The sequence below is a fragment of the Gracilibacillus sp. JCM 18860 genome, from assembly GCF_055395245.1.
In genome coordinates this window covers 3,031,967-3,262,652 of record NZ_AP043868.1, presented here as the reverse complement: position 1 = coordinate 3,262,652, position 230,686 = coordinate 3,031,967, and the positions used below count along the sequence as shown (strand labels likewise).

207 protein-coding genes, 2 pseudogenes, 2 riboswitches and 2 other annotated features (2 of these 213 cut by a window edge) are annotated in these 230,686 nt (G+C 37.5%); of the genes and pseudogenes, 41 read left to right on the top strand and 168 right to left on the bottom strand.

All coding sequences use genetic code 11. The features are described 5' to 3' along the window. Positions 1-6,734, bottom strand: partial view of an isopeptide-forming domain-containing fimbrial protein gene (locus ACZ5R4_RS16445; RefSeq protein ID WP_464367628.1) — the 5' portion only. Its footprint begins 1,948 nt before the window's first position; only the first 6,734 of its 8,682 coding nucleotides appear in the window; the start codon lies at positions 6,732-6,734; its stop codon lies off the left edge, out of view. A 662-nt stretch (positions 6,735-7,396) separates the two neighbouring features. Then, a complete protein-coding gene (locus ACZ5R4_RS16440) occupies positions 7,397-7,972 on the bottom strand; it encodes a nitroreductase family protein (protein ID WP_464367627.1) in 576 nt (191 codons plus the stop codon). Between the two features lie 436 nt (positions 7,973-8,408). On the opposite strand from ACZ5R4_RS16440, the gene ACZ5R4_RS16435 reads away from it, so the two are divergent. Both ACZ5R4_RS16435 and ACZ5R4_RS16430 read left to right on the top strand, forming a co-directional pair. Beyond that, entirely contained in the window at positions 8,409-9,692 is a 1,284-nt protein-coding gene (locus ACZ5R4_RS16435) for a helix-turn-helix domain-containing protein (protein ID WP_054860211.1), read from the top strand. Positions 9,693-9,783: 91 nt separating this feature from the next. Then, positions 9,784-9,939, top strand: coding sequence for a DUF1540 domain-containing protein (locus tag ACZ5R4_RS16430; RefSeq protein WP_109985247.1), 156 nt, complete (start codon positions 9,784-9,786; stop codon positions 9,937-9,939). 54 nt (positions 9,940-9,993) lie between these two features. Here the strand turns inward: ACZ5R4_RS16430 and ACZ5R4_RS16425 are convergent, their stop codons facing one another. The 3 genes from ACZ5R4_RS16425 to ACZ5R4_RS16415 are packed head-to-tail and all read right to left on the bottom strand — an operon-like array spanning position 9,994 to position 10,672. Continuing rightward, positions 9,994-10,158 (bottom strand): YvrJ family protein, encoded by a 165-nt coding sequence (locus tag ACZ5R4_RS16425; protein WP_054787657.1) that lies wholly within the window; start codon positions 10,156-10,158, stop codon positions 9,994-9,996. 40 nt (positions 10,159-10,198) lie between these two features. After that, positions 10,199-10,411 (bottom strand): DUF2922 domain-containing protein, encoded by a 213-nt coding sequence (locus ACZ5R4_RS16420; protein WP_054787656.1) that lies wholly within the window; start codon positions 10,409-10,411, stop codon positions 10,199-10,201. A gap of 36 nt (positions 10,412-10,447) precedes the next feature. Then, positions 10,448-10,672 carry a DUF1659 domain-containing protein gene (locus ACZ5R4_RS16415; RefSeq protein ID WP_054787655.1) on the bottom strand — a complete coding sequence of 75 codons (225 nt, stop codon included), beginning with the start codon at positions 10,670-10,672 and terminating at the stop codon, positions 10,448-10,450. 84 nt (positions 10,673-10,756) lie between these two features. On the opposite strand from ACZ5R4_RS16415, the gene ACZ5R4_RS16410 reads away from it, so the two are divergent. Further along, positions 10,757-11,737: a nuclease-related domain-containing protein gene (locus ACZ5R4_RS16410; RefSeq protein WP_464367626.1), complete on the top strand. Its 981-nt coding sequence runs from the start codon at positions 10,757-10,759 to the stop codon at positions 11,735-11,737. A 382-nt stretch (positions 11,738-12,119) separates the two neighbouring features. Here the strand turns inward: ACZ5R4_RS16410 and ACZ5R4_RS16405 are convergent, their stop codons facing one another. Next, positions 12,120-12,263: a hypothetical protein gene (locus tag ACZ5R4_RS16405; protein WP_181397623.1), complete on the bottom strand. Its 144-nt coding sequence runs from the start codon at positions 12,261-12,263 to the stop codon at positions 12,120-12,122. A gap of 210 nt (positions 12,264-12,473) precedes the next feature. Between ACZ5R4_RS16405 and ACZ5R4_RS16400 the strand changes: the two genes are divergently transcribed. Next, positions 12,474-13,541, top strand: a complete 1,068-nt coding sequence (locus ACZ5R4_RS16400; protein ID WP_109985245.1) for an LCP family protein — start codon at positions 12,474-12,476, stop codon at positions 13,539-13,541. A 16-nt stretch (positions 13,542-13,557) separates the two neighbouring features. Here the strand turns inward: ACZ5R4_RS16400 and ACZ5R4_RS16395 are convergent, their stop codons facing one another. The 65 genes from ACZ5R4_RS16395 to ACZ5R4_RS16075 form a co-directional block, all read right to left on the bottom strand. After that, positions 13,558-14,631, bottom strand: a complete 1,074-nt coding sequence (locus tag ACZ5R4_RS16395) for a glycosyltransferase family 4 protein (RefSeq protein ID WP_109985244.1) — start codon at positions 14,629-14,631, stop codon at positions 13,558-13,560. A 394-nt stretch (positions 14,632-15,025) separates the two neighbouring features. Further along, the gene (locus ACZ5R4_RS16390; RefSeq protein WP_464367625.1) at positions 15,026-17,257 is read right to left on the bottom strand and encodes a glycosyltransferase; all 2,232 of its coding nucleotides are present in this window, start codon (positions 17,255-17,257) and stop codon (positions 15,026-15,028) included. Between the two features lie 24 nt (positions 17,258-17,281). Continuing rightward, positions 17,282-18,406, bottom strand: a complete 1,125-nt coding sequence (locus ACZ5R4_RS16385) for a class I SAM-dependent methyltransferase (RefSeq protein ID WP_181397621.1) — start codon at positions 18,404-18,406, stop codon at positions 17,282-17,284. Positions 18,407-18,632: 226 nt separating this feature from the next. Beyond that, entirely contained in the window at positions 18,633-20,363 is a 1,731-nt protein-coding gene (locus tag ACZ5R4_RS16380; protein WP_109985241.1) for a glycosyltransferase, read from the bottom strand. A 16-nt stretch (positions 20,364-20,379) separates the two neighbouring features. Continuing rightward, positions 20,380-20,679, bottom strand: coding sequence for a hypothetical protein (locus tag ACZ5R4_RS16375; RefSeq protein ID WP_054787641.1), 300 nt, complete (start codon positions 20,677-20,679; stop codon positions 20,380-20,382). Next, positions 20,676-21,860, bottom strand: coding sequence for a glycosyltransferase family 4 protein (locus ACZ5R4_RS16370; RefSeq protein ID WP_464367624.1), 1,185 nt, complete (start codon positions 21,858-21,860; stop codon positions 20,676-20,678). The genes ACZ5R4_RS16375 and ACZ5R4_RS16370 overlap by 4 nt, the downstream gene beginning before the upstream one ends. 141 nt (positions 21,861-22,001) lie before the next feature. Further along, positions 22,002-25,046, bottom strand: coding sequence for a glucosaminidase domain-containing protein (locus ACZ5R4_RS16365; RefSeq protein ID WP_464367623.1), 3,045 nt, complete (start codon positions 25,044-25,046; stop codon positions 22,002-22,004). An 18-nt stretch (positions 25,047-25,064) separates the two neighbouring features. Beyond that, positions 25,065-26,432, bottom strand: a complete 1,368-nt coding sequence (locus ACZ5R4_RS16360; protein WP_109985238.1) for a hypothetical protein — start codon at positions 26,430-26,432, stop codon at positions 25,065-25,067. A gap of 3 nt (positions 26,433-26,435) precedes the next feature. Further along, positions 26,436-27,344, bottom strand: coding sequence for a teichoic acids export ABC transporter ATP-binding subunit TagH (tagH, locus tag ACZ5R4_RS16355; protein ID WP_109985237.1), 909 nt, complete (start codon positions 27,342-27,344; stop codon positions 26,436-26,438). 16 nt (positions 27,345-27,360) lie between these two features. After that, positions 27,361-28,176 (bottom strand): ABC transporter permease, encoded by an 816-nt coding sequence (locus ACZ5R4_RS16350; protein ID WP_054860201.1) that lies wholly within the window; start codon positions 28,174-28,176, stop codon positions 27,361-27,363. A gap of 24 nt (positions 28,177-28,200) precedes the next feature. Next, positions 28,201-29,457: a nucleotide sugar dehydrogenase gene (locus ACZ5R4_RS16345; RefSeq protein ID WP_054787633.1), complete on the bottom strand. Its 1,257-nt coding sequence runs from the start codon at positions 29,455-29,457 to the stop codon at positions 28,201-28,203. Between the two features lie 30 nt (positions 29,458-29,487). Beyond that, positions 29,488-30,768 carry a glycosyltransferase gene (locus ACZ5R4_RS16340; protein ID WP_054860199.1) on the bottom strand — a complete coding sequence of 427 codons (1,281 nt, stop codon included), beginning with the start codon at positions 30,766-30,768 and terminating at the stop codon, positions 29,488-29,490. A gap of 14 nt (positions 30,769-30,782) precedes the next feature. Beyond that, entirely contained in the window at positions 30,783-31,976 is a 1,194-nt protein-coding gene (locus ACZ5R4_RS16335; protein ID WP_464367622.1) for a glycosyltransferase family 4 protein, read from the bottom strand. An 883-nt stretch (positions 31,977-32,859) separates the two neighbouring features. After that, positions 32,860-35,931 carry an efflux RND transporter permease subunit gene (locus tag ACZ5R4_RS16330; protein ID WP_464367621.1) on the bottom strand — a complete coding sequence of 1,024 codons (3,072 nt, stop codon included), beginning with the start codon at positions 35,929-35,931 and terminating at the stop codon, positions 32,860-32,862. A 2-nt stretch (positions 35,932-35,933) separates the two neighbouring features. Further along, positions 35,934-36,791 (bottom strand): efflux RND transporter periplasmic adaptor subunit, encoded by an 858-nt coding sequence (locus tag ACZ5R4_RS16325; protein WP_109985232.1) that lies wholly within the window; start codon positions 36,789-36,791, stop codon positions 35,934-35,936. A 24-nt stretch (positions 36,792-36,815) separates the two neighbouring features. Next, entirely contained in the window at positions 36,816-37,676 is an 861-nt protein-coding gene (locus ACZ5R4_RS16320; RefSeq protein WP_054861575.1) for a TetR/AcrR family transcriptional regulator, read from the bottom strand. Between the two features lie 187 nt (positions 37,677-37,863). Then, positions 37,864-38,193: a hypothetical protein gene (locus ACZ5R4_RS16315; RefSeq protein WP_054787631.1), complete on the bottom strand. Its 330-nt coding sequence runs from the start codon at positions 38,191-38,193 to the stop codon at positions 37,864-37,866. Positions 38,194-38,372: 179 nt separating this feature from the next. Then, complete coding sequence (gene fabZ, locus ACZ5R4_RS16310; RefSeq protein ID WP_109985231.1) at positions 38,373-38,789, bottom strand: 3-hydroxyacyl-ACP dehydratase FabZ; 417 nt, start codon at positions 38,787-38,789, stop codon at positions 38,373-38,375. 75 nt (positions 38,790-38,864) lie between these two features. Next, the gene (locus ACZ5R4_RS16305) at positions 38,865-39,248 is read right to left on the bottom strand and encodes a DNA-directed RNA polymerase subunit beta (protein WP_054861574.1); all 384 of its coding nucleotides are present in this window, start codon (positions 39,246-39,248) and stop codon (positions 38,865-38,867) included. 49 nt (positions 39,249-39,297) lie between these two features. Beyond that, a complete protein-coding gene (locus tag ACZ5R4_RS16300; RefSeq protein WP_054861573.1) occupies positions 39,298-40,122 on the bottom strand; it encodes a flagellar hook-basal body complex protein in 825 nt (274 codons plus the stop codon). A 21-nt stretch (positions 40,123-40,143) separates the two neighbouring features. Continuing rightward, positions 40,144-40,968 carry a flagellar hook-basal body protein gene (locus tag ACZ5R4_RS16295; RefSeq protein WP_464367620.1) on the bottom strand — a complete coding sequence of 275 codons (825 nt, stop codon included), beginning with the start codon at positions 40,966-40,968 and terminating at the stop codon, positions 40,144-40,146. Positions 40,969-40,988: 20 nt separating this feature from the next. Next, on the bottom strand, positions 40,989-41,987 hold the full coding sequence (gene mreB / locus ACZ5R4_RS16290) for a rod shape-determining protein (RefSeq protein WP_109985228.1): 999 nt from the start codon (positions 41,985-41,987) through the stop codon (positions 40,989-40,991). A 315-nt stretch (positions 41,988-42,302) separates the two neighbouring features. Beyond that, a complete protein-coding gene (spoIIID, locus tag ACZ5R4_RS16285; RefSeq protein WP_054787628.1) occupies positions 42,303-42,599 on the bottom strand; it encodes a sporulation transcriptional regulator SpoIIID in 297 nt (98 codons plus the stop codon). Positions 42,600-42,817: 218 nt separating this feature from the next. After that, positions 42,818-42,979 carry a hypothetical protein gene (locus ACZ5R4_RS16280; protein WP_347836657.1) on the bottom strand — a complete coding sequence of 54 codons (162 nt, stop codon included), beginning with the start codon at positions 42,977-42,979 and terminating at the stop codon, positions 42,818-42,820. Between the two features lie 521 nt (positions 42,980-43,500). Then, positions 43,501-43,986: a hypothetical protein gene (locus ACZ5R4_RS16275; RefSeq protein ID WP_464367619.1), complete on the bottom strand. Its 486-nt coding sequence runs from the start codon at positions 43,984-43,986 to the stop codon at positions 43,501-43,503. A 189-nt stretch (positions 43,987-44,175) separates the two neighbouring features. Next, positions 44,176-45,207 carry an AimR family lysis-lysogeny pheromone receptor gene (locus tag ACZ5R4_RS16270; protein WP_109985409.1) on the bottom strand — a complete coding sequence of 344 codons (1,032 nt, stop codon included), beginning with the start codon at positions 45,205-45,207 and terminating at the stop codon, positions 44,176-44,178. 215 nt (positions 45,208-45,422) lie between these two features. Then, positions 45,423-46,355, bottom strand: coding sequence for a M23 family metallopeptidase (locus ACZ5R4_RS16265; protein ID WP_109985410.1), 933 nt, complete (start codon positions 46,353-46,355; stop codon positions 45,423-45,425). Between the two features lie 92 nt (positions 46,356-46,447). Then, complete coding sequence (gene spoIID / locus ACZ5R4_RS16260) at positions 46,448-47,506, bottom strand: stage II sporulation protein D (RefSeq protein WP_054861568.1); 1,059 nt, start codon at positions 47,504-47,506, stop codon at positions 46,448-46,450. A gap of 146 nt (positions 47,507-47,652) precedes the next feature. After that, complete coding sequence (gene murA, locus ACZ5R4_RS16255; RefSeq protein ID WP_109985411.1) at positions 47,653-48,954, bottom strand: UDP-N-acetylglucosamine 1-carboxyvinyltransferase; 1,302 nt, start codon at positions 48,952-48,954, stop codon at positions 47,653-47,655. Positions 48,955-48,989: 35 nt separating this feature from the next. Then, a complete protein-coding gene (locus tag ACZ5R4_RS16250; protein WP_054861567.1) occupies positions 48,990-49,691 on the bottom strand; it encodes a YwmB family TATA-box binding protein in 702 nt (233 codons plus the stop codon). A gap of 76 nt (positions 49,692-49,767) precedes the next feature. Beyond that, complete coding sequence (locus ACZ5R4_RS16245) at positions 49,768-50,004, bottom strand: DUF1146 family protein (RefSeq protein ID WP_425454600.1); 237 nt, start codon at positions 50,002-50,004, stop codon at positions 49,768-49,770. A 517-nt stretch (positions 50,005-50,521) separates the two neighbouring features. Further along, positions 50,522-50,920, bottom strand: coding sequence for a F0F1 ATP synthase subunit epsilon (locus tag ACZ5R4_RS16240; RefSeq protein WP_054861566.1), 399 nt, complete (start codon positions 50,918-50,920; stop codon positions 50,522-50,524). A gap of 40 nt (positions 50,921-50,960) precedes the next feature. Next, on the bottom strand, positions 50,961-52,364 hold the full coding sequence (gene atpD / locus ACZ5R4_RS16235; protein WP_054861565.1) for a F0F1 ATP synthase subunit beta: 1,404 nt from the start codon (positions 52,362-52,364) through the stop codon (positions 50,961-50,963). Positions 52,365-52,446: 82 nt separating this feature from the next. Further along, positions 52,447-53,313: an ATP synthase F1 subunit gamma gene (gene atpG, locus ACZ5R4_RS16230; RefSeq protein ID WP_054861564.1), complete on the bottom strand. Its 867-nt coding sequence runs from the start codon at positions 53,311-53,313 to the stop codon at positions 52,447-52,449. Positions 53,314-53,409: 96 nt separating this feature from the next. Then, positions 53,410-54,918, bottom strand: coding sequence for a F0F1 ATP synthase subunit alpha (gene atpA / locus ACZ5R4_RS16225; protein ID WP_464367618.1), 1,509 nt, complete (start codon positions 54,916-54,918; stop codon positions 53,410-53,412). 21 nt (positions 54,919-54,939) lie between these two features. Next, positions 54,940-55,482 (bottom strand): F0F1 ATP synthase subunit delta, encoded by a 543-nt coding sequence (locus ACZ5R4_RS16220; RefSeq protein WP_054861563.1) that lies wholly within the window; start codon positions 55,480-55,482, stop codon positions 54,940-54,942. Beyond that, the gene (gene atpF / locus ACZ5R4_RS16215) at positions 55,479-56,006 is read right to left on the bottom strand and encodes a F0F1 ATP synthase subunit B (protein ID WP_109985416.1); all 528 of its coding nucleotides are present in this window, start codon (positions 56,004-56,006) and stop codon (positions 55,479-55,481) included. Before atpF ends, ACZ5R4_RS16220 begins: the two co-directional genes overlap by 4 nt. Before the next feature lie 128 nt (positions 56,007-56,134). Next, positions 56,135-56,341 (bottom strand): F0F1 ATP synthase subunit C, encoded by a 207-nt coding sequence (atpE, locus tag ACZ5R4_RS16210; RefSeq protein WP_018930781.1) that lies wholly within the window; start codon positions 56,339-56,341, stop codon positions 56,135-56,137. 89 nt (positions 56,342-56,430) lie between these two features. Continuing rightward, complete coding sequence (gene atpB / locus ACZ5R4_RS16205) at positions 56,431-57,153, bottom strand: F0F1 ATP synthase subunit A (RefSeq protein WP_109985503.1); 723 nt, start codon at positions 57,151-57,153, stop codon at positions 56,431-56,433. A gap of 23 nt (positions 57,154-57,176) precedes the next feature. Beyond that, on the bottom strand, positions 57,177-57,545 hold the full coding sequence (locus ACZ5R4_RS16200) for an ATP synthase subunit I (RefSeq protein ID WP_054861562.1): 369 nt from the start codon (positions 57,543-57,545) through the stop codon (positions 57,177-57,179). Next, positions 57,545-57,772 carry an AtpZ/AtpI family protein gene (locus ACZ5R4_RS16195; RefSeq protein ID WP_054788814.1) on the bottom strand — a complete coding sequence of 76 codons (228 nt, stop codon included), beginning with the start codon at positions 57,770-57,772 and terminating at the stop codon, positions 57,545-57,547. The genes ACZ5R4_RS16200 and ACZ5R4_RS16195 overlap by 1 nt, the downstream gene beginning before the upstream one ends. A gap of 321 nt (positions 57,773-58,093) precedes the next feature. Then, positions 58,094-60,199, bottom strand: a complete 2,106-nt coding sequence (locus tag ACZ5R4_RS16190) for a S8 family serine peptidase (protein ID WP_464367617.1) — start codon at positions 60,197-60,199, stop codon at positions 58,094-58,096. 95 nt (positions 60,200-60,294) lie between these two features. Next, positions 60,295-61,434: a non-hydrolyzing UDP-N-acetylglucosamine 2-epimerase gene (wecB, locus tag ACZ5R4_RS16185; RefSeq protein ID WP_109985418.1), complete on the bottom strand. Its 1,140-nt coding sequence runs from the start codon at positions 61,432-61,434 to the stop codon at positions 60,295-60,297. Between the two features lie 24 nt (positions 61,435-61,458). Continuing rightward, positions 61,459-62,088 carry a uracil phosphoribosyltransferase gene (upp, locus tag ACZ5R4_RS16180; protein ID WP_054788810.1) on the bottom strand — a complete coding sequence of 210 codons (630 nt, stop codon included), beginning with the start codon at positions 62,086-62,088 and terminating at the stop codon, positions 61,459-61,461. A 639-nt stretch (positions 62,089-62,727) separates the two neighbouring features. Further along, a complete protein-coding gene (locus ACZ5R4_RS16175) occupies positions 62,728-63,633 on the bottom strand; it encodes a nuclease-related domain-containing protein (RefSeq protein ID WP_464367616.1) in 906 nt (301 codons plus the stop codon). A 109-nt stretch (positions 63,634-63,742) separates the two neighbouring features. Continuing rightward, complete coding sequence (locus ACZ5R4_RS16170; RefSeq protein WP_054861221.1) at positions 63,743-64,981, bottom strand: serine hydroxymethyltransferase; 1,239 nt, start codon at positions 64,979-64,981, stop codon at positions 63,743-63,745. 198 nt (positions 64,982-65,179) lie between these two features. Then, the gene (locus ACZ5R4_RS16165; protein ID WP_054861222.1) at positions 65,180-65,722 is read right to left on the bottom strand and encodes a TIGR01440 family protein; all 543 of its coding nucleotides are present in this window, start codon (positions 65,720-65,722) and stop codon (positions 65,180-65,182) included. Positions 65,723-65,746: 24 nt separating this feature from the next. Continuing rightward, positions 65,747-66,187, bottom strand: coding sequence for a ribose 5-phosphate isomerase B (gene rpiB, locus ACZ5R4_RS16160; RefSeq protein WP_054788805.1), 441 nt, complete (start codon positions 66,185-66,187; stop codon positions 65,747-65,749). Between the two features lie 37 nt (positions 66,188-66,224). Then, positions 66,225-67,520 (bottom strand): methyl-accepting chemotaxis protein, encoded by a 1,296-nt coding sequence (locus ACZ5R4_RS16155; RefSeq protein ID WP_109985422.1) that lies wholly within the window; start codon positions 67,518-67,520, stop codon positions 66,225-66,227. Positions 67,521-67,546: 26 nt separating this feature from the next. Then, positions 67,547-68,110, bottom strand: a complete 564-nt coding sequence (locus tag ACZ5R4_RS16150) for a low molecular weight protein arginine phosphatase (protein ID WP_464367615.1) — start codon at positions 68,108-68,110, stop codon at positions 67,547-67,549. Positions 68,111-68,186: 76 nt separating this feature from the next. Then, on the bottom strand, positions 68,187-68,765 hold the full coding sequence (locus ACZ5R4_RS16145; RefSeq protein WP_109985424.1) for a manganese efflux pump MntP: 579 nt from the start codon (positions 68,763-68,765) through the stop codon (positions 68,187-68,189). Positions 68,766-68,811: 46 nt separating this feature from the next. Beyond that, entirely contained in the window at positions 68,812-69,825 is a 1,014-nt protein-coding gene (locus tag ACZ5R4_RS16140; RefSeq protein WP_464367614.1) for an L-threonylcarbamoyladenylate synthase, read from the bottom strand. Positions 69,826-70,014: 189 nt separating this feature from the next. Next, the gene (locus tag ACZ5R4_RS16135; RefSeq protein WP_054861224.1) at positions 70,015-70,449 is read right to left on the bottom strand and encodes a hypothetical protein; all 435 of its coding nucleotides are present in this window, start codon (positions 70,447-70,449) and stop codon (positions 70,015-70,017) included. Between the two features lie 81 nt (positions 70,450-70,530). Continuing rightward, positions 70,531-71,157: a stage II sporulation protein R gene (spoIIR, locus tag ACZ5R4_RS16130; RefSeq protein ID WP_054861225.1), complete on the bottom strand. Its 627-nt coding sequence runs from the start codon at positions 71,155-71,157 to the stop codon at positions 70,531-70,533. Positions 71,158-71,247: 90 nt separating this feature from the next. Then, positions 71,248-72,117: a peptide chain release factor N(5)-glutamine methyltransferase gene (gene prmC / locus ACZ5R4_RS16125; protein WP_109985427.1), complete on the bottom strand. Its 870-nt coding sequence runs from the start codon at positions 72,115-72,117 to the stop codon at positions 71,248-71,250. 1 nt (position 72,118) lies between these two features. Beyond that, positions 72,119-73,189, bottom strand: a complete 1,071-nt coding sequence (prfA, locus tag ACZ5R4_RS16120) for a peptide chain release factor 1 (protein WP_054788802.1) — start codon at positions 73,187-73,189, stop codon at positions 72,119-72,121. 83 nt (positions 73,190-73,272) lie between these two features. Continuing rightward, positions 73,273-73,890 (bottom strand): thymidine kinase, encoded by a 618-nt coding sequence (locus ACZ5R4_RS16115; RefSeq protein ID WP_109985428.1) that lies wholly within the window; start codon positions 73,888-73,890, stop codon positions 73,273-73,275. 257 nt (positions 73,891-74,147) lie between these two features. After that, positions 74,148-74,393, bottom strand: a complete 246-nt coding sequence (locus tag ACZ5R4_RS16110) for a type B 50S ribosomal protein L31 (protein WP_054861228.1) — start codon at positions 74,391-74,393, stop codon at positions 74,148-74,150. 128 nt (positions 74,394-74,521) lie between these two features. Continuing rightward, positions 74,522-75,817 carry a transcription termination factor Rho gene (rho, locus tag ACZ5R4_RS16105; protein WP_109985429.1) on the bottom strand — a complete coding sequence of 432 codons (1,296 nt, stop codon included), beginning with the start codon at positions 75,815-75,817 and terminating at the stop codon, positions 74,522-74,524. Between the two features lie 484 nt (positions 75,818-76,301). After that, entirely contained in the window at positions 76,302-77,588 is a 1,287-nt protein-coding gene (locus tag ACZ5R4_RS16100) for a UDP-N-acetylglucosamine 1-carboxyvinyltransferase (RefSeq protein WP_054788799.1), read from the bottom strand. A 322-nt stretch (positions 77,589-77,910) separates the two neighbouring features. Next, positions 77,911-78,765, bottom strand: a complete 855-nt coding sequence (fba, locus tag ACZ5R4_RS16095; protein ID WP_054788798.1) for a class II fructose-1,6-bisphosphate aldolase — start codon at positions 78,763-78,765, stop codon at positions 77,911-77,913. A gap of 177 nt (positions 78,766-78,942) precedes the next feature. Beyond that, positions 78,943-79,305: a response regulator gene (locus ACZ5R4_RS16090; RefSeq protein WP_109985430.1), complete on the bottom strand. Its 363-nt coding sequence runs from the start codon at positions 79,303-79,305 to the stop codon at positions 78,943-78,945. A gap of 286 nt (positions 79,306-79,591) precedes the next feature. Further along, positions 79,592-81,187: a CTP synthase gene (locus tag ACZ5R4_RS16085; RefSeq protein ID WP_109985431.1), complete on the bottom strand. Its 1,596-nt coding sequence runs from the start codon at positions 81,185-81,187 to the stop codon at positions 79,592-79,594. Between the two features lie 394 nt (positions 81,188-81,581). Next, positions 81,582-82,115 carry a DNA-directed RNA polymerase subunit delta gene (rpoE, locus tag ACZ5R4_RS16080; RefSeq protein WP_054861232.1) on the bottom strand — a complete coding sequence of 178 codons (534 nt, stop codon included), beginning with the start codon at positions 82,113-82,115 and terminating at the stop codon, positions 81,582-81,584. A gap of 119 nt (positions 82,116-82,234) precedes the next feature. After that, positions 82,235-82,822 carry a P-loop nucleotide/nucleoside kinase family protein gene (locus tag ACZ5R4_RS16075; protein WP_277679677.1) on the bottom strand — a complete coding sequence of 196 codons (588 nt, stop codon included), beginning with the start codon at positions 82,820-82,822 and terminating at the stop codon, positions 82,235-82,237. Between the two features lie 259 nt (positions 82,823-83,081). Between ACZ5R4_RS16075 and ACZ5R4_RS16070 the strand changes: the two genes are divergently transcribed. Further along, complete coding sequence (locus ACZ5R4_RS16070; RefSeq protein WP_277679676.1) at positions 83,082-84,161, top strand: phospholipase D-like domain-containing protein; 1,080 nt, start codon at positions 83,082-83,084, stop codon at positions 84,159-84,161. Between the two features lie 67 nt (positions 84,162-84,228). On the opposite strand, the gene argS is transcribed toward ACZ5R4_RS16070, so the two are convergent. The 5 genes from argS to speE all read right to left on the bottom strand — a co-directional run bounded on the left by argS (position 84,229) and on the right by speE (position 89,199). Continuing rightward, positions 84,229-85,896, bottom strand: a complete 1,668-nt coding sequence (gene argS / locus ACZ5R4_RS16065; RefSeq protein WP_109985434.1) for an arginine--tRNA ligase — start codon at positions 85,894-85,896, stop codon at positions 84,229-84,231. 15 nt (positions 85,897-85,911) lie between these two features. Further along, positions 85,912-86,313, bottom strand: coding sequence for a YwiB family protein (locus tag ACZ5R4_RS16060; RefSeq protein ID WP_464367613.1), 402 nt, complete (start codon positions 86,311-86,313; stop codon positions 85,912-85,914). A 48-nt stretch (positions 86,314-86,361) separates the two neighbouring features. Next, positions 86,362-87,411, bottom strand: coding sequence for an AimR family lysis-lysogeny pheromone receptor (locus tag ACZ5R4_RS16055; protein ID WP_109985435.1), 1,050 nt, complete (start codon positions 87,409-87,411; stop codon positions 86,362-86,364). Between the two features lie 72 nt (positions 87,412-87,483). Next, positions 87,484-88,356: an agmatinase gene (speB, locus tag ACZ5R4_RS16050; RefSeq protein ID WP_054788788.1), complete on the bottom strand. Its 873-nt coding sequence runs from the start codon at positions 88,354-88,356 to the stop codon at positions 87,484-87,486. 12 nt (positions 88,357-88,368) lie between these two features. After that, positions 88,369-89,199: a spermidine synthase gene (gene speE, locus ACZ5R4_RS16045; protein ID WP_054861239.1), complete on the bottom strand. Its 831-nt coding sequence runs from the start codon at positions 89,197-89,199 to the stop codon at positions 88,369-88,371. Positions 89,200-89,368: 169 nt separating this feature from the next. On the opposite strand from speE, the gene ACZ5R4_RS16040 reads away from it, so the two are divergent. Then, positions 89,369-91,486 carry a transglycosylase domain-containing protein gene (locus tag ACZ5R4_RS16040; RefSeq protein WP_464367612.1) on the top strand — a complete coding sequence of 706 codons (2,118 nt, stop codon included), beginning with the start codon at positions 89,369-89,371 and terminating at the stop codon, positions 91,484-91,486. A 588-nt stretch (positions 91,487-92,074) separates the two neighbouring features. On the opposite strand, the gene ACZ5R4_RS16035 is transcribed toward ACZ5R4_RS16040, so the two are convergent. Continuing rightward, a complete protein-coding gene (locus ACZ5R4_RS16035) occupies positions 92,075-92,599 on the bottom strand; it encodes a YwhD family protein (protein WP_109985437.1) in 525 nt (174 codons plus the stop codon). Between the two features lie 119 nt (positions 92,600-92,718). Between ACZ5R4_RS16035 and ACZ5R4_RS16030 the strand changes: the two genes are divergently transcribed. Then, on the top strand, positions 92,719-92,901 hold the full coding sequence (locus ACZ5R4_RS16030) for a 2-hydroxymuconate tautomerase (protein WP_054788613.1): 183 nt from the start codon (positions 92,719-92,721) through the stop codon (positions 92,899-92,901). Between the two features lie 35 nt (positions 92,902-92,936). Then, complete coding sequence (locus ACZ5R4_RS16025) at positions 92,937-93,143, top strand: hypothetical protein (RefSeq protein WP_146202445.1); 207 nt, start codon at positions 92,937-92,939, stop codon at positions 93,141-93,143. Positions 93,144-93,156: 13 nt separating this feature from the next. On the opposite strand, the gene ACZ5R4_RS16020 is transcribed toward ACZ5R4_RS16025, so the two are convergent. Together ACZ5R4_RS16020 and ACZ5R4_RS16015 are read right to left on the bottom strand one after the other, a co-directional pair. After that, positions 93,157-93,651: a YwgA family protein gene (locus tag ACZ5R4_RS16020; protein ID WP_109985438.1), complete on the bottom strand. Its 495-nt coding sequence runs from the start codon at positions 93,649-93,651 to the stop codon at positions 93,157-93,159. A 20-nt stretch (positions 93,652-93,671) separates the two neighbouring features. Continuing rightward, a complete protein-coding gene (locus ACZ5R4_RS16015; protein ID WP_464367611.1) occupies positions 93,672-94,973 on the bottom strand; it encodes an HD domain-containing protein in 1,302 nt (433 codons plus the stop codon). 112 nt (positions 94,974-95,085) lie between these two features. On the opposite strand from ACZ5R4_RS16015, the gene ACZ5R4_RS16010 reads away from it, so the two are divergent. Next, on the top strand, positions 95,086-95,898 hold the full coding sequence (locus tag ACZ5R4_RS16010) for a lipoate--protein ligase family protein (protein WP_054861244.1): 813 nt from the start codon (positions 95,086-95,088) through the stop codon (positions 95,896-95,898). Positions 95,899-95,922: 24 nt separating this feature from the next. On the opposite strand, the gene menC is transcribed toward ACZ5R4_RS16010, so the two are convergent. The 4 genes from menC to pta all read right to left on the bottom strand — a co-directional run bounded on the left by menC (position 95,923) and on the right by pta (position 99,318). Further along, positions 95,923-97,029: an o-succinylbenzoate synthase gene (gene menC / locus ACZ5R4_RS16005; protein WP_464367610.1), complete on the bottom strand. Its 1,107-nt coding sequence runs from the start codon at positions 97,027-97,029 to the stop codon at positions 95,923-95,925. 184 nt (positions 97,030-97,213) lie between these two features. After that, on the bottom strand, positions 97,214-97,777 hold the full coding sequence (locus ACZ5R4_RS16000) for a hypothetical protein (RefSeq protein WP_054861245.1): 564 nt from the start codon (positions 97,775-97,777) through the stop codon (positions 97,214-97,216). 78 nt (positions 97,778-97,855) lie between these two features. Then, the gene (locus ACZ5R4_RS15995) at positions 97,856-98,074 is read right to left on the bottom strand and encodes a nuclease-related domain-containing protein (RefSeq protein WP_464368503.1); all 219 of its coding nucleotides are present in this window, start codon (positions 98,072-98,074) and stop codon (positions 97,856-97,858) included. A 263-nt stretch (positions 98,075-98,337) separates the two neighbouring features. Beyond that, on the bottom strand, positions 98,338-99,318 hold the full coding sequence (gene pta / locus ACZ5R4_RS15990; protein ID WP_109985441.1) for a phosphate acetyltransferase: 981 nt from the start codon (positions 99,316-99,318) through the stop codon (positions 98,338-98,340). A gap of 227 nt (positions 99,319-99,545) precedes the next feature. Between pta and hemQ the strand changes: the two genes are divergently transcribed. Beyond that, the gene (gene hemQ / locus ACZ5R4_RS15985) at positions 99,546-100,292 is read left to right on the top strand and encodes a hydrogen peroxide-dependent heme synthase (protein WP_054788610.1); all 747 of its coding nucleotides are present in this window, start codon (positions 99,546-99,548) and stop codon (positions 100,290-100,292) included. Positions 100,293-100,431: 139 nt separating this feature from the next. On the opposite strand, the gene ACZ5R4_RS15980 is transcribed toward hemQ, so the two are convergent. After that, positions 100,432-100,983: a dihydrofolate reductase family protein gene (locus ACZ5R4_RS15980; protein WP_054788609.1), complete on the bottom strand. Its 552-nt coding sequence runs from the start codon at positions 100,981-100,983 to the stop codon at positions 100,432-100,434. Between the two features lie 158 nt (positions 100,984-101,141). On the opposite strand from ACZ5R4_RS15980, the gene gerQ reads away from it, so the two are divergent. Next, entirely contained in the window at positions 101,142-101,594 is a 453-nt protein-coding gene (gene gerQ / locus ACZ5R4_RS15975) for a spore coat protein GerQ (RefSeq protein WP_464367609.1), read from the top strand. Positions 101,595-101,954: 360 nt separating this feature from the next. Here the strand turns inward: gerQ and ACZ5R4_RS15970 are convergent, their stop codons facing one another. Beyond that, the gene (locus ACZ5R4_RS15970; protein WP_054861247.1) at positions 101,955-102,323 is read right to left on the bottom strand and encodes a DUF423 domain-containing protein; all 369 of its coding nucleotides are present in this window, start codon (positions 102,321-102,323) and stop codon (positions 101,955-101,957) included. Between the two features lie 20 nt (positions 102,324-102,343). Then, positions 102,344-102,598 (bottom strand): DUF5327 family protein, encoded by a 255-nt coding sequence (locus ACZ5R4_RS15965; RefSeq protein ID WP_054788607.1) that lies wholly within the window; start codon positions 102,596-102,598, stop codon positions 102,344-102,346. An 89-nt stretch (positions 102,599-102,687) separates the two neighbouring features. On the opposite strand from ACZ5R4_RS15965, the gene ACZ5R4_RS15960 reads away from it, so the two are divergent. Beyond that, positions 102,688-103,545 (top strand): fructosamine kinase family protein, encoded by an 858-nt coding sequence (locus ACZ5R4_RS15960; protein ID WP_109985445.1) that lies wholly within the window; start codon positions 102,688-102,690, stop codon positions 103,543-103,545. An 11-nt stretch (positions 103,546-103,556) separates the two neighbouring features. Here ACZ5R4_RS15960 and ACZ5R4_RS15955 read toward each other — a convergent pair whose 3' ends face one another. From ACZ5R4_RS15955 to ACZ5R4_RS15935, 5 genes are all read right to left on the bottom strand, one after another. Further along, positions 103,557-104,609 (bottom strand): acyltransferase family protein, encoded by a 1,053-nt coding sequence (locus ACZ5R4_RS15955; RefSeq protein WP_464367608.1) that lies wholly within the window; start codon positions 104,607-104,609, stop codon positions 103,557-103,559. Positions 104,610-104,754: 145 nt separating this feature from the next. Next, positions 104,755-105,987, bottom strand: a complete 1,233-nt coding sequence (locus ACZ5R4_RS15950) for an aminopeptidase (protein WP_109985447.1) — start codon at positions 105,985-105,987, stop codon at positions 104,755-104,757. Positions 105,988-106,150: 163 nt separating this feature from the next. Next, on the bottom strand, positions 106,151-107,545 hold the full coding sequence (locus ACZ5R4_RS15945; protein ID WP_109985448.1) for an L-cystine transporter: 1,395 nt from the start codon (positions 107,543-107,545) through the stop codon (positions 106,151-106,153). Between the two features lie 111 nt (positions 107,546-107,656). Then, the gene (locus ACZ5R4_RS15940) at positions 107,657-108,103 is read right to left on the bottom strand and encodes an OsmC family protein (protein ID WP_054861251.1); all 447 of its coding nucleotides are present in this window, start codon (positions 108,101-108,103) and stop codon (positions 107,657-107,659) included. A gap of 149 nt (positions 108,104-108,252) precedes the next feature. Further along, entirely contained in the window at positions 108,253-109,977 is a 1,725-nt protein-coding gene (locus ACZ5R4_RS15935) for a phospho-sugar mutase (RefSeq protein WP_464367607.1), read from the bottom strand. A 134-nt stretch (positions 109,978-110,111) separates the two neighbouring features. On the opposite strand from ACZ5R4_RS15935, the gene ACZ5R4_RS15930 reads away from it, so the two are divergent. Beyond that, entirely contained in the window at positions 110,112-111,194 is a 1,083-nt protein-coding gene (locus ACZ5R4_RS15930) for an AI-2E family transporter (protein WP_054861252.1), read from the top strand. Between the two features lie 54 nt (positions 111,195-111,248). On the opposite strand, the gene dctP is transcribed toward ACZ5R4_RS15930, so the two are convergent. From dctP to ACZ5R4_RS15915, 3 genes are all read right to left on the bottom strand, one after another. Then, positions 111,249-112,280 carry a TRAP transporter substrate-binding protein DctP gene (gene dctP / locus ACZ5R4_RS15925; protein WP_054788614.1) on the bottom strand — a complete coding sequence of 344 codons (1,032 nt, stop codon included), beginning with the start codon at positions 112,278-112,280 and terminating at the stop codon, positions 111,249-111,251. Positions 112,281-112,359: 79 nt separating this feature from the next. Continuing rightward, positions 112,360-113,631 (bottom strand): TRAP transporter large permease, encoded by a 1,272-nt coding sequence (locus ACZ5R4_RS15920; protein WP_109985450.1) that lies wholly within the window; start codon positions 113,629-113,631, stop codon positions 112,360-112,362. 27 nt (positions 113,632-113,658) lie between these two features. Continuing rightward, a complete protein-coding gene (locus ACZ5R4_RS15915; protein WP_245902380.1) occupies positions 113,659-114,219 on the bottom strand; it encodes a TRAP transporter small permease in 561 nt (186 codons plus the stop codon). 442 nt (positions 114,220-114,661) lie between these two features. Between ACZ5R4_RS15915 and ACZ5R4_RS15910 the strand changes: the two genes are divergently transcribed. Beyond that, entirely contained in the window at positions 114,662-114,832 is a 171-nt protein-coding gene (locus ACZ5R4_RS15910; protein ID WP_181397654.1) for an SE1832 family protein, read from the top strand. An 84-nt stretch (positions 114,833-114,916) separates the two neighbouring features. Here ACZ5R4_RS15910 and ACZ5R4_RS15905 read toward each other — a convergent pair whose 3' ends face one another. Further along, entirely contained in the window at positions 114,917-116,788 is a 1,872-nt protein-coding gene (locus ACZ5R4_RS15905) for a cation:proton antiporter (RefSeq protein ID WP_109985451.1), read from the bottom strand. 186 nt (positions 116,789-116,974) lie between these two features. Here ACZ5R4_RS15905 and recQ point away from each other — a divergent pair, with 186 nt between their 5' ends. Further along, complete coding sequence (gene recQ, locus ACZ5R4_RS15900; RefSeq protein WP_109985452.1) at positions 116,975-119,071, top strand: DNA helicase RecQ; 2,097 nt, start codon at positions 116,975-116,977, stop codon at positions 119,069-119,071. Between the two features lie 226 nt (positions 119,072-119,297). Here the strand turns inward: recQ and ACZ5R4_RS15895 are convergent, their stop codons facing one another. The 4 genes from ACZ5R4_RS15895 to ACZ5R4_RS15880 form a co-directional block, all read right to left on the bottom strand. Further along, complete coding sequence (locus ACZ5R4_RS15895; RefSeq protein WP_109985453.1) at positions 119,298-120,539, bottom strand: aminopeptidase; 1,242 nt, start codon at positions 120,537-120,539, stop codon at positions 119,298-119,300. Positions 120,540-120,541: 2 nt separating this feature from the next. Beyond that, a complete protein-coding gene (locus ACZ5R4_RS15890; protein ID WP_109985454.1) occupies positions 120,542-122,425 on the bottom strand; it encodes an ABC-F family ATP-binding cassette domain-containing protein in 1,884 nt (627 codons plus the stop codon). A gap of 94 nt (positions 122,426-122,519) precedes the next feature. Further along, positions 122,520-123,962 carry a cardiolipin synthase gene (gene cls, locus ACZ5R4_RS15885; RefSeq protein WP_109985455.1) on the bottom strand — a complete coding sequence of 481 codons (1,443 nt, stop codon included), beginning with the start codon at positions 123,960-123,962 and terminating at the stop codon, positions 122,520-122,522. Between the two features lie 81 nt (positions 123,963-124,043). Further along, entirely contained in the window at positions 124,044-124,511 is a 468-nt protein-coding gene (locus tag ACZ5R4_RS15880) for an Hsp20/alpha crystallin family protein (RefSeq protein ID WP_109985456.1), read from the bottom strand. Between the two features lie 177 nt (positions 124,512-124,688). After that, a riboswitch (SAM riboswitch) is annotated at positions 124,689-124,800 on the top strand. An 84-nt stretch (positions 124,801-124,884) separates the two neighbouring features. On the opposite strand from ACZ5R4_RS15880, the gene ACZ5R4_RS15875 reads away from it, so the two are divergent. The 3 genes from ACZ5R4_RS15875 (at position 124,885) to ACZ5R4_RS15865 (ending at position 128,416) form a co-directional block, all read left to right on the top strand. Beyond that, positions 124,885-126,600 carry a PLP-dependent aspartate aminotransferase family protein gene (locus ACZ5R4_RS15875; RefSeq protein WP_109985457.1) on the top strand — a complete coding sequence of 572 codons (1,716 nt, stop codon included), beginning with the start codon at positions 124,885-124,887 and terminating at the stop codon, positions 126,598-126,600. Between the two features lie 302 nt (positions 126,601-126,902). Beyond that, positions 126,903-127,799, top strand: a complete 897-nt coding sequence (locus tag ACZ5R4_RS15870; RefSeq protein ID WP_277678661.1) for an SGNH/GDSL hydrolase family protein — start codon at positions 126,903-126,905, stop codon at positions 127,797-127,799. 11 nt (positions 127,800-127,810) lie between these two features. After that, positions 127,811-128,416 (top strand): YpmS family protein, encoded by a 606-nt coding sequence (locus ACZ5R4_RS15865; RefSeq protein ID WP_109985459.1) that lies wholly within the window; start codon positions 127,811-127,813, stop codon positions 128,414-128,416. A 76-nt stretch (positions 128,417-128,492) separates the two neighbouring features. Here the strand turns inward: ACZ5R4_RS15865 and ACZ5R4_RS15860 are convergent, their stop codons facing one another. From ACZ5R4_RS15860 to ACZ5R4_RS15810, 11 genes and pseudogenes are all read right to left on the bottom strand, one after another. After that, complete coding sequence (locus tag ACZ5R4_RS15860; protein ID WP_464367606.1) at positions 128,493-129,125, bottom strand: response regulator; 633 nt, start codon at positions 129,123-129,125, stop codon at positions 128,493-128,495. Between the two features lies 1 nt (position 129,126). Further along, complete coding sequence (locus ACZ5R4_RS15855; RefSeq protein WP_464367605.1) at positions 129,127-130,152, bottom strand: sensor histidine kinase; 1,026 nt, start codon at positions 130,150-130,152, stop codon at positions 129,127-129,129. After that, the gene (gene liaF, locus ACZ5R4_RS15850; protein WP_277678659.1) at positions 130,149-130,865 is read right to left on the bottom strand and encodes a cell wall-active antibiotics response protein LiaF; all 717 of its coding nucleotides are present in this window, start codon (positions 130,863-130,865) and stop codon (positions 130,149-130,151) included. The genes ACZ5R4_RS15855 and liaF overlap by 4 nt, the downstream gene beginning before the upstream one ends. 88 nt (positions 130,866-130,953) lie before the next feature. After that, entirely contained in the window at positions 130,954-131,583 is a 630-nt protein-coding gene (locus tag ACZ5R4_RS15845; protein ID WP_054861260.1) for a PspA/IM30 family protein, read from the bottom strand. Between the two features lie 21 nt (positions 131,584-131,604). Further along, positions 131,605-131,925 (bottom strand): lmo0954 family membrane protein, encoded by a 321-nt coding sequence (locus ACZ5R4_RS15840; protein ID WP_054861261.1) that lies wholly within the window; start codon positions 131,923-131,925, stop codon positions 131,605-131,607. A 246-nt stretch (positions 131,926-132,171) separates the two neighbouring features. Then, positions 132,172-133,005, bottom strand: a pseudogene (locus ACZ5R4_RS15835) (IS3 family transposase); the annotation flags it as partial. After that, complete coding sequence (locus tag ACZ5R4_RS15830; RefSeq protein ID WP_464368471.1) at positions 132,963-133,664, bottom strand: helix-turn-helix domain-containing protein; 702 nt, start codon at positions 133,662-133,664, stop codon at positions 132,963-132,965. The pseudogene ACZ5R4_RS15835 and the gene ACZ5R4_RS15830, both read right to left, overlap by 43 nt. 131 nt (positions 133,665-133,795) lie before the next feature. Next, on the bottom strand, positions 133,796-134,356 hold the full coding sequence (locus tag ACZ5R4_RS15825) for a hypothetical protein (RefSeq protein ID WP_054861661.1): 561 nt from the start codon (positions 134,354-134,356) through the stop codon (positions 133,796-133,798). A gap of 233 nt (positions 134,357-134,589) precedes the next feature. Next, positions 134,590-134,997: pseudogene (locus ACZ5R4_RS15820) on the bottom strand (transposase); the annotation flags it as partial. Positions 134,998-135,167: 170 nt separating this feature from the next. Next, positions 135,168-136,472 carry a hemolysin family protein gene (locus ACZ5R4_RS15815; RefSeq protein WP_464367604.1) on the bottom strand — a complete coding sequence of 435 codons (1,305 nt, stop codon included), beginning with the start codon at positions 136,470-136,472 and terminating at the stop codon, positions 135,168-135,170. Between the two features lie 57 nt (positions 136,473-136,529). Then, positions 136,530-136,928, bottom strand: coding sequence for a MerR family transcriptional regulator (locus ACZ5R4_RS15810; protein WP_277679528.1), 399 nt, complete (start codon positions 136,926-136,928; stop codon positions 136,530-136,532). A gap of 168 nt (positions 136,929-137,096) precedes the next feature. On the opposite strand from ACZ5R4_RS15810, the gene ACZ5R4_RS15805 reads away from it, so the two are divergent. Further along, complete coding sequence (locus ACZ5R4_RS15805) at positions 137,097-138,029, top strand: aldo/keto reductase (RefSeq protein WP_054861659.1); 933 nt, start codon at positions 137,097-137,099, stop codon at positions 138,027-138,029. Positions 138,030-138,303: 274 nt separating this feature from the next. Here the strand turns inward: ACZ5R4_RS15805 and ACZ5R4_RS15800 are convergent, their stop codons facing one another. The 6 genes from ACZ5R4_RS15800 to ACZ5R4_RS15775 all read right to left on the bottom strand — a co-directional run bounded on the left by ACZ5R4_RS15800 (position 138,304) and on the right by ACZ5R4_RS15775 (position 147,364). Beyond that, positions 138,304-140,472, bottom strand: a complete 2,169-nt coding sequence (locus tag ACZ5R4_RS15800; RefSeq protein ID WP_054861658.1) for a DNA topoisomerase 3 — start codon at positions 140,470-140,472, stop codon at positions 138,304-138,306. A 41-nt stretch (positions 140,473-140,513) separates the two neighbouring features. After that, the gene (locus ACZ5R4_RS15795) at positions 140,514-141,911 is read right to left on the bottom strand and encodes a DUF1565 domain-containing protein (protein WP_109985465.1); all 1,398 of its coding nucleotides are present in this window, start codon (positions 141,909-141,911) and stop codon (positions 140,514-140,516) included. Positions 141,912-141,993: 82 nt separating this feature from the next. Further along, complete coding sequence (locus ACZ5R4_RS15790; protein WP_245902381.1) at positions 141,994-142,539, bottom strand: TlpA family protein disulfide reductase; 546 nt, start codon at positions 142,537-142,539, stop codon at positions 141,994-141,996. A 269-nt stretch (positions 142,540-142,808) separates the two neighbouring features. Next, complete coding sequence (locus ACZ5R4_RS15785) at positions 142,809-145,037, bottom strand: alpha-galactosidase (RefSeq protein ID WP_464367603.1); 2,229 nt, start codon at positions 145,035-145,037, stop codon at positions 142,809-142,811. An 18-nt stretch (positions 145,038-145,055) separates the two neighbouring features. Next, positions 145,056-146,354, bottom strand: coding sequence for an alpha-glucosidase/alpha-galactosidase (gene melA / locus ACZ5R4_RS15780; RefSeq protein WP_109985467.1), 1,299 nt, complete (start codon positions 146,352-146,354; stop codon positions 145,056-145,058). Positions 146,355-146,476: 122 nt separating this feature from the next. Next, entirely contained in the window at positions 146,477-147,364 is an 888-nt protein-coding gene (locus tag ACZ5R4_RS15775) for a helix-turn-helix domain-containing protein (protein WP_464367602.1), read from the bottom strand. A gap of 132 nt (positions 147,365-147,496) precedes the next feature. Here ACZ5R4_RS15775 and ACZ5R4_RS15770 point away from each other — a divergent pair, with 132 nt between their 5' ends. Beyond that, positions 147,497-147,799 carry a hypothetical protein gene (locus ACZ5R4_RS15770; RefSeq protein WP_054788593.1) on the top strand — a complete coding sequence of 101 codons (303 nt, stop codon included), beginning with the start codon at positions 147,497-147,499 and terminating at the stop codon, positions 147,797-147,799. A gap of 408 nt (positions 147,800-148,207) precedes the next feature. After that, positions 148,208-149,827: an ABC-F family ATP-binding cassette domain-containing protein gene (locus tag ACZ5R4_RS15765; protein ID WP_109985469.1), complete on the top strand. Its 1,620-nt coding sequence runs from the start codon at positions 148,208-148,210 to the stop codon at positions 149,825-149,827. Positions 149,828-149,986: 159 nt separating this feature from the next. On the opposite strand, the gene ACZ5R4_RS15760 is transcribed toward ACZ5R4_RS15765, so the two are convergent. The 13 genes from ACZ5R4_RS15760 to ACZ5R4_RS15700 all read right to left on the bottom strand — a co-directional run bounded on the left by ACZ5R4_RS15760 (position 149,987) and on the right by ACZ5R4_RS15700 (position 163,745). Beyond that, positions 149,987-150,568: a hypothetical protein gene (locus ACZ5R4_RS15760; RefSeq protein ID WP_464367601.1), complete on the bottom strand. Its 582-nt coding sequence runs from the start codon at positions 150,566-150,568 to the stop codon at positions 149,987-149,989. Between the two features lie 12 nt (positions 150,569-150,580). After that, a complete protein-coding gene (trpA, locus tag ACZ5R4_RS15755; protein WP_464367600.1) occupies positions 150,581-151,369 on the bottom strand; it encodes a tryptophan synthase subunit alpha in 789 nt (262 codons plus the stop codon). Further along, positions 151,362-152,567 carry a tryptophan synthase subunit beta gene (trpB, locus tag ACZ5R4_RS15750; protein WP_109985471.1) on the bottom strand — a complete coding sequence of 402 codons (1,206 nt, stop codon included), beginning with the start codon at positions 152,565-152,567 and terminating at the stop codon, positions 151,362-151,364. The genes trpA and trpB overlap by 8 nt, the downstream gene beginning before the upstream one ends. After that, complete coding sequence (locus tag ACZ5R4_RS15745; RefSeq protein WP_464367599.1) at positions 152,554-153,180, bottom strand: phosphoribosylanthranilate isomerase; 627 nt, start codon at positions 153,178-153,180, stop codon at positions 152,554-152,556. Before ACZ5R4_RS15745 ends, trpB begins: the two co-directional genes overlap by 14 nt. A 3-nt stretch (positions 153,181-153,183) precedes the next feature. Beyond that, positions 153,184-153,963, bottom strand: a complete 780-nt coding sequence (gene trpC / locus ACZ5R4_RS15740) for an indole-3-glycerol phosphate synthase TrpC (RefSeq protein WP_054860368.1) — start codon at positions 153,961-153,963, stop codon at positions 153,184-153,186. After that, entirely contained in the window at positions 153,960-154,991 is a 1,032-nt protein-coding gene (gene trpD / locus ACZ5R4_RS15735; protein ID WP_464367598.1) for an anthranilate phosphoribosyltransferase, read from the bottom strand. Before trpD ends, trpC begins: the two co-directional genes overlap by 4 nt. Continuing rightward, positions 154,988-155,575: a glutamine amidotransferase-related protein gene (locus ACZ5R4_RS15730; protein ID WP_054860369.1), complete on the bottom strand. Its 588-nt coding sequence runs from the start codon at positions 155,573-155,575 to the stop codon at positions 154,988-154,990. The genes trpD and ACZ5R4_RS15730 overlap by 4 nt, the downstream gene beginning before the upstream one ends. Continuing rightward, positions 155,559-156,950 (bottom strand): anthranilate synthase component I, encoded by a 1,392-nt coding sequence (gene trpE / locus ACZ5R4_RS15725; protein ID WP_181397656.1) that lies wholly within the window; start codon positions 156,948-156,950, stop codon positions 155,559-155,561. The genes ACZ5R4_RS15730 and trpE overlap by 17 nt, the downstream gene beginning before the upstream one ends. A 241-nt stretch (positions 156,951-157,191) precedes the next feature. Continuing rightward, positions 157,192-157,408, bottom strand: a binding site (T-box leader). Between the two features lie 39 nt (positions 157,409-157,447). Then, positions 157,448-157,695: a binding site (T-box leader), on the bottom strand. A gap of 125 nt (positions 157,696-157,820) precedes the next feature. After that, positions 157,821-158,387, bottom strand: coding sequence for a 3-dehydroquinate synthase II domain-containing protein (locus tag ACZ5R4_RS15720; protein ID WP_347835297.1), 567 nt, complete (start codon positions 158,385-158,387; stop codon positions 157,821-157,823). A 364-nt stretch (positions 158,388-158,751) separates the two neighbouring features. Then, complete coding sequence (locus ACZ5R4_RS15715; RefSeq protein WP_464367597.1) at positions 158,752-160,041, bottom strand: Gfo/Idh/MocA family oxidoreductase; 1,290 nt, start codon at positions 160,039-160,041, stop codon at positions 158,752-158,754. A 203-nt stretch (positions 160,042-160,244) separates the two neighbouring features. Continuing rightward, positions 160,245-161,042 (bottom strand): LysM peptidoglycan-binding domain-containing protein, encoded by a 798-nt coding sequence (locus tag ACZ5R4_RS15710; RefSeq protein WP_109985477.1) that lies wholly within the window; start codon positions 161,040-161,042, stop codon positions 160,245-160,247. A 263-nt stretch (positions 161,043-161,305) separates the two neighbouring features. Further along, on the bottom strand, positions 161,306-162,865 hold the full coding sequence (locus tag ACZ5R4_RS15705; RefSeq protein WP_277679062.1) for a bifunctional metallophosphatase/5'-nucleotidase: 1,560 nt from the start codon (positions 162,863-162,865) through the stop codon (positions 161,306-161,308). Positions 162,866-163,175: 310 nt separating this feature from the next. Further along, positions 163,176-163,745, bottom strand: coding sequence for a nitroreductase family protein (locus ACZ5R4_RS15700; RefSeq protein ID WP_054860373.1), 570 nt, complete (start codon positions 163,743-163,745; stop codon positions 163,176-163,178). A gap of 168 nt (positions 163,746-163,913) precedes the next feature. After that, positions 163,914-164,020: riboswitch (SAM riboswitch) on the top strand. Between the two features lie 145 nt (positions 164,021-164,165). Between ACZ5R4_RS15700 and ACZ5R4_RS15695 the strand changes: the two genes are divergently transcribed. Both ACZ5R4_RS15695 and metE read left to right on the top strand, forming a co-directional pair. Continuing rightward, complete coding sequence (locus ACZ5R4_RS15695) at positions 164,166-166,019, top strand: bifunctional homocysteine S-methyltransferase/methylenetetrahydrofolate reductase (RefSeq protein WP_464367596.1); 1,854 nt, start codon at positions 164,166-164,168, stop codon at positions 166,017-166,019. 61 nt (positions 166,020-166,080) lie between these two features. Next, the gene (metE, locus tag ACZ5R4_RS15690) at positions 166,081-168,369 is read left to right on the top strand and encodes a 5-methyltetrahydropteroyltriglutamate--homocysteine S-methyltransferase (RefSeq protein ID WP_464367595.1); all 2,289 of its coding nucleotides are present in this window, start codon (positions 166,081-166,083) and stop codon (positions 168,367-168,369) included. Positions 168,370-168,424: 55 nt separating this feature from the next. Here the strand turns inward: metE and ACZ5R4_RS15685 are convergent, their stop codons facing one another. After that, positions 168,425-170,992, bottom strand: coding sequence for a 5'-nucleotidase C-terminal domain-containing protein (locus tag ACZ5R4_RS15685; RefSeq protein ID WP_464367594.1), 2,568 nt, complete (start codon positions 170,990-170,992; stop codon positions 168,425-168,427). A gap of 205 nt (positions 170,993-171,197) precedes the next feature. Between ACZ5R4_RS15685 and ACZ5R4_RS15680 the strand changes: the two genes are divergently transcribed. From ACZ5R4_RS15680 to ACZ5R4_RS15655, 6 genes are all read left to right on the top strand, one after another. Beyond that, on the top strand, positions 171,198-172,382 hold the full coding sequence (locus ACZ5R4_RS15680) for a galactokinase (protein WP_464367593.1): 1,185 nt from the start codon (positions 171,198-171,200) through the stop codon (positions 172,380-172,382). Next, positions 172,379-173,374 (top strand): UDP-glucose 4-epimerase GalE, encoded by a 996-nt coding sequence (gene galE, locus ACZ5R4_RS15675; RefSeq protein WP_054860376.1) that lies wholly within the window; start codon positions 172,379-172,381, stop codon positions 173,372-173,374. Before ACZ5R4_RS15680 ends, galE begins: the two co-directional genes overlap by 4 nt. A gap of 2 nt (positions 173,375-173,376) precedes the next feature. After that, positions 173,377-174,864: a UDP-glucose--hexose-1-phosphate uridylyltransferase gene (gene galT, locus ACZ5R4_RS15670; protein ID WP_464367592.1), complete on the top strand. Its 1,488-nt coding sequence runs from the start codon at positions 173,377-173,379 to the stop codon at positions 174,862-174,864. Positions 174,865-174,888: 24 nt separating this feature from the next. After that, positions 174,889-175,935: an aldose epimerase family protein gene (locus ACZ5R4_RS15665; protein WP_464367591.1), complete on the top strand. Its 1,047-nt coding sequence runs from the start codon at positions 174,889-174,891 to the stop codon at positions 175,933-175,935. A gap of 386 nt (positions 175,936-176,321) precedes the next feature. Beyond that, positions 176,322-176,807 (top strand): MarR family winged helix-turn-helix transcriptional regulator, encoded by a 486-nt coding sequence (locus tag ACZ5R4_RS15660; RefSeq protein WP_054860378.1) that lies wholly within the window; start codon positions 176,322-176,324, stop codon positions 176,805-176,807. Continuing rightward, the gene (locus ACZ5R4_RS15655; RefSeq protein WP_464367590.1) at positions 176,800-178,146 is read left to right on the top strand and encodes an MFS transporter; all 1,347 of its coding nucleotides are present in this window, start codon (positions 176,800-176,802) and stop codon (positions 178,144-178,146) included. Before ACZ5R4_RS15660 ends, ACZ5R4_RS15655 begins: the two co-directional genes overlap by 8 nt. 164 nt (positions 178,147-178,310) lie before the next feature. On the opposite strand, the gene ACZ5R4_RS15650 is transcribed toward ACZ5R4_RS15655, so the two are convergent. The 6 genes from ACZ5R4_RS15650 to ACZ5R4_RS15625 all read right to left on the bottom strand — a co-directional run bounded on the left by ACZ5R4_RS15650 (position 178,311) and on the right by ACZ5R4_RS15625 (position 183,475). Then, entirely contained in the window at positions 178,311-179,057 is a 747-nt protein-coding gene (locus ACZ5R4_RS15650) for an aminoglycoside phosphotransferase family protein (protein ID WP_109985488.1), read from the bottom strand. Between the two features lie 145 nt (positions 179,058-179,202). Beyond that, complete coding sequence (locus ACZ5R4_RS15645; RefSeq protein ID WP_054860381.1) at positions 179,203-179,805, bottom strand: hypothetical protein; 603 nt, start codon at positions 179,803-179,805, stop codon at positions 179,203-179,205. 104 nt (positions 179,806-179,909) lie between these two features. Next, on the bottom strand, positions 179,910-180,557 hold the full coding sequence (locus tag ACZ5R4_RS15640; protein ID WP_464367589.1) for a bifunctional 4-hydroxy-2-oxoglutarate aldolase/2-dehydro-3-deoxy-phosphogluconate aldolase: 648 nt from the start codon (positions 180,555-180,557) through the stop codon (positions 179,910-179,912). A gap of 16 nt (positions 180,558-180,573) precedes the next feature. Continuing rightward, on the bottom strand, positions 180,574-181,527 hold the full coding sequence (locus ACZ5R4_RS15635; RefSeq protein WP_464367588.1) for a sugar kinase: 954 nt from the start codon (positions 181,525-181,527) through the stop codon (positions 180,574-180,576). Positions 181,528-181,543: 16 nt separating this feature from the next. Then, positions 181,544-182,692, bottom strand: coding sequence for a galactonate dehydratase (gene dgoD, locus ACZ5R4_RS15630; RefSeq protein WP_109985492.1), 1,149 nt, complete (start codon positions 182,690-182,692; stop codon positions 181,544-181,546). Positions 182,693-182,710: 18 nt separating this feature from the next. Continuing rightward, positions 182,711-183,475: an IclR family transcriptional regulator gene (locus ACZ5R4_RS15625; RefSeq protein ID WP_277679533.1), complete on the bottom strand. Its 765-nt coding sequence runs from the start codon at positions 183,473-183,475 to the stop codon at positions 182,711-182,713. A gap of 327 nt (positions 183,476-183,802) precedes the next feature. On the opposite strand from ACZ5R4_RS15625, the gene ACZ5R4_RS15620 reads away from it, so the two are divergent. Beyond that, positions 183,803-184,834, top strand: coding sequence for a glycoside hydrolase family 11 protein (locus ACZ5R4_RS15620; protein ID WP_425454601.1), 1,032 nt, complete (start codon positions 183,803-183,805; stop codon positions 184,832-184,834). A gap of 218 nt (positions 184,835-185,052) precedes the next feature. Here the strand turns inward: ACZ5R4_RS15620 and phnE (ACZ5R4_RS15615) are convergent, their stop codons facing one another. From phnE (ACZ5R4_RS15615) to ACZ5R4_RS15575, 9 genes are all read right to left on the bottom strand, one after another. Further along, on the bottom strand, positions 185,053-185,859 hold the full coding sequence (gene phnE / locus ACZ5R4_RS15615) for a phosphonate ABC transporter, permease protein PhnE (protein ID WP_464367587.1): 807 nt from the start codon (positions 185,857-185,859) through the stop codon (positions 185,053-185,055). Positions 185,860-185,875: 16 nt separating this feature from the next. After that, the gene (phnE, locus tag ACZ5R4_RS15610) at positions 185,876-186,691 is read right to left on the bottom strand and encodes a phosphonate ABC transporter, permease protein PhnE (RefSeq protein WP_464367586.1); all 816 of its coding nucleotides are present in this window, start codon (positions 186,689-186,691) and stop codon (positions 185,876-185,878) included. After that, entirely contained in the window at positions 186,684-187,463 is a 780-nt protein-coding gene (gene phnC / locus ACZ5R4_RS15605) for a phosphonate ABC transporter ATP-binding protein (RefSeq protein ID WP_277679536.1), read from the bottom strand. Before phnC ends, phnE (ACZ5R4_RS15610) begins: the two co-directional genes overlap by 8 nt. Positions 187,464-187,557: 94 nt before the next feature. After that, positions 187,558-188,610, bottom strand: a complete 1,053-nt coding sequence (locus ACZ5R4_RS15600; RefSeq protein ID WP_054860383.1) for a PhnD/SsuA/transferrin family substrate-binding protein — start codon at positions 188,608-188,610, stop codon at positions 187,558-187,560. 154 nt (positions 188,611-188,764) lie between these two features. Then, entirely contained in the window at positions 188,765-190,393 is a 1,629-nt protein-coding gene (locus ACZ5R4_RS15595) for an Ig domain protein group 2 domain protein (protein ID WP_464367585.1), read from the bottom strand. A 190-nt stretch (positions 190,394-190,583) separates the two neighbouring features. After that, positions 190,584-191,567, bottom strand: coding sequence for a ring-cleaving dioxygenase (locus tag ACZ5R4_RS15590; RefSeq protein WP_464367584.1), 984 nt, complete (start codon positions 191,565-191,567; stop codon positions 190,584-190,586). 204 nt (positions 191,568-191,771) lie between these two features. Then, complete coding sequence (gene nadE / locus ACZ5R4_RS15585; RefSeq protein WP_054860385.1) at positions 191,772-192,599, bottom strand: ammonia-dependent NAD(+) synthetase; 828 nt, start codon at positions 192,597-192,599, stop codon at positions 191,772-191,774. A gap of 13 nt (positions 192,600-192,612) precedes the next feature. Beyond that, positions 192,613-194,076 (bottom strand): nicotinate phosphoribosyltransferase, encoded by a 1,464-nt coding sequence (locus ACZ5R4_RS15580; protein ID WP_464367583.1) that lies wholly within the window; start codon positions 194,074-194,076, stop codon positions 192,613-192,615. 1 nt (position 194,077) lies between these two features. After that, positions 194,078-194,644 (bottom strand): cysteine hydrolase family protein, encoded by a 567-nt coding sequence (locus tag ACZ5R4_RS15575; RefSeq protein ID WP_054788094.1) that lies wholly within the window; start codon positions 194,642-194,644, stop codon positions 194,078-194,080. A 128-nt stretch (positions 194,645-194,772) separates the two neighbouring features. Here ACZ5R4_RS15575 and ACZ5R4_RS15570 point away from each other — a divergent pair, with 128 nt between their 5' ends. Beyond that, on the top strand, positions 194,773-195,657 hold the full coding sequence (locus tag ACZ5R4_RS15570) for a TIGR01777 family oxidoreductase (RefSeq protein WP_109985511.1): 885 nt from the start codon (positions 194,773-194,775) through the stop codon (positions 195,655-195,657). 36 nt (positions 195,658-195,693) lie between these two features. Here ACZ5R4_RS15570 and ACZ5R4_RS15565 read toward each other — a convergent pair whose 3' ends face one another. Continuing rightward, the gene (locus ACZ5R4_RS15565) at positions 195,694-196,860 is read right to left on the bottom strand and encodes a TraB/GumN family protein (protein ID WP_109985502.1); all 1,167 of its coding nucleotides are present in this window, start codon (positions 196,858-196,860) and stop codon (positions 195,694-195,696) included. 262 nt (positions 196,861-197,122) lie between these two features. Here ACZ5R4_RS15565 and ACZ5R4_RS15560 point away from each other — a divergent pair, with 262 nt between their 5' ends. After that, complete coding sequence (locus ACZ5R4_RS15560; RefSeq protein WP_464367582.1) at positions 197,123-197,890, top strand: rhamnogalacturonan acetylesterase; 768 nt, start codon at positions 197,123-197,125, stop codon at positions 197,888-197,890. A 68-nt stretch (positions 197,891-197,958) separates the two neighbouring features. On the opposite strand, the gene ACZ5R4_RS15555 is transcribed toward ACZ5R4_RS15560, so the two are convergent. The 13 genes from ACZ5R4_RS15555 to ACZ5R4_RS15495 all read right to left on the bottom strand — a co-directional run bounded on the left by ACZ5R4_RS15555 (position 197,959) and on the right by ACZ5R4_RS15495 (position 213,943). Next, the gene (locus ACZ5R4_RS15555; RefSeq protein WP_464367581.1) at positions 197,959-199,575 is read right to left on the bottom strand and encodes a type 2 periplasmic-binding domain-containing protein; all 1,617 of its coding nucleotides are present in this window, start codon (positions 199,573-199,575) and stop codon (positions 197,959-197,961) included. A gap of 36 nt (positions 199,576-199,611) precedes the next feature. Next, a complete protein-coding gene (locus ACZ5R4_RS15550) occupies positions 199,612-200,508 on the bottom strand; it encodes a carbohydrate ABC transporter permease (protein ID WP_245902222.1) in 897 nt (298 codons plus the stop codon). A gap of 16 nt (positions 200,509-200,524) precedes the next feature. After that, complete coding sequence (locus ACZ5R4_RS15545) at positions 200,525-201,481, bottom strand: ABC transporter permease (RefSeq protein WP_425454553.1); 957 nt, start codon at positions 201,479-201,481, stop codon at positions 200,525-200,527. A gap of 195 nt (positions 201,482-201,676) precedes the next feature. Continuing rightward, complete coding sequence (locus ACZ5R4_RS15540) at positions 201,677-203,965, bottom strand: helix-turn-helix domain-containing protein (RefSeq protein ID WP_464367580.1); 2,289 nt, start codon at positions 203,963-203,965, stop codon at positions 201,677-201,679. A 61-nt stretch (positions 203,966-204,026) separates the two neighbouring features. Beyond that, entirely contained in the window at positions 204,027-205,508 is a 1,482-nt protein-coding gene (locus ACZ5R4_RS15535) for an alpha-L-fucosidase (protein ID WP_109982825.1), read from the bottom strand. Positions 205,509-205,523: 15 nt separating this feature from the next. Further along, positions 205,524-206,456 carry an aldo/keto reductase gene (locus tag ACZ5R4_RS15530; RefSeq protein ID WP_277679133.1) on the bottom strand — a complete coding sequence of 311 codons (933 nt, stop codon included), beginning with the start codon at positions 206,454-206,456 and terminating at the stop codon, positions 205,524-205,526. Positions 206,457-206,468: 12 nt separating this feature from the next. After that, positions 206,469-207,302: an amidohydrolase family protein gene (locus ACZ5R4_RS15525; protein WP_464367579.1), complete on the bottom strand. Its 834-nt coding sequence runs from the start codon at positions 207,300-207,302 to the stop codon at positions 206,469-206,471. Between the two features lie 14 nt (positions 207,303-207,316). Beyond that, positions 207,317-207,751 (bottom strand): L-fucose mutarotase, encoded by a 435-nt coding sequence (gene fucU / locus ACZ5R4_RS15520; RefSeq protein WP_109982828.1) that lies wholly within the window; start codon positions 207,749-207,751, stop codon positions 207,317-207,319. A 12-nt stretch (positions 207,752-207,763) separates the two neighbouring features. Next, a complete protein-coding gene (locus ACZ5R4_RS15515; RefSeq protein WP_109982829.1) occupies positions 207,764-208,780 on the bottom strand; it encodes a zinc-binding alcohol dehydrogenase family protein in 1,017 nt (338 codons plus the stop codon). A gap of 136 nt (positions 208,781-208,916) precedes the next feature. Beyond that, the gene (locus tag ACZ5R4_RS15510; protein WP_464367578.1) at positions 208,917-210,701 is read right to left on the bottom strand and encodes an L-fucose isomerase; all 1,785 of its coding nucleotides are present in this window, start codon (positions 210,699-210,701) and stop codon (positions 208,917-208,919) included. 53 nt (positions 210,702-210,754) lie between these two features. Continuing rightward, positions 210,755-212,221, bottom strand: a complete 1,467-nt coding sequence (locus ACZ5R4_RS15505; protein ID WP_464367577.1) for a rhamnulokinase — start codon at positions 212,219-212,221, stop codon at positions 210,755-210,757. Positions 212,222-212,242: 21 nt separating this feature from the next. Further along, positions 212,243-212,896 carry a class II aldolase/adducin family protein gene (locus ACZ5R4_RS15500; protein ID WP_109982832.1) on the bottom strand — a complete coding sequence of 218 codons (654 nt, stop codon included), beginning with the start codon at positions 212,894-212,896 and terminating at the stop codon, positions 212,243-212,245. A 24-nt stretch (positions 212,897-212,920) separates the two neighbouring features. Next, complete coding sequence (locus ACZ5R4_RS15495) at positions 212,921-213,943, bottom strand: LacI family DNA-binding transcriptional regulator (RefSeq protein WP_464367576.1); 1,023 nt, start codon at positions 213,941-213,943, stop codon at positions 212,921-212,923. 271 nt (positions 213,944-214,214) lie between these two features. On the opposite strand from ACZ5R4_RS15495, the gene ACZ5R4_RS15490 reads away from it, so the two are divergent. Beyond that, complete coding sequence (locus tag ACZ5R4_RS15490) at positions 214,215-215,084, top strand: helix-turn-helix transcriptional regulator (protein ID WP_181397394.1); 870 nt, start codon at positions 214,215-214,217, stop codon at positions 215,082-215,084. A gap of 27 nt (positions 215,085-215,111) precedes the next feature. Here the strand turns inward: ACZ5R4_RS15490 and ACZ5R4_RS15485 are convergent, their stop codons facing one another. Together ACZ5R4_RS15485 and ACZ5R4_RS15480 are read right to left on the bottom strand one after the other, a co-directional pair. Then, entirely contained in the window at positions 215,112-215,789 is a 678-nt protein-coding gene (locus tag ACZ5R4_RS15485) for a DUF1129 family protein (protein ID WP_109982835.1), read from the bottom strand. A 4-nt stretch (positions 215,790-215,793) separates the two neighbouring features. Continuing rightward, positions 215,794-216,117, bottom strand: coding sequence for a PadR family transcriptional regulator (locus tag ACZ5R4_RS15480; protein ID WP_464367575.1), 324 nt, complete (start codon positions 216,115-216,117; stop codon positions 215,794-215,796). Positions 216,118-216,417: 300 nt separating this feature from the next. On the opposite strand from ACZ5R4_RS15480, the gene ACZ5R4_RS15475 reads away from it, so the two are divergent. After that, positions 216,418-217,308: an endonuclease/exonuclease/phosphatase family protein gene (locus tag ACZ5R4_RS15475; protein ID WP_277679140.1), complete on the top strand. Its 891-nt coding sequence runs from the start codon at positions 216,418-216,420 to the stop codon at positions 217,306-217,308. Positions 217,309-217,344: 36 nt separating this feature from the next. Here ACZ5R4_RS15475 and ACZ5R4_RS15470 read toward each other — a convergent pair whose 3' ends face one another. Continuing rightward, positions 217,345-217,833 (bottom strand): DinB family protein, encoded by a 489-nt coding sequence (locus ACZ5R4_RS15470; RefSeq protein ID WP_464367574.1) that lies wholly within the window; start codon positions 217,831-217,833, stop codon positions 217,345-217,347. Between the two features lie 389 nt (positions 217,834-218,222). Between ACZ5R4_RS15470 and ACZ5R4_RS15465 the strand changes: the two genes are divergently transcribed. From ACZ5R4_RS15465 to ACZ5R4_RS15445, 5 genes are all read left to right on the top strand, one after another. Beyond that, entirely contained in the window at positions 218,223-219,038 is an 816-nt protein-coding gene (locus ACZ5R4_RS15465) for a CAP domain-containing protein (protein WP_054860395.1), read from the top strand. Between the two features lie 253 nt (positions 219,039-219,291). Further along, on the top strand, positions 219,292-219,621 hold the full coding sequence (locus tag ACZ5R4_RS15460; protein WP_054788083.1) for a four-helix bundle copper-binding protein: 330 nt from the start codon (positions 219,292-219,294) through the stop codon (positions 219,619-219,621). A gap of 25 nt (positions 219,622-219,646) precedes the next feature. Then, a complete protein-coding gene (locus tag ACZ5R4_RS15455) occupies positions 219,647-220,099 on the top strand; it encodes a DUF2188 domain-containing protein (protein WP_054860396.1) in 453 nt (150 codons plus the stop codon). 228 nt (positions 220,100-220,327) lie between these two features. Continuing rightward, positions 220,328-221,680 carry a PepSY-associated TM helix domain-containing protein gene (locus ACZ5R4_RS15450; protein ID WP_109982839.1) on the top strand — a complete coding sequence of 451 codons (1,353 nt, stop codon included), beginning with the start codon at positions 220,328-220,330 and terminating at the stop codon, positions 221,678-221,680. A 13-nt stretch (positions 221,681-221,693) separates the two neighbouring features. Then, positions 221,694-222,164, top strand: coding sequence for a hypothetical protein (locus tag ACZ5R4_RS15445; RefSeq protein ID WP_109982840.1), 471 nt, complete (start codon positions 221,694-221,696; stop codon positions 222,162-222,164). A gap of 78 nt (positions 222,165-222,242) precedes the next feature. Here the strand turns inward: ACZ5R4_RS15445 and ACZ5R4_RS15440 are convergent, their stop codons facing one another. The 5 genes from ACZ5R4_RS15440 to ACZ5R4_RS15420 all read right to left on the bottom strand — a co-directional run bounded on the left by ACZ5R4_RS15440 (position 222,243) and on the right by ACZ5R4_RS15420 (position 227,700). Then, positions 222,243-223,124 carry a manganese catalase gene (locus tag ACZ5R4_RS15440; RefSeq protein ID WP_109982841.1) on the bottom strand — a complete coding sequence of 294 codons (882 nt, stop codon included), beginning with the start codon at positions 223,122-223,124 and terminating at the stop codon, positions 222,243-222,245. 207 nt (positions 223,125-223,331) lie between these two features. Continuing rightward, positions 223,332-224,600 (bottom strand): hypothetical protein, encoded by a 1,269-nt coding sequence (locus ACZ5R4_RS15435; RefSeq protein WP_109982842.1) that lies wholly within the window; start codon positions 224,598-224,600, stop codon positions 223,332-223,334. Positions 224,601-224,627: 27 nt separating this feature from the next. Then, positions 224,628-225,068, bottom strand: coding sequence for a hypothetical protein (locus ACZ5R4_RS15430; RefSeq protein ID WP_109982843.1), 441 nt, complete (start codon positions 225,066-225,068; stop codon positions 224,628-224,630). Positions 225,069-225,121: 53 nt separating this feature from the next. Continuing rightward, the gene (locus ACZ5R4_RS15425) at positions 225,122-225,886 is read right to left on the bottom strand and encodes a sporulation protein (protein WP_464367573.1); all 765 of its coding nucleotides are present in this window, start codon (positions 225,884-225,886) and stop codon (positions 225,122-225,124) included. 371 nt (positions 225,887-226,257) lie between these two features. Beyond that, the gene (locus ACZ5R4_RS15420) at positions 226,258-227,700 is read right to left on the bottom strand and encodes a glycoside hydrolase family 1 protein (protein WP_109982844.1); all 1,443 of its coding nucleotides are present in this window, start codon (positions 227,698-227,700) and stop codon (positions 226,258-226,260) included. Between the two features lie 318 nt (positions 227,701-228,018). On the opposite strand from ACZ5R4_RS15420, the gene ACZ5R4_RS15415 reads away from it, so the two are divergent. Beyond that, positions 228,019-228,753, top strand: a complete 735-nt coding sequence (locus ACZ5R4_RS15415; protein ID WP_109982845.1) for a MurR/RpiR family transcriptional regulator — start codon at positions 228,019-228,021, stop codon at positions 228,751-228,753. Between the two features lie 161 nt (positions 228,754-228,914). Then, positions 228,915-229,409 carry an SRPBCC family protein gene (locus tag ACZ5R4_RS15410; RefSeq protein ID WP_109982846.1) on the top strand — a complete coding sequence of 165 codons (495 nt, stop codon included), beginning with the start codon at positions 228,915-228,917 and terminating at the stop codon, positions 229,407-229,409. Between the two features lie 79 nt (positions 229,410-229,488). Here the strand turns inward: ACZ5R4_RS15410 and ACZ5R4_RS15405 are convergent, their stop codons facing one another. Continuing rightward, positions 229,489-230,686: the 3' portion of a flotillin family protein gene (locus ACZ5R4_RS15405; protein WP_054788074.1), read on the bottom strand. 257 nt of this gene lie beyond the right edge of the window; 1,198 of the gene's 1,455 nt are visible here — the last part of the coding sequence; the start codon falls outside the window, past its right edge; its stop codon occupies positions 229,489-229,491.

Below are 230,686 nucleotides of genomic sequence, written 5' to 3'. Positions count from 1 at the left end.
CCTTCTCCGACGACTACTTGGAAAGTTAATGTATGCCATTCGGTATCCGTGACATCACCAAATTTTCCGAAAATGCTGCCATCTACACTATGTCCTGTGTCGTCCCCTTCAGCATCCGTGACGGATTCCCCATCGACGATTAGCGTACCTTCCACATATTCCAAGCCTTCTGGAAGGACGTCACTGATCGCAAGGTTGGACACGAGACTATCTTCGATTGTATTACGTGTTTGAATCGTATACGTTAACGTGTCGCCCACTTCTGGGTGCTCCGCATCTGTGTTTCCTTCTGCTTTTTCATGGATTTCCGATGCTTTCTCCGATTCTAACTTCGGTTCCTTCGGATCCACAATAATTTCATTCTCTGGGGTATCCGGGTCATCCACATTATCGCCATCTACGGCGGCTGTATTTTCAATCGTCTTACCAGATTGGCCAGCATCAATCGTTGCTTGGAACGTTACAGTACGCCATTCCGTATCGGTAACATCCCCAAAGCTTGCCGTAATCGTTTCATTTTCGATATTGCCTGTTCCTTCATGACTTACTTCTAGGCTTCCCTCTACGAATGTAAGTCCTTCTGGTAATTGATCGGAAATGACGAAGTTTTCTACGATACTTTCTGTTACTGTGTTACGGGATTGGATGGTATATTCAATCGTATCCCCGACTTGGTATTTTTCTGTATCGGTATTTCCTTCGCCTTTTTCTACGAGGCTAGATGCTTTTTCTGATTCTAATTTTGGTTCACGTGGGTAGACTAACACTTCTTCCCTTGGCTTATCTGGATCATCAATATTGTCGCCATCTACCGTTGCGATGTTTTCAATATCTTGTCCAGCTTGACCTGCTCCTACAACTACTTGGAAGGTTAGGGTGTGCCATTCGGTGTCTGTCACATTGCCAAATTGACCAAAGATATCTTTATTTACAACATGGCCAGCATCGTCCCCTTCAGCATCGGTAACAGCTTGTCCATCTACAGTTAGCGTACCTGCCACATATTCCAAGCCTTCTGGAAGGACGTCACTGATGGTGAGGTTGGAGACCAAACTATCTTCGATTGTATTACGGGTTTGAATCGTATACGTTAAGGTATCGCCCACTTCTGGGTGCTCCGCATCCGTGTTTCCTTCGGCTTTTTCGGCAATACTCGACGCTTTCTCTGATTCTAGAACTGGCTCTTTCGGATCCACGATAATTTCATTTTCTGGAGTATCTGGGTCATCCACATTATCGCCATCTACGGTGGCTGTATTTTCAATCGTCTTGCCGGATTGTCCCGACTCGATAACTGCTTGGAACGTTATAGTTCTCCATTCCGTATCGGTGACATCCCCAAAGCTTGCCGTAATCATTCCATTTTCGATATTGCCTGTTCCTTCATGACTTACTTCTAGGCTTTCCTCTACGAATGTAAGCCCTTCTGGTAATTGATCGGAAATCACGAAGTTTTCGACAACACTTTCTCTTACGGTGTTACGGGATTGGATCGTATATTCAATCGTATCCCCAACTTGGTATTTATCTGTATCGGTATTTCCTTCGCCTTTTTCTACGATGCTAGATGTTTTTTCTGATTCTAATCTTGGTTCACGTGGATAAACTAACACTTCTTCCCTTGGCTTATCTGGATCGTCAATATTGTCTCCATCTACCGTCGCGATGTTTTCAATATCCTGTCCAGCTTGACCTGCTCCGACTACTACCTGGAAGGTTAGGGTGTGCCATTCGGTATCTGTCACATTGCCAAATTGACCAAAGATATCTCTGTCTACGACATGGCCTGCGTCGTCCCCTTCTGTATCGGTAACGGCTTGGCCATCGACGATTAGCGTACCTTCCACATATTCCAAACCTTCTGGAAGGACGTCACTGATCGTAAGGTTGGACACGAGACTATCTTCCACTGTATTACGTGTTTGGATCGTATAGGTTAACGTGTCGCCTACCTCTGGGTGCTCCGCATCCGTGTTTCCATCAGCTTTTTCGGCAATACTAGCTGTTTTTTCTGATTCCAGTATTGGTGTCTTTGGATCGATCGTAATGTCGGTGCTCGGCTCATCTGGCTCCTCTACATTGTCTCCATTTACTGTCGCTGTATTTTCAATCGTCTTGCCGGATTGACCGGAATCAACTGTTACTAAGAAGCTCACGGTACGCCATTCGGTATCCGCAACGTCACCAAATGTTGCCGTAATCGTTCCATTTTCAAACGTACCTTCCCCATCATTGCTTACCTTCATGCTTCCTTCCACATACGTAAGACCTTCTGGTAATACATCGGAAATGACAAAGTTTTCGACTACACTTTCGGTTACGGTATTGCGACTTTGAATCGTATAAACGACCGTATCGCCTACTTCAAGCTTTTCTTTCCCTATTTCTAAGTTCACGGCATTTTTTTCGGATTCCAGGTTTGGTTCTCGAGGATAAATGTTCACTTCATGTTCTGGTTTATCCGGATCATCAATATTATCACCATCCACGGTTGCAATGTTGATAATATCCTGACTCGCTTGTCCTTCTCCTACGACTACTTGGAACGTCAACGTATGCCATTCGGTATCCGTGACATCTCCAAATTCTCCGAAGATGTTGCCATCTACGTTATGTCCTGCATCGTCTCCTGCTTCATCCGTAACGCCTTCGCCATCTACATTTAGGGTTCCGGCCACATATTCCAAGCCTTCTGGAATGATGTCACTGATCGTAAGGTTGGTTACGAGACTATTTTCTACCGTATTACGGGTTTGAATCGTATACGTTAAAATGTCGCCTACTTCTGGATGGTCGGCATCCGTGTTACCTTCAGCTTTTTCATGGATTTCCGATGTTTTCTCCGATTCAAGATCTGGTTGCTGATAGGTAAGTGGATTATTCACTTCATTCGACTCTGTTTCTTTTCTTTCATTGGTTAATAGATTGTCATAGCCTACTTGAGCTTGATTGCCAATTTCATTGATTTCCTCATTAACTAAAGCTTTTACCTTAAATTGAACGGTGATCCCGTCAGGTAATTCGGTAATATTCAGCAAGTCACCCAACTCCACGATGACTTTTTCCCCATCAAAATGACCAGCGTCATCGTCCGCTTCATCGGTTAGGTCTCCTGTACCTGGACCATCGATAATTTTTAATGAACCAGGAACATATTCGGTACCTGCTGGAATCGCATCTTCAAATATTGTATTGGCAGCAATGTCGCCACCATTGTTCTTAACGGTTACTTCATACGTTAATTCATCGCCGGCGAGCACTTCTCCTTCTGGACTAACGGATTTTTCTGCCACGACACATGGTTCTGTTCCTAGGAAGACGTCATCAAGGTAATTACCGAATGCCAATGCTCCAGTAGATGTACTAATTGCTTTAAAGCCAAAACGCGTCATTGTTTGTCCAGCTGGAACAGTATAAGTTCCTGTATAAGTTTCCCATGTAGTCCCTGTTGAAATTCTCTCTATTTCTGGCGTGGTATTGAATGGATCGGCTGTAACTGATCCAATATTAACACTCATCGTATCAACACCATTGTAACCTCTATGATTTAAACGCCAATAAATGGTCTGTCCTGGTATGGTTGGTAATTCTTGATATAACATACTATTTGTATCAGCATTTAATTCTGCAAATCTACTCGTAAGATTATCCTTATTCGGAGTATTTGAAGGTATAGTACTCGGTCTAGCAGGGTCCATTATTTGAATAATTCCTCTTGGTGTGCGGTTGACATCAGTCGTTTCCCACCCTGGGACAGTGTCTGCATAGTAATAACCACCTCCGGCTATCGAGTTATCATAGGTACCCGGTCCCTCCGGCTTTTCAAATTCACCATTCACCAATGCTATTGGTGCTGCACAAGCGTCAATTTCCTCTTTTGGTAGGACAGTGTTTGTTACTTCATTGGTTTCCACTTGTTCTTCTGTATTTTCTAACAGATTATCATAGAATATTTGTGCTTTATTTGTCACTTGTCTTTCTGTATCCGTGTCCAGTGTTTTTACTTTAAATTGCACCGTGATACCATTAGGTAAGTCATTTGTGTTCGGTAGATTGCCTAACTCCACGATGACTTTTTCCCCATCAAAATGGCCAGCGTCATCGCCTGCTTCATCGGTTAAGTCGCCTGTACCTGGACCATCGATAATTTTTAAGGAACCAGGAACATATTCGGTACCTGCTGGAATCGCATCTTCAAAGGTAGTGTCTGCAGCAATATCTCCACCGTTATTTTTAATATTTACTTCATACGTTAATTCTTGTCCGGCAAAGACCTCTCCTTCGGGCGAAACGGATTTTTCTGCCACGACACATGGTTCGGTCCCTAGAAAAATGTCATCCAAGAAGTTACCAGCGCCTAAGCTCCCACCACCAGTACTTACCGCTTCAAATCCAAATCGTGTCGTAGTTTGCCCTGCAGGCACCGTATAGGATCCAGTATATGTTTCCCATGCCGTATTTCCTGTCGTCATCTGTGTTTGCACCGTTGTATCATATGGATTGTCTGTCGCTGGGCCGATTCGAACTTGCATCGTGTCATCACCTTGACGTCCCATATGAGATAAACGCCAATAAATGGTTTGACCTGGTGTCGTCTCTACATCTTGATATAGTAACCCATTATCAAATGCATTTAATTCTGCCCACCTGTCACCATCGACTGGTGGTGAAAAATTAGTTACACCTGCTGGAAGCCCTAGCTTATAATTCCATTGCTCGATAAGCTTTACTCCTTGAGAATCATCTGTTGTAAACCAGCCAGGAACTTCGGATTCATAAAAGAAAATTCCTGAAGCTTGATAAGAACCTCTTTCTGGTCCTTCTTCAAAACTACCATTAATCAACGCAACTGGTGCTGCACATGCATCAGGAACAGGAAGGCGTGGATAGATATCGACTTCCGCCTGTGGATTATCTGGTTCCGTGTTCAACGCATCTACCGTTGCAATGTTTTCAATGGTTCTCCCTTCTTGACCTGACTGGACAGTTATTTGAAACTCAACAGTATGCCAGTCGTTATCAAGCACGTCACCAAATTCTCCAATAATTTCATTATTGACCACTTGTCCTTTATCTTCATCTGCTTCATCTGTGACAGCTTCTCCATCTACCAATAATGTCCCTGCTACATATTCCAATCCCTCTGGTATGGTGTCGGAAATAACGAGTTCCTTTATTAGACTGTATTCCTCCACCGTGTTACGAGTTTGAATCGTATATAAAAGTGTATCTCCAGCTTCTGGATTCTCAACATCCGTATTACCCAGAGCTTTTTCGAATATTTCTACTTGCTTCTCTGATTCTAGTACGGGTGGAAATGGATCGAATTCTGGACTAACTCGTGAAGCTAAGTCGACAGATAGACCACCCTCATTTACAGTCGTCAAGTAAGTAGTACTAAGAGTTTCTGGATCAAGTATAAATAATGTGAAATGGGTATTAGTAGGACCGGAATTAAGTAGCATCTCACCACTAGGTAAGAAGCTGATTCCTCTGACTCCCCCCTCTAGTTGTCTACCATCTGTCGGTGTTATAGGAATAACACGTATAACTTCAGCAGTTTCCGGGTTCATCTGAGCAATATAGGTACCTTGAGCATTAGCTTGATTTGCAGCAAACCATAAATAACCATCACTATCAACTACCAGATCCCCTCCTACACCATCACCAGGATCATAACCAATAATTTCTTTAGATGATTTTTCGCCTGTGGTTAAATCATAAGTACCTAGGTAGTATTTCCCGTCATCGGCATTTAAATATGAATGGAGGTATTTACCGTTGTAAATCACCGCATTTGTAGCGCCTCCAGCTAGCGTATCCACAAATTGAGCCGATCCATCAGGACTAATTCTGTAAAGATTATTAGCTCTAGCTGCATACAAAAAATCTTCATTCTCTGATATAGCTAATCCATTAAGAGATGTGTTTGTTATACCTGTAATTGTAACGGTTCCTTTGACAACAGTTGGATCGTTTCCATCTATTTGGTATATCTTTCCATCGCTAGCACTACCATATGAATCAACTTCGTTAAGGGTAATTGACTCTGCGAATATTTCAACTTGATCTATTGATACATCCGAGTTTTCACTAGAAGCGGAACTATCGTTTTCATTAACGAGTTGGCCACTGGTCTCCCTAGCTGGATAATTGTCATCTCCAGTCTCACCGTCTTCCTCTTTTGATTCATTTGGCTTTATTACATCCTTTTCCTCCGAATCAACTGGTATGACAACAGCAGAATTTGTTTTTAAGAGAGTACTATCATTAATCACAACTTGAGCAATATTATCAATTTTTTCTCCAGATGTAGCATCTTCTTTTATTGTTGACGTAATCTGCAGTCTCACTTCCTTTTCCGCAAGCTCACGTAGTTGCTCTGCTGTCAATGCTAAGGAAACATTTTGACCATCTACCACTGCTTGAAAGCTATCAATAACCTGCCCGTTGAGAAGGACAGTTGTCCCTTGAACATCTACTCGTGTATCGAGCGTATCAGAGATCGTCAAAGATTCATAATTTGATAGATTCTCTGGCAATTTAACATTTATATTATATTGGTATTCCTCCCCTTTGATAACCTCTCTACTCTCTTCTCCATCAACATCTTTGGTCACAATTGGTTCCTGAATACCAGTTTCCCCTTCTGCTAAAATAAGAGGAGTTGAATAAGGTAAAGCACCACTTAAGATCACTAACATTGCCATGAATAGAATAAACGATTTTTGCATTTTTAATTTTATTCTCTTATTCAGTCGAATTTTCTTTTTCAGTTTCCTTACCTCCAGAAAATTATTTTTTGAATAATAATACATAATTTACTGACTTTACTCTTACATTAATCCCCTCTAAAGGTGAATTACTAAAAAATTATCAAAATTTTACCTTATAGGATATACCTCCCCTATAATGAATTTATAAGTAAACGCTTAACCTCAAAATTCAACTTTATGCTACATCTCCCCCTTCAAATTGTGACAAATAATCACAAAAGGCAAAAATATTATTGACATAATAGCACGATATTCTCATTTTTTACATATAATTTGGTAATTTTGGTAATAAAGTTATATGGATTTTTTTAGGACGATAGTGTTACAGCATCATTTGTCTATATAAGTTAGACATAAATAAAAAAAAGTAAAAGTTCCTGCTTAATGTATGAAGAATAGTCAGTTCGTAACCGAATCATTTTTATTATAAAGCGCTTAAATATCTGAACTGATTTTACGCAAATATTATAAGAAAGTGACAAAGGATTAGAAGCTTATTTATAGGATAACAAGACTATTTATTTGAAATTGAAAGTATAAAGGAAGGTATTCCTGTGGAGGAGACATCTCATCAGAGGGGTGTTTTTAAATGGATGGAATAAAAAAGAACCTGATCTCCATCAGGCTCTCACAAATTTCCCTTTCATAACGGTCTCCGTTAATGGCTTTCTTTCCGAAGGTATTTCACGTTCTTGATATCTTTCCTCTAACACACTAACATCATCCTGATATCCGATCGCTATAAGTGCATGAATGTCAAAATGGTCTGGAATATCTAATAATTCCCGTGCCTGGTCTTTATGGATGCCACCCATCGCGTGTGTAATTAAGCCGCTTTTCATTGCTTGTAATGCTAAATAACCCCAGGCTGTTCCCGCATCGAACGCATGGGAAACACTCTCATTCGAATCGGAAATAATCAATACATATGCAGGAGCTTTTTTTGCCCACTCTAAGTTCCCTTCCATAATGAAGGAATGAAATATTTCTAGATCCTCTTCTGTATTTGCTAGAATGAAGCGCCAAGGCTGCTTATTCGCACCAGATGGAGCCCATTTTGCTGCCTCTAAAACGGTCATCAAGGTCTCCTCATCTACTCCTTTTTCCTGAAACGCGCGAGGTGACCAGCGATTTAAGAACATTTCATCAATTGGGTAATCTGCTTTACGTACTTCATCTATTTTTACATCACTCATTTTTATCTCTCCCTTCAGAGTTTTATTATAAAAGAAGCATGAACCGAATTCAAAAATCTGGATTACACACGAAAATAGGCTACCTTCATACATTAAAGTAAAGCCCAATTTTCTACACTGGAGGAAGCTGTATGAGGACTTATTTTTATTTTATTTTTGTGATGGTAATAGGTTTTCTAATATTCATTCCATTTCTGATATATGTGGTACCATTAATAGGATTGCGAAATTTTGTCATTGTCGTCCTCTTGCTAATTCTAGGGTTTTTTGTAGAATCATTCCTCCGACGATAAGCCAATGGACTCGAATAATAGTCTAATGGTCATTACTATATATTAAAATTTTTCAAATAAAAAGAAGGAAATAGTCCTATTATGGCGAATTAATTAAATATTGGAAAAAATTGATTATATTGTAGAAAGAGGGTATTTATAGGATGTTGTATATTGATACAGGAAAATTAATTAAGTCCTATCGCAAAAAGCGACAAATGACACAGGTAACATTAGCAAAATTACTCGACTGCTGTCATACCTTTATCAGTAAAATAGAGAATGGCATTATCCAGCCTTCACCAGAGTTATGTACCAGGATTGCCACTATCCTAGACATTCAAGAACTCCTAAATCTCCACACCTCCAGTCAAGGAATCTCTATCCAATTAACCTCATGGAATTATGCCATAGCGAATGGCAATCTCACAGAAGCAGAACAAATTTTTTTAGAAATGAAGCAACTAGCACCGGTGACTACACACATTAATGACAAAGTGGTATATGACCTATCTAGATTCCAGCTATTCGTACTACAACATAATTTAAGGGAGGCGGCAAGTATGCTTCCAAATATTCTCGGGCTTTCAGAAGCACTTGACCAAAAACTGGACTTTCGATGTCATAAGCTTCTTGGGCTTTACTATATCTATTCTTACCATTTTGCCAATGGGCTAAATTATTTGGATTTAGCCATGAAAAATCATCCAAATCAAGCTCGTCTAGATCCAGAAATCAACCTATATTTTGCCATTGCTTTCAGTCAACTCCACGAACTAAAGAAATCCACTGAGCATGCTCAAACTGCCCTCAAACTATTTGAAGCTGATGCAAATTATCGCAATATTATCCTTTGTCGCATGGTAATATGCAACAATGAAGTCGAGGCTGATGACCACAGTTTAGCGATTAAAAAGTTAAATAACCTCCTAGATCAATCCTCTCAACAAATAAACGCACATTACCATGCCACTATTTTATACTTACTTGCCAAAGCTTATACAGGATTACATGAACACAACAAGGCGATTGCCTATTTGAAAGATGCCATTCGTTTGGAATCTGTTGACTCTCTTAAAGTTATCTATACTTATTATATGGCTTATATTTATGCTAAACTGAAGCGTGAGCAAGAAGCCCTGGTTTATATCAAGATTGGACAGAAGCTTGATATTAATCAAAAATACCAGTATAAGCTGTTCACACTAGAATCCATGATCTTAAATAAGTTTCATCATGAACCGTTTGAAAACAAAATAAAAGAGGAATTACTACCACATTTTGAATTACGCGCAGATCATCCAGAAATAGACAATTGTCACAAAATGCTTGCAGGTATTTCCTATGAGAACCGATCCTATAAAAAATCGTATGATCATCTAAAGTCTGCTGTTAAAGATTTTCAACTTGCAGAAATATGTGAAATGTATAAGATACGAGATGATTAGTCCCTCTTCATTTGCTCTGCACTTTACCAATTATCACCACACATTTTTTCCTTTATCTCAACGAATAATGATATTGTAGGAGGTGTGTGTCATGGCGAAAGATGTAAAATGCGAGGTTAACAACTGTAAGTACTGGGCAGAAGGTAACAGATGTCATGCTAATATGATCTATGTCGTTAGTCATACTGGAAAGCAGGCGAAGAATGAGAAAGAAACCGACTGCCAAACCTTCGAACCAACCGTCTAAGCAGACCTTCTTTAATGACCACAGCTAACCATGGTGGTTAGCTGTGGTTCACCGTTATTTCATCTTTTCAGGTAATGTGACAATGGACTCGATTAATGTATTCAGCTTTGTTTCGATTCGATGTAACAGATAAAATGTTACCGCAACAGGAAACCCCACGTCTGTGATTAATGACATCCATGTTTGGTCCACTTTATTCGCTCCTTTCCATGCTATCATAAAAGGAGAGCCTCCTTATTAGCGACTCCCCTTTTCCTTCTTAGAGTTCAATTTCGGTTACATTACGCTCAACCACTCGTGCGCTTTTCTTCCCTACTAAATCCCCACCTGAGGAGAAAAATGCATTCTGTGCAATTACAGCATCCATTGCTGTATTGACTGCTGCAGGATCAACTGGTTCAACAGGCGCATCCAGTGAGATGGTTACTGTTTTTCCCTCTTCATTTTCAAATTTTAATTCGATCGTTTTCAAGGCCTTCACCTCCCTGTCTTTATTTTTTTTAATGGATTACTCAGCTGTAATCAGTTCCGTGTCATTACGTTTGATGGAAAATAACGTAAGCTGCTGAAGTGGAACTAAAGCTTCCGTTATTGCTAGCAATTGATCTGCAGTAGCGTCAAGCTTCACATTGTTGAAGGAACGCGTTTTGTAAGTGGTTTCTCCACTCACAGGATCAATGCCATCTTCAAAAACAAGCTGCAATCTAGAATCTATTCTTTCTGTCGCTGCCATGCTCTCACCTCCCTTCACTTCTATAATCCAAATTGGGAGGTGTGAGGTATCGTTTTTTGAAAAAATTTTTTTGGGGTGATCATGATGTTCATAAAAAATGTAGTAGAAAAACCGATTACGATAGCCTTGTTAGAAGCACTGATTTATCGTCTAAAACAACCTCCCCCCAGATTGGAAGCAATGCTAAAAGGTCTAAATCAAGGATTCCGAGCTGAAAGAGAGTTGCTCTATTACTTAGAACGAGCTCGTGTATTTAAAGAGGACGTCTTCCTCCTTCATGATCTACGCCTTCCTGCGAACGGATCCACTTTTTTTCAAATCGACTTCCTCCTTCTTACCCCTCTGTGTGCTTTTATACTAGAGGTCAAAAGTCAGCCACATTACTTTATCTTTAATCCAGCTGCCAATCAATTTCGACTAAAGAACAATGCTGGTAATCTTGTGTCAGGTAATGATCCAATTGCTCAAGTAGAAGAACAAGTCGACCAGCTAAGATGGTGGATAGCTGAATATGGGATCGATCATTATCCCATCTACGGAATTGCCGCATTAGCCAATCCAAGATCTACTGTTATAGCTAAATCAAACCCTGAACAAATCCATCAAAAAATTATGCATTTTCCTTATTTGAAGAAACGAATGAAAATTATTCAAACAGAAGACCCTAAATCAAAGGTAAGTATACCCCATTTGAAAAGATTAGCTCATGCACTAGCAAATGCCCACTGTCCCCCAAGATATAATTGGTGCGAATATTTTGAAGTAAACACTAAAGATATTCAGCCCGGTGTAATTTGCCCTAATTGTTTTCGAATCGGCATGCAGAGAAAAAGGTACAGCTGGTACTGTAACAGCTGTCACCATATTAGTAAGAATGCACATCATGATGCCTTTAGAGATTTTTTCTCCTTTTTCAAACCTAGCATCACAAATAAGGAAGCCCGTTGGTGGCTTCAGCTCGATAATCGATTTACCACACATGCGATTTTGAAAAATATGAATTTGGAAAGTAGTGGAGAAACACGGGGAAGAGTGTATTATCCTAACTTACAAACACGAAGATGAAGACACAATACCGAGAAGGAGCACACATAATTAATCGATGAAATCACAATAGCGATTGCCACGACACTATATTTAAGGTTGAACTCACATTACGAGGTGTTCAGGGCACAATAACTACCATCACGACACATTATCGGGAGATAAGCCCACAATATATTCACACATTCTCGTCTCTATTTGTGGGTTCAACTCAGCTTATTGTGCGTCCCTATTTCCGATAGTGAGTTCAACTTAATTTATTGTAATTTCACGTCTACATATTGTGAGTTCATCCCAATTAATTGTTAGCTCATCTTCATTTATGGTGAGTTTATATTCGTTAAAGTGAACACACACTCGTCAGTAAAATGGAAAAGCACCCACCTAAGTGGATGCCTTCCTTCTATTTATTCAAGTTCATCAATTGAGGTAATTCACCTTTTAATTGGTTCAGTACTTCTTCTAATGAAGCACCGTTTGTCCCTTTTTCGTATGCTTTTTGCATAATTTTTTGCAACAATTGACGCTCTTTATCTATTTGGTTCAATTGAATATCCTCCTGAGATATTTCTATTCATAATTATGCATTATAGCATATAATCAATAGTAGAAGTGTGTAATTATGTTGTAAATTATTACAATATAATTACATTAATAGAAAAATAGTTTATCATGCATTGCCAATTACTCTATCTTTCTTTATAATAGACAAAGTTAGTGAAATTTTGACTTTTATTTTAATTAAGGGGAATTGCTTATGAAACGCAAGCAATTGCGTGTTAAAAAGAAAAGAAAAAAGAGAATAAAATTTATAGTCACAACAATTTTAGCTATCCTTGTAGTTGGAATCGGTTTAGGAGCATATGTGTTGACACAGGCTTATCAGGCAGCTGATAAAACCTATGAGCCTTTGGAAAGAGGAGAGAAATCGAAGCTTCGAGAGGAAGCTGTTACGGTAAGTAAAGATCCAATCTCTATTCTTTTAATGGGTGTTGAGGATTATTCGACAGGTGGAGAACACGGCAGATCAGATACGATGATGGTAGCCACCTTTAATCCCGAGGATGAGAAGCTCAAGCTTTTAAGTATCCCTCGTGATAGTTATGTAGACATACCTGAAAATGGACAGGACAAAATCAATCATTCCTTTGCATTTGGTGGAAAGGAATTGACAATCCAGACAGTGGAGGACCTTCTAAATATTCCAATTGATTACTATGCAACAGTCAACTTTGAAGGGTTCAAAAACATTGTCGATACTTTAGGTGGTATTACCGTAGATGTTCCATTTGACTTCGAACAAAACAGTGATGATCGCGTAGCAGAAAAGCTACAATTTTACGAAGGGGAAATGGAACTTGACGGTCGCTATGCTCTAGCATATGCACGCATGCGTTACGAGGATCCTCGAGGAGATATCGGACGTAATGAACGTCAAAAGGAAGTAGTCCAAGCGATTATTAAGGAATTAGCTTCTCCATCAACCTTAACAAAGGTGGATGATCTTGCAGAAGACCTTGGCACAAACATTGAAACCAATATGAAATTCAGTGATGCATTGAACTTCCTGAAAAAATATAAAAACTTCGATACATCTAATATTGATCAATTGAAATTAGAAGGTGCCAGTGATTATCTTGGTAAAATCTCTTACTACTTCATTGATGAGCAATCTTTAGCAGAGGTACAACACGAACTTAGAGTCCATTTAGGGCTAGAAGAACCAACGACAACCGATTCTACTACTTCAGATATGAACGAACAGCAGACAAATGAGTATCCGAACGAAAATTCAGGATATCAAGAAGAGCCAGCAACCTACTAGTTGCTGGCTCTCTCTATTATATATTCTCTTTTTTACCCGCTAGCTTCCTTAAGCCATTGAGTATTGGCTGTTGACCGTTTAATACGATTCCAGACAGTTCAGCGATAATCTGTATGCCAAGAGTTATCAAAGCAATAATGATAAGTGATGTAAGCATGGTTGCACTACTAAATACAATGGCCATTACACCAAAAAATCCGCTAAAGGCATAAATGATTAACACCGCTGTTTGGTGGCTATATCCCATCTCAATTAAACGATAATGAATGTGCTTGCGATCTGCTTGTCCGATGCTTTGCTTATTAATGAGCCTTCGAATAATCGCAAAAATCGTATCAAAAATCGGAACCGCTATAATGATAATCGGGATAATAAAACTGAACAAGGCAACATTTTTAAATAGCCCGAGCATCGAGATAACAGATATCGAGTAGCCAAGAAACAATGCCCCTGTATCTCCCATAAAGATTTTTGCGGGATAAAAATTATGATAAAGGAAGCCTAAACAGCTTCCTACTACAATAATACTTAAATAGACGACAATAATACTATAATCCATAATCGCGATAATAAGTATGCTCGTTAGTCCTATCGCAGATACACCTGCCGCTAAACCATCCAACCCGTCGATAAGGTTAATGGCATTCGTCACTCCGACAATCCACAAAATCGTTAAAATAAAACCAAATTGCGTAAGTTCTACAGTTCCCATAAAGGGTATCGTTAATTTATCTATCACTAATCCAGAAGACACGACAACGATTGCCGCAGCAAGCTGTCCAATTAGCTTCTGGTAAGGCTTTAAACAAATCAAATCATCCAATAATCCTGTTATCGCAATAATTAACCCACCAATAATAATTTCCAGCATATGAGGATGCTGAGGCTGAAGATAGATTAAACCCGCCACTACACCAAGTATAATCGCTAGACCGCCTATTCTTGCCTTAGTACCTTCATGTTGTTTACGACCTTCTGGTGCATCTATTGCATTTATTTTTATTGCGAGCCTTCTAATAAGTGGAGTTATTCCAAATGCTACAATAGCCGAAATCAAGAAAGCTATAATTAACTCCGTTATATTAAACATTCTATACACCTACTTGGTTAAAATGTACTGACTTTCCATTTATAAGTTATTACTACTATAATCGATTCTAAAATAAGTATTCCTAAAAAGTTCCGTCAATATCTTATTTTATCACATTTATAGTATTTGTCACTTACTTATTGTATTTGAGGGTTGAAGGGAAATAAGTTTTTAACATTTTCATTAAATAAGTCCATAGCACGAGAAAGAGGCTAGGGACTTAGTATTTAATCAAATGGTGTAGTTTTCCTTCGGTTCTTTTCAATATGTGTGGAGATTGAATTTTAGTAAGGTCCTTGCTCCAATGTCATTTATAATTTTTCTGCGACTTATATAATAAAGTTATCTCCGTGCCTAACTATAGCTTTCTCAATAGGCGGAAAGTATTGGCACTTTACTTAGCATCCGTAATCATTTCTTTATAAACTCTTACTACTTGATTGACATCCCCTAATTCAGACATATAATGTAAATCCATACTACTTAATACACTACCTCTCTCGTAAATTGCCCATATTTTTTTATCGCTACCTAAATAGTCACTTAATTTAGATGGTAAGAATGGATTTATAGGTAATTCATCTTTCGTTACTGCATCATTAACAACTAAACAGTCAAATTTAGTTGTAAGATTTAAGAATTCGAGAAAATTGACATAACTATTCACAGCTATATTATAGCGAGAATCATATTTTTGAATGTTCTCTTGTAGTTCATCCGGTTTAGATGTAAATATATGCAGTTTAAAGTTGTTGCGAACATTGCCCTCAAGCCTGTCCAAGCCTTCGAATAACTCATTCAAATTCCTAGTCTTATAAAAATTACCAAAATATGCAATGTTTATTTTCGATTCATCTAATGAATAGTTACTCTTATACATTGTATAAAAATCTTCTGGTAATGTCGGGTGTCTATCTATTTTTACTTTCTCTAAAATAATATTTTTAATTTTTTTTACAGGAAATTTATCCATCATATAATTTAATTGATTCTCATTGGTGAAAACTAATTCATCTGCAAATAAATATGGTAAATATTCACACCAGAAAAATAAGTTATCATTTTTGACTTTCGGTAATTTAAATCTTTTCTTTGTTATTTTTTGCACATTCCGCAAAAATTTTTTTGAATCAATGGAAGCATATCTTTCTTTACCATGTATGTCATATAGTATTGGATCAGAGAATTCCGCAATCCATTTAATGTTAGGATGAAGCCTTTTAAATAAATATGCTAAAAAGTGTGAGCCTGGCCATAAAGCTCTACTATATACCTCATTATATTGTTTTTCACTGCTAATTTTCCTCAAGCCTTCTTCACAAAAATCATTTATTGGTTTCCATGAGGAAAAACTAGAGTAGGATGATATCTCTATTCTTTCTTCAATCAAATCCTCCACTAGTATATTAGTATTGTCATCTTTTACTCTCACTCTATCCATTTCATTATAAACAACATCAACCACTTCTCCTGAATTTCTAATGCGTTTTGCCATTACATTTGCACTAGTGTCTATATACGGTGGAAAACAATAAGAAATAATCAATTTATTCGCCTGACCACGATTAATAATATGATAAGGGAAGTAAGACAGCTGTTTTTCTCTTATAGTATCAAACACTTTCTTTCTTTCGTTTGAATTTATTTCTAAATAACTTTTAACAAAAGATGATTGTGCATTAATCTTACTTATTATAAAATCGAACTCTTCATTTTGATACGATTTCATCTCCCTAAGCAGATCATTTAAAAGCTTAATCACACGAAGCCTATCATTTACATTAAATTCAAAGCTCATTTGTTTTCTAGAGACAGAATTATCTCTTATTAATCTGTAATAGTATACTTGCTCTCTAGCAGGTATCACATAAACATTCATGTAGTTCTTAACAAAAAATTCGGTAAAAAAAACTATATCCTCACCATTTTTTAGAGCTTCATTATATCGAAGATTATTTAATTTAATGGTGGGGATTAATTTGCATGCATTTATCGTAAGAACCATATTTAAGTCTGAAAAAGCATTTATCTCTTTTTCCAACACACTTTTAATTTGATTGTTAATAGGATTATCATAATTTTTATTGTTATTTTGATCGACATCTACTATTTGTGAAATTACTACTGTATCATAATCTGCATATTGATACATTTTTTCTAAATAATTTTCAGATAGATAATCGTCATCATCTAAGAACAAAATAAATTCTCTATTTGCATTGTCTAGTGCAATATTTCTTGCGATGGAAGCGTTGGCAATTGATGATTCATAAACATATATATTATTCATTTCGTGATTTTCTTTAAATTGGTTGATAACCTCAAGTGTTAAACTAGATTCACCATTGAGTACAATTATTATATCAAATAAATCTTTATCCATTGTTTGATTCTCTAAGGACTTTAAACAATTAATTATCACATTTTGGCCTTGATAAGAAGGTACAATTACAGTTATACCTTTTTTATATTTCTCGTAGTTACTAAAATTTTTCCTTAATATACTGTTATCGTCTCTTTTATATTCTTTTTTTAAGCTTGAGAGATAGTCCAGTATCTCTTTATTCTGCTGCTGTCTTTTTATATTTTCTTGTTGTAGATTTACAATTTTTAATTTATCCATCATTTTTATTACTCCCCAGCAAAACAGTTATTTACTTTTATTCTTAAACTTCCAATAATTAATTGTTAATTTGCCCAATTTTGAATTTCTAAGTGCAGAATATCTATTTTCAAGCCTCTTTATTTGTTGTTTCAGCCTATTTTTTTCATTTGTTACTGTCAGCAAATCAGAGAGAATATTCTCTTCTCTTTTCAAACTTTCCTGCAATTCTTTACTTAAACTTTCCGTATTTTGTATTAATTTATATATTGTTGGATCGTTTATTTCTTTTTCTTCAAATTTAATATCATTTAAATATCTTGCATCAGCATTCTTATTTGCCGTAACAAGTGTTTTTAGTTCTTTATTAATAACCTTTAATAACCCTTCATTTATCATTCTTTCTTCTTGTAACTGTTTTTTATAATATTCCATGGTATTATCCGATTCTTTTTGTTGTTGCTGACTCTTTTGAGAGGTTTCCTTACTTATATGGTTTTGCATATTTTTGATTCTGTTAATGTATTCTCTCTCTACAAAGTAAAAAGCATCTTCAAGTTTTGTAATTAATTCTTCACTGAAAGAATGATGTTCAGAAATATCCGAGTTTTTCTTTGAACATATAACCCCTGTCCATTTTCCAAGAAATTCAACTTCATTGATCGAAAAAAATTCACCCAAATGATTATTTAATTGCACTAAATAGTACGTTCTTTTATGATCTATGAAGTCATTTATTCCAAATGGTACGGTTACTATGAGTTTGCCGTCAGTGGATAAATGATTACAGATTTTGTTCATAAAACTGTGTGGATCTGCAATATGTTCTAGCACTTCAGTGAGCAAGATTGTATGATAATCTTTATCTAATTGATCATCTGTCATAAAATTAGCCACTTTAAAATTGATTAGATCCTTTACAGAATTATGTTCTTTTTCTAATTGCTCGTTTGCATAATTTATAGAGTCTTGTTCTATATCGATAGCATCTACTTTTTTACCTTCACGTCCAAGAATAATAGGTACTATTCCTTGCGATGTTCCGATATCTAAAACTTTGTTTCCGCTTACTCTATTAACGATCCAGTTAATTCTATTTCTTGTTTTAACACCGAAATCTTCCCCTAAATTTCCTTTATAAGCTTCAGCAATTCTATCTAAAATTTTTTCCAATTTAGTCACCCTTGTATAATTATTCAAATTAATTATAATCAACATACTAAGTATATCAATTAGATAATTTGTTTACAATCCTTGACATTTATCAGCTTCGAAGAGTGTTATATGTTTATCATCAGCACTAATTGTTAATTTATCCTATTTTTCAGAAACAACACATTATTTCTTATTAAAAAACCTAAGTCCATTTTATTCGGCTTAGGTTGATGTGAAAGATTGCTTATTTATTTTTTATTTTCCAATATTTTAATTGAATTCTTCCTAATTTGGATTTTGCTAAAGCATTATATTTACTTTGAAGTGTCATATATTTTTTGTTTAATTGTGAAGAATCACTTCTACTCTGTTCTGATTGCACATTATCTGCAATCGATAGTTGTGTCTTCAGAGATGTTGGTTTAAAGTAATTATTCTTACTTGTTGCATTCTGATCGTTCACACGAATGGCAATATTATTAATTACATCAATATTAAAGTTTTTATAGTAATTTTCATAAAAACTTTTATCATTATCATTCACAAAGAGAAACAATATACCACCTATTTGTTCTATATCAAAAATTTCACCTTGTTCACTGATTCCTTCTAAAACCTTAAATATATTCTTATGCTCTTTAGTGTTTGAAATATATAAGTGTTTACCGTTATCCAAATCGTATTTATATATTTGATCTAGTTGAATAGTCGTTATAATATTTTCCGTGTCCGTATCGCTAATTTCTAAACCTTTTTCTTTTAAGACTTCCTTAACTTTGTCCTTAATTAGATATGGTAATAAATTATTCAATATCTCTGAAAAAGTAAACTTTTTACTTCCTTCAAACATAATTCTTGCCGCTTTTTCGTATACACTTGGATCTTCCATCGCTTGTTTCACAACATGGATATAATCATCTAAGGTTTCTGCATATAAAGGATATTCTTCACCGAATATTTTTTTATGCATTGGCGTAGGATTTAACACCACGGCCTTCCCTAATGTTCCATATTCAAGAAGTTTTGTCGACAATTCCAAGCTTGTATCCATGGAAGTGTCTCGCCAAGTAATTCCGATGTCACTTGCCATAATTAATTGTCTTGCTTCATCTCTAGAAACAGCTCCATACCAAGTTAAATTTTTGGTCGATTTTAATAAATATTTTAAATCTTTAACATAGTTTGGATTATTCTTATCAACATTAAATTTATCTCCAGCAACTTCTAATGTTGCTTCTGGGATATCCTCTTTTAATTCTTTAAAACCCACTACCATCGGGATAGAGTTCCAGCCTTTATCAAACTTCCCAGTATAACACAATTTATAATACTTACTTTTTTTATTAAATATATCCTCAAATTCATCCACTGTATCTGGAACCATAGGATTAAGTGGGATGATTTTATCCTCAAAAAGTTCCTTATCCATTTTTGTTAAAAGGAATTCTTTCATTTCTTCTGTTTGACAAAGGATGTATGCATCTAATTCCCTTAAGCGTTGAAATTCAGTTAACTTACTACTTGTTACTTCTTGTGTAGAGTCCGTAATCCCCGTCATATAAACCATGGATTTACTTATAATATTTGGATTTACATCAATTAATTTTATTGCTACTTCTATACCTCTAATAATAAACCAATCATAATCCTTCTTAGCCCAATAATAATTAATTACCTCACTAGCTTCCAAATAGCTCATTCTATTTTTATTCTTCCATGAATATTCGCTCTCCGAAAGGTCACTATCATCATAAGGACAAATTATATTAACATTATCCAATTCGTAGAGTGGTTGTAGTAAAAGATCTCTTCTGATTGGATTTGCAAGTACAAGGTCAACATTAATGTTTGGATTTTTGGATAGCATTGTTGCAAAACTTGATATAAATACAGCCGATCCATCCATAACATTCATGTTTATATAGCCAAATAATAGAATATTTATACGGTTATTTTTTTTTTTAATAGTTGTCATTTAAACTTCCCCCGACTCACTTTATTATGCTTTTGAGTTTCTTCTTAAAGTTTATATATTTCAACGTGAGCTTTCCTAACCATGTTACCTTTACCCGATGTTCAAATAATTTGTATTTTCTTAAATCCAATTCCAATTCTTTTATTCGTTTGTATGTTCTCTCATCCATTGGTGCTTCTTTTTCCAATAAATCCACAGTTAGTTTCATCATTTTATACATTTGATCTTCTAATTCGTCATACATCAATCTCCAATACTCTGCATCCTGTACCGATTGATGGAATTCATTCTTTTGCTCTTCTTTTTGGATAGTCAAGACAAAATCAACTCCAATTCTTTATTTATTACTACCTCTTGACTACATTTTTTCTCTATGCTGTCAGATGCATTTTTTGATAATTTATTAAATAAGGAGCTATTAAAAAATAATCTCTCGATCATATCCGCTAAATCTACTGGATCTTCTGGTTTGGCTAATAAACCCGAATAATTGTGCGTTACAAACTCAGGAATAGCGGTAATATCAGATGAAATTGGAACTAGTCCACTCGACATTGCCTCACACATCGAAACACCTTGTGAGTCTAATCTTGTTGGACATAAGAATATTCCATATTCTTTGTGTAATTCAGAAATTTCATTCTGGTTTAAGAAAGATTTATGGAGTGTGACATTTTCGAAATTTCTTAAAGGTAGTAAAGTCTTTTCAAAAAGTTTACCTTCACCATAAAAGGCAAACTCAAGACGATCAAAATACGGTCTCTTAGACAATTCTAAGACGGCATCTACGGATTGATCATTAGCATACTTATGAGAAGCGTAAGGTCTAATAGAAAGCACCTTAAATCTTTGTTTTTCTGATTTCTCTTGATAATTGAACAAGTCAGAGTCAACTATATTTGGGATAATGGACGCATTTTGACTCACTGCTCTTGCATCACACTCTGCAATATGTTCTTTGAACCATTTAGACACATGAACAAATTGAAGGTTCAATTCCTTGGTTTGATATAGCCAATTCATTAATTTTAGTTGATTCTCATAAAAAGAATCCTTCATTTGAAGTATTCTTTTCAAATCATCTTTACTACTCATAAAATTAAACCATCGGCGGTGCCAAGCTTCTGCTTCAAATCCGTGCACCCAGATAATAATAGGCACATCTTGTGCAGAATCCATTATAGCATCAATCATATCTTGAGAAACGAAGTGTATAAGAATCTTACTATATTTTGTCTCTGATAGTGTTGCATATAAGTCACTTTTTAGACCTCTGGATACGTGTACACCATCAAAAGTGTATTCTTCAAAAGTTTGAAAGGCTCCATGTAATACAAAAACTTCTACATCGAGACCTTTTGCTTGGTATGCTTTTACTCTTCTATGAATAAAACCATTTCTATATAATTGATCCTCATGAGGATACGCATTAGTTATAATTAAATATTTATTGTTCTTATCTTTGTTGTCCTGATCATTTTCTATTAACGAACTCATGTTTACCTCCAAGTTAGTTCAAACTATAATCACTCGAAATTATATCATATTAAAAATAGTTTTACACTATTTTATTAACTTCTGTACATAAAAATTAATATCGAATCTTTAAAAAGATTCGATATTAATGAGTAAGTAGTATTACTTAAAAGACGGGATATCCAAATGCATATTGTAATTATCTAATAGGTCAAATGTTTTACTTATCCTATTAACCTGCTTGTAAGCCCATCCGATATCAGTTGCATATTGATGTGGTGAATTGCTTTCACCAACAAAGAAACCAGGATTCCATTTCATCTTATAGAGGGTGTTTTGTTTATAGACACTACTTTTAATAAAGTCAGTACTTATAAACTTTGCACCACCATAAATTGCTTTATCTACATTAGTCCAACCAGCATTAAAGGCATATTCTGCTCCACATCGTTTTGCACACCCATCGTATGCCCCTATGCCATAAACATTATAAACTACACTATCTGGCTTTTCTGCTGTAGTAGCTAACCTTACTTTAGTAACGCCATCCTCTACAATTGGTTTGCCTGAGCTATTTCTTTCAATCATTACTGGGATACCTGTAGCAAGCTCACTAGTTCCGTTACCAGTTTCTAATAATGAATGAGCAATTAAGTACACTTCATTGATGCCTGCATCTTTTGCTGCATTATAAAAAACTGATTGTTTACCAGTTAGAATACCTTTATTGACTAATAATTTAGCTAATTGAGATGTGCTTGTGTTGGAAAATAAATCCAATCTCAAAAATTGTAACCTTTGTACTGGATTATTAACAAAGTTTTTTGGATTCATATAATAATTCAGTTGATCTTTATCAGCTTTCATCCAGCCACCATAATTATTATATGGATTTTTTATTTTATACCAACTACTGTTCATTGAACTTATTCCAACTACCGTTACCTTTGCTCCTGATTGGATAGTCCCGTATGAATTCCCATTAGGAATATCTCTAACATGTAGGCTTGTTGCATTAACAGTTCCTGTAAAAGGATATCCACTTCCAGATCTCCTAATGTAATCCTTATGAACATATGCATAGGTGTGATCATCTGTTTGTGGATTATAAGTTAACTGTCTATTCACCATATCATTAAGTGAGATGTTATAATTGGTATAGTTATAAACATGATCAGAAACACCAGTCTCATAAAAATATCCAATTCTGTTTCCAATTAATACTCGGTACCAATTACCAACCTTATCAATAATTGGAATGGTTGTACCTTCTTCTACCCTTGCAAAAAGTACCATACCGCTAGTATTATCATAAATTTTCAAACCATTTCTGGCAATTAATTGTGTATTAGAATCCGACAAATTCGTATTCCAATTTGAAGCTGCATTGCTCGAGGAAGGCTGTGTAGATTTACTCCACACATATCCTACTTTATTACCGAATTTTATTTCATGCCAATCACCTTTTGAACCAGTTCTTTTATAAACTTGATTTTCTACTAGGTGGCCTACTTTTTCAAGTGATCCTCCTACATTATGATATACAGGAAGATAGTCTTCGTTTACTCTAAAATAATTTTGGCTAGAAGTAAAATTAAAATTTACCCATTCTTTGTATACATACCCATATCTATTACCGAAAGAAACTTTTATCCAGTTTCCTGCAATTAGCTCATACGGATAAGAATTACCTTTACTTATTTGGCCAATTGGAATCATCTCACCTGAAGTATTATCATATACTACGGTATGGTCTTTAGTTGTAAAAGTCCCACTAGTGTTATTTGGGTTAGCTATAGATGCCATTTCATTTTCATTTGCAGGAATGGTATCATCGGACCAGACATAGCCTTGCTTATTCCCAAATTGAATTGCATGCCAATTACCTGCAGTTCCTATTCTTTTATATACCTCGTTTTTTCTCAATTCACCAACTTTAACTAAACTACCATTTTTGCTCTCATAAATTGGTAAACTATGAACCGTAACCTCAAAGTAGTTATCTGATGATACAAAATTTGGTTTTACACCGTTCTTATGGATATAGCCCACTCTATTAGCATAATTTACTTTATACCAGTTTCCAGCCTCACTAATAACTGGAAAATTGATGTTCTTAACTAACATTCCATAGGGTACTAGAGAACCGCTAGTGTTGTCATAAATAACCGCATTATTAGTCGTTGTTATGGTTCGATCACCATAATAATTACTGTTAGTAAAATTCTTTGGGAGATTACCACTAAATGGTGAAGTAGAATCCTTCCAAACATAACCTGATTGACCACCAAAATCTATAATGTGCCAATTACTTAAAGAACCAGTTCTTTTGTACACTTGACCTTCTCTTAATTCTGCCTGTTTAATCAAATTACCATTCTTATTAATATATACAGGTAAACTATAGACATTTACTTTAAAGTAATTTGTAGTAGATTGTGTCCAAATATCAACACTTTTAGCAGAGAAGGTACTACTATCCGCTTCCTTTTTTTCGGAAGTAGTGGAACTTGATTTATCTTCCTTAGTAATTTGTCCATCCTCTATTGAGTCTTGATTAGAATCATCTTCAACAGAGTTAGTCTCTTGGTTTTTATTCTGAGTGTGATCATCTGATGACGGATCCTCTAGTTCATTTGACGTATTATTTTCTTGTTGCTGTTTTTGATCTTCCTCTGATACCTTCGACTCTTCTTCAACCAATTCCCCTTCACTATTCGATACCTTTTCATTTGGTTGACTAATTTTATAAGGAATACCAGCAATAAATACATATTCAGAGTCTTCTAAACTAAAGACCTCAAAATCTACTTGTTCTTTTAACGTAAATTCTGTTTCATTAAAATGCAATGTCGATTTGCTTTCAACATTTTTCTCAAGAGGTTCAGTATCTAATAGTTGATTAATGAATTCCTTGTCTATACCCAGTTCTTTTGAATCGTTCAGTTTAGTTACCTCATTTGCATCAATACGGAAGGTGTTACCATTAGTTTCAATGAGTAAATGCCCTTCCTCTTCTTGGGCAAATATTAGCGTATCTTTAGGTAAAACAAATAGATCATCAATCGATACTTCTTCTAGTAGTCTATAAAGCTGATACTCTTCTTCCGATTCATTCTGTGTTGATTCGGTGGTAGCAAACGATGGAGTTATCGTACTCAAGACTAGAAAAAGTATTAAAGAACAAGTAATAATTTTCTTTAACACCTGCTTAATCTCCTCCTTTTAAATGTTAATAGTGTGGCTAGTTTTTGTTACTATCTCCTTTGAGGTATTACGGAGAAAGACTCTAACTCGATAAGCGCCTGCCTTTTCAATAGGTAATTCGGAGCAGTCGTTATTACTATAGAGCACTTTCTTTATTACTATATTATCACAATACCAATAGAAAGCATACTCCAAATTTTCACCTATAGAGTCTACTTTTATCTTTGCTTTATTATTGTCAATTTTAAAATCTATGTCTGTTAAATACATTTCTGGGACCTGCGGTATATCTAATACTTTAGATAACTGAACTTTGAAATATTCCGGTGCAAAATACTTCAATTGTGAATGATCTACACCATCTACTAAATCGAAATCGTATGGATAATCTATCTTATCTAGGTAACTAATAAAAGGCTTAATATGAGAATCCTTACGTGAATCTTTTGTCCCAACCATTATCTTGATATTACCTTTAAAACCATTTCTATTATTAAACAATTTATAAATAGTATTATTAAGATAAGTTTCATCGGCATCTAGGTTATTTCCTAAAATATAATCTAACATATCTGGATGAAATCTCTTTAGAAATGTCCCTAAATACAAAGAAGGTGCCAGAGTTATAATATGACCAAATGAATATTTAGCTCCAAAATATAAAGCTGAGTACCCGCCTTTTGACGAACCCATTGAGATAATATTTTTCATTGGTATATTATACTTAGCACATATATTAAGTATAAGAGATATAACCGAATTCTCGATAGAGAAGTCCTTATTCCTACCTAAATAATAGGATCCTTTAGCACCAAAATCATCTAATATAAATAACTTATTTATCGGAATATCTTTAAGGGTGTCAATATAATTATAGTTATACACGTATTCCTTAGAAAAAGCAGAGAAAACTACTACCAAATGATTTGCATGCTGTGCCTCTTTTGCCTGAACAAAATGATACCTAATATCTTGGTTAGATTGAAATACGCTTTCTAATTCACTAGGACTTTTAAGTCTACTATTCAAAAAATCTCTATTCCTAAAGGTAATTTCGGTATGAATTTTGTCTCCAAATAATATGACGGTAAACGAATTTACCGTCGATTCTATATTAACTATTTCTTTACTATTTACATGGATTTCCAATTTCTTGCTATCATCTTTATAAAGTTCTATTATATCCCCTCTAGTATGAATATAATCAAAATCCTTTTCGTCTATTGTAAATCTAATTTCTACATAACTTCTTTGTTCTATTATAAAGTTTGTTTTGTAACCATCATTAATCTCTTCTAAACTTAAAAGCTGTTTAGGTTGATCTTCATTGTGATTCGAATGAAGTTGTACCTCATATTCGATATTCAATTGTTCGAATAATCCCATAAACTACACCCCCAGAATTAATAATATAGCCATAACAACTGGTGGAATCAATATTAGAATATTTTTTATTAACTCCAAAAAGCTTAATTTTTCTTGCTTATTTTTAACAGGTACTTTATTTTCTTGAATTTGCTTAGCTAGCATTTCATTTTTATGCTTCTTCTTCTCTTCTTTTGATAATTTATTAAACCACTTAGTAAAACGAACGTATTGGTCAATAATTTTATCAGATTCTCCCATCATTTTTATAGTACCATAATGTAGCCATATTACTCGGTCACAGAACTTTCTCATTTGACCAGCTGAGTGACTAATAAAAAATATTGTTTTTCCTTGTTCTTTGAATTCATTCATCTTATTCAAACATTTTTCGGTAAATGTAGAATCACCTACAGAAAGTGCCTCATCAATTATTAGGATGTCTGGATCAGTATGTACTGATATCGCAAATCCTAATCTAGATTTCATCCCACTTGAATAATTTTTTACAGGTTGGTAAATATAATCTCCAATATCAGCAAAATCTAATATGTCTGGCAATCTTTCTTCTATTTGCTTTTTAGTTAGTCCATGCATCATACATTTCAATTCCACATTTTCCAAACCAGTCAAACTTCCATTTAATCCAGCTGAAATCGCAATTAATGAAGGTTCTCCATTCATTATCACTTTACCTTCTGTTGGTTGAATTACCCCACCAAGAATATTTGATACAGTTGACTTCCCTGAACCATTTAGTCCAACAATACCAATGGTTTCACCAGGATTCACTTCAAATGAAACTTGATTTAATGCTACAAATTTTTTATTTTCTCTCTTCTTAGGCATTATGAGACTGGCGATTTTGTCTGACCTCTTTGAGTATAATTCAAAGACTTTAACAACATTTTCGAACACTACTTTTTTATTCACTTAAAAATCTCCTTAATTATAAGTAATCTACGAAATCTTTTCTGAATTTCAAATGTATTTTCGATCCAAAATATAATAAAGCAAGGGTCAGAGACCAAAAATATAATCCATAAACGACATCTTCAAAAAACCATTCCCCACCTAATATAGAGTTTCTAAAACCATCTATAATGTAAAAAAATGGATTAAGTTTCAGAATATTTTCGACTACTGGCCCAAATTTGTCCGTTACTAAACTTGTATCCCATAATATTGGAGTTAAATATAACAACATCCGCATCATAGATTGAAGAAACATTTGAAAATCCCTAACTAATGTTGAAATAGTTGAGCTCAGTAATGAAAAAGCAAATAAAAAAATGTATAAACAGATGAGATAATAAATAAACTGAAACATCTTTATTGAAGGCTCTACACCATATAGAATAGCTATTAAAGCTAATATACCAGTCATAATCATGTATTGAAATGAATTACTAAATATTCTAATAGTAGGAAGTAGACTGACCGGAAAATTCATTTTTGAAACAAGGCCAATTTTTTGATGGACACTGTTCGAACTCTGAACAATGGATGGACTAATAAAAAACCAAGGAATTAGTCCAATTATCAACCATAAAAAGTATGGTGTACCGTCAACGTCACTTCCTGCTCTTATAGTACCAAACACAAACCAATAAATGGCTATCTGTATTGCAGGGTTTAGAAATTGCCAGAATGTACCTAAATAATGAATTTGGTACATTCCTTTAATTTCAAATAAAGCCATTCGGTAAATTAGATCCCAATTATCTATTTGTTCTTTTAACACTTGAACTACTGGATTCTTCATTTAACATGCTTCCTTCAACTTATTTTACAAAAACTTATACAAGTTCCCATAATTCATATAATTTATCTCATCTGTCCACTCTTTCACGACATTTTTCGTATCAAATACCTGTTTCGTATTCATCTTGGCATAATGCTCACTTGTTAGTGCTTTAAACTCGTTATGATCTGATAAGACAAGCACAAGGTCCGATCCATCTAACGCTTTTGCCAGATCTTTCTCTACAAAGCTTAGCTGCACATGTGGGTCATATGCTACTACGTCTAATTCAGGTTTTGCATGTAATGCTTCATAGATATCCATCGCCGGACTTTCACGAATGTCATCTACGTTACCTTTATAAGTTAAACCGAAAACGGTAATTTTCTTTCCATTATTTTTCGCCAATAATTTTTCTGCTACGTCCATCACGTATTCTGGCATAGAATTGTTGATTTGACGTGACAAGTTAATTAATTTAGCTGATTCTGGTGCTTTTGCGATAATGAAATATGGATCGACTGCAAGACAGTGTCCCCCAACACCTGGTCCAGGTGTGTGCAAGTTAACACGTGGGTGTTTATTAGCCATTTCAATTACTTCTAGCGCGTTAATCCCTAATTCTGTTGAAACCTTTGCTAATTCATTTGCTAAAGCAATGTTCACATCACGGAAAGTATTTTCCATTAATTTCGACATTTCTGCTGTTTTGGCTTGTGTCTTAATAATTTCTCCTTGAACAAAAGTTTCATAAACTTCTGCACCTTTTTCTGTACATGCGTCAGTGATTCCACCGACAATACGATTGTTGTAAATTAATTCATGCATAATTTGACCTGGAAGAACGCGTTCTGGACAGTGTACTAAGAAAATATCCTCGCCAATGGTGTAACCAGCTTCTTCTAGACGTGGCTTTACACTATCATCCATTGTTCTCGGTGCAATCGTTGATTCTACGATTACCGTATTTCCTTTTTCTAGTACAGGAAGAATGCTTTCTATTGCAGATAATACATACGTTAGATCACATGATTTATGCTCGTCATCATTGTTTGGTGTTGGTACAGCAATGATAAAAGTATCTGCTTTTTCTGGTTTAAGCTGTGCTTTAAATGTACCTTTATCGATTACTTCTTCTAATGCTTCTTGTAAACCTGGCTCTTCTATATGAATTTTTCCATTATTTAATGATTCAATAACATTCTCACTTACGTCAACTCCGACAACATTCACGCCATGCTTTGCAAACATGATAGATGTTGGTAAGCCGATATATCCTAACCCTACTGTACATAAATTCATTTATAGTACTTCCTTTCTTTTTTCCGATAATTAAAACTGTCGATAAACCTCTAATAAATTAGCTTGTTCCTTCTCCCAATTATACTGCTTTCTCGCAGGAATACAATTCTGGCTAAACAATTCCCGTTTTTCAGGATTATTTAAGATATAGTTAACTCCTCTTGCAATATCATCTGGATTATGAGAGTCAACGGTCACACCAATCTTATTATCCTCTACTACTTTTTTGATTTCAGGAAAATCACATGCCACAACAGGCACGCGAGCCATCATATATTCAAAAAGCTTATTAGAGGAAGCAGAGTAGTGATTAAAGCATACGTTATTCAGCACCTGGAATCCTAAGTAGCCATTTTTCGTATATTTTGGAAGTTCTTTCAATGGTACTTTTGGCAAGAATTTAATACCATCCTCTAAATTCCGTTCTTTCACCATTGCTTGTAGCTCTTCCTTGATTCTACCATCTCCAATAAAAACGAGCGTTCCTTCATCAAATTGTGGGTATGCTTCCACTAATTTTTCTAGACCTCGTCCTGTTTGGATACCACCCTGGTAAAGTAGAATCTTCTCATCTTCTGGCAGACCTAATATTTTATGCAGATCTACTTTTTCTGTTTCTTCACTATTTTGTTCAGTTGGATAGTTGTGCAATACATAAGGATAGAAGCCATATAAATCTTCATTGTACTTCGCCCTTGTGTCATTCTCCACCATCATCGAATCCATGCGATTAATGAAAAATTGTTCAAATTTCTTATACCACGGGCTGTCATAGCCTGTACGGCTTGTCTGAACCTCGTGGGAATCATAGATTAGTGGTTTTTTCTTCAAACGCCATTTCGCACTAACATAGCCTTGAGGCATTGTATTTAAATCATTGGAATGATAAATATCATAGTTTCCTCTATGACCTTTCCACATCATTCGTAAGATGAGTGCTCCTCGAACCCAAACGATTCTTGCTTTTGTCTTTAATAATACACCTGCGAGAATGGTTAAAGGGATAATCACCCATGGCAGCAAATAGACTAGAAAAGCCCAAATGATAGCCATTGGCAGGATAGGCCACTTTTTGCCAACTGTAAATCGATAAAGCTTTTGTAGTGCTAATAATGTACTTGGATATCGTTTCATACGATAGACACGAAAATGCTCATTTATTTCTTCATATTTCTTTACATTCGGATCACTCGGATCATCTATACAAATAAGCTCTACATCATAGCCATTTTGTGATAAGGATGTGCATTCTCTCATAACTCGAGCATCGTTTGTAAAGTGATTCCAAACAAACATACCTACTCTTTTCATCTATTTAACCCTCTTTATTCTATAATATCTACCAATCGTTCTATATTATGCTCCCACAGGAAATGTTTTGTAACTGTTGTTAAACAGTTTGCCTGCATTCTAGCTAAAAGCTCTTGATCTTCCTTTAACTCTAACACTTTTTCTAGCATAAGTGTTGTATCATTTGACGAAAAGGCATAGCCTGTCTGATTTTCCCTAATCAGATCTGCTGCGATTCCTTTAACGCCTGCAACTATCGGTGTTTGACAGGTCATATAGTCTAAGACCTTACCTGGTAATACGGTCGAAAAAACCTCGACATCATTTAAAAAGGCAATGCTGACATGGCTTTTTCGTATGAGCTCTAAGCTCTTTCTTCTCGTGGTTGGCTTGTGTACTTGGACATTGGTTAATTGTTTATCCGTCAAAAATTGCTTGAATTCTTTTGTTTTCATTCCATAGCCTAATACATCAAAGTGAATGCCATGCTCGTGTAGCTGTTGTGCTACTTGCTTTAGACGATCAATATCCTGTGCGAGTCCAAGATTTCCAGCATAGACGACACGGAATTCTTCATCTAAAGGGCTTTTTTCAATTAATTCTTTTTGACGAGGTCCATTTGGTAGAAAGACAATTTTCTTTTGCTTTTTTAGCTTTTCATGTATATGGGAGGCAAACCCCTTACTATTAATAACGATTAAATCTGCCATGTGATACATTTTTTTCTCAACAAACTGAAAAAATCGAATGATCCATTTTTGGTCAAATGATTTAACACCTGTTAAGCTATCAGGCCATAAATCTCTTACCTCTAAGATTATTTTTGCTTTCATCGGTCTTCTTAACAGCCATGCAGAGAACACGATAAAAATTGGAGGTGTGGATACATATAGATAGTCATATCCATCCTTTCTTCTTCTCCATAGCTCGAAAATAAAACGATACATAATCTCTAAATAAAAAAAGAGCCTACTAATTAGTTTGTTCGTAAATTTCCTGCTCTTTATCGGTAATCGTGTGATTTTATCTGTTTGCTTATTTACATCCTCATCGTCCCAAAATGTTCGATCCTTGTACATGTTTTTATTGGGGTAGGATGGTTCTATTGTTAACACCTCTACTTGCACATCTGCCTTTGATAGTAATTGAAAAATATTCTTCATTCTATTACCAGCACTACCAATAGCAGGATAGAAGTTTTGTGTTAAAATTAATACTTTTTTTGGCATCTGTCAATCTCCTACATTAGGACACAATTTTATCTATCACAATATTACATTTTACGATAAATTTACGGTATTGGCAATTGACAAATATAATGTTACATAATTTGAAATAATTTGATCATAGAATGTTTGAAAATGATAGCATTTTAGCTGTTTAGTAGAGAATTGTAACTGGATTGAAATGATGTTTAGGGGTTGGGTTGCTTTTGGTATGCTTTTCATTTAAATGGCACTTCACACTGAAAGGTTTTTTTTCGATCTTAAGTATTTTAACAGGAGGCTTTCGCGCTAAAGTGACCTTTGTGCCTTTATAAACTGCAGTTCAACTAGTAGTTCTCTTCGAAATGACTGTTATCTTCCTTATAAACTTCATTTTAAACGAGATCTCAAGCAAAAATAATCTTTATCAAATTTATAAACTGCAGTTCGACCAGCAGTTCACACCGAAATGACTGTTATCACTCTTATAAACTTCATTTCAAACGAGATCTCAAGTAAAAATAACCTTTATCGCCTCTGTAAACTGCAGTTCAACCAGCAGTTCACACCGAAATGACTGTTATCGCTCTTATAAACTTCATTTCAAACGAGATCTCAAGTAAAAATAACCTTTATCACCTCTGTAAACTGCAGTTCAACCAGCAATTCACACCGAAATGACTGTTATCTACCTTATAAACTTCATTTCAAACGAGATCTCAAGCAAAAATAATCTTTATCAAATTTATAAACTGCAGTTCGACCAGCAGTTCACACCGAAATGACTGTTATTACCATTATAAACCTCATTTCAAGCGAGAATCCATGATGAAATCACTTTTATATAACGTTCATTTCCACATAAAAACGAGATCTCTCATCGAAAAAATGGGAGATCTCGCTTCCTTTATGCTTCTTTTTTAAACCAACCTTTGATTCGTTCTGATAGGTTATCAAAATAAGTGTAGATGACTGGTATGAGCACAAGGGTAAATAAACTGGATACGGATAGACCAAAGATGACGGTAATAGCCATTGGCTGTTGCGTTTCGGCGCCTTCTCCGTAACCTAAGGCTAGTGGGACCATGGCTAGTACGGTCGTTAGGGTTGTCATTAAAATTGGTCTTAGCCTTGATTTTCCTGCTTCCATAATCGCTTCGTGACGGTCGATTCCTCGACTACGTAGGATATTGATGTAATCTACTAGCACGATCGCATTGTTGACGACGATACCTGCTAGCATGATGATCCCAATAAAGGCGGTGATCGATAGTGGCTGTCCGGTAATAAATAGTCCACCGAGGACACCGACAACGGTTGCTGGCATCGAGAACATGATAATTAATGGATATAGAAAGTTCTCAAATTGCACGGCCATTACGGCATATACAAGGAAGATCGATAAAATTAACGCAACGGCTAAATCGCTAAATGCTTCGACCATATCCTCTGCTTGGCCTCCAATGGAGTAGGAATATTCATCACTCGGGAAATGGAAGCTATCTAGTACCTCCTCAATATCCTGCATGACACTACCTAAATCCCTATCTACAATATCGGAGGAAATGTTTACCTGGCGTTGCTGATTTTGTCTTGTAATGGTTGCGGCACTTTGTACTTGTTCAAAATCAGCAATCGTTAGTAACGGTATTTGTGTGCCTTGTTGGTTTTGGATATATAAATTTTCCAAATCATTGATGGTGGAACGTTCATCTTCTGGGAAAATGAGACTAACATTCATTTCGTCTCCACCCTCCCGGTATTGCATCACCGTTTGACCAGTGAAGCCAACCTGAATCTGGTTCATTACCTCTTGATAGGTAAGGCCATATTCCGCTGCTAGCTCTCGATCAATATGGATATTCATTTCTGGTTGTGTATCGGCAATAGAGGATGATGGGTTGTACACACCTTCCACATCTTCTATAGCTGTTATTACCTGATCGGACAGCTCCATTAGCACATCATTTTCTGGACCTGAAAGCTGGATTTGAATAGGATCAGAAGAGCTTAAACCACCTGAGCTCATCTCACCAACCGTGATCTCCGCACCTGCTATTGACGAAAGCTCTTCGTCTAGCTCTTGTACAACCGCTGTTGTTGTTGTCGATCTTTCTTCTTGTGGCACGAGTTGGATCGTGAAGGAGCCTTCAGAACCTCCTGACATAACAGCAGAGCTTGCATCCCCGCTTCCAACGGTTACATAGCTGACATCGATGATATCCTTATAATCTTCTAATTTGTCATTCACTTTACCGACAACTTCTAGTGTTTTATCCTCTGAAGTACCAGTTGGTGTTTCTACCGTAATGCTGATTTGCCCTTGATCCCCTTCTGGTATAAACGCTGTGCCGATAAAAGGAATTAACGCGATGCTTCCAATAATTGCTACAATCGTGACAGCAATGGTCGTCTTTCGAAGCTTCAACGCTTTTGCCAGTACCTTCGCATAACCATTCGTTACACGGTTAAGGATGCGATCAAACCAGTATCTTCTACCATGATCCTTCATTGCTTTGGATAAAAGTTTAGAAGATAGCATTGGTACTAAGGTAACGGCAACCACTAAGGACGCGAGTAAAGAAAAGGAGATCGTGATTGCTAATGGTGTAAACAATTCCGATGCGATTCCTTCAACGAACACGATTGGTAAGAATACGACCAATGTTGTGGTAGTTGACGCGATAACGGCTGGTGCTAGCTCGGATGCCCCTTTAATCGCAGACTCTTTCAAGGAATACCCCTGCTGCCTGTAGGAATAAATATTTTCCAGTATAACAATCGAGCTATCGACCATCATCCCAATACCTAATGCCAAACCACCCATTGTCAGGATGTTTAACGTTTCTCCAGTAAAATAAAGTAAGACAAAGGTAGAGACAATAGCAATTGGAATCGATACACCGATGACGATTGTTGCACGAACACTTCGCAAAAACAGTAATAACACAAATAATGCGAAGATTCCACCAAAGATCATATTTTGGATAACCGAATTAATCGATTGTTTGATGAACTCTGATGTATCGACAACGACTTCTAATTCGACATCATTTGGTAAATCTTCTTTTAAGTCGGCGACTGCATCGATAATATTGTTGGATACGTCGACTGAATTTCCATCTGATTGTTTTAGAATGCTTAAAACAACTGCTTCTTCATTGTTTACTAATGTTGTGCCATTTTTCTTAAAGGTATCCTGAACATCCGCTACATCCTGTACGCGAATCTTCGTCCCTTGAGGTGTTTGTATAATTGTATTGGCGATATCATCTACGGACTCAAAGCTTCCTTCTACTCTTAGCTGAAGGTCTTTATCGCCTTTTTGTATCGATCCCGCGGAGGTGGATTGATTAGCTCCGGCTAGTGCTTGTTGAATCAATTGTGAGCTGACACCATATTGATTCATTGCTGCTCGGTCTAGAACAAGGTCAATCTTTCGTTCTTGTCCTCCTTCAATTTCTACTGATGCCACGCCACCTTGACGTTCGAAATATGGTTGAATCTTATCCTCAGCAAGTTCTTGTAATTTAGCTGTATCACTTCCTGTTAAGCCAACCCACATAATTGGAAGCTGATTCGGATTAAATCGTAATACACTCGGGTCATTCGCCCCTTCTGGAAGAGCGCTTTTTACTTGATCGACGCTTTCTCGAACATCAAGCATCGCATTATCCAGATTGGTTCCATTTTCAAACATGATGATCACAAGGGATGCACCTGACTGTGATTGTGATTGAATCGTATTGACTCCTTCGATCGAACTGAGCGCGCCTTCTAAAGGCTCTGAGACAAGCTGTTCTACTTCTTGTGGTGCTGCATCTTGATAGTTTGTCGCTACAACCGCAACAGGTAAATCTATTTCTGGAAATAAATCGATTGCCAAGTTTCGAACAGAGATCACACCGAGCGCAATGATAGCAAGAACAATCATGATTACCCCTACTGGGCGTTTTACTGATGTTTTCACTAATTTCATGATTATTCCTCCCCTATGATACTAATTTTACTACCATCTGCTAATGTTAATTGCCCGCTTGTGATCACCTTATCTCCTTTATTTAACTCCGCCTTCACTGCTGTTAAATCGGATTGTGTGGCTTGTACAGTAACAGCTACTTTTTTAGCTGTATTATCGTTAACGGTATAGACAAAGGTTTCATCATCTGCCTCAACTAGTGCTGCTGTTGGTATTAAGAGCGCATTTTCTACCACGGTTTCTTCGAGGCTTACTATCGCTGTTACTCCGGCATTGTAATGAGTGGTTGCATTATCAAAGGAAAGATCAATCGGAAAAAGTCCTGCCTCATTTGCAGTAGATGCTACATATTCAATCGTTGCTTCATGCTCTTCCTTTTCTGCTGCCTTTAAGGTTACATGCACCGGATTTCCTTCTTCAAAAAGATCAAGCTGCACATCTGGTACTTGTAATTGTACCGTTAATTGCTCTAAATCAACGATCGAGGCAAATGGTTCTTGATTGGATACTAATCCACCTTCTTGTGTTTGAAGACCTGTGATCGTTCCATCCATTGGTGCATCTATTGCGATATTCCCTTGTGGACTTGTTACAAGCGCAAGCCTATCCCCTTCTTCTACTTGGTCTCCATTTTCCACTTCTAGCTCTTCTAACTTACCTGCAACTGTTGGAACAATTGGAGTCGTTTGATTTGGGGTGGTACGACCGTAAAAGGTTCGATCCATTGTCAGATTACCTTGTGTGACCTCTCCTAATTCAACTGGTGTTACCCTTTCTGTTTCTTTCTCTTCCTTATCATCCTCTGAACATGCGACGAGTACCCCCATGACAAGGATGAGCATGAATAATATTCGTTTCATTACATTTGTCCCCTCCCTAAGGTTTTATTTTTGTAAAATGTTTTCGAGCTGTTTTCTCCAAAAATCCAGCTCAGAATACGGCTGAATTTGCTCAAGCATGCTATTTATAATAATGGCTTTAGGCTCTTCTTTTTGAAATTCTTCCTTCATTACGGAGATAACCTCTGATAGGTGTTCTTTCTTTCCTTTTGGAAGCTTCATTTTTTGTAAATACTGTTTTAGTTTTGCTAAAATATTCTCTACATTGGATGACTCACTCGTTAGGTTCAATCCCTCTATTGTACTAGGATCAAATATTGGTTCTGGCTTTTCTACCAAAAGCTGCTTCACTATCGTATCGATTTTTCTTACGGTAGCTTCGGCTAATTGATCAGGATCAAAAACAAAATCATAAATCGCAATCCATTTAAAATAGCCTGCCATGATTCCATCAAAGTTGATGGCGATATCTGCCATATAAGGAACCAATTCTTCTCCATAGATCGATAGCAGGCTTTCTCTCACCCATTCATAGCTCTGCTTATGTACACGAATGATAACATCATCTAATTTATTTCCTAAGTGAATCTTATCGCGAAAATGTACAAGTAAATATTCCTTGTGATCACGAAATAGCTTAAAAATCTCCGCCACTTGATCCTGCATCCTCTGAAAAGGATCATTTGTACCTCTATTTACATGTTGGAGCTTTTCGATAATGACAGCGGTATAATAATCGAATATCGCTACCAATAAATCATCCTTCGAGTCAAAATATAGATAGAACGCCCCCTTCGATACACCACTATTCTGGACAATTTCTTGTATCGATGTTTCGTGAAATCCTTTTTCTGAAAATAACTTCATGCTTTCTTCAATCAATTTATTTCGCTTATCTTCTTGCAAGGATAGGTAACCCCCTCATATAGTACGAATCAAAAAAAATAAAGGTTTCATTTTTTTATAGGAATGACCAGTCAGTCACTGGTTGATCATACCATAATTTGTCGAGACATCGCAATGCATAAAGCTTGAGGGTTTGGCCCGGTTATGGCAATAGAAAAAGCCATTCGTGAATGGCTTTTTCTCGTCGTTATTGTTGATCATCTTGATTTTGCTTATTTTCTTCTTGGTTGTTGCCATTATCCATAGCGTCTTGCATATCTTCCTCTGCTTGATCCAAATCTTCTTCGACATTGTCACCAAGATTTTCGTCACCATTACCATTACCCATGTTATCTTCACCTTGATCTTGATTTGGTGCATCTTGATCTTGGTTCATATCAGGCTCTTCTTCTGTTGGCTGGTTACCTTGGTCTGGTTGTTCTTCTGTTGGCTGCTCTTCATCATTTCCTGCACAGCCGAAAAGAAGTGCAGTGGATAATGCTAAAGTTCCTAAAAGCTTCATATATTTCTTATTCATGAAAGCTCCTCCTTTTAAAATCTTTTCAAAGGTAGCTTAACCAGAATTTTAAAATATTATGCTATTATGTAAAAATTTTTGCAGGGTTTGGTGAAGAGGATAAAAGATTTGCTTTCAAATATGGAATATTCTATGGCATACAAAGGCTCTCGCCAAGTCTTTCTGCGAGAGCCTTTTGTTTATTTTACAGCAAAGGTTATTTCTGCTTCACAAGCTAATTCATCTCCAACCCTTGCTATAGCCTTTCCTTTTCCAATTGGTCCTTTAATACGAATAATTTCTACTTCTAGTGAAAGCTGATCACCAGGCTTCACTTGTCGTTTAAAACGACATTTATCAATTCCAGCTAAGAAACCGATCTTCCCTTTGTTCTCTTCCTTACTTAAAATGGCAGCTCCTCCCACTTGCGCGAGTGCCTCAACAATTAAAACACCAGGCATTACTGGGTAATCAGGAAAATGCCCTTGGAAAAAGGGTTCATTAATCGTTACATTTTTTATTCCTTTGATTTTGCTTTCTGTTTGTTCTGTAATCGCATCTACTAATAAAAAAGGATAGCGATGAGGAATAGTTGCTTTAATTTCTTCTATATCCATAGAGATACTCCTTCCCATAACTGGTTTCTTTCCTTAGTATACCAAAAAAAGAAGCACAGCTCATTGTCTGTGCCATTAAGTTCCTTTTCGGACAAAATCTAAAATATGCTGCCATGTTTCTAATCGCAGAACATCTAATGCCTCTCCATCTCCGACCATACTAAAGCCTACAATCAAACCAATAATTAATGCAAACAAGCTCAGAACAATCGTAATGAGCAATTTTAGCCAGACAGGAATAAGACGGCGTACGTAGCGCTTATTTTGCTTCTTCTCGGCACGTCGTGCTTTGGCTTTTTTTTGCTCTTGTGTTTGCTTAGATTGATTCTGTTTTGACGGATCCTGCTTTTTGCTATTTTTTTGTTTTTTAGCTGCTGGCTTAGTTGATTTTGTTTGCTTAGCTTTAGCTTGGTTGTTGTTATTCTTCTTTTGTTGTTCAGCTTTTTGTTCCTTAGACATAAGAAATGGCTCCTTACTCGAAAAACTTGCGCTTTATCTGATCTTTATTTTAACGTAGTTGGTTAATCAGACCTTTCATTTGATCATGCATCGAAATCGTTCTTGCATTAAACTGATAGGCCCGCTGTGTTTCTATCATGTCGGTCATTTGAATGGACATATTGACATTGGAGCTCTCCAATGCGCCACTTTGAAGGCGGACATTATTCCCTTCTACATCGTTGATGATTTCATTCAGATTGTAATTGGCTAACGTTTCTTCTGAAAGACGAAATAAACTATCACCCGTTCCTTCTAATAATCGTGGACGTACTGCCTCTACAATATTAAGCTGTCCTTCGACTTGCTCCATCCCGTTTCTTGTTACATTGATTCGTCCATTTTCATCTATGGCTACATTATCCATATCATTTGCTAAAATAATCGGGCCAGCTTCTCCTAGCACTGGATAACCGTCAGATGTAACAAGCATCACTTGCTCATTATTAATAGGACTTAAGTAAAAATTCCCGGCTCTTGTGTAACGAATTTCTTCGGTGCCATTTTCCACCACGTTTACTTGAAATAGATGGTTAGCTTCTAATAAAGCTACATCCAATGCCCGTTCTGTTGTCTGAAGAGATCCTTCTTGCAGATTAAGATTTGTATGACCTAGCTTAGCACCTGCTCCAACACGAATACCTTCAGGAGTTAATCTTGCTCCATTATCTGTCGCATCTTCTGTATTAATCTGTTGAGTTAGTAATGCAGAAAAATTAGTCTCTCGACTTTTAAAACCGGTTGTATTTAAATTAGCTAAGTTATTTCCAATCGTATCGAGTTTGTGCTGAAGCTGTGTCATCATTGCTGCAGCTTGAAATGTCATTCTCGTCATGGATTTATTCTCCTTTTTCTATTATCCGAGTCGTGCTATCTCATTCACTGCCTTGTCTAGACTTCGATCATATGCTTGTACAACTTTTTGGTTTGCTTCAAAAGCACGGTATGCCTGCATCATCTCTGTCATCGTTTCCGCTTGGTCTACATTCGAGCCTTCTAGATAACCTTGTTGAACATTAAATTGTAAACCTGCTGTTTCTCTAGCATCAACCAATGCCTCTGCATCTTCCGCTAATTCAAATAAATCCTCTTCATTTTTTACTAATTGATTGGGGTCATTGCTATAGACGACTCCGAGCGGTATATTTTGTTCTCCAATTTGAACAAATCCCTCAGGCGTTACTTCAAATTCTAGTCCATCTGTATTGATCGGATTCCCTGCATTATCTAACACATAATATCCTGCATTCGTAGTTAGGTTCCCTTCACCATCAACGGTAAAGTTACCGTTTCTCGTATAGCGAACATCTCCATCACCATTTTGGATCGTAAAAAAAATCGAGCCATTTTCATCAGGAGTTTCTGTTTGAACTAATGCCATATCTGTTGTCATATCTGTCTGTTGAAGGGATCCCTGTGAGAAATCAGGAATCGTTTCATGAACATACACTCCTGTATTAATTGCACCGATCTCCAACATTGTTCGAACTTGACTTTGCGATCTTGTCGGTATTTGCTGATTTTCCATACGATGAATCAGTAGCTCTGGAAAAGCTTTTAATGATGCTTGATCCTGTTTATACCCTGGGGTAAGAGCATTCGTCATATTATTGGACAAAACTTCCTGCTTCCGTTGCTGTGCCATCATACCTGTTGCCGCTGTATAAAAACCTCTTAACATTTCCGCTCACCTCTTTGCCTTTAGACGATGGAACGTTCCAATTTATCGATATTGTCTAACATAATGCCTGTTCCTTTTGCTACACATGTCATTGGATCCTCTGCAAGCAAAACAGGTACTTTAAGCTCCTCTGCTAACAGTTGGTCTAAGCCGTGTAATAATGCGCCTCCACCTGTAAGAATGACACCGCGATCGATGATATCTGCTGATAATTCTGGAGGTGTTTTTTCCAGTACGGTTTTCGCACTTTGCACAATAAGCGCAATAGATTCTCGAAGTGCTTCTTCCACTTCACCTGAATAGATGGTGATCGTTCTCGGAAGGCCTGTCACCATATCGCGTCCTCGAATGTCAATTTCTTCATTTCGGGACCCTTCAAAAACTGTCGCAACATTGATTTTAATATCCTCTGCCGTACGCTCACCGATAAGTAATTTATATTTTCTTTTTACATATTGTAAGATTTCGGAATCAAATTTATCGCCAGCCATCTTTACAGATTGTGCTGTTACAATGTCTCCCATTGATAGCACCGCAATATCGGTCGTTCCACCACCAATATCCACTACCATATTACCGCTCGGTTGGAAGATTTCCATCCCTGCTCCGATTGCTGCAATTTTTGGCTCTTCTTCTAAGTAAACCTTTTTTCCACCTGATTTTTCTGCCGCTTCTCTAATTGCTTTCTGTTCGACTTTTGTGATGTTTGTTGGGCAGCAAATTAACATTCTTGGCTTTGATAAAAAGCCTTTGACATCGATTTTATTGATAAAATATTTAAGCATTGATTCGGTTACATCAAAATCAGCAATAACGCCATCTTTTAATGGACGAATCGCTTCAATATTTCCTGGTGTACGCCCTACCATGCGTCTAGCTTCTTCTCCAACTTCTAATACTTTTCCGGTATTACGGTCCATTGCCACAACAGATGGCTCGTCTAAAACAATGCCTTTACCCTTCACATGAATTAAGACATTCGCCGTTCCTAAATCTATTCCAATATCTCTTGAAAACATGAAATCTCGATCCTCCCTAAGATTCTAATTGCTTCGTATCCGTACTGTTATATATGTATCTATATCTTTTTCAATAGTCGAACACAATGCCTCTGATTATATATAATAGCACAAAAATTGAGAAATTGTTACTATTTTTGTTGAAAAAATACAAGATTTGCTTTTATGAGTTTTGGTTGGTGTCGAGAAATGGAAGTTGCTATTTTCATCATCGTATTCAGGCTCTAATGGAAGGTATGTATAGGTTAGAGAGGATCCTCAGTCAGAATTTCCTTTTCCTTGATGGCTTGCGGATTATATAGGTATTTAGAACCATTATGCCTCTGTTTTGGCTAATGGCTTGTGGAGCGATGGACTATCTTTTTCATATAATTGGTATTTCATTTTCGTTGCTTCGCCTCCTCTTAAGTGACGGATTGCTTTATGATGGTTTAAAATTTCCTTCACTTCATTTGCTAATTCTGGGTGTAATTCTGGTAATCGCTCTGTAAGATCTTTGTGTACGGTGCTCTTGGATACACCAAATTCCTTGGCAATGACCCTTACCGTTTTCTTGGTTTCCACCAGGTATTTTCCAATTTTCAATGTGCGATCCTTAATATAATCATGCACTACACTCGCCTCCCTATGTTGTAAGTCCAAGGTGTGAACAGAGACAAGCTATGGAGTGATCAACATGTATGATAATGAGTTTTAAATTTTTTGGTATCTATTTTATTCATAAGCCAATAATCATTCAGCGAATAAACGTTCTGAGGATAATAGGATGTCTAGACAGAGACGTCCTAGATTCTCACCTTAGACAAGAGATAATGATTTGTACCATTGTATTAGACGAGATCGAGCATTATGACAATATTTTGCCAGTCCGACGGATTATCGGTAATGTGGGTATGTGGTGAATGATGAGTGGTGGTATTATGGGATAGGAGATCTGCAGCATGATTCATTTTTGAAAGTAAATCTGAACAGGCAGCCCAACCAATATCCACCGATTATCCAACACATATTCTTTATAACGCTTGAAATTGTTTTATTCACATTTTGTATGTTTACTTTTTCTATATTTTACAAACATTGATAATCCAACAATTATGTACATTTCCATCTGCATGTGCATATTACTATTTTACCGACAAACGCTATATTTGCTAAATCAAATACTACTGTTGGAGACTATGCCGTAGATACGTTTGACAACGGTAAAAAAGCTGTTTTTACTAATGTAATAACTGGAGAAACAGCAACCGTCGAGTTTTCGAGTGATTGGATTCAGGGTACTATTGTAAACATTCCAATTACACTAATTTTCTACATGAGGAAACAACTTATGATAGATTATACCGTTGATTGTAATAAGAATAACATAAATAAAAAGCAAGTGTTTTTCCCGGACACGCTTGTGGTAATGCCTTATTCTTCAGCTAATTCTTGAAAACCGTATGATGTGGATGATTAACCCTGCTGTTTCCAAAATGGGCTTTATTCGATTTATAAGTGCCATTTTGAGGACCTATTCTTCTATTTGGGCTTTAGCCGCTTGATAAGTGCCATTTTGAGGACAGACTCTTCTATTTTGGGCTTTATCCACTTGATAAGTGCCATTTTGAGGACAGACTCTTCCATTTTGGGCTTTAGCCGCTTGATAAGTGCCATTTTGAGGACAGACTCTTCTATTTTGGGCTTTAGCCGCTTGATAAGTGCCATTTTGAGGACAGACTCTTCTATTTTGGGCTTTATCCACTTGATAAGTGCCATTTTGAGGACAGACTCTTCCATTTTGGGCTTTAGCCGCTTGATAAGTGCCATTTTGAGGACAGACTTTTCCATTTTGGGCTTTAGCCGCTTGATAAGTGCCAATTTGAGGACAGACTCTTCTATTTTGGGCTTTAGCCGCTTGATAAGTGCCATTTTGAGGACAGACTCTTCCATTTTGGGCTTTAGCCGCTTGATAAGTGCCAATTTGATGCGTGGCTTCCGAATTTTGGGCTTTATTCATTTTATGAGTGGCCTTCGATTAATGATCGGCTGTTGAAATGCTTCCAAATATGTAAAAGGAGATAAGTCTCTGTGAACTTATCTCCCTTCTTACATCTAACCAATATCTCCGAAGTCTGGATCTATGTTTTTTATTTTTTTCTCTAATAGTAGACCTTCTCTCATTATCTCTACTCCTTTTAAGAAATTCTCATATTCCAAACATTTCACAGGCTTGCATTGGTAATTTTGCGAAGAAATAATCACTCCTTTTTCTCATAAATTCTTGATAGGAATTAATAAAATGATGTTGTTTATTTGTGATTAATCCTAGATAGTATTGTGTAAATGGTGTGGAGGTTTCTGCTAGTTCTAATAGCTGTTTTGCTCGTTTCTTATTTCCTTTGGCAATTTCAATATGAGCACCCTCCACTGGATCGTTGGTTGTAACATTTTCGACTTTACCAAAATGTGCACAAATAAATGGGTAAGTTCTTGTTGAGATTTTATGTAGAATTCTTTTATCTTGAAGTAGTTGAGCAATATATTTTGCTTCCTCGAGGTGATAGATGCATGATTCAAAGTCTTCATAGATATAGCTTAGGGATAACGAGATGTGTAACTCTGCTTTTTGTCTTAAATGATTCGGCATATGTAATGCTTCATAGGCGTGCTTTCTAGCGAGAATTAACTCATTTTTTTTCCAATAGTACGTAAAAAGCAAAAGCTGTATCCGAATATGAAAAAATTGAACGAGAAGCGGGTTGTCAATCTTGTGAAGTAATGGCTGTATTTTGTTTAAGTAATAGCCGATTTTGTCATAGTAGTAAACAGACATATCTAGCTCGATGTTTAAGAAATAGTGTAAACATTGTAGCTCTGGTGTATCATAGTTTAGATTTTTTGCGACAGACCGAATAGCATGGACAGCATTTCTTTCCTGAATATCTATCATTAATTCATATAAAATAGCGGTTTGTTGATTTAAACTACTTTCACTATTTTTATTCTTTTCAATAAAATAGGCAAGCTCTTTGTTACATTTATTGACATAGAAATATTCAAGAGCAAGTCGATCATTTAATGGCGATGAAGACTTCATGCAAAATTCCTTCACTAATTCAATCATTCTTGCTTCATCTTGATCCAAACTAATCATAGTAATAAATTGATGGAGACCTAGTACAGTATCTGATTCTAGATATTTTTCAATAATCCCTGTATAAGTTTTTTCTGTATGCATTTTCCTACTCCTTTCACAATTATCAATTATTTCACATTCGAGGAATTATGCAATAGGTTTTAGAGGAAAATCGTTCGTCAAATCACCACGACTATCGACAAAAAAAGCAAAAAATGGTCAGTGCTCTATCCCGTGCGACAGCTAACTATGACAATTGGGGAAAAGACTGGAAAAACAAAAAAGAGAAAGCCTTCAAAGCTTTCTCTCTTTTCTCTTTACGCTTGTCCCATCGATCTGGAAGATTCACTTTTATTCTGTGAATCTTCTTCACTATTACTTTCATCTTCTTCCGTTTTATCAGTGGACTCGCCATCCTCTTGTTCCGAATCCTCTGATGATCCTTCTTCACCTTGCTCCGCATCATCAGACTCATTGCCTTCTGGTTCAGAGTTCTCTGTTGTTTCCTTATCTTCTTGCTCTTCACCTTCTGCTGAGTCGCTATCCTCATCGGAAGATTCAGGTGCAACAATTCTATTAATCGGTTGATTAATATAAGTTTCTGGATTTACAGGTTCATTGTCTTTGCGTACTTCAAAGTGTAAATGGACACCATTATCCTGGCCAAGACTATTTTGACCTGCTGTTCCAAGTGTTTGGCCTTGCTTTAGCTCGGTTCCTTCTTCTACTAACACTTCACCTAAACTAGCATAATAAGTGGTAACTCCTTGCTTATGCTCCATTTTCACAACATTCCCTAATAGCGGGTCTTGCTTGATTTCCGCTACTGTTCCTGATAGAGCAGCCATTACATCAAACGCTTGATTGTCTTCTGTGGAGATGTCGATACCATCGCTCTGATAATATTTGTTTTGATGTGAAATCAATGCTTTCTCTTGTTCCTCAGCATCTGCTCCATAATCATAGAATTTTGTGACAATTTCAGTTTGCAAGTCTTCTGCTACTGGCATCTTCAAGACTTCTTGTTGCTGCATCACAGATTCAGCATCCTCTTGATCCTTATCGAGATCTCCATTTAGCTGATCCTCCATGTTCTCTGCTAAATCAGGTACTTGATTGGTTACATTTTGATACCATAAGACCCCCGAAAGTAGCAGTGCAGCAACGGTTAAATAAAGTGCAGGAAAGAACCATCTTTTTTTGAAGATACGTTTCCAACTCTTTTTTGAAACGTTCTTGTTTTCCTCCATAATTCATCACCTCAGCAACCATTGTGATCAAATGGAGGAAAATTTATACATCAATCTATAAATTTTTTTTAGAAATCTATTTCGCTTCTATCTTATTCGGATTTAGCAAGCAATGTCGGAGCAGCTTGCTCTAATGGTTGAATAGTTGTTCCTTGATAATAATACGTAATAATATCCTGATAGTTTTTTCCTTCTTTCGCCATTCCATTCGCTCCGTATTGACTCATACCAACACCATGGCCGTAGCCTTTTGTTGTAAAAACATAATGGTCATTTTTCTTCGTGATCGTAAAATCGTTAGATGGAAGGGCGAGCTTTTCTCTTATTTCTCTACCTGTAAATGTTTTCCCGCCAATGGTGGCTTGATCGACTCGCTTACTATCTGTACGCGTAATTTGAAAATCTTGCACCTGATTTGATAAATTTACTCCAAGCTTTTGTTCTACTTGAGCAACGGTTAGTACCGTTTGATCTAAAAACTTTGGTGATAATTCCTCATCCCAAGGGCTTTCCACTGTTCTTAGATACGGCAAGGCATTTTGCCAATAATTTTCAGAGTCTTCGGTGTAGCCATTACTTGTAGAGAAAAATGCTGGAGTAATCGGTTCCTTTTCATAGGTGATAATTTCTCCTTGTGTTGCAGCGACCGCCTCTGTAATTTTCTCCATTTTCCAATGGTAATCTGTTCCCCAAATTTGACGTAATTCATCATTATTTTTATATACTTGGTGTTGAACGGTGTCTGTAACATCTGCATCAGCTGGTAGACCTTCATCTGTGCCTTGCTTCAAAAAACGCACAATGTAAGTTCTTGCCGCTAGTGCTTGTGCCTTTAAGGCCTCTAGCTCAAATTCTGCCGGCATTTCTGAAGCTACAACGTTAATGACATATTCCTCTAAAGGAATTTCTTCCACTTCGTTCTCTTCTGTTCGGAATACATTAACTTGGAATGGAGATTCTAGTGATTCTACAGCTTTCTTTGTTTCTTTAGTTACAGCTGTCTCGATGGATGCTTGTGTTGCCTTATTGTCTTCCTTAAATGGAACGACAATAATGGATGGAATGAGAAACATAATGAAAAGTAGTGTTGCTGTGAAAATGATGGTAGGTAGCTTCCAATTGATTGATGGATTTTTCTTAAACTTTGGCATGTATGACCTCCTCTAATCTTTCATTCCACTACTCTATTTATATTCTGTTGATAAAAGATTAGAACATGGTACAAGTTATATTTTTTCTAATAGAGATTTTTTGAGATAGAAAAAGAGGACAAGCTATGAACTGTCCTCTTTGTTAATTATTGTACTTCTACTCTCTTCATCGATATATTTTGTACAGGAATCTCCCGAACTCTTTCAATATCTGCTCCTAATCCAGCAAATTTATCTGTAATATTTACATATCCTCTATCGATATGCTGTAAAGAAGTTACTCTAGTATATCCATCTGCTACTAAACCAGCTAAGATAAGCGCAGCTCCTGCACGCAAATCGGTGGCGGCAACCTCAGCACCTTGAAGATTGACAGGGCCTTCTACGATCACACTTCGCCCTTCTATCTTCAGCTTAGCATTCATTCTTCTAAATTCTTCTACATGCATAAAACGATTTTCGAATACTGTTTCTGTAATAACACTAGTTCCAGTTGCATTTAGCATCAATGCCATCATTTGTGACTGCATATCAGTTGGAAATCCTGGATGTGGCAATGTCTTAATATCCGTAGCTTTCAATTTTTTAGGTCCAATTACCCGCAGGCCATTTGGCTCCTCAATAAAACGAACTCCCATTTCCTCCATTTTTGACACAAGGGAACGGAGATGATCAATTTCTGCCTTTTCAATTAAAACATTTCCACCAGTAATGGCAGCTGCCACCATGAATGTTCCTGCTTCTATACGGTCTGGAATAATTGTGTGTTCTGCCCCTCTCAGCTTACGAACACCATCGACTTTTATCGTTTCTGTTCCGGCACCAATAATTTTTGCACCCATTTTGTTCAAGTAATTAGCTAAATCTACTATTTCTGGTTCTTTTGCCGCATTTTCAATGGTTGTTCTTCCACTCGCTAATGCCGCAGCCATCATAATATTTTCTGTAGCCCCAACACTTGGCATATCTAGGTAAATCTTTGCGCCTTTCAACCTACCATTTGTAGTTACTTCGACGAAACCATTCCCAACATGTACATCTGCTCCCATTGCTTCGAAGCCTTTTAGGTGAAGATCAATTGGGCGTGAACCAATAGCACAACCTCCAGGTAATGCTACTTTTGCGTGTCCATATCTAGCTAATAATGGACCTAAAACAAGTACAGATGCACGCATTTTTCGCACATATTCAAACGGAGCTTCTGTCAATAAATCATTTGTTGCATCTACTGTTACTGTATTATTTTCATATTGTACATCAACATGCATATGGGTTAACACTTGATTAATTGTATAAACATCTGCTAACGCAGGTACGTCATGGATTATACTTTTTCCTTCACTTGCAATTATACTAGCAGCGATGACAGGCAATACAGCATTCTTCGCACCTTCAACTTTCACAGTGCCATGTAACTGCCTCCCGCCACGGACGATGATTTTTTCCAAGGCTCATTCTCCTCTGTAGTCCATATTCATTATTATTAATATTCAGTAATTAGGATAGGTGTTCCTATGATGAGAGTCGATTGATTATTCGATCCTTTTGTCACTGCAATATGAGTATTTATTTCGTTGTCATCAATCGTGATGGATTGCTCCCATTTTGGTGTATACCCAGTCCAAGTTTGAAATTTGTTGTCTTTAAGCTGATCATATATGGTTAAATTTAAAGTTTCTGCGATTTTTTCTATTAAACAAACAATATCAATCATACCATTTTTGACAGCCTCAAGACAAGTAAAATATTGTGCATTTTTAGTGAATAATTTCTCTGTCATTTCGTCTAATTTACGCAAATATGTTTTCTTTACTTCTTCAGAATAATCGGATGATGATATTTTATAAATGACCTGATATTCCTTCCCTGAAGTTCGCACTATTAATAAAGATTCGACAATATTAGCAGAACTATGACGGTCGCCCCTATATTTAGTGACGCCATCTATTTGTGTTTTCCCAATTTCAAAATCACCTAAACCTTGGATGACATTATCTACATTCTCTATGAGAAGGTTCTCTCTTACGACGACTTCCCATTTATCTAATTGAAAATCATTTTCCTCTGCAATATTTAACATCTCTTCTAATTGCTGTTGACTACTCTCTATACTGCTAGCTTCTACCTCTTGCCATATTATAACGGTTAATATTAATATGATTCCACCTAATAAAAAACGCTTCATTTCCCGCACTCCTTTTTTTATTACAAGTGTTAGCAGGAAATGAAGCTATTAAACTATTTTTTGTTCGACAATTCTCTTAAAATAAATAGATTAACTGTTGAGACCAATTCAAGAAATCTAAGAAGAAATTGCTGACAGTGGATCCAATGGCGATTGTGAGAAAAATGATAAGGATCCTCGCCTCAAATACTTTGTTTTTTCGAAATAGTTCATCAAAGTTTAAGGACTGTACGACTTGCCATGTAATGACGATAAAAATCAAGTGTGAGATTATACTTACTAAACCATTTTGAGCTAGTGTTTGTTCTATCATTCATTATCCCTCTTTTTCATTATTCTGAAGACTATTCTATCATATTCTATTGTTCGATGCTTTTCTCATTTTAGAAGAAATTTCGCTATTTCCCGGGAAATTTATTGTCTATTGGAGACTATTTTGAGAATTGTTTAGGTCTGTTGGCGAGTTGGGGGTATTCGAAATGAAATTTGTAGCTTTATCGCCGATATAATTTTATTTTTGACAAATCTTCTATTATTCTGTTGGGATACTTGGTGACCAGTTCTTTTGACTCTGAGTTGTATGGTTATTTAGTTCTATAAAATACTTTGTTGTAGGTTATTGGAGTGTTAAAGATTAGCTGGTGATCGTGGCATTACCTATTTATCTTGGTTATCTTGTTCAGGGAACGTGCTATTCCTAGATATATCCTTTTTTCTTGGTGATCTTGCTCTAGGTTCATCATGTTACCAAGATATATAATAATAATTTTCCATTGCTATAAAGAAGAAACAAGAGACTTCTCCTTAATGGCGAAGTCTCTTGTGGTAACTTATCTATTTTCAGCAATGTCTAATCGATTCATAGCACGTTTTAGTGCTAGTTCTGCCCTTCTGAAATCAATTTCATCTTGTTTAGCTTGTAAGCGTCGTTCTGCTCGTTCCTTAGCGGCTCGGGCACGTTCAATGTCTATGTCCTCAGGACGTTCCGCTGATTGTGCCAGAATTGTTACCTTATCAGGGCGAACCTCTAGAAACCCACCACTTACTGCAATGCGTTCTGGGTTTGGACCTTTTAGGCGAACACCACTAATGGATAATGGAGCAACGAGTGGAATGTGACCAGGTAAAATACCAAGTTCACCACTTTCAGCTTTACAGCTAACCATCTCAAATGTATCTTCCAGAACAGGGCCATCTGGAGTAACAACACTTACTGTTAGTGTATTCAACAGAACCCCTCCTCAGGCTGGAATTGAAACATACTGGCTATTAAGCCATTTGCTTCGCTTTTTCAACTACCTCTTCGATACGGCCAACTAAACGGAAAGCATCTTCTGGAAGATCATCATATTTACCTTCTAGAATTTCTTTAAAGCCTTGTACCGTTTCTTTTACAGGAACATAAGAACCTGGTTGACCAGTAAACTGCTCTGCAACGTGGAAGTTTTGAGATAAGAAGAATTGAATACGACGAGCACGAGCTACTGTCAATTTATCCTCATCTGAAAGCTCATCCATACCTAGAATTGCAATAATATCTTGAAGCTCTTTATATTTTTGAAGTGTACGTTGTACTTCACGTGCTACCTCATAGTGCTCTTCACCTACAACTGCAGGGTCAAGGGCACGAGATGTTGAAGCAAGTGGATCCACCGCTGGGTAAATACCTTGCTCTGACAATTTACGATCAAGGTTAGTTGTTGCATCTAGGTGGGCGAAGGTTGTCGCAGGTGCCGGATCTGTATAGTCATCGGCAGGTACATAAATCGCTTGAATAGATGTAACAGAACCTTTATTAGTAGATGTGATACGCTCTTGTAACTGACCCATTTCCGTTGCTAGTGTTGGTTGGTAACCAACTGCAGATGGCATACGACCAAGTAATGCCGATACCTCTGAACCAGCTTGTGTAAAACGGAAAATGTTGTCAATAAATAAAAGCACGTCTTGACCTTGTTCATCACGGAAGTACTCAGCCATGGTAAGACCTGTTAATGCTACACGCATACGCGCTCCGGGTGGCTCGTTCATTTGACCGAACACCATCGCTGTTTTGGAAATAACACCAGAGTCCTTCATTTCATAATAGAGGTCATTTCCTTCACGAGTTCGCTCTCCAACACCGGCAAACACGGAAATACCACCATGCTCTTGTGCAATGTTGTTAATTAGCTCTTGAATAAGAACCGTTTTTCCAACACCGGCACCACCAAACAAACCGATTTTACCACCTTTAATATATGGCGCTAAAAGGTCTACTACTTTAATTCCTGTTTCTAAGATTTCTGTATCTGTTGCTAAATCATCAAATTTTGGTGATTGACGATGGATTGGATCACGACGAATGTCAGTACCTAATTCTTCGTCTAAGTCAATTTTTTCACCTAATACGTTAAATACACGCCCTAATGTCACATCACCAACTGGTACAGAGATTGCTGCATTTGTATCAATAACCTCTGCTCCACGCTGTAATCCTTCTGTAGATGACATCGCAATAGTACGAACAGAATCATCACCAAGGTGAAGTGCTACCTCAAGCGTCAATTCTTGTGATTCGCCTTGTATTTGGTACTGTACCTTTAACGCATTGTATATTTCCGGGAGGTGTCCATCGTCGAATTTAACGTCAACGACTGGTCCCTTGATTTCAATAACGCGTCCCTTTGCCATCGATTTCCCTCCTAACTACTATTTCAATCTCATTCTCACTTATGATCTAAGTGCTAGCCTAACTATTTGCACTCTCCATTTTCTACTCTAATGCTGCTGCTCCACTCACAATTTCGGTGATTTCTTGTGTAATGGCTGCCTGTCTTGCACGGTTATACTGTAAAGACAAATCAGAAATAAGCTCATCCGCGTTATCAGTCGCATTTTGCATTGCTGTCATACGTGCAGCATGTTCACTTGCTTTACTATCAAGTAATGCACCAAATATTAAGCTTTCAGCATATTGTGGTAACAGCACATTTAAGATCTCTTGTTGATTTGGTTCATATTCATACATACTCTTACTACCACCACTTACTTCATCTTGTAAGTCAGTAAGTGGAAGAAGTTTTTTAGATGTAACCTCTTGTGATATTGCACTGACAAAGTGATTGTAGAAAATCACTAACTCATCAATTTCACCATCAATAAACAGTTGTACTGTTTCAGAAGTAAGATCTTTTACATCAGCAAAGTTTGGTTGATCCGATAATCCAGTGATCTCATGTAAAATTGGGATTCCACGTTTTTGGAAGAAATCACGTGCCATTCGTCCAACAACAATCACTGCAAATTCATCATTTGATTGATGGCGATCTTGAATCGTACGATACACTTTACGAAGTACTCCACTATTAAATGCACCAGCAAGCCCACGATCAGAAGCAATAACAAAATAAGCTGTTTTCTTTACTTCACGTGTTTGGAGCATCGGATGATCCGCATCCTGTCCACTTCCAGCAATACTTGTTACTACTTCTTTGATCTTGTTGCTATATGGATCAAAAGCTTTGGCAAATTCCTCTGCCTTACTCAGTTTCGATGCTGATACCATATGCATTGCTTTTGTGATTTGCTTCGTTTTTTGTGTAGAAGTAATTCGTGTTTTTATATCTCTAAGTGATGCCACTACATGTCACCGTCCTTTCTTACTTGAGATTGACGATCATTTCATGAAGGTCTGCACTTTGCCTAGACAAAGGCAGACAGATTAAGTTGATACGACTTATTCAGAAACAATAAATTGTTTTTTGAATTCTCCAATTGCATTACCCATTTCGCCTTCATCGGCTAATGCACCAGTTTCTTTAATTGTATTAAGCAATTCTTTTTTGTTTTTGTCCATCCAGTTTAGGAACTCTTCCTCAAAACGAGTGATATCCTCCACAGGGATATCATCTAGGAAACCTTTTGTTAATGCATAAAGGATCATTACTTGCTTTTCAGCAACAAGTGGTTTGTGTAATCCTTGTTTGAGCACTTCTACAGTACGAGCACCTCGGTTTAATTTTGCTTGTGTTGCTTTATCAAGATCTGAACCGAACTGTGCAAATGATTCAAGCTCACGGAATGACGCAAGGTCTAGACGAAGTGTACCCGCAACTTTTCTCATTGCTTTAATTTGGGCAGATCCCCCAACACGCGATACGGATAAACCTGGATTGATCGCTGGTCTTACACCAGAGAAGAATAAATCTGATTGCAAGAAAATTTGCCCATCTGTAATAGAGATTACGTTTGTAGGAATATAGGCAGAAATATCGCCTGCTTGTGTTTCTACGAATGGAAGTGCTGTTAATGAACCTCCACCTTTTGCATCACTAAGCTTCGCTGCACGCTCCAATAAACGAGAGTGTAAGTAGAATACATCCCCTGGGAATGCTTCACGTCCTGGCGGGCGGCGTAATAATAGGGAAAGCTCACGATATGCGTTCGCTTGCTTAGATAAATCATCATATACGACGAGTACATGCTTTCCGTTGTACATGAACTCTTCCCCCATAGACACCCCAGCATATGGCGCTAAGTACTGTAATGGTGCAGGTTCACTTGCTCCAGCTGATACGACAATCGTATAATCTAATGCACCATGCTTACGGAGAACTTCTACTGTTCCACGAACGGTAGAGTCCTTTTGGCCAATTGCCACATAGATACAGATCATATCTTGATCAGCTTGGTTTAGAATAGTATCAACAGCTACAGTTGTTTTACCAGTTTGGCGATCCCCAATGATTAACTCACGTTGACCACGACCAATTGGAACAAGAGCGTCAATTGCTTTAATACCTGTTTGTAATGGCTCATCAACTGATTTACGATCCATTACACCTGGTGCTGGTGATTCAATTGGACGAGTTTTTGTTGTTTCAATCGTACCTTTGCCATCGATTGGTTGTCCCAATGGATTGACAACGCGGCCGATTAGTTCCTCTCCTACTGGCACTTCCATAATACGACCAGTACGACGAACCTCGTCACCTTCGCGAATACCTGTGTATGGTCCAAGAATTACAATCCCAACATTTGATTCTTCTAAGTTCTGTGCCATACCCATGACACCGTTTGAAAACTCTACTAGCTCACCAGACATTACGTTATCTAGCCCGTGTGCACGAGCGATACCGTCACCGATCTCGATAACTGTACCGACATCACTTACTTCGATGTCTGAATCATAGCTTTCAATCTGCTGCTTAATCAGTGCACTGATTTCTTCAGCTTTAATGCTCATGCCAATTCACCCCTATCGTCCTTAATTTGCATTTGCTATTTTACGTTCTAATCGATCAAGCTTTCCTTTAATCGTACCATCATAAATCGTGTTGCCTACTTTTATCTTGACACCACCGATGATTGATTCATCCACTTGATTCGTTATTTTCAATGCTTTCACATTTAATTTCTTCTTAAAGGTTGTTTCAAGCTCTTGTTTTTCCTCTTCTTGAAGAGGGCGAACAGAGTAGACAATGGCTTCTTTCATTCCCTTTGATTCATTTGCAAGCTTCGTGAATTGAAGTGCTACCTCGGGAATAATCGACACATTGTGGCGATCTACAAGTAACGAAAGTGTATGTAATACATCCTCCGAAAAGCCTGTGAACGCTTCTTTCAGTAGTGCTTTCTTTTTAGCATGATCTACTTTTGGATGTTGTAGAAATGGAAGAAGCTTTTTATTGGTTTCGAAAACTTCTCTCACTGTTGCTAATTCTGTATCAAGAAAATCAATCGTTTGTTTTTCTACACCAATTTGGAATAGAGCTTCTGCATAACGCTTTGCTACATTTGCTTTACTCATCGCTCTTCTCCTACCTCTTTAATGTAGTCACTGATCAATTGTTCTTGGTCTTCCTTGTTGATTTCTTTTTCAATTACTTTTGTAGCAATCTGGACAGATAATGTAGCCACCTGTGCCTGTAATGCTTCAATTGCTTTTTCTTTTTCACGTGCAATATCCTCTTCTGCTGATTGCTTCAATCGCGCCGCAGCCTCTTGTGCCGCTTGGATAATTGCCTGCTCTTGCTCTTGACCTGCTTTTTTCGCTTCTTCAATGATTTGTTGTGCCTCTTTACGAGTTGCACTTAACTGCTCATTCGCTTCTTTTGCCGCTTTTTCCGCAATTTCGCGATTCTTCTCAGCAGTATCTATTTCATTTGCGATATAATTTTCACGCTCTTCCATCTTGTCCATTAAAGGACCCCAGGCAAATTTTTTAAGCAGGATAAGTAGAATCGCAAAGCTTAAAAGGGAGAACAAAATTGTTCCACCATGAAAACCACCTATGGATGCGTTGATGATGAGTCCACTAGCTAGTTCTTGCACAGTGTTCACTCCTTCCAACAATTAATCGTATCTATCCTATGTTCTATCATTGTCGATACTTACTTACAAAGGAATGGCGAAGATTGTCTAAGACGAACTTCGCCATTCTATCAGGTTATAAGTATGAATTACATTACCATAAAGGCAATTACAACGGCGAAAATAGGAATCGCCTCTACTAACGCTACCCCGATAAACATCGTTGTTTGAAGTGCACCTCTTAATTCTGGCTGACGTGCAATCCCTTCTACTGTACGACTTACGATCATACCGTTACCTAAACCAGCACCAAGTGCCGCTAAACCAATTGCTATTGCAGCTGCTAAAGCTCCCATATTCTATTTCCTCCTTTAAGATATATAACTATTGCTTTATTTTTTGTACTATCAATTATGATGAATGGTAGTTGATAGTAGGAATTATATTAATGATCTGAACTCACTTTGTGAGACATATAGACCATTGTTAACATTGTGAAAATAAATGCTTGGATTGCTCCAATAAATAAACTAAATCCTTGCCAAGCCAACATTGGAATAATGGAGAAGGCAAAGGCAGGAATTGCTATCATTGCCATTTTAGTAATAAGAGATAATAAGATTTCACCAGCGAAAATATTACCGAAAAGACGTAGACCTAATGTAAGAGTATTAGTGAACTCTTCAATGATTTTAAATGGTAATAAAAAAGGTACTGGTCTGACATAATCTTTTGTATACTCTTTGAAACCTTTTACCTTTATCCCGTAATAGTGTGTTAACAAAATAACCATTGTTGATAAGGATAGGGTTAAGGTTGCATCTGAGGTTGGTGACTTCCACCATAATGTGTGTCCAAATGTTACCATGGTGATAACACCTAAAATATTACTTATAAAAAGAAAAACAATTAATGTTAATCCTAGTGGTAAAAATACCTTTCCTGTTTTCCAATCCATGGTATCCCCGATAATGCCTTTAACAAAATCGATAATCCATTCCATAAAGTTCTGAAATCCTTTAGGCTTCATTTGCAATCTTCTTGATGCAAAAAAGCAAATAAAGAAAACTATGACACAGGTGATAAATGTCATCAAAACCGTTGCTAGGTTAAAGTCTAACCATGGAATTCCCCATAGATCGTATAACATCGGTGATTCGTGATCCAATTGCTTCACCTCACTTCCTTGTGCTAGTCTTGTTTTCTAAATAGAGCAAAATCTATCATAATAACAACATAGGCTGTTATTAATCCAATAATTACAGATAAAAAATGGAAATGTTCTTCGAATCGCATTGCAATGAGAACTGCTAATGCTGCGGTTGCAAGTCTGGTAAATGTCCCGATTCCATTTACTCTACCGCCATCTGCTGCGGCACGACCGAATCGTTCCACTTTCCTTTGCATCAACCAAAGGTTATAAAAACTCAATGTTGTTCCTAGGAGAAGTCCGAGGAAGATACTAGTATAGGAGGTAAAACCCCAGCCTAGTACGAAAAGTGCAAGAAGGTAGAACATCCATTTACGTTGACGGGTTATCATTTTTTTGTATTGATCCATTATTCTTCGTCTCCCGTTATTTCTCTTACGTAATGAATAGTTCCGTATAAACCGGCTCCTAGACCTAAAAGTAGACCGATGATTAAAAAGAGTGGTTTTGTTGTAAAATACCGATCTAGCCAGCTACCAAGCCACAATCCAATTAATGGACCACCAGCCAATTGTGATAGGATGGCGCTTGTGATCGCTAAGCCTTGTAGTGGTCTTTTACTCCCTGGTGATGTCAAACTGCATCACTCCATATTTCACGTATACAAAAATTATGTATAGGGTAAAAAGGTTGATTTCGCGGAAAAATTCCTATATATAGAAAAATTTGTCACAGTTATGCAAACCTTATCATCTACCATCAAATAGCATACAATAGGGCACGATTATTGTCAATCCATTTTCAAGACAAAATCTCAGAATATACGGACAAGATACGAGTATTTTGTCCAAAATCCTCGAATATTCAAATCTGAGCTATTTTTTTATTGTTTTCGAACAATTTGTGACAATTATTTCGCAATTCGAAAGATTAAATGATATACACTCCATCAAGTTGCTTATTCTTGACGGAGTGTATCTTCTATCAGAATTGGTGTTTGGTATTGATATTTTTCTCCATTTGTCGTGATCACCGTGATATTTGCCACATAGCTCCCTTTAGCTGGTATCCTATCTTTCTTTAAGCTACCTTCGACCACTCCTTTTGACTGGTCGTTTAACTGTAAAATGGTTTCTTTAAATGCAAATGTTTTGTCATCATATAAATCAACCGTCACACTTTCTGCATCCTCTACCATGTACAACTGATAGTGATACTGACCATCAAATGGTTCTAAGTAGAATTCAAGTCCCATTGCCATCGGAACATCAGCTGCTTCGGTCACATACAAGTAAGGTATCGGATGATCATTGAGATAAAGATAACCTTGCAGGAAAGGTTCTGGCTGCTGCTTTGCTTGAAGTATTGCTTCTATTTCAATCTCTTTCTTTTCCCCTGGCTGTAATGTAAAGGAGCTAGGTAAATGAAAACGCAAATCCTGTGATAGCTTTGGCTGTTGAAAGCTATAGCTGATAGGCTGATCTCCTATATTCTCCACTATCATGGAATGGCTGCTTCGTTCAAGGATAGCACCACTTTTCCCAAGCTGGACAAAGGAGTGATATAGTAATGTATCTGTATTAATTGCTTCACCTATATCAACCTTTCCCGCTCCTTGCTCTGTTGGAAGAAAGCTTTCTAGTGGATCAGCTGTGGTTAATAAGGCTGCTTTCAACTGTTGAGGTGTCCAATCTGGATGTGCTTCTTTTAACAATGCTAATATTCCTGCTACATGAGGGGCGGCCATACTTGTCCCATTAAGACTTTGATAGCCATTTGGTACAGTACTCATGATGCTTGCACCAGGTGCCACTACCTCTGGCTTTATTGCCCAATTGACTGTCACGGGTCCTCTTGAACTAAAATCTGTTACGGTATCTTGAATTTTTTCATGCTTGATTTCCAAATAAGAGCCATGGGCATTCTTCAACCATTCACCTGTTTCCTTGGAAATACCAGCAACCGGAATGCTTATCTCTGCTTCGATCGCTCCTTGAAAGCTTTCTTCCTCATTATTAGCAATTAATAATGCTTTTGCTCCCCTTTTTTCAGCTTCTATGGCTAGTTTTGTGAAAGGTTGTTTTCCACGGTCGACGATTAAAATGCTATCCATCGGTAATTTGTCTTTTGCTCTATCCTCGTGAGCTATACGTAGATCTCGCTCCAATGACCAAGGAGGCGCACCTTGCATTGGCCAAAGCTCTATTTTTTTTTCTAAAAAACGATCGTATAAGTAGGGATGCTCGATTTGTGGTGTAGAGGCACCAACGGCAATGACACTATCGGCTGTTGCAGGCGATCCAACTGTCCATGGGTCTGGCCCTGTGTTACCATTGGCAATTACAACGGTAACACCTTGTTCCGTGGCACGGTTAACCGCTATCGATGTTGGCCAATCAGGTCCATTAATGGTGTTACCTAAAGATAGGTTAATGATGTCCATCTTATCTTCTACTGCTTGCTCAATTGCTGCCATTACTTGTACGGAGGTCCCAGTTCCACCTGGGCCTAATGCACGATATCCATATAGTTCAGCTTCTGGCGCAACTCCTTTCATTTCTCCATTTGCTGCAATAATTCCGGCTACATGGGTTCCGTGCAAGGTAGGTATGCCCTGTTCTTCTGTTGTTTCCATCGGATCTTGATCGAAATCAACGAGGTCATAGCCACCCTTATAGCTTTTTCGGAGATCGGGATGGTTGTAGTCAATGCCTGTGTCAATCACCCCGACTTTTACACCATCACCTGTATATGGTAGGTTTTCTGGTAGAAGAAAAGGGACACTTTGATTAATCGTTTCCTTTGTTTCCAGCGCTTGATATTTTTGAACTGGATAGCTTTGTTTAAATAGCCCTCTGTTTTTCAGTTTTTTTAACGTACGATTATCTGCCTTAATCGCAATACCATTAAAAATCGTGTCATAAATATGTAGTATCTCTACTCGTGGGTAATAGGTTTCCATTTCCTCAGCAATCTCATGTGGATTATCCTCTACTTCGATGATAAATGATTGCTCTTGTTGCTCAGGTTGTACTATCAATGTCATTAATAACCACCAAATCATGTCACGCCAACTCCTTATGTACCACTAGTGTGTACATAAATAACAATTCTATGATGTTTTTTTCCATTAGAAAAAGCCCCGAAAAAATCGGGACTTTAGAATGGTTTTGGCTTTTCAGTTGTTTGATTGAAAAAGTAGCGGATCGCATCAGCTATTCGCTCAGATGCTTTTCCGTCTCCATATGGATTAGAAGCACGTGCCATTTTGCGGTGGGCCTCTTCGTCTGATAGGAGCTCATGTGCAAGGTTAAATATGTTATCCTCTTCTGTTCCGGCAAGTTTTAATGTACCTGCCTCAATACCCTCTGGGCGTTCTGTTGTATCTCTTAGTACAAGTACTGGCACTCCTAAGGATGGAGCTTCCTCTTGTACCCCGCCTGAATCGGTTAGGATAAGGTGTGCTCTTGAAGCAAAGTTATGGAAATCAACCACACCTAATGGCTCAATTAGCGAAATGCGTGGATCATCGCCTAGAATTTCTTTTGCCGTTTCTTGTACAACAGGGTTTAAGTGAACAGGATAAACAACATGGATATCTTCGTGCTCATCCACTAATCGTTTAATGGCACGGAACATTTGTTGCATATTTTGACCTAAATTCTCACGACGGTGTGCGGTCATGAGAACGAGACGCTTACTTCCCACTTGTTCCAATACAGGATGTGTATAATCCTCGCTTACTGTAGTAGATAATGCATCAATTGCTGTATTACCAGTAATGAAAATAGTATCTTCTTTTTTGTTTTCATTTAAGAGGTTTTGCTTTGATTTTGTCGTTGGTGAGAAATGAAGATCTGCCATAACGCCTGTTAGTTGACGGTTCATTTCTTCTGGATATGGGGAGTACTTGTCCCATGTCCTTAAACCTGCCTCCACATGTCCAACTGCAATTTGATTATAGTAGGCAGCCAGTGATGCAGCAAAGGTTGTCGTAGTATCTCCGTGAACAAGCACGATATCAGGCTTCGTTTCTTGCATCACTTGATCTAGCCCTTCTAGTGCTCTTGTCGTAATCTGCGCTAATGTTTGTCTTGCTTTCATAATATTTAAATCATGATCTGGGGTTACTTGAAAAATATCAAGCACTTGGTCCAACATTTCGCGGTGCTGTGCTGTTACCGTTACAATCGACTCAAATTGTTCAGGACGTTTTTGTAATTCTAATACAAGTGGTGCCATCTTGATTGCTTCTGGTCTCGTTCCGAAAATAGACATCACTTTGATTGGCTTTGACATTTTTATGATACTCCTTTTTATATGTTATTTTGTGCCAAAAAGACGATCTCCCGCGTCTCCAAGACCTGGGATAATATAACCTTTTTCGTCTAATCTTTCGTCGAGTGCCGCTAAATATATATCGACATCTGGATGTTCCTTTTGAATGACTTCTACTCCTTCAGGTGCCGCAATTAGACACATCAGCTTAATATTTGTAGCTCCACGCTTTTTAAGTGAATGAATCGCATCATTTGCTGATCCTCCTGTAGCAAGCATTGGGTCTATGACAATAAAATCACGTTCCTCAATATCTGTCGGGAGCTTCACATAATATTCGACTGGCTGCAATGTTTCTGGATCACGATACAAACCAACATGTCCAACTTTTGCTGCTGGAATAAGACGAAGCATTCCGTCCACCATTCCTAAGCCAGCTCTTAAAATCGGGACAAGGCCAATTTTCTTCCCACTAATCACTTTCGTAACTGCTTCTGTAACAGGGGTTTCTATCGTTTTTTCCTCTAAGGGTAAATCTCTTGTTATTTCAAATGCCATAAGGGCTGAAACTTCATCTACTAATGCACGAAATTCTTTTGTTCCAGTATTTTTATTACGTATGTACGTCAGCTTGTGTTGAATAAGCGGATGATCCAATACAAATACATTGCTCATATACTGATCTCTCCTTTTTTGGTTTGACAACTGTAAACTGTTCATCCTTCAAATTGTACTGAAAAAAGCAGATGCTTTCAAGTAAAACAAGAAATTCTTTGAGGTAGAGAGCGAGCGGGAGATGATTGTTTTTGGTTTTTGGGTTAAAATCCGCTTTGTAAAGCGATGGATGTACCTCAGATTGGGTGATGGCTTGATTGAAATGGGCTTAATTGGGAGGATAAACCTCAGGTTGACTTGAGGTATCAATTGAAATGCATTTTATAAGGCGGATAAACTTCAGGTTGGCTTGATGCCTCGATTGAAATGCATTTTATAGAGCGGATAAAACTCAGTTGGGCTTGATGCCTCGATTGAGATGCATTTTATATGGCGGATAAAACTCAGTTGGGCTTGATGCCTCGATTGAGATGCATTTTATATGGCGGATAAAACTCAGTTGGGCTTGATGCCTCGATTGAGATGCATTTTATATGGCGGATAAAACTCAGTTGGGCTTGATGCCTCGATTGAGATGCATTTTATAAGGCAGATAAACCTCAGGTTGGCTTGATGCCTCAATTGAAATGCATTTTATATGGCGGATAAAACTCAGTTGGGGCTTAATAACCTTGATTGAAATACGCTTTATATTCCTTTTCATTTATAATAAGCCCATTGCTTGTCACTTTCTTTATGGAAATTTTTACCTAGAATTCTCTGGATTCTTTGCTTTGATATAATGAAATCACACCACTCTTGGATCATCGTGGTTCTAACTTGCTCTTTTGGAAAAAGTAGCTTGAATTCTTTTACATTCCGCATAACTGCCTTTTCAATGGATTCCTTTGTTCCACAATTTTTGCAAATACAGTGATGACCTATTACAGAAAGGGAAAAAGCATGACAGTTGATGCAAGGTATACCTTTATGGAGCTGATCGAATGTATAGGGAGGAATATTAGTTATTGGTGGTTTCTCAATATGCATAGTTTTTAAAAATTGTGCGACGTTATCTGATTGTCTCTTTAAAGGGGATGTCATTTTGTTTAGTTGCCGGATAAACTGATTGATCTGAGTTGGCAGGATGATGGGTTTATTTAAAGGCGCTTGATATAGGGTAAATTCCGGATGAACAAAAACAACAAAGCCTTGGATGCGAATATTATAGTGATGGGATTGGAGGAGTTGTCGGAGTAATGACTCACTTTTCTGGAGCTGCAGTAGGGGATCACTTACTTCTATTTGTTTTTTCATCTGCAGCTTTTCAGAATCATAGTAAAATTCTCCTTCAAAGTTTTTTATTTCGAATAAATAAATTTCATTTGCTAGTAGCAGGATCGCATCGATTTGAAAAAAATGGTTATGATGTTTGAAGCGTAAGTCGTTTAAGAGATAGTGAGGACAGGTGAGCTGTTTCATGAGGGAGTCAAAATGCTTTTCTCCAGTATAGCCTTTTTGCATGCTTTTAAAATATTTCTTTTCTTTTTCTGATAAGCTTCGACGTCGATGGAGAGAGGAAAATATTCGCAGCTCATCAGGTTCTTCTCTTTCTTTAATAATCATTTTCCACAACCTTTCTATTATTATTTACATGGAGTTTAAACGAAGCATAGCCCGAAAGTCAAGCAAAGGCATATAAAAACCCCTGCCATCATGACAAGGGTCTTATTCATTATCTTTGATAAAGAGGGAATTTTGCGGTTAATGCTTGCACTCTTTCTCTTGCTTCTTCTTGGACTTTTTCATCTTTTGTATTTTTTAAAGTAAGTGCGATGATTTTAGCTACCTCTTCCATCTCCGCCTCACGGAATCCGCGGCTTGTAACAGCAGCAGTACCAAGACGTACACCACTTGTGACAAATGGGCTCTCTGGATCGAATGGTATCGTGTTTTTGTTCGTTGTAATGCCTACATCGTCTAATGCTTTTTCTGCATCCTTACCAGTTAGATCAAGACCACGAACATCTAATAGTAATAAATGGTTGTCCGTTCCATCTGAAACCGTGCGAATTCCTTCTGAACGTAATACTTCACCGAATCGTTTCGCATTTTTGATAATATTTTCACCATATTCTTTAAAAGAAGGTTGTAATGCTTCCTTCAATGCAACAGCTTTAGCTGCAATCACGTGCATTAAAGGGCCGCCTTGCATGCCAGGAAAAACGGTTTTATCAATTTGCTTGGCGAATTCTTCTTTACATAAAATCATCCCACCACGAGGGCCGCGTAACGTCTTATGTGTGGTAGTTGTCACAAAATGGGCATGAGGAACTGGGTCTGGATGCAATCCAGCTGCCACTAAACCTGCAATGTGCGCCATGTCTACCATAAGATAGGCATCGACTGCATCGGCAATTTCACGGAATTTTTGAAAATCAATTTGACGTGGATAGGCACTAGCACCTGCTACGATCAATTTCGGATTGACTTCTTTTGCTTTAGCCAAAACTTCCTCATAATCAATTTGCTCTGACTCCTTATCCACACCATATTCCTCAAAGTTAAACAGCTTTCCACTGAAATTTACAGGACTTCCGTGTGTAAGGTGTCCACCATGACTTAAGTTCATTCCAAGTACTGTATCTCCTGGCTCTAGGATGGTAAAATAGACAGCCATATTCGCCTGTGCACCTGAATGTGGCTGAACATTAACATGCTCTGCACCAAATAATTCTTTGGCACGATTACGCGCAAGATCCTCTGCTACATCCACATGCTCACAGCCACCGTAGTAACGTTTACCAGGATATCCTTCGGCATATTTATTCGTTAGTACAGAACCTTGCGCCTCCATTACTGCTTCAGATACAAAGTTCTCTGATGCGATCAATTCAATTTTGTCATTTTGTCGCTTTCTTTCATCTTCCATCGATTGGAAAAGTTCTGGATCAAAGTTTTTAAGATGCTCCATCGTTTGCTCCCCCTAAATCCGTTTTGGTTATCAGATGATTCTTAACGAAGATATCTCGCAGAAACATTCGTTTTTACCTAAATCTATTTCTAAAATAACATTATTTGTGAAATATTTCTAGTCCTTTTACGAATAAATTGAACAAAACATGCACCTTTATTCGTGATTTACTTTAAAGGCGCATGTTTTTAAAATATTTCATTCGTATTTTGCTCTTGGGCCTCCGATTAACTTCGGCCTTGTCATTGCTTGATTTACCCTTGCACGTCCTATATATCGCTGTTTAAATCTGAGTGGTACCGCTACATGCTTTAAATGCATGCCAATCATCGTCTCACCAACATCCATACCCGCATCTGCTTGAATATGCTCCACCACTACAGCATCAGGAAGATGCTTATACGCATATGCTGCCATAGACCCTCCAGCGGTCCTCACTGGCACGACGGAGACCTGACTTAAATTATGTTTCTGCATCACTTCTTTTTCGATAACGATGGCACGATTTAAATGCTCACAGCATTGAAAAGCTAAGTGAATACCAGTTTGTTCCTTGAAAAATTGTAATTCCCGAAAAATCATTTCCGCTATTTCTTCACTGCCTGAAGTTCCAATCCGTTCTCCCGCCACTTCACTTGTGGAACAACCAACCAGAAAAACATCTCCTGGCTGTAGGATCTTAGACTCTCTCCACTCTGCCAGGATTTCACGTATATCTTGAGCCCATTGATCAAGCTGCATGCTGTGCTTCACTTCCTATACGCTTTATTGATTTTCGTACTCTGTGACTTTGCCAATTCGATTCGCATGGCGACCACCTTGGAAATCTGTTCCGATCCATGTTTTAACAATTTCACGAGCAAGTCCTGGACCGATCACGCGCTCTCCCATCGTAATCATATTGGAATCATTATGCTCTCGAGTTGCCTTTGCACTAAAAACATCATGCACTAATGCCGCACGAACACCTTTTACCTTATTCGCAGCAATCGACATGCCAATTCCTGTTCCACAAATAAGAATACCACGATCAAATTCTCCGCTTGCTACTCGTTCTGCTGCTGGAATTCCATAATCAGGGTAATCAACAGAATCGGCACAGTTGCATCCAATATCTTCATATTCAATATTCAATTCTTCCAATAATGAAGCGATTTCCTTTGATAAATGGATTCCACCATGGTCTGATGCTAAAATGACCTTCATGCGATACCAAACTCCCTCTTGTAAAAAAAAGTATTGTTTAGCTTAGCTTAAATTGCCCGATCTGATTTTTCAAGTTTTGTGCTTGTTTTTCTAAATTTATCGCTAAGCTCTCAAGATTTTCAGCAAAATCAGCTTGCTCCTCTATCGTTGCTCTCATTTCCTCTGATCCTGCCGAGGTTTCCTCTGCAATTGCTGCTACATTTTGCGATTTTGCCTGCGTAGATTCCATTTCCTTCAATTGATCATCCACTAGAGTAGAAATTTCCTTTATAGATTCAGCAACATTAAGAACAGAACCAGACATCTCATCGATTACAGCCGTTGTTTGCTCCCCTTTTGTCATTTCGTTTCTTGTTTCTTCCACTTGTTTTTGCATGGCATTCACGACACCTTTTACATCACTTTGCATATCCTTGATCAAATCAGAAATGCTCTGTACGGCCTGTGAGCTTTGATCTGCCAATTTTCGCACTTCCTCGGCAACTACCGCAAAGCCTTTGCCTTCTTCCCCAGCACGTGATGCCTCAATCGATGCATTTAAAGCCAATAAATTGGTCTGTTCACTAATGTCGCCAACGAGAGAAATAACATTCTCTACTTCTTTTGCTTTCTGTTGTAAGCGATGAACGTCCTGTAAAGCAATTTCTTGATTTTCGGCTATTTGAAGAATGCCTGTGATTAGACCATTGATAATTTGATTCGATTCTTGAAGCTGTTGAACCATTGCGTTCGATTTCTGCTGAGAGTCTCCTGCCTTTTCATCCACTTGACTAGCTAGCCTTGTGGAATGATCTACAGATTGCGCCGTTTCTTGAATAGCTTCAGAGGTTTCCTCAGCACCTGAGGATATTTGACTAATCGTTTGTTCCAAAGCTTCAGAGTGTAGCTTCGAACGTGAAGCTGCCTTTTTCATGTTTTGGACAGAATCAATCGTTTCTGTTGCATGCTCATCAATATCTGTCAAAACAGACTTTAACTGAGTGACCATTTTTTGAAAAGCGATTGTCAATGCACCGATTTCGTCATCCTTTGCATCTGTTGTGTCCATTTCATGCTGCAAGTCTCCTTCTGCTACTTTAGTCGCAGCATTTTTCAATGTGACTAATGGTCGTGTAATAAAACCACCTGCTGCGAATGCTAAGATACCTGACCAAATAATACCTAATAGTAATATTCCTAACACGTACCATGATTCTGGTATCTCCACAAATTCGTTGATGAATCCTTGCAAAAAGTAGATGAATAAAGCACTTGTTGAATAAGTAATAATTGCTAATAGAGTAGTAAATATCACTAATTTAAAACGTAGACTTTTCCCGCCTTTTTTCCCCATACTGCCACACCCCTATTTATGACTATTTAACTACTACTATTTTGCAACTTTTTTACTAATTTTGCAAGATAAATTGCTAGTTCATCATAAGTTTTTTTATAGGTTGTGACATTTGAACCAAAAGGATCTGAAATATCGAGATCCTGCATCTTCTTTTCCCAGCTATTTATTTCGTCGATTAGTTCCTTTTGTTTCGCTGTATCCTTTTGGCATTTGGCCTCTTCTAAGGAGGCATATGCCTTCGTAAGCTTTTTCCAAGCTACTTCTATTTCAGGATCCACATATTCCTTTAATGTAAAAATAGAGGGAGCATGCTCCGGAAACTGTTGCTTCAAGCTATCACGATGAACGACTGTCATGGTTAATACAAGATCTGCCCAATCAAGCAATTCCGATGTTATTTGAGATGACTGGTGTTGATGCTTAATCCCTTTTTCATTTAATACTTGGATCGTTTCTGGTGATGCTGGATATCCATCTATTGCCATTAGCCCGGCAGACTTCACTTCATAATTGGAAATATCCTTAAGAATGGCTTCTGCCATCGGACTTCTACATGTATTCCCTGTACAAACAAATAATATTTTCATGTTTCACTTGATCCTCCATTGCTACAATGTCCAATCAGTTTCACTATATCATATTTTTGGAAAAGATGAGAAGTTGTTAAAATAATATGTGTAAGCCGAAACCAAACAGAATACTTCCCCCTAGGATTTCACTATATGTTCCTAATAAGTGATGGGTTCTACGACCAATTAATAAAGCAGTCCATGTTAATACTGTACTAAAAATACCGAACAAAGTAATCGCTAGGGCTGTAGCTAGTCCAGATAAACCTAAGGACAATCCGACAGAAAAACTATCCAGACTAACGGTAAATGCAAATACGAATAGCCCCAATCCACTTGGTGCGAGAATATTACTTTCCCTTTTTTGAAAGGTTTGTAAAACCATTTGAAACCCTATACCACATAATAAAAGCCCTGCCGCTAATATCGCAATCCCTTCAATTTGTGTGGAGATCATCGTACCGAGTAATAACCCGATAAATGGCATGACAATGTGAAATATGCCAACCGTTAAACCGATCGTAAAAATTCTTTTCAAACGAATTTCTTGCATACCAATTGCTAACCCTACTGAAAAGGCATCCATTCCGAGCGCAAATGCCATGAAAATAATCGATAAAACTTCTCCTACTGGTAGTATCGTCACAATTAATGTGCCCCCTTCTTCGGACATGCTTCTTTCACCTATGCATATGCGGAAAAGGGGGCGGTTATGATCGTTATTTTGTTTGGTAAAGATGGTCAGATGCTGCCTTTGACAGCCGATTCATAATAGCTTGGCCCACCCCATCTGTGGAAAAGGCCTCTGCTAAAATTAGATCAACATTCGTATGATTAAAATATCGTAGTCCATCATACAGCTTAGCGGCTATTTCTTTGTCGTTTTCCCCACAAGGAAATAGTTGATCTGCGTCTAGTTCATCCATTAATGAATCACTTGCTAAAACACCAACCTTATAATGTTTTTTTCGATAAAGATCGATCTGCTTCTGAAAAAAATCACTATCTCCATGTACGACATATAGTGGGGCATCAGGTTCATAATGATTATATTTCATCCCAGGTGATTTAGGCTGATTGTCTTGTTTTTGTATCGCATTGGTCATCCTTGCACTTGGCACGATTTTTTTAATATCCTCGAGTGTTACATTGCCTGGTCTAAGAATAATAGGAATCTCTCCAGTAGCATCGACAACGGTTGATTCTAAACCAACTCCTGTTGCACCACCTTCAATTACTCCACTAATCTTCCCTTTTAAGTCCTCCAATACATGATTGGCTTTTGTTGGACTCGGTTTTCCTGAGAGATTAGCACTTGGTGCTGCTATCGGTTTACCTGTTGCTTGAATGAACGCTCTTGCAATCGGATGGTTCGGTATACGGATCCCAACCGAATCTAATCCAGCAGTAACAAGTGGTGTAATCTCTTTGTTATTTTTTAAAATAATGGTAAAAGGACCTGGCATAAAATGATCGATGAGTTTTTGTGCAGCCTCTGGAATCTCCTGCACATATCGGCCGATTTGACTGGGTGCGTCTACATGAACAATTAGTGGATTATCAGCTGGTCTTCCTTTTGCTTGAAAGATTTTTGCTATAGCATGCTCATTCGTAGCATCTGCTCCTAAGCCATACACCGTCTCGGTCGGAAATGCTACTACTTCACCATTTAATATCGATTGAGCTGCTTCCTTTAATGATTGTTCATCTGTTTTCCACATTTTTGTTTCCATTTACTATCCCTCGATTTTCGTATGTCTAGCATTATTATGGAGGGATTTCTTAAAATGTGCAAGCCGATGGAGTTATCAACAGATTTACCCACAGAAAGGAAGGAGTTCTGTGGGTAAATCTTGTTTTATCCACAAAAATGATATTTAACATGAATATTTATCCACAATTCTTGTGAATGTTATGCACATTCAGTTCACATTTTGTGTATAACCTTCCGTTTTGTCCACATTTAGATGATCATTTATCCACCATTGTCCTTGTTTTTCAGTGGATGGACCTTGTGGAATTTGTTGATAACTCAATTGCTTTAACAATTGATCCACAGTTTCTGATCTACTTTGCACATATAATTTTTCCGCACCATAGTTATAAGTTAAATTTTCGGCTGATTGAATAATAGTTAATGGTAAGGAAAAGGGTGCACCCTTTTTCATAATAAATGCACGTAACCAATAGCTAGATTTATCCACAGGATATAGACAGAAGAAAGCAATAGGCTTTTCGTCTTGCTCCACAAAATAGCCATATTGCTTCATTCTATCATCCGTTATCCATGACATCTTATTTTCAAAAAATTGAGCAAATTCCTGATCTGTTACTGTATTAGTTGCTTGTAATTTCACTATTCTCCACCTCTATCATTTATTTACTATAATCTATGAAACAAATGATAGATTTATTCATTAGAATAGGAACTTTTTCCACTAAAAATCAAACCATTCGAGAAAGAAAAAGGTATACTTTACTTCCTCTTCATCTTCCTCTTTTTCTTCTTTTTTATCTTGCTCTTCCTTTTTCTTTTCTTCCTCATTTTCTTCCTTTTCTTCTGCTTGAACAGTAGTACCAAATGAAAAATCTAGAAAGCATAATGGCGGAAATACAACACACCACCAATTGGCACCATCACCTTCTCCAAGAGTAATAAGAATAGCTTCATACTCTCCTTCAGGGTATAAATAATCTCCATATAATTTTGTGGGAAATTTCACTTTATCACTATATTGAACCTTATAGGATTGATCAGAACCTTTCTCCTTCAATACCTTTTCAACAATCGCTTCAAGCTCTGTAGTATTGTTAGATATAAGCTTTCTCGCTTCCTCGATATCATCCATTTTTTCTACCCATTTTGTCACTTCTGCGTTCACAGCATCGCGCACAGCATGCTTCAGTGCTTGATCCTTTTCCTTATCACTATTTGCTAAAATTCTTAGACGGATCGCTTCGTCAGGAATCACCTGATAGGCTGAGGTTTCCGTGCTCGTTGTTTTTTGTGGAAAAAATCCAATAATCATAAATATAAGGACTGCAATGAATAAAAGCTTTCGCATTTTTCTTCCCCCTGTAATGATGTCTTGTTCATTAGTCACAGTGTGGGCAAATACAAAAGCTTTTAAACAATCAATCTATTAATTTTTTACTTATCCTATTAATTCTGCCATAACCATTCGATCTTTTCCGTTTATATCTTGCAATACGTTCACTTTAGCATGTTGGAACTTCGTTTTTATGATATCAGAGACGGCCATTCCTTGTTGGTAGCCAATCTCAAAGGCTAGGATCGCATCTTTATTCAGAACGAATTTCGCCTGTTGAATAATTGCTTCATATGCTGCTAAGCCATGATTAGGTGCAAATAGTGCTAAATCTGGATCAAAATTTTTCACCGTATCAGACATTAATTTTTTCTCAGTCGGATCAATATATGGTGGATTAGAAACGAGTAGATCAATTTTTTCCCCTTTCTCCATTAAGGGGGATAAAAAATCTCCTTGGTAAAATTCAATCTTTGCCTGATGATTTCTTCCATTTTGTTTGGCCACAATTAATGCTTCTGGTGATAGATCTGTAGCCAAAATTCTCGGTTTCCACTCTGCTAGCTCATGCGCTAAGGTTATCGCAATAATTCCACTTCCTGTCCCGACATCACAGATGGTTAAATCAGTTCTATTTTTCCTCCTCACTGTCTCACAAATAGCCACAATTAACTCCTCTGTTTCCGGACGAGGAATTAATACGTGTTCATTCACCGTAAAATCACGGCCATAAAACTGCTCGACACCTGTTAAATGCTGGACTGGAATCCCTGTTGTAGCATGCTGTTTAATTTTATCCATATAGGCACTAAACGCTTCTTGTGTCATGCTATCACGTAAGCTACTAATAAGGCTAGCTTTTGTCAGTCCAAGCTCATGCAGCAGTAGGATCTCGGCAACCTTAGGTTCACGGGACGCATTTTCTAAAAAAGAAGAAGCCCGACGGAGGGCTTCGTATATCGTGATGGTTGGCATATTATTCACCTATTTGCTCCATTTTCTTTGCTTGCTCTTCAATAATAAGGGCATCAATCACTTCTTCTAGCTTCCCTTCAAGAATCTGGTCAAGCTTCTGAATCGTTAGTCCGATACGGTGATCCGTCACACGATTTTGTGGGAAGTTATAGGTTCTAATACGTTCCGAGCGATCTCCTGACCCCACAGCAGACTTTCTCGTTTGATCATATTCTGCTTGTGCTTCCTGTTGGTATTTATCATAAATACGTGCACGTAATACTTTCATTGCTTTTTCTTTGTTCTTGATCTGTGATTTTTCATCCTGAATCGAGACAACGATTCCTGTTGGCATATGGGTTAATCGAACTGCCGACATCGTTGTATTAACACTTTGTCCACCTGGTCCACTAGATGCAAACGTATCTACACGAATATCCTTCTCATGGACATCGACTTCTACTTCTTCTGCTTCTGGCATTACCACAACCGTTGCAGTAGAGGTGTGGATTCTACCACCTGATTCTGTTTCTGGAACACGCTGTACACGATGAGCACCATTTTCAAATTTTAGCTTCGAATAGGCACCCTTTCCATTGATCATAAATACGATTTCTTTAAATCCCCCGACACCTGTTGTGCTTGAATCCATTACATCTATCTTCCAGCCCTCTGACTCCGCATAACGTGAGTACATGCGGTATAAATCGCCCGCAAAAAGTGCCGCTTCATCTCCACCAGCAGCTCCGCGGACCTCCATAATAACGTTCTTATCATCATTTGGATCCTTTGGTAATAGTAACACTTTTAGTTTTTCCTCAAGGTCTTCTTTTTGATCCGATAATTCTGCGATTTCCATTTTTGCCATTTCACGCATCTCATCATCTAAATCCTCTTCTAGCATGGATTTAGCATCTTCTAGCTGAGAGTTTACCTCTTTATACTCACGATAGGCGACAATGATATCCTGTAAATCTGACTGTTCTTTAGAGTATTCTCTAAGTTTTTGAGAATCATTAATCACTTCTGGGTCACTTAATAATTCATTTAATTTATCATAACGCGCCTCTAACGATTCTAATCGATCTAACACGTCCTTCACCTCTTTCTCACCTAAACAGGTGATGACTTCACTGGTACGTATATTATAGTATAGTTTTATAAAAAGCGTCAAAGCTAGTATGCATTAGAATTTTTTGCGATATTTCGGTTATATGGATGGTTCGGTACTTCGTGATGATGACGACATCGTGGCTCATATGCTTCCTTAGCCCCTACTAAAATAACAGGATCATCAAAGGATGCAGGCTTTCCGTTAATGAGACGTTGTGTTCTACTGGCAGGTGACCCACAAACAGGGCATATCGCCTGAAGCTTTGTAACAAATTCACTAATGGCTAAAAGATCCGGCATCGGCCCAAACGGCTCACCTCGAAAATCCGTGTCTAGTCCAGCCATAATTACTCGTTGGCCATTATTAGCTAATTGACTAACTACTTCCACAATTTCTTTGTCAAAAAATTGGATTTCATCTATTCCAATGACATCCATATCCTCTGTGACATCTGATAAAATTTCTGCTGCACTCTCTACCGGTTTCGCAATGATCGCTGCACCATTATGAGAGACAATTGATTCCTCGCTATAGCGATTATCTATTTTTGGTTTATATACGGCAATATTGAGATGACCATATGTAGCTCTTCTTACTCTACGGATTAGTTCCTCGGATTTACCAGAGAACATGCTCCCACATATGAGTTCAAGCCAGCCAGTATGTTTCATGATATTCATGGAAATGTGACTCCTTCCGACATTTCACTTTCTCTAGTTTCGTTTAGCATCAGTGGGAGAAGAATTCCCTTCTGATATTAGTTTAATCATTAAGTATATTCCCATACTTTTAAATTCTTGCTTCCATTTAAGCTATATTGCTGAATAGATGACACTCTATGCCAATAAAAAACAGGCAAATCGTATGAGCATTTGCCTGCTTTAATCGGATCAATATCCTGTTAGTATCCGTAGATAAATTTCTGAAAAAATAGCCATTATCCAAGGTTGTATTTTTTCTTGAAACGGTCTACACGGCCACCAACTTTGTCAGCTTTTTGTTTACCAGTGTAAAACGGGTGTGAAGCTGAACTAATTTCTACGCGAATTAATGGATAAGAGTTTCCATCTTCCCATTCGATCGTTTCATCAGAAGTCTTTGTAGATCCGCCTAGAAATTTGTAGTCAGAGCTTGTATCAAGAAATACAACTTTATGGTATTCTGGATGAAGTCCTTCTTTCATGTCTGTCCACTCCTTTTGCCCTGAATCCTTAAGAAACAGAGTTAAATTATGCGATAAGCATTTTCAATCATACAGAAGCATTATAACAGTGTCACCATTCGAATGCAAGTATAATTTTGATTTGCGCCTTACTCTACTTTCTTATTCTTGGCTGTTCCTTTTCGTCTCATTTCTTCCTCAATGGAAGCAAGAAATTCTTCATTATTTTTCGTTGAACGTAATTTACGTAAAAATCGTTCTAGGAAATCTGGTGAATCCTGCATGCTTTTACGTACTGCCCACATCATTTCTAAGTGCTGCTTCGATAATAATAGTTCTTCTTTTCTCGTACTAGAACGTAAAATATCAATGGCAGGGAAGATTCGTCGTTGGGCAAGGTTACGATCTAAATGAAGCTCCATATTACCTGTACCTTTGAATTCTTCATAGATAACATCATCCATCCGTGAGCCTGTTTCTACAAGTGCCGTTGCTAAAATCGTGAAGCTACCGCCATCCTCGATATTACGAGCAGCACCAAAGAAACGCTTAGGACGGTGGAATGCGGCAGGATCAATACCACCAGAAAGAGTTCGTCCACTTGGAGGAATCACCAGATTGTATGCTCTAGCAAGACGTGTAATACTATCCATAAGGACCACGACATCCTTTTTATGCTCCACTAACCGCATGGCACGCTCTAAAACCAATTCAGCTACTTTTATATGGTTTTCAGGAACCTCATCAAATGTCGAGCTTACCACATCAACATTATCCGCAACAGATCGCTCTATATCGGTTACTTCCTCTGGTCGCTCATCAACTAAAAGGATGATCAGCTTAGTATTTGGATGATTAACCGCAATACTATTGGCGATTTGTTTTAATAGCATCGTTTTCCCCGCTTTTGGAGGGGCAACGATTAAACCACGTTGTCCGTAACCAACAGGTGTTAATAAATCCATAATTCGTGTAGAGATTTGCTTTGTTTCTGTTTCTAGATTCATTAATCGATCTGGATATAATGGTGTCAATGCAGGGAAATGGACACGTTCTTTCGCTGCCTCAGGATCTTCCCCGTTTACGGCGTCAACATGAAGTAGGCCATAATAGCGTTCATTCTCCTTTGGCGGTCGAACTTTACCAGAAACCTTGTCACCATTTCTTAGATCAAATCTTCTAATTTGAGAGGCAGAAATATATATATCTTCAGCGCTCGGGGAATAATTAATCGGACGGAGGAAACCAAACCCTTCTGTCGGGATGATTTCTAAAATACCATCCATAAATAAATAGCCACTTTTTTCAGCTTGTGCCTTTAAGATGGCAAATATTAATTCTCTTTTTGTTAATTTTGCATAGTAGGAAACCTTAAATTCCTTTGCCTTTGCATACAATTCCTTTAATGTCATTGATTCCAATTCTGAGATCGTTACTTCACTCACAAAATCACCACACCTATATTTTTTCTAATTTATCGAAACGATTCCATCTCTTTTAGATTCATAAAATAAACACGGAAAAACATATTGAAAATAATTGCTATTATCCATAAATAAATTAGGAAACACTACCAATTGGTCGGTTGCAGTTACTATCGTATTCGTTCATCATGTTATGGAAGCTCAAAAATGGGAGCACCGAGATCATTATAAATCTCAAGAAGAGTGAAAGATGGAAGCTATTATATTTATACTTAGAAGGTATTTATGATAGCTTAAAGTAAGAATTTAATTGTAAGAATTTAATTCTGTCTATATAGTACCTTTTTCTTTCGAGATATTCAACTATTTTTTTAAGAAATCGAATTTCCCTCATTTTTTACACATTTAAAAAAAGGAAAAAGAGACAAGTTATTGCCTCTTTTCTTATATCATATATAAATTTAGTAGATGTCTAACTCCGATTAGTCTGCGCTTTTCTTACACATTAGGAATTTTGAAATTGTTTTACTTCTTGTTCTGTCATATTCTCTCGCCAAATATTCGCACCTAATTGTCTAAGCTTATCCGTGATGTTCGCATAACCTCTATCGATATGCTCTACACCTGTAATCTCTGTAACCCCATTTGCCATTAATCCTGCCACAATAAGTGAGGCTCCTGCTCGTAAATCACTTGCTTTGACTTTTGCCCCTTCTAGTTCCACAGATCCTGTTATAATAGCAGAGCTACCCTCGACTTTAATTTGGGCATTCATTCTTCTCAACTCGTCAATATGTTTAAATCGAGCAGAATAAATGGTATCTGTGACAACGCTCGTCCCTTCTGACCTCGTAAGAAGTGCTGTTAATGGCTGCTGTAGGTCTGTCGGAAACCCTGGGTGGACAAGTGTTTTAATATCCACACTATTTAGTTTACTTCCTCTATGAACAAGTAATTGTTCCTCCCCTTCTTCGATAGGAACACCCATTTCTCTCAATTTCGCTAACAGTGGCTCTAAGTGCTGAGGGATCACATTGTCAATTAATACCTCTTCTCCTTGAGCAGCAGCCATGATCGTATAAGTTCCTGCTTCAATTCGATCCGGAATAATCGTATGCATACAGCCTTTTAATGTTTCTACACCTTCAATTCGAATAACGTCTGTTCCCGCACCCTTGATTCTAGCACCCATGCTTGTGAGCAATGTGGCCACATCAATAATTTCTGGTTCTCTTGCTGCATTTTCGATAATCGTTTTGCCTTTCGCTTTTACTGCAGCTAGCATGATATTAATGGTCGCCCCAACACTCACTACATCTAAGTAAATACGTGCTCCTTTAAGCTCGTTTGCACGTAAATAAATTGCACCTTGTTCATTTGTTACCGTTGCGCCTAAAGCCTCAAAGCCTTTTATATGCTGATCTATCGGTCTTGGCCCGAGGTAACAGCCTCCCGGTAAACCGATCACCGCCTCCTTAAAGCGACCGAGCATGGCACCCATGAAGTAATAGGATGCCCTAAGCTTTTTTACACGGCCATTAGGTAAGGGCATTGCCGTCATATTGCTTGGGTCAATATGTAAAGTATGTTCATGCTTTTCCACTGTTCCGCCAATTTCTTCTAATAGGTAGCTTAATGTCTCTACATCAGAAATCTCTGGAAGACCCTCTATTATTACTTTTGAGTCCGCAAGAATAGCTGCTGGCAAGAGTGCCACAGCACTATTTTTTGCGCCACTTATCCGCACTTCTCCATTAAGCAGGTGTCCACCTTCTACTAGTAGTTTCTGCATTCCTATTCCCTCTCTTTCAAGGTAATTACTAGCTATTTATCGCATCACTATTATTTACTATTTTTAGTGTGTTCCTTTTTACCAAATTCATGCAAAATATTGATAGAAAACTCCATGACTGCTATACCTTTAGAAAGTGGTAATTTTACATACGCACTTTCATAAATGATAAAAAACCAATCGACTTCCATTATAACGTAATTTGGATATTTTTACACTAAGCAGGATTATTTTTCTTGTAATTGTTCGAGGATAAAACGATTAGAGGTAGGAGATTACAATAAAAAACTGCCCTTTTCAAAAAAGAGCAGTTAGATCTTATTTATGCTTTATTAGAAGAACCGAATTCGCGCATTTTACCGATTACTGTATCTTTGATTGCATCTCGGCTTGGTCCTAAGTATTTACGAGGGTCAATCATTTCTGGATTAGCCTCTAATACTTCACGAACTACTTTTGTTTGTTGAATTTGGTTTTCTGTATTTACATTAATTTTAGAAGTACCAAATGAAATTGCCTTTTGGATATCTGCAACAGGAATTCCTGTTCCACCATGAAGAACTAGTGGTACACCTGCAACGGTATTAATTTCTTCCATTTCTTTAAAGCCTAAGTTTGGCTCGCCTTGATAAGGACCGTGAACGGAACCTAATGCTGGTGCAAGACAGTCAACACCTGTACGTTCTACAAGCTCTTTACACTCGTTTGTATCTGCGTACATAATTCCACCTTGTACACCATCTTCATTACCACCAACTGTTCCAAGCTCTGCTTCAACAGATACACCATGGAAATGAGCAAGCTCCACTACTTTGGAAGTTACTGCAATGTTCTCTTCGAATGGATCATGAGATGCATCGATCATTACAGAAGTAAAGCCTGCATGGATAGCTTTTGCACATACCTCGAAGCTAGAACCGTGATCTAAATGGATTGCAACAGGAACTGTTGTACCTTGTGCTTCCATTGTTGCTTTCACCATTGCCACAACTACATTGAATCCACCCATATATTTTCCAGCGCCTTCAGATACACCTAAGATCACTGGGGATTTTTCTTCTTCTGCAGCCTGCAAGATAGCTTGTACATACTCTAGGTTGTTAATATTGAACTGACCTACAGCATAGCGTTGTTTGTTAGCAGTTTCTAGCATTTCTTTCATTGAAACTAATGGCATTGTTTTGCTCCTCCTTTAAAATATGTATAGATATAAGCATTGCTTTTACAACCGATCTTGTTACTGATAGATTGTGTCCATTAATAGAATACCAATTCCTTTAAGAAGGTGCAACAACGTAAGCCGTGGAAAACGGTTACTTGATAAAAAAATATCAATTCTACTGCATAATAAGGATTAATTACCAATTATTTCATTAACTAGTATCCGTATATCATTTAATTGAAATGGTTTGCCAATTGTTTTTCTAACAGAGGAATATTTTTTCATTTTACCTTCCGCTCGTTCAGGTAATCCACTCATGACTACAGTCGGAATGGCAAATCCATCCTCCTCTAACAGCTGGACAAGTGCTTCCCCATCAATGATTGGAAGCTTATAATCTAACATAATAAGGTCAGGGCTATCCTGTTTAATTTTATCAAGTGCTTCTTGACCATTCATGGCCTGCTCCACACGATACCCTTCATGAGATATAACCTCTTCTAATAACATTCGTATCCCAATTTGGTCATCTACTACTAAGACTGTTTTTTCCATATCATGCAACTCCTTTTCTCTGCTACCATAGAAAAACTTAGCTTATCACTATGTTCTTTTTTCGTCATCCACAGAATAATTTTCAAAAGATTATATCCTTTAAAATATTTCGATATAAGAAATAAAAATCCTGCAATATTTTGAAATGTTTTTTTATCTGAACGGAACGAATTTTGTCGAAGTTAGGAGAATGTTGATTAGTGGCTTGGGCAAAAGTAAATATAGTAAGCAAAAAACGAACGATCTAATTAGAATCGTTCGTTTTATTAATAATTTCTATGAAGAATTATTTTACTGTTGCTCCTATGAATCCTTTAAATAATGATTGTGGTTTTGTTGGTCTAGATTTGAATTCTGGATGAAATTGGGAGGCAATAAACCAAGGATGGTCTGTTATCTCAATAGTTTCGACCAATCTTTCGTCAGGGCTTGTACCAGAAAAGACAAAACCATTTGCCTCCATATCCTCCCGATATTGATTATTAAATTCGAATCGATGACGGTGACGCTCGTATACCACATCTTCATTGTCATATACTTCTTTCGTTTTTGTGCCATCCTTTAATCGACAAGGGTATAAGCCTAATCTTAGCGTACCACCCATTTCCGATATTTCTTTTTGTTCAGGGAGTAGATCAATAATCGGGTACGGTGTCTGTGGATCAATCTCTGCTGAATTCGCCCCTTCTAGCCCTAATACATTTCGAGCAAATTCTACTGTTGCAAGTTGCATACCAAGGCAAATTCCAAGGAATGGTATACGGTTTTCTCTTGCATATCGAATCGCTTCAATCTTTCCTTCAATGCCTCGATCACCAAATCCACCTGGAACTAGAATTCCATCCACATCTGCTAGTTGTGTTTCGATGTTTTCACGATCTAATTCTTCCGAGTTTATCCATTTCACCTCTACATCCGCATCATGAGCAAATCCGGCATGCTTTAATGCCTCTACTACAGAGATATAGGCATCTGGCAGTTCTACATACTTACCAACTAAACCAATTGTAACTTTCTTTGTTAAATTTAAAACCCGATCAATTAATTGCTGCCATTCCGTCATATCTGCAGGAGCACAATCTAATCCAAAGTGGTCACAAGTAATTTGGTCTAATTTTTGTTCCTGCATTGCTAATGGTACATGATAGAGGGTATCTGCATCACCTGACTCAATAACCGCTTTTTCATTAATGTCACAAAATAATGCAATCTTTTCTTTCATTTCTTGACTAATTTCTCTTTCTGTACGTAAAACAATCACATCTGGCTGAATCCCTAGTGATCGTAATTCTTTTACGCTATGCTGTGTTGGCTTTGTTTTCAATTCCCCTGCCGCTTGAATGTAAGGAACTAGGGTACAATGAATATACATGACATTTTCGCGACCAATATTGCTTTTTATTTGGCGAATCGCTTCAATAAATGGAAGGGATTCAATGTCTCCAACCGTACCACCGATCTCGGTGATGACAATATCTGCATTTGTTTGTTTTCCGGCCTGAAATACTTTATCTTTTATTTCATTCGTAATGTGTGGGATAACCTGTACTGTTCCACCTAAATAGTCACCTTGACGTTCCTTTTTAATCACCGTTGAGTAAATTTTTCCTGTCGTAATATTGCTATACTGGTTGAGATTAATATCAATAAACCGCTCATAATGGCCAAGGTCTAGATCTGTTTCTGCCCCATCATCTGTAACAAAAACCTCTCCATGTTGATATGGACTCATTGTTCCTGGGTCCACGTTGATATATGGGTCAAATTTTTGAATCGTTACTTTTAATCCTCTATTTTTTAATAAACGCCCTAAGGATGCTGCTGTAATTCCTTTTCCAATGGAAGAAACAACACCACCAGTTACAAAGATGTATTTTGTCACACTTATCCCTCTTTCTTGTATTTATTAAGCTTGTGGGAGGAAGAAAGCCACCAATGATGGAAGTCTCTTCTTATTCATTCCCACTTTTTTTAATGAAACTCTCTCCGTCTTCGGAAAGAAGTACCTGAGCTATATATTGGAACTCTCAAGCTATTTTTAATTAGAAAAACTCGCATTCGCTCGTCCTTTGGCGAATGCCTAGTTTTGCTTATACTTGGTACCTTAAAATTTCAGCTACGTCGAAACGCTACTGTGTAGAATTTTATACTTTCCTAACGTAAAATAAAAAAGCGCTCCCCTATCTACCAGGGGAACGCTATATATTATCCATTAATTTATGGAGCCCAAGTAAAATTGTACTCAGATAGCGGTAGAAAGTCAAGTAAGTTTTAGGCTATTTTTCTTCATCTTCATCAAAATCATCGTCTTCTAAATCGTCTATTTCATCTTCTATCTCGTCATCTTCATCGAAATCAAAGTCATCATCTTCCAATGTATCTTCAATGTCGAAATCTTCTTCCTCTTGGAAATCCTCTAGATCGACATCACCGATGTTACTATCATCTTCACTTAAGTCTTCATCAAGTTCTGTTTCTTCGATCTTCGCTTTCTTTTTCGTTACTTTTTTCTTCTTTTTCTTCTTCGGTGTTTGGGTAATATCTTCATCTATTTCTTCTACTGGATACCACTTTTTCAATCCCCAAAGATTAGAGCCTTTTGTCATAAACCGACCATCAATATTTAAATCTGTATAGAATTGGGAGAGCCTTTCATCTTTTTCTTCCTCTTTAAAGCCCTTCAGTTCTGCCACTTTATCAAATAATTCTCGGAAATCCATTGCTTTATTTCCATCTTCTAGTAATTCTGTCGCAACATCGATCATTGCCATTTCATCTATTTTTTCTTCTGTTAAATTCTGCAAACTCACGATTTAGCACTCCTTTATCGTAAAATCTATGTAAACAAATGTTTTCGTTCAACGTCACTACTACCATCATATTATATGGTTTTGCCTAATGAAATGCAACAATCTTTCACAAGTGTATGCTATGAATTAATGAAAGAGATTAATCCTTGTACTTTTTCCTCCGTTAAATCTCCTGAATTATCAAAAATATGGATATCGTCTTGCGGAATATCCCAATTAATTGTTGGAACAAAATCCACTCGTGTTTCATAGGAATCCCAATTGTCAAGCTTCCAGGTATCTCTTACTGTTCCACGCTCTTCAATGCGTTTTCGCTGCTGTTCGATATCGTCAAGAGTGACGACAACTACCTTCACCTCTACCTCTTTATTTGTTTTTCCACTAGCTGCAATAACATCTTCAATCCATTGTTTATTTTTCAATTCAGCTGTAAATGGAGAAATCATGAAAACATTTTGTCCAACCCGAAGATTTTCTATACAGATATCCTTGGTTGTATCATATTCTAAATCACGTAAATTTTTTTTATAAAAATCTGAGTCACGATCATTTGGATCTAAATCATTCATTTCAAGAAAACGTTCAACAAAACGTCCCCCTACTGTATCGCGATCAAGAAATGCACAAGGTATGGTTTCCGCAATTTTTTCTGCCACGGTTGTTTTCCCTGTTCCTGCGACCCCTACAAAGAATACTAGCTTTTGCATCTTCTCACCTCATTAAGTAATTTCACGTTTATTCTTCACACCTTCTAATGTTAACCGATTCAATCGAAAAACGCACGTGCTTTTATAATGGAATTTTATCATAGTTTTCTTTAATATTGGGTAATGTAAAGATTAAGCTTTGAAAAGAGGGATATTCATGATTTACTTAACCATAGTTGGATGTATAGTGCTTTTTATTTTTTTATTATACATTGATTACATCCTCGGTAAAATGTTATCAGCAAGGAATAATCATAGCATGAAATGGAACACCTCTTCTGATGATGTTACATTTTTTGATTCAGGGCAAGATCTCTTTGAAAAAATGTTAAAGGATATAGAAAATGCCAAAACTTCGATTGATGTGCAATTTTTTATTATTCGTAATGACCAGATTAGTAACAGATTTTACAGCTTACTTGCTCAAAAACATGCAGAAGGTGTGGAGGTTAGAATGCTGGCAGATTGGGTAGGAAGCTTTCGTTACCGTAAGAAATGGATAAAAAATCGATTCCCTTTTTTCAAGATGAACCATCCACGGCCGCCATTTTTTTATCACCTTCAACAGAGAAACCATCGAAAGCTATTAATTATCGATCAAAAGATTGGTTATCTAGGAGGATTCAACCTTGGTGAAGAGTATTTAGGAAATGATTTAAAGCTCGGTAAGTGGAAGGATTATCATATTCGTCTCACGGGTGAAATTGCTCGAGTATTCAGTCAAATTTTTACTACGGATTGGAACAAGGCGAGTCTTTCCTATGACCGATCATTTGGTGAGAAGGAAGCTAAGGCAGAGGATGTTAACATTTGTGTCATGACATCAGAAGCAAATTCCCTTGAAAAAAGTATCCTCTCGATGCTTTCCAGTGCTAAACGTTCTATTGAAATTGGCTCTCCTTATTTTATCCCAACAAAACCTGTGCTTCAGGCGCTAGTGGATGCAAGAAAACGTGGAGTAAAGATTACGATCCTTCTACCTGAAAAAGGAGACCATCCTATTACAAAGGCCGGTGCCATGCCTTATTTAAAAAAAATGCAAGAGATTGGTGTAGATACTTATTTATATATGGATGGTTTTTTTCACGGAAAGGTTTTGTTTATTGATGAGGAGATCTGTGATTTTGGCACAGGAAATTTTGATCAACGAAGCCTTCTTCTCAACGAAGAAATCAATGTCATCGTAAAAAAGGATCACCCCCTTTATCAGGATGCCAGAGCATGCTTTACCCATGACTTGAATACAAGCAAAAAATTAACCTTAACATGGATTAAACATCAACCATTGTGGATGAAGCTGTTAACGGTTATCAGTGTGCCACTTCGGAGATTTTTGTAGTATAACTTGTCACCACATTATGAAAGAGGAACAAACCAGTCAACACTGATTTATTCCTCTTTTTCTATTACATGCTCTCTGGTGCATGAACTCCTATCAGGCGTAAGCCATTTGCTAGGGTGATTTTTACGGCTTCCATTAAAGCTAAGCGTGCTTTTGTTGCTTCGATATCGTCTTCGTTAATGACTTTCTCTGCATTATAGAAGCTGTGAAGGGCAGATGCTAGGTCAAAAATATATTGTGTTACACGGTGTGGCGTTCGATTACTTGCTGCATCTGCAACCACTTGGGTGAAATCGCCTAATTGCTTTAAGAGATCCTCTGCTTTTTCTGATTGAAGCAGGCTTGCATCATAGTCAGTAGGTTGTATCCCTTTTTCTGCTGCTTGCTTTAACATGGTACAAATTCGCGCATGGGCATATTGAACATAGTAAACAGGATTATCATTGGACTGGGATTTTGCTAAATCCATATCAAAATCTAGGTGAGAGTCAGCAGAGCGCATGACAAAGAAATAACGCATAGCATCAATGCCTACCTCGTCCATTAGTTCCCGTAAAGTGACTGCTTTTCCTGTTCGTTTACTCATTTTTATTTTTTCGCCATTTTCAAAGAGATTTACCATTTGAATGATTTCAACCTCTAAAGTATCCGCATTATAGCCAAGTGCTTGGATCGCTGCACGCATACGTGGGATATAACCATGATGATCCGCTCCCCAAACATTGATTAGTTTATCAAAGCCACGATCCAGCTTGTTTTTATGGTAAGCAATATCTGGTGATAGATAGGTATAGGAACCATCCTGTTTTACTAAAACACGATCCTTATCATCACCAAAGTCTGTCGTACGGAACCATGTTGCTCCATCCTTTTCAAAAATATATCCTTTTTCGCGGAGAAGATCAATTGCAGGTACTATACGATCTTCTTGATAGAGAGAGGTTTCTGAGAACCAGTTGTCAAAGGTTACGCGAAATTGCTCTAAATCCTTTGCGAGCTTTTCTAGTTCAAATTCCAAACCGTATTTTCTAAAAAAACGATCCTGCTCTTCCGCTGGTTGACTCAAAAGCTCTTCACCATATTCTTTGGCAAGACTTTCTCCAATTCCGATAATATCAGCTCCATGATACCCGTCCTCCGGCATAGGATAGTCCTTACCTAATGCTTGCATATAACGAGCCTTAACAGATAGTGCTAAGTTATTAATTTGATTTCCTGCATCGTTAATATAGTATTCTCTTGAGACGTCATAGCCTGCTTTATCTAAAATATTGCATAAAGCATCCCCAACGGAAGCACCACGAGCGTGACCCAAATGCAGGTCTCCTGTAGGATTCGCTGAAACAAATTCTACCTGGATTTTCTCACCCTTGCCTACATTTGTTTTTCCATATTGCTCCCCTTGCTCTAAGATGGTAGGAATTAAATTCGTTAGATATTGATTATCCATGAAAAAGTTAATAAAACCAGGACCAGCTATTTCTACCTTTTTGATCGATCCTTTTGTTTGATCTAGCTTCTGTACTATCTCTTCGGCAATTTGACGTGGAGCTTTTTTGGCAATTCGCGCTAATTGCATAGCCATGTTCGTTGCATAATCTCCGTGCGCTTTATCCTTAGGTTGTTCTAGCACAATGGCAGGTATTTCCTCTTCTTTTGCTAAGCCTGCCGATAAGACTGCTTGTTTTATCGCCATCTTTAAGTTATCTTGCATCTCTTGCATTATATTCATACTAATACCTCCATTTTAACGATTGTCTTCCTGGCTGAATTGAATGGTTAACCGATGTCTTCTGGGGTCTGCTCCATTTAAGCTTGTTGTATAGCTAATAAAAAGCTTTCCATTTCTTTTCTTCTCTAGTTGTTGATATTGAATTTGCTCTGTCATTGTTTCCATATGCATTGTTCCAAACTGGTGTCTGTAAACATTTTCTGTTCGTTGCTTTTCTGTGAATTTTTGATGCATGGAAACAGCGCCAGACCTCTTCACACTTACTTTATCAGGTTGTATGGTAATGAATGAATCTGTCCGTTCGTTATATTCATTCTGTTCACTAAAGGTCAGCACAGTCATCTGGTTTTTCTCCATTAGCAGACCTTTCTCTTCTGTTACGGTAATTTCTTTATTATCGTCATCTATTATTTCCATGGTCATTGTTATGGAAACTGGAGTTTTGTTCATTAATCTTCTCATTCCTTATTGATCAAGTGCATTTAATGCTTGTAATGGTAGCTTCGCATAAAAATAATCGTCCCGTTCATAGATAAAACGTTGATAGGATTGCTTGAGTAAATGCTTATCCTTTCGTGCCATACCTAAATAATATTGTTGAAATGGCGTCAGCTCGTTAAATTCCTCTAATATGGATATACATTCCTCGACATTACCATTTGCTAATGCAATATGAGCTTGCTCTGCTTTATTCTCTGTCACGAGCCCTTCCGTTTTTCGATAATAGGCAGAAATAAATGGAATAGTGTAATTGGTCAGTCCATAAACAGCACGTGCATTGGCGGTCTTCTTTGCTAGCTCTAAAGCGAAATGGGCATGTTGTATCGCTTGTTCATAGCTTTCAAACAGGTATCCTTGTGCAAGCATATTATGAATATCGATTTTTTTGTAGTCATTATTCGTATTGGCAAGCAATCGATAGCCATATTTCCGTGAAAGGATTAATTCATTTCGTTTCCAATGATAGATAAATAACGTCTCATCCAAACGATGCTCGAGCAATTCTCTTAATAAAGGATCCATCAGACGATCCAGTCCTATCTTAATACGATCATTATATAAACCAATTTTGCCATATTGATGCATGTCAAAATAACAGTAAATATGTAATAAGTCTTTTAAAATAGGAAAAATGTCATCATCTGCTTCCGCTTCGATTCGATTAATCTCTTTAATCGATTGCCTTATCATTTTTGGTTTGACTTGTTTATTGGATAAATTCTTCCGATCGTACATTAACTGGTAAGCCAGTGCTGCCGTTCGATTTTTTTTATGAATAGAGGTTCGATTTTTTGCTATTACGTCATGTAGCTCCTCTAGCAAACCGACTGCATATAGATATTCCATGGCAACTCGTTGATTATGATCACTTTTACAATGCAGACAAATCAATCGCATATTATCTATTTCATTAGGGTATCCCTTTAATTGTTGATAAATAACATAAATCGGCAATTCATTGTCACTTTCTAAGAAGTGATTTACTATATGATTGTCATGTTCGTGTTCTGTCATCGTGATTTATCCCCTATTTTTCTATTCCTTTACTGACATTTTATCATAATTAACCTAGAAAGTAACTGCCGGTTATTTTACCCAGCCCAAAAGAATTTCCCGAATGAATTTGCTTGCTGCGATTGCTGTTTTTTCTGTCGGATCATATACTGGAGCAACCTCCACCAGATCTGCACCTACAATAGAAACCCCGGATTTTGCAATTAGATGGATAGCCTCCAATAATTCCTTTGAAGTAATCCCGCCTGCTTCAGCAGTCCCTGTACCAGGCGCATAGGCCGGATCTAATACATCGATATCAATTGTGACATATATCGGGCGATGAAGCAGTGTCGGTAATACTTTTCTTAGTGGTTCTACTACTTCAAATTTTGCCATATACATGCCGCTTTCCTTTGCGTATTGAAATTCTTCTCGCATGCCTGATCGAATCCCAAATGAATAAACATTCTCTGCACCAAATTTTTCACAAACTTTTCGAATCGGAGTTGAGTGAGACAATTCTTCTCCTTCATATTCGATCCGCAAATCAGCATGGGCATCAATATGAATGACAGCAAGATCTGGATATTTTTCAAACATTGCTTCAAGGATTGGCCAGCTCACTAAATGCTCACCACCTAATCCAAGCGGAAATTTTCCTTTTGCCAAAATTTTGCGGACATAGGCTTTTATCATTTCTAGACTGCGCTCAGCATTTCCAAACGGAAGTGGGATATCCCCTGCATCGAAATAGTTCACTTCTTCTAAATGACGATCTAAATAAGGGCTATATTCTTCTAAGCCAATTGATGCTTCTCTGATGCGATTGGGACCAAAGCGCGAACCCGGACGAAAGCTTACTGTCCAGTCCATCGGCATTCCATATAAAATAACATCTGCCTTCTCATGGTTTTGTCGTGATAGTATAAATACCTTTCCAGAATAGGCTTCATCAAAACGCATACCTTTCACCCCCTATTTATCTGTTAAATCTTTTACAAATTTCGGTAGGACAAAGCTTGCAAAGTGAAGGTCCTTTGTGTAATATTTCGTCTCTATGTCAAAGAAGCGTTCTTCCTTAACCTTTAAGGGATCATGGATTTTGCTTCCTAATGTAAAGGTCCATAGACCACTAGGATATGTCGGAATATTGGCAGTATATAGTCTAGTTACAGGGAATATCTCCGCTACATCCTGAAATACCTGGCGAATTAAATCAGATTTGAACCAAGGATTATCTGTTTGTGCAACAAAGAGTCCGTCATCTTTTAATGCATTAGCAATTCCAGCATAAAAGCCTTTTGTAAAAAGATTAACAGCAGGGCCAACTGGTTCTGTTGAATCCACCATAATAACGTCATACGCTTTTTTGCTTTCGGCAATATGAACAAAACCATCTGCTACACGCACCTCCACTCGAGGATCAGATAACTTTCCAGCAATAGTCGGTAAATATTTCTTTGAATATTCCATTACTTTCCCATCAATATCAACCAATACGGCTTTTTCCACGGACGGATGTTTGAGAATCTCGCGGATCACTCCACCATCTCCTCCTCCAACTACCAATACCTTTTTAGGATTAGGGTGGGTAAATAGAGGGACATGTGCGACCATCTCATGGTATACAAATTCATCCTTTTCGGTAGTCATGACCATATCATCTAAAAGGAGCATATTCCCCCATTCCGCCGTTTCAACCATATCTAACTTCTGGAAATCGGTTTGCTCTGTATGATGTGTTCGATTAACCTTCGCAGTGATTCCAAAGTTTTCTGTTTGTTTTTCCGTAAACCATAATCCCATTCATCATCTTCTCCTATCTATATTCAAACAACCATCTATTAGTTAGATTAAACAATACTATTTTAGAGATTTTTTCTAAAAAATCAAGTTTTTCTTGTCTCTTTATGTTTATTATTTTTAGAAATTTCCCATAATACCAAATATAAGCTTATTGAAGGAGGGGACACCTATGCGCAGAAGGAGAAGAAGAAGGAAAAAAAGATGGCTAAAATGGGGCTTCTTTATGTTTTTAGTCGGGGCTTCTTCCTTTGTTTTCTTAATCGGGGCAAGCTTTATACTAGGTCCTCCTTCACTTGAACGTGCGGAAAACACCATCTATTATAGCTCAGATCAAGAAGTAATCGGGGAGGAATACGGATCTGAAAAGAGGTATTGGGTGGACTTGGACGAAATTGATGACAAGTTAGAAAAAGCCATTGTTTGGACAGAGGATCAGCATTTTTATGATCATCTTGGCTTTGACTTTAAGAGACTTGCGGGAGCTATTGTTAAGGATATCCAGACAATGTCGTTAAAAGAAGGGGCAAGTACGATCACCCAGCAATATGCTCGAAATCTCTTCCTATCACATGAAAAAACCTGGAAACGTAAGCTATATGAAGCTTTTTACACTATTAGGTTAGAAATGTTCTATGATAAAGATGAGCTTTTAGAAGGTTATTTAAATACGATTTATTATGGACATGGCGCCTATGGGATTGAGGCTGCTAGTAAATATTATTTTAACAAGTCAGCAAAGGATTTAAGCTGGGCAGAAGCTACTTTGCTTGCAGGTATACCTAAGGGGCCGTCCATCTATTCTCCCTTTCATGATTTAGAAAATGCCAAACAAAGACAAGCCTTTATTTTAGAAAATTTACTGGAGAATGATGTGATCGATCAAGCAACATATGATGCGGCAATAAACGAAAAATTAAATTTTTCCGATGACCGTATGATTGTAAAAAACAGTATTGCTCCTTATTTTCAGGATATTGTGGTCGAGGAACTGAAATCATTGCTCGATTTAAATATGGAAGAGATTCGTTCTGGTGGCTATAAGGTTTATACAACATTGGAGACAGACCAGCAGCTAGCTTTGCAAACAGCCAGTGAATCTGTTCTCAACAATGGAGAAATCCAAGTAGGTGCTGTCGCAATGGACCCTGATACTGGTGGGATAACTGCACTTGTAGGGGGTCAAAATTATGAAGCATCCTCCTTTAATCGGGCAGTTCAGGCAAAACGTATGCCAGGCTCCTCTTTTAAACCATTTCTCTATTATGCCGCTTTGGAAAATGGCATGACAGCTGCGACGACGATGATGAGTAAGCCGACAACCTTTGCTCTAGAAAATGGTCAAAGCTATCAGCCAAGCAATTTTAATAACTATTATGCAAATGCTCCGATTACGATGGCGCAGGCAGTTGCCTTATCTGATAATATTTTTGCGGTTAAGACAAATCTGTATGTGACACCTGAACGATTCGCGCGGATTGCAAAGGAAAAGTTCGCCATCGAAAGTCCACTTGAACCTGTTGCTTCGCTTGCTCTTGGTACAGAGGTTGTCAGTGTAAAGGAAATGGTAACAGGCTATAGTATTATTGCAAATGGTGGTAAAAAAGTGAATTCTCATGTGATCGAAAAAGTAACAGATTCACAAGGAAATGTAATTTATCAGTACGAAGAGCCCAAGGAAGAAGCTGGAGGTTTTCCGTTTTTCTCGAAAAAAGAGACAAATCAACTGCTGAAGCCTGCTCTTACTTATATTTTGACCGATATGATGAAGGGAATGTTTGACCAGGAGCTCAATGGCTATATGAGTGTAACAGGTGCCTCAATAGCAGACCAACTAACACACGATTATGCTGGTAAATCGGGAACAACGGAATCAGATAGCTGGATGGTCGGCTTTAGCCCTGAATTAGTAGCTGGTGTCTGGATTGGCTATGACGATAATCGCTCGATTGAAAAGGTTTCTGAGGAGCATTTCTCCAAGGAAATTTGGGCTAATTTTATGGAGAAAGCTCATGAGAGCATCCCAGTAACAGAAAGCAAGCCACCTGAAAACATTATCGAAGTCCCGATCGACCTTAATACTGGTTTACTAGCAACAGATGAGTGTGGAGAAGCATATACGATGCCTTTTATCAAAGGAACCCAACCATCTCAATACTGTACTTCCCATTTGGAAGAAATCAATGAAGAAAATTCAGAGGAACTAAAGGAAATCACCGAGGACGATCCATTTTTAGAGGATTGGTGGGATTGGCTCTGGTTTGGCGATAATTCGACTGTAACAGAATAGTGACGGAGACCGTTTGGCGTCGAGGCTTGCATTAGAAATAGCTTATTAACTCCATTTGAGAGGCATTTCTGGCAAGAAGTGAGTTTTATAGAGGGGATAAACTTCATTTCGCTGAGTTTCTTCGTTTGAAATGCGCTTTATAAAGCTTATAAACTCCATTTCGCTGGTTTTCTTCGTTTGAAATGCGCTTTATAAAGCTTATAAACCCCATTTCGCTGGGATACTCCGTTTAAATTGCGCTTTATAAAGCTTATAAACTCCATTTTGCTGGTTTTCTTCGTTTGAAATGCGCTTTATAAAGCTTATAAACTCCATTTCGCTGGATTCCTCGTTTGAAATGCACTTTATAAAGGATATAACTCCATTTTGCTGGGATGGGATTCTTCAGTGATCGGGATCTTTTAGTTAAGAGCGTCCAAGTAGAAGTGGATGCTTATTTATTCAGTCATGAAAAAAGGCCAGGCGAATGCCCGGCCCTTTTCCAGTCCTAGTAACGAAGAGTTACCATGTGTGTATTATTTTAATCAATAACGCTTGCTTTGGACAAGTATAATATAGAAAGTTCAGAAATTGTTCACAAAGTGTTCATTATTTTGGTAAAACCTGTTTTAATTCTTCTGGAGATCGTTCCCACATTTCTGGCTTATAATCACGTAAAAAATCAGCCAAGAGCTTGAGGGATTTTTCATCCATATGTTCCACAATATAATGCCCCTTCATTGATTTATCCATATGATTTACATGTTCTGGCATAGACTTATAGGCGCGCTTTATCGATCGATCGACACGAATTTCACTACCTGCTACCCCATGATAATACGGTCCTTCTTCTCCTCTTTCAACCGTGACCCATACGATCCAATATAATTTCCCATTTGGAACTTCCTCTTTATTAGGGATAAATTTCACCCTTCTTTCTACCTCACTTCTTGCGTGCATTGCCCCCATATCCACAAATGCTCTGTCTTCATTTGGATCGATGATGACAGGAGAAATATTTTCTAAGCTTATCGAACCAACTCCATACCCACCATGACCGTCTGTAGAATCATCCTTCATGATAGTGAATTGATTAGATTTCTTCTTATTATTAGAATTTTTTTGATCACTCATCTATCGTAAACCTCCTAGCCTAAATCCATTTACTGTTATTGTAGCATTTTGTTTCGCTGATTTCACATTTACGCTACAATAATAAGTATGTTTATATCTTGATCAAGGAGTGATGACATATGCCATACGTAACGATACAAATGCTAGAAGGTAGAACAGATGAGCAAAGAAAAGCCTTAATTGAAAAAGTAACTGATGCCGTTGTAGAAACAACAGGTGCCAATCGAGAAAAAGTTGTTGTATTTGTCGAGGATATTGACAAACGGAATTATGGAGTTGGTGGAAAACGATTAGTGGATTGAAGCTTTGATCACACTAGTTAAAAGGATGTGATGGATTGATGCCATTCTCTTTATTTACTTTTATTGGCGGTTCTCATGGAACCATGGTCTACTTAATAATTACCTTTGTTTTAGTTTTGCTATTGATTGCTTTTATGATATCCAAAATATTCAGACAAAAATTGTCTAATAAGCAATTAGATCGCATCGAAGAAAAATTAGATACCTTACTGAAGGAAAAAGACCGCTACAATAATCCGTAGCGGTCAGCTTTTGCTAATGCTTGATCTTTTCGATAAATTCCCATGCTTCCTTCATATCTTCCTTTGTATAATTGGATTTTTTCTTCACTTCTTGTACTTTTCTCTCCGTATCTGCTTTATCTAAATCATCAAAATAAAGCATGGTGGCGACAAGCTCCAAAAAACGAGAGCTTTTTTCATTCATATCATTGACAATGGCCTCGAGGTTTGACAAATCTACAGGAGAATGCTCCAAAAAATTCTCCCCCTCCTCCGTTACCTGATAACGATATTGGTAATAATTGCTTTTCGACTCTTTTACTTCTGAGACAAAGCCTAAGTTAGTCAATTCCTCCATCCTTAACGACAATTCCTCCGAATATGGGCCATAAAAATGAAAAGTGTACTTTTCTTCAAAAGGATACCCTAGCTTTTTCATGATATAAATAATTTTTTGTAGCTTTTTTCTACCAACGATCCCTGCAGATGATGCAATCACCTTTACGAGTTTTGCATGATTATCTAACAATGATAACACCCCTATTTCTATTATTCCGAATGATGTAGTAATGCAAGTATTCTCTTTTTCTCTTGGCTATCGTCTGGGAGCTGTAAAATCACGTCCCGAGGATAGTACAGCTTATGGTCCGTTCTTTTCTTACCTGAAATCGCCTCTACAATTTCCGATTGCCTTGATAATTCACGTAATTCCTTATTTGGCATGAATAAATGGATGGGAAGTCGTTCTTCCTCTTCACCAGGACGATAAAAGTCGTATGGTAAATCAGAGGAGGAATCAACAACTAAATAATAATCCGGATCTAACCCAATATCGATAAACAATTGATGCAATTCCATCCATTCCTTCATCTGTAGATTCGGATTAAATTCCACATACTTAAACAGCCTTCGATTGACAAAGCGATAGGCCAAGTCCTTTAAAATTGGATCCTTCTCATCTGCCCACATTTGGAAATAATACAACACGACTGCTTCATCTAATTGAATATAGTCCTTTAAAGAAACCTTTTCTTCAAAAAGAGAAATGAAATGAGTAGGCTCCATTTGAAAGGAATACCCCTCTTCATACAACGCCTTCGCACGATGTAAAATTTTTGTTAAAATAACCTCAGCACTTCTTGTAACTGGATGAAAATAAACCTGCCAATACATTTGGTAACGACTCATAATGTAATCTTCCACCGCATGCATACCTGACTCTTTTACGACAACCTGATCCTCATATGGACGCATCACCCTAAGTATTCGTTCCATGTCAAAATGGCCATAGCTTACACCAGTAAAATAAGCATCACGCTGAAGGTAATCCATTCTGTCTGCATCTATTTGACTTGATATTAGGCTAACAACAAGCTTGTCCTCATAGGTTTTGTTAATGACATCCGCTACTTTCTGTGGAAAGTCTTTACTAACCTTTTTCAGTACTTTGTTTACCTCCGTATCACCTAAAATAATCGCCTTTGTAAATTCCTCATGATCGAGCTTAAACACCTTCTCAAAAGAATGGGAAAAGGGTCCATGCCCAAGATCATGAAGCAGTGCAGCACATAAGCATAGGAGCCTTTCTTCATGATTCCAATTAGGCCTGTCCGCAAAATTAACTAAGACTCTTCTTACAATCTCGTACACTCCTAAAGAATGATTTAATCTACTATGCTCCGCTCCATGAAAGGTTAAAAAGGATGTCCCTAGCTGTTTGATTCTTCTTAATCTCTGGAATTCTCTTGTCCCGATCAAATCCCAAATTACCCGATCCCGTACATGCACATAACGGTGGACAGGATCCTTGAATACTTTCTCTTCATGCAACTGTTCGTCTTTATAAGCCATGGCATATACCTTCCTCTTTTTTCTTACTACTAGTATAATATAAATTTAAGTGGACGAAAACAGTTAAGGAAAAGCATTATTTAGAGAGCAATTGGAGAGATGAGGATTAGTAATGTTAAAGTTTTTCGATGATAAAAAAATTCGCTTCATAGATCATAGTAATCCCACAAGTTTGGGCACAGCGATGGCATCCTTTGCGGTGGATGATGCGTTATGTCAAAGTATCGGCCGACAGCAGGATGAGGTGGCGTGTCGATTCTGGGTGCATGATAATACGGTTGTACTCGGCATTCTGGATTGTCGCCTTCCGAATATTGCGGAGGCAGTAACTTTTTTACAACAAGAAGGGTTTGATGTGGTTGTCCGCAACTCTGGCGGCCTTGCAGTTGTATTAGATAGTGGTGTATTAAATTGGTCGTTTGTTCTGCCTGACTCCCGTGAGCTTGGCATACATTCTGGTTATGAGCTAATGACTACATTTGTTCAGGAAATGTACGGCGATTTAACAGATAAAATTGAAGCATATGAGATTACGGGCTCTTACTGTCCGGGAGATTATGATTTAAGTATTGGCGGAAAAAAATTTGCAGGTATATCCCAGAGGCGTGTCAAAAATGGCATTGCCGTTCAAATATATTTGTGTGTAGAAGGTAGTGGCAGATCTCGTGCTGAATTGGTGCGTAAATTTTATACACACGGGCAAGCAGTCAAAGATGAGCGATTTCCATATCCTGATGTAGTTCCAGATACGATGCGTTCCCTATCAGAATTGCTTGGAGAAGTGCTGACAGTCGAAGATGCGAAGAAAAGAGTTTTAAAGCTTTTAGGGAGTTATTATGAACAGGATTTATATGGTGATGAACTCGTGGTTTTTGAGAAAAGAATGAAGCAAATGATAGAGCGTAATGAGAAAGCACTCGGATGATGATCGAGTGCTTTTTCTTTGGAGCTATAGAACAATTTTTTCTATTCGGAATTTCGCTAATGCTTCATGATCAATTTCATAACCGATACCAGGCTTGTCCAGCAAAGTAATTTGACCATTTTCAATCTCCACTTCTGGAGTGATGATATCTTGATGCCAATAACGATTGGATGCACCTGGATCTGCTGGTAGGGTGAAGCCTGGTAGTGTTGCAAGGGCAAGACTTTGTGCTCTACCAACACCAGCTTCAAGCATGCCACCACACCAAACCGGGATGTGATGAGCTACACATAGATCATGAATGGTGATTGCATTCGTGAAGCCTCCGACTCTGCCAAGCTTTATACTGATGATCTTACAGCTATTTAGCTCGATCGCTGTCTTAGCATCTGATAAGGTATGAATGCTTTCATCAAGGCATATAGGTGTTTGGATTTTTTCCTGAAGCTTAGCATGATCAACAAAATCATCCTGTGCTAGAGGCTGTTCTATCATCATAAGATCAAATTGATCAAAGCTTTTTAAATGCTCTATGTCCTGAAGTGTGTAAGCGGAATTAGCATCTACCATCAGCTTAATATCAGGGAAGCTATTGCGTACCTTTTCCAATAGAGTAAGATCATTTTCTCGATTTATTTTCAATTTAATCCGTTGATAGCCTTGATCGAGTGCAGTCTGTATCGATTGCTTTAGGATTGGAAAATCCCTCTTTATCCCAATCGCCGCTCCTACAGATACTTGTGCGGTCCTCCCACCTATTGCACGATAAAGCGGTACATGCTCCCGTTTAGCATACAAATCCCAGATTGCTCCTTCGATTGCAGCCTTAGCCATATGATTGCGACGCACGCCCTCACATTTTTGTATAAAAGTATTCGGATGATCGAATGGCTGCAACTTTGCAATTGGTGCCAGGTCCTCCTTGATAATGGTATAGACTGTATTGGTCGTTTCTTCTGTATACCAGGGTGTATGAAATGCAACAGATTCACCAAAGCCTCTCAAGCCGTCCTGATCAACTAGCTCGATTACAAAGATATCTTTTTCTTTTACTATCTTTCTACTGTTCTTAAATGGTGTACGAAGAGGCATGTTGATTCGATGTAGGATGATTTTCTCGATTTGGATCATGGGCGAGCACCTCCTTGGACTTTTCATTTCGCCACTTTTTTGTTTAATCCCGCCATTATGGGTGATTTTCCCGCCACTTAGAGCGCTAATCCTGCCACTTTTTCTTATAATACCGCCACTCTTATCGATTTTTCCGCCACTTAGAGCGCTAATCCTGCCACTTTTTCTTATAATACCGCCACTCTTATCGATTTTTCCGCCACTTTATTAAATCAATTGAATAACTTGCATTTTTGGAAATACCTGATTTATAAATACCTGCCCTTGCAAAGATCTTTTGCATCGCATTCGTGGAATCTAAAGAAAGGAATTCTCTTGCCATTCGATTAGTAATTCTATTATCCATTAAAAGTGCTAGTTCATATAATGCGCGTAGATGTGCTTTTTGACTACGTGTTCCACAATGCGGGCATTCCCAACGCATTCGATTACGCTTCATTGCGTATTGATTGCACGAGGGACAACGAACACCTTTGATTAAATCTTCCCATAGAACCTCATATTTTTCTAGTATGTTGATTACCGCTGACTGGTGATGGGATTCTAAAAATCCTGATAGAAGTTCCACCTGATGACTGGTTATTACTGGAGGATATTTTTTTGCTAGTTTCTCGAGATAGGATGGTAATGCGATTCCAGTGAGAATTCTCGATCTCTCAGAATAATCCTGTAAAAGTAAGCGGGCATTTGGATGAACGAAGACACTTGCAGTAAAAATCGGTGGGATATCGATGGAATACTCTAACAAAAACCTTCTTAATTGCGCTTTTTGTAAATCAACTTGGAGTAAAGGAGCCGGAAAAATATCGTTTTTATCCTCCGTTTCTCAATATAGCTGATGGGCATCTTGATCAAAATAAATCGTTCCAGTTATGTTTTTTACTTCTAGTAAACATAGAAAGCTTGGCGTGAGTAGTAATCGGTCGATTTGAAAAGCTGTTTTCCCAACTATACGTAAGTCTTTGATAACTTTTTTGCCTTCTATAGAGCAAAGATCGAAATAATAATCGAGGGAATTCTCTCCATATCGACTAGCGTCGAGGATTCGATATTGTTCATGGATTGAGGAGAATTTGGGGTGTGTAGCAGGAAGGCAAAATGATAATGCTTGATACTGTTCACGTTTTATAAAATTTTAACTCCTTTCTTTGAAAGTAGTATAACATTAGAAAAACTAGGCATCGCTCTTCTTTTGGCGAATGCCTTGTTTTTCTTATACTTGGTACCTTAAAATTTCAGCTACGTCGAAACTTCTGCTGTGAAATTTTATACTTTTCCAACGTGTAAAAAAGCACAATGAGCCTAAACTCACTGTGCGTCTAATGATTGGGCCGCTGTGATGATAGCTAATTTATAAGCATCCTCTGCACTACACCCTCTTGATAAATCATTTACTGGTTTATTCAACCCTTGTAGGACAGGTCCTACTGCATCAAATCCACCAAGTCTTTGGGCTATTTTATAGCCAATATTCCCTGCTTCTAAGCCTGGGAAAACAAAAACATTTGCCTTTCCTGCAAGAACAGATCCTGGTGCTTTTTTTTCCGCAACAGATGGAACAAAGGCAGCATCAAATTGAAACTCTCCATCTAATACTAGCTCTGGTGCAATATTTTTTGCAATTTCAGCTGCTTCTGCTACTTTTTCTGTTTCAGGTGATTTCGCTGAACCTTTGGTTGAGAAGCTAAGTAGAGCAACACGAGGATCGATATTAAATAATTTTGCAGTTTCTGCACTGTTTACAGCAATTTCTGCTAAATCCTGGCTATCTGGTGCAATATTAATCGCACAATCTGCAAAAACATATTTTTCATCATCACGAACCATAATGAAAACTCCAGATGTCTTCTTAATCCCTTCTTTTGTTTTAATAATTTGTAGTGCTGGTCTTACGGTATCTGCTGTCGAATGTGCTGCACCACTAACTAGGCCATCTGCTTTTCCCATATGGACAAGCATTGTTCCGAAGTAATTCTCATCGAGAAGAATTTTGCGGGCATCTTCTTCCGTTGCCTTCCCTTTTCTTCTTTCTACAAAGGATGCTACCATTTGGTCAAAATCTGAGTATTCGCTTGGGTCCAAAATTGTCGCTTCGGTAATATCAAGCTGTAATTCTTTTGCTCTCTGTTCTATTTTTTCTTTTATTCCGACTAATACAGGTTGTACAAATCCATCTTTGTTTAGCTTCGCAACTGCTGATAAAATTCTTTCATCCAATCCTTCAGGAAATACGATTTTTCTAGGATTCCCGTCCAATCTACTTTTCATTTCAGCAAATAAATCGCTCATAAAATAAACCCTCCAAAATATTATCTGTATTATATCATAAGCCTTTTTGTGTAATAATTAAAGCATTTGCCATTATGAAGGCGTTTTAATCTAGAAATTCTTTTTCCTTGTTCAAATTTTTGTCAAAAATGAGTCAAAAGGAGAGATCAGGCAATTCCCTATCCATGCTTATATTTACCCAAATGTGTTATATTAAAACTAGAGATGGTTAAAAAGGAGAGATAATTATGCCAGAAGCAGTTGAAACAATGGATGGCTGGTATTGTTTACATGATCTTCGTACAATAGATTGGACTAAATGGAAAAACGCTACCGAGCAAGAAAGAGAGCAGGCTGTTCATGAGCTCCAGGACATGTTAACTGGCTGGGAGCAAGTAGCTGAAGCTCGAGAGGGGAGCCATGCCTTTTATTCCATTATGGGTCAAAAAGCTGATATTCTTCTTATGATTTTAAGACCAACCATGCAGGAGCTTGGGGATATTGAGCTTCGTTTTAATAAATCTAAATTTGCGGAATTTACAAAGCCTAGCTATTCTTATGTATCTGTTGTGGAATTATCTAAGTATATGTCCAAGGAGAATGACAATCCCGAAGACAACCCTGGTGTTCGTGCTCGATTAAAGCCGAAACTACCAAACTGGGAACATATTTGCTTTTACCCAATGGACAAGCGTCGTGAAGGAAATGATAATTGGTATATGCTCCCGTTCGATGAGCGCCGTCAGCTTATGTATGAGCATAGCTTTACTGGTCGTAAATATGCTGGTGAGGTAAAGCAAATCATTACAGGCTCTATGGGCTTTGATGATTGGGAATGGAGCGTCACTTTATTTGCTAAGGATGTTCTCCAGCTTAAGAAGATTGTTTATGAAATGCGTTTTGATGTTGTCAGTGCTCGCTATGGTGAATTCGGCCCATTCTATGTTGGCAACATTTTACGTACAGAAGAAATTCCAGCATATTTGCATGTTTAAAACTAAAATGCAGGTGGCTGGAATAAAAGAGTAGTAAAGAAGGAAAATCCGAACATTAATATTTGTGCACCGAAACCGCTCCCTCAGAAGATGGTTCGGATTCTCCTTCTTCCTTGTTATGCCCCAGCCGCTTATTCGGTTATTTGTACACCAATAACACGTTTCCACACTGAAATGTATGAGTTTCGATCAATTCTAGCTTTCGCATCCTGTTATGAAATAACCTGACGCCGTTACCAATTACAACAGGATTGAGGATAAGTCGAAATTCATCAATTAAATCTTCTTGGATAAATGTTTGGGCAATATCTGCACCTGCTAACAGTACAAGGTCTTGACCAGGTTGCTGCTTCCACTTCCTTACTTCGAAAGCTATATTTCCTTTCACAGCTATGGCATTCCATTCCACTTTATTAAGTGTTCGGGTAAATACTGCCTTCTTCTTTTGATTTATTTTTCTAGCAAAAGCGCGACTTTCTTCCGAGTTATTCGGGTCAAATTCAGCTGATGGCCAATACTGAATCATCATTTCGTACGCTCGGCGACCATAAAGCAATGTATCGGCACTATCCAAAAGATTTTCCATGTACTCGTCCATCTCCTGATCCATAACATGCCATGAGCTATCACCATTCTCACCAGCCACATATCCATCTAATGACATAACCATTGATAAGATTACTTTTCTCATCCGCTTCCCCCTCCATTTAATTCACTTTACTACATTTAGACACTGGGAATTTCTTTTCTATTGCTATCCTCCAAACAAAAATTCTATCTTCTTTATGCATGTTCATAGCATATCCCGCATACATATCAACTAGTAGAACTAGAGAGGAGTTTTGCATAATGAATCAAGAGCAAAATCAAGTCAGACAGCAACAAGGAGCGGGGATGCCATATAATCCGTCAATGAATTATGGAATGGGCTATCAGCCATATAGCTATGGTCAGCAATCAATACAAATGCCGCAGCAGCCACAGCAACAGTCTCCACAACAGCCATCTATATCAGACGTACCAGGAATGCTACCATTACAGGAATCTTATATTGAAAATATTCTCCGATTGAATAAAGGAAAGCGCGCTACGGTATATATGACTTTTGAAAATAATGAGCGTTGGAATGCAAAGGTTTTTAAAGGGATTATTGAGGCAGCTGGTCGTGACCACATTATTCTTAGTGATCCTGAAACCAATAGAAGATATTTATTGTTAATGATTTATCTTGATTACATTACATTTGATGAAGAAATTAATTACAATTATCCGATCGGAAATACTAGCTATTCCCCGAGATAATTACAGATACTGAGGTGACCACATTATATTGAAAATAAATTCTACTACCGACGTACTTATACCCATATTATTTTTTGCTATTGTTATAGCAGTCTTTGCATGGAAAACTCAATCAATCACGTTATTCGCAATAGCCATTGTTAGTATTGCTATTGTATTATTTGGTGAGGCCTTACAAGCTTACCAATCCAAGAATAGGCTGTTGTTTTCCCAACAGCTCTTGCGTGGTCTTGGTTTAATTACTTTATTAGTAATATTTCTATAATATTCTCCTATCACAGCTGTCTTCCGCTGTGGTAGTTTTTTTATTCAGAGTTAGCCATCAGCTAAGGGGAATTCCCCCTCTACTGATGGAAGTCTTTATATAAATTTGACAATTGCGTAGCCTAATAAAACCCATCCAATTAAAAAAGCGACTCCTCCAAGTGGTGTAATCATTGCAAAAGCTTTGATGGCAGTTGTTGAATAGATGTATAAGCTTCCTGAAAACAAGAGGATTCCAACAAAAAAGAACCAACCTGCTGAGACAATACTACCTGCAGTTATTTTTGGCATTAACAGTCCTGTAGCCAATAAAGCAACTGTATGGAACATCTGATATTGTACTGCCTTTTCCCAGGTTTGGAGCATTTTCTCCGAAAGCTTTCCTTCCAATCCATGAGCACCAAAGGCCCCAAGCGCTACTGCTACAAATCCGTTTATTATCCCAAGTAATAAAAATATTTTCATTCTCACACACTCCTCTTATGTTAAAAATCAAGCAAGGAATCACTATTTTCCTTTGCTACATCTACCTTTTCATTTGTTTTCTTAGGGGTTTCTCCAACCATCTTACGCCATTCCACCTCATCGATAGAAGTACTTAAGGAAGGAGCTTCTTTTTCTAATAGCAATTCTGTTAATGCATGAATTGCCTTGGCATGCTCTCTGATTCGACCATTTTCAAGAGCTTGCTCACTTTCCAGGATGATTTTTTTCAAGATTTGTTGATCAGTAATTGCCATACCTATTCTCCTTTTGCGTCCGTTTACTATCTATTATACAATCTTCGTAGAACAGAAGAAAAGTAATCCAATATTAAAGGGGTATTTTCATGCAAGAAAAATTACGGCAAATTGGTGATAAATCAGAGGTGAAGGAATTTCGTTCTGTTGCAGGTGGGGATATTAATAATGCCTACTATGTTAAAACAGAGAAAAATAAATATTTCATCAAAACAAACGAGAAGGTTCCGAGTGATTTTTTTCAATTAGAAGCAAAAGGGTTAGAGGCAATTCGCCAGACAAACACGATCAACGTACCAAAGGTATACCATTATGATATCGCTACAAATAATGAAGAAATTATGCTTATTATGGAATGGATAGCAGGAGATAAAAGACAGGCTAATGGAAACCTTCTAGGTGAAAACCTTGCTTCTATGCATCTAGCAGAAGCTGGACCACAATATGGACTGGACATACCTACCTTTGTCGGTGATCTAGTCCAAGAAAATAGCTGGTATGATAGCTGGGTGGAATATTATCAAAAGCAGCGATTACAAACACAATTAGAGCTTGGAATTCAAAGGGATAGCATGCCACAAATGAGGAGAAGTCGCTTGGAAACCTTAATCGATAAGCTCGACAACTATATTCCTAAAAGGCCAAAGGTTTCGTTACTTCATGGTGATCTCTGGGGTGGAAATTGGTTAGCTGGACCAAGAGGAATTCCTTATCTGATCGATCCCTCCATATTGTATGGGGATCACGCCTTTGAGATAGCTTTTACCGAATTATTCGGCGGATTTCCTACAAGTTTTTATCAAAGCTATCAGGCTATCTTTCCTCTTCCAGATTATTATGAGGATATAAAACCGATCTATCAGCTCTTCTATTTACTAGTTCATTTAAATATATTTGGTGAAGGCTATGGCGGAGCGGTTGATCGGATTTTAAACCAATATACTTAAGGAAAAGTCGCTTATGACGACTTTTCCTTATAAGTAGGATAAGCATCTCTCTGTTCCCTTTTTTTCCATTTGTTTTCTCGATTTTCAAACCATTTTGCTAAAAGGGTGGTCTTTCCTTCTACAATTGGCTGAGTAAAGGTTGCCACCGATTTGGATGATAGGAACCATACAATCGCTGCAGCTATTACTGCTAAACCAATCGTATCTAGGTTATGATCTAGCTGTAGTAAACCAGCTTCACGTCCGTATTGAATAATGATGCCATGTAATAGATAGACATACATCGTATTTTGCCCTAGATTAGTAAAAGAATAGCGTTGTTTTGGCACTAGTAATAATACGGAAAATACCATGAAAATGGCTAAAAGATAGAGTCCAAATCGTGCAGCACCACCGTAAAATGGTAGTTCAAGATCTAGATAAGAATGGGAACCAAATAACCAGCCAGTCGGAATCTTAGGTTGTAAATAGCTTACTAGAAAGACAACGAATAAGATGGCGACAGATACTATTTGATTCTTTCGGTTTTTCCAAGCAAATAGTCTTTCCTTTGTTAGCCAATATCCGATAAGGAAAAACGGAAAGAAAACAAACGTACGAGATAAACTAAATGCTTCCCCTATTACTGGTAAATACCCAATCATGATTCCAATAAGAAAGGCAAGAGGAATACCTATCATAGGAGGTATTTTTTTGAATACAATCAACAACAGGTGCCAGCTAAATAAGCTTAGCAAGAACCATAATCCCCACTGTGGATCATAAAGACTTGTATCCCAATCGTTTTTACCGATTCCTAAGAAATAGATCGTATACAGAATTTGAAAAATAAAATATGGAACTAAAATTCGCTTAAATAATTTTATTAAATAACCTTTGTTACTAGCTCCCTTTGCAAAGAAACCACTAATAAGGATAAATACAGGCATATGGAATAAATAAATCCATTGATATAAAACATTAACTAACTCTATGCTTTCTTTTAATGGTTGGATTAAGTGTCCAAACACGACAAGAAATATGAAAAGGAGCTTTGCATTATCGAAATAAGCTTCACGTTGCATATTCTTCTTCTCCCTCAATAAAACAGTTTACTCTATTCTACCCGCTAAAAAGGAAGTTAAAAAGAAAATAAGTATATTGTTATGATAATGTAAATCCTAAGTAAAAGGAATGAAACATAACTTTATTTAATTTTAATATTGCTATTTAGAAGCTAATCGCCCATGTACCATTGCGGAATATTGCTTCTGCCGTTCCATCCTCTGTTATCCCATCGATATTCATGTCCGCAGATCCAATCATAAAATCTTCATGAACAATACTATCGTTCACTCCATGCTGGTCCATTTGTTGCTCATTCATTTCTGAACCACCTTTTATATTGGTCGGATAAGCCTTTCCAAGGGCAATATGACAGGATGCATTTTCATCAAATAATGTGTTGAAGAAGATAATTCCTGCTTGAGATACAGGTGATTCATGCGGAACTAATGCCACTTCTCCCAGTCGTGAGGCACCATCATCGTCTGCCTCCAATAAATGCTTCAATGCCTCTTTCCCTTTTTCACACTGATAATCGACTACTTTTCCATCTTTAAATGTTAGACTGAAATCTTCAATCAATTGTCCTTGGAAGCTTAGCGGTTTTGTGCTTGTTACGGTTCCGTTCACACCATATTTATGTGGCATTGTAAAAACTTCCTCTGTCGGAATATTAGGATTAAACACTACTCTATCAGTAGCCGTTGCAGCACCACCATGCCATATATGGCCTTTTGGTAATTCAATGGTTAGATCTGTTCCTTTTGCCGTAAAGTGTAGCTTTGAATAATTTTTTTCATTTAGATATTCTCGAGCTTTTTTAAGAATTGCATTATGTTGCTCCCACGCCTTGATTGGATCATTCTTATCCACTCGAGCAATGCGAAAGATTTCATTCCAAAGCTTTTCCTTTGCTGCTTCTGCTGTATCGTCTGGGAAAATTTTTTGCGCCCACTCTAATGTTGGGTAACCGACAATAGACCAACGAGCTCTGTCATTCATCATATACTCGCGATATTCCTTCAGTGCGTTGGATCTAGCTTTAGTAACGGCAGCCATTCGTTTACCATCAATATCTTGTAATAAATCGGGATTCTCCCCATAGATGTTCAACACAGCATAGCCGTCCTTCACCATACTGATCATTGCTTCTTTGCGCCATTCGGGAAATGTTTCTAAAACTTCCATCGGGGCATGTGTCATTTTAAGTAATGTAAGCTGGTCATCACTCCATTCAGTATGGACATTTTTTGCGCCCATTTCATAGGCTTGTTTAACGACGATCCGCACGAATTCAACAGCTTCGATTGGTGCTTGGATTAGCAGGCCTTGTCCTTTTTGAAGGTTGACTCCGGTTTGTAATGCTAATTCTGCATATTTTTTCAAAGATTCTTTCATCGATCATTCCTCCTTCATTTAACTATATTATGGCAAAGAACAGGCAATTCTGCCAACATCATGCATATTTGCGACTTTGCGACAAGAAGCGAAAGGAGCTGAACTCCTTCGCTTCTTGTCGCAAGCAAAAAAACAAGTGGAGAGTTATCTCCACTTGTTTTTTTTAGATAGCTATATCTTTATTAACCGAATCTTTATCATTGTAATTTTTAATATTTAATTTTTTCATAATACGGGAAGTAAGTGTCCCTGATAGAATGGAATCATTAACATTCAGTGCAGTTCGACCCATATCAATAAGTGGCTCTACTGTAATTAATAAACCAGCTAAGGCAACGGGTAAATTCATGGATGATAGCACAATTAATGCTGCAAAGGTTGCTCCACCACCGACTCCAGCAACACCAAAGGAACTAATTCCAATGATTAGAACAAGCTGCAAGAGGAAGGATGGTGACAATGGATCAATACCTTGCGTTGGAGCAATCATAACAGCTAACATTGCTGGATAGATTCCTGCACATCCATTTTGACCAATTGTCGCACCGAATGATGCCGACATATTGGCAATACCGCTGTGTACACCTAAGTTTTCCTTTTGGACTTGAATCGTTAAAGGAATAGTACCAGCACTTGATCTTGACGTAAAGGCAAAGCTTAATACTGGTAATACCTTGCGTGTATAAGTCAACGGGTTTAATCCAAAAATGGCGAGAAGTATGAGATGTATAATAAACATGCTAATTAACGCCACATAGGAAGCTGCAACAAATTTTCCTAATTCAATAATTCCGGCTATATCTGTTTGTGCTACTGTATTTGCCATTAATCCTAAAATACCATATGGAGTCAAACGTAGGATAATCTTCACAATTCGCATGACGACCGCATAAAGGGCATTGATTATCTCCACAAATTTTTCAGCTTGTTCAGGTTGTTTTCTACGAACCCCGAGTACAGCAATCCCTACTATAATGGAAAAGATGACAACAGCAATCGTAGAGGTTGCACGTTGACCAGTCATATCCAAAAATGGATTGGATGGAATAAATTCAAGGATTTTCTGTGGTGTAGACATTCCCTCTATTGATCCTAATCGTTCCTCTAAATCTAAACCTCGCTGTTCTTCGGCTTGCCCCATATCAATTTGGTCTGCACTCAAGTCAAAAATGGTTGCACTTGTTACACCAACAGTTGCGGCAATCATAGCCGTTGTGACAAGAATACCAATAATCCATGCTGACATCTTACCTAGATCTTTTGATTTTTCTAAATTAATGATGGATTGAATAATTGAAACTAATATTAATGGAATAACAATCATCATTAATAATCTTACATATCCTCTACCTAATATATTGTACCAATCTGTTGTTACACTCACTATATTCGAATCTGTTGAATATACAATTTGTAATAATGCACCTAGTAAAATACCTAATCCTAAACCTGCAAACACACGCTTACTAAATGATAGATGTTTTTTTTGCATAAAGAAAAGAATTCCTATAAATAAAAACATAATAGCGATATTCACTAGTATCCAAATCGTCTCCATTTTACCCCTCCTTAATATTATAAATCCGATAAAAATACTTTGATTATATTACTCTGCTTTGACTCATTTGTCAATGGTTCTGCTTCTTTAAAATAATTCTTCGCTGAAAAGCTATCCTATTGATAGCTTTTCTTCTAATGCTATTTCTACATTTCCCTTTATTGCTCGTGATATCATACAAGATGATTCAGCCTGATAAATTATTTTTTCCAATTGATTGAATTGCTTTTCTGTGGCATTCTCTTGTAGTTTTACGACAGGCTTATGTGTTATTTTAATATATGTAAAAACACCATTTGTGACATCTACTTCTCCGACTGAACTAAGAGAAATATGCTTTAATGGTAATTGAGCCCGTTCAATCATTGCTGCAACTGTAATTAAATAACAAGTCGCGGCAGCTCCTAACAGCATTTCGTCTGGGTTTGTTCCTATTCCAGGGCCATCCATTTCAGGTGGAATTGAAATTTCTGTTTTTAGATTCCCTGCCTTAATTTCTCCAACTTCATTCCTTCCACCTGGCCATGTTGCTTCTAATGTAAATTCATGAATTGCCACTTTTCTCATCCTTTCTTACCTATATCTTTTTTTCTTTCTACGTGTTCCATGTTTATAGTGTAGAAAAAATGAATCACTTTGAAAAACTATTTGTTTGAATGGAACGGAAAGAAACCCCTTATCACTGTGATAAAGGGTTCTTCTAGCATTTATTTATCCTTCAATATTTGATCCATTCTTTGTTCGACCTCTGCTTGGATATGGTCTAGCAATGTTTGACTACTTTCTTTACTTGTTGTTTTTACACCAAAATAGCTTTTTATTTTTGGTTCTGTTCCCGAGGGTCTGAAGCAAACCCAAACATCATTTTCTAAGATGAATTTCATGACATTTTCTTTCGGAAGTGCGATTTCCTCTGAAGAGTTATCTGCAGGAACAGTACGCAGACTAGTTTCATAGTCTTCAATGGCGACAACGCGTAATCCTCCTAATGTTTCAAATGGATGGTTACGAATGTCCTGCATGATTTTCGCAATTTGCTCTGCTCCATCTTTTCCTTTTAGCGTAAGAGATTTCATGCCTTCTAAATAAAAACCGTGTTCTTTATATAATATATCTAAAGCTTCTAACAAAGTCTTATCCTGTTTCTTCCAATAGTTTGCTAATTCACTAGCTGCTACTGCTGCCTGGACTGCATCTTTATCTCGTACAAAGTCTCCAATTAGATAGCCGTAGCTTTCCTCGTAACCGAACAAAAATTTATCATTCGTAGATTCGAATTGTTTTATTTTTTCCCCAATAAATTTAAATCCTGTTAGGGTATCTATAGTATCAACACCATAATGTGTAGCAACAGCTTTCCCCATTTCTGTTGTGACAATGGTTTTCACTAGTTTTCCATTTTCTCGTTCTATTTCATCTGTATGGGAAAGAGTGTAATCTAATAATAATGTTCCAAGCTGGTTGCCTGATAATACTTGATACGAACCGTTTCCATCCTTCACTGCAATTCCTAGCCTATCTGCATCAGGATCTGTACCAATTAAAATATCGGCATTAACCTTTTTACCAAGGTCTATCGCCATTTCAAATGCTTGATGTTCTTCTGGGTTCGGTGAGGAGACAGTGGAAAACTCTGGGTCAGGCTTTGCTTGCTCTTCTACAACATGGACATTCGTAAAACCAATCTGATCTAACCCTTTCATCACAAGATTATAAGCAGTTCCATGAAGTGGTGTAAAGACGATCGTCAGATTATTTTCACTATTTTCCTGTTTTTGAATAGTTTTTAATTGGGCAAGATAAGCAGTATCCACTTCCTCGCCTACCCATTGAAGTAGTCCATTTTCTTCTAATTTCTTCTGGTCCTCTGCATTTACTTTTAATTCGTCTTGGACTTGATTTACTTTCTCAATAATTGCTGCTGCTTCTTTAAGCGGGACTTGGCCACCATCCTCATTGTAAACTTTAAAACCATTATACTCAGGTGGGTTGTGACTCGCCGTTATCATGATCCCAGCAGCTGCTTTTAAATGACGGACAGCAAAGGAAAGGAGTGGGGTCGGTCTTAATGATTCAAACACATAGGCGCGAATACCATGTGCACCTAAAACACGTGCCGCTTCGATTGCAAATGCTTGTGACATATAACGAGAATCATAAGCAATAGCTACGCCCTTGCCTTTGGCATCTACTACATTTTCCTCTAAATAAAGGGATAAGCCTTCCACTGCTTTACGTACTGTATATACATTCATTCGATTTGTTCCAGGACCTAGAATTCCTCGCATTCCACCAGTCCCAAAGGTTAAGTCTTTATAAAAAGAGTCTTCAAGCTCTCGTTCATCCTCTGCGATATTAATTAACCTCTCCAGTAAATGCTTATCTAATGTGGCATATGATTTCCACTTTTGCCATTTTTCCTTCCAAGACATTAGAAATCCCCCTTATTATGTAAATGTTTTATCTCACTTAATATATTAGCATAATCATACTTTTCCACCTACTAAAATCCAATGAATATGGTAGAATGTAAATATCTATGAAATGGAAAAGGTTGTGAACATTGTTGTTTGAAAAAAAGAGTATACGAATGCTTATTACGACCATTTTAATTTTTACGTTAATTTATTTAGTTTATTTAACAAGGTTTATTTTTCAGCCTGTTGGCGCTTATTTTACTGCTATAGCTGTTCCAATTATCGGCGCTGGAATGATCTTTTATATTACGAATCCTATCGTTAATTGGCTAGAAAAAAAGAAGATACCTAGAGTTATTGGCACATTTATTGTATTTCTGCTTATTGTCCTATTCATTACGGTCGTCATTCAATTTATTGCACCTGTTGTACAGAAGCAATTTACTAATTTTGTTGACGGTATACCTAAGATGGTAGATAGTGCACAAGATTTAATCGATATGTGGCAAAACAATCAAAATATTATTCCACCACAGTTTGAAAATGCGATTCAAAATATTACGGATAATTTGGGTACCTATGCAGAAAAAATTACGGCAGGTCTGTTCAGTGTGATTGGCCAAGTATTTAACTTTGTTTTTTCCTTTTTCTTAATTCCATTCTTCCTATTCTTTATGCTGAAGGATGGTCATCGCTTTGTACCATTTGTAAAACAATTTTTAAGTCCAAAAAAGGCGAAAAGCTTTCAACAGTTAGCAAATAATATTAACCATACACTCGCATCCTTTATTCAAGGTCAATTTATTGTAAGTGTATGTGTCGGATTCATGCTTTACATTGGTTATATCATTATTGATTTAGACTACTCCTTGTCTTTAGCATTATTTGGTTTAGTAATGAACTTCATTCCATTTTTAGGGCCCTTTCTGTCCGCAATACCTGCAATTATCGTTGGTTTCTTTCAGGAGCCTATGCTAGCCGTTTGGGCAACAGTAGTGATGGTGGTGGCTCAGCAAATAGAAAGTAATTTTATTTCACCAAATGTGATGGGACGAGCATTATCCCTCCACCCACTCACTGTCATTACCTTAATCCTAGCAGCAGGCGGAATTGGTGGTTTTCTAGGATTACTATTCATTATTCCCGCTTATGCAGTGGTGAAAACTATTATTTCTCATTTTTATTTGGAATGGAAAAAAAAACAATCAGAGACAGATCCCAATTTACTTTAACTTACGTACAAAAAAAGAGTCCTGGACTATGCCAAGACTCTTTTTTGTATAGGCTTATTCCACAGGCTCTCCTGTAATTTCAGCAATTTCTTTTTCAAGCTTGTCAAGGATAGCTCCATCAACGGTAGAAACATTTTCACGATAGAAATCACGAACTGGCTTAGCTAATTCTCTAAACTCTGCACGTTGTTCATCCGTCAATTCAACTACTTCCGCTTCCTCCTTGATTACTTCTAGAAACTCTTCATTTTGACGCTTTTGTTCTTCGAAAATCCAATCCTGTAATTCTTCTACTGTTTCATCTACCCATGTTTTGTGTTGATCACTTAATCCATCATACCATTCTTGATTAACTGTCGTTGTAGCAACATAGTTATTATGATTAGAAAGTGTCATATAGTCTTGCACTTCATGGAAGGATGCATCTGCAATAAAGAAGATTGGGTTATCCTGACCATCTACTGTACCATTTTCAAGTCCTGTATAAAGGTCACCCCAGCTCATCGTTTGTGGAGTTGCACCATATGCTTCCCAAGACTCTGATTGTAGCTCTGTTCCTTGAATTCTCATTTTGAAATTTTCAAAATCATCTGGTGAATCAACCGGCTTGTTACTTGTCCATTGCATACCACCTTCAGTCCAGAAGGCTAACGGCTCTAAGCCAATTGCTTCATATTGTTTAACAAGGTCGGTATTGATTGCTTCACTTTCTTCTAGGATTTGTTGTGTTTGTGCTACATCATCAGGGAACAAGAAATGTAATCCGAAGATTTGACTTTCTTTCACCGTATTTCCGATGAAACCTGGAGATGTTACAGCAAGCTGGACTGCTCCATTTTGTAATTGTTCTACTTGGTCTGTTTCACTTCCTAGGCCACCAAATTCATATGTGGTAACTGTGATTTCGCCACCTGACTTCTCTTCAATACGTTTCTTAAATTCGTTTGCATATTGCATTTGAACCTGTTCTCCAGTTTCTTCTGTGATAAATAACCATTCATCACTGCTTCCTCCAGCAGAATCGCCTTCCCCTTCAGAACCTGAATCACCACCACACGCTGCTAATAACAATACTAATGCTGACATGACAACAGCCAAAAACGAAAATTTCTTCTTGTTAATAATGGTAAAAACCCCCTATAGTTTTTTTATATTGCAGCTACTCCTACAGCATGGCAAGAGATAGCTGTGGAAAAAATATTAGTAGAATGGCAATAAGCACCATGATAATGATATATGGAGGTGTTCCTTTTATTACTTCCATATATGGTTTATTAAACACCGCACTCGCTGTGAAAATATCAACACCAAATGGTGGCGTTGCTGAACCTAATGCTGCTTGGAATGTAATAATGATTCCCAAATGTATCGGATCTATTCCTACTTGCTCAGCAATAGGTAGAAAAATAGGTGTTAAAACGAGAATGACCACAATCGGATCCACAAACATACAACCGATAAAAAAGAATAATGTAACAATTAACAATACATAAGTGGAACTTGGATCTGTACCTAAAACAGCCTCTGACAATAGCTGTGGAATTCGTTCTAAGTTCACTAGATATGTAAATACTTGACCACCAGCAACTAAGACGAATACAGCTGAAGTAACGAGACCTGTTGATAAAGCGATTTTGGGTATTTGTTTAATATGAACAGAACGAAAGATGACTACTTCTAAAATCAAAGCATACAATACAGAAATCCCTGCCGCCTCTGTTGCGGAAAACCATCCTACATAAATACCACCAATAACTAAAATAGGAAATCCAAGAGGTAGAAGTGCTTTTCTAAAAGCAAACCATCTCTGTTTCCATGTCGCTTTATCTGTAAGTGGGATATTTTTTACCCTTGCATAAATTACACTATAAATAGTAAAGGCTAAAAAGACGATAAGTCCTGGGATAATACCAGCAATAAATAATTCTCCAATGGATACACCTGCAACTAGTCCATACATAATTAATCCAATGCTTGGTGGAATCAATAAAGCCACATCACTTGCATTAATAATTAATGCAATCGCACTGGAATCCTTGTAGCCAACTTTTAATAACCTTTCACGCATTGGCTTCCCAATGGCAACAACAGTAGCTTGTGTAGAGCCTGAAATAGCACCAAATAAGGAACAAGCTGCAGCTGTCGTAACAGCATATCCTCCTCTTATATGCCCAATAAAAGCACCGATAAAATCTAACAATCGTTTGGATGTTTTACCTGCCGTCATAATATCTGCGGCAAATATGAATAATGGCACACATAAAAGCTGATAGGATTCAATCCCAGTCACTAGTTGACCTACCATTATTGAAGGATCGATATCAAACTTTGTATAGCCTAGTAAAACAATAACAAACGGTGCTACAATTAATGGGATCATCATTGGAAAATTGAGCAATAAAAGGATGATCATAATTGATAATAAAATTGTTAGCATAACCGTTTCCTCTCTTCGCTATTATCTTTAAACATGGATTTCGTCTTCCATATCACGATCCTCTGGCTTTACATCATTATAATCCAAAGCATCTGTCCCAATGTAAACTTCTTTTTTCACAATATTCATAATGAGATTTCGCAAATACTGAATGCCTCCCATAATAAATCCTAAAGGAATAAACAAGTACATGATATAGAGTGGAATTCCGAGGTTTGTAGTAGTTGTACCTCTTTCATATACTCCCGTTACGTAATCAATTGAAATATAAGCAAGTGCGAATAAAATAATGGAAGTGAATAAAGGAATGATGATAGACATTGCTTTGCGTAAACGCCAAGGTACTACATCATAGATTGCTGACATGCTGATATGTCTACCTTTTCGTGCAGCATAGCTAATCCCCATAAACGTGGACACTACAACAGCAAATTTTGCTACTTCTGCATGAAATAAAATACTTGGTCCAAAAAACTGGCGACTAATAACATTTGCACAAACCATTAATGCTATGACAATAATGGAAGCACTTAAAATAAATTCCTCTATCTTTAAAATGGATTTATCCAGCTTGTCAAGAAACTTCAAACTCTTCTCTCCTCCTTAAAAACAATCCAATATCCATACAGACTCAGACAGTTTCTAATAATGTTACAGAATTGTTTCAGCAATCACAAATTTACTATACCCCCATTATGAAGAATTAAACGACGAATTTACTTGTGATAAAAATTTGTACGGAAATCATGTATTTATAATGGCAGATACTCCAAAATAATCTTAAATACTCTAAAAAAGGTTGTAGTTTAATAAATTTGTATTATGTAAATATTAGGCTGATTATATAAAAGAAAAATAACCCTATTTAATTATATCCCGCAGATAGCTTACTCATAAAAGTCTTAATTACTAAAGATAAACGTGTTTTATTTCATCTACATAAAAATATTTACAGATAATCGAGATTTGCAGATACTTAGGTGTTGCTATAAACTGTTGGTAAAGGAAAATGATAATTGAGGTGTTAAAGATGAATCGCCAAGAGATAGAAGATAAAATTACCGAATTAAAATCAGACTATGTTAGACTTTCAGCAGATTTAGAAAAGCTAGTCTATGTAAAAGGAAAGACAGAATTCAACGAAAAAGAATTAGCTAGGCTAGAAAATGAAATAGCAGAGTTAAGAAAACAACTAAAATAAGGACTCTGCAGTCGCGTGTGCAGATGGATCAATAAAACAACCCAGACCTTCTCTCCATTTTATCGATAAGGTCTGGGTTTTATCTCAATTATTATCCTTTGGTTTTTCTCCTGTTTGTTCTTCTCGTTTCTCCACTAATTTCTCTTTGATTTTAAAGAATTCTTTGCTTGGAGGTGTTAAGCTCACAACGGTATCACCAGGTGAGACATTAATTTCGGCATCCTCTCTGAAGAAAGCAATTTGTTTCGATTGTTTTAACACGAAGAGTAATACTGTTTCCCTGTCACGATCAACCAAATAATCATCAAAATTGTATTGATCAGTGATCGTAGTTTTTCGTAAAACATAACCACTTTCTAATTTGAATTTTAATGTTTCGACACCTTCCGCTGGTCTAAATAATTCTGCCCCACCAATGGTATGATCAAGATCATCCAACTGATCCCCACTATGGTTTTGTCTTGGTAATCGATAAACATTTTTTCGTCCAAATTCCGGAATAAAAGTAGAACAAACCAATGCATTGTAAGAATCATATTCTGTTGCACTAATCAAATAATCATATGGAGTGAAATCAATCATATACTCCGTTTGTTCGGATAAGATTTCTTCATGAGTGTGATTAACTCCCGCCCTTCTTGCTGTATACAAACGATCCCATGATGAATCGACTACTAAGACAGGGATCTTTAACTCCTCCATGACTTTTGCTATTGCGACAGATAGACGATTCGACCCAACGATTATTGCACCAGGGTTGCCTTTAGAAGAAAGGTCTAGCTTCTCCGCAAGCCAACCTATCGAAAACCCATGAACACAAACCGTTGAAAAAACTAATGCAAAGGTTAATGGTAATACAACAGAAGCGCCAGGAAATCCTTCATCCTCCAACACGGATGCGAAATAACTTGCAACGGTTAAAGCCACAATTCCTCTTGGAGCTATCCAACCAACTAATGTTTTTTCCTGAATAGAGAGTCCGGATCCAATAGTAGACAAAAAGATGGATAATGGCCTTACAACGAAAAGCATCAATAGAACATACCCTATAATTTCTAAACGAAAGACATCCTTTAAAGTATCCATCGTTAAAGAAGATGTTAATAAAATAAATACAGTAGATACTAATAATATAGAGATATTTTCTTTAAAATGCCTCATATCTCTAATAGAGGAAATACCAATATTGGCAAGGGTAATACCCATTGCTGTTACAGCAAGTAACCCCGTCTCGTGCTTTACTTCATCAGCAATCGTAAAACAGGCGATCACTGCTCCGAATACTGCAGGCGATTTAAGAAATTCTGGAATATACCCAGACTCAAACATCCAACCAACCGTTTTCCCAAACAAATATCCTAGAACTACCGCAAATAAAGAGGCTAAAAGGAACATTAACAAGGAGGTGATGTCTCGGCCATCAGACATTAAAAATAGGATAAATTCAAATGCGAAGACAGCGAGTAATGCACCAAATGGATCTACTACAATTCCTTCCCATTTTAGTATCCTTGCAGGTGTTGGCTTTAATTTCGATTGCCTTAAAAGAGGTAAGATAACTGTTGGTCCAGTAACAATAAATATCCCACCTATTACTAACGACACTGGCCAAGACAGGCCTGCAACAAAATGCGCTGTAGATGACCCAAGAATCCATGCAATAAAGGCGCCCCATGTTACTATTCGAAAAACTGGTTTACCTAATCCACGCAATTCCTTAAAATTCAAATTAAGACTACCTTCGAACAAAATAATGGCAACTGCTATAGAAATTAACGGACGATACAAATCTCCAAATTGTTGCTCTGGATTAATTAAACCTAAAAAAGGGCCTGCTAATAGTCCAGCAATAGACATAACTACAATAGCTGGAAGCTGGAATTTCCAAGCTATCCACTGAGAGCCCACCCCTAAGATGGCGATAATCATAAATACTAATAATAAAGAATCTATCATAATTAATTCCTCTTTTCATAAATGCGATTGATGAGGTACTTCCTTATCTTCATTTTCTCCACTCAAGGAGACAAAATAGTTTAACATTTTATTTCGTTTATATAGGTTATCTGTTTTTTTCTTTAGATGCAATAATAATGTTATGATAGAAAGAAAAATATTTTTCAATAAGGGAAGTTGTATTTTATGCTAGAGAACGCAACAAAATTATTAAAATCTTATTTTGGCTATGAATCCTTCCGAACAGGCCAAGCTACAATTATTAAGCAAGTAATCGAAGGGAAAAATTCCATTGCAATTATGCCAACTGGTGGCGGAAAGTCGATTTGCTATCAAATACCAGGACTTTTATTTGACGGTACTGCTTTAGTTATCTCCCCACTTATTTCACTTATGAAGGATCAAGTGGACGCATTATCTGCACTAGGTATACAAGCAACCTATATCAATAGTTCATTAAATCAAGAGGAATACCAAGACAGAATGGAAGCATTACGACAAGGTAAGTATAAATTCGTATACGTAGCACCTGAAAGATTTGATTCTGATGCATTTATCCATTCTTTGAATCAAATCTCTCTTTCATTAATTGCCTTTGATGAAGCTCATTGTATCTCCCAATGGGGGCATGATTTTAGACCAAGCTATCGTACAGTAGTCGATCAAGTTAAGCAGTTAAAGGATCTTCCGCTTTTAGTCGGATTGACGGCTACCGCTACCAAAGAAGTAATTCACGATTTAGAGCAGCTGTTAAATGTTCCCAACCAGCATGTTGTGAACACAGGATTTGGTCGTAATAATTTGACGTTTCAAATTGTAAAGGGGCAGGCTCGTTCCACTTATATAGAAGATTTTGCAAAACTACATAAGGATGAATCTGGTATTATCTATGCAATCACAAGAAAACAGGTAGACCAGCTTTATTTGTTCTTAAAGGAAAAAGGCTTCCAAGTTAGTAAGTATCATGCTGGAATGAGTGAAATTGCCAGAAAACAAGCACAAAATGCTTTTATTCAAGATGATTCAACGATAATGGTGGCAACCAATGCATTCGGAATGGGGATTGATAAATCTAATGTACGTTATGTCATTCATTACGCCTTACCGAAAAATTTGGAGAGCTATTATCAGGAGGCTGGGCGTGCAGGACGAGATGGCGCTCCAAGTGATTGTATTTTACTCTTTTCTGGTCAAGACATCCAAACACAGAAATATTTGATAGAGCAATCTGATATGGTAGAGGATAAAAAGAAAAAGGAATATGGAAAGCTTCAAGCAATGATCAATTATTGCCATACTGATCAATGTTTACAGCGTTTTGTGTTAGATTATTTTAAGGATCCCAACCAAATCGAGGACTGTGGGAAATGTACAAATTGTTTAGATGATAGAGAAAAGGTAGATCGCACGAAGGAGGCACAAATGGTTCTTTCCTGCGTAAAACGAATGGGAGAGCGTTTCGGTGCTAGTATGACTGCCAAAGTATTAAAAGGCTCGAATGACAAGAAGGTAAAACAATTCGGTTTTGACCATCTGTCTACTTATGGCTTGCTAAGCAAGGATAAGGAAAGAGATTTAATAGAGTTCATTCATTTTTTAGTCGCGGAAAATTATCTTATAGCAGAAGAGGGGCGCTATCCTCTATTAAAATTAGGAAAACGTGCTTTAAAGGTACTTAAAGGAGAAGAATCTGTATTTATTCAAGTAACAAAGGTAGAAAAGCGTGAGACTCGATTCTATGATGAACAATTATTTAATGAGCTGCGCAAGCTTCGGAAACAATTGGCAGATGACTTAGGAGTGCCACCATATGTCGTGTTTAGTGATAAATCGTTAACCGAAATGAGTGAAAAAATCCCTCAATCAAAACAGGCATTACTTGCGATCCATGGAGTAGGGGAGAAAAAATATGACCAATTTGGAGAAATGTTTTTACAAGTAATCACCGACTATTCTTCAAAAAATAGAGGCAATCCTTTAGAAAAAACTCCTAGCTTCTTCATAAGCTATCAGCTGTTCACTGAAAAGAAGATGAAGATTGAGGAAATTGCTAATGAAAGAGAGATTGCGAAGGAAACAGTTGTCAAGCATTTAATGGAAGCAGGTAAAAAAGGGAAGGAATTGGATTGGTCCATCTTTGTCTCTCCTGATAATGAACAAAAAATATTGGCTATATACAAAAAAAGAGAGGAGCCACGCTTGTCGGAATTAAAGGAGGCATTACCTGAAGAATATACTTATGAGGAGATTCGTGCCGCACTTATTAAAAATGGTAAGCTGTAAGACTGGGATATAATGAAATAGCGGGAATAAGGATCCGAACAATCATCTTGACTGAGTATAGTTCAAATAAACAGTCTTCCGTGGAAAAAGCTTGCCTTGCATAGTATTCCCTATGTAAAGTTAGCAGACCGCGGCTCATTGTATAGGAAACAATAACAAAGCGGTCACAATACACAAATTTGAATGTTCGGATTTCTCCTTATTTACTACTCTTTCCCATTCCTAATTATTCATTAAAATCGAGCGCCCATGCGCCTTGACGGAATACTGGTTCTAGTTTTCCTTCGTACGTTTCCCCATCAATATCTAAATCCGCAGATCCTATCATAAAGTCAACATGTGTTAGACTGTCATTCACACCATGTTCATCTAATTCCTGATCGCTCATTTTTGAACCACCCTTTAGATTCGTCGGATAGGCTTTACCTAGTGCAATATGGCAAGATGCATTTTCGTCAAACAATGTGTTATAGAAAATTAAGCCAGATTGTGAGATTGGCGAAGCATGAGGGACAAGTGCTAACTCCCCTAAACGAGATGCCCCTTCATCCGTTTCAAGTAGATGCTTTAACGTATCATAGCCTTGCTCTGCCTCAAAACCAACTACTTTTCCTTTTTCAAAGGTTAGACTAAATCCCTCAATCCTGTTTCCACCATACACCAGCGGTTTCGTCGCCGTTACTTTACCATTTACTCCATACTTATGAGGAACTGTAAATACCTCCTCCGTTGGCATGTTTGGATTAAAGGCAATACCTTCCGTTGTTTCAGCTGCTCCACCTTTCCAAATATGACCTTGAGGTAGCTCAAATCGAATATCTGTACCTTCTGATTTAAATACTAATGCACGATAATTTTTTTTGTTTAAGTAGGCCCTCGCTTCGTGTAATAATTGATTATGTTTTTCCCATGCTGCTACTGGATCGTCTTGATCTACACGGACAATTTTAAAAATCTCTTCCCATAAGCTTTCTATTGCTTCCTCTTTTGACTTGTCTGGGTAAATCTTTTGCGCCCAGTCCCCTGTTGGAATGGAAATGATAGACCATGGAATCCGATCATTCATCGTATAACCACGAAATTCCTTCATTGCTTCTGCACTTGCTTTATTCGCTTTGGCAACTTTCGCTGGGTCAATATCCTTTAATAAATCAGGATTGGTAGAACGTATGGCGAGAAGTGCAGCACCATCCTTAGCAAAGGTTAAATGCTTTTCTACCTGCCACCTAGGAATATCGGTTAATACTTCTTCTGAAGCATGCTTAAATTTCAATAATGTTAACTCATCGTCCGTCCAATTAATGTGCACATTTTTTGCTCCATGCTCATAAGCTTTTCTTGCCACTATTCTAGTAAAATCTGCCCCTTCAATAGATGAATTAATAACAAGTGCCTGATTTCTCTGCAAATTAACTCCTGTCTTTAATGCAAGCTCTGCGTACTTTTCTAACATGTTTTTGTCTGCCATTTTTATTCCTCCTCTAATTGTTCTACTAATATGGAAAGCTCTTCCCAACGCTCCATTTTTTGCTCAAGCAGAACTTCTAGCTCTTTCTGCTTATCAAATAATGGTTGGATCTTTTCAATATCACTACCAGCTTCGGCAATTTCTAGTTCCATTGCATTCAACTCTTCCTCTAGCTTAGTTATATCCTCTTCAATCGTATCCCATTCCTTTTGATCGTGGTAGGATAATTTTTTTCTTCTTCGCCTAGTTGGTTTTTTATCTACTTTTTCCTTTTTTACCTCTTGTTTCTCTGAATCAAACCTTTCGCGAAATTCGGAATAATTCCCATAAAAATGAGTTAATTCTTTATCTCCTGTGAAGGCAATGACTTGATCTATCGTTTTGTCCAGGAAATAGCGATCATGCGACACCGTTAGCATAACACCAGGGAATAGCTCTAAGTAGTCCTCCAATACAGCAAGAGTTTCTGTGTCTAAGTCATTAGTAGGCTCATCTAAGAAAAGAACATTCGGTTCTTGCATTAAAATCGTTAATAAATAAAGTCTTCTCCTCTCTCCACCTGAAAGCTTCTGGACCAATGTCCATTGCTGTGATCGAGGAAACAAAAATCGCTCTAACATTTGTTCTGCTGTTATGACATCCCCACTAATGGTATGTACGACCGCTGCCACCTTTCGAACTAAATCAATGACCTTCGTATTCTCATCCAATGGAGGGTGATCCTGAGTATAGTATCCGACCTTCACTGTTTCACCTAATTCTATACTGCCGTAATCTGGTTCTGTTTTTCCTGCCAATATATTTAATAAGGTTGTTTTACCACTTCCATTTGGGCCGACAATACCAATCCGATCTCCCTGCTTCAATAATAGGTTGAAGTGATGAAATAAAAGCTTATCTCCATAGCTTTTGGCTAAATCTTTTGCTTCGATTACCTTTTTTCCTAATCTTTTGGAACCTATTTGGAATTGAAGCTCCGATTTATCGGTCTCGAAGGTTCTTTCTTTCATCTTTTCCACACGATCGATTCTTGCCTTTTGCTTCGTTGTTCGTGCTTTTACTCCACTTCTTAGCCATGCAATTTCCTTTTTTAAGTGATTTTGATGCTTTTGTTCAGCTTGATGCTCCTCTTCTTCTCTTCGTGCCTTTTGCTCTAGAAAAAGCTCATAATTACCTTGATAAACATATAACTTACCTCTATCTAGTTCAAATATTCGATTGGTAATTCTATTAAGGAAATACCGATCATGTGTGACGATTAGGACAGCACCTTGATATTGGGGTAGATATTCCTCCAACCACTCGATCGTATCATTATCTAGGTGGTTAGTAGGCTCATCTAGTATAAGCAGGTCTGCTGGTTGAATAAGCGCTTTTGCAATGGCTACTCTTTTCTTTTGTCCTCCAGAAAGCTCTGCTGTTTTTTGATTTAATGAGGAAATACCTAATTTCGATAATACCGTTTTAGCAACTGTCATCGCATCCCAAGCTTCCGCTACATCCATCTTTTCTTGTTGTTTTAGAAGCTTTTGCTGCAGAACTTCACTTTCCGGATTACCCTCTAATGCAAGGACTGTTTTTTCATAATTTCGTAATGTCTCCATCATTGGAGAATGACCGTAGTATATTTGATCAAGCACGGTTAAATCTTTATCCAAATCTGGATCTTGATCTAGATATTCGACTTGATAATCATTCGGGTGGTCAAGCATACCAGCCTCTGCGGTATCGCTACCTGCCAACACTTTTAACAAGGTTGATTTTCCTGTACCATTTACCCCGATCAACCCAATTCGATCCCTTTCCGCAACCGAAAAAGATATATGATCAAATAAAACCTTTTCTCCATATGTCTTGGTTAAGCCTTCCACCTTTAAACCACGCACTTTTGTCACCCTTTCTACTGAAAAGAACCTGACTATTGTCAAGTTCTTTATCGCCTACCAACTAAATGAATCGTTCCAGCTTAACTATGTATATCTATAAAATCGGTGAAATAAGTCGTGCGATGGATTCCTTGAAACGAATCCATTTCGTCCTTTTCTTATATAATGCATAGGTTAACTGGGATACATGCTCCATATCCTTTTCAAACTCATCTACTAGCATTTCCGCAAGTGTTTCGTTGTACAAAAAGGCATTTACTTCAAAATTTAATCGGAAGCTTCTTACATCAATATTTGCAGTCCCAACGGAGGCAATTTTGCTATCTACTACAATCATTTTAGCATGGAGGAACCCTTTTTGATAAATATAAACAGTTGCCCCTGCTTCGAGTAACTCTCCAATATAGGAATAGGTTGCCCAGTATACAAAAGGGTGGTCTGGCTTATTCGGTATCATAATCCGGACATCTACCCCTGATAATGAAGCAATTCTAAGCGCATCTAACAAGCTCTCATCTGGAATAAAATATGGTGTTTGAATAAAAACATAATCCTTCGCAGACATGATCATTTTAATGTAGCCATGCTTAATCTGTTCCCAATCAGAATCAGGTCCACTTGATACAATTTGCATCCCAACTTTGCCAGCAGATTTGGCCGCATAATACTTATCATCATACTCGATGTCGTGCCGAGATGCTTGGTTCCAATCCAAAATAAAACGTGTTTGCATATGCTTCACCGCACTACCGATAATACGTAAATGCGTATCTCGCCAATAGCCAAATCGTTTATCAACCCCAAGATATTCATCACCAATATTGAAGCCACCGATATAACCAATTTTTCCATCAATGATCACCAGTTTGCGGTGGTTGCGGTGGTTTATTTTAAAATTCAGCTTTGGAATAAGAGGAGGAAAGAACCCTTCTACTTCCGCTCCCGCTCTGCGCATCTCACGGATTAGCCTTCTACTAAATTTCCTCGATCCCATATCATCATATAGGACCCTTACTTCGATTCCTTCCTTTGCCTTTTTCATTAATACATCTGCTAACCGCCTTCCTAGTTGATCGGAGCGCATAATGTAATAAAGCAAATGAATATGATTTTCTGCCTTCTCAATATCCTCTATTAAAGAATTAAATTTGCGATTCCCATCTGTAAATACCGTAACATCATTGTCTTGGGAAAATATGGCGTCATCATTTCTTAAGTGTAAATAAAAGAGATCTTCATACTGGTGCATGCGTGGATCATTGACTCGGAACTCTTTATTCTCAATCTCCCTCAACTGTTGTTGAACAGCTGTTTTTACCCCTAATTTACTTTTGGTGTCCCAAGTGAATATAGTTTTATTGCTTAATTTTCTTCCAAATATAAGATATAAAATAAAGCCTGCAATTGGAATAAAGGTTAAGACCATTACCCATGCCCAGGTTGAGGTTGCATTTTTCCTCTCTAAAAAAACAATAGTAAGTGATAATATAATATTAAAAATTAAAATAAAGCTAATTATAAGTTGTACAATACCCATGTGGCCCCTCCTCTCTCATTAGCTAACCCTTCTTTAATATAGCACATTTATAGAAAAGCTAATAGCACAGTGACTATTAGCTTAATCAATGGTCATCTTATTTTGATCAGCTTCTAGCTTTGGTCCCCAAATCTTTAATACCCCCTCCGAAAAGGATGCTTTCGCGGTCCTTTTATCCACTACATATGGTAGTGTGACGGTTCTACGATTTCGAAACTCTTTACGTTCTTTGTGATAATAATGATACGTTTGATCTACCTGTTCGGTTTCATGCTTGTGAGAAATATCAATAGTTAGTTGATTCCCTAAAAAGTTAATTTGTATTTGTTCTTTTTTAATTCCAGGTAATTCAACCTTCACAAGCCACTCTTCATCTGTTTCCAAGACATCTACCGGAATTCTCTCTGGACCTCTCGCCTGTTCAAAAAATTGATCAATCGATTTCATCACATTGTTCGCTGGTTTATCGTATAAAAAGGCATCGAGCTTCTTAATAAAATGTTCTCCAAAACGAGATACACTATGATTCGGTTGATTGCGATTTTCCATACTTATCCTCCTTTTCCCATTCTTTTTATAGTGTATGCGTCTAATTTTCGAAAGTAATGGGCTATCGTTAGAACAAAGGGAAGCAGGAACCCTCGTTATTCAGAAAATTCATTTTATTTTTATTGACGACAAAATTTTTATCCGATATAATAGAAAACAATTAATTACATACAGAAACTCTTATCAAGAGTGGCAGAGGGACTAGGCCCGTTGAAGCCCGGCAACCGTCAATGGAACATCCATTTGAAAAGGTGCTAATTCCTACAGGTATGGACCTGATAGATAAGAGGAGGATGATCAGGACACGAACCTCTTCTTAGCTTAAGAAGAGGTTTTTTATTTTAAAAAAATAATCTTTCTGGAGGGAAATTTCATGACACATTCATTTAATGTAACAGGAACGGAAACGGCACTATTGCACGCAGGACAGCAAGTAGATCCAACAACTAATTCAAGAACCGTACCAATCTATCAAACTACTTCTTACGTTTTTAATGATACAGAGCATGCTCAAAATTTATTTGCTCTGGCGGAGCCTGGAAATATTTATTCCAGAATTATGAACCCTACAATAGATGCTTTTGAACAACGCATTGCTCAATTAGAGGATGGTGTGGCAGCGGTTGCCACAGCATCAGGTATGGCAGCTATTACACTTGCCATTCTCAACCTTGCAAATTCAGGAGACGAAATTATTGCGGACAGCAACCTATATGGTGGTACTTATAATTTATTTAATAAGACATTACCGAAGTATGGTATAAACGTAAAATTTGTTGATGGAACGGATCCTGAAAACTTTCGAAATGCTATTACTTCTAAAACGAAAGCAATCTTTGGTGAGGTCATAACCAACCCAAGCCTCAACATCTTAGATATTGAGGCAGTATCAGATATTGCCCATGAAAATGGTATTCCTTTAATTATCGATAATACTTTTGCTACACCATTTGTTTGTAAACCTCTTACATGGGGAGCAGATATTGTTGTCCATTCTGCTACAAAATGGATCGGAGGCCATGGTACTACAATTGGTGGTATTGTCGTTGATGGTGGTCGCTTTAACTGGAACAGTGATAAGTTCCCTGGATTTGTAGAACCTGATGAAACCTATCATGGAATTCGCTTCGGTATTGATATTGGCGCACCTGCCTTTGCCATTAAATTACGTGTACAATTACTTCGTGACATTGGTGCATGCTTAAGTCCACAAAATGCCTTTTATTTCTTACAAGGTTTAGAAACATTGCATTTACGCATTGCTCGTCACAGTGAAAATACGAAAGCTGTTGCAGAATACTTAGAAAATCACCCACAAGTCGATTGGGTAGCTTATCCAGGTCTTCGTAATCATCCATCCCATGAACTTGCGAAGAAATATTTACGCAATCATTTTGGTTCTATTATCGTCTTTGGTATTAAAGGTGGCCGTGAAGCTGGTCGCAACTTAATTGATAACATTACACTATGGTCACATGTAGCAAATGTAGGGGATGCGAAGTCACTCATTATTCACCCTGCTTCTACCACTCACCAGCAATTAAATGCAGAAGAATTAAAAGCTTCTGGTGTTACTGAAGAATTAGTACGCTTATCTGTTGGTATTGAGACAGCTGAAGATATTATTAACGATTTAGACCAAGCTATTGCTAAGGCAACAAATTCAGAGCCTACCATCCAGGTAGATGCGGATAAGGCCATTACATGGGCATTATCCTCACCATTCGCTAGAGAAGATGGTGGCATCAGACCGAAAACCATCGCAATACTTGGTTATGATCAAGACAAAGAACAAACGATAACCAACCTGAAAAAATTAGGTTACCAAGTCATTCCTGTAAGTAATACAGACGATTCTCTGTATGGATTAAAAACTGTGAATAAACTTTCCGATATTGAGGAAGAAATTGATATTGCTTTTGTAGCAGATGAAAGTAAAGTAGAAGAAGTCTCTGACCAAGCAAAAATTATTTGGTTTAGAGATGCAGCTAATGAAAAGGTTGTAAATAAGGCACAAGCAAATGGAACGATCATTGTCGAAAATCGTTGCCCATTTAGTGAAGCAGACCGCTTGCGCCGTGGAGAATAATTCGTGATTCTCCCTAATTATCGTTTATTTATCTCCCCAAGATAAATAATATATAGCCGTGAATCCTTTCTTTTACCGGATTCACGGTTTCTTTATGTTTTAAGAATCTCTGCTTGTTTCCAAGTTTCAAGGAGAATGAGCGATAACCCCCTCATTAATGCTCCTTTTATCGTATTTTTTAACATGTTCTTCTTTCCACTTGCATATTTTAACAATACAAGCTCCATGTGTGATTCGCGTATTTTTTGGGTATAAGATTAGTATAGCGAATTGTAACTATTGGATGAGTGAAGGTGTTTTGGATGAAAAAAAGAATTTTATTAGGCCTAAGCATAACGATAATGATAGGCTTAATTATCGCCTTTATTTTTATTATAGATAAGGAAAAGGATGTAATTTTACAAGATGGTACCACACAAGAAGACCAAGCGGATACGGAGCCAGAAGATGCCGTAGAAGCAGAAAGTCCAGAAGAAACATCGGTTCCTAAAGAGATTCGTGACCGAGTAAAAGATGTCGTGATAGATGCCATCCAATTTTTTAAAAAGGATACGGATATTGTTGCGATTGGGGATTCTCTCACACAAGGTGTAGGAGATGAAACAGAAAATGGTGGCTATGTGGGAATTATTGAAGAGCGTCTCGATAACCAGGAGGTAAAGGTCACCATCGATAATTTCGGCAAGAGAGGAAACCGGACTGATCAACTGCTCCAACGTTTACAGGAGGAGGACGAAGTAATCGATTCTATAAAAGGAGCAGATATGGTTCTGATTACTATTGGAGCGAACGATGTAATGAAAATATTAAAAGATAATTTTATGAATTTGACAATGGAACCTTTTAATGAAGAAAAAGAACCGTATGGAGATAGGTTAGAGCAAATACTAAAAAGAATTGAAGCATTACAACCAAATGCCAAAATATATTTATTAGGTCTATTTAATCCATTTGAAAAATATTTTAGTGATATCAAAGCATTGGATCAAATTATGACTCAATGGAATACTGAAAGTAAGCAGGTAGTTAGCCAATTTGAGCAGGCTACTTTTATCCCAATGCAAGATATTTATCAAGGTAGATCACAGAATCTTCTAGCCGAGGATAATTTTCATCCGAATACACGCGGTTACCAATTAATTGCTAATCGGGTATTATCCTATTTAAAAAGCGATTTAGAGGATTCGGCCAATAATTAGAAGGTGATAACTTGAAGGAGAAACTACTCATTAACTGGAAAAAACTTTTTATTTCGTTAGCGATTCTAAACGGGATTATAGTATTATTACTGATTGTGTTTATTTTATGGCCAGTACCTAATGCCTCTTATCCTAGTAAGGAATATATTGAAGAAGATCCCGGTGCAGAATTTACGATTCAATCAAGTAAGGAAAACTTAACAGAGCTTGTAAATGCGTATATTGATAAGCTATTAAAAGATAAAAATGATAAATATGCGGTGAGCTTTGACGACCAAGTACATTTAATGGGAGCAATTGAGGCTTTTTCTACAGAGGTCCCTGTAAGTATTACCTTTGATCCCAAAGTACAGGATAATGGAGATATTATTCTTAAGGCTAGTGAAATGTCGTTAGGATTATTACGTTTACCAAAGGATAAAATTTTAAAATACGTAAATGAACGTGTCTATACACCAGATTGGGTTACTATCAATCCAAAGGAGGAAAGCATCTATTTAGCCTTAACCAAAATGGAATTAAAGAGTAATTTTCGAGTAAGGGCACAACAATTCGATTTGGAAAATGACAGGATAACCTTCCGTTTTAAAGTACCAAACGAAACATTGGGGCTTTAACCTTGTTCAACCGCCTTCAGTGGGCAACATTTCCCCACTGAAGTTCCACCCCTCTCCTTCATCCATGAAAACCAATTTATTTAATGATTCCATGTTGATAGGCATACACTGCCGCTTGTGTTCTATCCTGTACCTCTAGCTTACTCAGAATGTTACTCACATGGACCTTTGTTGTTTTCAATGCAATAAATAGCTCGTCGGCAATCTCTTGATTGGTTTTGCCTTGAGCAATTAGTAATAATATTTCCATTTCTCGATTCGTAAGACTATCATGAAGCCTATTGGTCCGTTGTTTCCGCATATTTGCCATAACCTTTGTTGTTACCTCTTTTTCTAACACACTCTCACCTTTATAGGTATCTCGGATTGCTTGGGCGATTACCTCAGCTTTGGAGGTTTTTAATATATAACTTGTTGCCCCAGCTTCTAATGCTGGATATACTTTATCATCATCGATAAAGCTCGTCACAATGAGAATTTTTGCACCTGGCCATTGTTGCATAATATGGCTTGTTGCTTCAATCCCATCCATTTCCTCCATCACTAAATCCATCAAAATAACATCAGGGCGTAATTCTAAAGCTAGTTCTACCGCTTTTATGCCATTATCCGCTTCTGCTACTACATCAATATCCTCCTGTGTCGATAAATAAGCACTCACTCCAATTCTGACCATTTCGTGATCATCGACAAATAAGACCCTAATCATTTTATTCCTCCTCTATCATCGGCACACGAACCTCTATCCTTGTTCCTTTCTCTGGAATACTAATGATACGGAAGTAACCACCAATTTCCGCGGTTCTCTCCTGCATATTAATAATTCCATAGGAGCCTGCTTGCTTTTCTTCTATATTAAATCCGATACCATCATCTTCTATTTTCAATATGGCAAAGCCATCTCTTTCTATTAATAGTGTATCAATACTTCTTGCTTTAGAGTGTCTTAAAGCATTGGAAACACCCTCTTGTAAAATTCGAAACAGATGATCTTCAATTCCTTTATTTACTTGAATATCCTCCAGCTTCCATGTAACTTCCATTGGCACTTTTGCCCTTAATTCTTGCAAAAGCTGCTCCATACCCTCTTTTAATGATTTGTCCTTTAATAGAACAGGGCGCAAATGCAATAGTAATGCACGCATTTCTAACTGTGCTTGTTGAATCATTGCCTCGACTTGACTTAGCTGTTTCGTCATAGTGGCGTTTTGCTGATGATTGCTCGCATTTACTGCGGAGACAAGCATGGACGCAGCAAACAGCTCTTGACTAACCGAATCATGAAGTTCTCGGGCTAGACGGTTTCTTTCTTCAGAGATTACTTGGTTTATCGTATCCTCTTGATCCTTCGCTCTTTCCTCAATTAGCTTCTGGGCACGCTTCGTTTGCTGTTGAATATAGTCCTGTACTTCTTTTAGCTTTTCATGAACAGAATGGATTTCATCAAAATCCTTCTCATCAGTGAAAGTTTGATTTTTTAGTATTAAGGATAAGCTTTGTTCAAGAAACCTAACTCGTTTGTTAACAACATAGGCTACTATGACACCCACAAGTATGCCAAATAATATCGTGATGGTTGGTACTATAATCAGAAATGGAACTTCCCATACCTTCTCTGTCCATAAGGATCGTAAATTGTCTAACGGAAAGGCAAGAAAAAATAAGGTGCTCAGCAATAGTAAGAAAATAAACGTAACTACTATTATGGTAGCAATTAAACGACTATAAACCTTCATCCTCTTATCACCTCAAGCTTTCCGATTAGAACTTGGGTGTAAATCTTTACCTTTTGGGAAGAAGTATGATAATGGTCTGTTTGCATTTGAATATTTCGATTAAAAGCATTACTCTCTTTATGCTCGAAAACCTGTATTTCCCCATATAAAACAGAGTGATCAATTGATACCTCTACATCATAAGGAACGATAATCCTTACATTACCTACTAGCTGTCGAATAATTACGGTCGATTCTTCTTTTGGTAGCATTGTATTATTTAAGTCAATCGATATATCACTAACAAAAGATTGGATGTTCATATCCTGCCATGCATAAGGTTGACTACTTTTATCATATTTTCCAAACCATTTATTCCAGAAGACTTTTCCTTCTGTTACTACATTCTCAAAAAGTGAACTATCAAGATGATATTGCTTCGGTTCTTTCTTTGTTTTATACCAGCTCCAAGCAATATAAAAAATAATTGCTAATATAATAAAACGTACTGCGAAGGTGTCTATGATGGTAATAAAAAGAAAAAATACCCCACCCCAAAAGATCGTTTTACCGCTCATTTTATGATAGGATCGTTTTCCAAAATAAATAGCAAAGCCCGATAATAAGAGGGTAAACAGGTGACCAGGATTAATAAAGATGAATTCTATCGCAAATAAAACACAGCCAATAATGAAAAGGATGTGTATCCAATCTGTTCGTGTTTTGTTTACCATATAAAGCAGCCCCCTGTCATTTCCATCTTTTATCTCAATAGATTAGAGGTGCAGCGATCACACTGCACCTTTTTAGCATAGCATGTTTTTAGTTAGAAGTAGAAGCCTTTTTTTCTAGTTCAGCAAAGCGAGCATCTAATGTATGCAAACGGTATTCGGTTTGTACTCGTTGCTCGATCCGTTCAATATAGCTTTCAAGCTCAGCGAATTTGGAAGCGCTCTTGGATACTAGCTCTGTTTCAAGCACTTTGTTCATCCCTTGCTTTGTACGTGCGATATTTTCTCTGCTTTTAAGTTCTAATCGTTTGACATATAGATCTTTTAGCTTTTGTTTCATTTGGACATATTGTGTTTCCAGCATTTCTAAATCTTTGATAGCTTTTTCCTGCATCTTATTTAAATGCGCTACTCTAGCTTCAAATTGATCAAGCTCTTGCTTTGCTTCTTTTGCTAATTCTTCTTCTTGCATTTGCTCTGCTAATTCGTATTGTCGTCTGCGTTTTTCGACCATTAATTTCGCTTGGTTCCATTCACGAGTAATGTCTTGCTTAATTTCATATTGCTTTTCAACCAATCGTTTTATTTTTTTCACTTCTTGCTCACATTCGCGAATGTATTGGTTCACATGTGCGATTGGATTTTTTTCTTCCTTTTGATCCATTAGTTCATGTAAGTCTGCCATCACAGAATCCTTTATACGAGTTAATAAGTTTGCCATTTTATCTTCCTCCTTATTATTTTAAAGCTTGTCCCAGTTTAAATAATCATCGTTATAATAAGTATTTTCTTTTTCTTGTTTCCATTTTTTATAGGTGTAATATAACACCACTAATGCAACAATACCGATTAAAGCAGGTATATTAGAGAGTGACATAGAAACACCAATCAATATGACAAATGCCCATAACACTTTTTTCCCTGTTGTTTCAGCTAGTATGAATTTTCTTACTCCATAGTAAGCAATCGCTACACTAATCAAGAGCATGATTATTGGACCGACGTTTGCAAGCAACACGAAGGCTGCAATCACGCCTAAACAAATGAGTAAAAATGTTTTCATTTGCGTTCCCTCCTTCCATACTCTTATGATAGCTTGTCTCCATTCTTTTCATAACTGGCTGTAGATATAACTTGGCTAAGACTTGAGGCTTATTTTTAGTGTCGACTGCGAAATTGGGGATTTTTTTGCGACTTCTGGATTTTTTTTGCGAAAAAAGCGAGGGAGCTAATGAACTGCCCCCTGTCAAGTAGACAGGTAAATAAACAAAATATTTTGTGCCATGTATGACTTTCATGCATGGCTTTTTTATGCTGGAATATTTAAACCCATCTTCAATGTCACGCGCTTTGTGTTATAGAACTCAATATACGCCTTAATATCTTTCTTCAACTCTTCAAATTCGTTATAAGTGTTTAATCGATACATCTCTTCCTTGATGATCCCCCAAAAATTCTCCATTGGACCGTTATCAATACATCTACCAACACGTGACATACTTTGGACAAGTTGATATTTTTCGGCAAAACGTTTAAATCCATGTGACGTGTATTGAAATCCGCGGTCACTATGAACTATTGTTTTCCCTGGGATAATGGTATCTTCAATTTGAGTGATCGTATCACGTACTAAAGCATTGTTATTATGTTGGGATAATTTGTAGGCTACAATTTTATTTTCACCATAATCTAAGATGGCACTTAAATAAGCTTTTGAATGACCTCCATACTTGAATTCAGTGATATCTGTTAATAAGACTTCCATCGCGTTATAGTCTTTTTGAAATTTCCTATTTAGAACATTTTCAGCTATATGTTGTGGTTGATGTGGCTTATACGTATAACGTTTCCGACGGATGACGGCTTTTAACTCGAATAACCTCATTAAACGGTAAACACATTTATGGTTCACTCGGGCGTTGAGATAATGATTAAGATAGATCGTGATTCGGCGATAACCATAAATCCCTTTATGTTCGTTATACACATTTTGAATACAATGGATTAAATGTCTTAAGCGTGTTTCTGTTTTCGTTGGTTTCCGGTTAATCCATTTGTAATAACCAGAACGACTCACACCCAAAGCTTCACAGAGTGAAGCTATTTTGAATCCCTTTTTTTGGAGTTTCTTAATCGTTTGGTATTCTGCTTCAAACCGCGTTTTTGTAACATCAACTCTCTTTCCACTTCTTCTAACTTTTTTAGCGCAGCGTTCTCCGTTTCAAGGTACTCATTCCGTGCTTTTAATGCCGCAATTTCTGTTCGTAATTTTTCCTCATCGGTTTGGACAGTGTCTGGCTTCCCACGGCCACGCCCATCTACTAGTCCTTCAGGACCGTGGGTTTTATACTTTTGTACCCATGAGTAAACATTATTATAGGAAACTCGATATTTTTCAGCTGTCTCTTTATACGATAAGTTATTGGCTAAACATGCTTGGACAACCTCTATTTTTTCTTCTTGTGTCACTTTTCTACTTTTCATTGTATACACCTCGGGATATGGAGAATAAGTTTTTAATCCTTCTCCCTTAGTATACTTGATGATCCATTCTCGAACAGTATAATCAGATGGAATGTTATATTTACGAGCTAATTGAATGACTGGTATGCCTTGTTCTATGTGCTCTTTAACAATAGAGTCTTTAAACTCTTTAGAATAACGATTATTTCTCTTTTTCGTTTGAATGCCTGTAAGCCCATGTTCTTGGTATCTTAGTACCTTATCATTAAATATCGAATCACTTAGCAACAAACCTTTTTCACATAGCTCTCTATAACTCCATCCTTCATCCAGATACATTTGAATATATCTTTCAAGTTCTTCAACGGTATGCTTACTATAAGAACGCATAAAACTCCCCCTAAAGTAGATTTGTTTTTTTCAGTGTCTACTTTAGGGGGAGCATATCATAAGCTCCCCCGCTTTTTTCTCTAACTATAAATACTTTCTAGGAAAGGTATTTCATACTGTGCTAAATATCTTATTAAATCTCCATGATAGATGAGCTTTAGCTCTCGCCATTCTTTTAAATCTTGTGGCCGAGTTAGACATGCCGGCTTTTCCTCCGTATAAATGCCAGCCTCTCGTAGAACGGTTGCTACAAATTCCGAACAGAAAAACGCATGCTCTCGCTGCCACTCTAAATTAAGTAAAACACCGATTAGTCCTAATAAATTATAGCGATATGCATCTGTTTCCTGCTCCATTTGTTTCACTCTTTTAAACAATAGCTCATACATATCTTCTGTAATAGATAATTGATAGATTGCACATTTTGCTTGATAAAAAAATGGTGTTCGTAGATTTTCCTTCACAAATCCGGCAATTAATGGATTATATGGTCGTTTTCTACCAAAACTGTAGACTTCTCTTAATTCATTATCAAAACTAATGGATGCGTGATTTAATGTAGATTTGGTACATATATTAATGATTCTAGAGAAAAAAGTTCCCGTATCTGTGAAAAGAAGATAGACGTTTTTCTTCTTCACCTTTGCCACCCCTTGACATCCACTCTGAGGAAAAATAACAGTAGATCTTTCATAGTAGTATTTTATTAGTATGTGGAAAAAATTACAATAGAATATGTATTTTAACTATAGTACAAATTATGCACTTGTGCAAGATGATTTTGTTCATATGCAGAAAAAAGCCCCAACTATTTAAACATTGGGGATTTCTACTAACTTTGTTCGTTTAGCTTGCCTCACTCATTATATTATTCAAACGCAGCTTCTTCCTCAATTAAATCTTCTTTGACTAAATGGGAACGAAATTGAACAAAGCAGTCCCTCAGTAATTCTTCAACTAAGGGATTGGAACGGAATCGGTTGATTGTACGATAACTCGGTTCATGACCTTGAGCTAACCACATCATTCGAACACTGTCTGCTAACATCGCTTCCATCTTTCTTCCTGAGAAAGCAGACTGCGTATAGTCGCATAAGATTATCTTCAGCAACATTCGAGGATGATAAGCAGGACAACCAGTTTTTCGAAGTAAACCCTTGAACGCTTCCTCTGGAATGCTTTCCACTAATTCATTGATGGCAAAAGCAATATCACTTTCTCGTAATTTAACTTCTAAATTTAAAGGCAAAACAACTTGATTCATGGTATAATGTTTAAACATAAGGACATCCTTTCTGGATTATGGTTTGGTCACTTTAATTCTATCAAAGGGTGTCCATTTTGTTTTACCTAAATTTTGTAGCAATTCTAAAAAACGTGACACCTTCACTATGCTTAGTGTCGGTGCCACGTAATTTCTATTTACCTGGGTTTTGTCCCAGCCTCTTTCATTTACTGTATTCCTTCCAGATAGTTGTTTTCTACAAACGTACTACTTGCTTCCTTTTGATTTTCGAGGATTTCGATCTTCACTTTGCGAACCCTTCTATTCGTTACTTCCTCTACACTTACCTTTAGGTTTTCGTATTCAAAGGTATCTCCTTTTTTCGGGACTGCTTCCAGATTCTCAATAACCCAACCACCAATTGTGTGATAGGAACTTTCGGGTGTTGGGACTTTAAGCGATTCAGCAAAATCGGTTAATTGGTATTGTGCATCGAATTTGTACACATTTTCATTGACTCGAATAATAGAGTGAACCTTCTCATCCTGCTCATCCCAGATTTCCCCAACAATTTCTTCTAGAACATCTTCCAGAGTTACGAGCCCAGCTGTCCCACCGAATTCGTCTAATACGATCGCCATGTGCACCTTTTCCTTTTGTAGCTGTGGTAAAACAGAAGAAATCTTCACAGATTCCACTACAAAAAGAGGCTCTCTTAATAATTCTCTAATATTGACATCATGATATTTTACTAAATGAGTTAGAAATTCTTTTTCCGATAAGATACCTATAATATTATCAATACTTTCTTCATAAACAGGAATACGTGAGAAACGCTCCTTGAAGAAAATATTTTTAATTTCTTCTATCGATTGATCCACATTAATGGCAATCATGTCAATTCTAGGTGTCAGTATTTCTCCAGCAATCGTGTCATCAAAATCCATTGACCGATGGAGTAATCGCCTTTCTTCTTTATCTATAACTCCTTCTTCCTCACTTATATCTAGCATTACCTTAATCTCTTCTTCCGTTACAGAAGGAAGTGGATCTCCCTTCGCAAAAAGCTTGGATATGAGTAATTTTAACCGTGAAAATAAGAAATTAACAGGTGTCAACAATTTAATTAAAAAGTATAGAATGCCAGATATCGTCAAGGAATAGGTCTCAGCATGCTCTTTTGCTAATGATTTTGGTAATATTTCACCGAATATGAGGATAAGTATTGTCATCAGTACTGTACTGATCACTAATGCTAAATTCCCTCCAAATACCTCATTAGCTATCGTTGCAGATATACTGGAAGCTGCAATATTGACAATATTATTCCCAACTAGAATAGTAGATAGAGTATTGTCGAAATGGCTTGCCATATGCAGTGCCTTTTTACTTCCAGCACGGCCCTCGTCTGCAAGGTTTTTGAGTCTAATTTTGTTCACACTTGAAAAAGCAGTTTCTGCTGAAGAAAAGAAAGCTGACATGAAGATTAATGTCGTCAATAAAATAATCGAACTCAGGGGTATATCGTCCAAAAAAATCCACTCTCCTATTAAAAATTTTATGTAAGCGGTTAACATCGATTACATAAGTTAATTTGAAAATAAGACTAATGTTCTCATTAAATCGGATGAATGTGACTGAATGTTTGTTTTCATTTTCATATTTTCATCACCGATGTTATCTATTATTTCATACATCTCTTCCAATTCAAGCTTCAAGAATTTCATTTTCATCTTGAGTTGTTCTACTTGAGCTAAAATGTCCTCAGTGGCCATTTCATTGTTTTTAAGTAATTTTTGTTTTTGCTTGATTTGTTCTAATGGCAGATGCAATTGTTTACACTTTTCAATAAATTGAAGATCTTCCATTGCTGTCTCTTTATAAAGTCGGTAATTCGCATCCGATCTTACACATTCTAACAAACCCATCTTCGTGTAATAATCTATGGTACGTTTTGATACATTTGATATTTTAGATAATTCTCCTATTTTATATACCTTCCCAATATCATCACCTCATTGCTATTATAATGGATAGGAAAAAAACTGTACAGTATAACGTTATGCTTTTTTTATCCTTATCATTCAAGCAATTTTATTTTCTTCTAATAATTGCTTTGATAATATAGTCGTAGATTTAAAAAGGAGTGGTGATCTATGACAAAAAAGGTTCAATTAGGAAAATCCAATTTATATGTTAACCCGATTGGTTTAGGTGCAAATGCAGTAGGTGGTCATAACCTTTATCCCAACCTAGATGAAGAACAAGGAAAAGAGGTTGTGAGAGAAGCCATTCGAAATGGCATGAATTTTATCGATACTGCTTTTATCTATGGCCCTAAGCGTTCAGAGGAATTAATTGGTCAGGTGATAAAAGAGCATGGACACCGAGAAGATTTTGTTGTGGCAACAAAAGCAGCACACGAAATCGTAAAAGATGAGACAAAACTTAATAATTCTCCTGCGTTTCTTAAAGCTTCTGTCGATGATGCTTTAAATCGACTCCAAACGGATTATATCGATCTCTTTTATATCCATTTTCCTGATGAAGATACACCTAAAGCTGAAGCCGTCGGTGCGTTAAAGGAATTAAAGGATCAAGGAAAAATTCGCAGTATTGGTGTTTCCAATTTTTCTATCGAACAACTTAAGGATGCTAATCGTGATGGATATGTTGATGTATTGCAATCAGAATATAACCTTTTTAAGCGTCAAGCTGAAAAAGAATTACTTCCTTACACAGCAGAAAATCAGATATCCTTTGTCCCATACTTCCCACTAGCGTCCGGTCTACTAGGCGGAAGATATGATGAGAACACCACTTTCGATGATTTACGTGCCAATGATCCTCTATTTCAAGGAGAAGCGTTCAAAGCGAATTTGAAAAAGGTAGAGGAATTACGACCGTTAGCTGAAGCAAAAGGAACGGAGATTGCACACATAGTTCTTGCATGGTATTTAACGCGTGATAGTATTGATGCTATTATACCTGGAGCAAAACGAGTAGAACAAGTAAAAAATAACTTAAATACTTTAGATGTGAAGCTTACACAAACAGAAATTGATCAAATAGATCATATTTTCAAATAAGAAGAGGGACAAAACTAAATAGAGAGAATGATAATCCGAACAATCTTCTGACTGAGCGTAGTCAAAATAACGTAGACTCCTGTAGGAATAGCACGAGCTGAAGATCCACTTTGCAAAGTTAGCAGATCGCCGTGGCCACTGTAAAGGAAACACTGCTAAAGTTTACTTGAGTAGATGTTGACTTATGCCCTATTGGTAAAAGCAAAGTATTTTGACCGAGCAGTTTCCGTGCAGAAGTATTAACGTTCGGATTTTTCCTTTCTCTCCACTTTTTTTATTTATCTTTCAATTTTGCCAATGCATCTGCAAGTGCTGTATTCGCAAATCCATCATCCTGTTTTTTTAAATATTTGTTAACATCTCGTTTCGTTGCTTTATTCTGACCGTGCTTATTTTTTCTTTTCTGGAATGCTTGCAGTTTTTCATGGTAGCCACATACACAGGAGAAGGTTTGGGCATCGCCTTTTCCACGGAGCTCCATTCGTTTATGGCAATTTGGACATCTTGCATTTGTCTTCTTCGCAATCATCTTGCGTTCTCCACATTCACGATCCTGGCAAACTAACATGCGTCCATTTTTTCCGTTAACCTCAAGCATGAGCTTTCCACAGTTCGGACATCTCGTCCCTGTCATATTATCATGCTTATACTTCGCATCACTTGACTTCACTTGTTGGACTATTTCCTTTGTATAGGACTTAATTTCTTGAATAAAGGCATCCTTTTTTAGCTTCCCATTGGCAATTTGGGCAAGCTTGTCTTCCCACTCTGCAGTTAATAATGGTGAGCGTAAATCGCTTGGAACTAGCTGTAATATCTGCTTACCTTTAGAGGTTAGATAGAGATATTTTCCCTTTTTCTCGATATAAAAGGTATTGAACAGCTTCTCAATGATATCTGCTCTTGTGGCAACTGTTCCTAGACCACCTGTTGCCTTTAATGTTTTGGATGCATGTTTTTCATCTTTTTGTAAAAATTTTGCTGGATTCTCCATTGCATGTAGTAATGTACCCTCTGTTAAACGTTCCGGTGGTTTAGTTTCACCATGTGTAAGAGTGAGTTTCGGCTTCTTCCATACATGATTATCCGAGAAATTCGCAATAAGTTGATCATCTTCTTGGTCTTCCTCCTTATGATCATATACTGCTTTAAAACCTTGATTGATCACATTTTTCCCGCTTGCTGTAAAGGTTTCTCCAGCTATCTCTGCTGTTAATTGAATATGCTCATATTGAAAAGGCGGTAGCAATACAGCTAAAAAACGTTTAATCACTATATCATAAATCTTCTGCTCCTGATCATTGAGCTTGGACAAGTAGACTGGTTCTTCTGTTGGAATAATCGCATGGTGATCAGATACCTTCTGATTATCCACAAAAGACTTATTTGCTTTAATCGGATGTTTTTTAATTCTAGTAGCTACGACACTATATGGACCTATACCACAGCTTGCCACACGCTCTTTTAATGTTGGCACAATATCTGTTGAGATATATTTAGAATCCGTCCTTGGATATGTTAGGACTTTATGCTGCTCATATAGCTTCTGCATAATGGACAATGTTTGCTTACCTGAAAAGCCAAAAATACGATTGGCATCTCGTTGTAGATCGGTTAAATCATATAATGTCGGCGCATACGTTTTTTTCTGCTTTTTCTCTAATTTTTTTACATTCAAATCATTATTTTTCAATTTTTCAAGAAGACCCTTGGCCTTGTCTTCATTAAAAATTCTTGACTCTCCATTTGGATTTTTCCATGTTAGAGTAATACCGTCATCGGTTTTTGCTTTTAATTGATAAAAAGTTTGTGGTTTGAATTGCTTAATTTCTGCTTCTCTTGTTGCGATCATTGCAAGTGTCGGTGTTTGAACACGACCACTTGATAATTGAGCATTAAACTTTGTTGTCAATGCTCGTGTCGCATTAAGTCCAACATACCAATCGGCTTCCGATCTTGCTACAGCAGAATGGTATAAATTATCATATTGTTTTGCTGGTTTGAGCTGTTGAAAGCCCTGTTTGATCGCTTGGTCGGTAACAGAGGAAATCCATAATCTTTTGATAGGCTTATTTACTCGCACCTTATCCAAAATCCAACGTGCTACTAGCTCTCCTTCACGACCAGCATCTGTTGCAATAACTATATCTTTCACATCTTTACGGATAAGTTGTGATTTTACTGTTTGAAATTGTTTGCCAGTCTTTTTAATAACGACTAGCTTTAGTCGATCTGGGAGCATTGGTAAATCTTCTTGCTTCCATGTTTTATATTTTTGATCATATGCCTCTGGATCAGCTAATGTCACTAAATGGCCAAGTGCCCATGTAACAATATATTGGGTTCCTTCCATATAGCCGTTCGCCTTTTTATTGCATTTTAAAACACGTGCGATATCACGACCAACAGAAGGCTTTTCTGCAATTACTACCGTTTTACTCATCGTTGAATACTTCCTTTCTTCTTACTTACCTATTATAAAACTTATTCGATAATTCTTCTTGCAGGTGAATCTTCCTCTAGCCTGAAATCATATTGCTCTTCATCTACGAACATTGGGTCCAAGTAAGCGGAGTTTTCATCACTATTAGAAGCCTTTTGAAAGGCAGCAAAAGAGATGTATTCTTGCTCCTTCCATATCCAGATCCCATCTTTTCCTTCTTCCTTATGAAACACATTTTTTATAAGCTGATTATCTTCATTAGTAGAAAAATAGTTAGCGATAAATATCCGTGATGGTCCAGCGGTCAAGATATTTTTCTCGATCACATTGTTCTTCGTATCATGTTGTAATTGAAGTTGTCCCCCGCCTAGACCCTTCGTATCATTTCGATAGAGGACATTACCGGTGATGGTTGAATGAATAGTTCCTCCTCGTAGCTTATCATAACCGCCAATCGATATCCCAGTGTAAAAATTTTCATACACGATATTGTTTATAATACGAATATTATCCGCATATTGATTTGCATGTTCAGAGGTTGCTTCAATACCGATATCACTTTGATAAATCGTGTTTTGCTCTATCGTAATATTTTTTCCACCATCCACATAAATTCCGCCAGCACTATAATCTTCTCCATAAGCTGGATTACCATAAGACGATATCTCATATATTTCATTATTTTTTACGACACCATTTCTTACATAGTCCGCTTCTGGATCATTTGCAGTTCCTTCATGACCAATTAAATCAATTCCAATATTGTCATTACGGCGAACTAGATTATCCTCGACCGTAAAACCATCAATATTTCCATTAAGTACGACAGATTCACTTGAGCCGAGCTTAAGCTCCTCCACTTTGTTTTTCAAAATATTTATATCTGTCATGGCCTCTGTTCCGTATACCGCTATTCCATGGGCATTTCCATCCTCGGCATTTGTTTCGATACGTCTTACATGATTATTCTCTAAGGTAATATGACTACTGGAGCCAGTTACGTAAATGCCGATAACGGTTGCTGTAGAGTCTGTCTGCAAGTCCTGAATGGTTAATCCACTTATGGTAACATAGCTTTTATCCTTTATCGTCACCATCGATGTATCTTCTTCTATATCTTTGATGTCTTTGCCACTAAGGACAACCTTTTCCTGCTCGTATGGCTTAAAAGTAATGGGATTTTCTTCTGTTCCACTATGTTGAATCTTGAGTTTCTCATGGTAGGTGCCTTCTCGTATCAAGACAGTTGTTCCAGGTTCCGCCTCTGAGGCAGCTTTATCGAGTGATTGATAAGGCTCTGTTTTTGTTCCAGGATTATGATCATCTCCATTAATTGCTACATATATTACATTAGGGTCTTGTTGTGCATGGGTATTATTTATAACGAAAACAACCATTATTATTGCTACAGTCAAAAGTAGAAAAATATATTTTTTCATCCAATCCATCCTTTTCATTATTCTTCTTTCATTATATACCAAAAAAGAAAAGAGATCGCCTGTGCAATCTCCTTTCCATCTGTTAAGAACTTCCCTTTACTTTTTTATATTCTTTCAGCATGGTGTCATAATCTATTTGTCCGAAGGCGCGATATTGAATAACTCCTTTTTCATCGATAAGATAAGTAGTTGGAACGGAAAGAATATGATATAAATCGGTTGCCTGTTCACCATTATCTAATAAAATTGGAAAGGTTAAACTATTGTCTTCTGCAAAATTTAATATATCATCATATTTGGTCTCCGTTTCGATTAGGTTAACCGCAAGTATTTTGATGTCCGTATTTTGGTATAACTTCTCAAGGTCAGGCATTTCCCTTTGACACGGCACGCACCATGTTGCCCAAAAATTCAACATAACTATCTCATCGCGGTAATCGGATAGCTGGACAAATTCGCCCTTCATCGTTTGCAGTTCAAAATCGGGGGCAACCTTCCCTACTTCTAAGCCAAACTCTTGTTGTTCCTCTTGGTTTCTAGCCTCATTTTCTCCATCCGTTATAAAAGAAAAAACCGCATAGCCTAACATCCCCAGCAAAACAACACAAATGATGATTCTCTTCACCATACTATTCCTCCATCTAGACAAGCTTTTTATATAATTATGAAGGAATGCTATATTTATGAGACACCTAGTTAAATAATACATTAGAATAACTCGCATTCGGTCATCCTTTAGCGGATGCGTTAGCTTTTCTTATACTTTGGACTTCAACATTTTCTCTTCATCGCCTTACTTCCTGCAAAAATTTTATAGTTTCCTAACGAAAAAAATAAGCCCCCGAACAATCCATTTTCCGAAGGCTTATTATTTCGTTCGAATGCTATCCATCACGTTTAGCAACGAGTTAATACAAATAGGCGTGAATAGAAATCCCTTGGAACATAGTGGTCTCCTCTATGCCCTCTAAATCGTTCATGATCTAGCTGGATACCAATCTCCATGAGCTCGTCACCATTATAACTACCTTCATATCCTTCTATCTTATAGGAAGCATTAGGATCTAAGCCTTTTAATAACAAACGTTTATAGCTGGCGTTTGGCTCACATAATATATGATAATCGCCAACAACCGCCCTTTCTTTATCCTCTGAAACAACCATCCAGCTTGTGCGATTTCCATTTCCAGAGAAGGGACTATGGATTCTGTAAAAGGTTCCGAATTGAAATAATTCGCGATGTTCTTTGAAGAAGCTAATTTGCTCCTTCATCGTTTCCTTTTCTCCTTCTGACATTTCGGTCACATCCAGTTCATAGCCAAATGCTCCGAAATAGGCTACATTTGCTCGGGTCTCCATACTAGTAATTCGGCCAACCTGATGATTGGGCACAGCTGATACGTGGGCACCCATTGAACTAATTGGATAAACAAAGGATGTACCATACTGAATTTTCAAACGTTCTACTGCATCTGTATCATCACTTGTCCAGCCCTGTGGTGCATAATATAGAATTCCTGGGTCAAAACGACATCCACCACTTGCACAGGATTCAAATAAAATATCTGGAAATTCTGTTGTCAATCTTTCATACAGATCATAAACACCTAATATATAGCGATGTGGAACCTCTTGTTGACGGTCAGCAGCTAAGGAAGCTGAGCCTATTTCAGTCATATAGCGATTCATATCCCACTTGACATAAGAGATAGGCGCATCTCGTAAAATGGTTGCCATCATTTCATATATGGCGTCCACCACTTCTTTTCTGGAAAAATCTAAGACATACTGATTTCTGCCGTGGGATTGACTTCTATCAGGCACATGAATAATCCAATCTGGATGTTTCTCATAAAGCTTACTTATTTTTGAGACCATTTCCGGTTCAAACCAAAGTCCAAAATCCATCCCTAATGCGGTGACCTTTTCTGCTAATCCAGTGATTCCATTAGGTAGCTTGGAATAATCTACAAACCAATCACCTAATGAAGTGGTGTCATCATCCCGTTTGCCAAACCAACCGTCATCTAAAACAAATAATTCAACACCTAAATCCTTTGATTGTTTGGCCATTTCCAGGATCTTGTCTTCATTAAAATGAAAGTAAGTCCCTTCCCAATTGTTAGTTAAAATAGGGCGAGGCTGATCACGCCATTTTCCACGTGCTAGACGTGATTGATACAATTGATGATAGCTTTGACTCATCCCATTTAATCCTTGATTAGAATAAACCATGACAACCTCTGGTGCTTGAAAACTTTCTCCAGATTCAAGCAGCCAATTAAAATCAAATGGATGAATCCCCATGCTTACACGAGCGACATCTAGATAGTCAACCTCTACCTGTGCTAAAAAGTTCCCACTATACACGAAGCTAAAGCCATATACCTCTCCTTGAAATTCCGTTGTTTCAGGCCGCTTCAATGCAAGAAATGGATTCTGATGTCCACTGCTTGCCCCACGGGTACTTGAGATATTTTGTACACCTGTTTGAAGCTTTCTTGTTTTAACATGTCTTTCCCTAGCCCATGCACCTGACAGTTGCATCATTTCATACTCTGCATCGAAGAGATCTACGTTAGCACTCATAACTCTGGTGAGGTTTAACTTCTGATTTCCTTTATTGAGAAATCTCACACTTCTTGTAATGGCATCATGCTCTTCAAAAACAGAATAGAGAAGGATTAGCTCTGTATCTATTACATGATCATATAAAGTAATTTCTACTGTTTCTACTTTATCATTTGCTTCTGCATACGTAGCTGGTAAACCTTCTAGCTTTGGCTTACCGTGATAGATTTTGTTGCCTTGATATTGAAAATTAGTTATTCTGCTACCATTCTCCTGCAAAATTTGAAAAGCAGGCTCTCTAAAATCGGTCGTCCCATAAGCAGGGTATTCTTGTTTCGTCTGCTCTAGTGTAAATGTCATATCTCCTTCTTGTAGATATGGTGTATTTGGGCGATTTCCCTTTATCAATAGATGCTCAAAAGAGGATTTATGACGAATTTTTTTACCATAATACAAGTGACCAAGCTGATCATTTTCTAATATGTTAAAAATATAGCTTGAATTTTTTGTTTGTAAATGAAATTCTCTCGTTTGTTCATTGAATGTAATGGTCATGTCTATACTCCTTAACTATTAGTGATAGGTTGGTAGCCAATCTCCATGTGCTGCAATCAAATCATCACATAATGCGATAATATCATCTATCGATAATTCTGCAGCAGTATGTGGGTCTAACATTGCCGCTTGATAGATTTTCTCTTTTTTTCTAGTTAGTGCAGCTTCCATTGTAAGTAATTGTGTATTAATATTGGTGCGATTTAAGGCAGCAAGCTGCTCTGGCAAATCACCTACATAAGTTGGTGTTACGCCATTGGCATCAACAAGACAAGGAACCTCCACAACCGCGTTTTCTGGTAAATTACTGATTAATCTACCTGTATTGCGTACATTACCACCGATCTTAAACGGCTTATCTGTTTCCATTGCTTCAATAATGTAAGAGCCATATTCATGAGAACGCTCATGTTGCAGATTTTTATCATGAACGAGGTCGTCCCTCATTTTTTTCCAGCCTTCTATCTGATTGACACAACGCCTAGGATATTCGTCTAAAGGTATATTATATTTTTCAATGAGTTCAGGATATTGGCTTTTAATAAAATATGGATGGTATTCTGCATTATGTTCTGAGGATTCCGTAACATAATAGCCAAACTTATCCATTAGCTCAAAACGTACCATATCGTCATGCTTCTCCTTTTGTTTTTGCTTGGCTCGTTTTTTGATTTCTGGATATAAATCCTTCCCGTTTTGCGTAATTTCTAGTAACCATGCCATATGATTAATCCCAGCTATTTTCCATTGGATATTCTCTTTAGACATTTCGAGTGAATCCAACAGATGACTAGCACATACTTGAACACTATGACATAGGCCTACTGTCTTAATGCCTTCTTCTAGCATAATGTTTGTTAAGACGGCCATTGGATTCGTATAATTTAAAAACCACGCATCTGGACAAACCTCTTTCATGTCGTGGGCAAATTCCTGCATGACAGGAATTGTTCTTAAATTTCGGAAAATCCCACCAATACCAATCGTATCTGCAATAGTTTGACGTAAGCTATATGTTTTTGGTACTTCAAAGTCGGTAATTGTACACGGATCATAGCCACCTACTTGTATCGCATTAATCACATATTTTGCTCCTCGAAGCGCTTCTTTTCTATCCTTATATGCTTTAATTTTTACAGTCGAATTTACATTCTTCTTTAAATTGGTTAACATCATTTCTGAATCTTCCAAACGTTGATGATCAATATCAAATAAAGCGAATTCAAAATCCTGTAATGCTTCTACTGTCATACAGTCCCCTAGTACATTCTTTGCAAAAACCGTACTACCAGCACCTAAAAAGGTGATTTTTGACATATTCATCCTCCTCAATATCCGCAATAAATTGCGTTATGTTACTATCGCATACATTCATATTAAGGGGATTTGAAAGCAATTACAATCGTAAATATTTTTTATATGAGTAATATATTGCTCTTTCAATAATCAATAAACAATCGATCAACAGGCATGTAGGACTGTGTGTTTCGATAATTACTTGGTGTTACACCTATAATATTTTTAAACACTTTACTAAAGTAATTCCCATTTGTATATCCAACTTCCCTCGCAATTTCTTCCATCGATAATTCTTTTTGTTGAAGAAGCTCCATCGCATGGTGAACCCTTATCTTTGCTAAATATTGAATAGGAGGTTCTTCCATTGTTCGCTTAAAGAGTCGATTAAAATGGTATTTCGAAAGTCCTGAAACCTCTACTATATGATCTAGTGTAATGTCAGTTGCATAGTTTTTTTCCATAAACGTAATTGCTTTTGCTACAGCAATGGGTAGATTCTCTTTCCTTTCTTTTTCATGTTCAAAATACGACATGCATTCCATTAAGAAGCTATAGGCATATCCAGAAGCTTCATAGCCTTGGGAGATCCCTGTTGTTTCGGCTTTTTCTAGCAGGCGAAAAATATGCTTGATCGGTGTAGAATCAGTAGGCAATGTAAGAATCGGCCCATGCTTTGCAACAATTTTTTCATAGTAAGTCTGTGCTTCTTGTCCATATAAGGTGATATATGCAAATTCCCACAAATCAGATTCCTTTGGAAGATAATAACAATGGTCACTAGGAAGCTTTACAAAGAAGGCATGACCTTTTGTTAAGGTTGTTGTCTTGTCGCCTATCGTTATTGCCCCTTGACCATTCAATGTATATTGAAATACGATAGCACCCTTTTCCTTTCGCTCTCGACCATCCCATCTATAGCTATGCTCTGTCCTAACCTCTTTACCAAGAGATAGTAAACCTGCAACCCGTTCTAATTGCTCTCCTTTAAATCGAAATCCATACGTACTATGAAAAAACTTCTCCTTCATCTCGTCTCCTCCCACCTCATCCTATTGATTGCAATATAGCAGTATTTTTTTTAGAAGACAACAGAGATCATTGATTTGCATATTGTATATGGTAAAATATTTTGGTGACTAATTATAAAAGGAGGGATATACTTGCTTATTTCCGGAGTTCTAAAACTTATCGGTGCTGGATTTGAATTTTTCCTAGGAATACCTGGCTATGGTGGAGTTTTCATCTTATCATTGCTTTGGACACCGCTATTATTTATGCTTATTTATCATATTGTTACACTTGTAATCTCCAAAAATAATCATACCCCTATTTGGGGACCGATTGTCGGCATTATTGCCAGTACACTCGGAATCATACCAGGTCTTGGCATGCTTTTACACTGGGCTGCATTCATCTGCTTACTTATTGATGGTATTTTAGTTTTTACCAATAAACGAGACTAATTGCAAGTGGCTGGGACATAATTAAATAGGGTGAATGAGAATCCGAACAATCTTCTGATTGAGCGTAGTCAAAATACAAAGACTCCTATGGGAACAGCACGAGCTGAAGATCCACTTTGCAAAACGGGTTTCTTTGCAAAGTTAGCAGACCGCCGTGCCACACTGTAAAGGGAACACTGCGGAAGTTTACTTGAGCAGATGTTGACTTATGCCCTATGGGTAAAAGCGGAGTATTTTGACGGAGCGGTTACAGTGCAGAAATATTAATGTTCGGATTTCTTCTGTTTTATTACTCTTTTGTCCCAGTCTCTTTTTCTATGAGGAGCAACTATCCGCTTTCATTGACTTCCTAGGACAAATCGCTTAAGCTTGCTTTAGGAAATGAGATAATGGAGGAATTGTGAAAATATGCTACAAGCGACAAATGTAAGTTTACGTTTTGGTGATAAAAAATTATTCGAAGATGTTAATATTAAATTCACTGCAGGAAATTGCTATGGATTAATCGGGGCAAATGGTGCTGGTAAATCTACCTTTCTAAAGGTCCTATCAGGTGAGATTGAGCCTCAATCAGGGCATGTCTCTTTAGGCAAGGACGAACGTTTAGCCGTATTAAAACAGGATCACTTTGCTTATGAGGAATATGAAGTGTTACAAACTGTCATCATGGGACATACCCGGTTGTTTGATGTAATGAAAGAAAAAGATGCCATTTATGCAAAGGCCGAATTCACAGAGGAAGACGGAATGAGAGCAGCAGAGTTAGAGGGCGAGTTTGCTGAAATGAACGGTTGGGAAGCTGAATCAGATGCTGCTATTTTGCTTAAGGGATTAGGAATAGATGAAGACTTGCATACGAAAAAAATGGCTGAATTAACCGGATCAGAGAAGGTTAAAGTGTTATTGGCACAAGCTCTATTTGGTAATCCAGATATTTTATTACTGGATGAGCCTACAAACCACTTAGACATTCAAGCGATCCAATGGTTAGAGGAATTTCTCATTAACTTTGAGAATACTGTCATTGTAGTATCTCACGATCGACACTTTTTAAATAAGGTATGTACCCATATCGCGGATGTTGATTATGGAAAAATTGAATTATATGTCGGGAATTATGACTTTTGGTATGAATCTAGCCAGTTAGCTCTCCAAATGGCAAAAGATCAGAATAAGAAAAAGGAAGAAAAAATCAAAGAATTGCAAAACTTTATTGCTAGATTTAGTGCAAATGCTTCAAAATCAAAGCAAGCAACCTCCCGTAAAAAAATGTTGGATAACATTACCTTAGAAGATATCAAGCCTTCTTCTCGTCGTTATCCATATGTTGCTTTTCAAGCTGGACGTGAAATTGGAAATGACCTTCTACGTGTTGAAGGAATTTCTAAAACCATTGATGGAGAAAAAGTGCTAAATAATGTTAGTTTTACGTTAAAACCAAATGACAAAGTAGCTTTTGTTGGACGCAACGAACTTGCTAAATCCGTGTTGTTCGATATCTTGATGGGAGAAATGGAACCAGATGAAGGGACCTTTACATGGGGTGTAACGACTTCCCAATCCTATTTCCCGAAGGACAACTCCGCATTTTTTGAAGGGAACAACATGACATTAGTAGATTGGTTACGCCAATATTCTCCTGATGACCAAACGGAAACCTTCCTCCGCGGATTCCTAGGTCGTATGCTTTTCTCAGGAGAAGAAGCATTGAAAAAAGCAAATGTCCTATCCGGTGGAGAGAAGGTTCGCTGTATGCTCTCTAAAATGATGCTAAGCAATGCCAATGTACTAGTATTAGATGAACCGACCAACCACTTAGATTTAGAGTCGATCACTTCTTTAAATAATGGCTTAATAAATTTCAAGGGGTCTATCTTGTTCACCTCCCATGATCATCAATTTATTAATAGTATTGCCAATCGTTTAATTGAGATCACACCTGAGAAAGTTATTGATAAAGAGATGAGCTATGATGAGTATGTCGCTGACCAAAAATTACAAAAGGAAATTGCAGCATTATACGAATAATTATTGGATGATAAAAACTACCTTTTCCTTTGAGAAAAAGGTAGTTTTTTTATGTGCCATTTTTTCCAAATTAGCTAGAGCGTATGCCCGAAATATTTGGTATGATTTTTCTTAGTCAATCTTACTACAGGAGCTTTCTATTCTGTTATAAACGTCATTTTAGTTCGGGATTCTCTCTAAATTGGTCGTTAAGCCGGGTGTAAGTACCATTTTGTTCGAGATCCTTCCTAAAATGGTCGTTAAATCGGGTATAAGTTCCATTTTCCTTGAATTCCTTCCTAAAATGGTCGTTAAATCCGGTATAAGTTCCATTTTCTTCGAATTCCTTCCTAAAATGGTCGTTAAATCCGGTATAAGTTCCATTTTCCTCGAATTCCTTCCTAAAACGGTCGTTAAATCCGGTATAAGTTCCATTTTCCTCGAATTCCTTCCTAAAACGGTCGTTAAATCCGGTATAAGTTCCATTTTCCTCGAATTCCTTCCTAAAACGGTCGTTAAATCCGGTATAAGTTCCATTTTCCTCGAATTCCTTCCTAAAACGGTCGTTAAATCCGGTATAAGTTCCATTTTCCTCGAATTCCTTCCTAAAACCGTCTTTAAATCCGGTATAAGTTCCATTTTCTTCGAATTCCTTCCTAAAATGGTCGTTAAATCGGGTATAAGTTCCATTTTCCTCGAATTCCTTCCTAAAACGGTCGTTAGCTTGATGATAAATACCACTTCAAATCTGATCTCTCTCAAAATGCCCTCTAGCTAGTTCACTTTGGAAATTTGTGCGGCGCCGATTAGTTCACGGATTGTATCATGATCTCCTTTATTCAACAGATCGACAATTCGGCTTCCGACTACTACTCCGTCACAATGCGCTGTTAAGTTTTTGACATGCTCGGGTGTAGAAACACCGAAGCCTGCAAGTACAGGGACTTCACATTGTTTACTGAGGCGATCCAAGTATTCGTTAAGCCTGTCATGAAAGGTGGATCGAGCACCTGTCGTACCCGTTACAGTGACGGCATATAAAAATCCTTCTGTTCGATTAGCAATTTCCGTTATGCGATCATCCGTGCTTGTCAGTGCAGCTAAACGAATTAAGGCAATATCATGATCCTTTAATTCTCGGGTCACTAAGCCTTCTTCTTCTAACGGCATATCAGGTATGATTAATCCATCCACTCCAGCATCCTCACAAGCTTTTGCAAAATCAGCAACACCATAAGCATAAATTGGATTGACATACGTCATAAGAACGATAGGGATATGACGTGAAGATTTTGTTTGCTTTAATTTTTCTAATACCGCTCGTAATGATACACCATTCGCTAATGCGCGTAGGCCTGCTTCTTGGATTGTTGGTCCATCGGCTACAGGATCGGAAAAGGCAATCCCTAATTCCACAACTGTTGCCCCAGCATCCTCTAAAAAAACAAGCTGTTCTTCCAGTGCATCTAATCCACCATCTCCTGCCATGATATAAGGAACAAATGCCTTATCACCACGTTCTTTCACTTTAAGGAAGGCTGCATTTAACTTTTCCTTACCCATTCTGTTCACCTCCAAGCGCATCACGCACTGTTTGCACGTCCTTATCTCCACGTCCAGATAAGCAAATGACCATTACCTCTTCTTCTTTCATTTCCTTCGCTAGCTTCATGGCATAGGCAATGGCATGAGAGCTTTCTAATGCTGGAATAATCCCTTCTGTTTTGGATAATTCCTGCAGCCCTTCTAGTGCCTCTGCATCTGTAATATGGGCATAATTCACACGGCCGATATCCCGCAGATGACTATGCTCTGGTCCAACTCCTGGGTAATCGAGTCCTGCGGAGATTGAATGAGCTTCTTGGATTTGCCCATGCTCATCCTGTAATAAGTAGGTCATGGTTCCATGTAAAATCCCTTGTTTACCATAAGACAAGGTCACGGCATGTTTATCTGTATCTACACCTTTTCCTCCAGCCTCTACTCCATATAAGCGTACATCCTCATCCTCAATAAATGGATAGAACATTCCCATAGAGTTACTTCCACCACCAATACAAGCAACGACCGCATCAGGTAGTCGACCTTCCTTTAACTTCACTTGCTTTTTCGTTTCTGTACCGATCATGCTTTGAAAATCTCGGACAATTTGTGGAAATGGATGTGGTCCAACGACGGAGCCAATAATATAATGGGTATCCTCGACATTACTCACCCAGTAACGTAATGCTTCATTTACCGCATCCTTTAATGTACCACTACCTTGATCCACACTCTCAACACGAGCTCCTAATAATTCCATTCGGAATACGTTCAATTGTTGACGACGTACATCTTCCTTTCCCATAAAGATGACACATTCCAAACCTAGTAATGCACAGACCGTTGCTGTTGCAACACCATGCTGGCCAGCTCCTGTTTCTGCCACTACCTTTTTCTTCCCCATTCTTTGTGTTAAAAGAGCCTGACCTAACGCATTATTAATTTTATGTGCACCTGTATGGTTTAAATCTTCTCGCTTTAGATAGATTTTTGGTCCACCTAGCTTTTTTGAAAAACGCTCCGCATAGTACAAAGGGGTTTCTCTGCCAACATACTCCTTAAGATAGTAATTAAATTCATCTAAAAACGCCTCATCATTAATGGCTTCCTCATACGCCTTTTCTAATTCAAGCACAGCAGGCATTAATGTTTCTGGAACAAATCGTCCACCGTAATCACCATAATGACCTGTCTCGTTTGGTGCATTATACTTTGTCATTTTTATCCCCTTTCTTTGCCGCTTGGATAAATGCTTTTATTTTCGCTACATCCTTCACTCCATTTGTTTCGACGCCACTAGAGACATCTAAACCAGCTGGATTGACTTCTCTAATAGCCTCCTCGACATTTTCCGCACTTAAGCCACCAGCTAGAAGAACTTTTTTATCTAAAAAATCTCTGTCCTTTACGATGGACCAATCGAATGTCTCTCCATTGCCACCCCGATATTTACCAGCAGGGCTATCTAAAAGATAATAAGCACAATCATATGTTGAAATCCCCTCTAAATCTGCTAGGGAATGAATTTGAAATGCTTTGATCACAGGTAAAGAAAGTTGTGAACAAAAGTCTGGTGACTCATCTCCATGTAGCTGGATATAATCAAGGTCTGCTTTTTCCGCAATCTCTTCTATTACTTCAAGCTTTTCATTCACAAATACCCCAACTTTTTTCACCTGTGGTGGAACAAATGAAGCTAGCTCACACGCGTGTTCCTTTGTTATTTGTCTTTTACTCTTGGCAAAAACAAATCCTATAAAATCTGCTCCTGCCTCAGAAGCAGCTTGAATGTCCTCTTGTTTCATCAACCCACATATCTTCACTTGTACCATCTATCATTCTCCTAACGGAATGCGCAAAATATCGAAGGTTTTCTTCAAATCAACAGAACGCATCATCGTTTCTCCTACTAAAATACCACGAGCTCCAGCCATAGCGACACGCTCTACATCAGCCCGATCCTTCATTCCACTTTCACTGATCAGCAATGTATTTTCTTTGTCAACCATCTCAGCTAATTGCTCTGTTACAGCTAGGTCTACCTCAAAGGTTTTAAGATTTCGATTGTTAATTCCGATAATTTTAGCTCCAATTCTATTTGCCATTTCCATTTCTTCTTGATTGTGTACTTCAAAAAGAATTTCTAAGCCTTTGCTGTCAGCATACTGATAAAGCTCCTTTAACCGACTTTCAGGTAATGCAGCTGCAATGAGTAAGATTAAGTTTGCACCTGCATCGTATGCTCGGTCGATTTGAATTTCATCGATAATAAAATCCTTATTTAATATAGGGACATTTACAACCTCTCTCACTGCTTGCATGTCTTCGATCGTTCCCTTAAAAAAAGGTTGGTCTGTCAATACAGAAATGGCTCCCGCACCACTAGCTTCATATAACTGGCCTTGCTCGGCGGGCTCCACTCCATCATTAATCAGTCCCTTCGATGGAGATGCCCGTTTCATTTCGGCAATAATGCTCATGTTCTTTGACTGACGAAACGAATCATACAAGGAGACAGGAGCACGTTTTGCTTGAAGCATACCAGGCTTGTAGTTTTTCTTTAATGTCGCTACTTCCTTTTCTTTTTCTGCTAGTATTTTTTCTAAAATAGTCATGATGACACCCCTTGCTTCATTCTCGTACTAATCGTAATAAGATTTTCTAATTTAGCTAATGCTGCACCTGAATCGATCGACTCTCGCGCAAGCTCCACTCCTTGTTTTATTGTTTCTGCTTTTCCATTGGCAAAGATACCTAAACCAGCATTTAGTAATACTGTATCTCGGTGTGGGCCTTTTTTGCCTTCTAGAACACTGCGTAAAATTCTAGCATTCTCTATGGCGTCCCCGCCTTTTATCGATTGATTATCCACTACTGGGAGATCTACTTCCTCGGGACTTAACGTGAATTGCATTAATTCTCCTCTGTCCAATAATACCAAATGATTCTCCCCAGCTAAAGAGGCTTCATCCATATAGCCATATCCATTTACAATCAACGCACGTTTGCGACCTAATTTGTGCAATACATTCGCCATCGTCTCTAATGAATCTCGGCGATAGGTTCCCATCAATTGTGAGGTTAGCTGGACTGGATTGGTTAATGGACCAATCACATTAAAAATTGTTGGCACCCCTAATTCTCTCCGAACCTTCATCGCATGCTTCATTGCAGGGTGGACATTAGGTGCAAATAGAAAAGCAATCCCATTTTCCTTTAATATTTCGTAGGTTTCTGGTCGTGTGAATTCGAGTGGTACACCTAAATGCTCCAACACATCAGCACTTCCGGTTTTACTAGAAATACTACGGTTTCCATGTTTAGCAACCGTAATGCCCGCACCTGCAATAACAAAAGCAGAGGTTGTGCTAATATTAAAGCTTTGTGATCCATCTCCTCCAGTGCCACAGTTATCCATTGCATCTGTTAAGTCATCTGGAAGGGATAATGGAGAAATTTCTAAAAGAACATTTACAAGACCTGTAATCTCATCAGATGTTTCCCCTTTTGCTTTTAATGCTGTAAGAAAAGCCCCTATTGCAATATCACTTGTTTCCTCTGTGAAAATCAGTCTTGCCGCTTGCTCCATTTCCTCTAATGTCAAATCCTCTTTTGCAATCACTTTATTTAAAAAATCCTTCATGCTTTCGTCTCCTTTCGAATAGCTTGAAAAAAGTTATTCAGTAGCTTTTTGCCTTTTCCGGTACCAATTGATTCAGGATGAAATTGCAATCCATATGTTGGCAAATAAGTATGCTTGATTGCCATAATTTCACCATCATCCATTGCTTGTGCTGTGACAAGTAACTCATCTGGTATGGTTGCATTTTCTATAACAAGGGAATGATATCTCATTACTTCTAACGGTTGCTCCAAATAACTAAAGATCTCATCATTGTTATGTCGAATCATGGAGGTTTTACCGTGCTTAATATAACTTGCCTTTACTATCCTTGCTCCAAATGCTGTACCAATCGTTTGGTGTCCTAAACAAATACCCAAAATCGGAAACTCTGTTGCTAAGTGTTTGACAATGTCAATACAAATACCTGCCTCTTCTGGAATACCAGGTCCTGGTGATAATATAATGGCTTCTGGCTCCCATTTTCTTATGTCATCAATCGTCAGTTTGTCATTACGGACCACTTTGACGGTTTTGCCAAGTTCTGAAATATACTGATATAGGTTATAAGTGAATGAATCATAATTATCAATGAGTAATATCATGTTTACTAACCTCCAGTAAGGCTCTAGCCTTATTCAATGTTTCCAGATACTCCGATTCTGGATCGGAATCATACACGATCCCTGCACCCGCTTGTACATAGGCATTGTTACCTTTAATAACCATCGTACGAATAGCTAAAGCTAAGTCCAGATCTCCATTTATGTTAATGTAGCCGACCGCTCCTGCATAAACTCCACGCTTTTTGTCCTCTAAATCGTTAATGATTTGCATGGCACGAATTTTTGGTGCCCCTGAAACCGTTCCTGCTGGTAATGCTGAAATAAGTGCATCCAACCCCGTGTAATTGTCTGTTAAAGTACCATGCACTTCGGAAACAATGTGCATAACATGTTGATATCTTTCAATCGCCATATATTTCGGGATCGTGATCGAGCTTATTTCACATACACGGCCAAGATCGTTTCTACTAAGGTCGACAAGCATTTTGTGTTCTGCTAATTCCTTCTCATCGGCTAATAACTCGGTTGCTAGCTGTGCATCCTCCTGCTCTGTTGCACCACGGGGTCTTGTTCCTGCAATAGGATTAGTAATAACTTCTTTGCCAGTTGTTTTAATTAAGCTCTCTGGTGATGCACCAAGCACAATATAGTCATTAAAGTCAATAAAATACATATATGGTGATGGATTTGCGACTCTAAGCTTTCGGTAAAAAGTAAAAGGATCCGCCTCAAAGCTTGCTTTCATTCTTTGAGATAAAACAACTTGAAAGATATCGCCCTCTACTATGTGTCTTTTTGCTGTTTCTACCATTTCTAGAAATCTACTCTTCTGAATAGAAGGCTGGAAGCTAACATGCAATTCTTCTTCTTTTAACGGCTTTTCATGTGTCCAGATCTCTTCTTCCATTTCAACAAGCCGTTCCTCCAAAATCGACTCTTCTCGATCTCCATTTAAGTCCATCGTTAATAAAGTGACTTTTTGCTTCATATGATCAAAAACGATGACATCCTGGTAAAACATCATGTGAACATCTGGCATTTCTATCTCATCCTCTAGTTTTTCACCGATATATTCATATTGCCGAATCGTATCATAGCCAATATAACCAATGGCTCCACCATAAAAAGCATATGGTAAAGGAAGATCTATATTTGGCGTATGTTCTTTTACTACCTCTAATGGCAATTGTTCGATAGTTTCCTCTTCACCTGTTGTCAGGTTTATTACTGTCGAATTTTTCTTTGAACCAATAATTTCTTTATACGGATTTACACCAATAAAAGAAAAACGTCCTTTTTGATCATGGGCTCCTGAACTCTCAAGCAAAAACTTTTTCGTACCCTTTAATCGATGAAAGATTGATATCGGTGTGATTGTATCCCCATTTAATCGCTTGCTTCTGTAATTCACCATTTCCTCTACTCCTTTTCAATGATTTAACGAAGTATGTTAGAAAAACTCGTATACGTTCGTCCTTTGACGAATGCCTAGCTTTGCGTATTAGAAAAACCCGCATTCGCTCGTCCTTTAGCGAATGCTTAGTTTTGCTTATACTTGGTACCTTGAAATTTCAGCTACGTCGAAACGCTACTGTGTAGAAATTTTATACTTTCCTAATGTATAAAAAAATCCCTATATATACCTTGTTTGTATATATAGGGACGGGTTTTTTCCGCGGTGCCACCACTATTTGAAGGATCTCCACACTCCTTCCTCTCATTCATCCGATAACGTGGATGAGGCGTTGCTCTATACTTTTTTCCAGAGCACTCTCAAAGGTCCATTCTGCTTACCTTGTATACTGGTTTCCACCATGCCCAGCTCTCTATCACACAATAAGTAAACCTACTAATCCTTCTCATCAATTTTTCTATCGATTTTTAACACATATAAAAAGGGCTCCCCCATCCGAAAAGGACGAGGAAACCCGTGGTACCACCTTTATTAGCTGAAGATCAGCTCACTAATCACGTCATAGCTTTTATATGCTATAACGCTACCCTTTTGCAACGAGTGGGGATCTCACCAAAGCCTACTAACAAATGTGTTCGGTTTGGGGCTCAGAAGTCCATTCACCTATCTAACACACTGGTTCTCACCAACCACCAGCTCTCTTCTGTGCTTTGATTCGGCTACTACTCTTCATCAATGCCAAACGAATGAAAATGTTGCTACTATCATAGTATGTTCTCATTCATTTGTCAATGCCTTTTACTTAATTTTTTGAAAATTCTTAATATAGTGATTTCCATGATGGAGGGGGTCCCCGACATGCAAAAGGTGCTAAAATTCATTTATTTCTTCTTCAATCTTTTTCCCTAAATGTCTTCCAGGCTGATCTACTTGCACCATTACATGGTCACCCTTCTTTAATGTAATCGCCTGTATTTCCGTTCCATCTGGAGCTAGTACATGAACACTATCTGCTACTTGTAAAGTGACCGATAGCTCCTTGTTTTCTACCTTTAACACCAAGCGGATTAACGGGCGCTTTTCAACCTTTACTCTTCCGACCGCAACACTACGTGATGAACCAGATTCTGAAATAACTGAAATATAATCTCCTGGTCTCATTTCTGCTAAATAGGCAGTTTGATCTTCTTCCTTTAAAATGTAATGATGAATAGCACCACTATTCACTCGAAATGGTCTTCCTGGATAAGTATCTGTCGTTCGATTTTCAGCTAATACTAGGACATAGCCGTGTCCGGTATTCCCGACAAGTATTCCTTCGGATGGCTCTAATTTATCAACAAAATCAAGGCATACTCTAGATCCTTCACCTATTTCTTTTATTTCCACTACCTCTGCTTCCTTTAAGGATATTTTCATTAAGTCACCTTCCACCATAATTTCCTCATTTTTTACATATTTTGTCCATAGCTAATTCTATCGTAATCATATAGAATAAAAAATGAAAATTCAATTAACGAGGATTTTTCACCATAGTACGAAGTATATAAAAGTAGCAAATGGGAGGGATAGACATTGCGGAAATGGTTAGTAATGCTGTTTCTTCTATTAATTGCGTCCTTCAGTTTTATTGGATATAGTACGTTAACACAATCTGATGATAGTGAAACAATTGAAATGGAGCATAAATAGAAGAAATGAATCTATAATGAGGCTTTTCAAGACACTAAAAGCTTTGATAACAACAAATTTGGTACAGTGTTAAATAGAAACACTGTACCAAAACTAAATATCTATTTCATTATCTTTTTAAATCTACTAAATCTGCAACTTTGATTGCTTGCCCTGTTTGTAAGGACTTGTTTCCTGCAATTCCTGTAAGAATCGAAATCGCGCCATCAATGTGAGAAGCTGCTCGGTTGAATTCGTCTTCTTTTGGCACCCCAAACAAATCATTTAATAATTCTGGGTCACCACCACCATGGCCACCTGCTTTTTCTTCTACTTCTACAACATATGGTTCACCGAACATTGGGATAACACGTAACACTTTTTCCTTTAGCTTACCTTCATCCCCTTTTTCTCCACCAGAATTAATGTAAGATTGTTCACGAACCTGCACTTCAATTCGCCCTTTAGAACCATTAAAGGCAATTTGGAATCCTTCCCAAGGCAAGTAAGCATTAAGTGAATAGGTTAAAATAGCTTTATTTTTATAGGTTACGACAACCCCAAGTGTATCCTCAATACTTATTCCATCACCAAAAACACTCTGGTCTCTTTGATAGCCGTCTTCTTTTTCCGCATCTAAATACATCGATTTTAGATGTTCATTAGCTTCTAAATCAATTGCAAATGGGTCACCCTTTGCATTTTCACTACCATGAGCCCTTTGATAAAACTTTGTTACTCCTCTGCGTTCGGCATTCTCCTTCCCATAAAAGCGAAGACCACCAGTTGCATAGACCGTTTCCGGTTCTGTGTTCAACCAAAAATTCACTAGATCAAAATGATGGGTGGATTTATGAACAAGCAATCCTCCACTATTTCGTTTATCTCTATGCCAACGACGGAAATAATCTGCACCATGCTGTGTATTCAATGCCCATTCAAAATGCACCGAATTCACTTCTCCAATCACACCGTCACGAATGAGTTCACGAATCTTTGTGTTATGTGGTGCATAGCGATAATTAAAGGTTACGCGAACTTGTTGACCGGTTCGTTCAATTGTATCAATAATCGCTTGTGTCTTTTCTGCATCAACTGTCATTGGCTTTTCTGTAATAACATCACAGCCAAGCTCCATTGCGCGGATGATGTAGCGATGATGCGTTCGATCTACAGAAGTAACAATAACAATATCCGGCTTCTCCTTTTCAATCATTTCATCAAATTTATCAGACGTATATGTGTTAATCTTCTCCAAGCCATACTTATCCTCTAAAAGCTTGTTTGCATAATTAAGACGAATTTGATTGGAATCACAAAAGGCAATTAGAGAGCTAGTCTCTTGAAAATCTCGTACCAATGCTCCATAGAAGAATTCCGCTCGACCACCAGTTCCAACTAATACATACTTCTTCTTCATTAGTAAACACTCCCATTTTGTGTAATCGGTTGCAAAAATACTAAATAACAACGTTGTTAAGATTATAATTCATTTATAGAAAAATAGCAATCCCTAATCTTTGAAATTGTTTATCTATTTTTGAATATGTTTGTTTTTTAGCATTGATAAAAAATAAAAAACCCTCTCATCTACGAGAGGGTTGGTATTATCCAGCTTTTTTCCTATTCTAAAATAGTCACATCCACTTGTTTTCTACCCCAATCAAAGGCTTCATCCTTTGTCGGTACATGGACATCAATTCTATTGCCTTTAATCGCTCCACCTGTATCTCCAGCAATTGCTTCACCATAGCCTTCCACATGTACTCTTGTACCTAGTGGGATAACATCTGGATCAACCGCAACTACCTTCATATTAGGATTTTCTAGTAAATTAATACCTGTTGCTGTTGTTCCTGAACAACCATCACATTTTGCTGTATAGGCTGTTGCAGTAACAGTAATTGTTTTACCTTCTTCTTGTTTGTCTTGTTCAGTTGATAGCTGTTCAACTGGTGCTTGTTTAGATTCCTCTTTGGATGCTTCTTGCTTCTCCTCTGTTTCTACCTTTGGAACTACCGAAGCTTCTGGGGTGCTTTTTTCTGTTGATTTATTTTCTTTTGAAGTATTTACGTCTTTTAACGTAAGTTCTTCTCCAATTAAGATAAGGTCTGTCTCTAAGTTATTCCATTTTTGAATATCATCGACAGTAACTCCATATTCTACTGCGATTTCACTTAAAGAGTCCCCTTTTTTAACGTTATAAGTAATCTCGTTATCTATCTTTATAATTTGTTTCGGGATAATAATATCTGATTCTAAGTTATTAATCTCTTTTAATTTTGCAACAGATGTTTCGTTCTCTTTAGCAATTCCCCACAATGTATCTCCTTGTTGAACTTCATGTGTACTGGCTAATGCTGGATTTACCACTAAGAAACTTGCAGCGACGAACGCTGTGGTAATGAAAAACTTCTTCATCAATCGTTGCCTCCTTTTCTAGTTGACAAGCTACACTATAACATAGAGTTTTATCGCTTGTGGTTACAGCGAAATTAAGAGTCTGTAACAATCATTACGATATTACGTAAGCTTGTCATATTTGTCATTATGGGGCAACAATCTATTATTTTATACGTGGAAACGTAATATTTTCTCCTACTTTTTTACACAACTAGACTCCAAACCCAGTATTGATAGAGTTTGTAGAGTATTTGAAAACTCTGGTATATTCTAGAAAACTCTTACTTTTCCACAACTACTGAGAAATTATGATTACACTTCGCCTCTAGATAGTTTCGGTTTAATAGATCATTCGCAATTAGCTCTGTCATATCGATCGGAATATCTTTCACGATTTCTTTTCCTCGAAACATATCATAATTTCCTCCACCACTTGCTCGATAGTTATTCATGACCACCGAGTAAAACCGATCCATTTCTAGTGCTTTATTTTGAAAAAGCAATTTAGTTACCCGATTTCCAATTGGGTTCGCTATATTCAACTCATACTCAATTCCTTCCCACATATCATAATTATAGTGCTCTGGCTTCGGCTCTAAAAATAGTGAATTTACAGCTAACTCACCAGCTTCATTCAAGGTAAAATAGCTAGCATTCTTTTCTATTGCTTCTTTTATATCCTTTCCTCGCAATTTTAAAACCTTCAATGTATTTGGATATACATAATTTGAAACTATGTCTCGCATCGTAACATGCTTGGGAAACCCGGGTGATTGATTGTGAAAAAGGGCCGTGCATGATATGTCAACATCTGCTACTTTCATTTGCAATGTATTGATATATTCAATAAACGGGTGCTCCTCTATCCTTGCTTGAAACGGGTCTTTTATTTCCATATCACCTTTCACTTCCGTTATTGGCTGATCCAGCCATTCCTGTACGAGCTTCTCTTCTTCCTCGATTAGCGCAATAGTCGGTTGATTTGATCGAATATCGTCTTTCACATAATGAAGCTTTGGTTTAATACTTGTAACCTCTTTTTTATTATTAAAGGCAAGCTCAATTTCTCCTAAAGCCTTCCCATTACTGCCTGTTTGAATGATTGGAACCCCATTAATTGTTGTTGTTAAAAATCGATGCTGATGGCCGGTTATTAATAAATCGATACCTGTTATTTCTTCACACATTTGATACGCTTGATTTTCACCGGTTAAGGCTTCTGTCGCTTCCCCTGTTTCCGGGTCTCTTTCTACCCCTCCATGGTAGCTTACAACGAGTAGATCTGGCCTTTCTTCTTCTCTAACCTTTTTCACCCATTTATGCGCAGCCTCACAAGCATCTTCAAAGACTAAATCACGAATATGTGTTGGATCCTCCCAATGTGGTATAAAATGAGTGGTAATGCCTAAGAAGGTTATTTTTATACCATTAATTTCTTTTGTTACATATGGGGTACCAAAAAAAGGTTCTCCTGTGTGTTTGTCTAATATATTAGCAGCTAACCATGGGTAATTTGTTTTATTTACTACATTTTTGAGATACTCTATCCCGTAATTAAATTCATGATTTCCGAAAATCGCCATGTCATAATGTAAACTATTTCCTATTTTTATTAAAGGACTTCTTTTCGCTTCTTTATATGCAGCAAAATAATAAGTAAATGGGCTCCCTTGAATGAAATCTCCATTATCGACGAGAATTACTTCTTTTTCTGACCTTATTCTATCGATTAGGGAAGCTATCTTAGCTAGTCCCATATTTTTCTCTACTTCTTCTCGGTAATTAGTAGGATAAATATAACCATGGATATCACTCGTTACACAAATAGATATGGATGTCATTTTCTTTCTCCTTCTTCAGCAATTGTTGATCCCTATTATACCGAATAAATTGGGACGAAAGGAAAAAGTTTACACTTTCTTAACTTACATTTAACACTAGCTTTTCATTCATTTGATATATTAAAGATGTTCCAAATTGAGCAATGCTGCAAGGATTGCTTTCTCACAAAATGATAGCCCCTTTTTCTTGGTTGCCGATGATATCGCTTCATCGGCACTTTTTTTGCTTAGAAAGTGATGAATTATAACAGAAATAAAAAAACTTGGCTTTACGCCAAGTCGTTTAGTTTAGCTTTTTCATCAAAGATTATTAGTCTAATTCTGTTATTCTATCATTCACATTTATTCTAGGAATAGGGTTAACTTGTTTCGCTGGATAGCCGACTTGAAGTAAGCCAACTACTCGTTCATCATCCTTCAAGTCGATAAGTGCAGCTGTCTCCTCACAAAACGACAATTTACCAGTTTTCCAAAAAACACTTAATCCTTCCTCCCAAGCTAACAAACTGAAATTTTGAATAAGACAGCTAGCCGAAGCATAATCTTCTTCTCTCAGTTTTTCTTGAGGATGAAGCGTATTAATAACCATAATGATAAATGGAACGTTCATGATCTTTTGGTAGCCATTTTCGCCTATCTGCTCTAGCTCCTCACCAGAGGCATTCTTTGCTTTTTCTTTCGCTACCTCTCGATTGATTTCTGCTAATTTTTTCTTTGATTCGCCTGTTATAAATACAAAACGCCACGGCTCAGTCATTTTATGATTGGGCACCCAGACAGCTATACTTAATAAATCTTTCATTAGTTCCTTAGAAACAGGATTTTCTTTATAGTTTGAAATGGAGCGTCGCTCTTTTATAAGATTTTTTAAACTTGCCATCATCTAATCTCCTTTTTAATGAGAATCATTTTCAATGATACCATCATTCTTGTTATCAAACAAGTTGAATAACAATCTAGGAAAAAAATTCAATTTTTTATTAAAAATGACTTGAAAGTATTTTACTTATAATGTAATATAATGACAACAAAACTTCATAAAGCTTTACTCTTATCAAGAGAGGTGGAGGGACTGGCCCTGTGATACCTCAGCAACCGTCTTTATTAGACAAGGTGCTAATTCCAGCAAGCGCAACAACGCTTGAAAGATGAGGAACGTGAGATCTATTTATATAGAGTCTTCATCTTTCAAGGGATGAAGATTTTTTTGTTTTTCTGGGCCTTTTGTTCAAAAAACAGCAATTATAGTGGAGATTGCTTGTTTTTTATAAATGATTATGAAAAGAAAAGAGGTGAAAGAATGACATCATCACTCCTACAAGCTCTCAAAGAAAATATCCTCATAGCAGATGGTGCGATAGGTACTTTACTTTACGCACATGGGGTTGATCAATGCTTTGAAGCATATAATCTATCAAAACCAGAAGAGGTCCTCCAAGTTCATCAATCCTATATTGACGCTGGGGCAGATATCATCCAAACCAATACGTATGGAGCCAATTATATTAAGCTAGCAAGATTTGGCTTGGAGGAGGAAGTACACCAAATAAATACACGTGCTGTCCAATTAGCTAAACAAGCAGCAAAAAATGAAACATTTGTACTTGGGACGATTGGTGGAATTCGAGGAATTCAAAAGCTAGTCACATCCAAAAAAGACATCATAAGGAGCTTCAAGGAACAATTATTTAGCCTTCTATTAGAAGGTGTAGATGGCATCCTATTAGAAACTTATTATGACATCGACGAATTAACCGCTGTTCTAGAAATTGCAAGAAAAGAAACAGACCTCCCTATTATTACAAATGTATCGATGCATGAGCCTGGTATTTTAGAAAACGGTATGTCCTTAGCTGATGTATTAACACAGCTAGAAGTACTTGGTGCAGATGTCGTTGGGGTTAATTGTCGTTTAGGTCCACACCATATGATTGAGTCACTAGAAGCCGTACCATTACCTGAGCGAGCACACTTATCAGCATTTCCAAATGCTAGTCTACCAGCATATGAAAACGGCAAGCTTGTTTACAGCAAGCAAACAGATTATTTCAAACGATGTGCAAAGGAATTCCGAGATCAAGGAGTACGTCTTATCGGAGGGTGCTGTGGAACGACCCCAGAGCATATTAGGGCCTTAAAGGATGGTATTGAGGGACTAACACCTATTTTAGACAAAACCGTCCAGGTGAAAGAAGGACTGATCACACTCCCTTCTTCCCAAACTGTCCAGTCGAATCCGACATTGGTGGATAAAGCTAAGAAACAGCATACCGTTATTGTTGAATTAGATGCACCAAAGCATCTAGAAATTGATGAGTTTATTAAAGGGGCGAAAGCTCTGGAAGATGCAGGTGTGGATGCGATTACTTTAGCGGATAATTCACTTGCTACACCGCGAATCAGTAATTTAGCGATGGCTGTCAAAATGAAACAACTCCATCTAAATGTTACACCACTTATCCACCTCACATGTAGAGATCGCAACCTAATCGGCCTGCAAGCACACCTAATGGGGTTACATACACTGGGCTTCCATGAGATTTTAGCAATAACGGGTGATCCTACAAGAATTGGTGGATTTCCTGGTGCCTCATCCGTATTTGACGTAACTTCCTTTGAATTAACACGATTAATCAAGCAGTGTAATCAAGGGTTATCCTTCTCTGGTGCTTCCTTAAGAGAGAATACCGCCTTTCAAGTAGCTGCAGCCTTCAATCCAAATGTCGCAAACTTAGAAAAGGCTGTGAAAAGAATGCACAAAAAAATCGAGCACGGTGCAGATTATTTTTTAACACAACCAATTTTTAGTCACGAAAAAATCATTGCACTTGCTCGGGAAACCAAGCATATAGAAGCACCTATTTTTATCGGAATCATGCCACTCGTTTCCTATAAAAATGCTGAATTTTTACACCATGAAGTTCCAGGGATGAAGCTGTCTGATGAAGTAAGGGCAAGAATGCAAGCCCGATCTAATCGAGCAGATGCGATCCGTGAAGGAATAGAAATCGCAAAGGAATTAATTGATACAGCTATTTCCTATTTCAACGGTATTTATCTCATCACACCTTTTATGAATTACGAAATTACCGTTGAATTAACCGATTATGTCCATGAAAAAACAAAAGCAAAATCAACAGCAAAGATAAGGTAAGACTTCTAAAACGGGGAATTCCTTTAGCTGTAATAATATGAAAGAAAAAGGAGAATAAAATATGACAACATTCATCAGTTCTAATCTTGGGTATCCGAGAATCGGGGAAAAAAGAGAATGGAAGCATGCTCTTGAATCTTTTTGGGGAAACAATATAACAGAAAAAGCATTAATCAACCAAACTACTAAATTACGTTTAGCTAACCTAGAAAAACAACAAAAACTAGGTATTGATTGGATTCCTGTTGGAGATTTTTCCTTCTATGATCACGTACTTGATACCGCTTTTTCCTTTGGTGTCATTCCTACAAGATTTCAAGACCTAGACGAAAAATCACTAGATACGTATTTTGGAATTGCACGTGGTACAAAGGAAGCAGTTGCTGCTGAAATGACGAAATGGTTTAATACAAACTATCATTACATTGTACCTGAATTAAATGATGTAACACCAAAGCTTGTCGAAAATCGTCCATTAACTTATTTCCTTGAAGCAAAGGAAAAGCTCGGAATTATCGGAAAACCTGTACTAATTGGTCCGGTTACTTTCGTAAAACTATCTAAGGGCTATGAAGAAAATGAACTATCAGACTGGGTAGAGAAATTTCTGCCATTATATGCTCAAGTTTTAAACGAATTAACGGAAGCTGGAGCAGAATGGATCCAAATTGATGAACCAATTCTAGGGACAAATATTTCTAATCAGGAGTTAGAGCTCATTGAAAAAACCTATCAGACCTTACGTGCAGAAGCACCCCAAGCAAAAATATTGCTACAAACATATTTTGAAACGGTTCAACATTATCAAAAGGTCGTACAGTTTCCCGTTAATGGGATAGGTCTAGATTTCATTCATGGTGAAAGCTTAGAATTAATCAAAAAATGGGGATTCCCGAAAGATAAGGTTCTAGCTGCCGGAGTCATCAATGGACGCAATGTATGGCGTGCAGACTTAGACACAACCCTTGAACTAGTGGAAGAAATTAATGGAGCAGTTGATGTGGAGACAATTATTTTACAACCTTCCTGCTCTCTGTTACATGTCCCTGTAACAAAAGATAGTGAAAGTAAAATGGATCCTATTATATTAAATGGACTTAGCTTTGCAGATGAGAAGCTAAAAGAAATTCAGGCGATCACTGAAGGTGCCAATAAAGGAAAAGCATCGATTCAGACGATTCTAGAAGAAAGTAAGACAGCAAGAGAGGCGCTTGCTCATTCATCTTATCGCCAAAATCAATCTGTTGCACAGGAGTTGAAGGAGCTAGAAGGGGAAGAAGTCAAAAGGACCATTCCATTTAGTAAAAGAATCCGACTACAGCGAGAAGAGTTAAAATTACCTATACTACCGACGACTACCATTGGAAGCTTACCTCAAACAGCTGAGGTAAAAGGCACCCGTACGAAGTGGCGTAAAGGGGACATTACTAATCAAGAATATCTTGAATTCATTGATATAGAAACGAAAAAATGGATTCAAATTCAAGAGGACCTTGATCTAGATGTACTCGTACACGGTGAGTTTGAACGTACCGATATGGTAGAATTCTTTGGTGAAAAGCTAAATGGTTTTGCTGTAACTGAATTCGGTTGGGTTCAATCTTATGGTTCTAGATGTGTAAAACCACCACTAGTAGTGGGAGATGTATCATGGAGTAATCCAATGACTGTAAGAGAAATTGTATTTGCCCAATCCTTAACGAAGAAACCAGTGAAGGGAATGTTAACAGGGCCTGTTACGATTTTAAATTGGTCGTTTGTCCACGAGGAGCTTCCTCGATTCACTGTACAAAATCAAATCGCACTAGCTCTTGAGAAGGAAGTGCTCGCATTAGAAAAAGCTGGAGTACAAATTATTCAAGTCGATGAACCTGCCCTTAGAGAAGGTTTACCACTCGATCATTTGAAATGGCCAGCATATTTCGATGCAGCGATCAAAGCCTTCCGCATTTCAACAGCAACCGTGAAGCCATCAACGCAAATTCATACACATATGTGCTATTCTGAATTTAGTGAAATTTTCGAAGTAATCGATGCGTTAGATGCGGATGTTATCTCTATCGAAACATCTAGAAGTCATGGTGAATTAATTGATACATTTGAGAAGAATAAGTATGATAAGGAAATTGGACTTGGTGTCTATGATATCCATAGTCCGCGTGTTCCAAGTGTCGAAGAAATTAAATTAAATATCGAAAGAGCATTAAGAACCATTGATGCTAAGCAATTTTGGATTAATCCAGATTGTGGTCTAAAAACACGAGGTGAAGCGGAAACCGTTGCTGCTTTAGAAAATATGATTACTGCTGCTAAACAAGTAAGAGAAGCCTATTCTGTTACAAATAAATAGTAGGTTAGTAAATAGTAAAGATGCACCCTTGCTTATGAGGATGCATCTTTCTTTTTTACACTCTTTGCTTTTTTCTTCCTATCATAAATAATATGAGGGATGCCAGCACTAGCCCAGCGCCTGCTAGCATTAGATCAAAAATAGAGGTTGCCGTATTAGGTAGCGGATTCTTCGATTGTTCATTCTCCGCGATTTTATCATTATTGGAGTTGTTGCGCTCATTTTCTATTTTATCCTTATTACTAGAATTCCCCCCCTTGTCTTGATCATTGGGGGTTTCTTCATTATTAGGATCTTCTACTCCATTATTTTCTGTTGGCTTTTCTTCGTTATTAGGGTTGTCCTCGGTAGTTGGATCTTCTTCCGGTTGATCATAATTAGGAGAGTCTTCATTAGGATCATCTTCACCTTGTTCGGTAAATTCGGAAATATCAGCTACTTTTGTTGGCTTTAATTGAAATGTCCCATTATATACGCTAGATACACCAATGATATTTACTTTGTCACCATTTTCAAAAGGGAAGGCATCATAGGCTAATCCTGTACGGTTATCTACGCGAACTAATACAGCTTGTCCATTCGTAGTTGCCATAAACTCAAAGGTTCCATAATCATTCACTTTTTCTAATTCGGAAATGGTAGCTCCTTTGATTACAACTAACTGCCCTTGGTTCTGCTCACTAATTTCTGACGGATTAACCTCCACTGCATCTGGTAATGGGCTTTGACCTGTTTTCTCTAATAAAGAGATATCAGTTAATTGTCGTTCACCATTATATTCACCAGTAACAGCAGTTAATTTGACCTGATCTCCAACTGTTACCTCATCACTTCCAAAGACATAGATACCCGCTGTTTCATCTTGTATGTAGAAGCCATTGCCACCCCAGGCACCAGGTGTAGTTGTAACCACACCTTCTATGGTTACCTCTGAACCTGTTTCTGCATTACGAGCTTCATTAATGGAGACCTCGCCTAGAATATTTTCTGGAGTATTTTCTATCCCCACAATCCTTCCTTCAGAGCCAATTTGTATCGGATTTTCCTCAGTAGAGCCTAATGATTTCACGTAGTTAACAAAAGCGTCTAAATCAACTGGACCCATTTCTACATTCTGACCTTTTTCACTAATTGGACGATGCTTATCACTAAGGGAGGTCCCCATATAATTGTTGACAACCAATGTATAAGAACCATTTGGATCAATCGCTGTTCCATCTGGAAAGGTGATGTCGATGACTTTATTTGTAGCTATATCCCAAGTATAGTGTAAGCCTGCAATACTATAATCTGGTCCATAAATTGGAGATAGCTGTGCATTTAAAATAGGGTAAAGATCCTCCCCTTTTATCTCCATCTTCATTAGGGTATTTCCAAATGGCATGATATTATATAAATCTCCCCAAGTAATCTCACCTTGTAGTAGATCATCACGAATGCCACCACCATTCATCATGGCAAAATCCGCATCTATCTGCCATAGCATCCCATCTGCGATAAGATTTCCTAATCCATGATCCCCATTATTTGTATAATCACCAGTAAGGTCTTGTCCGTTATACCCTAGCTTTTGATTCATTTTTGGTTCAATCAAATCCTGATATTTTGTTAAAATGTCACGAACGGCTGGATCAGGCTCTTTCTTATTTTGATCAACAAAAACGACTTCCGCTTGCTTTTTAATAATATCCTGTGTGCTACGGTCGATTTGAATATCGATATCTGCGAATGCTTTTCCATACTCACTTGCTTGCACGATTAATTTATTATCAACTACACCATTCACAACTTGATGGTTGTGGGCAGCAAAAATAATATCTACTGCATCATCTACTTGTTTCGCTAGTTCAGCAGATTCGCCTACAGCTGTTTCACCACTTTGCTCAGCAGGAATATGTGCTAAAACAACGATAGCTTCAATTCCTTTTGCTTGGAGTTCCTCTACTGCTTGATTCACAGCAGCTGCTTCGTTTGTAAATTCAATATCTTCGATCCCTGCTGGCATTACCATTCCAGCAGATGCTTGTGTATTAACCCCAACAAAGCCAATTTTTACATCCTCCACCTCTGCTATAGCATATGGTGGCAATATAGTTTCACCGGAATCCTTGTAAACACAGTTGGCACATAGATTAGCAAAATTCATTCCATCATAACCCGCAGTACCTAAACCATCAGGATGCTCACCACCATTCACCATTCTTAGAAGTTCTGTTGTACCCTCATCAAATTCATGATTTCCAACTGTCCCATAATCAAAGCCGATTTCCTCCATAATTTCTACAGTAGGTTCATCTTGGAATAAACCAGACACTGGTGCACTTCCACCGATCATATCTCCTGCATGTACGATAATCGAATTTGGATGTGCTTGATCTCTCTCTTTTAAATAGGAAGCAACATAATCCATTCTCCCGTAAACTCCGTCTACAACACCATCACCTGTTATGTCTAACTCATAGGATTGATCAATTTTTCCGTGAAGATCATTCATACTAAGTAGTTGAACATCTACTAGATCTTCTGCTGCACTCACTTCTCTACCAAAAACACTAGAAAACTGTGAGACAATGAGCAAGAAAAAAAGTAACATACCAATAAATCTCTTCGTTGAATGATTCATCTTGATTTTCCTCCTTTAATTCTAGTAATCTACCAATCTATATTTTATCAAGGAAAAAGAATAGAAGGATTAACACTATGTAAAGAAATGGTAAGGAATATTTATCAAAATTTTAATGATTAGCCCTTGTATTTTTACATGAAATCACCTACAATTTAGTTAGTAAATTAAATTAATTAAGTCGATATCAAAGGGGGAACTAACAATGGAATGGAAACAACTTATCTCATCATTTCACAATATTTTTCAAACAAATACTAATCCTAGAGCCTTTTTTGCACCAGGGAGAATTAATCTAATCGGGGAACATACGGATTACAATGGTGGTCATGTCTTCCCTGCCGCTATTTCATTCGGGACTTATGCAATCGTAGCTCCTCGTGAAGACCGTATGCTTCGGTTTTATTCTGAAAATTTTGCAGAAAAAGGAGTTTTAGAGGTATCCTTAGATGATTTGAGCTATAAGCAAGAAGACGATTGGACCAATTATCCAAAAGGCATGGTAAAATACTTTATCGAGGAAGGTTTTTCCATCCATCATGGCTTTGATGTTTTATTCTATGGAAACATTCCAAACGGTGCTGGGCTTTCTTCTTCTGCTTCGATTGAATTAGTAACAGGTGTTTTATTAGAAAAGCTGTTTAACCTAAACATTGACAGAGTAAAGATTGTCCAAATCGGTCAAAAAGTGGAGAATGAATATATCGGTGTGAATAGTGGTATTATGGATCAGTTTGCGATTGGTATGGGAAAAAAAGACCATGCCCTGCTACTGGATTGTGATACCCTCCATTATGAATATGCACCGATTGTGTTAGAGGATCATGATATCATCATTATTAACACGAATAAACGCAGGGAATTAGCTGATTCGAAATACAATGAGCGCCGTAGCGAGTGTGAGCAAGCTTTAGCTGATCTACAAAAAGAACTTTCCATTAGAAGCCTTGGGGAATTGACACCAGAGCAATTTGAAAAAAACCGCTCACTTATTAAAAATGAAGTAAATCAGAAGCGCGCAAAGCATGCTGTCTATGAAAATGCACGTACGATCAAGGCATTGCAGAAATTAAAAGCTGGTGAATTAAAAGCCTTTGGGGAGCTAGTCAATCAATCTCATGTTTCCTTACGTGATGATTATGAGGTAACAGGCCTTGAATTAGATACTATTGCCGAAGCAGCTTGGCAGCAAAAAGGGGTCATCGGTGCGCGTATGACAGGAGCTGGATTTGGTGGTTGTGCGATTGCCATTGTAGAGAAGACTGAATCAAGAGCCTTTCAGGAAAATATTGCGAAGGTCTATGAAGAAAAAGTAGGCTACCCTCCTACCTTTTATATTGCTGCAATCGGTGATGGTGCCAAAGAATTAATGGAGGAGGAAAATAAATGAGAATTTTAGTGTTAGGTGGAGCTGGCTATATTGGATCACATGCTACTTACCAATTAATCGACAAAGGTCATCAAGTAGTAGTAATCGATAATTTAGAAACAGGTCATGCTGGAGCTGTACATCCAGATGCAAGCTTCTACAATGGAGATATTCGTGATATTGAGTTCTTACGTGAAGTCTTTTCCCACGAAAAAATCGATGGTGTGCTTCACTTCGCAGCCAATTCTCTTGTAGGTGAATCAATGGAAAAACCATTGAAATACTTTGATAACAATGTCTATGGAACACAAGTATTGTTACAAGCAATGACCGAATTCCAGATTAAAAACATTGTCTTCTCCTCTACTGCAGCAACTTATGGAGAACCAGAACAAGTACCTATTACAGAGAATATGCCTACACTTCCTACCAGCACGTATGGTGAAACAAAACTTACCATGGAAAAAATGATGAAATGGGCAGAAGTTGCGCATGATATCCGTTATGTGTCTTTAAGATACTTCAACGTAGCAGGTGCCCGAAGTACAGGAGAAATTGGGGAGGATCACAGACCGGAGACTCATTTAATTCCGATTGTACTACAAGTAGCACTTGGTCAAAGAGAGTATATCTCAATTTTCGGAGAGGATTACGATACCCACGATGGCTCTTGTGTTCGAGACTATATACATGTAGAGGATCTTATTGATGCACACATTCTCGCTTTGAACTATTTACAGGATGGCGGGGAAAGTAATATTTTCAACCTCGGGAGTAGTCAGGGCTTCTCAGTAAAAGAAATTATTAAAACGGCAAGAGAAATTACGGGTCACGAAATTCCTGCAAAGGTTGCCGAAAGACGCGCTGGCGATCCTAGTACCTTAATTGCAGGTTCTGAAAAAGCAAAACAAATTCTAGGCTGGAGTCCGTCTAGAACTGATATTAAACGAATTATTACCGATGCTTGGAATTGGCATCAAGCAAATCCCCAAGGCTATAAAGAGGAGGCATAAGCATGGCAAATCTCTCGCAGCTTATTGAGTCACTTGTACAAAAAGCGATCAATAAAGAACTCATTCATCCTAGTGATGCCATTTATGCAAGAAACCAAATACTTGGATTAGTCAAGGTTGATAGCTTTGAGGAACAGGACTCCCTTTCAGCTGAATTATCCATACCTGAGCTACTCGAAACCATTACAGAAGATGCTATAAACCGTAATATTATCGAGGATTTATTAGATGAAAAGGAAAAACTCCAAGCACAAATCATGAATGTCTTTTTATCGAAGCCATCTGAAATTAATCAGGTCTTTTATCAAAAATATGAGGAAGCACCGACTAAAGCAACCGATTATTTTTATCAATTAAGCAAGGATAGTAACTATATCCAAACAAAGCGAATTGCGAAAAATATTCAATTCAAATCAGCATCCGACTACGGTGATTTAGATATTACGATTAACCTATCCAAGCCTGAAAAGGATCCTGAGCAAATCAGGCGGGAGCGTGAAATGAAGCAGGATTTAGCCTATCCTAAATGCCTGCTCTGTGCGGAGAACGAAGGTTATGTTGGACGAATTGGACACCCAGCTAGATCGAATCATCGGATTATTGAAGTACCACTTGAGGGAGAAGAGTGGTTCCTGCAATATTCGCCGTACGTTTATTACAATGAGCATAGTATTATCTTTGCCAAAGAGCATCGCCCAATGAAAATTAATCGGGATTCCTTTGCAAGATTAACAGCTTTTGTAGAGAAATTCCCTCATTATTTCATTGGGTCAAATGCCGACCTGCCAATAGTAGGTGGAAGTATACTATCCCACGATCACTACCAAGGTGGTAATTATACATTTGCAATGACAAAAGCAGAAGATGAATTTTCCTTTAAAATAGAGGAATATCCAGAGGTTTGCGCATCTGTTATAAAATGGCCAATGTCTGTCATTCGTATACGTCATCAGGATCGCCAGCCATTAATCGAAGCAGCCGATTATATTTTACAAAAATGGCGCGATTATAGTGATAAAGAGGCAGAAATCTTCGCCTATACAGGTGAAACACCTCATAATACAATTACACCAATTGCTAGAATGAGAGATGGCAAATTTGAGTTAGATCTTGTATTACGCAACAATCGTCAAACAGAAGAACACCCGATGGGATTATTCCATCCACATGAAGATGTTCATCATATTAAAAAAGAAAACATTGGACTTATTGAGGTTATGGGGCTTGCCGTACTCCCTCCAAGACTAAAAGGGGAACTAGAAGAAATCAAAAAACATTTACTCAACGAAGAGATAAGCATTGCAGATTATCATCGAAATTGGGTACAATCAATAAAGAAAAGGCATACAAATATTGCTAAAGAAAATGTCAAGCAAATCGTAGATGATGAATTAGGAAAGAAATTCGCTAGAGTTCTAGAGGATGCAGGTGTCTTTAAAACAAATGAAACTGGTAGAGGGGCCTTTAAACGCTTCCTTTCACATCTATAAAAGTAGGTAGGAGGAGTTATCGGAATGGAAATAAAAACAGATGTAGTTTCTGTAAAGGATCAGAAATGGAAAGAATTTACACTAATTAATGATCATGGTATGGAGGTCTCTATCCTTGATTTTGGAGGAATTATTACAAGAGCTATGACACCAGATCGTGATGGCAAGCTAGAAAATGTCGTGATTGGGTTTAATAACTACGAGGATTACCTAGATAACCCGGGTTATTTCGGTGCACTCATTGGGCGAGTCGCTGGACGTATTGAAAAAGCCCAATTTGAATTGGATGGAAAGGCTTATACCCTTCCAAAAAATGAAGGAGACCATCATTTACACGGTGGGGAACCTGGCTTCCATAAGTCTATCTGGTCTGTCGTTCCTTTTGAAAATAAGGAAGAGGTTGGATTAACGTTAACTCTAGATAGTAAGGATGGAGAAAACGGCTATCCTGGTAATCTTAGAATGACGGTAATTTATACGCTAACGAATGAAAATGCCCTAACAATTGCTTATGAAGGTGTTGCAGATCAAAACACCGTTCTCACTGCGACAAATCATTCGTATTTTAACTTAAGCGGAAACTTAAAAACAGATATTCAAGAACATGAAATCACTTTAGATAGTAGCGAATTTGTTGAATTAGATGATGAGTTAATTCCAACAGGTTCCATCTTAAACGTCGATGATACGGTATTTGATTTTCGAAATGGGCGTCCGATGAAGGATGGCGTAAGCTCTGAATTTAAACAAAATTTAGTAGCGAATCACGGTTATGATCATTACTTTTTATTCGATCACACAAAAGAAGTAAGTGCACAGGTTTATGAGAAAGAAAGCGGGCGTGAACTAAAGGTGATCACAGACCAACCAGGTGTTGTCATGTATACTTCGAACAATTTACCTGAAGGCTTGAAGCTACGCGAACGGGAATCAGCTCGATACTTAGGGCTTTGCTTGGAAACACAAGCATCACCCGCATCGATCCATCATGACGGTTTCCCATCAGTATGGTTAGATAAAGACGAAAAATATTACGCGAAAACTACTTTTGTATTTGGGGTAAGAGAATAATATTTGACTGAGGGGCCACATATTGTGTGGCCCTATCTCTTTATTCAGATATCCACAATAAAACTTTAATGTAATATAATGGATTTTTACGAAAAATATGCTAGAGGTCTTGATTTTCGAGTTATTTTCGCAAAAGATACTACTGGACAAAACTATATAGATAACGGCTAAATCAATGGTATGGCCCTCCTTTTTAGACATTGTTATCGAATGCTACTTATCACTACCCTCATTACTTAATCTTCTTCAGTTTAAAATGTATCCATCTACTAGTTTTGCAACGAATAAATTTTTCCATCCACCATACTCGAAAAATAGTTGCATACGCAACTAAATTGTACTATAATTATAAAAAGTTGCGTATGCAACTAATAAGGAGGGATCTTATGTCGAAGCCTCAGATTCAATCAGTAGGTAAATTAATTAGTACGATTAATCGTTATTCAGAGATGTACATTAGCAGAAATCTTCAGCAATTTGGAATTGGTTCAAGCCAAATGCATTTTTTGATGCTGTTATATCAGCGTGATGGTGTGACACAATATGATTTGGCACAGCGACTGTATGTTGATAAAGCTACAGCAACACGTGCTATTCAGAAACTTGAACTAGAGGGTTATATAATACGACACCCAAGCAAGCAGGATCGCCGTCAAAACCTTGTATATGTAACCGAAAAGGCCTTGAATATCCGACAACAAATTATAGATATTCTGGGACAATGGACAGATATTCTCACTAAAGAGATGTCGACATCAGAAAAAGCAAGCTTGCTTACATTACTAAATCAAGCTGCACATCATGCCATTGAAGCAAATGAGAAGAAGCATTCTACAGAAAGGAATGATAATGATGGAACTCCAAATGAATGAAAAAAGAAGGTTGTTGAGGGTGCTTGTGTTTATCCTAATTTTTTCTGTAATGAATGCATTTATATTCAATGTTGCTTTACCTACCATTCGAGATGAATTCTCACTAACTTCAGCTGATGTCAGTTGGGTTCTGTCTTCCTATATGGTGGTTTATGCTATTGGTACAGTAGTATATGGGAAGTTAGCTGATTATTACTCACTTAATCGATTACTGACCTATGGCTTGTTGTTGTTAGCTTTCGGATCAATAATAGGAATATTCGCCATTGATTTTAGAATGGTCATTGTGAGTCGTATTCTCCAAGCATCCGGTGCCTCCGTCATACCTACCATGTCAATGGTCATTCCAACACGCTTTTTCCCAGAAAAGGAACGCGGAAAAGCACTTGGTACGATTGCTATTGGTATGGCATTAGGGACAGCCCTTGGACCTATTATTTCAGGTGTTGTTTCAGAATTTAGTAATTGGCGCGTACTTTTTACCTTATCACTATTCCCATTAATTAGTCTTCCTTACTTCAAAAAATACTTGCCGAAAACCTCTAAGAAAGGACTAAAACTCGATTATATTGGTGCTGGATTATTGGGTGTAACCGTTGCACTCTTTCTTTTAGCTATTACACAAACAAATTTAGTCTACTTCATTTTTGCAACAATACTTCTTACCTTCTTCATAATTCACATTTACAATCATAGCAATCCTTTTGTTAATTTTAAATTATTTAAAAATAAAGCATATTCTTTGATGCTTATTATTACATTTTTTGCCGCTTCACTTTTATTTGCTCTAACGTTCGCTACACCGTTACTGTTAAATGACGTATATCAACTATCTCAACTCTCAATAGGTCTTGTATTGTTTCCATCCGCAATCATTGCTGCACTACTCGGAAAAAGAGGAGGGAAATTAGCTGATAAAAAAGGTAATCAGTTTCTATTCTATCTGTCAGTTGGATTACTTTTCTGTTGTTATGTACTTATCTCTGTATTCGTGGAGATTGACCCCATATGGATTATGACAATTTTAATCTTTGGCAATGTAGGAGCGACTTTTATTCGTGTTGCTTTATCCAATTCAATTTCCATGACATTGCCACAGAACTCCGTTGGAATAGGAATGGGCTTTTTCTCAATGTTTAATTTTATAGCTGGTGCTGCTGCAACAAGTATGATTGGAGCGTTTCTTGAACAGGATTCTAATTTCACTAGTTTGCTACCATTTGAATATTCAAATAACGCTGCTTTATATAGTAATCTTTTTCTAATATTCACTTTTATTAGTATATTAATTGGTGTGTCGTTTGCATATATTACTAGACATCATAAATCTAACGTATAATATTTCCTCACTCACAGGAGACTTGTAATGTTAGCTCTAATCGCTAGTTTTACTCTAACAGAAATAGAAGTGATTAGAAGCCTTCTATTTCTGTTATCACATGAAGGAAACCTTCTAATTATGATAGATTATTGTAATCTCGGAAAAGATTTTAATTTAAGGGATTAAGGACAGTATTTGTTTATAATCGCCATCAGCCGATCCTTACTCTCTGTTTCCACTGATTCAAATAACCTAGCTCCGGCTATAATTGGGGCCCATTGGAAAACATCAGATTTTAATAGACCACTTTTTTCACAATAGAGTCGCAAATACATTTCAGCTAATTCCAATGATAATTGGGAATATAGTAGATATGTGCGATAAATATCTGCATGAATATCTCCTGCGCTTGAGTCAACCCAATCTATAATGGAAATTTTGTTATCTGTCATAATCAAATTAAATAAGTGGAAATCTCCATGGCAAAGCCGTGTTTCAAAAATCATGGAGTCTAATTTTTCTATTAAATATGACTTTTGTCTTTTTGCCAAAATAGGTGCACCCTCGATTTGATGATGTAATTTTTTCACCATGGGTTCGATTGTTTCTGGAATAATGCTATGAATTTTTAGTTGTACATCGACAGAAATATCTAGATAGTATTCGGCATGTTCTTTGTTTTCAAAATATAAATCCGCTAATGTTTTACCCTCAATATATTCCATTATAATAGCTTGTTTTCCACCTATTTTCGTAACACTGTATACTTTGGGAACAGAGAGTCCACAGGAAAAGGCATATTCTTGCTTACTTGCTTCATAAAAAGCTTCCGAATCAGGCAGATAGTCATTGAAAACTTTTACGATTTTATTGTTATAAAGATAAATATCTGCCGTATTACCCTTAGCTATTGGAGCACCTAGAATCATTCCGTTCTCTCCCCTTTTAAGAACATTTACTAATACATAAAATTTGCTAGATTAGCCCGAGATTTCGAGTGTCCTACAGTTAATAACCCGCTTCTCTAAGAACATTCCCATTATTTTTAGGTGGGGGACATTCTTTCTTACTTTTCTATAACTTAAACTCAAAACCAGTTGCTTTATCGTAAGGTGTCTTACATTCTGTAAAAACGAATTGATAGCTAGAATGATCGTCTGGTAAAGCTGGTGCTACAATGTAAGTATACGAGGAGTGTTCTCCTGAACCTGAACCTCCTTCCCATCTACAATCATAATACTTTCCTTCTGCATCTATGGAAAGCCTATAATATAAGTGTTCCTCCCGATCCATATCTGACATAACATCATCTGGCATTCTATCAATGTTAAGACGAACAATACTAGCATTTTCAAATTGACTTATTACTGTGACAGTATATAGTATCTGATCCTTTTCAAATAATTTTAATATTGGTATATTTTTCATAAAACCTCTAGGCTTTACCTTTGGTTTATAAACCTCTTCATCTAGAAGTTGTGAAAAAATACTACGAAGGAAATCTTCATAGAAATTATATTTTTGCGACCATTCAGTGATTAGGGATGCTCTTGGAAAACCAGGATTATTATTAGAAAGGATTTTCCGTTCTTTCATTAATTTACATATTTGCTCATCGATTTTTTCTAATCGTTCATCATAATGGTCCGTTGGTGGTGCAAATCGCATTCGTCTCATTTTTCCATCTCCTACTCGATTTTATAGGTGTAAAGAAAAGCAACATGTAAGTATTTGTAACTACTTCATGTTGCTTGTCGTTTTAATTTTATAGGACGTTTTCTTTATTGTACATTATTTTGGAACGCTTTCACTTTCTCGACATATGCTTTTGCTTTTTCTGTTAATTCTGCTAGATCTGTTTCGGTATATTTCTTTTTTGCTTGTACTAATGAACCACCAAGCCCTGCAGCAACCGCTCCTGCTTGAAAATAGTCCATAATATTATCAAGATTAATCCCACCAGTTGGCATTAATGGGATATGCGATAATGGGCCGTTCACATCTTTAATATAATTTGGTCCTGCTGAACGTGCTGGGAACACTTTAATCACATCTCCACCCGCTTCATAGGCTGTTAAAATTTCAGTTGGAGTCAATGCACCTGGAATACTAACGACTCCATACCTTTTTGTCGTTTGAATCATATCAATATTCACTGTTGGAGAAAAGACAAACTGTGCCCCTGCCATAATCACTGCTCTTGCCGTCTCTGCATCTAATACGGTTCCTGCTCCAACGATCACTTCTTCAGGTAATTCCTCCCGAAGCTGTTCGATTACTTGTAAAATACGTGGGGTGTCAGCAGTGATTTCTAATGTATGGATCCCACCTTGATGAAGAGATTTGGCGACATCTAAAATATCATCTGGCTGGACACCACGAATAATTCCTACTAATCCATTTTCGTAAATATTTTGCAATACACTCAAATCTATTTCCTCCTCATTATCGACTAACGTCTTCTTTATTTGGTTGAATAAAATGCTCGATTTCATCCTTTTCTGGCAAGCCTTCTACATCTCCATTTACCATCGTAACCATCGCACCTACCGCATTCCCTCTTTTCACTGCTTTCATTAAGGGTAACTCATCTAAGAGCCCTGAAATAAAGCCTGCAGCAAATCCATCACCTGCACCGACAGGGTCCACCACCTGTTCTACTGAAAAAGATTCCACAAATCCTGACTGCTCCGATGTGTAATAGTAGGTTCCTTCTTTTCCAGCTTTTAATATGACCGTTTCGGCACCTAAGTCTAAGAAGCATTTAGCCAATTGATCAGGTCCCTTTTCTCCAAAAAGATAGGTAGCTTCACTTAAACCTGGCAAAATAATATCTGCTTCTGCCGCAATCTCTAGCATTACCTGTTGGGCCTTCTCTTTACTTGGCCAAAGTTTTTCTCTAAGATTAGGGTCAAAAACAACTTGCAATTCCTTACTTTTTGCTATACGTATCGCTTCCTTTATAGCCTGATAGCAACTCGTACTTAGTGCTGGTGTAATTCCGGTAATGTGTAAATATTTTGCTTTAGCGATATAATTCTCATCTATATCTGATGGTGCCATCTTGCTAGCAGCAGATCCACTTCGATAATATTGCACCCTTACATTCGCACTGTTGCGAAATTCTTTAAAATAGATACCTGTTGGCGCACTTTCATCCGTGTGAACGTGAGAAACATCGACGCCTTCTCCTTTTAGAAAAGAAAGGATAGCTTTTCCAAATTCATCGTTACCTACTTTACTAATCCAGCCTGTTTGATAGCCAAGTCTCGATAGTCCTATCGCAAAATTGGATTCTGCTCCTCCTATCTTTTTCGAAAAAGTGTTGGCATATCTTAATAGACCACTAGACTCTGGTGTAAACAAAACCATCGTTTCTCCAAGTGTTACCACATCCATTTTAGGTAGCCTCCTTTTACCATTCTGCTACAGTACCATCTTGATGACGCCAGACTGGATTTCTCCAAAAATGTCCTTTTTCTGCCATTTCTTTTACTTTATCCTCATTAATTTCTATACCTAATCCAGGACCTTGCGGGATTTTCACATGCCCATCCTGATAATCGAACACAGAACGATCCATAATATAATCCAGTAAATCACTCCCTTGATTATAGTGAATTCCAAGACTCTGTTCTTGAATGAAAGCATTGTGAGCGGTTGCATCCATTTGCAGACAAGCAGCTAAGGCAATCGGCCCTAATGGACAATGCGGGGCAACAGCGACATCATATGCCTCAGCCATCGAAGCAATCTTTTTACATTCAGTTATTCCACCTGCATGAGATAAGTCTGGCTGAATAATATCAACATATCCATCAGCAAGTAGCTTTTTGTAGTCCCATCTTGAGTACATTCGTTCACCTGTTGCAATCGGAATGCTTGTTTGATTGGCAATTTCCCGGAGTGCTTCATTATTTTCTGGTAAGACTGGTTCTTCAATAAACATTGGTCGATAGGCTTCTAATTCCTTTGCTAAAATTTTTGCCATTGATTTATGAACCCTACCGTGAAAATCAATGCCTATACCAATATAATCTCCAACCGCTTCCCGGACAGATGCTATGCGAGCGATAGCCTGATCAATTTTTTCATAAGAATCAATATATTGTAATTCTTCTGTTCCATTCATTTTAACGGCTGTAAAGCCTGCATCCACCATTACTTTCGCTGCTTTTCCTACATCACTTGGCCTGTCACCACCAATCCATGAATAAACCCGAATCGAATCACGACATGCTCCACCAAGCAGTTGATAGATTGGTGCATTGAAATATTTCCCTTTTATATCCCATAAAGCTTGGTCTATCCCTGCAATAGCACTCATTAGGATGGGACCACCCCGATAAAAACCGGAACGGTACATGACATTCCAATGATCTTCAATTCGAAGAGGATCTTTTCCTACAAGGTACTCAGCTAATTCCTGGACAGCCGTTTCGACAGTAGCAGCCCGTCCTTCCACAACTGGTTCTCCCCAGCCAACTAACCCTTCATCTGTTTCGATTTTGACAAAACACCATCTCGGCTCTACTAAAAATGTCTTAAGTTTTGTAATCTTCATTCATTTTTCCCCTTTCTGTTAATGCTTGAAAAACCCTAATTGTTTTGAAATGGCTAAGCTTTGGTCTACTATTTCTTTTGCTAATTCTTCTTTCACTCTTTCTTCCGTTACTCTTTCAGCAGGACCAGCAATACTGATCGCGGCTACTGCTTTGCCGTTATGATCAAAAACAGGTGCTGCGATACAACGGATACCTTTCTCATGCTCTTGTTCATCCACGGCGTAGCCTATTTCACGAATAAGCTTTAATTCTTTGAATAATGCTTCTTTGTCAGTAATCGTATTCTCTGTAAATTTAGGTAGACCTTTTTCTTCGATCATTTTATCGACTTCTTCTTTACTTATGCCAGAAAGTAGTGCTTTACCTACACCTGTGCAATGCATAAATGCTCTTCTGCCAATTTGGGAATACATTCGTAGTGTTTGCTCACTCTCCACTTTATCAATGTAAACGACTTCATATTGATCCTGCATACAAAGATGGACCACTTCTCCTGAGCTTCTTGCTAATGTATGTAGTGCTTCCTTTGCCACAGAGCGAATATCTAGATTATTCAAGAGAGAGCTAGCGATTACTAAACACTGAATCCCAAGACGATAGTCACCATTTTCCTCTTTTTGTTCTACATAGCCCCTATTAACTAGTGTACTTAGAAGTCTGTGTGCCGTGCTTTTAGCAAGCTCCATTTTCCTTGAAAGCTCTGTAATCCCTAACCCTTCTGGGTGCTCAGCTAATAACTCTAATATCGATAATGTTCGTTCAACAGATTGTACTTGGGCCATTTTTGCTTCTCCTTTTATTCCATTATACGGAACTATATTCTTTTATTTGGAACAATTATAGTTTATAAAAAAGAGAAATGTTCGTCAAGATAAAATTGGAAGTGGTTTCAATTTTATCTTGAACTAAAATTTTTTAAGTAATAGATATAGTTTCTATGGTAAAAATTGCACTCTATCTTTGTTATGATGGCGTTGAGCGTTATTAAAACGCTTTCAAAAACAAGAAAGGAGGCTTAAATCAGCTTATACTATCTAACAAAGGAGGATATTAGATTAATGCGAAATAAGACAAGATTATTTTTCGCCACATTATTTTGTTTAGCTCTGATGTTTCCTGCATCAAATGTACATGCTGCGATTACGAGCAATGAAACAGGCACACATGATGGCTATGATTATGAATTTTGGAAGGATGATGGTGGCTACGGAAGTATGACACTTAATAGTGGTGGTACGTTCAGTGCCGAGTGGAGTAATATTAATAATATATTATTCCGAAAAGGGAAAAAATTCGATGAGACTCAGACACATCAGCAAATAGGAAACATCTCCATAAATTATGGTGCGAACTATCAACCGAACGGAAATTCATATTTAACTGTATATGGATGGACGGTGGATCCGCTTGTAGAATATTATATTGTCGACAGCTGGGGAAGCTGGCGTCCACCAGGTGGAACTTCTAAAGGTACGATTACGGTTGACGGAGGTACCTACGATATCTATGAAACCACACGCGTCAATCAGCCTTCTATTAAGGGTACTAGAACTTTCCAACAATATTGGAGTGTACGAAGAACGAAACGAACTAGTGGAACGATCTCTGTTAGTGAACACTTTAAAAAGTGGGAAAGCTTAGGTATGGAAATGGGGAAAATGTATGAAGTTGCCCTTACCGTTGAAGGCTATCAAAGTAGTGGTAGTGCGGATGTCTACCGTAATACATTAACAATCGGCGGGAACTCCGGTGGCGGTGGTGACGATGGTTCTGGCAATACTACGAGGGTGGAAGCAGAAAATATGACTAAAAGTGGTCAATATACCGGTAACATTAACTCACCATTCAATGGAGTCGCTTTATATGCTAACAATGATTCCGTAAAATATACGCAATATTTCCAAAGCAATACCCATAGCTTCTCCTTACGTGGGGCCTCATCCAATCACTCAAATATGGCCGAAGTAGACCTTCTAATAGGAGGAGTGTATAAAGGAACCTTTTATTTTGGTGACGGTTATCCCGCTGTTTATACCATTGACAATGTTAGTCATGGAACCGGAAATCAAGAAGTGGAGCTTGTCGTAACATCCGATAATGGGGAATGGGACGCCTATGTCGATTATTTAGAGATCCATTAATAGGAGACTCCCAGTGAGGAAGTCCTCGCTGGGATCTTTTTCATTAGAAGTGGCGAGAAAACGGAGTATAGTGGCGGGAATGCAAAGGAAAGTGGCGGATATACTAAATAAATTGGCGGAAAAAGCTTAGAAAGTGGCGGGATAGCATCTCTAAATGATAAGCGAGTATAATAAGAAACATCAATAGATAAGAGCTTCCCCTCTATTGATGTATCATTTTACCCTCTCACTAATTTTGTTCGGATTTTATTAGATGTAAGCTCAACAATTAAGATGAGCACAACCAATCCAATTAAAATCGATCCTACTTCATTCCATCTATAGGCATTCATTGCAAAAATAAGTGGTGCACCAATACCGCCGGCACCTACTAAACCTAATATAGACGCTTCTCGTAAATTCATATCAAATCGATAAATCATGATCGAAAGAAACACGGAGAATAGCTGTGGAATGATGCCATATCGAATTTTTTCAAAGGTTGTACAACCAATGGATGTCATCGATTCAAAAATACTTGTGTCCAAATCCTCAATAGCGTCCACATATAGCTTTGCAAGCATTCCAATTGAAATGACGGCGATCGTTAAAACACCGGCAAAAGGGCCTGGGCCTGTTACACGAATAAACATTAGACCATAGACCAATGCAGGGACTGTTCGTATAAAAATAAGTAGCAATCTTGTGATAAAGGCAACTGGTTTTGGAACAACATTGGATGCAGAGAAAAAGGCAAGTGGGATGGCTAGAATTGATCCAATGATGGTTCCAAGAAATGCTATCGCAATGGTTTCGACTAATAAATAAGCTACCCCTTGAGTTCCTGTTGCTAATAACAAATCAAGATCTGGGCTAATAATTCCTTTTAATATACTTCCTGCAATGGATATTCCACTTTGTTCAAGATTTTCTATATTAACAGCAGTAATGGACCACGCAAATAGAACTACTAAAACAGCAGAAATCAGCAAGATATAGCGATTGTTTCTCGGGGCATGATATAATTGTTTTTCGACTAAATTCATGTATGAAAGACTCCTTTTACGTTAGCTTTTTCCTAAAATGCTCACTGATTGTTTCAATGAGAAAAACCGTGATCGCTAGCATCAATAAAATCATGCCAACACTTGCATAATCCCGCCAGCCTAATCCCTCGTTTAGCAATAAACCAATCCCACCAGCACCTACATATCCTAAAATAGCCGCATAACGCACATTTCCCTCAAAGCAAAACAATGAGGTAGATAAATAGTTTGGTAGAATCTGAGGAAAAATAGCATATCGAAACGCCTGGAGCTTATTCATTCCAATAGACTCCATTGCTTCAAATGCCTCCATGTTAGCATTTTCGATTTGTTCATAGAGTAGCTTACCGACATATGCTAGTGTGAATAGAAAAATAGCGACAGTACCAGCAAGTGTGCCTAATCCAAAAATAAAGGTGGCGATTAATGCGGATACTAATGTAGGCATTGTTCTTAATATGCTTAAAAAGACCTTCGTGATCATAGTGATGATTTTAGCTTTAATAATATTCGTAGATGCTAGAAATGCAACGGGAACAGCTACTACTGCGCCCAAAAAAGAGCCGAGAATGGACATTTTAATTGTGTCTAATAATGGTCGCCATAAACTTGGGAAGTATTCCCATTTAGGTGGAATCATATCCCCGATGATCACAAAAAACTCATACCATCTACTCATTAATTGCTGGAAATCAAAATTAGTAAATCGAAAAGATAAGATCAATCCAACAAGGACTAATACTAGAATAATAGGAGTTCGTGATCTCTTTTCCTTCACTACACTACCACTAGCTAGTACAATTTTTTTCGGTGGGAAAATTTTGTCATACATAAACTTTTTCCCCTTCCACTTCTTTCATTACGTCTTCTCGACTTTTGTAAATATGATCTAACACTTCCTCTGAAACATCTTTCGCACTGCCATCGTATACAATTCTGCCGTCTCGGACCCCAAGTATTCTATGCGCATACTCCAGAGCAATTTCGACATGATGAATGTTCATAATAACCGTTATACCCATTTCTTCATTGATCCTTTTAAAATCGTTCATAACTTGCTTAGAGGTCACAGGATCAAGGGAGGCGATCGGTTCATCTGCGAGAATAATCTCAGGATTCTGTGCCAATGTTCTAGCAAGCGCTACCCGTTGCTGCTGCCCCCCTGATAATTGGTCCACTCTTACAAATGCTTTATCCAAGATTCCGACCTGCTCCAATGCTGTTAGCGCCTTTATTTTGTGCTCTCTGGAGAAGATACCTGTCACCTTACGCCAGGCAGACAGTTCTGGCACTAATGATACCAACACATTTTTCAGCACCGAAATTCGTGTCACGAGATTAAAGGATTGAAAGATCATTCCTATTCGCTGACGAAACTTACGAATCTCATGTCCTCTTAATTTACCTATATCGATGCCATCAACGATCAGTTTTCCACGAGTGATATCATGCATTCGATTAATACAACGTATAAGTGTTGATTTACCTGCTCCTGATAAACCAATAACAGCAACAAATTCTCCTTTTGGAATTTGTATATTAATATCTTCTAATGCTTTCACATTATTGGGATACTTTTTTTCAACATTTTTAAATTCAATCATTGTGATTCTCCATTCTTGTTTGAAAGCTTCCTTCGTTCTTGAAAGGTGAGAAAATGAGAACATCAAAACGATGTTCTCATGCTTGCAATGCTCTTTAATTTAAGCTTTGCACAATCTCTTGTGCTTCTCGCTCATTATCATAATCCGATGACTCTGCTTCTTGATAGCCTTCATGGTTATAGATAGAAATAACTTCTTTACCTTTATCCGTTTTGGCGATATTAATAAATGCCTGTTGAATGGCTGCTTTCAATTCATCTGTCATCTTTTCTGAATTCTTGCTCACACTCACGGTGTCATTATAAATTCCTGGTGTCACACCAATTACATTCGTTTCATCCCAAATGGATGCTTTTCCTCCAAATTCATCTTCCCATGCTTCTGCATTATCTCTTCTAGCGTCTGCATAAGTGACCATCACATCAATTTGTCCTTTCGCTAAACGGGCAAATGCACTCCCATAGGAATCTACTTGAACGGCATTATCTAAATCTGCAATCGTCTTATCAAACTTCTCACGTAGCCAAAGCGATGGATAAATATATCCTGCTGGTGAAGAAGAGGACATGACTGCCCAGGAAGCACTGTTCACATCTTCAAATGAAAGCTCTTCTCCATTGTTTACTTTTTCCGCTAATGCTTGTCCTTTTTCGGAAGGGCCTGCAATCATAAGTGCGCGATAATAGGTTACTTGATCCTCTACCGCTTCTGTCGGTTTATTATCATTCCAATCCTTGGCATTGTCTGAATCATTATTTAAACCTGCTCGAGTTGCAGTTAATATTACTTCCGCACCATCATCATAAAGCACATATGTACCACCAGGAATTAAGCCAATATCTGTTGTACCTGCTGAAAGAGCTTCCCCAACTGCCTCATAATTGGTACCTACTGAAATATCTACTTCGCCAATCTCATAACCCTGTGTTGCCATCTCTTCTTTCAATAAATCCTTTAATGGTTCTGTTGCGGTAATGATTTCGTCTGGCTCTCTTGATGGTACAAAGCCAATCGAAAGTGTATCTATTTTTTCATTAGAACCTTCTCCATCCGTTTCTTTTTCTTTCGCAGAGCCTTCTTCTGTGTCACCACATGCAACTAGTATTGAAAGCAACAAGGCGATCACGATTAACCATAGCTTTTTCAATTTTTATCCCCCTCAAGTCATCCATATTTCCTAGACAATACCATCTTAAATTGCAAATATTAAGAAATAACCATATTTTTGTAAATTTTTTGTAAATAATAGAAATAGGAATACCCGATGCAGAGCATTCCTATTTCTTGTCCATCTAACCCGATTAAGGATGAATCTCCCAATTGTCAATATTAATTCGTTCACCAGATACACCTTCTACAAGAAGACGAAAACGAACAGGGTTTCCTTCATTAACTGTTATATCTTTCGTTGCTAAAGAGCTACCGCTATGATAAGGCCCTCCAATTGTTGACCACGAAGCTCCACCATTTGTTGACTTTTGGATAGACCATTTGGCACCACTATCATTGCCAAAATTAGCATGGGATAAAGATATACTTGATGCGCTATCCACGTCAAAATTCATTTCAATAGAACCTTCTACCCTAATTCTTGCTGCTTGCGTACCATTTTTCTTATCACTGGAAAGGTCTCCTAGCAGGGCATTATCAAAATACCAAGATCCTGAGGATAAGCTAACTGTACCTGCTGCATAGGCTCCTTTACTTCCGCTTTCAAAGTTTTCCATTGCATCATTCTCAATAGGATCACTATCTTCCGCCCCTTCATATCCATAGGATCCTGGGTCAAAGGTTGAGCGATCCCACCAATCGTAATCAGGCTCTGGTAGACTCCATGGCTCGGATTGAGGTTCAGTAGATGTCACAGGATTCTCTAATGCTAACAATTCGGTTTCTTGATCCAATTCCAAACCATTCACCTGATCTAAGGAGGTGTAGTTTTCCTGTACGGCCAACCAATTGATAAGATTGACAAGTAAAATATGATTATCTTGGTCATAAAATCCATCATATGTTTTCTTCGTTCCACCAGTTTCTTCTCGCTTATACTTCGGCGTAATGTCTTCTACTGGTGAAGAATCGCCTATCACCGCGACTTTTCCTAGATTTGATTTAGAGATAGCAACATATGGTCCTTCTTCTATCCCACCACCATTATAAACACCTTGGTCTACCGCATGTGACCAAGCCTCATTCGTTTCTTCGATATACACGATACCTTTGGCTTTATCCGAATCAGTAATCGCTACAGTAGAGCCTGCGTGCATGGTCATCGTTCCGACACCTTCGGTAATATCAAATGCTTGAGAAGGTTCTACAACTAGATCGGAATATACATTTCCTAGTGAATTGTAACGAATTCTGAACCCAAAGTTATCGGATAACCAATCAGAGCTTTCTACATCTTGCATATAAAAAGAATTTGCTTCTTCTGAACTCATCCCCTTGGCTGGATCCTGCCATGCACCTCGACGGTACCCGTTAAACGCTTCAGAGGAATCCCATCTATTCTTATTTCGATCGGCATTGTAATGATCAGCGATGAAAAAAATACTTCCACCCTGATGGACATAATCTAGCATTGCCTCCTGCTCACTGGTTGAAAAGGGTATATTAGCTTCAGGGATAACAAATACTTCATAATCATCTATATCATCTAAAGTAAACCTGCCTTCTTTTCTTAATTCCGTTACATAATATCCTTCCTCTGCAATCGCATCGGCAAAATCTGAAAAAGCGCCATCTATCACCCAATCTGCTGCGCCCGCTGTTTGCCCATGAGTATTATCGAACAAGACAGACTTACCATTTGCCGTTTGGGATGGTAATATTTCTGGAGCTGGATCAAGTGGACCCTCCGCACTTAAACTTGGAGCTAGTAACCAACTAAATAGAAACACAAGGCCTAATGAAACTAACTTTCTTCTCATCTTCTTCATCCTTTCAGAAAATTTAATTTCAAGTTCACCACCATCACTTCCTTTTTAAAGTTAGCATATAATTATTTTATTCCTATTGAAGCTCTGTTAACTCTTTGTAAAATTTTTGAAATTAAGCATACTTTTAAGATATGTAAAAAGACTTTCCTCCATAGTAGGAAGAAAGTCTCTTCAATTCCAATTACTCGTATTCCTTTTCGATTGTCATTGTACTTCTAACCGTGTCAATGTGGCGTACCATGCCTTCAATCTGTTCTCTTTTATCCTCTAAAAATGGTGGTAGGGAAAGCCTCTCCCCGAGTGTCTCGTAATCCTCATCACCCATAAATCCTGGGCCATCTGTGGCAAGCTCGAATAAAATCTGTGGAGCTACCCTTGTATAAAGAGATTGGAAGAAAAAGCGATCAACAAAGCCTGATGTTTGAAAACCGAATTGGCGATAATGTTTATCCCATTCTAACAATGTTCCTTTGTTATCTACCCGAAATGCGGCATGGTGTACCGTTCCGTACCCTTGCTGGGCCATTGGTAATACGACGTTTTCTTCGACAATAACTCTTGCTCCATTTCCACCTTCTCCCACTTCAAATAAATGGAAGGAATCTTCTTGTTCGATTTCTTCGAATTGTAATACCTTTTCCATCACTTGTTTAAAATAGGCAAAATCCTGTATCCGAACAAAAATTGGACCCAAGCCAGTGATGGCGTATTCTAACGGAATCGGACCATCTTGCCATGGGATCCCTGAGTCGACCCCAATGTTGTTTTCATCTGATATTAACTGATATTGTTGATCATCAAAGTCTACAAAGGATAATGTCTTTCTGTTGAATTGTTCTTTAATCCCAGTATGTTTTACTTCTAATCGATCGAAGCGTTTTTTCCAATATTCTATCGCTGCATCACTTGGTACTCGAAAAGATGTTTTATAGATCTCATTCGTTCCATGTGTTCCTTTTGGGATGCCTGGAAAATCGAAAAACGTCATATCTGTACCTGGATTACCTTTATCATCCGCAAAGAATAAATGATAGGTTTGGATATCGTCTTGATTAACGGTTTTCTTCACTAAACGCATCCCTAGAACATACGTGAAAAATTGATAATTTTTTTCTGCACTACTCGTAATGGCTGTAACATGGTGTACCCCTTTTAAACCATTCATCTGATTCATCCCCTAGTTTCGATGTTTTTGAAATTTACCATTGCTAATCGTTCGAAAGACCCCAATGATGGAAATTCATTTATCTCGAATTCAAGATAAATATAACATAGGATCTTGATTAGGTCAATTAGTTTGTATTCTATATAGACAGAAAGGCTATCCTTCCCATCCTATAAAAAGAAATGTTTAGGGTAGCCTCATGTTTTACTTCCACCAATTATCAAAAACAGAAATTGGCTCTTCTCTTTTATGCCTTGTTTTCATATACCAGTTCTCAATTGTTTCGGCATCTTGATCGCTAACTGGTTTGCCTTCTAGATAGTTATCTATCGCTTCATAGCTTACTCCTAATGCAACTTCATCAGGAAGCATCGGCTTATCACTTTCCAAATCTGCTGTCGGCGTTTTTAAGTATAAGTGTTTTGGGCAATCAAGCATTTTTAAGATTGCTTTCCCTTGTCGCTTAGTAAGACGATATAATGGAATAATGTCTGCTGCTCCATCTCCATACTTGGTGAAAAAGCCAGTCACTGCTTCGGCTGCATGATCAGTCCCAGCTACTACACCGTTAACAGATGCCGCAATATCATACTGTACCTTCATACGTTCTCTTGCCTTTGTATTTCCTTTTACAAAATCACTTAGTGGACCGATTTCTTTTTCCACTGCTTCCTCACTCGCATCTACTGCTGCTTTAATGTTTACGCGAACTGTTTTACTCGGTTGAATAAAAGCCAAAGCATCCAAACAATCTTCTTCATCCGCTTGTTCTCCGTACGGAAGTCTCACTGCTATAAATTGATAATCGTTCTTTCCGTTTTCCTCATTTAACTCATTAACAGCTGTTTGGCAAATATAACCTGCTAACGTCGAATCCTGACCTCCAGAAATCCCCAATACAACACTTTTCAAAAAAGAATACTTTGACAGATAATCTTTTACGAAATCGACACTTCGGCGAAACTCTTCTTGCGGATCAATTTCTGGTTGTACTTTTAGTTTTTGGATAATTTCTTTTTGCACTGGACGCATGTGATACACTCCTTTATTCTGATTTCACCATACCTTTAACACGTTGTTTGATTGCTTTTATCAGGTTCATTTTATTTTCCCAGCATTTTTCACTCAAATCAACAGGATATTCCTCAGGCTTCATTGTTCGCTTATACTCTTCCCATAAGAGATTCATATTTTCCGTTGTGTAATTTTGAATTTCCTGAAGACTAGGTGACTCATAGCAAATTTTCCCATCTACTACGACATCCTGATGTAAATCCTTCGCTGTGAAATTCGTCACAAACTTACTAATATAGGTATGGACAGGGTGAAACATCTTCAGCCTCGGCTCTTCCTGGGGATTCTCATCTTCTAAAGCAATATAATCCCCTTCAGAGTGGCCATTTTCATTATTAATAATGCGATAAACACGTTTACTACCAGGTGTAGTCACCTTTTCCGGATTAGCCGAAATCTTAATCGTATCCACCATTTCTTCATTCTCTTCGATCGAAACAAGCTTGTATACTCCCCCAAGGGCTGCTTGATCGTAAGCAGTAATTAGCTTTGTTCCTATTCCATAGATATCAATTTTGGCTCCCTGTGCCTGTAGGTTTAAAATTGTATATTCATCTAAATCGTTTGATGCGATAATCTCTGCATCTTTAAATCCAGCAGCATCCAACATTTTACGGGCTTTCTTAGATAAATATGCCATATCTCCACTATCTAAACGGATACCTTTAAAATTTATTTTATCACCGAATTCCTTCGCTACACGGATGGCATTAGGAACACCAGAACGAAGTGTGTCATAAGTATCTACTAAGAAGACACAATCATAATGGGTGCTCGCATATTTTTTAAATGCTTCATAATCACTGCGATATGCCTGTACCATAGAATGGGCATGTGTCCCTGCTATCGGTATGCCAAATAGCTTTCCTGCTCGGACATTGCTTGTTGCAGAAAAACCACCGATATAAGCGGCACGGGTTCCCCAAATGGCAGCATCCATTTCATGAGCTCTTCTTGTACCAAATTCCATCACAACACTATCACCAACAACATATTTAATCCTAGCAGCTTTTGTCGCAATCAATGTTTGATAATTCACAATGTTCAATAAAGGTGTCTCGATTAATTGTGCTTCTGCCAGTGGTGCTTCTATGCGCATAAGAGGCTCATTGGCAAAAACAACTTCCCCCTCTTTCATAGAACGTATCGTACCACTAAAGCGCATATTGCGTAAATACTCTAGAAAGTCGTCATCATAGCCGCCAATCTCTTTTAAGTAAGTCAAATCACTTTCGGTAAAACCAAAATTATGAATAAAATCCAATACCCGATCTAATCCTGCAAAAACAGCATAACCATTGTCAAAAGGCAGTTTGCGAAAATAGAGCTCAAAAACTGCTTTATTCTCTGCCATTCCATCTCTCCAATAGGTTTCTGCCATGTTTACTTGATACAAATCAGTATGCAGCATCAAGCTATCGTCTTCATATGTCATCTCAGTTTCCTCCAAATTCCTTCACTTTTGCTCCTAGTGTTTGTGCAAAATGACCAAGTGCCCATTCATGTCCTGCTTGATTAAAGGAGGCAACAGCATCTTGGTAAATTACCATGTCAAACCCTTTATTATAAGCATCCACTGCTGTATGTAAAATACAAATATCGGTACATACCCCAATTAAGTGTAGCTCTTTTATCCCTCTTTCGCGAAGTAAAAGCTCCAGATTAGTTCCAGCGAAAGCTGAATATCTCGTTTTATCTATATAGTATACATGATTTTGTTGCTTATTTGCTTCATAAACAGCTTTCAAGCTTCCGTATAAATCTCTTCCTTTTGTTCTCCTGATATTATGTGGCGGAAACAGATTCGTTTCTGGATGGTAAGGGTCGCCTTCTTCATGGACATCCACAGCAAATATAGTAAGATCCTTTTGGTCCATAAACGATTTCGTAATTTCTGTTATTTTCGCTTCGATTGCTTGTCCAGGCTCCCCACATGTTAAAGCACCATTAGATGCTATAAAATCAACCGTATAATCAACATTGATAAGTGCACGCTTTGCCATTCTGCTCCCCCTTAGATTCTTACTTATTGGTTTTCCCATTATATCAAAATTTCACACAATTTTCAGAGTTTTTGTCAACAAATGGGTGCTTATATGTTAGGATGAGGAAAAAGTGTGAGGTGATCCCATTGAAAAAGAAAGTAGTAATCACAGGTGGATCAGGCTTCATAGGAGCTTATCTGAGAGAGAAGTTCCTAGATTTAGGCTACGATGTCGCTATCATTTCACGAAAGCCACCTGCTATAACATGGAACGATCAAGAAGGAATGTTACAAGCTCTCAATCATGCTGAACTGGTAATTAATTTAGCTGGAAAATCGGTAAACTGCCGTTATAATGAGAAAAACAAACAAGAAATTCTGACATCTAGAACAGGAACAACAAAATTATTAGGAGATGCAATCAGTAAATGTGAGCATCCACCGAAATTATGGATAAACTCAAGCACTGCTACAATCTATCGTCATGCAGAGGATAAACCAATGACGGAGAAGGATGGAGAAATCGGAGTAGGTTTTTCTGTCGATGTTGCAAAAAAGTGGGAAAATGCCTTTTTTCAATTTTCTTTGCCGAACACAAGACAAGTTGCACTTAGAATAGCAATCGTACTCGGTCCTGATGGTGGGGTAATGACACCTTATAAAAATTTAGTAACATTTGGCCTTGGAGGGATTCAAGGAAATGGTAGACAGATGTTCAGTTGGATTCATATTGAGGATATATGGAACATCATCCTTTTTTTAAAGGATAGAGAGGATTTGTCTGGCATATTTAACTGCTCAGCACCGAACCCGATACCAAATTATATTTTGATGAAGGAATTAAGAAGGAAGTTAAATCGACCATTAGGATTACCTGCTCCAGCGCCACTGTTAGAACTTGGTGCCATTTTTATTAGAACAGAAACAGAGCTTATTTTAAAAAGTCGCTGGGTCTTACCAGATAGGCTAGAGAAGGCAGGATACAGTTTTCATTATCCAACTATCCAAGAAACCTTGGAGGATATTTTATAGAGGATGGGCTACTTGTCCATCCTCTAACCACCTTTTTTATAAATTGTTGAAAAACAACCTTATAATATCTGTTCCTGCTATAAAAGTTCCTAAACCACTACCGATATTAGCAAAAACAATCACTAATAAGATTCGTGTTACTTTGTTATTCCAAAAGCCCTTCACTGTTACAGCATCCTCTGAAAGTGACTCGAAATCGGACACCTGCGGACGCTTGAGGTAAGCTTGAGCAAAACCAGCGAACCACCCTGCTGCCATCAATGGATTCAATGAAGTAATTGGTGCAGCAATCAAGGCGGTTAAGACTGCCAAAGGGTGACCAAGCGCAATAATAACGCCAAGTGCAGATAAACCGCCATTCCATATGAGCCAGCTCAATACCTGCTGCCATCCAGCAACCGGATTTGCTATAAAGGTGTATACAATTAAAGCGATGATCAGAAGAGGAATGGACCACCCTATAATTTTAGGCGCTTTTGACTTTGGTGGAACCTTTGTCAGTGCTTTTAGATCATGCTCTTTTCTAATTTCCTTTGTAATACCTGGAACATGGGCAGCACCTAGTACTGCTACAATTCTCTTTCCTGGAGCTTTTTTAATTTTTTGTGCAAGATATTGATCACGCTCATCAATAAGCGGTTTTTTCAATCGAGGAAAAGCTTCTGTGAACTCACTAAGGACACTATCAATCGAATCCTGTGTTTTCATTTTCTCAAGCTCTTCTTCTGTAATAGTTTCCTTTGAGAAAACACCACCAATTACTTGAGTGAGTAACATCATTTTTCCTTTAAAGCCGATGCTTCCCCAAATTCGTGAAAAGGTTATCTGAATATTACGATCGGCTAATACTAGCTCTGCACCGATTTCTTCCGCTGACTCGATTCCTTGTATCATCTCTTGTCCTGGTTTTATCCCAAATTGCTTAGCCATCCGCTTCTGAAAGGAGGATATCGCAAGGTTCATTAAAAGCAAGGATGCTTTTTTTTCTTTAATAACTTGGAAGATGTCCATCTTTTGCCACTTACTATCATGGACAACTGATTCATATCTTTGTTTATCCAGTTCGATACAAACAGAATCGGGCATTTCCTTCTGAATAACTTCCTTCACCTGCTCTGCACTTTGCTTCGATACATGTGCAGTACCAATTAATATGTATTCCTTCCCATCTAACTCAATTCTTGTAATATTTTGATCTGTCATCAATAATTCCTGCCTTTTTATAGAAATTATACTTTTCATTATATAGTAACTACTAAAGAAAACATACTAATTTCCTTTACCTACATTATTGAAAATAACTAAAAAATCTCTATGCAGAAGACAAACTTAATGATATATTAATCACTGGAAAAGTGGACAGTTTATTCAGTATGTTTGCTTCGGAATTAGTTAAGCTAAGCCTATGACTTCTATGATAGAAAGGAAAGAAAAAATGGTTGATGGTAAAAGACGAAAACTCTCCATGATTGTACTGTTCTCCATCATTTTCGTATTTAGTATCGGTATTATAACGGTTAATTCATCCTCTAGTAATAAAAAAAGAGAAGAAAATCAGACATGGATTTATATTGCAGGAGATTCTACAGCTTCAAACTATACAGAGGAGCGTGCCCCTAGAACAGGTTGGGGACAAGTATTAGATCCTCTTTTCGATAAAAAGATTGAGGTGATCAATAAAGCGGCATCAGGAAGAAGCTCTAAAAGCTTTATCGCGGAAGGAAGATTGGATGAAATTCTTTCTGAAATACAAAAGGGGGATTACCTCTTTATACAATTTGGCCACAATGATGCAAAGGAAGACAAGCCTTCTCTATATACAGATCCTTCTACCACTTATAAAAGCTATTTAAAGCAATACATTGATGGAGCAAGGGAACAAGGAGCCCTCCCTGTACTTCTTACACCTGTGGAAAGAAGAACCTTTTCTGAGGATGGAACGTTTATTCCTTCACATGGCGATTACCCAAAAGCAATGAAGGAGCTTGCCCAAGAGGAAAATGTACCAGTACTTCACATGACAGAAAAGACAACGGAATTATATAATCAGTTAGGCCCGGAGGAAAGTAAAGATCTTTTTATGTGGCTGGAAGAAGACGAAAGCCCTAATTATTCAGAAGGCGTACAAGACAGCACACATTTTCGTAAAACAGGAGCAACCGAGATAGCTCAACTAGTCGTGGAAGAGATTGAACGTTTAAAATTAAAGGGCCTTTATAGTCATTTAAACTGAAGCCGAAAAAAGGTTTCCCAATGTTAATAGGAAACCTTTTTTCATTGATTAACTTCACTAAACAAATCTCAGTTTGCTTCTAAATATTGATTATAGGCCTCTTGATTAATTTCAACATATCTTCCTACACCAAGTGATTCAAGGCCTGCGACATAATCATCCCAATCATCCTCAATGCTCAATTCACCGGTAATAAACTGAACAGAGCTCTGCTCGACATTATCGAGAATATTTGTTTCTAATGTCGCTAACTCATCCTGAACATTTTCAGGATACCATATCGCCCAGAAAGGGAATAATTCATCTGGTTCCTTTCCTTCATAAAGATAGGTCGCCTCCTGCAAGCGCCGCTCAAAACCTTCGTCTGTATAAATATCCTCCGCCTGCACCCATCCATCTCTATATTCTCTTGTTTGGTAATATTGAGCACTAGCTCCCCAAGCATTATTTGTTGGTTCATCTGAATGCAATTGCTTTAAATTTGGTTCAACCTCTTCATTAATCGCGACATCACCTTCTTCAGGCTTGATCCAATCCTCTCCTTCAACACCAAAATGGGCCCGAGTAGATCCTTCCTCTGTAAACATATAATCTAATAGTTTTATCGCTTTAATTTGTGCCTCTTCACTTGCTTTATTTGTAATAGCAAAAGTAGCTCCTTGTACTACTGGATAGTAATAGGAAGCATACTGTCCATGTGGGCCTTTTAATGGTGTTAAAGGATCATAGGCATATTGATTCTCGTTATTCGTAAACTCCCATGGGTGGATGGATGTTGCTGCACCAAGTAACATTTCTGTATTATTTCCTAATTGTAAATAAGCATCTTGATTTTGAGTGAATGCTCCTGGATCAATCAATCCTTCCTCATATAATGATCGTATATATGTTAATCCCTCCTTCCACTCCACTTTATTCGCTACGAATTCTACTTTCCCATCCTGAACCATTAGCTTCGAATCCACATCGTCATATATAAATCCATTCATTAAAAAAGGGATAATGGAATGTTGTGGTAAAGCAATCGATCCACTTAAAGGTATTTCATCTGATTTTCCATTTCCATTGGGGTCTTGTTCGTTAAATGCCGTTAACACATTTTTAAACTCTTCATGTGTTTCAGGTATAGACAAATCCAGTTTCTCTAACCAATCCGTATTAATCCACATTTTGTTCGGCCATGTGCAATGAAAGCATTCTTCTAATTGTGGAATTCCGTATATATTCCCATCTGGAGCCACCGTGATTTTTCGAAACTCCTCATGTTCCTCTAGTACCTTCTGAAGATTTGGTGCATGTTCTTCAATCAAGTCGTTTAATGGTATTAACACTCCCTGTTTTCCATATTTCAAAAGATCATTTGCTTTAAACTGATCCACCCATTCAGTAAGGAAGTACACATCAGGGTAATCTCCACTTGCTAAAGAAATTTGCCGGCGCTCTTTGGCTGCTGCTCCATCCATGGAGGTTGTTTCAAATTCAAAATTAATTCCAAATTCCTCTTCTGCAAATTTTGTAAAGGAATTGGTTTCCAAATCTATTGTATCACTTTCTGGCATAAACACTGTCATTTTCGTTTTCCCATTCGAATCGGTTTGCTCCTCTGATGTTTCTTTATCCGAATTACACGCAGTTAATACGATTACCATGCTAAAAGAAATAAGCAAAACCATCAGCTTTTTCATTTTTTTCCCCCTCATCATGATTAGCTGTAATAAAAATTATCCCTTCACTGAACCAATGAGCATCCCTTTTACAAAATATTTTTGTGCAAATGGGTAGATCATTAGTACAGGCAAGCTAGAAATCACTATTAAAGAATATCTCATCAGGTTAGCTAATTGTTCTCTCCTCTGCTGTTCAGCAATATCCATATTAGCTCCAGAGTCACTTTGCACAATCAATAATTCACGAAGCTCTAGCTGAAGTGGAAACAATTCCTCTGACTTTAAGAAAATCATCGCATCAAAATAACTATTCCATTGAAAAACCGCGTACATCAATGCTAGAACAGCAATAATTGGCTTTGACAAAGGCAGAACAACATACCAAAGAAATTTCAAACTACTACAACCATCCATCTCACTTGCTTCCACCAGTTCATCTGGTACACTGGATTGAAAAAAGGTTCTTGCAATAATTACCTGCCATACCGCCATTGCCTTCGGAAGGAGAATTGCCCAAGGTGTATCGAGCATCCCTAGCTTTTGAACCACTAAATACTCAGGTATCAATCCTCCATAAAAAAGCATAGTAAATAAGATAAAAAACATGAAAAATGTTCGCCCATAAAACGATTTTCTCGAGAGTGGATAGGCAAATACAACGGTTAAAACAACCGAAATAATCGTATAGCCAATTGTGTATAAAATGGAGTTACGAAACCCTCTGATCACATCCGAATTCGTTAATACCTCTATATACCCTTGTAAGGAAAAATCAACAGGCCATAGCCACACCCTCCCTGAAGTCACAGCTTCTGGACTACTAATAGAAGCACTAATTATATAAATAAGCGGATATAAAACAACGATCATTATGCAACAGAGGAACACATAAATAGCTCCAAGAAATAGGCGATCACCAAAGGATTCCTTTATCCATATTTTACTGCTCACTTGAACTACCCCTTTCTTACCACAAACCGTCACCTGAAACCTTCTTCGCCAAGGCATTAACGATGATTAATAGTACGAGATTGACAACAGAATTAAATAAACCTACAGCTGTACTGAAGCTGAAATTGGCATTAATAATTCCCATTTTGTAAACATATGTTTGTAAAATTTCTGAAGTACTCAGGTTCAAAGGATTTTGAAGCAAATATACTTTTTCAAATCCAATTGCCATCAAATTACCTACACTTAGGATGAGAATAATAACAATTGCTGGCATAATCCCAGGTATGTCTACGTTCCAAATTTTTTGTAGCCTAGATGCACCATCCATTTTCGCCGCTTCGTATTGTTGCTTATCTACCCCTGCAAGTGCCGCCAAATAGATAATGGCAGAATAGCCTGTTAGCTGCCATGCATCAGACCAAACAAAAACAGAACGAAACATTTCTGCATTTCCTAAGAAATTAATTGGCTCAAAGCCAAAAAACTCCACAAACGAGTTAATGATCCCTGTTCTAGGCGACAACATTAGGATAATCATCGAAACAATGACAACAGTAGAAATAAAATAGGGTGCATAGGTAAACATCTGAACAGAACGTTTAAATAGCCCATCTTTTATTTCATTTAAGGCAAGTGCCAAAATAATCGGCAATGGGAAGGTAACTGCTAAATGATACAAGCTTAATAGCAGAGTATTTTTAATCAGATCCCATGCCACAGGATTTTGGAAAAAAGCTTCAAAATGCTTGAAGCCTACCCACGGACTTCCGAATATTCCCTCTACAACGTTATAATCCTTAAAGGCGATCACCGCCCCCACCATTGGTACATATTTAAAGATGACAAAATAAAGAATAGGTGGGATCATTAATAGATATAACTGCCAATGCTTGCGAAAACTTCTTTTGGCCAAATGTAATTGAGAGGTTTTCTTTTTTTTCAAACCGTCATAACCATGACCTATCTCCATCGCTTGTTTCAATCTTCATCCTCCCTTCTGTTCGAATAATAGCACCTCATTGGTAAGCGCTTACAAATAAATTATCATGTTCTGGCTGAAGAGAATACAGACAATTCTATTTATAGCGTACAAATTTAGAATTTAATGAAATATAGAAAAGGTACCATTCAAATCAAAAGGTACATATTAGAAAACCTTGGCGTATTAGTCTTGTAATGTCTTTCGAAATTGATTCGGAGTCACTTTATTGATACGTTTAAAGGCCCTTCGAAAAGAATGAGCACTATTATAGCCCACCTCTTTCGCTATATCATTAATCGTTTTTTTCGAATTAGCCAATAGATTCATTGCTTCATTCATGCGAATTTTTTCAAGGTATTCGTACAGATATTCTCCCGTCTCTTCCTTGAAAATATGTGAGATGAACTTTTCCGGTCGATTAAAGTGTTCTGCGATTCCATAGATGGTTAAGTCAGGGCTCTGATAATGCTCATGTAAAAATGTCTTTATCGAATGAATCATCGTATGATTGGATTCCTTCCGTTGATCTGCAATCATTTGGCAATAACATTCAATGGCCTGATCAAATTTGTTCTTAAGTGATTCGATACTTTCTTCATCTACTTGGATATCCCAAATATTTTTCCACACCTTTTCTAATTCTTCTTTTTTCGAACTATACTGATCAAAAGCCTTAAACAGTGTTCCCTTGATTTCATACATCACTTGTTCTAACATATCCTTTGGTAAGCATCGATTGTTTATATTTTCTTCATAAATCTCCTGTAATATTTTTTTGGCTTCTTCTGCATTTCCTTCTTTTAAATTTTTTAAAAGTCGAAACTCATAGTCTAATGGATAATAAAATAATACCGTTTCCTTGATCATCTCGTTATACCAGAATAAGTGATAGTCATTTGTCGAAATAGTAATATAGTCGAGTGCTTGCACCGCCTCATTATAGGAACGACTTATATCAAGCAATGATTGAAACGGCTGCCCAAACCCAACCTTTAAGGATATACGATATTGATGCTGAAATTGCTTTTTTAGGGATAGAAACATTTGTTCAATATCTCTAGCAAAAACATCGGTATCTTTTTGATCATCTAAGAAAATGTAAACCATTTTATCTGAATCTAAATTCGTTACGTAAAATTTTTGGCACAGCTTCAAGGACTCTTTTTGGATAACTAAGCGAATAGCATGTAATTCTTCGTAAATTTCACTACTGGACATCTCTTCATAGCCTGCCACCTTTAAAATAGAGACAAAACCTTTATTTCCGATGATCGGCAAATCTGCTAGTGCAGCGAATTCCTGTAAGTTCTGATTTTTCTCCGTCAGTTCCCCAGCTAGTAGCTGCTTAAGAAAGGCATCTTTTAATAATGGCTTTTGCTCCGCAAGCTGACTGTGTAGATCTACATTTGTGGCAATTAATTTAGATATATTACCATGTAAAAAATCATAGTCATTTCTGGATTCTGTCCCTGTATATTCCTTTAGTGTTTTCATCATCCCTGTAATTGGTCGGCTATGTCTGTAGGCAAATAAAAAACAAATGATCAATCCAATTACAAGTGTACCTATCGTAACTAGCCAAGTAATATATTTTATCGGCGCAGCCTGTCTAACTAACGTCTTACTAGGGATGCCCGCCACATATGTCCAGTTGTACTTATCGGAATGAGCCGTGATGAGGAGTGTCCCATCTTCTAAATAGAGGCGATTATCGTTCATTGATACCCTAGAGTGAATTGGTGAAATCTCTGATTCGTCAATGCCATTTGTTGTTACAATATGGCCATTATTTTCGTCCATTATATATACCCACCCATTAAATTGTGTAGAAATCCCCATTAACAGGTTATTTATTTTACTACTTTCAATTGGAACGACAATCGAACCCATTGATTTTGAATAGCTATTCATTGGTAATGGTCGTATATAAGTAATCACATTGGTATTCCTCTCATCCATGACAAACGCTTTTCTAGGTAGCATTCCTTGGTGATGGGATAAAACTTCAGTCTTCCATTCAGAAAATGTGAAATCAGTATAATGATACTCCTGATAAAAATGGTAGGGTCGGTAATAAACAGATCCCGGTACCATTACAATGTCCATTCGACGAAAATAGATATAGAAATCTTCAAGAAAATCATTGGTGGAGGCGAAAGGAGAAATATCTGTAGACAGCTGCTTCATGCTAGAGACAATTTTATTCTTTTCGGTAATATTTTTATTTAATAATGTGTTGACATCACTATTTGTAGCAAGCTGATTCGCAAATCGGTTTATTTCATCTAACCTTTGCTCCAAAATGGTTTTTCCTTCATGAAGAACTTGGGTGCTATTCATAATTGAGTACTTTTCCGCTGTTTTTAAGGAAACATGGTAAGAAATCAAGCCTGCGAGCAAAGGAATAAAAAGAATAATAAGATAGGATAGCAAAAATCGTCTAAAAACCTTAGAAAATTCTGCTAAATTCATGATAACTCCCTCCCCAGTCATTAATAGATAAAGCCGAAATTTTTACATTTCGGCTTTGTTATCAGTCTATTTGGATTTTAAAGACAACCGGCTTTCTGCTTTGAACAGATGTAGTCTTGATCTTAAGGCCATGTGACGATCGCTCCCACTTTGGTATCTCATCAAATCCTAATATTGTTATGCTCTGAATAATTCCGTGGAAATGTGGTAGCTTTGAAGCATCCTGTTCAGCTAGTGCCGTAATGTTTACTTTTCCGTCCTCTGGATAGTTCAAAACCGTTGCATATAAAAAAGAACCTTTTACTGTGAAACGAATATCCTCTGGTGTGAAGCTCTTAGATTTACTATCGGTAAACTGTCCTTCTTCAATAGTCGTTGGTCCTTCTCCCGCTTTTCGCCATACCTTACTCCCATAAATGGCTTCCCCATTTGTATGAAGCCAATCTCCTATTTCGAGTAAAATATTTTTATCTTCGTTTGGGATCGTGCCATCTGCTTTTGGCCCAATGTTTAATAGCATTGTCCCATTTTTGCTTACAATATCCACTAAATCACAAATAAGCTCATTGGCTGTTTTATATTCATTATTTTCGGTATAACACCATGAATTTTTTGCGACAGCTGTATCTGTCTGCCAAAAATAAGGTTTTTGTTCAGCAAATTGTCCTCTTTCGATGTCCACTACTGCCGTACCAAACATGAAAGCATCATGCTTATAATTAATGGCAACTTCTATGCCCCACTCCTCTGCACGATTATAATAATAAGCTGCAAACTTCTTTAAATAGGGCTTAACGGAGCTATGCTGAATCCACCAATCAAAGTAAACGATTTTCGGCTGATAGCGATCAACGATTTCACAGGTCCTTAATAGCCAATCCTCTAAAAACTCCTCTGATGGTGCTGGAGAATATAAATCATGATGATCAGGCTCAGGCATTGCTGCCCAATAGAAATCTCCTCTTACTAGTGGCTCTTTTATATCACTATCAAATTCCTTCCCATGACCCATAAAAAACCAGTGCTCTATACGATGAGAGGAAGCACATATTGGAATACTACGCTTGGCTAACTCCAGCTTTAATTCTCCGAGTATATCTCGTTGTGGTCCCATTTCATATGCATTAAATTTAGAAATGTCGCTCCTGTACATTTGGAACCCATCATGATGTTCTGCCACAGGCATTACATAACGTGCCCCCGATTCTTGAAACAGCTGCGCCCATTCAGCTGGATCAAATTTCTCTGCCTTAAATAGTGGAATAAAATCCTTATAACCAAAATCCTTATGCTGGCCATATGTTTTTACATGATGTTCATATGCCTTCGATCCTTGAATATACATATTTCTCGAATACCATTCATTTTCAAAGGCTGGTACAGAATACACTCCCCAGTGAATAAAAATTCCAAACTTCGCCTCCCTATACCAATCAGCAAGCTTATATTGAGATAAAGAATCCCAATTGTCTTTATATTTCCCATGCTCAATCACTTTGTCTATTTGTTGAAGATAGGCTTGTCTATCAACATATGCTTTCATTTTATTTTCCTCCTTTTATTGTCTCCACTCTTCTCTCCCACTTGGCCAGCTTCTGTTCTGAATTGGTTTTAGTATCTTTAATACTTGTTCTAATAGTTCTTGATTGATCGGTTCGTCTATCCATTCTATGTTTTTCGCTATATTTCTTTCACTCGCTGTACTAACAAGCGTTGTAGGGATTCGGTTATTTTGGACAGAAAATTGGATCGCTAGCTTTGCTAGATTCTCGCCCTTTTCTTCACAGTAGGCTGCCGCTTCTTTACAAACAGAAATCATTTCTTTATCAGCAGGATGCCAATCCGCTACTGGCCGATTATTTAATAGCCCCATAGAGATAGGCGAAGCATTGATGATACCAACATTTTTTTGTTCAAGTAATGGAACAATGTGTAAAAGTGACGTATCGTTTAAGGAATAGTGACAATAGGATAAAATTACATCTATTTCTGCTTTCTGTAATACCCTTTCAAATACGCTTAAAGGTAATCCTGAAACACCAACATAGCGAATTTTCCCTTGCTCTTTTAATTGATATAATGCGGGAATCCCTTCTTCGATCACCTCATTGTAAGAACCAAATTCAATATCGTGTAACAAAAGAATATCGATATAGTCTGTTTGCAATCTTTTTAAGCTTTCTTCGGCACTTGTTATAATTCTTTTCTTGGAAAAATCGAAGGAATCTTCTCCATAACGACCTGCCTTCGTCGAAAGAATATAACGATCTCTTGGAATTCCTTTCAAAGCCTTACCTAATACCCTCTCTGCTTTGGTCAAGCCATAATACGGGGAAACATCGATATAATTAATACCTTTATCCAAGGCATAATGAACGGTTCGAATCCCCTCCTGTTGATTAATCTCTCTGAAAACAGAGCCTAACGAAGATGCGCCATAACTCAGTACAGAGACATCCAGCCCTGTTTTCCCTAATTTACGATATTTCAAGAAACTCCCTCCCTATACGTTTAACTTATAAAAGTCGATAGCATTTCTTCCAAAAATGCAATCTTCTTCTTCCTCTGTGACTTTGTTTGATAACGCTTTCTTTGAAAGCTGAAAAACTTCATCATAGCTTGCCGATAGTAAACAAACTGGCCAATCACTTCCATATAAAATACGATGAATCCCAAACATATCAACCACATGATCCACATACGGAAGAAAGTCATCGAGTTTCCAATTGCCATGCTCCGCTTCTGTCACCATTCCCGATAGCTTACAATAAATATTCGGATGCTTCGCAATTTGCGTCATATAACTTTTCCATGGTTCAAGCACTCCTGCTGCGATATTTGGTTTTGCCATATGATCGATTACTCCTCTTAATGGAACTTGCTCGATAAGTTTGGTAACGGCTGACAACTGACTAGAATGGACTAACAAATCAACTGGCAAATCGATTTCAGCAAAAAATTCAAAAGCTTCTATATACTTCGTCCTTAAGATGACATTTTCATCAGGCATATCTTGAATCATTATCCGTATTCCAATAAATTTCGGATGCTTCAGAAATTGCGCTAACTGTTTTTTATATGCTGGATTCTCTACATCGATCCAGCCAACCACTCCTGCGATGATGCTTGATTTTTCACTTTGGGTAAGAATAAACTCTGTCTCTTCAATGGTGGGGGCTGCCTGTACGACAATCGTTTTATCGATCTGATTTTTCTTTAAGTGAGGAATGAGATTTTCTTCAAAAAAATCCCGATACAAAATCGGAATTTCTGGTGTAATCCACCCATAATCATTTCGGCTGATTTTCCAATAATGCTGATGTGCATCAATACGCATTGGACACTCCTCCTTCAGCTAATTGTAACAACACCTTTTTTCAAAATAATATTTGCATATAATGCTTGCTCTCCGGTAGCAATAATGGCATAGGCATTTTTCGCTCTCTCATAAAAAGCAAATCTTTCTAATTCCTCAAAACCACCATCCAAGGAAGTATTCTTCCTCACCATTCTACGATATTCATCCCAAATAGGGGTTTCCACATCGTCACCAGGTACAACTTGCATAAGTTTAATCGGATAGGATGTATAGCTATCTAACGGAAATAGCTGCAATATGGCCTCCAGAATTTCTGCTATCCCATTTCCATCATAACGAACAACCCTTTCACATAGACTTGCGGAAGGGAAATTACCATCTGCCAGAACTATCTCATCGCCATGCCCCATCTCCATTAATATTTTCAATAAATTTGGTGATATAATGGATGGAATTCCTTTTAACAATTGAGTCACCTCCTATTTTCGTACAATCATTGTTTTAATCGTATCCGATTGGGGTTGTAGCCAATCCTGAAAATTACTAACCGTACTCTCGAATGGAACTTTATCTGTTATATAATCTTTCACGTTGACTTTTTTGGAAAGTATCATCTCCTTAACAAATTGAAAATCCTCTCTTGTAGCATTTCTACTAGCAAAAAGCGTAAGCTCCTTTGCATGAAAGTCTGGATCAAAAAACGTTATATCCTCCTTAACTAATCCAACATAGACTAATTTCCCACCATGAGAAACATATTGAAAAGCTGTATTCATGGAGGTTGGATTACCTGTTGCATCAAAAACAACTGTTGGCAATTCACCATTTGTTATCTCCAAGAGTTTATCGATCGGCGCCTTCGAACCATTGACAGTGTGTTTAATCTGGGCCCATTCCCGACAAAACTTTAACCTTTTTTCATCAATATCCATTGCGATCACTTTTGCTCCTTTTTGATTGGCAATCGCCATCACGCCTAAACCAATGGGACCAGCGCCAATTACAAGTACTGTCTCCCCTTGTCTAAGCTCCGAACGCCTAACGGCATGTGCACCAATACTAATAGGTTCGATGACGGCAGTTTCATCTAAGGTTAGCTCATTTGTTAAGACTAGATGATCAATGGGAACAGATAGCTGCTCACACATTCCTCCATCTCTATGCACTCCTAACACGTTCATATCAATACAACAATTCGTCTTACCATTTCTACACGCTATACAGTTTCCACATTCCAGATATGGTATCACCGCAACTTGATCTCCTCTTTTTATAGCTGACGAGGTATCATCTATCCAGCTTACTGTTCCTGCAAGCTCATGGCCTAATACTCGTGGATATTTAAAGAATGGCTGATTCCCTTTAAAAGCATGAATATCTGTTCCACAAACGCCAATACGCTTAATATCAATAATCGCAGTACCTTCTGCCTTCTCAGGTGGTCGTTTGACCATTTTTCTTAGCTTTCCTGGCTGTTCACACACAATGTATTCCATCATCTATCCCCCTCATTGATTTTCTTTTATCTTACCAGCAATAATATGAAATAAAAATGGCATTTATTGCTCTTTTTATACTCTTTTTTGATATTTAAAAAACCAGAAAGTACCCATAAAGAGTACTTTCTAATGTCTAACTATATAACGGTCCGTATGTCGCACATGCTCGGTAATCTGCTCCTTCTATATCCTTTGTTCCGAACATATTCCAAGCACTTGGACGGAAAATATTTTCCTCCGAAACATTATGCATATTCACTGGAATTCTGAGCATTGCTGCTAATGTTAGGAGATCTGCACCAATATGTCCATAACTCATCGCACAATGATTGGCTCCCCAATTATTCATGACAGTATAGACATCTCGAAAGGCACCATCTCCCGTTAAGTTAGGAACAAACCAAGTGGTAGGCCATGTTGGATCTGTACGATCATTTAGTTTCTCATGTACCTTTTCAGGAAGATCAACCGTGTATCCTTCCGCTAGTTGCAGTACTGGTCCTAAGCCTTTCAATAGATTCACTCTGGCGATTGTGACAGGCATCCCACCTTTAGTTAAGAAATTACTGGAGAAGCCACCTCCACGAAAGTATTCGGTATTAGCTGGGCGCCATTTGGTGGCATTCAAGCATTTCTCTACCTCCTCAGCAGTAATATCCCAAAACGGCTTCATCACAGGCTTCCCATCCAATGATTGTTCACCAGTACCGTCTAATGCAGCTGCACCTGAATTAAGAAGATGAATGACGCCATTCTCCGCTTGGCCATCTACTTCATATCCAGTAACTCGCTTTATTGCATCAGGACTCCAATATGTTCGAACATCTGCAAAGACCTGTGCTGTATTTGTTAATAGGTGTCCGAATAACATCGTAATTGCATTTAAGGCATCATTTTCTGTTGCCACAATATATGGTGCTCGAATTCCATTCCAATCAAAGGAGGAATTCAAAATTGCCTCCATGAAATCCCCATTTGGAAAATGATCGGTCCATTGTCTTTGCCCTTGAAAACCTGATGCAATGGCATTTCTACCCATCGCTTCTTCCTCATATCCTAACTCAGCTAGTCTTGGGTTACCTTCCATTAGATCCTTTGTAATAATTGTCATCTTAATGTTCATCTGTAGATCTTCTTCCTTTTGTTCCTCTGTCCGTTGATTTTCAGCTGAATTAATATCAGAGCCAATCACACATTTTTCTTTCACCCATTTATATGCCTTCTCGAATTCTTGCTCATCATAAATCTTTTCTTCTATGCGTCTAGTAAATTCTGACATATCAATATATTCATTTCTCATTCCAAGATAATCCTGGAATAATTCTTCATTGACCATACTGCCCGCAATCCCCATTGAGACAGAGCCCATGGATAAGTAAGAGGTATCCTTGAGCATCGCTACCGCAAGCCCCGCCTTTGCAAAGCGGAGCAGCTTCTCTTGAACATCTGCTGGAATGGAGTGATCCTCGATATCCTGCACATCGCGCCCATAAATACCAAAAGCAGGAATCCCCTTCTGATTATGTGCTGCTAGTACTGCGGCTAAGTACACCGCTCCTGGTCTTTCCGTACCATTAAACCCCCAGACAGCATTAGGTCGACGAGGATTCATATCCATCGTCTCTGAGCCATAGCACCAGCACGGGGTAACGGTTATAGTCAAACCCACTGATTCCTTTTCAAATTTCTCCTTCGCTTCCGCTGCTTCCTTCACTCCGCCAATACAAGTATCTGCAATTACACATTCCACGGAATCGCCATTGTTATATCGTAAATTTTCTGACAAAAATTGAGCTACAGCTTTTGCCATATTCATCGTTTTTTCTTCTAAAGATTCGCGTACACCCTTACGCCTACCATCAATCGTTGGTCTGATTCCAATTTTCGGCATGCTTCCTATTAATCTTTTATTTGACATCTGTCTTCCTCCTTTAAGTGTCAGCTTATCGATGTTTCCTATAGTAAACCTTTTTATTCTATTAATTCTTTGAACTGGGTATAAGCATTCTGCCAATACTGATCGTGATTCGGTAAGTAGCTATTAATGGGAAAGGATTTTTTTACAATCGATTTTGCTTCCTTCCCATCTCTTATTTCCCCAAGTGCAATCAATTGCCCAAGTGCGTTTCCTACTGCACTTGCTTCTATTGGACCTGCAATGATTTCCCTATCCGTCGCATCTGCAATGGTTTGACATAATTGCTGATTCTTTGTCACCCCTCCCCCTATATGAATGCGCTTTATTTTTCGTTCAACAAGTGTTTCTAGCTGATCAATTACTAGTTTGTACTTCATTACCAAACTATCGATGATACAGCGAATGATTTCCCCTCTTGATTGAGGAATTGGTTGCTCAGTTTCCCGACAATATGCTCGAAGCTCTACTAACATATTCTTAGGATTAAAAAAACGGGGATCATCCGGATCAATCAATGATCGAAATGGGGTTGCTTGCTGAAATAATTGATTTTCTTCCATATAATTTGTCCTGATCCCATCTCTCTCCCATATTAGACGAGATTGCTGCAATAGCCACATCCCCATATTGTTTTTTAACAAACGGTAAGTGCCATCCATTGTTCCTTCATTGGTAAAACCCCACCTTCGTGCGTTTGGTGTGGTTAATGCTTTCTTCACAGGAATCCCAATTAAACTCCATGTACCACAGCTCATGAAAACAGAATAATCATCCTCTATGGGCAATGCTGCTAGCGCACTTGCCGTATCATGCCCTGCGACATGAATAACCTGTACTGGATCCATTTGTAGTTCTCTATTTATATCAGGTAATGTAGATCCTGCGATGGTTAAAGATGGTACAATTTTAGCAAAAAGGTTATCTTTTACTCCCAGCAAGCTAATAAGCTGTTTAGACCAATCTTCTTGGTGGATATCTAATAGCTGCGTAGTCGAGCTTATCGTGAATTCACTGGCTTTTGTTCCTGTAAAAAAATAGGTAAGTAGATTGGGAGTAAGAAGTAATGTATCAGCCTGTTCTAATAAGCCTGGGGATTGTTCTTTTATCGTAAATAATTGATATAAACTATTTATTGGTGCAGATTCTACACCTGTCAAAGTAAAGAGCTCTTCCTCTGACATCCATTCATGAAACTTTTCCATTCCGAATTTATTTTGTGGATCGCGATAACAATAGGGATTTGCTAAAAGTTCTCCTGTTGCAGATAATAAGCCAAAATCCACACCCCATGTATCTATGCCTAAGCTCTCTACCTCATGTCCAGCTTGCAGACTAGCCTGCATTGCTTTTTTCATCTCATTGTAAATATGTAAAATATCCCAATAATAATGATTGGTCAATGAAACAGGGTGGTTAGCAAATCGATATATTTCATCTAGTATAAGTTGTTCTCCGTCATATTGACAAAGCATCAATCTACCATTGGATGCTCCAATATCAAACGCCCATACTTTTTTCACCTATCTCCCTCCTCTCGCAAGCTATTTTTCAGAGCTTTTTAACAGCTTCGCTCGATATTTTTCACTAGAAAGATTGCGTAAATCCTGACATTCTGACTCCGTTAATAGCCTAGGAGTACCAACCGTTTTAGATAGGTAATATACCTTTGCCGCCTCTTCTACTAGTTGCATAAAAAAGTAAGCTTCTTTCATCGATTTTCCTACCGTTAATACTCCGTGGTTTCTCATTACTACTACATCTGTTTCAGCAATAACCTCTGCAACGGCATCTGCTAGAATATGAGTAGTCGGAATGAGATAATCTAGATACGATATATTGCTTATCATTGCAGGGAAGTCAGGGAACATTGGAGGAATTTCCAAACCCGCTGAGGAGATGGCTACAGAGTAGCTTGGATGTGCGTGTAGGACAGAATCAATATCAGGTCTCCTTTGAAAACATTCTAAATGCATTAAGATTTCGGATGATGGTTTTAAATCACTTATTACTTCACCTGTTAAGATGTTTACACATACCCATTGCTCCTCCTTCACCTCCTGCAAATCAAATCCACTAGGAGAAATATACATATAATCCCCTTCTCGCATGCTTAGATTTCCCCCAGCACCTACTACTAGCCCTGTAGAGACTAGCTTCTTTGCATAAAGACATAGTTGTTTCCTAACATCAACCATGAATGAACCTCCTTTTAAATCGCATTATTTTATTGACCTTGTAGACTTTCGTAGATGAATATCTGGTGATAAAACAATTTTTCGATCTTTCTGAATCGTTTTACCATCTAATCGTTCTACTAAGAATTGAATACCAATTCTTCCAAATTCCTGAGCAGGCTGAGATGCTACTGTAAAGAATGGATCAAAATATACTACTGGTTCTACTTCATCAAAGCATACAACAGATATATCCTCAGGTACTTTCATACCTAATTCCTTTAATGCCCGCATCGTACTAATCGCTATAAAATTATTTGCCGCAAATATGGCCGTAGGTCTCTTTGTAGAAGGTAAAGCTAATAATTGTTCGATATTTTTTTTCGTATCCCCTGCTTGGATACTCTTGAAGTCTATTTCCGTAATATAATGCTCGTATACTGGTAATTCATTTAATCTCAATGTTTCTAAATAACCTCTTAAACGCTCGCGTGCTGTTGAAATATTCGAAGGACCATTGATGAAAGCAATGTTATGATGTCCTTGTTCAATTAAATGCTCCATCAGCTTCCTACTACCTTCATAGCTGTCTCCAAGTACATAATCACCTGTAAAGCCTTCAATGGTCCGATCAATTAGGACAACAGGTATATCCTGTGCTCTAAGACGATTAATTTGTTCCAAGGAATGGTCACTTGTTGGGGCAATTAACACCCCATCTACTCTTGCGGATAATACCATATCCATATAATTCAACTCTTTAGATGCATCTTCATCCGTATTACTTAGTAATACTCGATACCCAAGCTCATGTGCTTTATCCTCTGCACCTCTTGCTAGCTTTGCAAAAAATGGATTCGAGATATCCGGCAAAATAAGACCTAAAGTTTTTGTTTGCTTGGAAATTAATCCCCTTGCCACAGAGTTAGGTACATAGCCCAATTCTTTAATAGCTTGTTCAACCTTTTTCCTTGTGGATTCCTTTGTCTTCCCAGAATTATTTATCACTCTGGAAACGGTCATTGCAGATACATTGGCCTTTTTGGCAATATCATAAATTGTCACCATGATCGAGAACCTCACTTACTTTTATATTTATTCCATTATATCGATAACATTCCTGGGCAACAATTAAATATAGAGATTGAGTACTTAATTAATGTATTTAAAAACATAATTTAGTTATCGATAACATAATATGATATAATCATATAAAGCGCTTTCGTTCTATATACGGAATAAATATTTATATATTATATAGTATGTGAGACTAGAGAAAAGTACTATTGTCATTTTTGCTTTTTTTATACTATTTTTTGATCAAGGAAAGGAGATAATGATGAGCTCACTTCAAGATATGAAACCATTAGAGGAATTATTCCCGTACTCATTTGTCTATAAAAATAGTAAAGCCCCTCAAAATGAACGTCCTGATCATATGCATCATTTTCATGAGATTATTTATGTCCACAATGGAAATGGCGTATTTTTCATTGATAACACCCTCTACGAAATGAGCAAGGGGGATATTTTCATTATTCCAAATGATACGCTTCACCATGCCAGACCTGACAAACATAATTTAATCACTTCTTCCGTGATCTTCTTTAGTTCTGGCTTGATTTATCCCATCTCTATTGATGATTCCTTTTCCTATTTATCACTTATCGAAAAAGTAAAGAAAGAAAAAGAATTCAAAATACAGATTCCCATAAAGGAACAGCCTATTCTTGAACAGTATCTCCTACAAATACATCATGAATTAACAGAGGATAAACTAGGGTCGATTCATGCATCCCTACTGATCACCCATCAAATCCTACTACACCTTTCTAGAATGAAGCTAAAAAACAAGGATGAGCTCATTCATGCAAAAACATCTCCACATGATTGGATGAATTACATTCTTGCTTACATTGAAAAAAACCTGGAACAAAACCTTTCTTTACCTGCTTTAGCTAAAGAAGCACTTGTAAGTCCCGCTCATTTTAGTCGAATTTTCAAGCAAATTACTGGAATGGGTCCAATCGCATATATCAATAAAAAAAGAATTTTAAAATCAAAGGAATTACTTCTGCAATCCTCTCTTACTATTACGGTAATAGCAGAAATGATGGGCTATGATAGCACGCCCCATTTTTACCGAACCTTTAAAAAGTATGTAGGAATGACCCCTGCACAGTTTCGAAAAAAAGAGAGAAATGCATGAAGCACACGCATTTCCCTATCAAAAAGTTTATGATGTTTTCTTAAAATAAGTCGCTAGGACGTAAAATACAATACTTATCCCTATTAACCAATAAACAGGTATTTGTACTGACATCCCAAAGTCAGGCATGATGATGAACATAGTTAAAAACAAGCCAAATGGTAAGGCTCCAAAGCAAAAACCGAACAGAACACTTTCAAGCACTTTGTTAATATCTTTAAAGCATGACCACTTTAAATAGGCGAAGATGGCATACATAGCTACAAAAACAATGATAATAGAGGTGATAGCCTCCAAGGCTAACGTACCTATGTAATAGATTTTCTCTTGATCTCCTTTACCAAAGCCAAAGTATAGAATAGAATGAACGACTCCATTTAAGAAGGTAGTCACAGCGAGAAAATAAAATATAGCCATGAGACCCACCTTTACTCTTTTAGGTGTGATCATTTTTGGTAATTCCCCAATAATTTCGTTGGCATATTGCCTCGGATCATCACCGAAGACTTCCTTTGCACTCTTCCCTTCTCCCTGTGCGTCTAGAAGATGATCTAGCAGTTCCATTAAAATCTCTTCCGATTCTTGTTCTGATTTATTAAAGAACAGGCGAACATACAATAGCATTTCTTCATACACTTTTTTATTTTCTTCATTTAATAATTTTCTTTTTTGATTATTTTGCTCAATTAATACGGACGCATCCATATTTTCACTCCTCACCTTTTAATAATTGATCAACAGGGGTTTTAAGGCCGTTCCATTGGGTTTTAAATTCTGTTAACGCCGTTTTTCCTTGATCCGTCAAATGGTAGTACTTTCTATTTGGGCCATGAGGGGACTTTTTCATTTTCCCTTTAATAAGCTCCTCTTTCTGTAGTCTAAGTAATATTGGATAAATAGACCCCTCACTCACATCTATCCCTTGTGTTTGTAGCTTCATTGCTAGTTCATATCCATAAATAGACTCCTTTGATATTATTGCTAATATACAGCCTTCAAGGATTCCCTTCAGTAGCTGACTTCGAATCGCCAAATTCACACACCTACCTTGCATTGCAATATAGAGAAGTAAAAAGAAAAGCAATTCTTGATTGCTATCTTGTTTTACAATGTAGTAAATTTATTATATATCCTTTACCTAAAATATGCAAGAACAAATAAAAGAAATAAGACCGGTCACCTTTTACCACAAAAGTTGCAGGTGCTTTTTACTATTTTTCTTTACTTTTTTGAAAACTCTAGTTCATACCAACTTCACATTCCTGCTTTATACTAGACATTGATAGTTGGAAAGGATTGATAAAAAACAAAGGAGGAATTTTCATTGAAAAGGATGCTGCAAATAGCTGTTGTCTTAACTAGTTTATGGTTGCTTTTAGGTAGTACTTCTTTTTCGTCGATCCATGCATCTACTGAATTACATAATAAGAAGTCTGAAGCTAAATTAAATGTGATGAGCTTTAATCTAAGATATTTAAATGATTCTGATCCTTCCCCACATACATGGGAAGAAAGGCGTTCTACTGTACGTCAAGTTATTCGCATGGAACAAGCGGATATTATCGGCACACAAGAAGCGGTCTATCAACAGGTGAAAGATTTAGCTAGTGATTTGCCAAATTATGCATGGATTGGTCAAGGCCGTGAGGGTGGCAGTAAAGGGGAATTTATGTCCATATTTTATAATAAAAACCGTTTTACTCCATTAGAATACAACCATTACTGGCTATCAGATACACCAGATATAGTAGGTTCTACATCATGGGGAAATACAATCCCTAGAATGGTCACTTGGGTGAAATTCCTTGATCACCAATCGAATAAAGCATTCTATTTCATCAATACCCATTTCGATCACATGTCTGAAGAGGCAAGAGAGAATAGTGCTAGACTTATTTCAGAAAAGGTAAAGGAACTTGATTCAGATCTCCCTGTAATCTTAACTGGGGATTTTAATGCTGGACCCGAAAGTATACCTCATGACATCTTACAGCAGCAAGGCAAGTTTGTTGATACCTTTATAGCAGCAGAGAAAAGAATAAATGAAGAGCTTGGTACATTCAATGGTTATGATAACCCTTCTGGTGGAGGCGCAGATAATAGAATTGATTGGATTTTATCTAGAGGAGAAATCACAACAGAATATCATAAAATTATCAATTTTAGAAAAAATGGACAATACCCTAGCGACCATTACCCAGTATTGTCGAGGGTGACCTTTTAAGAAAGGAAAAGAGGCTGTCAGGATAGACAGTCTCTTTCATTCTTCATCGGCACTAGAACCATATAAACCTGGTACAGGGACCTCGAGGAGTCGTAAATACAAGGTTAATTGCCCTCTATGATGATACCAATGATTGAGGACAAGAGATCGGATGAAAGTATATCGCGGTCCTTTCATTAGGATCTCTCCATTTTGTTTCATCTGCCATTCTGCAAATAACTCCTCTGTTCCCCATTCAGTTAGCCAACCACTAGCTATCCGACGATTATGCTCAAATGTATCCAAAATTTCTGATACAGAAGATGCCTCAGGAAGTGGCACTGTCGGAACCTCTCTTATTAATTCACTAAAATATACTGTTAGCTCTCCAGGTAACAAGGCAATATGAAGCCCTAATTGGCCAATCGACATCGATTTTTCATGAGGTCGAAAGGTTAAACAACCCTCTGGAATACGACTTAATGCTTCTTTTGTTTTCTCTGCTTCATCCTTAAATTCTTCTAATAATAACTCTGATAGATTCATGCTATATACTCCTTTCCCATTTGCCAGAATTGTTATGTTAATCATAGCAGAATAACAAGCACGACATTACTTCTAAATTGCTCTAATTCAACCACTCTGTTTCACAGGAAAGATTCTCCTATTATATTACAATTGTCATATGGCTGTTATGCTATAGAAAAGATATGTAAATATAAATGCCCCTAAAAAAATTGTCAATACCAAATTACAAGAAAATAATGCTAGTTTATTAGAAATTATCCAATTTTGTGGAAAGGAATCTCTTATTCTTAAAAGGTTTAATATAATATAACCCTCAAAAATTAATATTGGAAGTATTATCCTCAATTATTACAAAAAACACATGCTATGATGATAGAGAAATAAATAACAGAAGGAGTGTTTTTTTCATGTTAAAGAAAGTTGGAATTGGAATAGCATTAGCTGGTACAGTGCTATTTGGTAGTGCATTCTCACAACAAGACGTAGAAGCAGAGCAACAAGCCCATATTCAAAGTAAAATTAACTCTAATATAGATTGGACAAAAATACAGAATGGAGATATTCAAAGTTTAATAGACAAGCTTTGCAACAACCTCTCTAACGGTGAAGAGCAGTCCAATAAACAAAAGCAAGAAGATAAGGCAAAAGAACAAGAGCAACAAACAGAACAAAATACTGAGCAAGAAAAGCAACAACCAGTTGCTAAAGAAGAACCAAAGAAAGAGCAAAAAGAAGAGCCAAAAGAAGAACCAGCAACTGAACAAAAAGCACCTGAACAAACGAATAATAATACAGAGCAAGCTAAAGAACCATCTAATACTCAGGAACAAAATGATACAGAACAGCTTAGTCAATTTGAACAACAAGTGGTAGCATTGACAAACGAAGAACGTCAAAAGCAAGGTTTATCTGCTCTAGAAATTGATACAGAACTAAGTAAAGTCGCTCGTGAAAAATCTAATGATATGGCAACAAACGGCTATTTCAGCCACAACAGTCCAACATATGGTTCTCCATTCGATATGATGAAACAATTCGGTATTAGCTATAAAACAGCTGGAGAAAATATTGCCAAAGGACAGCAAACACCAGAAGAGGTAGTGAATGCTTGGATGAACAGTGAAGGACACCGAGCAAACATTTTAAATCCTGACTTCACTCATATTGGTGTTGGCTATGTAGAGCAAGGAAATGTTTGGACACAACAATTTATTGGTAAATAAGTAAAAGGAAGATCATAGGTGCCAATGCCTATGATCTTTTTTTATACGTTAGAAAAAGGATAAAATTTCTACACAGGAGAAGTTCCGATGTAGCTGGAATTTCAAGGTACCGAGTCTAAGGAAAACTAGACATTCGCCAAAGAATGAGCGAATGCGAGTTTTCCTAATGCCTCCCCTTACATATTTGTATGTTTATTTATTGCATGAAGCGGAAAAGTATAATATAGAACAAATTTTAAATGGAGGTTTTAGGATGAGTCACCAACAATACCAAGAACTACTTGAAACATTGCACGAATGTATGACAGCATGTAATCACTGCTTTGATGCTTGTTTGCAGGAAGAGGATGTAAAAATGATGAGCGAATGTATTCGATTAGATCGAGAATGTGCAGAAATATGTAGTTATTTAGAGTCAGCTATTTCACGAAATTCACCTTTTATTTCCGAGTTAGCTTCGGTTTGTGCCACAATATGTGCAACATGTGGAGATGAATGTCAAAAGCATCAGCATGAGCATTGTCAAAAATGTGCAGAAGCATGTTTTCGTTGTGCAAAAGCATGTCAAGAGATTGCATTTTAATTCGTTTGAAGGGGAGAGGATATAAATGCCTTGGGATACACAGGATTATCCAAGCTCATTGAAAAACTTAGATACAGCTGTAAAGAAAAAAGCAATTGATATCGCAAATTCCATGATAGACGAGGGTTATGATGAAGGACAAGCCATTCCAATAGCAACAGAGCAGGCCAAAAAATGGTACGATAATGCTTCAGAGCATGAACGAAATCAGGTTATGCAGATGAGTGACGAGGATCTACGAAAAAGAGATGAAAATTCGCAAGATAGTCGTCCGGAGCTCTTAGAAAAAGGAGAACATGTCATTCCACATGAGAATGGCTGGGCAGTTAAAACGCAAGATGCGAAGCAGGTTTCTAATGTATACCAAAGGAAGAACGAAGCAGTAAAACGGGCACAGGAGATTGCAGAAAATAAGCAAACAACGGTTATTATCCATAAAAAAGACGGATCAATTCAAGAAAGAATAAACAAATCCTAGCTTTACTTCCATCAAAGGGACAGTGTTTGTTAGCGAAACTTATCAAGATGCTTAGTGTCCGTTTCAAGATTTCAACGAATAATTAAGGATGAACACTGTGATTGAATAGCTGGTGAACCATTCAGTTCATCAGCTTCTTTATTATTCACAATATTGTCATTGGTGAATGGTCAGATTCTCGATTAGAATGATAGTAATGATTACTATTTAGAATTGAGGACATGATAAATGGATAATAAAAGTAAACAAAAGTCATCCGCCAACATTTACCAAATCGTTTGGCGTTGGCACTTTTACGCAGGAATTATTTTTGCTCCATTTCTTCTTATACTTGCGATTACAGGAGCGATTTATTTATTTAAACCCCAAATAGAAGGCGTACTCTATGAAGATTATTACAATGTGATCGAACAAGGAGAAAAACTTGCGCCATCAGAACATATAGAATCAGTATTGGATCAATTTCCTGAGGCACAAATCACCAGTTATCGACCAGGTGAAGAGCGTACACGTTCTGCTGAAGTCAAGATCAGTCTGAACGGGGAATCGTATACTATTTTTGTGAATCCCTATACTGCAGACATCATTGGAAAGTTAAATGAAAAGGACCGTTTCATAGATAGAGTAGAAGAATTCCATGGTGAATTAATGATTGGTACCGTCGGTGATCGGATTGTAGAATTGGCTGCTTGCTGGACCTTGCTATTAGTTATCACTGGATTGTATATCTGGTTCCCAAAAACAAAAAAGTCCCCTTTTGGTGTGATTTTTCCTAGATTTAAAAAAAATAAACGAATTCTCTTTAGGGATCTCCATGCAGTCTCAGGGGCTTGGTTGTCATTAGCCATTATTTTTCTTGTCATCACTGGTTTATTATGGTCTGGTTTCTGGGGTACAAAGGTTCAAAATCTTACGACAAATGCTGGTATTGGCTATCCACCATCCATTTGGGTAGGAAGTGCTCCAGAATCAACTATTCAAACAAAAGATATTGCAGATGTCCCATGGTCTGCCCAAACAATGCCCGTTCCTTCTTCCGATCAATATGGAGGGTTTGTCCCGATAAGTATTGATGATGTTGTACGTATTACTAATGATGAAAATATATATCCAACCTATGAGGTTATCTATCCTAGCAGTCCCGAAGGTGTCTTTACGATCTCTGTATTTCCTCCAAAGGCAAAGGATGAAGCAACCCTTCACATTGATCAGTATACTGGTGCCATCCTAGCTGATTATCGCTATGAGAACTACAAGCCATTAGGTAAATTAATGGCTTGGGGTATTACGGTTCATAAAGGACTGGAATATGGTGTAATGAATCAGATTATTGGCCTAATTGTTTGTATGGGGATCGTCCTTCTAGTCATTAGTGGCCTTATTATGTGGTGGAAAAGAAAACCGAACAATAGGCTTGGAGCACCAACTGGACCAAGTATCATTACAAAAAAAAGAGTGACCATCCTACTTCTTCTGTTTAGTTTTGTTTTTCCCTTAGTAGGTCTTTCAGTCATTTTTGTTTTTGTACTAGATTGGCTGATTCTAAGAAGAATACCAAGACTAAAACAATTCTTTTATTAAGGCTGGTGTAAAAATGAAAAAGTATGCTATTTTATGTTGCTGTATACTCTTAGCAGCATGCTCTGCTAACCTTGTAAAAGAAGGTTCGGCAGAGCTTTATCATACCGAATATCCGCTCGAGTTGGAACTAGATTTACCAACAAAGATAGCACCTAAGCAAGTTTTTTCTGTTCGTGTTTTATTAATAAGAAATGAAGTGCCAATTAATGAGTTAGAAGGGGTCCAACTTAAGGTTTGGAAGAATGAACAACCAAATCGAATACTTGAGTCCAACCTAGCCTATGAAAAAGAAGGTTGGTATCAAACCGATCTGACGCTAACCGAAGATGGAATTTACTTCTTACAAGTTCTAGCGAGCACTGATCAGTCTTCTATTTTACCAACCAAACGCTTTATTGTTGGTGAATTATCGGATGAGGAATTAAATCAACTCAAACAATTAGAGGAAAAGCCAGATCAAGAATCACATCACGAGCATCATTAGGCTATTCCTATAAAAACATCGTGCAAAAATAAAGCACAAAACCATAACCTGGCTTTGTGCTTTTACTGTAATTTTTATTTAATTTCTATTTTCATTCTGTTCCTCGTAGGCCGCAGATTCTACTTGTGGAGGTGCTGGCTTACTTGGATCTGGGCTATTATGAATATACGCTGGTGCTTGGGATAACTGAGGGACTTGTCCCATTGCTTTAGGATCGGATACATATTCAAAATTACCTTGTTTATCCATTGTCTCACCACTTGCCCATCTCCCCTGTGCACTTTCCTCTCCATTCGAGAAATTCATAAACGAATAAGACACTTCTTGCTTTTCTAAATTTTGTGGAAATGTACTTGGAACAATCGCTTTCTGATTCTGCTCCAACTCTTCAATTGCTGCCATCCATTGATTCTGGTGCATGGTATCTCTTGCAATTAAGAAAGATAACATATCCCGAACGCCTGGATCAGTAGTGGATTCATAAAGTCTTACAACTTGAAGACGTCCTTGAGATTCGGCATTTAAATTCGCTCTAAAATCAGCCAATAAATTCCCACTGGCAATCGTATACCTAGAGTTCCACGGGTAGCCTGTACTGTCAGTTGGAGTAGCACCTAGACCTGAAACAATCACATGTTGCGGATTCATTCCGCCAAGAACTGCCTCCACAGCAGGGTTTTTTGCAGCCTCTTCTTGATCCCTAGCTGGAGCTCCATCTAATAATTGAGCTATCATCGTAGAAATCATTTCAACATGGGCAATTTCTTCTGTTCCAATATCCAATATCATATCCTTATATTTTTGCTCTGCCCGACAGTTCCATCCTTGGAATAAATACTGCATCATTACCGTTATCTCACCAAATTGTCCACCTAGAATTTCCTGAAGCTTTTTAGCGTAAACGGGGTCTGGTTTGCTTGGTTTGGCATTATACTGAAGCTCTTTCACATGAAAAAACATGAACTGATTCCTCCATTTTCAGATAAATAGATACATATTCCATTACGTATTTGACGACAAAGATAGTTTCCCATTCGATCATCATTTTATGTAAAATTCTTTAAATCTTTATCATTTAATAGTCCTTAACAACACAAAAAAAGAATAGACATTAACATAGAATACGTTAATATCTACTCTTCCTCTTAATAATGTTGGTTTTTCGCTCTATTTTGTAAAGGCATCTAATAATATCACTTCTCCTGACTCCGCATCCACACAATAATGGCAGTCAAGCTTACCACAAAGTACATATTTCTGTTTAGCATAATCATATACATAGTATGGCTTTATGAGAAGATGTTGCTCTAGATTCTCAAATGCCTCTTCTTTTCCTACCATTACTTTATCCTCTGATTCAAAATTCTGAAACATTTCTAGAAAGGAACTTGTATCGATATAATTAAGCACCTCAAAGGTTTTCGGATCAAGCATCACTACAAGCTTTTCATTAAAGATTAGTTTGTTTTGCTCATTTAACTTTAACACGGCATGAACCATTTCCATATCTCGATATAGATGGTCTAGCACCCATTTTCCAGAATCATTTGGATATACCTTACGCATAAAATTTTTTACGGTTTCAAAGCACTTCTCCTGCTCCTCTTTCGTTATAGAGAGCATATCAGGACTTGGTTCATTAGCATAAGCTGTATCTGCAGAAATTTCCCTATTCACATCAATCTTTTTTCGTACTATATCGTTGTCAAGTCCACTCTTCCATGTTAATAAATGCTTTATTTTTGTACGCAACGCTTCCGGAATACCGATATCGAAATTTAAGGTTTGTTGTTCCTTATTTGTTACGAAAACCTCTTCCATCGCATAGGCTTGTTTCCATTTTTCTTCTTCCATTACTGGGAATTTAATGATATCAATCTGCTTATAGGCAAGCTCTATTACCGATTCCTGTGTTAACGTAAATGATTCTACTTCGACTAAATGCTCAGAAGGAAATTCCCCATGAACGGCAAAAAGAAGCAGCCTGCCCTCCTGATCTAGTTTTACCTCAATTTGTCCTGATGGGGAAATAGCTATTCCATCTATGCTTGAAACAAATAACCAGCGATTTGCTTCTTCTTTTGCTAAATGAAATAAATTCGATGAGATATTCGTCTCTTGTTCTATCCATTCCACAATCGCATTCGTATCTGGTGCTTCAACGCGGAGATCGGTAAATGTTTTTTCTCCAACAAAAATAATACTTTGTATTTGCTTAGAGTGTAGATCGATTTCTACAACGGCTGTTCCTTCTGGGTTAAGATCTTCATCCTCGTAATCGGGCTTATGCAACGGAAACCATTCCATACACAATGTATAAACCGTCTCTTGGTAAGTATTTACTTTACGCTGAATACTAGAAGTTTTTAAAAAATAGGAATCTAGCTTTAGTTTCTCTTTTGTCCAATCGACTAAATCTTGTAATCTTTTATCCATGTATACTTCACTCCCGCTGTCTCTTCCTTATTTAAAATCTTGTAGATAGCTTGCAACATTTTCAGGGATAGAAAAACTTAGCTTGTTATCCTTCATCACTAGATCTACAAATGGAACATTTTCATAGGTAATAATCTTCGCTACCTCTTGAAGTCGTTTTTCCTCATTCGTTGACTCACCTAATCGGATCGTTTGTTGTTTGTTCATTAAAAAGGTACTCCCTGCTATAGCCTCTGAAGGGACCTGTGCTAACTCCCACTTATCTAGCTTCAAAGAGGATACAAAATCAGCTATTTTCTGATTGTCTGCAATAGTTGTCTGTAATTCCCCGTTTGTGGACGATAGCACCTCTATTTGTTGTGCTTGATCGAAGCTACTACCCAAATTAGTATCATTTTTATCACTACAACCAATTAAAAAAGCGGTGATTGTCGATATGCATAGTACAGGAAATAAGAATTTCTTCATATTAACCTCCAGCGTAATCTTTAAAGCCGAGAAAAAATAAATTCTCGGCATCTTTAGTTTTCAATATATTGGCTAATCACGTCTTTTAGCCTTTTTGCTACATATAGAGTTCCTTGCTCCATCTCAGATTCTAATATGGTGATTCGTACATTATGCTCATCCATATCTAATGCTTCTGCAAACAAGCTGCGGAGCCCTTTTGCCTTTCGATCCACCTGCAATACGATTTCAATTCGATCCTCTTGTAGAAGGAATACTGCTTCTAATTCATCTAAGTCTGCATTAAATTCCTTTAATGGGCGAAATTCAAACTCCTGAATATATCCATGATGATCAGAATATTCCATATCAACTTTCTTCAGCTCAAACGCTAACTCATTGGTTAAAGCTTGAAGACACGTATCCATCCATTTATGTGGAGCTACTTGTAAATAATCCCGATCATTTGGATCAATGGCTTGTGGAATATCTAGCCCTGTTTGTATCCATGCTCTCGTACGGTTAATAGTCGGAGGCGTATGAATCGGTAAAGGAAATTCGAAATCAATGACCTTTGTTTCCCCTACTCCGATAAGAAAGGACTCATTGAGTGCGAAGCGGTGGAGTACAATATTTTCGTAATGTTTACGATCGTTTCTTTCTCGTAAGGCCTCTGTCATAACGAAAAGGTTAATTTTGTCAACCTTTTGCTCTATTCTTCCACCTTTAATTACTACCTTTCCTTGCAGTATATCTCCAGGTCTTAGTCTTTCGTTTGTTAATTGCGTGTCAACCTCCGCACTACCAATTCCTGCACTCGCAAGTAACTTTTTATACATGTACACTCTCCTCATTCTATCTCAAGGATTTTATTGTTTATTCTAAAAGGACAAATGCCCTTTATTAAAATACGTTAAAAATTACCCATTAGTTTCATAAATCAAAGGAAAAATTACTTCTTCATATTCCGTTGTCACAAAATGTTAAATATTTTACGGGAGATACGGATAGATCTATGCTTATAGAGGTTTTGGCTGCAGCTTATTATTCATGCACCTGGGGCGTATTAGGAAGAGATCAGGATGATTAAGCGATGTCCTTTTATTTTTTTCCTTTTTAAAAGTATAAAAAGAGGGAACGTATCCCCTCTTTCTCAACATATCTTACCATATTCACTTCAGATTATTTTTAGAACAAATTTTTTTGAGCGTTATAATTCTTCTCCATTTGTTTCAATGACGTTTTGATACCAGAAGAAAGATTTTTTCCTCTTTCTATCTAATGTTCCACTTCCATCATCATGCTTATCGACATAGATGAAGCCATATCTTTTTGCATATTCACCTGAAGATGCACTTACTAAGTCAATACATCCCCAAGCAGTATAACCCATTAATTCCACACCATCATCTATGGCTTCCCCCATTGCTCTAATGTGTTCTCTTAAGTAGTCAATACGATAATCATCACGAACACTACCATCTTCTTCTACTTTATCATATGCACCTAACCCATTTTCTACGACAAATAGTGGTACCTGATAGCGGTCATATAATTCATTTAAAGAAATACGAAGTCCTATTGGATCTATTTCCCAACCCCAATCACTTGCCTCTAGAAATGGATTTTTTATTCCACCCACTAGATTTCCGTGACCAACTTCTTCCGGGGACTTCTTCTTCTTTTCGGTGCGAGACATGTAGTAACTAAATGAAATGAAATCCACTGTTCCTTCTTTGATTAGTTCCAGGTCTCCATCTTCCATAGCAATGTCAATATCATTTTCTCTAAAGTAACGATTGATAAAGCTAGGATATTCGCCACGAACTTGAACATCTCCACAAAAATTGTTAAAAATACGAGATTCTTGCTGTGCATACATAACATTTTCGGGGTTACTATCATAAGCATAAACTGGAGCGTAGATAAGCATGCAGCCAATTTGTGATTCTGGAATGATCTCATGTCCTAATTTTACTGCTATCGCACTTGCAACAAATTGATGGTGAAGACCTTGGAAACTTTCTTGAAGACGGGTCTCCTCACTTGTTGGTGAAAAGCCAAGACCGAAAAGTGGCATATGAGTGGCACCATTAATTTCATTAAATGTTAACCAATATTTCACTTTATTTTTATAGCGATTGAAAATAACCTTTACATAACGTTCAAAAAATTCGACTAGCTTTCGATTTTTCCATCCACCATATTCTTTGATTAGATGCAACGGCGTTTCATAGTGTGCAATAGTGACTAATGGCTCAATACCGTGTTTATGAAGTTCATCAAATACACGATCATAGAAAGCCAAGCCCTCTTCATTTGGTTCTAGCTCGTCCCCATTAGGGAAGATACGACTCCACGCTATACTCAAACGAAAAACCTTAAAGCCCATTTCTGCAAACAACGCGATATCTTCCTTATATCGGTGATAAAAATCGATCGCTTCGTGGTTGGGATAAGAATATTTAGTTGTATCCATCTCAAAATCAAATCCAGCTTGGGATAAAAGCTTCAACCTCGCCTTTCCACCAGGTAATACGTCTGCAAGGTTAAGACCTTTTCCACCTTCCTTGTAAGCACCTTCTAATTGGTTCGCAGCAGTTGCTCCTCCCCATAAAAATCCTTCAGGAAACGATAAGTTACTTTTTGCCATTAGCTTGTCCCTCCTATGTCTTTATCACAGCTTTAGCCGTCCGTAAGACCCTCACTCTAAGATTTGATAAGATTAAAGAATGTTTTTTCAGGGTAACTAACGTGACGCTACGCTATCCATCGAGGATAGAAATTCCCCTGATGAAAATCTCACTTTACTAGTGATTATATAGTTTATGTTAATTAGGGTAAACAACACTTGGTGCTTTCGTTTCAATTCACACATTTTGTGATTTGTTTCATAGTTGTTACGTTATGTAACATTAACTAAATTATGCTATGATATTAGAAAATGTTGAACTAGGTGGGAGAATTGAAAATGTTTACTCATGAAATGATTGCTTCCTTTAATGAATTAGAGACAGCTTTATACAATTACATCTCGCAAAATAGTGAGAAAGTGGCTTATATGCGAATAAGAGAGCTTGCTAATGAAACACATGTCTCGACTGCTACCATTTTAAGATTTTGTAGAAAGGTACACTGTAACGGTTTTTCTGAATTTAAAATAAAGTTAAAAATGAGTTTAGAGGAGAAGAAAAAAACGGTCATTAAAAGTCCGCATCATTCAATTACAGAATTCTTTGAAAGAACATTAAGTGGGGATCTAGAAGCATATATGGATAATGCTGCAAAAACGATTTCTACAGCGGGAAGTGTTATTTTTATAGGATTAGGGAGCTCAGGTATATTAGCAGAGTATGGGGCTAGATATTTTTCGAGCCTTGGGAAATTCTCCCTTTATATTAAAGATCCACACTTTCCTATCCATACGAAATTTCGAGATAATAGTGTCACGATTGTTTTATCTGTGTCTGGCGAAAATCCGTTCACCGTGACTCAGGTCAATCAATTAAAACAGGAGGGTAGTAAAATCATAAGTATTACGAACAATAAACTTTCTACCATCGCCAAGATATCAGATATTAATTTATCTTACTATGTAACAGAGGAATGGTTTCAAGATGCCAATATTACGACACAAGTTCCGGTTGTTTATATATTAGAGTCATTAGCTAGAAAGATTTCAGCTTATTTTGATAAAACAAGATAAGCGGTATTATCCTCCATTCCCTTAAATAATTATTTGACAACAATATTCCTTAAATGGTATATTCCTAATAAGGAATAAATAGTTGGCTAAAGGTGGTATCTGTATAAAAAATGAAATCAGCTTTAGGCAGAACTAATTAAATAATTATTGGAGGAATTCTTATGTCAAATCAAATCAGCTTCACCTATACCTTTCATGCCCCACGTGAACTTGTGTTTAAGGCATTCACTGAAGCAGATCACTTAAAGAACTGGTGGGGACCAAAAGGGTGGAAGTTTGAAGTGCTTCAATCAGATTTCCGTCCGGGTGGTGTCTTTCTTTACAGCCAAAAACCTGACGACGGGGACGCAATGTGGGTTAAATTTGTATACAGTGAGATTGTTACACCAGAAAAAATCGTTTACTCTAGCTTCTTTTCCGATAGGGAAGGTAACACTATCCGTGCACCCTTTAACGAAAATTGGCCACTAGAAACCCTAACTAGCATGTCGTTCATGGAAGATGGAGGAAAAACAACCGTTACAGTGACTTTGGCGCCTGTATCCGCAGCTGAGGATGAGATCAACACCTTTATCGAATCAAAAGAAATGACTCAGGAAGGATTTATCGGAACCTTTAAGCAATTAGAAGATTATTTATTGAACACATCAAAATAATGAAGCGAAATTGTATGAATTAAAAGGTAAGGAGTCTCCTATCATAAAGAAGTCTCCTTACCCTTTATTTCTACAAACATTATTCTTCTACTTCGCTAAACTCCGGTTTCCGTTCGTTCGTAACGGCTAAACCTTCTTTTATTTTTGACTCACTGTTCGATGAGATATTATCTAGCATTCCTTTTAGATCTACACCTGATACATCCTTTAACGTTTCAGGTAGCTGGCTCATTAGCTTTGTCACATAATTACTCATTCTTGCAGCACCATCACCTTCACCATTCCCATTATCGATGACTGTTACCTTATCAATAGAACGAACTGGTTCAGCAACCTTTGCAGCAAAATCTGGAAGCATATCAATGATCATCTCTAAAATAGCCGCTTCCCCGTATTTCTCCATTGCTTCTGCTAGCTTTTCTTTTGCCTCGGCTTCAGCTAGACCTTTTTGGCGAATTGCATCTGCTTCCGCTTCCCCATCAAGGCGAATTTGTGCAGCCTCTGCTTCGGCTTGCTTGACACGTGTGACTTTATCCGCTTCTGCTTTTTGCTCAGCAGCATAGCGTTCTGCCTCTGCCTTTTTCGAAATTTCTGCCTCGTATTGACGCTGCTTTCGTAATACTTCCTTTTCATCAATCTCAATTTGTTTATTTTTCTCTACTAACTGTATTTGCATTTCTTCTTCCTTGACACCTTGTTCCGCTTTAGCAGAATGTAGCTTATATGCCATGTCTGCTTCTGCTTTTGCCGTATCCTGTTCACGCTTATATTGGGCTACCTTTAATTCTTTTTCTTTCTCGGATTCTGCAATCTGGGTTTCACTTAATAATTCGGCACGTTTTCCCTCTTGCTCTGCTTGCGCCTTTTGAATTCTTGCATCTCGCATAGCATTGGCTTCTGCAATTTGAGCATCTCGTTTTACTTCAGCAATTCTTGGCTTTCCTAAAGCTTCTAAATAACCGTTCTCATCCTGAACATCTTTGATGGTAAAGGAAACAATTTGTAATCCCATTTTCTTCAGATCAACAGCTGCTTGAGTTTGTACCTCTTGTGCAAAACGCTCACGATTTTTATAAATCTCTTCCACTGTCATCGTCCCTAAAATAGCACGTAAATGCCCTTCTAACACTTCTTGTGCTTCCTTGCGAAGCTCAGAGTCATCTTTTCCTAGAAATTGCTCACCGGCAGTTGCAATACCCTCTGTCGTGCTTTGTACTTTAATAATAGCTGTTCCATCTGCCATAACAGGCACACCATTTTCTGTATAGACATTTGGT

What these genes read in the sequence shown, in the direction of transcription:
- ACZ5R4_RS16440 (WP_464367627.1), bottom strand. Translation starts at nt 7,972, where the DNA reads ATGAGTGATGTAAAAATAGATGAAGTACGTAAAGCAGATTACCCAATT.
- ACZ5R4_RS16435 (WP_054860211.1), top strand. Translation starts at nt 8,409, where the DNA reads ATGTTGTATATTGATACAGGAAAATTAATTAAGTCCTATCGCAAAAAG.
- ACZ5R4_RS16430 (WP_109985247.1), top strand. Translation starts at nt 9,784, where the DNA reads ATGGCGAAAGATGTAAAATGCGAGGTTAACAACTGTAAGTACTGGGCA.
- ACZ5R4_RS16425 (WP_054787657.1), bottom strand. Translation starts at nt 10,158, where the DNA reads ATGATAGCATGGAAAGGAGCGAATAAAGTGGACCAAACATGGATGTCA.
- ACZ5R4_RS16415 (WP_054787655.1), bottom strand. Translation starts at nt 10,672, where the DNA reads ATGGCAGCGACAGAAAGAATAGATTCTAGATTGCAGCTTGTTTTTGAA.
- ACZ5R4_RS16410 (WP_464367626.1), top strand. Translation starts at nt 10,757, where the DNA reads ATGTTCATAAAAAATGTAGTAGAAAAACCGATTACGATAGCCTTGTTA.
- ACZ5R4_RS16400 (WP_109985245.1), top strand. Translation starts at nt 12,474, where the DNA reads ATGAAACGCAAGCAATTGCGTGTTAAAAAGAAAAGAAAAAAGAGAATA.
- ACZ5R4_RS16395 (WP_109985244.1), bottom strand. Translation starts at nt 14,631, where the DNA reads ATGTTTAATATAACGGAGTTAATTATAGCTTTCTTGATTTCGGCTATT.
- ACZ5R4_RS16390 (WP_464367625.1), bottom strand. Translation starts at nt 17,257, where the DNA reads ATGATGGATAAATTAAAAATTGTAAATCTACAACAAGAAAATATAAAA.
- ACZ5R4_RS16380 (WP_109985241.1), bottom strand. Translation starts at nt 20,363, where the DNA reads ATGACAACTATTAAAAAAAAAAATAACCGTATAAATATTCTATTATTT.
- ACZ5R4_RS16370 (WP_464367624.1), bottom strand. Translation starts at nt 21,860, where the DNA reads ATGAGTTCGTTAATAGAAAATGATCAGGACAACAAAGATAAGAACAAT.
- ACZ5R4_RS16360 (WP_109985238.1), bottom strand. Translation starts at nt 26,432, where the DNA reads ATGGGATTATTCGAACAATTGAATATCGAATATGAGGTACAACTTCAT.
- ACZ5R4_RS16350 (WP_054860201.1), bottom strand. Translation starts at nt 28,176, where the DNA reads ATGAAGAATCCAGTAGTTCAAGTGTTAAAAGAACAAATAGATAATTGG.
- ACZ5R4_RS16345 (WP_054787633.1), bottom strand. Translation starts at nt 29,457, where the DNA reads ATGAATTTATGTACAGTAGGGTTAGGATATATCGGCTTACCAACATCT.
- ACZ5R4_RS16340 (WP_054860199.1), bottom strand. Translation starts at nt 30,768, where the DNA reads ATGAAAAGAGTAGGTATGTTTGTTTGGAATCACTTTACAAACGATGCT.
- ACZ5R4_RS16335 (WP_464367622.1), bottom strand. Translation starts at nt 31,976, where the DNA reads ATGCCAAAAAAAGTATTAATTTTAACACAAAACTTCTATCCTGCTATT.
- ACZ5R4_RS16330 (WP_464367621.1), bottom strand. Translation starts at nt 35,931, where the DNA reads ATGAAATTAGTGAAAACATCAGTAAAACGCCCAGTAGGGGTAATCATG.
- ACZ5R4_RS16325 (WP_109985232.1), bottom strand. Translation starts at nt 36,791, where the DNA reads ATGAAACGAATATTATTCATGCTCATCCTTGTCATGGGGGTACTCGTC.
- ACZ5R4_RS16315 (WP_054787631.1), bottom strand. Translation starts at nt 38,193, where the DNA reads ATGAATAAGAAATATATGAAGCTTTTAGGAACTTTAGCATTATCCACT.
- fabZ (WP_109985231.1), bottom strand. Translation starts at nt 38,789, where the DNA reads ATGGATATAGAAGAAATTAAAGCAACTATTCCTCATCGCTATCCTTTT.
- ACZ5R4_RS16305 (WP_054861574.1), bottom strand. Translation starts at nt 39,248, where the DNA reads ATGTCTAAGGAACAAAAAGCTGAACAACAAAAGAAGAATAACAACAAC.
- ACZ5R4_RS16300 (WP_054861573.1), bottom strand. Translation starts at nt 40,122, where the DNA reads ATGACGAGAATGACATTTCAAGCTGCAGCAATGATGACACAGCTTCAG.
- ACZ5R4_RS16295 (WP_464367620.1), bottom strand. Translation starts at nt 40,968, where the DNA reads ATGTTAAGAGGTTTTTATACAGCGGCAACAGGTATGATGGCACAGCAA.
- mreB (WP_109985228.1), bottom strand. Translation starts at nt 41,987, where the DNA reads ATGTTTTCAAGAGATATTGGAATAGATTTAGGAACGGCGAATGTCTTA.
- ACZ5R4_RS16275 (WP_464367619.1), bottom strand. Translation starts at nt 43,986, where the DNA reads ATGAATAAAGCCCAAAATTCGGAAGCCACGCATCAAATTGGCACTTAT.
- ACZ5R4_RS16270 (WP_109985409.1), bottom strand. Translation starts at nt 45,207, where the DNA reads ATGCATACAGAAAAAACTTATACAGGGATTATTGAAAAATATCTAGAA.
- ACZ5R4_RS16265 (WP_109985410.1), bottom strand. Translation starts at nt 46,355, where the DNA reads ATGGAGGAAAACAAGAACGTTTCAAAAAAGAGTTGGAAACGTATCTTC.
- spoIID (WP_054861568.1), bottom strand. Translation starts at nt 47,506, where the DNA reads ATGCCAAAGTTTAAGAAAAATCCATCAATCAATTGGAAGCTACCTACC.
- ACZ5R4_RS16250 (WP_054861567.1), bottom strand. Translation starts at nt 49,691, where the DNA reads ATGAAGCGTTTTTTATTAGGTGGAATCATATTAATATTAACCGTTATA.
- ACZ5R4_RS16245 (WP_425454600.1), bottom strand. Translation starts at nt 50,004, where the DNA reads ATGATAGAACAAACACTAGCTCAAAATGGTTTAGTAAGTATAATCTCA.
- atpD (WP_054861565.1), bottom strand. Translation starts at nt 52,364, where the DNA reads ATGGCAAAGGGACGCGTTATTGAAATCAAGGGACCAGTCGTTGACGTT.
- atpA (WP_464367618.1), bottom strand. Translation starts at nt 54,918, where the DNA reads ATGAGCATTAAAGCTGAAGAAATCAGTGCACTGATTAAGCAGCAGATT.
- ACZ5R4_RS16220 (WP_054861563.1), bottom strand. Translation starts at nt 55,482, where the DNA reads ATGAGTAAAGCAAATGTAGCAAAGCGTTATGCAGAAGCTCTATTCCAA.
- atpE (WP_018930781.1), bottom strand. Translation starts at nt 56,341, where the DNA reads ATGGGAGCTTTAGCAGCTGCAATAGCAATTGGTTTAGCGGCACTTGGT.
- ACZ5R4_RS16200 (WP_054861562.1), bottom strand. Translation starts at nt 57,545, where the DNA reads ATGGATCAATACAAAAAAATGATAACCCGTCAACGTAAATGGATGTTC.
- ACZ5R4_RS16190 (WP_464367617.1), bottom strand. Translation starts at nt 60,199, where the DNA reads ATGATTTGGTGGTTATTAATGACATTGATAGTACAACCTGAGCAACAA.
- wecB (WP_109985418.1), bottom strand. Translation starts at nt 61,434, where the DNA reads ATGTCAAAGCCAATCAAAGTGATGTCTATTTTCGGAACGAGACCAGAA.
- upp (WP_054788810.1), bottom strand. Translation starts at nt 62,088, where the DNA reads ATGAGCAATGTATTTGTATTGGATCATCCGCTTATTCAACACAAGCTG.
- ACZ5R4_RS16175 (WP_464367616.1), bottom strand. Translation starts at nt 63,633, where the DNA reads ATGATTATTAAAGAAAGAGAAGAACCTGATGAGCTGCGAATATTTTCC.
- ACZ5R4_RS16170 (WP_054861221.1), bottom strand. Translation starts at nt 64,981, where the DNA reads ATGGAGCATCTTAAAAACTTTGATCCAGAACTTTTCCAATCGATGGAA.
- ACZ5R4_RS16165 (WP_054861222.1), bottom strand. Translation starts at nt 65,722, where the DNA reads ATGCAGCTTGATCAATGGGCTCAAGATATACGTGAAATCCTGGCAGAG.
- rpiB (WP_054788805.1), bottom strand. Translation starts at nt 66,187, where the DNA reads ATGAAGGTCATTTTAGCATCAGACCATGGTGGAATCCATTTATCAAAG.
- ACZ5R4_RS16155 (WP_109985422.1), bottom strand. Translation starts at nt 67,520, where the DNA reads ATGGGGAAAAAAGGCGGGAAAAGTCTACGTTTTAAATTAGTGATATTT.
- ACZ5R4_RS16150 (WP_464367615.1), bottom strand. Translation starts at nt 68,110, where the DNA reads ATGAAAATATTATTTGTTTGTACAGGGAATACATGTAGAAGTCCGATG.
- ACZ5R4_RS16145 (WP_109985424.1), bottom strand. Translation starts at nt 68,765, where the DNA reads ATGTCCGAAGAAGGGGGCACATTAATTGTGACGATACTACCAGTAGGA.
- ACZ5R4_RS16140 (WP_464367614.1), bottom strand. Translation starts at nt 69,825, where the DNA reads ATGGAAACAAAAATGTGGAAAACAGATGAACAATCATTAAAGGAAGCA.
- spoIIR (WP_054861225.1), bottom strand. Translation starts at nt 71,157, where the DNA reads ATGCGAAAGCTTTTATTCATTGCAGTCCTTATATTTATGATTATTGGA.
- prmC (WP_109985427.1), bottom strand. Translation starts at nt 72,117, where the DNA reads ATGCCAACCATCACGATATACGAAGCCCTCCGTCGGGCTTCTTCTTTT.
- ACZ5R4_RS16115 (WP_109985428.1), bottom strand. Translation starts at nt 73,890, where the DNA reads ATGAATATCATGAAACATACTGGCTGGCTTGAACTCATATGTGGGAGC.
- ACZ5R4_RS16110 (WP_054861228.1), bottom strand. Translation starts at nt 74,393, where the DNA reads ATGAAAGAAGGACTTCATCCAGAATACCATAAAGTTGTATTTCTTGAT.
- ACZ5R4_RS16100 (WP_054788799.1), bottom strand. Translation starts at nt 77,588, where the DNA reads ATGCAGAAACTACTAGTAGAAGGTGGACACCTGCTTAATGGAGAAGTG.
- fba (WP_054788798.1), bottom strand. Translation starts at nt 78,765, where the DNA reads ATGCCATTAGTTTCAATGAAAGAAATGCTAGAAACTGCTAACAAACAA.
- ACZ5R4_RS16090 (WP_109985430.1), bottom strand. Translation starts at nt 79,305, where the DNA reads ATGGAAAAAACAGTCTTAGTAGTAGATGACCAAATTGGGATACGAATG.
- ACZ5R4_RS16075 (WP_277679677.1), bottom strand. Translation starts at nt 82,822, where the DNA reads ATGCAAAAGCTAGTATTCTTTGTAGGGGTCGCAGGAACAGGGAAAACA.
- ACZ5R4_RS16070 (WP_277679676.1), top strand. Translation starts at nt 83,082, where the DNA reads ATGAAATGGAACACCTCTTCTGATGATGTTACATTTTTTGATTCAGGG.
- argS (WP_109985434.1), bottom strand. Translation starts at nt 85,896, where the DNA reads ATGAATATAATGCAAGAGATGCAAGATAACTTAAAGATGGCGATAAAA.
- ACZ5R4_RS16060 (WP_464367613.1), bottom strand. Translation starts at nt 86,313, where the DNA reads ATGGAAATAATAGATGACGATAATAAAGAAATTACCGTAACAGAAGAG.
- ACZ5R4_RS16055 (WP_109985435.1), bottom strand. Translation starts at nt 87,411, where the DNA reads ATGACAGAACACGAACATGACAATCATATAGTAAATCACTTCTTAGAA.
- speB (WP_054788788.1), bottom strand. Translation starts at nt 88,356, where the DNA reads ATGCGTTTTGATGAAGCCTATTCTGGAAAGGTATTTATACTATCACGA.
- speE (WP_054861239.1), bottom strand. Translation starts at nt 89,199, where the DNA reads ATGGGATTATGGTTTACGGAAAAACAAACAGAAAACTTTGGAATCACT.
- ACZ5R4_RS16040 (WP_464367612.1), top strand. Translation starts at nt 89,369, where the DNA reads ATGCGCAGAAGGAGAAGAAGAAGGAAAAAAAGATGGCTAAAATGGGGC.
- ACZ5R4_RS16035 (WP_109985437.1), bottom strand. Translation starts at nt 92,599, where the DNA reads ATGAGTGATCAAAAAAATTCTAATAATAAGAAGAAATCTAATCAATTC.
- ACZ5R4_RS16030 (WP_054788613.1), top strand. Translation starts at nt 92,719, where the DNA reads ATGCCATACGTAACGATACAAATGCTAGAAGGTAGAACAGATGAGCAA.
- ACZ5R4_RS16015 (WP_464367611.1), bottom strand. Translation starts at nt 94,973, where the DNA reads ATGGCTTATAAAGACGAACAGTTGCATGAAGAGAAAGTATTCAAGGAT.
- ACZ5R4_RS16010 (WP_054861244.1), top strand. Translation starts at nt 95,086, where the DNA reads ATGTTAAAGTTTTTCGATGATAAAAAAATTCGCTTCATAGATCATAGT.
- menC (WP_464367610.1), bottom strand. Translation starts at nt 97,029, where the DNA reads ATGATCCAAATCGAGAAAATCATCCTACATCGAATCAACATGCCTCTT.
- pta (WP_109985441.1), bottom strand. Translation starts at nt 99,318, where the DNA reads ATGAGCGATTTATTTGCTGAAATGAAAAGTAGATTGGACGGGAATCCT.
- hemQ (WP_054788610.1), top strand. Translation starts at nt 99,546, where the DNA reads ATGCCAGAAGCAGTTGAAACAATGGATGGCTGGTATTGTTTACATGAT.
- ACZ5R4_RS15980 (WP_054788609.1), bottom strand. Translation starts at nt 100,983, where the DNA reads ATGAGAAAAGTAATCTTATCAATGGTTATGTCATTAGATGGATATGTG.
- gerQ (WP_464367609.1), top strand. Translation starts at nt 101,142, where the DNA reads ATGAATCAAGAGCAAAATCAAGTCAGACAGCAACAAGGAGCGGGGATG.
- ACZ5R4_RS15970 (WP_054861247.1), bottom strand. Translation starts at nt 102,323, where the DNA reads ATGAAAATATTTTTATTACTTGGGATAATAAACGGATTTGTAGCAGTA.
- ACZ5R4_RS15965 (WP_054788607.1), bottom strand. Translation starts at nt 102,598, where the DNA reads ATGGCAATTACTGATCAACAAATCTTGAAAAAAATCATCCTGGAAAGT.
- ACZ5R4_RS15960 (WP_109985445.1), top strand. Translation starts at nt 102,688, where the DNA reads ATGCAAGAAAAATTACGGCAAATTGGTGATAAATCAGAGGTGAAGGAA.
- ACZ5R4_RS15955 (WP_464367608.1), bottom strand. Translation starts at nt 104,609, where the DNA reads ATGCAACGTGAAGCTTATTTCGATAATGCAAAGCTCCTTTTCATATTT.
- ACZ5R4_RS15950 (WP_109985447.1), bottom strand. Translation starts at nt 105,987, where the DNA reads ATGAAAGAATCTTTGAAAAAATATGCAGAATTAGCATTACAAACCGGA.
- ACZ5R4_RS15945 (WP_109985448.1), bottom strand. Translation starts at nt 107,545, where the DNA reads ATGGAGACGATTTGGATACTAGTGAATATCGCTATTATGTTTTTATTT.
- ACZ5R4_RS15935 (WP_464367607.1), bottom strand. Translation starts at nt 109,977, where the DNA reads ATGTCTTGGAAGGAAAAATGGCAAAAGTGGAAATCATATGCCACATTA.
- dctP (WP_054788614.1), bottom strand. Translation starts at nt 112,280, where the DNA reads ATGTCAGCATTAGTATTGTTATTAGCAGCGTGTGGTGGTGATTCAGGT.
- ACZ5R4_RS15920 (WP_109985450.1), bottom strand. Translation starts at nt 113,631, where the DNA reads ATGCTAACAATTTTATTATCAATTATGATCATCCTTTTATTGCTCAAT.
- ACZ5R4_RS15910 (WP_181397654.1), top strand. Translation starts at nt 114,662, where the DNA reads ATGAATCGCCAAGAGATAGAAGATAAAATTACCGAATTAAAATCAGAC.
- ACZ5R4_RS15905 (WP_109985451.1), bottom strand. Translation starts at nt 116,788, where the DNA reads ATGATAGATTCTTTATTATTAGTATTTATGATTATCGCCATCTTAGGG.
- recQ (WP_109985452.1), top strand. Translation starts at nt 116,975, where the DNA reads ATGCTAGAGAACGCAACAAAATTATTAAAATCTTATTTTGGCTATGAA.
- ACZ5R4_RS15895 (WP_109985453.1), bottom strand. Translation starts at nt 120,539, where the DNA reads ATGGCAGACAAAAACATGTTAGAAAAGTACGCAGAGCTTGCATTAAAG.
- cls (WP_109985455.1), bottom strand. Translation starts at nt 123,962, where the DNA reads ATGGGTATTGTACAACTTATAATTAGCTTTATTTTAATTTTTAATATT.
- ACZ5R4_RS15880 (WP_109985456.1), bottom strand. Translation starts at nt 124,511, where the DNA reads ATGGAAAATCGCAATCAACCGAATCATAGTGTATCTCGTTTTGGAGAA.
- ACZ5R4_RS15875 (WP_109985457.1), top strand. Translation starts at nt 124,885, where the DNA reads ATGACACATTCATTTAATGTAACAGGAACGGAAACGGCACTATTGCAC.
- ACZ5R4_RS15870 (WP_277678661.1), top strand. Translation starts at nt 126,903, where the DNA reads ATGAAAAAAAGAATTTTATTAGGCCTAAGCATAACGATAATGATAGGC.
- ACZ5R4_RS15860 (WP_464367606.1), bottom strand. Translation starts at nt 129,125, where the DNA reads ATGATTAGGGTCTTATTTGTCGATGATCACGAAATGGTCAGAATTGGA.
- ACZ5R4_RS15855 (WP_464367605.1), bottom strand. Translation starts at nt 130,152, where the DNA reads ATGAAGGTTTATAGTCGTTTAATTGCTACCATAATAGTAGTTACGTTT.
- liaF (WP_277678659.1), bottom strand. Translation starts at nt 130,865, where the DNA reads ATGGTAAACAAAACACGAACAGATTGGATACACATCCTTTTCATTATT.
- ACZ5R4_RS15845 (WP_054861260.1), bottom strand. Translation starts at nt 131,583, where the DNA reads ATGGCAAACTTATTAACTCGTATAAAGGATTCTGTGATGGCAGACTTA.
- ACZ5R4_RS15840 (WP_054861261.1), bottom strand. Translation starts at nt 131,925, where the DNA reads ATGAAAACATTTTTACTCATTTGTTTAGGCGTGATTGCAGCCTTCGTG.
- ACZ5R4_RS15830 (WP_464368471.1), bottom strand. Translation starts at nt 133,664, where the DNA reads ATGTATCTGGATGAAGGATGGAGTTATAGAGAGCTATGTGAAAAAGGT.
- ACZ5R4_RS15805 (WP_054861659.1), top strand. Translation starts at nt 137,097, where the DNA reads ATGACAAAAAAGGTTCAATTAGGAAAATCCAATTTATATGTTAACCCG.
- ACZ5R4_RS15800 (WP_054861658.1), bottom strand. Translation starts at nt 140,472, where the DNA reads ATGAGTAAAACGGTAGTAATTGCAGAAAAGCCTTCTGTTGGTCGTGAT.
- ACZ5R4_RS15795 (WP_109985465.1), bottom strand. Translation starts at nt 141,911, where the DNA reads ATGAAAAAATATATTTTTCTACTTTTGACTGTAGCAATAATAATGGTT.
- ACZ5R4_RS15790 (WP_245902381.1), bottom strand. Translation starts at nt 142,539, where the DNA reads ATGGTGAAGAGAATCATCATTTGTGTTGTTTTGCTGGGGATGTTAGGC.
- ACZ5R4_RS15785 (WP_464367603.1), bottom strand. Translation starts at nt 145,037, where the DNA reads ATGACCATTACATTCAATGAACAAACGAGAGAATTTCATTTACAAACA.
- melA (WP_109985467.1), bottom strand. Translation starts at nt 146,354, where the DNA reads ATGTCAAAAATCACCTTTTTAGGTGCTGGTAGTACGGTTTTTGCAAAG.
- ACZ5R4_RS15775 (WP_464367602.1), bottom strand. Translation starts at nt 147,364, where the DNA reads ATGAAGGAGAAGTTTTTTCATAGTACGTATGGATTTCGATTTAAAGGA.
- ACZ5R4_RS15765 (WP_109985469.1), top strand. Translation starts at nt 148,208, where the DNA reads ATGCTACAAGCGACAAATGTAAGTTTACGTTTTGGTGATAAAAAATTA.
- trpA (WP_464367600.1), bottom strand. Translation starts at nt 151,369, where the DNA reads ATGGGTAAGGAAAAGTTAAATGCAGCCTTCCTTAAAGTGAAAGAACGT.
- trpB (WP_109985471.1), bottom strand. Translation starts at nt 152,567, where the DNA reads ATGACAAAGTATAATGCACCAAACGAGACAGGTCATTATGGTGATTAC.
- ACZ5R4_RS15745 (WP_464367599.1), bottom strand. Translation starts at nt 153,180, where the DNA reads ATGGTACAAGTGAAGATATGTGGGTTGATGAAACAAGAGGACATTCAA.
- trpC (WP_054860368.1), bottom strand. Translation starts at nt 153,963, where the DNA reads ATGACTATTTTAGAAAAAATACTAGCAGAAAAAGAAAAGGAAGTAGCG.
- trpD (WP_464367598.1), bottom strand. Translation starts at nt 154,991, where the DNA reads ATGAAGGATTTTTTAAATAAAGTGATTGCAAAAGAGGATTTGACATTA.
- ACZ5R4_RS15730 (WP_054860369.1), bottom strand. Translation starts at nt 155,575, where the DNA reads ATGATATTACTCATTGATAATTATGATTCATTCACTTATAACCTATAT.
- trpE (WP_181397656.1), bottom strand. Translation starts at nt 156,950, where the DNA reads ATGGTGAATTACAGAAGCAAGCGATTAAATGGGGATACAATCACACCG.
- ACZ5R4_RS15720 (WP_347835297.1), bottom strand. Translation starts at nt 158,387, where the DNA reads ATGGTGGAAGGTGACTTAATGAAAATATCCTTAAAGGAAGCAGAGGTA.
- ACZ5R4_RS15715 (WP_464367597.1), bottom strand. Translation starts at nt 160,041, where the DNA reads ATGAAGAAGAAGTATGTATTAGTTGGAACTGGTGGTCGAGCGGAATTC.
- ACZ5R4_RS15710 (WP_109985477.1), bottom strand. Translation starts at nt 161,042, where the DNA reads ATGAAGAAGTTTTTCATTACCACAGCGTTCGTCGCTGCAAGTTTCTTA.
- ACZ5R4_RS15705 (WP_277679062.1), bottom strand. Translation starts at nt 162,865, where the DNA reads ATGACATCCATATCTATTTGTGTAACGAGTGATATCCATGGTTATATT.
- ACZ5R4_RS15700 (WP_054860373.1), bottom strand. Translation starts at nt 163,745, where the DNA reads ATGGCAAGTTTAAAAAATCTTATAAAAGAGCGACGCTCCATTTCAAAC.
- ACZ5R4_RS15695 (WP_464367596.1), top strand. Translation starts at nt 164,166, where the DNA reads ATGACATCATCACTCCTACAAGCTCTCAAAGAAAATATCCTCATAGCA.
- metE (WP_464367595.1), top strand. Translation starts at nt 166,081, where the DNA reads ATGACAACATTCATCAGTTCTAATCTTGGGTATCCGAGAATCGGGGAA.
- ACZ5R4_RS15685 (WP_464367594.1), bottom strand. Translation starts at nt 170,992, where the DNA reads ATGAATCATTCAACGAAGAGATTTATTGGTATGTTACTTTTTTTCTTG.
- ACZ5R4_RS15680 (WP_464367593.1), top strand. Translation starts at nt 171,198, where the DNA reads ATGGAATGGAAACAACTTATCTCATCATTTCACAATATTTTTCAAACA.
- galE (WP_054860376.1), top strand. Translation starts at nt 172,379, where the DNA reads ATGAGAATTTTAGTGTTAGGTGGAGCTGGCTATATTGGATCACATGCT.
- galT (WP_464367592.1), top strand. Translation starts at nt 173,377, where the DNA reads ATGGCAAATCTCTCGCAGCTTATTGAGTCACTTGTACAAAAAGCGATC.
- ACZ5R4_RS15665 (WP_464367591.1), top strand. Translation starts at nt 174,889, where the DNA reads ATGGAAATAAAAACAGATGTAGTTTCTGTAAAGGATCAGAAATGGAAA.
- ACZ5R4_RS15660 (WP_054860378.1), top strand. Translation starts at nt 176,322, where the DNA reads ATGTCGAAGCCTCAGATTCAATCAGTAGGTAAATTAATTAGTACGATT.
- ACZ5R4_RS15655 (WP_464367590.1), top strand. Translation starts at nt 176,800, where the DNA reads ATGAATGAAAAAAGAAGGTTGTTGAGGGTGCTTGTGTTTATCCTAATT.
- ACZ5R4_RS15650 (WP_109985488.1), bottom strand. Translation starts at nt 179,057, where the DNA reads ATGATTCTAGGTGCTCCAATAGCTAAGGGTAATACGGCAGATATTTAT.
- ACZ5R4_RS15645 (WP_054860381.1), bottom strand. Translation starts at nt 179,805, where the DNA reads ATGAGACGAATGCGATTTGCACCACCAACGGACCATTATGATGAACGA.
- ACZ5R4_RS15635 (WP_464367588.1), bottom strand. Translation starts at nt 181,527, where the DNA reads ATGGATGTGGTAACACTTGGAGAAACGATGGTTTTGTTTACACCAGAG.
- dgoD (WP_109985492.1), bottom strand. Translation starts at nt 182,692, where the DNA reads ATGAAGATTACAAAACTTAAGACATTTTTAGTAGAGCCGAGATGGTGT.
- ACZ5R4_RS15625 (WP_277679533.1), bottom strand. Translation starts at nt 183,475, where the DNA reads ATGGCCCAAGTACAATCTGTTGAACGAACATTATCGATATTAGAGTTA.
- ACZ5R4_RS15620 (WP_425454601.1), top strand. Translation starts at nt 183,803, where the DNA reads ATGTTTCCTGCATCAAATGTACATGCTGCGATTACGAGCAATGAAACA.
- phnE (WP_464367587.1), bottom strand. Translation starts at nt 185,859, where the DNA reads ATGAATTTAGTCGAAAAACAATTATATCATGCCCCGAGAAACAATCGC.
- phnE (WP_464367586.1), bottom strand. Translation starts at nt 186,691, where the DNA reads ATGTATGACAAAATTTTCCCACCGAAAAAAATTGTACTAGCTAGTGGT.
- phnC (WP_277679536.1), bottom strand. Translation starts at nt 187,463, where the DNA reads ATGATTGAATTTAAAAATGTTGAAAAAAAGTATCCCAATAATGTGAAA.
- ACZ5R4_RS15595 (WP_464367585.1), bottom strand. Translation starts at nt 190,393, where the DNA reads ATGAGAAGAAAGTTAGTTTCATTAGGCCTTGTGTTTCTATTTAGTTGG.
- ACZ5R4_RS15590 (WP_464367584.1), bottom strand. Translation starts at nt 191,567, where the DNA reads ATGAATGGTTTAAAAGGGGTACACCATGTTACAGCCATTACGAGTAGT.
- nadE (WP_054860385.1), bottom strand. Translation starts at nt 192,599, where the DNA reads ATGCGTCCAGTGCAAAAAGAAATTATCCAAAAACTAAAAGTACAACCA.
- ACZ5R4_RS15580 (WP_464367583.1), bottom strand. Translation starts at nt 194,076, where the DNA reads ATGACATATGAAGACGATAGCTTGATGCTGCATACTGATTTGTATCAA.
- ACZ5R4_RS15575 (WP_054788094.1), bottom strand. Translation starts at nt 194,644, where the DNA reads ATGGCAAAGCGTGCACTTATCAATGTTGATTATACGGTTGATTTTATA.
- ACZ5R4_RS15565 (WP_109985502.1), bottom strand. Translation starts at nt 196,860, where the DNA reads ATGACAGATCAAAATATTACAAGAATTGAGTTAGATGGGAAGGAATAC.
- ACZ5R4_RS15560 (WP_464367582.1), top strand. Translation starts at nt 197,123, where the DNA reads ATGATTGTACTGTTCTCCATCATTTTCGTATTTAGTATCGGTATTATA.
- ACZ5R4_RS15555 (WP_464367581.1), bottom strand. Translation starts at nt 199,575, where the DNA reads ATGAAAAAGCTGATGGTTTTGCTTATTTCTTTTAGCATGGTAATCGTA.
- ACZ5R4_RS15545 (WP_425454553.1), bottom strand. Translation starts at nt 201,481, where the DNA reads ATGGAGATAGGTCATGGTTATGACGGTTTGAAAAAAAAGAAAACCTCT.
- ACZ5R4_RS15540 (WP_464367580.1), bottom strand. Translation starts at nt 203,965, where the DNA reads ATGAATTTAGCAGAATTTTCTAAGGTTTTTAGACGATTTTTGCTATCC.
- ACZ5R4_RS15535 (WP_109982825.1), bottom strand. Translation starts at nt 205,508, where the DNA reads ATGAAAGCATATGTTGATAGACAAGCCTATCTTCAACAAATAGACAAA.
- ACZ5R4_RS15525 (WP_464367579.1), bottom strand. Translation starts at nt 207,302, where the DNA reads ATGCGTATTGATGCACATCAGCATTATTGGAAAATCAGCCGAAATGAT.
- ACZ5R4_RS15515 (WP_109982829.1), bottom strand. Translation starts at nt 208,780, where the DNA reads ATGGAATACATTGTGTGTGAACAGCCAGGAAAGCTAAGAAAAATGGTC.
- ACZ5R4_RS15510 (WP_464367578.1), bottom strand. Translation starts at nt 210,701, where the DNA reads ATGTCAAATAAAAGATTAATAGGAAGCATGCCGAAAATTGGAATCAGA.
- ACZ5R4_RS15500 (WP_109982832.1), bottom strand. Translation starts at nt 212,896, where the DNA reads ATGGTTGATGTTAGGAAACAACTATGTCTTTATGCAAAGAAGCTAGTC.
- ACZ5R4_RS15495 (WP_464367576.1), bottom strand. Translation starts at nt 213,943, where the DNA reads ATGGTGACAATTTATGATATTGCCAAAAAGGCCAATGTATCTGCAATG.
- ACZ5R4_RS15490 (WP_181397394.1), top strand. Translation starts at nt 214,215, where the DNA reads ATGAGCTCACTTCAAGATATGAAACCATTAGAGGAATTATTCCCGTAC.
- ACZ5R4_RS15485 (WP_109982835.1), bottom strand. Translation starts at nt 215,789, where the DNA reads ATGGATGCGTCCGTATTAATTGAGCAAAATAATCAAAAAAGAAAATTA.
- ACZ5R4_RS15475 (WP_277679140.1), top strand. Translation starts at nt 216,418, where the DNA reads ATGCTGCAAATAGCTGTTGTCTTAACTAGTTTATGGTTGCTTTTAGGT.
- ACZ5R4_RS15470 (WP_464367574.1), bottom strand. Translation starts at nt 217,833, where the DNA reads ATGAATCTATCAGAGTTATTATTAGAAGAATTTAAGGATGAAGCAGAG.
- ACZ5R4_RS15465 (WP_054860395.1), top strand. Translation starts at nt 218,223, where the DNA reads ATGTTAAAGAAAGTTGGAATTGGAATAGCATTAGCTGGTACAGTGCTA.
- ACZ5R4_RS15460 (WP_054788083.1), top strand. Translation starts at nt 219,292, where the DNA reads ATGAGTCACCAACAATACCAAGAACTACTTGAAACATTGCACGAATGT.
- ACZ5R4_RS15455 (WP_054860396.1), top strand. Translation starts at nt 219,647, where the DNA reads ATGCCTTGGGATACACAGGATTATCCAAGCTCATTGAAAAACTTAGAT.
- ACZ5R4_RS15450 (WP_109982839.1), top strand. Translation starts at nt 220,328, where the DNA reads ATGGATAATAAAAGTAAACAAAAGTCATCCGCCAACATTTACCAAATC.
- ACZ5R4_RS15445 (WP_109982840.1), top strand. Translation starts at nt 221,694, where the DNA reads ATGAAAAAGTATGCTATTTTATGTTGCTGTATACTCTTAGCAGCATGC.
- ACZ5R4_RS15440 (WP_109982841.1), bottom strand. Translation starts at nt 223,124, where the DNA reads ATGTTTTTTCATGTGAAAGAGCTTCAGTATAATGCCAAACCAAGCAAA.
- ACZ5R4_RS15435 (WP_109982842.1), bottom strand. Translation starts at nt 224,600, where the DNA reads ATGGATAAAAGATTACAAGATTTAGTCGATTGGACAAAAGAGAAACTA.
- ACZ5R4_RS15430 (WP_109982843.1), bottom strand. Translation starts at nt 225,068, where the DNA reads ATGAAGAAATTCTTATTTCCTGTACTATGCATATCGACAATCACCGCT.
- ACZ5R4_RS15425 (WP_464367573.1), bottom strand. Translation starts at nt 225,886, where the DNA reads ATGTATAAAAAGTTACTTGCGAGTGCAGGAATTGGTAGTGCGGAGGTT.
- ACZ5R4_RS15420 (WP_109982844.1), bottom strand. Translation starts at nt 227,700, where the DNA reads ATGGCAAAAAGTAACTTATCGTTTCCTGAAGGATTTTTATGGGGAGGA.
- ACZ5R4_RS15415 (WP_109982845.1), top strand. Translation starts at nt 228,019, where the DNA reads ATGTTTACTCATGAAATGATTGCTTCCTTTAATGAATTAGAGACAGCT.
- ACZ5R4_RS15410 (WP_109982846.1), top strand. Translation starts at nt 228,915, where the DNA reads ATGTCAAATCAAATCAGCTTCACCTATACCTTTCATGCCCCACGTGAA.